Below are 163,995 nucleotides of genomic sequence, written 5' to 3' on the forward strand. Positions count from 1 at the left end.
TATAACAGCGAACAGATAACAGATGACGAAAGTTGTCATCTGTTATCTGTTCGCTGTTATCCGTCTTTGGTTGTCCGTCTGCTGTCGGCCCCTAGAACAGCCCCCGCAGCCGTCAGGCTGGTCAGGCCGTCAGGCCGGTCAGGTTTGGTCAGGCTTGGTCAGGCCGTGCGCCCCAGCGTCGCCAGGTAGGCGCGCCACCCGCCGTGGTGGGTGATCTCGCGGTGGACGCCGCGCTCCAGCTCCCCGCGGGCGAGCAGCATCGACAGGCACGCGGAGCCGTCCTCCAGCTCGATCACGCCGAGCTCCAGTTCACGCGGCTCCCCGGGCAGGATGACGTCCCGCAGGCGCTCCAGGCTGATGTCGTACAGCTCGCCATCGATCGCGCTGTCCACGTCCGGGTCCGCCAGCAGCCCCGGGCAGACGTCCGTCCCGCCGCTGTGGTCGATGGAAAAGAAGCGGTAGCCGGGGGCGGTCCGGGCCGGCCCGATCAGCGCGTCGGCGACCTTGGCGTGGAACGGTCCGCCGGCCATCGCCTGGCCGTTGAAGAAAATGCGTGCCATGGGTGAACTCCTCACGAGAACAAGGACCACGGCAAAGGGGCCGTGGCAAAAAAGGCCGTTCCGCACGGCGACGAGAGGACAGGTGGATTCGTCGCCGTACGGAACGGAGTAGTGGCCCGCCGGCATGCGCCACCGCGGCAGGCGTGCGGCGGTGGCACCGGCGGATAGCTTGGGATCAGCCCAGCAGGGGCAGCGCGGGCAGGGTCAGGAAGTCCGCGAACTCCTCGGCCAGGGCGACCTGTTCGAAGAGCTGGGCGGCCTCGCGCCAGCGCCCGCCGGCGTACCCGGCCTCGCCCAGCTCGGCGCGGAGCTCGGCCAGCTCGGTGGCGACCAGGCCGCGCACCAGCTCGGCGGTGGCCTTCTCGCCGGTGTCGGAGAGCACGACGCCGTTGTGGATCCACTGCCAGATCTGCGAGCGGGAGATCTCGGCGGTGGCGGCGTCCTCCATCATGTTGAAGATGCCGACGGCGCCGAGGCCCCGCAGCCACGCCTCGATGTAGCGGACGCCGACCTGGACGGCGTTGTGCAGCCCCGCGTGGGTGCAGGTGCCGCCGGCGCCGGCGATGTCGAGCAGCTGGGCGGCGGTGACCGGCTCGGACGGCCCGGGGTTGTCCTTCTGGTTGGGCCGCTCGCCGAGCACGGCGTCGAAGGAGGCGCGGGCGACCGGGACGAGGTCCGGGTGGGCGACCCAGGAGCCGTCGAAGCCGTTGCCGGCCTCGCGGTCCTTGTCGGCCCTGACCTTCTCCAGGGCGGCCGCGTTGACCTCGGGGTCCTTGCGGCTGGGGATGAACGCGGCCATGCCGCCGATCGCGTGGGCGCCGCGCTTGTGGCAGGTCTGCACCAGCAGGCGGGTGTAGGCGGCCATGAACGGCGAGGCCATGGTGACGCTGTTGCGGTCCGGCAGGATGTAGTGCTCGCCGGCGTCGCGGAAGTTCTTGACGATCGAGAACAGGTAGTCCCAGCGGCCGGCGTTGAGTCCGGCGGCGTGGTCGCGCAGCTCGTAGAGGATCTCGTCCATCTCGAACGCGGCGGTGATGGTCTCGATCAGGACGGTGGCGCGGACGGTGCCGTGCGGGATGCCGAGCTGCGCCTGGGCGTGCGTGAACACGTCGTTCCAGAGCCGGGCTTCGAGGTGGCTCTCGGTCTTCGGGAGGTAGAAGTACGGGCCGGAGTTGGGGTCCTCCGGACCCTTGGCGAGCAGCCGGGCCGCGTTGTGGAAGAAGTACAGGCCGAAGTCGAAGAACGCGCCGGCCACCGGGACGCCGTCGACGAGCAGGTGGTTCTCGTCGAGGTGCCAGCCGCGCGGGCGGACCACGACGGTGGCGAGTTCGGCGGCGGGCTTGAGGGTGTAGGCCTTGCCGGCGTCGCTGGTGAAGTCGATCCGGCCCTCGTAGGCGTCGATCAGGTTGACCTGGCCGCTGACGACGTTCTCCCAGGTCGGGGAGGTCGCGTCCTCGAAGTCGGCGAGCCAGATCCGCGCGCCGGAGTTGAGGGCGTTGATGACCATCTTCCGGTCCGTGGGGCCGGTGATCTCGACGCGGCGGTCCTGGAGGGCGCGCGGCGCCTCGGCGACCTTCCAGTCGCCGGCGCGGACGTCGGCGGTCTCCGGGAGGAAGTCGAGCGTGCCCGCCTGCGCGATCTCGGCGCGCCGGGTCTTCCGCCGGGCGAGGAGTTCCTGCCGGCGGCCCTCGAACGCGCGGTGGAGGCCGACGACGAAGGCGACCGCCTCCGGAGTGAGCACCTCCTCCGCCCGGTGGACGCGCGGACCGGCGACAGTGACGACCGGAGCGGCGGGGGAGACGCCGGGTCCCTGATCTGTGGCCATGAGCAGGACACTCCTAAGACGGTTGAGCCTGGCGAAGGGAGCTCCGGTGGGAGCTTCCTTTGGGGAACTTCCTTGATCCGAACCCACCTGTCGGCGCATTCGATTCTGTAAGGTGGAGACTAGTTTCCGCGATACAGAATTTCAACGGTTTGTTGATGTGATCGCCGGGACTCTACTCCTCCCCGACAGCGAAGGGAACGCCGGTGGTTGCGACCCCCGACACAGCATCGACGACGGGCGCCGACCGCGCGAGCAGCGGCGTGCAGTCCGTCGAACGCGCCTTCCAGCTCCTGGAGGCGCTGGCCGACTCCGGCGGCGTGGCGACGCTCAGCGAGCTCTCCACCACCTCCGGCCTGCCGATGCCGACCATCCACCGCCTGGTACGTACCCTCGTGCAACAGGGTTACGTCCGCCAGGACACCGCCCGCCGCTACACCCTCGGCCCCCGGCTGATCCGGCTCGGCGAGACCGCCGGGCGCCTGCTCGGCAGCTGGGCCCGCCCCTACCTGGCCGAGCTGATGGAGGCCACCGGCGAGACCGCGAACCTCGCGGTCCTGGAGGGCGGCGAAGTGGTCTACGTCGGGCAGGTGCAGTCGCGCCGCTCGATGCGGATGTTCACCGAGGTCGGCCGGCGGGTGCAGCCGCACTGCACCGGCGTCGGCAAGGCGCTGCTCGCCCAGCTCCCCGAGGAGGAGGCGCGCGCCATACTCGGCCCCAACACGCTGCCCGCGCACACCGAGTACACCGTCACCGACCCGCAGGAGCTGCTGCACCAGCTCGCCGAGGCGCGCGAGCGCGGGTACGTCGTCGACGACCAGGAGCAGGAGATCGGGGTGCGCTGCATCGCGCTCGCCGTCCCGGGCGCGCCGACGCCGACGGCGCTGTCGGTCTCCGGCCCCGAGGCCCGCATCCGGGCGCTGGAGCAGCAGGACGGCGCGGCCTCGCTCGTCCCGGTGATGCACAAGATCGCGGCCCGGCTCGGGCAGGTCCTCGCACCCTGATGGGTGGTCAGTTGAGGTGTCATGCGCAGGAAGTCGGACTGGTCGACTTCCTGCGCACGCGTTCCTCCGTTCGAGCGGACGGAGGGCGGGGCGCGGCGACGGCCGCCCGCCGCTCGGCCACCCTGGTGCGGACGCGGCCCGCGACAGCGCAGGCGGCCGGAGCACGAGGGCATGGTGAACGGCGATGGAGCGCAGGCGCAAGAGGCTTCGCGGCAGGACGGGGAACGCGACACGGAGCGGGACGTGGCTGACGGTGGCCGTGGCGGCAGGCTGTGCGGTGGCGACGCTGACCGCCGTCCCGTCGTGGGCCGGGCAGCGGCCCGACCCCCGTCCGGCAGTGCAGCTCGCGCCGGAGAGCCGGGCCGCGGCGCTGTCCGACTCCGACCTGGAGGTCGTCCGGCTCGACCCCAGCCCCGCGCCGCCCGGCGGCACCACGACCGTGCACGCCTTCGTCGCCAACCTCGGCCCGGACACCACCGCCTCGCCCTTCACCGTGATCGTCACCCTGCCGGAGGAGGTGACGGCCGTGGGCCCGTACTTCCCCGAGAACTGCGAGGCGTTCCTGGGCCGCGAGGTGCGCTGCACCTTCGGCCCCGGCCTGCCCGAGGGACGCAGCGCGACCGCGCTCGTCACGGTGCGGATCTCCCCCATGGCGCATACGGGCCTGCTGACCGGCGGGAAGGTCACGGTGATCAGCCCGGACGACCGGCACCCGCGCAACAACCGGCAGCCGTTCGACATCAGGGTCGTCGAGACGGCTGCCGGTTGAGGTCCGCTACGGCCGGTGACGGCTACCGGTACACGCGGACGTAGTCGGCGGCGAAGGTGATCGGGGCGGTCCCCTGCGGCGCGGGGTGGTACTGCCCCGCGCACACCGACAGGTTGAGGATCAGGTACGCCGAGAAGTTCGCGCCGACGCCCTTGCCGTCCGAGAACACCTTCACGCCGTTGACGTACCAGTCCACCGAGGTGGCGCCGTAGTACGTGCCGATGGTCACCCACTGGTCCTTCGCGACGGCGCTCGCGTTGGTGTAGTAGTCGAAGTTGCCCGGGTTGACGTGGTTGGTCAGCTCCAGGAGGTTCGGGTTGTCGGGGTGGTACTCGAAGGAGTCGACCTCCCCGTTGCCGTTCTTCCAGGTCCACAGGGCCGGCCAGGCGCCGGAGCCGGCCGGCAGCTTGACCCGGGTCTCGGCGTAGTCGCCGGTCTTGACCTGGAAGCCCTCGCTGGAGCCCTCGGTGGTGAGGAAGCCGGTGTTCCAGGACTGCTTGCCGTTCTCCAGCGTGTTGCTGCCGGGGGTGGCGGTGAAGGTGGCGACGCCGTTGGCCACGCTGACGTTGTTCGGGTCCAGCCAGTCGAGCTTGTTGTCGTCCGGGTTGTGGTTGCCGTACTTGTACGCGGTGCTCTTGTCGCCGACCCAGCGCTGGCCCCAGTTGATCGGGCCGTTGAACTCGTCGGACCAGGTCAGCGACTTGCCGGCGATCGGGGAGGACGGCGCCGGGGTACTCGGGGTGGCGGTGGCGCTCGGGGTCTGGGTGGGCGTCTGGGTGGGTGCCTGGGTGGGCGTGGGGGTGGGGGTGGGCGTGGCCGACGGGGTGGCCGACGGGGTGGTGGTCGGGGCTGGGGTGCTGGAGACGACGAGCTGCTGCGACGGCAGGTTGTGCCAGGCGCCGCCGAAGTCCTGCCAGAACCCGAACTGGGTGTAGGTGCCGGCCGGCAGGGCGCGCGCGCCACTGGTGAAGGTGTAGCTCCACGGGCAGATCGGCACATTGCTGGCGTTGCCGGGGAAGTCGAGGTTGTTGCCGGCCGCGTCGCGCACGCCGACACCGACGGTCTTGGCGGTGAAGCAGGACGAGGAGTGGACGGTGAGGGTCGCGGTGGCGGCCCGGCCGGCGACCATCGTGGCCGGGGCGAGCCGGTCCTGGGTGACGGTCGGACCGGTGGCGGCCTGGGCGCCGGGCGCGGACTGGAGGCCGAACAGGCCGGCGCCGGTGATGGCGAGCGCGCCGGTGGCGGCGAGGGCGGCGGTGCGGCCGCGGTGGGACGGGCGGGCGTGGCGGGGCGCGGGGCGCCGGGCAGGCTTGTGCATGGGGTGTCCTCTGCGACGCCTGCGAGGTGAGCTGTCGGGTTCGGACTGAGAGGTCGCCCGGCCGCCGGTGGGAACGGCTTCACCCCAAGCCGCGGCCGGCACGCGCGAGGGCGTGCCGGGTCGTGGCGCTGACCTTGGTTCCCCCGCTCCCGTCCGCTGTGGTGCTCGGTTGCCCGCCGTCGGGTGGACGGGACTCGGCGTCCCGGCGGCGGGGTCCGCGAGGGCGGACGCCGTTGCAGGCTAGGCAGTCGGTCCGTGAACGGACAACTCGTCTCGGCCGGTTGTCGCGCAGCTCACAGTCGTGTCGATCAACTACGGTGCGCAGTGGATCAGTTGGCCGGTGTCCCGGCGGGCCGTCGATGATCGGGCGGGCCGGGCGCCGATCCGGACCCCGGCGTCCGGCGCCCCGGCGGGTTCGAGGCGGTCGCGCCCGCCGAGCAGCCGGGCGCCGCCGACCGTCGCGGTGCCGGTGTCGGTGTCGGTGTCACCCGATGGTGGGCGGTGCCCTGGCGGGCCCTGCGTGGTGACGGTGACGGGGGTGCGTCTTCACTGGCAGTGGCGTGCGAGCTCGCCCGATCGGATAAATTGGAGGTCCGACATCCACCGTCGTGCACAAGAGCACCGCGCCCCCTCCCGCAGAGACGAGGAACCGCCGCACCATGACCGCGCCCCTGCCCGCCTTCGCCGGCCGCACCTACCTCTTCCGGGCCGACAACGGCGCGGCCTTCCGCAACGCCTACTCGGCCGACGGCAAGCGGCTGCGCTGGGAGGGCCTCGGCGAGTCGGCGGGCCAGTGGGAGGACGTGGCGCTCCACGTCGCCGAGGTCGCGCCCGAGGTGTACTTCGTCAGCTGGACGGAGCAGAGCGGCATCACCGTCAGCCACGTGATGGACCTGGTCCGGCTGACGGTGCGCGCGTTCTGGACCTTCGAGGGCGAGGGCGGCCGGGTCGGCGAGCTCCACACGGGGACGCTGGAGCGGGTGGCCTGAGGCCGGCCGGTCCGCGAGGCCGGCGACCGTCGGGCTGCGGGAACCGGCCGGCTGCAGCGAGTCGGACCACGGGGACCATCCGGCTGCGGGAACCGGCTGTCAGCCTACGAAGGCCGGCTTCAGGCTGCGGGGGCCGGCTGATTCGGCTGGTTCGGGACCTTGAGGTGCTCGGACAGCCACTCCAGCGAGGACGGCAGCAGCTTGCTCCACGTCTCGAAGTTGTGGCCGCCGGTCTCCAGCATGCTGTACGAGACCTTCATCGGGCCGGGGCTCTGCACCGCGTCGATGAACGCCTCGGTGTCGTGCTTGTAGTCGCCGTCACCCTGCTTCGTGCCCGCCAGCAGAACGGCCGCCTTGGGCTGCGGCAGGTTCTTGAGCCTCCACATCAGGTCGGCCTCGTCCCGGCGCTGCCGGCTGCCGCCGAAGAGGTCGCCGGTGGTCGGGTCCTCGGCGGCACGGTAGTAGCCGGAGAGGGAGACGGCGGTCGGGAAGACCTCCGGGTGGCGCATGGCGAGCTTGACCGCGCAGTAGCCGCCGGTGGAGTTGCCCATGAAGGCCCACGCCTGCGGGTCGGCGGAGACCCGGAAGCTCGCCTGGATCGCCGAGGGGACGTCCTTGGTGAAGTACGTGTCGGACTGCGCGCCACCGGGGATGTCCTCGCACTCGGTGTCCTGCGGGAGGGCGGGCGAGGGACGCATGAGGACCATGACGGTCGGCTGCATCTTCCCCTCCTGGAGCAGCTTGAGCGCCGCGCCCGGGTAGTTGAACCGAGTGATCAGGTTCTCGGCCTGCCCGGGGAAACCGGTGCTGACGATCACGGCCGGGAACTGGCGCTGCGCGTACTCGGGCTGGAAGTACTGCGGCGGCAGGTAGACGTAGCCCTCCGTGGACAGCCGGGTGAGCTTGCCGTCGATCCGGACCTTGCGGATCTCGCCGGACTTGGCGGGCTCGCGGCCCATCGCGCCGCCGCCCTGGACGGAGGCGTGGCCGATCGTCTCCACGAGCAGGCGGCCGGAGGCGTCCGCCTTGTTGTGGATCACCACCGGGCCGTTGTCACCGCCGGTGCCGAGCAGGTCGTCCCAGCTGCTGTAGAAGGAGAAGTAGTTGTTGGCGACGAGGCCGAGCGCGGCGAGCACGGTGAACTGGGTGGCGAGCAGCGTGCCGATCCGGCCGAGCACCGCCTGCCAGGTCTTCCTCGCGAGTCTGGGCCACAGCCAGACCGTGGCGGCCATCATCACGACGGCGATCAATACGGTCAGCGCCAACACCTTGTGGCTCGTCAGACCCATGTCCTACTTGCTCCCACGCCTCGAACTCACACCCCCGCCGCTAGGACATCCGGGGCACCTCCCCGGTTCCCCGTCGGGACGCGATCTTCCACCCTAGCGGGCCGGGGTTCCGGGTGACGGATGACAACTTTCAGATAACAGAGTTTGAAATCTGTCATCTGAAAGCTGTCATCTCGCCGAGCCGAACCTGATAGAACGTCAGGTGATCGGGGATCCCTGGAGGTGGCGCGGTGGGCGGCTGGAACGAGGAGATCCGGGCTCGGGTTCGCGAGCCGCGGATCTGGTACGTGGCGACCACGGACGCCGAGGGCGCCCCGCACGTCACCCCGATGTGGGTGGACCTGGAGGGCGACCTCGTCCTGTTCAACACGGCCATCGGCCGCACGAAGGAGCGGAACCTGCGCCGCGACCCGCGCGTCTGCCTCTCCAACGCCGACCTGGCCGATCCGTACGACCGGGTCCAGCTCCACGGCCGCGCCGTCGGGTTCGTGACCGGCGAGCGCGCCGACCGCCGGATGGACGATCTCGCCCGCAAGTACCTCGGCGCGGAGCGCTACGAGTGGCGCATCCCCGGCGAGCGGCGCGTCACCGTCCTCATCCAGCCCACCCGCATCCGCCGCGTCGTCGGCGTCGAACCCCTGCCGGCCGCGGCCTTCGAGGACCACTGACGCACAGCCTGCTCACGGCACCCGGCTCCACAGTCGCAGCCCCCCGGTGAGTTCGCGCATGCAGCGGGCGCCAAGCTCCTGAGGTGAACCCGGGCCCGTCGCGGGGGCGTCGGAGAGGGCCCACTCCTCCAGGGCGACCCGGATCGCGGCGGTCGCCGCAGCGGCGGCCAGGCGGATCTCCAGCGCGTCCGCGCCCTCCGGGCAGCGGTCGGCCAGGACGCCGCGCAGCCGCTCCTCGGAGTCGGCGTGCACGCGCTGCCAGGTGCTCGCGAGACGGGGGTCGCGCAGCAGGCTGCGGGTCCAGTGCATGGCCTCGGCGGCAGGCTCGTCGGCCGGGGTCAGCGAGGCGACCGCCGAGCGCTCCAGCGCCTCGCGCACCGGGAGGTCGGCGGAGCTTTCCGCGAACAGTTCCACCCAGCGCCGCCCGCCGGCCGCGAGCAGTGGGGCGACGGCGTCCTCCTTGACCGAGAAGTACCGGTAGAAGGTGCGCAGCGAGATGCCCGCAGCGTTGGCGATCTCCTCGGCGGTGGTCGCCTCGGCGCCCCGTTCGGCGAAGAGCGCGGCGGCGGTGCGGGCGATGTCCAGCCGGGTGGCTTCGCGGCGGCGCTGGGTCAGGGAAGGGCGTCCGGTCACGGGCTCAGCGTACGCGTCCCGTGCCAGGGAGGCAGCTCACGCCGTGGCGGCATGTCGAGACTTATTGGCACGTTATGCCACTTGGGCGTACCGTGCCTCTAGAGGTCGAGAGACCACGGGAACGAACGGAGAACCACCATGGAGCGCTTCAGCGGACGGAACGTCCTGATCACCGGCGGCGGCTCGGGCATCGGCCAGGCCACCGTGCACCGGATCCTCGCCGAGGGCGGCAAGGTCGTCGCGGTCGACGTCAGCGCGGACGGCCTGCGGAGCACCGCGGACCGCGCGACCGCCGACGGCACCGCCGGCCGGCTCACCACCGCGGTGCTGGACATCTCGGACGAAGGCGCCGTCGTGGCGGGCGTCGCGGAGGCAGTCGCGTACCTCGGCGGGCTCGACGTCCTGGTCAACGCGGCCGGGATCCTGCGCTCCTCGCACACCCACGAGACCAGCCTGGAGTTCTGGAACAAACTCCTCGCGGTCAACCTGACCGGCACCTTCCTGATGACCCGCGAGGCGCTTCCGGCGCTGCTCGCGAGCGGCGGCGGTGTGGTGGTCAACTTCAGTTCCACGTCGGCGAGTTTCGCCCACCCGTACATGGCCGCCTACGCCGCGACCAAGGGCGGCATCCAGTCCTTCACGCACGCCATCGCGTCGGAGTACTCGAAGCAGGGGCTGCGCGCGGTGTGCGTGGCGCCGGGCAGCATCGACAGCGGCATGACCAACAACCCGGGCCTGCCGGCCGACGCCGACTTCAGCCTGTTCACCAAGCTCGCCCCCGCCATCGGCCAGGGTTTCGCGGGGCCGGAGACCGTGGCGGGCGTCATCGCGATGCTGGCGTCGGACGACGGCGCGTTCGTCACGGGCACCGAGATCCGCATCGACGGCGGCACCCACATGTGAGCCGGCGGGCCGGAGTGCGGGAGTGCGGGAGTGACGGCCGGCGGATGACAGATAACAGCTGACAGATAACAGATTTCGAAATCTGTTATCTGTCAGCTGTTCGTCGGTTTCAGGTTGTCCTGGTGCGTTCAGGCCGCCCTGGTGCGTTCGGGTCGTCCTGATGCATTCAGGTCGTCCTGGCGTGGGCGCGGCGGCCTCGCTGCGCGGTGCCGTGACGGGCGTCGCGGCGGGCGGCGAGCGCGTTGCCGACCGCCAGGATCGCCGCCCCGACCACGACGAACGCCGCCGCCACCAGGGCGCACGCGCCGGCCACCCGCCGGTACCCGCCATGCACGCCGGGGTCGAGGAACGGGTACGGATACCAGTCGACGGCCCAGCCCCGGAGCAGTGTGTAACCCAGGTAGAGCAGCGGGAAGCCCAGCCACCACAACCCTGCCCTCGGGCGCAGGCGGCGCGCCGGCGGGTCGATCAGCCAGTCGGCGAGCACGGCGAGCGGCATGACGCGGTGGAGCACGTCGTTGACCCACGGGATCGTCAGCTGGTCCGGGTACTTGGCGAGGACCGTGCCGTACACCAGTCCGGTGATCACCAGGTAGAGCACGACCGCCCCGCGCACCGGGTCGGGCACGGGGCGGCGGCCGGTCAGGCCCGCCAGTCCACCGAGCGCCAGGACGACGACCGCGACCGCGTTGCTGAGGATGGTGAAGTAACCGAAGTAGTTCACCACCCCGGTGGAACCGGTCGCCGCGTGATAGCCGGAGAAACCGAGGGCGACGGCCGCGAGCACGGCGACGGCGAGCCGGGCGGGAGCGAGCCAGGAGTGCATCGTCGATCCGCCTCTCTGGAGGTGGCGTGGTCCGTCGGGGTACTCGGATTGAAACCCGGGTGGGCGGAGTCGGCCACAGGAGAGATGGCAGGAGAGCCGGCCTCGGAGCCGGTCGGAAGGACAACAGGAAGGACGGCAGGAAGGACGGCAGGACGGAAGGGGGCACCGGCCTCAGGGGGTGCGCCAGTCGGTGGCGAAGGCGGCCGCCGGGTTGGCCGTGAGGAGCAGTTCGGGCAGCTCGGGGCCGAACGTGCGGCCGAGGCGCGGTGCGAGATCGGTGAGCAGCCGGCTGGGGCCGCCGGCCCGGCGGGCGGTGCGGGTGGTCGTGTCGGCGCCGAGGAGCAGCCTGTCGGCGTGGCCGGCGTCGACGAGGCCCGCGATGAGGTCGAAGGCCTGGTGGTCCTCCGGGTGGCCGGCCCGCGAGGGGCTGTCCAGGGCCAAGTAGACGCCCTCGTCGGCGAGTTCGCGGTGCAGCCGGACGTCGGGCAGGCGGGTGAGGTGCCCGAGGACGATCCGGTCGACCGGGACCCGGTGGCGGTCGTGGAGCCAGAGCAGCACGAAGTACGGGTCGCCGCCGGGCTCGAGGTGGACGGCGATCGGGGCGCCGGTGGCGTGATGGGCCTCGGCGGCGGCCGCCATGACCAGACGGGTGTGCGTGCTGCTGGGGCCCACGTCGCACGCGACCTTGATCAGCCCGGCTCGGACGCCCTCGGGAGCGCCCGGGAGCCCGGTGGTCAGCTCGGTGACGAAGCGTTCGGCGAGTCCGTCGTACCGGGCGGAGAGACCGCCGGCGTCCTCGCCGTAGTGGACCGCCTGGTGCATTCCGGTGGCGGCGACGACGTGGACGCCGGTCGTGCGCGAGAGGCGGGCGAGCGCGTCGGCACCGCGTCCCATCCCGTGCGGGGTCCACTGGACGAAGGTCCGGCCGCCGCCGGCGGCGAAGGAGCGCAGGACCTCCTCCGCGGCGGCCGGGTCGTCCAGTTCCTCGCCGGGAAGCAGCGGGCTTCGGATGAACAGGTGGTCGTGGGAGTCGGTGACGCCGAGCTCGGCGGGGTCGACGTCGCCCAGGACCGTGCGGACGGTGGCGGTCACGCGCCGGCCTCCCGCTGTATATCCTGGCCCTGCGCGATGTCCTGGCCCTGGTCCTGGTCCGGGTCCTGGTCCTGGTCCTGGGCGGGCGATGCCGCCTGTGGCGTCTCCACCGTCTGCACCGCTTGCGACCGCTGCGTCGGCTGCGCCTGCGGCGCCTCGGCGAAGGTCGCGGTGGCAACGCGCAGGCCGGCCAGGGCCTTCGGGACCCCGACGTAGGGTGCCAGGTGGACGATCACCTCGGTGATCTCCTCACGCGTCATCCCGATCCGCAGGCTGTTGCGGACGTGGTCGGCGAGCTGCGGCTCGACGCCGCCGAGGGCGGTGAGCGCGGCCAGGTTCGCGACCTGACGGTCGCGCAGGGCGAGGCCGGGGCGCTGGTAGGTGCCGCCGAACAGGGCGGTGACGATCCAGTCGGCGAAACCCGGGGCCAGACCGTCGAGGCCGGCGAGGGTCGACACGGCGGCCGGCCCCGCGAGGTCGGCGAGCAGGGCGTAACCGGCCTCGCGATCAAGCGGAGCGGGAGCGAGGTCGGCGGGCACCAGGGACTCGGGGGCGAGTGGGTCGGGCGCAAAGGACTGGGACGCGAGGGACTCGGGCGCGGTGGTCATGGGGTGGCGAATCCTTTCACCAGTGGCGACCGGCGGGGAGCCGGTCGAGTTCGGGCCGGGACAGGTGCAGCACCCGGTAGCGGGTGCCGGGCGCGCCGTCGGGGACTTCGCCGCGCCAGAGGGCGATCTGGAGCAGCTCCCACCGGCTCGGGTCGACCGCGACGGCTGCGGTGTGCAGCGCGGGGTGGTCGGGCAGGTCGGCGAGGGCCTGCTCGACGGCCTCGGCGGGATCGGCGGTCTCGGAGAGGCGGACGGTCCGGCGGGTGGCGGTGGCCGGTCCGTCCGCACCGGGCACGGCAGGCCCGGCGGTCACGGGCCCTCGCGCGAGCCCGGCACCGAGCCAGTGCCTGACGGCGGGACGGCCGAAGTCGGCGCTGAGGCCACGGAAGCCGGGGCCCCAGAGGAAGCCGTTCATGCCCTCGGCCGTCCGCCACAGGTAGAACGGCGCGTACTGGTTGACCGGCGAGCCGTCGCGCCCGCGTTCCCGGACCAGGTACGCCTTGAGGCCCAGGCCGGGGTGGGCATCGAGGAGGTGGCCCCGCTCGGCGACGCGCTTGCGGATGATCCCCATGTCGTACTCGGCGGGGAGGGTGATCTCGTACTGCATGGCGTGCACGGGTGGTTCTCCTCCGTGGGCGGCTTGATCGGGACGGGCGCTTGCGGGGCCCGCCCGCGGTCCGGATCCGGTCTCAGGCCGTTCGGTTCGTCCGCTGGGCCGCGAGCAGGGCGAGGGCGCCGCGGACGGCCTGCTCGAAGGGCTCGGCGCGGTCGGCCGCGCGGGCGAGCACGTAGCCGCCCTGGACGACCGCGACCAGCGCGGCCGCGGTGTCGACCGGGTCGACGCCGGGGACGAGCTCACCCGCCGCCTGGCCCTCGGCGACGAGTTCGGCGATCCGCCCGCGGAGCCAGTCGAACGTCTCCTCGACCGGCGCCCGCAGCTGCGGGTCGGCGATGACGTCCGGGTCCTGCGCCATCCGTCCGATCCGGCACCCGCGCAGCACGTCGCGGTCGCGGTGGAGGTAGGCGGCGATGCGGTCGTAGGCGCTGCCCGGGGAGACGAGGTCGGCCTCCGCGACGGCGCGCATCTCCTCGGCGCTGCGGCGCAGGGCGGCCGCGGCCAGGTCGGGCTTGCCGGTGAAGTGGTGGTACATGCTGCCCTGGCCGACGCCGGCGCGCTGCTGGATGGCCTTGGGGCTGGTGCCGACGTAGCCGCGCTCCCAGAGGAGCTCCTGGGTGCTCTCGATGAGACGGTCCTGGGTTGCCATGTGGATCACTGTACATACCAGTAGGTACAGAGCGCCAGTGGTTTCCCCTCGGCGTTTCCTCCGCCATGGCGGCACACCCGCCCCCCAGACGACCGAGGGCCGTGCGCCGCCCCCCGGCGGCCACGGCCCCTCGCCCGCATTCCCTCACCCGCATTCCCTCGCCCGATCGTCATCCCCCGCACCGCCTGCCGGCATTCCGCCCATGCCGGTGGCACGCGTCACGTCACGCCGTGTCATGCACGGGCACTGCCACGGCGGGTGCAAGCGACCCCGGGGGCGGGGGCGCAGACGGTGGCCAGGGGCGGGGTGCGGGCGGCGACCAGGGCGCGGGCAGCGAGCAGGGGGGCGGGCAAGGCCTTGATCCACGCGCACCGGCTGGCAAGATGTCCGGCATGAGCTACCTCGCCTCGGATGACCGCTATGGCTCGATGACCTACCGCAAGGCCGGACGCAGCGGCGTACAGCTGCCCGCCGTCTCGCTCGGCCTCTGGCACAACTTCGGCGACGCCCAACCCCTGGACGTCCAGCGGGCGGTGCTGCGCCGCGCCTTCGACCGCGGGATCACCCACTTCGACCTGGCGAACAACTACGGCCCGCCGTACGGCAGCGCGGAGCGCAACTTCGGGTACCTCTTCGCGCAGGACCTCCACCCGTACCGGGACGAGCTGTTCATCGCCACCAAGGCCGGCTGGGACATGTGGCCGGGTCCGTACGGCAACGGCGGCAGCCGCAAGTACCTGCTGGCCAGCCTGGACCAGTCGCTCGGGCGGATGGGGCTCGACTACGTCGACGTCTTCTACTCGCACCGGTACGACCCGGAGACCCCGATCGAGGAGACGATGGGCGCGCTGGACAGCGCGGTCCGCTCGGGGAAGGCGCTGTACGCGGGCATCTCCAACTACCCGGCGGAGCAGCACCGGGAGGCGGTGGCGATCCTGCGCGAGCTGGGGACGCCGGTGCTGATGAACCAGTCGGCGTACTCGATCCTCAACCGGTCCGTGGAGGAGGGCGTCCTGGACGCCGTCGGCGACACCCAGACCAGTCTGATCGCCTACTCCCCGCTCGCACAGGGCCTCCTGACGGACCGCTACCTGTCCGGCGACGTGCCGGCCGGGTCGCGGATGTCGGTCGGGAAGTTCCTGAGCGAGAAGGCCCTCGACGGGACGCGCCTGGAGCAGCTCCGGGCGCTCGCCAAGGTCGCCGAGGGACGCGGGCAGACGCTCGCCCAGCTCGCCCTCTGCTGGGTGCTGCGCGACCCGCGCGTGGTGTCGGTGATCATCGGGGCGAGCAGCGTCGCGCAACTGGACCAGAACATCGACGCGCTGAACGGCGGCCCGCTGACTGCGGAGGAGCTCGCGGAGATCGACCGACTGAGCCGGTGACGGCGGGCGGGTGACAGACGACAGATAACAGATTTCAAAATCTGTTATCTGTCGTCTGTTATCTGTTCCCTGTCAGCTGTTCTCTGTCAGCTGTTCGCCGTCGGCCTCCGGAGCGGGCGGCCCCTCATGCCACCGGCGTGTACTTGTAGCCGACCCGGCGGACCGTCACGATCGTGTCGCGGTAGGCCGATCCGAGCTTGCGCCGCAGACGGGCCACGTGCACGTCCACCGTCCGACCGTCGCCGACGTGGCCGTAGCCCCACACGGCGGAGACCAGGTGGTCACGGGTGTGCACCCGCTGCGGGTGCTCCGTGAGGTGGGCGAGCAGTTCGAACTCCAGGTACGTGAGGTCGAGCAGCCGCCCGTCCACGTACGCGTTGCGCCGCTCGTTGTCGACGGTGATGCCCCGGCCCGCCGGGCGGACCGGTCGGGCGGCCGACGAGCCGGCCGGGCCGCCGGCCGAACCCACCACGGTCGAACCCGCGCCGGCCGGGTTCTCCGCGGGCACGAGCACCAGGTACCCGACCATCGGCCGCCCGGCCGGGTCGCCGAACTGCGCACCGTACTGGGCGAGGAGGGTGTGCGGCAGCGCGCCCTGGGGCAGCGCCGCGACCACGGAGGCGCCTTCCGGCAGCGCCGCCAGCAGCGACTGCGGCGGCGCCGGAGGCACCGCGGCCGGAGCGACCGCCGGGGCGGGCCGGGGCGGGAGCACGTACGGAGGCACCGAACGCGCGGCCCGGACCTGGGAGTTGACGATCCCGGACGGAACCGACGGAACGGACGGAACAGCGGGAACGGACTGGACGGACGGAACGGGCTGGACCGAGCGGACCGCGCGCAGGTGCGGGGTCGCGGTGGGCAGGGGCAGGGTGGCCGTGGAAGAAGAAGACATGGTGTGCCGCTCATTTCGCGCGTGACGGACGGGGTGGAGTCGTCTGCGCGTCGACCGGGCTACTGCCTGGGCTGATCCGGACGGCGGGTCCGGGATCCGGAGTCCGGAATCAGCGGGCGGAGGACCGGGACGCGCTGGGCGAACCCGGACACGTCTGATCGAACAGGTGCGGCTGCCTGGAGGGCCAGAACGGCTCCAGGTCAGCGCGACCGGATCGGCGGGAGCGGCCGGAGCGGCCGTCCGCGACTGCGTGACCGACCGTGCGCGAGCGCCCGTTCGGTTGTCCGCTCGTCCGCCCGATCGACCGCCCGGACGGTGCGCCGCCGCGCTCGACGGGGAACGTCCCGGCGGCGCGTGGGCGCCCGGCGGCTCCGGGGGCGGGGGTGGGGAAGGCGAGGTTCACAGGTGGTCTCTCCGCGTGGCGGGGCCGGATCGCCGGTCGCGGGCACGCCGGGTTCCGGCGTGCCGCTCCGGCCTGGTCGACGGGGTGACGGTGCGCCGGACGGAGCGGCCTGGGGCCGCAAGCGGGGTCGGGCGTACCGGGGAGGGGCCGGCCGGTCAGCGACAACACGCGCTGCAGGTCAGCGCGTGGTCGATGTAGCGGCGGGCGGTGAGCACCGACGGGACCGGGGTGCGGACGGAGGCGGGCGCGGCCGCGGTGGTGTGCCGACCGACGGTCATCCTGCTGCCCTCCCCTGGATCCGTGCTCGGCGACGCGGGCTGCGGGCCGAAGGTGCGTGATCGAAGAGCCTGCTGCCGGACACGCGTCAGCACCGACGCACATCCGGGCTCCCCGACGGCATGGCCGGGCGGCCTTCGTCCACAGAGCCTTCCACGCCGGCCCGGTCTAGGCAACCTTCATCGCGCCGGACGTCCGGGATGCGGACGCGAAAATGAGACGCCGGCTCGATGGGATGGCGGTGGGAACGGCAAAGGGAGCGATTGAAGGAGCGAATGAAAGAGCGAACGAACGGGCGCACGAGGGGGACGGACGAAGGGTCAGGCCCGGGCGGCCGCACGGCGCGGCCGGGTGGCGGCGTGCTCGACGAGGGCGACCAGCAGGTCCTTCCCGTCCTCGCGCAGCCGCGCGTCGCACAGCAGCACCGGGACGCCCGGGTCGAGGTCGAGCGCGTCCCGCACCTCCTCGGGCGAGAAGCGGTCCGTCCCGTCGAAGCAGTTCACCGCGACGACGAACGGGATGCCGCGCTGCTCGAAGAAGTCCACCGAGGGGAAGCAGTCGGCGAGGCGCCGGGTGTCCGCGAGCACCACGGCGCCGAGTGCTCCGCGCGCCAACTCGTCCCACACGAACCAGAAGCGGTCCTGACCGGGCGTGCCGAACAGGTAGAGCGCGAGCCCGGGCCTCAGGTCGATCCGGCCGAAGTCCATCGCCACCGTGGTGGTGCGCTTGGCTTCCACGCCCGAGGTGTCGTCCACCGGGCGGCCGAGTTCGCTCAGCTCCTCCTCGGTGCGCAGCGGGCGGATCTCGCTGACCGCACCGACCAGCGTCGTCTTGCCCGCGCCGAAGCCGCCCGCGACGAGGATCTTGACCGCGACGGCCGGACCGCCGCGCCAGCGTGGGTCGGTGGCGTCGGGCCCGGCGGCCGGCCCGTCGCGGTGCCCGGCGTCGCTTCCGGTGTCGTTTCCGGTGTCGTGCCCGGCGTGGTACTCAGAGCGCACGGAGTCCATTGATCACGTCTCGCAGCAGGCGCTCGTCCGGCAGCTCGGCGAGCGGAACGGGTCGGGTGACGCTGATCAGTTCGGCGTCGTAGAGGTCGCCGAGCAGCACGCGGACGACGCTGACCGGCAGGTCGGTGTACGAGCCGAGCTCGGCGACGGACAGCGGCTCGCGGCGGCACCAGGCCAGGATGGTCTGGTGCTCCGGGTCGAGCACGTGCGCGGGCACGGCCCCCGCGTCCGGTCCGGGCTCGGCGGCGGTGATCAGCGAGATGAGGTCGAACAGGCCGTCCTCGACCGGGCGGGTGCGGCCGCGGGTCATCGAGTACAACCGCACCACCGGGCCGGCTTCGTCGTCGAACCAGCGGTCGTCGACCGGGGTGCGCGGCCGGAACAGGTCCACCTCGGGCTCGTCCGCGGGCTCGTCCGCGTCCGTGACGTCCACAGCCGCGGCGTCCGCACTCGAAGGGTCCGCGCTCGAAGCGTCCGCAGGCCCGGCCCCGTCCGTCGCGGCCACGGACTCGTCCCGCTCCGCCACCGCCTCCGCGTTCGGATCCGCCATCGAACCGATCATCTCCCCGGCGGCAGCGCGGCTTCGGTGCGCGGCTCGGCGGCCATGTGCTCGCCGACCCGCTTGACCAGCAGGGCCATCTCGTAGGCGATCTGGCCGATGTCCGCCTCGGCCTCGCTCAGCACGGCCAGGCAGCTGCCGTCGCCGGCCGCCGTGATGAACAGGAACGCCTCGTCGAGCTCGACCATGGTCTGGCGGACCCCACCGACCTTGAAGTGCCCGCCGGCGCCCTTGGCGAGGCTGTGGAAGCCGGCCGCGACGGCGGCGAGGTGCTCGGCGTCCTCGCGTTCGAGACCGCGGGAGGCGCCGGTGGCCAGGCCGTCGCTGGAGAGGATCACCGCGTGCCGCAGGGCCGCGACGCGTCCCACCAGGTCGTCCAGGAGCCAGTTGAGGTCCCCGGACGGCTGGGTCGAGATGGTCATGAATCAGTTCCTTCCGCTGGAGCGGGCGTTACGGGTGGTGCTGGTCGAACCGGTCGTACTGGTCGTTCCGGTCGTGCTGGTGGTGTCTGCGCGTCCGTCCCGGGTGCACCGGAACGGGAGGGGCCGGAGGGGCCGGAGGGACCCAGGGGACCGGCCGGCGGTACCAGGCGGACCGGCGGGCCCGCCGGTGGGCGCCGGGCGAGCGGCGCCCGGCTGCCGTCGGGCGGCGCGGGGAGGGCCGCCGGGGCGGGCGCCGGACTGATCGCCCGCCGGGAGGTACCCGGCGGCTGCCAGACCGGGACGGACGTGACGGCGGGCCGGCCTTCGGGCGTCGGCGACGGGCTCGTCGGGCCCGACGGCGATGCGGCCGACGACGACGCGGCCGCCGACTGACTGGTGGCGCCGCGACCCCGGGTGAACCCGCGCTGGAACGACGCGAACGTGGCCCGCGCCTCCTCCGGCGACCGCTCCCGCGCGCGCTCGGCCTCCCGGGCGGCCCGCTCGGCCTCCTGTGCCGCCCGGACGACCGGGTCCTCGGACGGTCGCGCGTCCTCGGCGCGCCCGCCGCGGAGACGTTCCTTCATCTGCTGCTTGAGCTGCGGCGCGAGGTTCGCCTGCCGCACCCGCCGGGGCAGTCCGCCCGGGGTCCGCGCACCGGCGGCCGGCTGCTCCCCCAAGACCGTCGGGGCCGCCGGAGCCGCCAGGGCATCCAGGTCCACCGGAACCGCCCGAGCCTCCGGAACCACATCACCGACCGCGACGTCCGCAGGCCCGGCAGCCGCCGCACCCACGGCGGGCAGGATCTCCGCCCGGCGGTGGCGCCCGGTGCCCTCCGAGCCGCCGTCCGGACCACCTGCCGGACCACCTGCCGAGCCGCCCGTCGAACCGCGGCCCTCCGAACCCGGCGGCGGGACGAGCACCGGCCCGCCCTTCGTCCGCGACGCCCGCCGCGGCAGCCCGCCCGGCGTCCGGGCCGGTTCGGCCGCGGACGGCCGCGGCCCGCCGGTGACGCGGTGCTTCCCGCCCGTGGAGCCTCTCGCAGCGCTCGCAGCAGCACCCGGCGCTCCGTCACCCGGAGCCGGACCGGGCACCACCGAGGGCACCTCGGAGGACACCGCCGGGGACACCTCGGAGGACGTCGCCGTGGCCGCGCCTCCCGGCACCGCCACGAGGTCCCGCTGGCCGCGCCGGGCCGTCGCCACCGGACGCCGCCCCGCCTGCGAGGGCTCGGCCGGCCCGTCCGGTGCCTCCGCGAGCAGCTCGCGCGGCACGAGCACGACGGCCGTCGTCCCGCCGTACGGCGAGGGCCGAAGGTGCACCCGGATGCCGTGCCGCCGGGCCAACCGGCTGACCACGAACAGGCCCAGTCGGTCGGTGTCGGCGAGGTCGAACTCCTGCTCCACGGCGAGGCGTTCGTTGATCTCGGCGAGCGCCGGCCCGCTCAGCCCGAGCCCGCGGTCGTCGATCTCCAGCGCGAAGCCGTGCGCCACGACCTCGCCCTGGACGGTGACCTGGGTGTTCGGCGGGGAGAACACCGCGGCGTTCTCGACGAGTTCGGCGATCAGGTGGGTCACGTCGGCGACGGCGCTGCCGAGCAGTCCGGTGCCGGGGAACGGGCGGACCGTCACGCGGGCGTAGTCCTCGACCTCGCCGACCGCCGCGCGCACGACGTCCACCATCCGCACCGGCTTGCGCCAGGCGCGCCCCGGCGAGCCGCCGGCCAGGATGATCAGGCCCTCGGCGTGACGGCGCATGCGAGTGGTGAGGTGGTCGACCTTGAACAGGTCCTCCAGCTCCGCAGGGTCCTCGGTGCGGCGCTCCATGGTGTCCAGCAGGGTCAGCTGGCGGTGCAGCAGCACCTGGCTGCGCCGGGCGAGGTTGACGAAGACGGCCGAGACGCCGCGGCGCAGGTCGGCCTGCTCGACGGCGGCCTCGACGGCGGCCCGCTGCACGGCGTTGAACGCCTGGCCGACCTGGCCGATCTCGGCCTGCCCGAACCGCAGTTCCGGCGCCTCGGCGGCCACGTCCACGGCCTCGCCGCGGCGCAGCCGCCGCATGACGGCGGGCAGGCGGGTGGTGGCGAGCTCGTTGGCGGCGTTGCGCAGGCCGATCAGCTCGCGGGCGAGGCCGCGGCCGATCCGGAAGGAGATGAGCACCGTCAGCACGATGGCGACCAGGCCGGCCGCGCCGGCGATCCCGCCGCGCCACAACAGGCCGGTCGCATACGACTGTTCGCGCTCGGCCATGCCGTCGGCGATGCGGGAGTTGACGGCGGCGAGGTCGCCGAGGGCACGGTCGGCGGTCTCCCGCCAGGAGTCGCCGTTGATGGCCTGCGCGACGTTGGCGGGGCCGCCGGCGCCGACGAAGTCGGCCTCGGCGCGCACCAGCGCGGCCCACGTGTCGCCGCCGCGCAGGGCGATGTAGTCGGCCTGGTCGGCGGGTTCGAGCTCGGCGATGTAGACGGTGTACAGCGCCTGCTGGTTGTGCAGGGCGTCCAGCGCGGTCTGGTACTGCTCGGCGGTGGGCCGGGCGGTGCCGGTGCGCAGGCCCTCCATCGCCGCGTCCTCCTGGGCCAGGTACTCGCGGGCGCGTACGAGCTCGATCAGGATCGTGCCCTGGCGCGGGAGTTGGCCGCTCTGCTGGGCGACGAACGCGGAGCGGAAGCCGAACACCGGCTTGACCAGGTCGCTGTACTGGTCGAGCGCGAACTCCCAGTTGAGCGCCGAGCGGCTCACCTGGGCGCGCAGCGGGACCATCTGGTCGGCGGCGGCGAGGATCTGCAGGAGGCGCCCGCGCTGGGCGGTGGAGAGCCTGCCGCCGATGCGTTCCTTCTTGTCACGCAGGACGCCGAGGTCGCGGTCGGTGTCGGCCTTGGCGCGGTCGTAGGCGTCGCGGGCGGCGCGCGAGCCCGGGTCGGCGAGGCGCTGGACGGCGGCGCGGCGCTCGTTCTGCAGGTCGGTGGCGTACTGGTCGGCGGGGGCGCCGAACTCCTTGTACGTACGGCTGAGCTCCAGCTGGTTCCAGACGTCTCCGGTGGTGGCGATGGTCGCGTACACCCACAGGGCGGTGAGCGCGACGATGGGCACCAGGAGCAGCGCGATGATCTTCGCGCGGATCGAGCTGCTACGCAGACGCATGGAGTCCTCGGTCGGGAAGTGCCAGGCGCGGAAGGGGGAGGGTGGGCGGAGCGGGGCGAGCACACGGGCGGTGGGGAGCCCGGTTCGGGGGTCGGGTACGGATCGGGCCTGGCCGGGGGCCCGGCCACAGGTCTGCGAGAGCCTACTACGCCCTGACCACTCGTTCGAGGGCCGAAATCCTTCTCGTCTTCACTTGCCCCGCACACGTCAGGACGGCGGCGGCCCCCACCGTCCGGGCACGGCCCTCGGTCGCACCCGCGTACGACGCTCTCCGTACGGAGGTACGGCACTTTCCGTACGCCCTTGTGCCGATCTCGTCGCGTCACCGACACAACCCTGGGCAGCCGCGGGACGATCCGATAGTTTCGGCTCCACGGCAGCCGCGAGCGGGACGCGGGCGAGCGCCGGAGGACGCGAACCGGGGAGGAACGTGCGCGAGTTCACCACCCCGGCCCTGGCCGCACCCGAGGCCGCCGGAGGACTCGCCGACTCGCTCTACGACACCGCGGAACGCACCCCCGCCCTCCCCCAGCTGGCCCTGCGCACCGCCGACGGCGCATGGCGGGACGTCACCGCCCGCGAGTTCCGCGACGAGGTCCTCGCCCTCGCCAAGGGCCTGCTCACCCGGGGCGTGCGTTACGGCGACCGGGTCGCCCTGATGTCCCGCACCCGCTACGAGTGGACGCTCTTCGACTACGCGCTCTGGTCGATCGGCGCGATCACCGTCCCCGTCTACCCCACCGCCGCGCCCGAGCAGGTGCGCTGGATCCTCGCCGAGACCCAGTCGGTCGCCTGCCTGGTCGAGGACGAGGACGCCGCGATGACCGTCGGCGCGGTCTGCGACGCCCTGCCCGACCTCAGCGGCATCTGGCAGCTCGACCGCGACTGCGTCGGCGCGATCACCGAGGACGGGCTCGGCGTGCCCGACGCCCTCGTGCACCGCCAGCGCCTCGGCGTCGCCGCCTCGAACATCGCCACCGTCGTCTACACCTCCGGCACCACCGGACGCCCCAAGGGCTGCCTGATCACCCACGCCAACCTGGCCGCCGAGGCCGACGCCCTGCTCGGTGGCTGGAGCGACGTCTTCCAGGACCCCTCCGGCCGCCAGCCCTCCACCCTGCTCTTCCTGCCGCTCGCGCACGTCTACGGGCGGGCCGTGCAGGTCGCGGCGATGCGCGGCGGATTCCGGATCGGCCACGTCCCCGAGGTCTCCACCGACGCCCTGCTGCCCGCCCTGGCCTCCTTCCGGCCCACCTTCCTGCACGCCGTCCCGTACGTCTTCGAAAAGATCTTCCAGCAGGCCCGGCGCACCGCCGAGGACGCCGGACGCGGCGAACTCTTCGAGCAGGCACGGCAGGTGGCCGTCGACTGGGCGGCGGCCAGGGAGCAGAAGCTCTTCGGCCGCGGCCCAGGGCCGAACCCCCGGCTGCGCCTGCGCCACCTCGCCTACGAGCAGACGCTCTACCCGCGGCTGCGCGCCGTCCTCGGCGGCAGGGCGCGCAGCATCGTGTGCGGCGGCTCGTCGCTGCGCCGCGAACTCGCGCTGTTCTTCGCCGGCGCCGGCTTCCAACTGTACGAGGGCTACGGGCTGACCGAGACCTCCGCCGCGATCACCGCCAACCCGACCGGGCGGCAGAAGCTCGGCACGGTCGGCCGGCCGATCCCCGGCGCCTCGGTGGCGATCGCGGACGACGGCGAGGTGTGGGTGCGTGGCGGGTCCGTGTTCGGCGGGTACCTCAACCACCCGCGCTGCACCGCTGAGTCGCTGCAGGACGGCTGGTTCGCCACCGGGGACCTCGGCCACCTCGACGAGGACGGGTACCTCACCATCACCGGCCGCAAGAAGGACCTCATCGTCACCAGCAGCGGCAAGAACCTCGCCCCCGCCGCGCTGGAGGAACGGGTGTCGGCGCACCCGCTCGTCTCCCAGTGCCTGGTGGTCGGCGACGACCGCCCGTACATCGCCGCGCTGATCACGCTCGACCCGGCCGCCCTGGCACACTGGCTGCGCACGAACGGACGGGAGCTGCTGGACCCGTGGGCGGTGCTCGCGGACGAGCAGCTGCACGCCGAGATCCAGCGCGCGGTGGCGGCGGCGAACACGGCGGTGTCGCGAGCCGAGTCGATCCGCGCGTTCCGGCTGCTGCCACGGGAGTTCGGCCTGGAGCAGGGGCTGCTCACCCCGTCGCTGAAGCTGCGACGGGCGGCGATCGCGGAGCACTACGCGGCGGACATCGAGGAACTGTACGTCCCCTGACGTGCCGTCTTGTCCGGTTTGCAGCCCTGTAGTTGATTCGGGGACGGTTGGCGGAGCCGTTCGACGGGATTCCCTTGACGGACCGATTGGTCCAGTCCATTGTTTCTCCTCGGTCAGAGTGCGGCGCACCACCTCCCGCTCCCGCCCCTCGGGGAGCGCCCCGGTACGACGGTTCCAGCTTTCGACGGTTCAGCGTTTCCACGGTTCGACGTTTCCACAGTTCGACGCTTCGGCGTCTCGACGGCCACCGCTTCCGTCACGCCCTCCCCACGGGCGTGCTTCCCCCACACGCAGGAGTCTTCAGTGTCCCTGTCCACACGTCTGTCCGCGCACATGTCCACGCGCCTGTCCGCACTGGCGGCGTCCGTGGCGCTCGTGACCGCCGCCGCTCCCATGGCGACGGCCGCGCCCTCCGCCACCGACTCCCCTTCCGCGGCCACCGCCCCCATCGTCAACCTGGCCACCAACCCCGGCTTCGAGCTGCCCGCGCCCAACCTGTCCGACTGGGGCGCCATCGCCGGCTGGACCTGCACGGGCGGTCCGGCCGAGGCGGCCGTCACCACCACCGCCCCGCACGCGGGCACCTCCGCGCTGACCGTCACGCCGGCGAACGCGGACTCCACCAGCGAGTGCGCCCAGACCGTCTCCGTCCAGCCCAACACCACGTACACGGCCTCCGCCTGGGTACGCGGCAGCTTCGTCTACCTGGGCGCCACCGGCACCGGCCACGACGTCGCCCCCGCCTGGACCGAGACCACCGGCGGCGGCTGGCAGCAGCTCACCACCCGGTTCACGACCGGTCCGAACGCGCGCAGCATCCGGCTCTACGTCCACGGCTGGTACCAGGAGGGCCCGTTCTCGGTCGACGACGTGCACGTCGACGGCCCCGCACCCGCCCCGGCCACGCCCCTCGGGTCCGTGCCCACCACCGACAAGGTGGTCTTCTTCACCGTCGACGACGGTTGGACGCGCACCCCCGAGGCGGAGAAGTTCATCGCCGACAACCACCTGCCGATCACGGCCTTCCCGCTGCCGATGCCCGCCGGCACCGACCCCGGCTTCTTCCAGCGCGTCACCGCCGTGCCCGGCTCCTCCATCCAGGACCACAGCGTCTCGCACACCGACCCCACCACGCTCACCCTCGCCCAGCAGCAGGTCGAGATCTGCGACGCCCGCGACGCCATGACCCGCGCCTTCGGCACGGCCCCGACCGTCTTCCGCCCGCCCTACTTCGCCTGGAACGCCGACACCCTGCAGGCGGCGGCCAACTGCGGCATGCGCACCGTCCTCACCGCCGACGCCGACTTCAGCTGGGGCGCCTCCAACATCTGGCACCCCGGCACCCTGCAGCCCGGCGACGTCGTCCTGATGCACTGGACCGACACCCTCGCCACCGACCTCCCGCGCGCACTCGCCGCCGCCCAGGCCGCCGGCCTCAAGCCCGCCGGGCTGATCGACTACCTGCACTGACCCATGGGAAGCGCGCCGCCGCCCCTCTCGTACCCGGTCTCCACCCGAGGAGGGGCGGCGCCGTCACTCGACTCGCCTGCCGATCTTGCTCGTTGACAGGGCGATCGCGGCATGGCTCTAATGGAGGCGTGCAGCGCGGCGTCGGCCACAGAGAAGTGGGCCGGCCGACAGCCGAGCCGACACCTTACTCCGAGGGACGATGCGCGATGAGGACTTTCTCCGCTCCCCTGACCTGACGTACGCGGCCACCCGTGGTGTCCGCGTACGCGTGTGCTTCGCGGCACTCGCGTGTGGCCTTGACTCCTTTACTCGTTCGGAGACTTCACCACACACGTATGCCTATTTCGTTCAACCAGAGTGTCATTGACGAGTTCCGCGCCAACGGCGGGAAGGTCGGCGGGCCGTTCGAGGGCGGCGACCTACTGCTCCTCACCACCACCGGGGCCCGATCGGGGCGGCCACACACCGTTCCGCTGGGGTACGTCCGGGAGGAGGGGGAACTCGTCGTCGTCGCGTCGGCGGGCGGGGCCCCGGACGATCCGCAGTGGTACCGCAACCTGCTCGCCCATCCCGTCGTCCGGGTCGAGCTCGGCACGGAGGCGTTCGACGTGATCGCGGTGCCGGCGGAAGGGGCGCGGCGGGAGCAGCTGTTCGCTGCCGCCGTGCGGGTCGCGCCGGGATACGGCGACTACCAGGCCCATGCGGGGCGGGAGTTGCCGGTCGTCGTCCTGGAACGGCCCGAAACGCCCACACGGGAGGTGCGCAACCTCGCCGACAAGCTCCTGGAGGCGCACACCTGGCTGCGCGCGCAACTGCGGTACGTCCGCGAGGAAGCGCAGGCGCACGCCGCGGGGCGGAGGGCGAGCCTCGGGCTCCAACTTCGGCAGCACTGCCTGGCGTTCTGCGAGGGGCTGACGCACCACCATCGCGGCGAGGACGGAGCGATCTTCCCGGCACTGGCGCGCAGCCATCCCGAACTTGCCGAGACGCTGGACCTCTTGGGCGAGCAGCACCGGGCCATCGGGCGGATCGAGGAGGAGCTGGTCGCCCTGCTGGCCGGGATCGAGGTCGAGGAGCCGGAGCGGCTGCGGGCCGAGGTGGACCGGATGGCCGCCGAGCTGGAGGCCCACCTCGCGTACGAGGAGGCCGAGCTGCTACCGGCGCTCGCCGGGATTCCGTTCCCACCGATGCGCTGAGGGGCCGGGCGCCGGCTGCCGGGTGGGCGCCGGCGGTTGGGTGAGCGCTGGCGGTTAGGTGAGCGCCGGCCGTTACTCGGGAGTGGCGGGGACAGGAGCGGACGAACAGATGACAGATAACAGATTTCGAAATCTGTTATCTGTCATCTGTTATCTGTCGCTTGCAGGCCGTCAGCCGTCGGCCGTCACGACTGCGAGAAGACCGGCAGGTACCCGTAGGCCTGGCCCGAGGAGTTCGGGTGGTAGCTCTCGTCGATGGGCCACGTGGTGCTGTGGAGCCAGGTGTCCAGCGAGCCGCAGATCTCGTGCCCGCTGAAGATGTCCCGCACGTCGGCGAAGGTGAAGCCGGCGTTCGCGGCACGCTTGGCGATGACGCCGTCGAGCACGTCGGCGGCCTCGTTGATGGCGGACCGCTTGGTGTCGCCGATGCCGAAGATGCAGCTGCCGCCGATCTCGTACAGGTGCGGGTACCCGAGGACCACGACGTGCGCGTTGGGCGCCTTGGCGTGGATCGTCGAGTAGACCCGGTCGAGCTGGGCGGGCAGGGTGTTCTGGGCGTAGGCCTCACCGGCCGAGACCGAGCTGAGGCAGGAGCTCTCGGAGCTGAGCACACAGGTCTGCATGGTGCTGGCGAAGCCGGCGTCGTTGCCGCCGATGGTGATGCTGACCAGCGTGGTCGAGGAACTCAGGGCAGAGACCTGGCTGTTGAGGACGTCTCCGGTTCTCGCCCCCGAGCAGGCGACGAAACTGAAGGAGGACGGCGAGTTGGCACTCTGCCACAGGTACGGATAGGCGTTGGCGCTCCGCTTGCAGCTGCCGCTGTCGCCGAGATAGTTCCCGGAACCGACACCCGCGGAGTACGAGTCCCCGAGGGCGACGTAGTTGACGGCGTCCGCGCTCGCGGACGTGGCTGCGAAGAACGTGGTGAGCGTGAGGAGGGCCGCTATCGCGGTGGCGGCCATGGCACGGGTGGGGCGCAGCATGAAACCTCCTGGCGTGATGTGGGTCACAGATTTGATACCAGGCGGTAGCAAGCTCGGGAAGCGCTCATGCCAAGGATATTGACGGTCAGTCTGACAACGCTGGAGTGAACGCCTCTTCACAGAGCGCGTATTGGCGCTGTTCAGCGCCGGTGCGCGCGTGTACGCACCAGGCGGGCGCCGAGGGACGCGCTTTGGCCGGCCTTAAGCGCACGCTTGAGCGCGGGCTTGAGCGCGGGCTTGAGTGCAGGCTTGAGCAACGCGTCGATCGGAGCGTTGAGAGGTGCTCAGAGAGGGATTCCGAGAGGTGCGTTGCGTGATGCCAACGACGGCTCGCTCAGCCGCGCCCTTCCACCGCGCGTGGCAGGTGGCGGACGGCGAACGTCAGTGCTTCGAATAGACGGTGCCCGGGAAGACCTCGCAGCCCTCCAGTGGCAGTTCCTCGATCGTCTCGTTCGCGGCCGCGGGCACGCCGAGCCACCGGACGGCGCACGCGACGGCCGCCCTCGCCTGGCGCAGTCCGGGCTCGCCCCAACCCAGCAGCTCGACCGCGAGCCCGGGGGCGACGAGCAGGCGCCGGTAGTGCCGGCCGGACGCCGGGTCGGCCGTGCTCGGGCCGACCGCCCGCAGCGCCGCGGCCATCCGCACCCGGGCGCACTCGTTCCCGCCGTTGGCGGAGCCCACCCGGTCGTAGAGGTAGCCGAGGTAGTACGGCTGCCCGATGACGGCCTGGGCCTCCTCGGCGGCTTCCCGGGCCAGGGCGGAGGCCGGGTCGCCCGCGTCCTCCGGTTCGAGCGAGCCGCCGGGCAGCGAGCAGATGCCGTCCCGGGGGTTGACCAGGGTCAGCACCCGGCCGTCGGGGGCGAAGAGCCACCCCCACGACTGCTTGACCGGCAGCCCCTCGGGCACCTGCTCACCCGGCCGCCAGGGCCACCCCGCGGAGGGACGCCGGCGCACCTTGCCGAGCAGCTCGGCGACCTCCGCGCTGTACTCGATCCGGCTCATGCGTCCCCCCTTTCGGTGTCGGGCTCGGCCGGGACCGACGGGGCGCGGGGCGGACCTGCGGAGCGCGGTACGGGGCGGAGCGGCGGAAGCGGCGGCGTGGGGTGCCGCGCGCTCCAGCTGTTGATCTTCCCCGAAATCTTCCCCGAACAGGCGGTCGATGAACAGTCCCCAGCTCCGCTTGGTGGACGCGGAGGACGAAAAGCCCTGGTCAGGACAGCGGCTCACCTCCGCCCTCGGAGGCGTCGTCCGGACGCTCCCCGGCCCGGCCGTCCCCGGCCGAACGATCGCCGGGCGAACCGTTCCCCGGCGAGCCACCGCCGGCGGGCTCCGCTCCGCCCGCACCGCCGTCGTCGGGCCCTTCCCACGGCGCCGCGCGCCCCGGGAAGGACGGCAGGGGGAAACCGGGCCGCGGGAGCACCCCGGGCGGGAACGGCACGCCCCGCCCGATCGTGTCGGCCAGCTCGTCGAACACCTCGTGGGCGCTCATCGGCCGCAGCCGTCCACGCACCAGCGCCCAGCCCCGCACCGGCGGCCCCTCGGGCCCGGCGTCGCCGTGCAGCAGCAGCGCGCCGCCGCCCGCGACGGCCACGCCCGCCGCCAGCGTCACGCAGAACGCCTCCGTGTCCCGGCCGCCCGGGAAGAGCATGCCCGCCTCGACGCACAGCTCGGCCGCCGCGGTGAGCTGCTCGCCGTCCTCCGGGCCGTGGAAGCGCAGCGTCAGGAGGTGGAACCCCTCCCCCGCGCCCTCGGCCAGCGCCACGAACACCGTCGTGGCGTACTCCATGACCGCCACGAGGTGCCGCTGCCCCGCGTCGTCGTCGCCGACCGCCCCCAGGAGGACGGCGCAGGCGAAGGACATCCGCACCCTGGCCCGGTGGTCCTCCAGCAACAGCGGGACCAGCTCGGCCAGCGGCTCCCCCGCGTAGACGAAGGGTTCGCCGGCCAGCTCGGGGTCGCCCGCGTACGCGACCCGGGCGGCGGGCGTGGCCGGGTCGAGGCCGAAGGCGTCGCAGTAGTCCGCGTAGTCCTCGGCCTCCATGACCCGCAGGTGCACCTCCACCCCCTGCCGGCGCAGCCCGCGCAGCAGGTCTTCCGTCAGCCGCAGGTACTCCCGGTGCGTGAGGCCGCCGAACAGGCCGTGCCCGGCCAGCCCGGTGAAGTCCGCGGCCCGCGCCGGGACCGCCAGGGCCACCGGCACCGGCGGCGGCGCCCCACGCGCCAGGCCACGCCGCCGCTTCCCTCGGGCCCCGGCTCCACCACCGCCGGCCCCACCGCCCGGCGGACGCCCGCCACCTACCCCGCCGGGCCCGGCGCCGCCACGCCCCGGCGCGTTCGCCCGTGGCCCGCTCCAGCGAGGTCCGCCCGCCCGGGGCCCGTCCCCACCGGGGCGGTTCCACCGCGCCGCCGACGGGCGCGCTCGTGACTGCCCGCGCGCCCTCCATGCACCACACGCTCCCGCGAGCGTCTCCACGAGCGACCGCGAGCACCGCCCGCGGACCATCCCCGACACCAGAACCCGCACCGACATGCCGTGCTCCTCTCCCCGACCCACCCGAAGTGCTTCCGGCCGGCCACGCCGACCGGCCACGGACGCGACCGTCCGCGACGAGGAACATACACACCGTCACTGACAATCGGACGTGCCCGCCCGGTCGCACCGCCCCGGGGTGCCCGGGTCCACGGTTCCGGCCGGGATTGTCGGTGCCGGAGGTTAGGGTCGGGGACCATGCGACTGCTGCATACCTCCGACTGGCACCTGGGGCGCTCGTTCCACCGGGAGAGCCTCCACGACGCCCAGCGCGCGTTCCTCGACCACCTGGTGGCGGTCGTCGAGGAGCAACGCGTCGACGCCGTGCTGGTCGCCGGGGACGTGTACGACCGGGCACTGCCCGGTCTGGAGGCGGTCGCGCTGTTCGACGACGTGCTGCACCGGCTGGCCGCGCTCGGCGTGCCGACGGTGTTCATCAGCGGCAACCACGACTCGGCGCGCCGTCTCGGCGTCGGCGCGGGGCTGATCGGCCGCGCCGGGATCCACCTGCGCACCGATCCGGGCGAGTGCGCCGACCCCGTACTGCTGGCGGACGAGCACGGCCCGGTGGCCGTCTACGGGCTGCCGTACCTGGAGCCGACGCTCGTGCGCGAGGGCTTCGGGCTGGAGCGCGGCGGGCACGCGGCCGTGCTCGGCGCCGCGATGGACCGGGTCCGGGAGGACCTCGCCACCCGGCCGGCGGGCACGCGCGCGGTGGTCCTGGCGCACGCCTTCGTCACCGGCGGCACGCCGAGCGACAGCGAGCGCGACATCGCGGTCGGCGGCGTCGCGGCCGTGCCCGCCTCGGTCTTCGACGGCGTGCACTACGCCGCGCTCGGCCATCTGCACGGCTGCCAGACGCTCGCGCCGCACCTGCGCTACAGCGGTTCCCCGCTCGCCTACTCCTTCTCCGAGGCCAGGCAGCGCAAGACGATGTGGCTGGTCGACCTCGGCGCCAACGGTTCCGTCACCGCCGAGCACGTGGACTGCCCGCGGCCGCGCCCCCTGGCCCCCTTGCGCGACACGCTCGACGCCCTGCTCACCGACGAGAAGTACGCGAAGGACGAGCAGTCGTGGGTGCAGGCCACCCTGACCGACGCGGCCCGCCCGAGCGAGCCGATGGAGCGCCTGCGCCGCCGCTTCCCGCACACCCTTCAGCTGCTGTTCGACCCCGAGGAGACGCCGGCGGAGCCCTCGCAGTCGTACGCGGCCCGGGTCGGCGGGCGGGCCGACCTGGAGATCGCGGAGGGCTTCCTGCGGCACGTGCGCCCGGGCTCCGATCCGGACGAGGACGAACTCGACTGGCTGCAGGCCGGGTTCGAGAGCGTGCGGGAGAGCGCCGAGCGGAAGGCGGACCTGCCCCGATGAGGCTGCACCGGCTCACCGTGACCGCCTTCGGCCCCTTCGCGGGCGCCGAGACGGTGGACTTCGACGCGCTCGCCGCCGGCGGGCTGTTCCTCCTGCGCGGCTCGACCGGTGCGGGCAAGAGCAGCGTGCTGGACGCGGTCTGCTTCGCCCTCTACGGCGACGTGCCCGGCAGTCGCCGGGCCAACCGCCTGCGCAGCGACCACGCCGACCCGCACCGCCTCACCGAGGTCCGGCTGGAGCTGACGATCGGCGGGCGGCGCCTGCAGATCACCCGGCTCCCGGAGCAGCGGCGGCCGAAGAAGGTCGGCACCGGCACGACCGTCGAGCGGGCGCAGACCCTGCTGCGCGAATGGGCGGCGGACACCGGCGACGGCACCCCGGGCTGGCGGGCGCTCAGCAAGTCGCACCAGGAGGCCGGCGAGGAGATCCACCGGCTCGTCGGCATGAACCGCGACCAGTTCTGCCAGGTCGTCCTGCTGCCTCAGGGGGACTTCGCGCGCTTTCTCAGGGCGGATTCGGAGGAACGCGGCAAGCTGCTGCGCCGGCTGTTCGACACCGAGCGGTTCCAGCACGTCGAGGCGTGGCTGGCGGAGCAGCGGCGCTCCCAGGAGGCAGCCGTCCAGGCCGGCCGGCGCCGGCTGCGCGACCTCGCGAGCAAGGCCGAGCAGGCGGCGGGGCCCGGCGCCGAAGCGGCCGACGGCTGGGTGCCCGCCGACGACGACCGCGCCGACCTCACGGCGGGCGTGCTCGGGTGGGCGGCGATCCTGCGCGCCGGGGCGGCCGAGCAGCAGGCCGTCGCGGACGCCACCCTCGCGGGCGCCGAGGCGGCCCACGTGGAGGCCCAGCGCGAGCGGGAGGCCGCCGAGGAACTGTCCGGACGCCAGCAGCGCCACCGGCAGGCCCGCCAACGGGCGGAGCGGCTCGCCGGGCTCGAACCGGAGGCGGCGCGCGACCGGCAGCGGCTGGCGGCGGCGCAGGCGGCCGTCGGCGTGGAGTCGGCGCTGCGCCTGCGCGAGCACGCCGCCGAGGCGCACGGCCGCGCGCAGGAGGCCGAGCACCGGCACCGGGCCGCGCTGACCGGAGACGTCCGCGAACCCGCGACCATGGGGCTCGGCGAGGCCGACGCCGCCGAACTGGCCGATACCGAAAGGCGGTTGCGGGCCGAGGTGGTCCGCCTGGAGGCCGCCAGGGCCGACGAGCGGCACTGTGTCGAACTCGCCCGCGAGCAGCGGGCCGCCGACGAGGAGCGGCTCCGCGCCGAGGACCTCGCCGAGGAGGCCGAGGACTGGCTGGCCGAGTTCGACGGCCGGCTGGTCCGCCTCCAGGCGGAGCAGACGGCGGCCCGCGAGGCCGGCGCCCGCGTCGAGCAACTGGACGGAAAGCGCGTCGAGGTGGCCGCCCGACTGAAGGCGGCCCGGGAACGCGACGACCTGCGGACCGAGATCTCCGCCGCCGAACCGCGCGCGCACGCGCTGCGCGAAGCCGCCCTGGACGCCCGCGAGTACAGCCAGGACCTCCGCGAGCGCCGACTCGTGGGCATGGCGGCCGAGTTGGCCGAGCAGCTGCGGACCGGCGAGGCCTGCCGGGTCTGCGGCTCGGCCGAGCACCCGGAACCCGCCCTGGCCGCTCCCGGCGAGCGCGTCAGCGCGGCCGACGAGGACCGGGCCCGCGCCGCCCAAAGCGCCGCCGAGCAGGCCGCGACCGACGCCGACCAGGCCCTCACCGCGCTGCGGGTCCGCGAGGCGACAGCCGCCGGAGCGGCCGGACCGGACGACGCCCGAACCGTCGCCGACGCCCTCGCCACGCTGGACCGCGAGCATCACGAGGCGCTGCGGGCCGCCGAGGCGCTCGGCCGGGTCGAGCGGGAGATCGGCCGGCTCACCGACGACCGCGCCCGCCGCCACGACGAACTGCGCGGGGCCCGCGAGCACGGCGCCGTCCTCACCGACCGCCTCCAGGCCCTCGGCACCGAACAGCGGGAGCTCGCCGCCCGGGTGGCCGCCGCCCGGGGCGAGGCCGCCTCCGTCGCCGAACGGGCCGCAGCCCTCGCCCGGCTCGCCGACGGCGTCGCGGCGGCGGCCACGGCGGTCCGCGCCCGCGCGGAGGCGGCGGCCCGGCTGGCCGACGCCGAGGACGAACTCGCCAAGGCCGCCGCCGCGGCCGGGTTCCCCAGCGCCGACGACGCACTCGCCGTCATGCTCCCCCGCGGACAGCGCGAGCAGCTGGAGGCCCGGCTGGACCGGCAGCGCGCCGAACTCGCCTCCGTCGAACGCGAGCTCGCGCTGCCCGAGCTCGCCACGGCCGCGGAGCGCCCGGACGCCGACCTGCCCGCCGCCCAGGCCGCACTCGACACCGCTACGACACGACTGCGCCACGCCCACGCCGCCCAGGCCGCGGCCAGCGAGCGCCGCACTGCGCTGGCCGCCATCGGCGCGCAACTCGCCGCCCTGGCGGAGGAACTGGCGCCTGCACTGGTCCGGTTCGAGCGGATCAACCGGCTCGCCGCGCTCGCCGCAGGCACCTCCACCGAGAACCGGCTGCGGATGCGCCTGGAGTCGTACGTCCTGGCGGCGCGGCTGGAGCAGGTCGCGGCGGCAGCGAGCGACCGGCTCGTCCGGATGTCGGGGGGCCGCTACACCCTCGTCCACAGCGACGACCGCGGCACCGGCAACAAGCGCTCGGGGCTCGCCCTGCGCGTCGTCGACGCCTGGACCGGCACCGAGCGCGACACCGCGACCCTCTCCGGCGGCGAGAGCTTCTTCGCCTCGCTCGCCCTCGCCCTCGGCCTCGCCGACGTCGTCACCGACGAGGCGGGCGGCATGCCACTGGACACGCTCTTCATCGACGAGGGCTTCGGCACCCTGGACGAGCAGACGCTGGAGGAGGTCATGGACGTGCTCGACGGGCTGCGCGAACGTGACCGGGCCGTCGGCATCGTCAGCCACGTCGCCGACCTGCGCACCCGCATCCCGGCCCAGTTGCTGGTCCACAAGGGGCGGCACGGATCGACCCTCGCTCTGGCCGGGCGGGAGGACGCCTGAGACGCGCCCGGAAGGGGCCTCCTCAGCCCGAGCAGGCGATCCGCTGAGCCTGCTGCCAGGCGCAGACCGGGCAGAGCGTGGTGCCCGGGTGGTCGGCGGGCAGCTCGGTCGGCTCGCCGCACAGGATGCAGTCGGCGCGCGGACCGGTCAGCGCCGGGTCGTGCACCAGGGCGGCCTCGGCACCTTCGGCAGGAGCCGGCACGCAGACGGCCGTGTCCTCGTTCGTCTCCGTATCGCTCATGCCGCCTTCCTACTCCTCGCGCCCAGTGTGCGGCAAGGCGGGGGGCGGCTGACGGACGACAGACGACAGCGGACAGATAACAGATGACAGATGACAGATTTCAACATCTGTCATCTGTCATCTGTTACCTGTTCGCCGCCCCCTGCCTACCGAGCGCCAACCCGCGCCCCGCCCGGCCCCAACCCCGCCGCCATCCGCCCCGGGCCCCCCGGTTACGGTGGCCCCCATGGGCCGAGATCTCCACCAGCGCCTCACCGCCGCCCGCGCCGCCGCACCGACGTATCCCGAGGTCGGAGCCACCCGGGGCGGGCCGCTCCCCCACGGGTACGCGCACCTGCGGCGCCGCGTGCACCTGGGCCACGGCCCCGACGTGCTGGAGCGGGCCGGCCGGTACGTCCTCGGCTGGGGCAGCCAGCTGGGCACCGGTTTCGCCGTCCACCCGCACGCGCCCGCCGCCGAAGGGGCCACGGTCCTGCTGCGGATCGCCCTGCCCGGCAGCCGGTGGCCGCGCCTCGTGATCCCCTGCCGCGTCGTGTGGACGGTGGACGAGCCGGACCGGATCGGCTTCGCCTACGGCACGCTGCCCGGCCACCCCGAGTGCGGCGAGGAGTCGTTCCTGGTGTCGATGGACGCCGACGGCGAGGTGTGGTTCGAGGTGGCCGCCTTCTCCCGGCTGGCCGCCTGGTACGCCCGCCTGGGCCGTCCGGTCGCGGCGCTGTGCCAGTACCTGGCCATCGAGCGTTACCTCGCCGCCGTCGCGTCCCGCGTCTGACGTCCGCTCAGCCGCCCAGGAAGGACAGCCGGACGGTCCGGCGCGGGTTGTCCCCGTTCGTGTCGACCAGGACGACGGACTGCCAGACGCCGAGCGCGAGTTGACCGCCGATCACGGGCAGGGTCGCGTGCGGGGCGACCAGTCCGGGCACGACGTGGTCGCGCCCGTGGCCCGCGCTGCCGTGGCGGTGGCGCCAGCGGTCGTCGGCGGGGAGCAGGTCGCGCAGGGTGGCGAGGAGGTCGTCGTCGCTGCCGGAACCGGTCTCGAGGACGGCGATGCCGGCGGTGGCGTGCGGGACGAAGACGTTGAGCAGGCCGTCACGGCCGGCGGCCCGCTCGGTGAGGAACGCGGCGCAGCGGTCGGTGATGTCGAGCGCGACCTCGCGGCTGCCGGTGGTGATCTCGAAGGTGGTGGTCTGGAAGGGGCTGGTGGGGTGGGAGTGGATGTTGTCCGCCATGAGCGCCATCCTGCCGGAAGCCGACCGCCGGTTCGCGCAAGCGCCACTGGAACGAGCACCACTCGAGTGGGACGAGCACCACTCGGCCAAGGAGCTCTCCGCCCGGCGGCACTCGACCCGCCGACCCGGACCCGTCCGGGTACGACGAAGACCCGACGGTCCTCGTGGTCCGCCGGGCCGGGTGCCGGGGTGCGGGTCGGGCCGGAGGCCGTGAGGCCTCGGGTCCTAGCCGCGACCGCCGAACAGGCTCCGCCGCAGCCGGCGCAGGGGCGCCAGCAGCGACACCCGTACGTGGCGGCGCGGCGACGCCGGGGCGCCGGCGCCGCGCGGCGTCAGCTCCCTTATCAGCCCGAGCGCCTCGGCAGTGTCCACCGCCGGGACGGCGGGCGCGCCGAGCACGGCCAGGTGTCGTTCGATCCGGCGGCCGGTCGCGCCGACACCGCACTGGATCGCCGGCACACGGGGCCGAGTCCGCACTTGCATGTGTTCCATCAGTTTTCCCACCCCTACGAGGCGCCAGGGCCGTGAGGCGAAGACTATCCGTGACGGACGGCCTTCGCGCAACCGTCCTTGGTGTTGTGCCACCGTATCGTGCGGCGTCAACTGACGATGCACCAGGGGCCACCCGGACCGGTCACGACTAGGCATCAATGATGGGTGCACGACCGGCCCTCCGTCAGCGGTTTTCGGAGGTACGGACCCGGCGCCCGGTCACGAGGCACGCGCCCGGCGCACGGGATCATCGGGAGTGCCCGGTGGCGCGGCCGGTATATAGGGGTCGCGCGCGGGAGGACGGAGGGGTCGGCACACGGGTCGGCGAAGCACGGGGCGGGGAACAGGACAGGGGCTGGGCAGGGGCTGGACAGGAGCCGGACAGGGGTCGCCCCGGAGGACGGACCACCAGCACCATGGGTATCACTCCACCGGAGCGATCACCGAATTGGATCATTCATGAAGTGAACACATTCGAGGGATTGACTCCGGCGTAACCTCCAAGCAATATCTCTTTCTACGCGCAGGGCTCGCACGTTGCCCAACTGCGTGTTCGAATGATGAAGGACTCCGGCTCCCCCGAGCCACTGCCCGGCCGCCTCGACGCTGCGGCGGCCAGGCTCGGACGGGTGCCCGGACCGGCGGCCGGCCGTAGAGGGTCGGCCGGGCCGCCACCAGGCTGCCGGTGCCGCCCCCACCAGGGCCCGGCACCGGCGGCTCCGGGTTCAGGGCCGGGCGCAGGACCGGACACGAGGACCGGACACGAGGACCACCGTCCGCCGCGAGCCCCGGATCACCCCCGACCGCTGCGCAGCCCTTCTCGGCGACCCCGCTCCGGAGCCCCCTCGCCCCGGCTGAAGCCCAGCTCAGAGGTCACGTCCGGGCGGTCGGTAGACTCGGCCAGCGTGTCACTCCTCCTCAGCATCGTGCTCCCGGTCCACGGCGTGGAGCGGTTCCTGCCGCGCTGCCTCGACTCGATCCTCGGCGACACCCCCGCCGCGGAGTCGCGCTTCGAGGTGATCGCGGTCGACGACCTCTCCCCCGACGGCTGCGGCGCGATCCTGGACGAGTACGCCGCCCGCGATCCGCGCCTGCGGGTCCTGCACCTCACCGAGAACCAGGGCCTCGGCGGCGCCCGTGCGGCCGCCCTGCCGCTCGTGCGCGGCGAGTACGTCTGGTTCGTCGACAGCGACGACTGGCTGCCGGAGCGGACCGTCAGCGTGGTCCTGGACGAGCTGCGCCACGAGGGCCGCCAGGCCGTCCCCGCCGACGTGCTGGTCACCGACTTCACCCACGTCTACCCGGACGGCGCGACCGAACCCAACCCCTGGCGCCACGTGCTGCTCGGCTCCCCGCTCGTCGAGGGCTGCACGCTCGCCGAGCACCCGGCGCTGTTCCAGACGGTGATGTCGGTGTGGAACAAGGTCTTCCGCCGCGCGTACCTGGAGGGCCTCGGCGTCGCGTTCGGGCGCGGCTACTACGAGGACATCTCGGTCACCTACCCCGCGCTGCTCGCCGCCGAGCGGCTGCGCTACGTCGACCGCCCCTGCTACGTCTACCGCCGCAACCGGGACGGCGCGATCACCGCGACCGCCTCCCCCAAGCACGCCGACGTGTTCGCCCAGTACGACGCGATCTTCGCGTTCCTGGACCGCCCGGACCGCCCCGGCCGGCCCGTCCCGGAGTCGCTGCGCACGCTGGTCTTCGACCGGACCGTCCGCCAGGCGCTCAACGTCTACGACACCCCCGGACTCGTGCCGGTCGAGTGGCGCAAGGACTTCTTCCACAGCATCTCCCGGCACTTCGCCCACCACCGGCCGGACGACTACCAGTTCCCCGGAGGCGTGCGCGGCGTGCAGTACCGGCTGGCGGCACGCGGCGCGCGGATCGCCTACGCGGAGCTGCGCCGCACCGGGCGGCTGCCGCGCGAACTCAAGCGCGGCGCGCGGGCGGTGGCGCCGGCGGTGCGCAAGGGGGTGCGCAGCGGTGCCCGGTTCACCGCGTACAACGCGTTCCGCCGGCTGCCGCTGGACGACACCCTCGCGGTCTACGCGGCGTACTGGCACCGGGGTTACGCGTGCAGCCCGGCCGCGATCTACGAGAAGGCGAAGGAACTCGTCCCGGAGATCCGGGGCGTGTGGGTCGTGGAGAACCGCACGCAGGCCGCGGCCATGCCGGCCGGGGTGCCGTACGTGATCGTCAACACCCCCGCCTACCTCAAGGTGATGGCGACCGCCCGGTACTTCGTCAACAACGTCAACTTCCCGCACACGATGGCCAAGCGACCGGGCACGGTGCACGTCCAGACCCAGCACGGCACCCCGCTGAAGGCAATGGGCATGGACCTGCGGGACCGTCCCGAGGCCGCCGACGGCATGGACTTCGACCGGCTCCAGGAGGCCGTCGACCGCTGGGACTTCCTCGTCTCCTCCAACCCGCACACCAGCGAGCACTTCGCCCGCGCCTTCCCCGGCCGCTACGAGATGCTCGACACCGGCTACCCGCGCAACGACCGCCTGGCCAACGCCACCCCGGACGAGGTGCGCGCGATGCGCGAGCGGATCGGCCTGCGTCCGGGCCGCACGGCGGTGCTGTACGCGCCGACGCACCGCGAGGGCCAGGGCGGCTACGTGCCACTGCTGGACGTGAAGGACCTGGCCCGGCGGCTCGGCCCCTCGTACACGCTGCTGGTGCGCACGCACTACTTCCACACCACCGGCCCGGGGGACCTGGTCGCGGGCGAGGACGCGGCGGAGATCGTGGACGTCTCGGCGCACCCGTCCGTGGAGGACCTCTACCTCGCGGCGGACGTGCTCGTGACGGACTACTCGTCGATGATGTTCGACTACGCCGTGCTGGACCGGCCGATCGTCGTGTTCGCGCCGGACTGGGACGACTACCGGCGGGTGCGCGGGGTGTACTTCGACCTGTTCGCGGAGCCGCCGGGCGCGGTCACGGTGGACGCGGACGGGCTGGCGGCGGCGCTGCTCGCGGGCGACGCGGATCCGGCGGCGCGGGCGCGGTTCCGGGCGAAGTTCTGCCCGTGGGACGACGGCGGGGCGGCGGAGCGGGTGGTGCGCCGGGTGTTCCCGGTCGCGGGCTGACGGAGAACGACCGGCAAACGAATGACAGCTGACAGATAACAGATTTCGAAATCTGTTATCTGTCAGCTGTCATTCGTCAGGCGATCGGGGCCGGTGCCGCCGGTACGGCGACCGGCCCCGTCACGGCGGGCTCAGCCCCGGCGGGCGGCCAGGAACTCGTCGAAGGTCAGGTAGCCCTGGTGGTGGGTGTCCATGGCGTGGATGAGCGCCTCGGCCATCGACAGCGTCACGTCGTGGTCGCCCATCTCGTTCGCGACCAGCGCGTACTCGGCCGGAGTGATCTTGCCATCGCCGTTCTTGTCGAAACGGTCGAAGAGCGCCTTGATCTCCTCGGTGCTCTGCATGGTTGCCCTCCTGGGAACTGCGGGTTGTGCGGTGTTCGGACGGGCGTACCCTACCCGGCCCCGGTGCACCGTCCGTGGCGCGGGCCACGCACTGAGGGAGTGGACGGGCGGCGGGGCCGGTGGCGTAGTCTGCGGAACCGATACCGGCCCGGGCTCCTCCCGGGCGCTCGTTCGTCCAGGGAGGGACCATGCTCGATCTCGTCACCAGGCTGGTGCTGAAACCCGTCTCGCGCGGCATCTGGCGGCCGGTCATCGAAGGTGTCGAGAACGTGCCGCGCAAGGGCGGGGTCATCCTCGCCAGCAACCACCTGTCGTTCATCGACAGCGTGGTGATCCCGCTGACCGCCCCGCGCCGGGTCCACTTCCTCGCCAAGGCCGAGTACTTCACCGCCCCGGGGTTCAAGGGCCGCCTCTCCAAGGGCTTCTTCGAGGCGATCGGCGCCGTGCCGGTCGAGCGCGGCACCTACCGCTCCGCCCAGGCCTCCCTGGAGTCCGCGCTGGAGATCCTGGAGGACGGCAAGGCCTTCGGCATCTACCCCGAGGGCACCCGCTCGCTCGACGGCCGCCTCTACCGCGGCAAGACGGGCGTCGCGTGGCTCGCGCTGACGGCGGGCGTACCGGTCGTGCCGGTGGCGCTGGAGGGGCCGGAGCAGATCCTGCCGGTGGGCAAGCGGGTGCCGCGCCTCAAGAAGGTGACCGTCCGCTTCGGTGAGCCGCTGCACTTCGACGAGCTGCACGGGCAGGCGCGCTCGGCCAGGGCCCGCCGCCAGGTCACCGACGAGGTGATGGCGGCGATCCAGCGGCTGTCCGGCCAGGAGGTCGCGGAGGGCTACAACGAGGCGCCGAAGGCGGCGTAGCCGCGGTCGTCGGGTCCCCTCGCCTCACTTTGGCTCGTCAGACGTACCCCAGGCTCCGGACCGGCCCGTCACACGTACCCCCGGCCTCGGGCCGGCTCGTCAGACGTGCCCCAGGACCGCCGGCTCCGGGGCGTCGGGCACCTGGGGTGCCTCGCGGCGCAGCAGGGCCGCGTACCGGCCGTCCAGCGCCACCAGTTCGTCGTGGGTGCCGAGTTCGACGACCGCGCCGTGGTCGAGGACGGCGATCTGGTCGGCTCCGCGCACGGTGGAGAGCCGGTGGGCGATGGTGATCGTGGTGCGGCCCGCGGAGAGGGTGTCGACGGCCTCCTGGACGGCGCGCTCGGTGCGGTTGTCGAGCGCGCTGGTGGCTTCGTCGAGGATCAGGACGGGCGGGTTGCGCAGGATCGTGCGGGCGAGGGCGAGGCGCTGCTTCTCGCCGCCGGAGAAGCGGTAGCCGCGTTCGCCGACCAGGGTGTCGTAGCCCTCGGGCAGGCCGGCGATGGTGTCGTGGACCTGGGCGGCGCGGGCGGCCTCGACGAGTTCGCCGTCGGTGGCGTCCGGTTTGGCGAAGCGCAGGTTCTCGGCGACGGAGGCGTGGAAGAGGTACGTCTCCTGGGAGACGACGCCGACGGCGCGGGCGAGGGTGTCGAAGGAGAGGTCGCGCACGTCCTCGCCGTCGATGGTGACGCGGCCTCCGGTCACGTCGTACAGCCGGGGGACGAGGTAGCTGAGGGTGGTCTTGCCGGAGCCGGTCTCGCCGACCACGGCGAGCGAGCTCCCGGCCGGGACGGTGAGGTCGACCCCGGCGAGCGTGGGGCGCTCCTGCCCGCCGTCGTAGCGGAAGTCGACGCCCTCGAAGCGGACCTCGCCGCGGATCCGGTCCAGGGTCACGGGCCGCGGCCGTTCGGCGATCTCGACCGGGAGGTCGAGGTACTCGAAGATGCGCTGGAACAGCGCGAGCGAGGTCTGGACGTCGACGCCGGTGGAGAGCAGGCCGACGGTCGGGCGGAACAGGCCCTGCTGGAGCGTGGTGAAGGCGACCAGGGTGCCGACCGAGACGATCGGCGCGCCGCCGGCGGCGGTCAGCCCGGCCGCCCAGTAGATGACGGCGGGCATCGCGGCCATCACGATCTGGATGGTGTTCATCCGCCAGCGCCCGGCCATGCTGGCCCGCACCTCCAGGTCGGCGAGGCGGTCGGACTGCTCGGTGAACTCCCGGGCGAGGGAGCCGGAGCGGCCCATCGTGCGCCCGAGCAGGATGCCGCTCACCGAGAGCGACTCCTGGACCGCCGAGCTCATCGCGGCCAGCTGCTTCTGCCGCTCGGTGGTGATCTTCTTGCGCTCGTTGCCGACCCGGCGGCTGATCCAGACGAACAGCGGGAGCAGGAGCAGCGAGACGACCGTCAGCCGCCAGTCGAGCGCGACCATCGCGACGACGGAGGCGACGACGGCGGTGAAGTTGGAGACCAGGCTGGTGGCGGTGGACGTCACCGTGGACTGCATGCCGCCGATGTCGTTCGCGATCCGGGACTGCACCTCGCCGGTGCGGGTGCGGGTGAAGAACGCTAGGGACTGGCGCTGGAGGTGGCCGTAGACGGCGGTGCGCAGGTCGTGCATGACGCGCTGGCCGACGGTGGTGGAGATCAGCGTCTGGAGGACGTTGAACACGCTGTTCACGACGGCGGCGGCGATCATGCCGAGCACGAGCACGCTCAGCAGGCCGGTACGGCCGTGCGGGATCGCGGTGTCCAGGACGGCGCGCAGCAGGAACGGCGAGACGACCGAGACGACGGCGGAGGCGCCGACCAGCAGTCCGACGGTGGCGAGGCGGCCCGCGTAGGGGCGGAAGAGGGCGAGGATGCGCCGCCACTGCGCGGGCGGGCGTGGTTCGCCCTCGTCGCGCGGGGACGGGGTCCAGTCGATTCTGTCGGGCCTCAAGGGCGGACCTCCGGGGGTCGGGCAGCCGGGCGGCCGCCAGCATAGCGAGAGTAGCTCATAGTTAGACTAGCTAATAGTGAGGGTCACCCTATTCCCGCGGCGCGCGTGGCCGCCCGCCCGATCACGCCGTGTGCCGCGGGTGAACGGGGGCCGCCCGTCCACCCGCCTGGCGCGGCCGACCGGTCGGTCCGTCCGCCCCGTCCACCCGTCCCACCCGCCCGCCGCGCCCGTTCCACCCGCCTGGCGCGTTCGGTCCGTCCCGCGCGGTCAGTCCGTCCGGTAGGTGCGCGCCGCCTTGTTGGAGAGCCCGCCCAGCTTCCCGGACGGCAGTACCCGGGCCAGCGCCACCGCGGCCTTGTACCGCTTGCCCGGCACCGACACCGACCGGCCGCGCCCGAGGTCGCGCAGCGCCTCCTCCACGACCCGCTCGGCCGAGAGCCAGGACCAGGACGGGATGTTGCCGGTGCCCATGCCGGCCCGCTCGTGGAACTCGGTCCGCGTGAAGCCCGGGCACAGCGCCATCATCCGGACCCCGCTGCCGCCGAGGTCGCGCAGCACCCCCTGGGTGAAGCTCACCACCCACGCCTTGCTCGCCCCGTACGTGCCGCGCGGCAGGAACGCCGCCACGGAGGCGACGTTGATGATCGCTCCGCGGCCGCGGTCGCGCATCCCGGGCAGCGCCGCCGTCGTCAGCCGGAGGACCGCCTCGACGTGCACCTTCAGCATGTCCAGCTCGTCCTGGAGCGGGACGGTCAGGAAGGCCCCGCGGTTGCCGAAGCCCGCGTTGTTGACGAGCAGGTCCACCGGGCGGGCGGCGTCGGCCAGCCGCGCCTCGACGGCGCCGATGCCCTCGTCGGTCGCGAGGTCGGCGGTCAGCACCTCCGTCTCGACGCCGTACTTCCCCTGCAGGTCGGCGGCGGTGCGCTCCAGGCGCTCGGTGTCGCGCGCCACCAGGACGAGCCGGTAGCCGCCGCGGGCGAGCCGGCGGGCGAACGCGGCTCCGATGCCGGCGGTCGCGCCGGTGATCAAGGCTGTGGTCATGCCCCCGACCGTACCGACTCGCCGCGACCGGGCCCACACCCAGGGCAACATCCCTGCTCAGCGGACTGCGGATGCACGGCCCCGGCCCGGCTCGTAAGGTCGGACAGGGGCATCGCCCAACCGGGTGATGACATCCGCGTGAGGAGGCATGCCTGATGCTTACTCAGTTCCGGACCGAAGCGGGCCCGGTGTCACCCAGCGCGACGCCGGTCGAGGCCGTCACACTCGCGAGCCTGATGGTGGAGGACGAGGCCGTCGTGACCGACGCGCCCACGTACCGCCCCGACGCCGCGGTCGCGCTGCTGCTCCTGCTGTCGCCCAAGGAGCCGAGCCCGAAGCGGCCCGAGGAGCGGCCGAGCCGGTAGCCCGGCAGCCGGTGGCCGGTGGCTGGTAGTCCGTAGTCGGTGGCCTGCTGGCCGCCCGGTCTGCGGCCACGGCGACGGCCGCGGCCACGACACCTGCGACCCGCCGCCATCCCCGAGACCTCTCGTGAGCCGTCGAGGTTCCCTCGTGAACCCTCCCGGACTCCGGAAGGAGGACCAGCGCACCATGCCGTTCGCCGAGACACCACTGCGCGACGAGTACGCCGCGGCCGTCGAGCGGATGGCCCGCCGGACCCTCGACGCCCTCCGGGGCGCCGGGGGAACGGCCTCGCTCACGGAGCCGGACGGGCTGCTGGCCTCCTTGCTGACCGACCCGGAGGGCTCCGTACCCGGGGCTGTGCTCGCGGCGGCGCGCATACTCGGCCCGGACCTGCTCGCTCCTCAACTCTTCAACGCTCGTTCACCGTTGGATCCACTGAATCCGTTAGATCCGTCGAATCCGTCGAATCCGTCGAATCCGCTGAAGGAGTCGACCCTCGTGCCGCTGGACGACGCCGCAGCCCGGCTACTGGCCGAAGCCCGACGGGTCTTCCCGCCGCCCGCCGCCGACTCGTGGGACGGTTCCCCGACCGGCCCACCTCCGCCCGCCGACGATGCGAACCTCGTGATCGCCTGGCAGGACTGGGCGGCCTCCGCACTGCTCGCGCGCACACCGTACGGCGGCGAGGCCGCCCCGCCTCCCGCCGCCGTGCCGCGGCCGGGCCCCCGACCGGGCTCGCCCCCGGGCCCGCGCGACTGGCAGGCGTGGTCCGTCCGCATGGCGCAGCTGTCCGTGCTCGCCCTGCCCGGTCTCGACGGCCCCGTGCACGAACTCGCCCGCACCCACACCCTCGACCTCGCGCGCGGCACCGCCCGCTCGATGCTCCGCCGGGACCTTCGCACCGCCGCCCGGCTCGCCCGCTGGCTCGCCTGGGCGCGGGCCGACGGCCGTCCGCTACGGCTGGAGGTCGGGCCCGTGCTGGAACGGATCCGCCTGACCGGCGACGGAAGCGCCCGCACGTTGCTCGAACTCGCCATCGCCGACCGCCTGTTGAACGGTCCGCCGGAACCGGTCCGGGCGAGGGCGGCACGATGACGGCCGACACGCGCGTGCTGGCCACCGCGCAACGCCTCGGCTCGCACGCGCTGGACTGGCTGGACGCCGGCCGCCGGAACGGGTTCGGCCGGCTCCCCGACAACACCGTCGTCGACCTCGCCGACCCCAACGACGCCTACAAGCCGCTCGGCGAACTCGCCCTCGCCGCCTCCCTCGTCCTGCGCGACGGCGTGACCGGCCCCGGCGACACCCGCACCGCGCGCGGCCTCCTCGACTTCGCCTGGGACCAGGTGCGCGCGGGCGACCTCCTGTACGAACGACAGCTGCGCCACCTCGCGATGACCGACCCGCTGGAGACGTACGCCCACTTCGCCCGCGCCGGCTACCGGCACGCCGCGATGGAGGAACTCCTGGACTCGCTCGGCCGGTTGCGCGCGGTCCACGCCGTCGAGGCCGAACCCAACCGGAAGCTGGCCGTCGCCAACGCCCGCCGGATCGTCGGGCTCGCCGACCGACCGGACTGGGCGGCACTCGCCGCCGCCACCTGGCTCGGTGCGACACCGGAGCCGTGGGCCGTCGACTGGATGACCGCCTACCGGATCACCCACACCGTCTTCCACCTCACCGACTGGGGCGCCCGCCCGGACGGCCTGCCGGAACCGGTGCGCGCCTACGTGCGCGACTGGCTGCCCGTCTGGCTCGACGTCTGGCTGGAGATCGGACAGTGGGACCTCGCCGCCGAACTGCTCGCCGTCGACGCGTGCGTCGGCGAACCGGTCACCGGGCGGCAGGGCTGGGACGCGCTGGCCACCGCGCAGCACGCGGACGGGCTGCTGCCACGCGACTCCGAACCGGTCGACGCGGACCCGGAACAGGCCTTCCGGGACCACCAACACACGGCGGTAGTGGGGGTGGTGGCCGCCACCATCACCCTGTCCCGCGCGCTCGGCGGCACGCCGGTGGCGACGTGAGTGGGGCGGACAGGAGTCTGTCCGCCCTGGTCGAGGCGGCCGGACCGTCGGCGACGGCCGTCACTCTGGCCATGACGCGGGGGAGTTCGGCGGAGGTGCGGTGCCACGGGCGGCTCGGACGCGCCCCGAGCGCGCCGGACTGCACGCCCGACACCGTCTTCGAACTCGGTTCCGTCACGAAGACGTTCACCGCGCTGCTGCTCGCGGCGCTGGCCGCGAGCGGCGAACTCACGCTGAACGATCCGCTGGAACTCCACCTCCCGTGCTCCTGGCGGCCGTTGACCGTCCGCTCGGGCGGGCCGATCCGACTCCTCCACCTGGCCACGCACACCGCGGGCCTCCGCCGCCTGCCGCCCGGCCTACTGGCGAGCGCCGTCCGGGCCTGGTACAGCAATCCGTACGGGGCTTACGGGGAGGTGGAGTTGAGGAATGCGGTAGCCCGAACCACCGTCCGCACCAAGCCCGGCAGCCGGTACGGGTACTCCAACTACGGGGTCGCACTGCTCGGCCGCCTCCTCGCCGAGACGGGTGGTGCGCCGTACGCCGAACTCCTCGCCGAACGGATCGGCCGGCCCCTGGGACTGCGGACGCTGGCCTGCGCGCCGGACACCCCGGACCGCGCCATCGGGCACCGGCGCGGCCGGGCACTGCCGCCGTGGCGAATGCCCGGCCTTCCGGGCGCGGGCGCGGTCCGGGCGAGCGGCGCGGACCTGCTGCGCTTCCTGCAGGCGCATGTCGGCACGTGGCCGGGCGAGTCGGGCGACGAGGGGGACGGCGAGCCGGGTGGCGAGCTGGGCGCGGCGCTTCGGGAGGTGCAGCTCCCCCGGCTGCGACTGCCAGGGTCCGGCGACGAGGTGTGCCTGGTGTGGAACCACCGACGGTCGGGCGACCGGGACCTGTTCTTCCACTCCGGCGCCACGCGCGGGTTCACCGCGTTCGTGGGCTTCTCACCACAGACGGAGAGCGCCGTCGCCGCTCTCGCCAACACCGGGCCGACGATGGACGGGCGGTTCCTGCGGGTCGGGTACGGGGTGCTGACGGAGGTGGCGGGGAACAGATGACAGCTGACAGATAACAGATTTCGAAATCTGTTATCTGTCAGCTGTCATCTGTCCTCCGTCGGCTGCCATCCGCCGCTCCCCACCCGCTCAGACCGCAACCGCCTTCGCCCGGTCCGCCGCGATGTGCAGGGCGAGTCCGCCGAGGACCGTGCCCATCGCGTAGCGCTGAATGCGGAGCCAAGCCGGGCGACGGTTGAGGAAGGACGCGATGCTGCCCGCACTCGCCGCTATCAGTCCGTTGACGGTGACCGCCACGACGACCTGGGTGAGGCCGAGCACCAGACTCTGGGCCGCGACGTGACCACGCGCCGGGTCGACGAACTGGGGCAGCAGGGACAGGTACATGATGGCGATCTTGGGATTGAGCAGGCAGGTCAGGAAGCCCATCCCGAACAGCTTGCGCGGCGAGTCGTGCGGCAGTTGCTGCGGCGCGAAGACCGGCGCGCCACCCGGCCTGACGGCCTTCCACGCGAGCCACAGCAGGTACCCGGCCCCGGCGAATTTGATCGTCGTATAGAGCGCCGGCACCACCGTGAACACCGCGGCGACGCCCACCGTCACGGCCCCGAGGTAGACCAGGAATCCGGCCGCGACCCCGACCAGCGACACCAGCCCGGCCCGGCGGCCCTGGGCGATCGAGCGCGAGACCAGGTAGATCATGTTGGGCCCGGGGGTGAGCACCATGCCCAGCGCCACGGCGGCGATTCCGAGCAGGGCGTGCGGGGCGGCGGCGGGGATCAGCAGGTCCATGCGAGGAGGCTAGGCCGCACTCCGAGCTCGATGCAATGATAACTTTGCGCTCGGTGCAATCAGCGCAATCCCGCCGAGCACGACCGACACGGAGGGCCCGTCGATGGACGACTACCGGCTCATCGCCGACGAGATCGCCAACGCCATCACCGACGGACGGCTTCGCCCCGGGCAACAGCTCCCCACCCAACGCGCCTTCGCCCGCCGCCGCGGCATCGCCGCCTCGACCGCCGGGCGCGTCTACCGGGAACTGGCCCTCCGGGGACTCACCACCGGCGAGGTCGGCCGCGGCACCTTCGTCCGCGCCGACCAGCGGGCACCCGGCCCCCACATCCCGCTCGCCGAACCGGCCGGGGCACCCATCGACCTGGAGCTCAACTACCCCGTCGTGCCCGAGCAGGCGCTGCTCGGCGCCGCCCTCGCACCGATGCTTCGGGCGGACGCACTCGACGCCGCGCTGCGCCCGGTGGGGGCAATCGGGACGGCCGCCGCCCGCCACGCGTTCGCCCAGCTGGCGTCCGGGCCGCACGGCTCGCCCTCGTGGCAGGCATCGCCCGAGGACGTGCTGTTCGCGGGCAACGGCCGGCAGGCGGTCGCCGGCGCGCTCTCCGCGCTCGTACCGCCCGGAGGGCGGCTCGGGGTCGAGGCGTTGACGTACCCCGTGGTCAAGGCCGTCGCGCAGCGGCTGGGGATCACTCTCGTACCACTGGCCGTCGACGAGCACGGCCTCCGGACCGGCGCCGTCACCGCCGCGCACCGGGCCGCGCCGCTCAGCGCCGTCTACCTCCAGCCCCGACTGCAGAACCCGCTCGGCGGAAGCCTCCCACCCGAGCGCCGGGCAACCCTCGCCGACGAGCTGCGCCGTCTCGACCTGCCCGTCATCGAGGACGCCATCTGGTCCTTCCTGCGACCCGACCTCGTGCCCCTCGCAGCCCTGCTGCCCGAGCGAACGATCCTGGTGGACAGCGTCTCCAAGCGCCTGGCCCCGGGCCTGACCACCGGGTTCGCCGTCGTCCCCAGTGCATTCCGCGACCGGATGGCCGCCGCGCTGCGGTCCGGCGGATGGACGCCCAGCGGGTTCGCGCTGGAGGCGGTCGTCCGCTGGGTCGGGGACGGCGCCGTCGCGGCGGTCGAAGCGGCAAAGCGCTCGGATGCGACGGCGCGGCAGCTACTCGCACGGGAAGTGCTGGCAGGACAGCACCTGCGCGCAGACCCGTGCTCCTACTACGTGTGGTGGGAACTGCCGGCGGCGTGGCGGGCGGAAACGTTCGTGGCCGCCGCGGCGCGCGAGAGCATCGCGATCACCCCGGCCGCAGCCTTCGCCGTGGACCCCAGGGTGTCTCCGTCCGCCGTCCGGGTCGGCCTCGCGTCGCCGCCGGTCCCGGTCCTGACACATGCCCTGGAGACCCTCGCCAGGATCGCCCGGAGCACGCCGGAGGAACTGCTGGAGTGAGGGCCGACGGGCGACGACGAACAGCTGACAGATAACAGATTTCGAAATCTGTTATCTGTCAGCTGTCATCTGTTACCCGTCGCTCGCCACTACCCCTCACCACGAGCCGACCGTCAACCGTCCGCCCGCGCACCACTGTCAGAACTGCGCGCCACCGTGTCAGCCGCTCCGCCCGCGCCGACCGCGCGCAGGCGCGAGGCGGCGGTCGCGGCCAGTTGCGGGGCCAGCTTGGCCACGTCTCGGGAGCCCACCACCGCGATGAGGCTCGGCAGCAGCCACCGGACCGGCTGCATGCCGCGCAGCCAGGCCTGGGCGTAGACGTGCGCGGAGCGCCGGGCGATGCCGGCCACGATCCGGTCCACGGCTGGCTCCAGCGGGTAGGTCTTGTTGGCCGGCCACGGCAGGCGGCTGCGCATCTGCTTGAGAACGACGTCCTCGTCGGCGCCGCGCACCATGTCCGTGTCGGTCCAACTCAGGTACCCCACACCGACCTTGACCCCTTGGTAGGCGACCTCGCCGCGGATCGAGTGGGCGAACGCCTCCACCCCGGACTTGCTCGCGCAGTACGCGCTCATCAGCGGCGACGGCGTCAGGGCGGCGAGCGAGGCGATCTGGAGCAGGTAGCCGCGGCTCTCGATGAGGGCGGGGAGGAACGCCCGCGCGGTGGCCACACTGCCCAGCAGGTTGACCTCGATCACCCGGCTGAACGCCCGGTGGTCGCTGTCCACCAACGGCCCCCCGATGGCGATCCCGGCGTTGGCGACGACGGTGTCGATCCGGCCGTAATGCTCCTTGATCCGCCGGGCGGCGTCATCGAGAGCGTCGAGGTCGGTGACGTCGACCTCCCACGTGGTCGCGGTCGGACCGCACTGGGCGGCGACGTCCTTGAGTTCGGCCGGCTCCAACCCGAGCAGCGCGACCTTCGCCCCACAGCGCGCGAGCTTGCGCGCCAACGACGCACCGACACCACGGGCGGCCCCCGTGACGACGACGACCTGGGCGGACAACGGCGGTATGGCGTTCATGCGACGACGCTCCTCTCGGAGTCGAAATCATCGGAATCGGAATCGGAACCGGAGACGGAACCGGGGGCGGAATCGGCGGCAGGACCGCTGTCCGCAGTCAGATGGGCCACGGCCATTCGGTGGATCTCCGCCGCGACCTCGACCGGCCGTTCCAGCGGCGACATGTGACCGACCCCGGGAAGCAGCAACAGCCCCTGCGGGTCGCGCAGTTCGGCGACCATGCGGTGAGCGTGGACCGGTGGTGTCAGCCGGTCCGCGGTGCCGGCGATGACCGACGTCGGCGCGGCGAGGCGGCCGAGTCCGGCGAAGACGTCCAGCCGTCCGAGGACACCCGCCCAGCGCGCGCGGACGGTGGTCGGGCAGGCGTGCACGATCCGGGCCGTCGCCTCGACCCGGCCCGGCGCCGAATCCGGCCCCATCGTCGCGAACTTGAGCGCTGCGCGACTGACCGCCGACACCGGACCGAGCGGCATCCGGGAGTGGAGCAGTCGGCCGTGCAGGAAGCGGCGAAGCCCGGCCGGGCGGAACGACTCGGGCAGGACGGCGAGTTCGTCGAGCAGCCGCCCGGGACCGGTGGAGACGAGGACGGCGGCGGCGGTGCGTTCGGCGACCTCGGGCCGTCCGCCGGCCGCCATGATGGTCATCCCGCCCATGCTGTGGCCGGCGAGGACGGCCCGCTCCCCGGCCGGGACCGTCCGGGCGAGGACGGCGGCGAGGTCATCGGCGAGTGCCCGGGTGGAGTAGCGGGCCGCGCTCGGCGGGATCTCGCTGTGCCCGTGACCGCGCTGGTCGTAGGCCACGAGCCGGTAGCGGTCGGAGAGTTGGCGGATCACCGGCGCCCAGAAGGCGGTCGAGCAGGTCCAGCCGTGGGCGAGCACGATGGTCGGCGCCCCGGGCTGGCCGTGGATCTCGACGTGCAGGCGCAGCCCGTCGGCGGAGCGGACGGCCAACTCCTCGACAGGCGTGGGCGGTACGCAATCGGGGGAAAGCTGCGGACTCATGCTGACACTCCCTGGGCGGTCATGGCCTGCGCCGAGTCGGACGCGGTGGCCGGCGTCGCGCGCATGATGAGCTCGTACTCGCCGAGGTCGACCTTGCGGGTGGCGCGGCGGAACGCGGTGGTGGAACCGGGCCACAGCACGGTGTTCTTGCCGTTCTGGTCCTGGTACCAGCTGTGGCAGCCGCCGGTGGACCAGACGGTGCGGTCCATCCGGTGCTGGAGTTCGAGGTTCCACTGGCGCTGGGCGCGGGCGGTCGGCTGCATGGCGGCGGCACCGATCGAGCCGAGCGTGGTGAGCGCGTCGACGACGTAGTTCAGCTGGGACTCGATCATGAGGATCATCGAGCTGTTGCCGAGGCCGGTGTTGGGGCCGATCACGAAGAACAGGTTCGGGAAGCCGCGGACGGTCGAGCCGCGCAGCGCCTCCATGCCGTCCTTCCACTCCTCGGCCAGGCTGGTGCCGTTCGCGCCGAACACCCTTGCCCCGATGGGCATGTCGGTGACGTGGAAGCCGGTGCCGAAGACGATGGCGTCCACTTCGTGCTCGCTTCCGTCGGCCGCGACCAGTGTGGAGCCGCGCACTTCGCGCAGGCCGGAGGCGACGACCTCGGTGTTGGCGGCGGCGAGCGCCGGGTAGTACGTGTTGCTGAGCAGGATGCGCTTGCAGCCGATCCGGTAGTCCGGCGTGAGCTTGGCGCGCAGCCCGGCGTCGGGGACGCCCTGGGCGATGTGGTGTTCGGCGAGCCGCTGGACGGCGCGCAGCAGGCCGGGCCGGCGGACGAAGGCATCGACCTGGAGCTCGCGGAGCGCGAAGAGCGTCCCCCTGCGGACCTTGCCGGTCACCGGGAACCGGCCGTGCAGCCACTTCTCCAGCTGGGTGATCTCGCGGTCACGACGGGGCAGGACCCAGGCGGGCGTTCGCTGAAAGACCGTCAGCTTGCCGACCTTCGGCTGGATCGACGGGATGATCTGGGCGGCGGAGGCTCCGGTGCCGACCATCGCGACGCGCTTTCCGGTCAGGTCGAAGTCGTGGTCCCAGCGGGAGGAGTGGAACACCTTGCCGGTGAATGCGCTCAGGCCGGGCAGGTCGGGGATCTGCGGGTCCGCGAGCGGGCCGGAGGCCGAGACGATGGCGTCGGCGGTCCACGTGCCGGCCGTGGTGGTGATCCGCCAGCGCGTGTGCTCGCCCTCCCAACGGGCCTCCAGCACCTCGGCGTTGAAGCGCAGGTGGGGGCGGAGTCGGAAGACCGTGGCGACCTTCTCCAGGTAGGCGCGAATGTCGGGCTGGCCGGAGAAGCTGCGCGGCCACTCGGGGTTGGGCGCGAAGGAGAAGGAGTAGAGGTGCGAGGGGACGTCGCAGGCGCACCCGGGGTAGCTGTTGTCGCGCCACGTGCCGCCGACCGAGTCGGCGCGCTCCAGGACGACGAAGTCCGTGATCCCGGCCCGGCGCAGCCGGACGGCGGCACCGAGGCCGCCGAAGCCGGCACCGACGACCGCCACCCGGACGTGCGGGACGGCCTCGGCCGCCTCTTCGTCGACGACCTCGACGACCTCGACGTCGCCGGCGAACGCGACGGCCTCGACGAGCTCGACGGCCTCGGCCGCTTCGACAGCGCCGGCGCCTTCGGCGGCTTCGGACGCCTCGGGGGCGGCGGACGCGCCGGGCCGGGGGCGCTTGGTGCTGGATGCCATGCGGCGTCCTCCTGAGGGTGGGGGCGGTCGCGTGCTCTCCGCCAAGAGGAACTCTCCCGGACGTTCTGCCCGGAATCCCGATAACCATGCCAGCAATCACTGGCATGGTTGGCAGAGTAGCCCTTGCCGACAGCGCTGGGAAGACGGCCGACCGCCCCGATTCCGGCGGCGACCGCGGCGGACCGTCCTATGCTGATCGCCGTGGACAAGGCCAGAGCTGCTGCGGACGACAGAAAACGCGAGTACCGGGTGGAGGAACTGGCCGAAGCGGCCGGCATCACCACCCGCACGCTGCGCTTCTACCGCGAGCGCAAACTGCTCCAACCGCCGCGCAAAGAGGGCCGCATCGCCTGGTACGGAGAGGAGCACCTGGCCCGCCTGCGCATGATCGGCGAGTTGCTCGAACGCGGACACACCCTCGGCGGCATCACCGAACTCATCGGCGCCGGCGAGAGCGGGCGGGACGTCGCGGAACTGATCGGCCTGGAAGCGGCCATCATCGCGCCCTGGTCGGACGAGACGCCGGTGCGCCTGACCTGGGACGAGCTCAAGGACGGCTTCGGCGACCAGCTCACCGAGGAGAACACGGCCGAATCCCTCGCCCAGGGCTACATCACTGTCACCGACGACGGCATCACCCACATCAGCCGCCGCCTGATGGACGCCACGACGGCGCTGGTCGCGGAGGGCGTACCGCTGTCGGCCGTCCTGGACGCCAGCCGGCGTACCCAGGCGCACGTCGACGCGATCGCCGAGATCTTCATCAACGTCGTCACCGACCACATCCTCGGCGCGCTGTCCGCCGACTCCCCGCTGCCCCCCGGCGAGGCCGCCCGCCTCACCGAGCGCATCCTGCGGGTCCGCCCGCTGGCCCGGACGGTCGCGGACGCCCAGTTCGCGCTCGCGATGGACCGCCGCGTGCACGCCGAGTACGACGAACTGCTGCGCCACCGAAGGGAGAACGGCGCGGAGGGCTCGGACGGGAGCGAGGACGGGAGCGAGAGCGGGAGTGAGAGCGGGAGTGAGAGCGGGAGTGAGAGCTGCGGCAAGGACGGGAGCGAGGACGGCAGCGGCTCCGACGCGTAGCGCGCACGCGTGACGGGCAGGAATTCCCGCGCCCTGCCCGCCCGTTGGACCGTCGCCGGAGGAAGCCGCCCATGCCCGGACACCTGAGCCGCCGCGCCGCCCTCGGTCTCGCCGCCGGACTCGCCCCGGGCCTCGTGCTCGCCGCCTGCGGAGCCAACAGTCCGTCACGGGCGGCGAGTTCGGCCGGCACGCGGACGGTACGGCACGCGCGCGGCGAGAGCACCGTGCCGGCCCGGGCCTCCCGTGTGGTCGTGCTGGACACGGACGCGCTCGACTCGGCCGTCACTCTCGGGATCATCCCGGTCGGCGCGACCACCGTCAGCGACGGCGCGGGTTTCCCCGACTACCTCCCGGGCGACCGGCTCGCGGACACGAAGGCCGTCGGCGCCATCGGCCAGCCCAACCTGGAGGCGATCGCCGCGCTGCGACCGGACCTCATCCTGAGCAACCAGGTGCGCGACGACAAGCGGTACGACCAGCTGGCCAAGATCGCGCCCACGGTGCTGTCCAAGACCACCGGACCGACCTGGAAGGAGAACGTCCGGCTGCACGCCGAGGCACTGGGGCGGCAAGCGGAGGGGGCGACGGCCGAGGCCGCGTACCAGGCGAAGGTGCGGGATCTGATCACCGCGCTCGGCGGACCGGCCAAGGCCGCGGCCACCAGGGTCGAGATGGCGCGCTTCCTCGCGGGCGCGCCGACCAGGCTCTACCTGAACGACACCTTCGTCGGATCGCTGTTCAAGGACCTCGGGGTCGGCCGGCCCGCCAACCAGGACAAGCCCGGGTTCTCGCTGGAGATCAGCCCCGAGCAGGTCGACCAGGCCGCGGCCGACGTCATCTTCTATTCGGTGTACGGGGACGCCGCGAAGTCCGACCAGCCGAAGATCCTGGGCGGTGCGCTGTGGAGGAACCTCGACGCCGTCCGCAACGGCCGGGTGTTCCAGGTGGACGACGGGCTGTGGATGCTCGGCATCGGGTACACGGGAGCCGGGCTGATCCTCGACCAGATGCGGAAGGACCTCGTGGGCGGCTGATGGGCGACAGGTGACGGGCGACAGCCAACCGCCGACGGCGAACAGATGACAGGTAACAGATAACAGATGTTGAAATCTGTCATCTGTTATCTGTTCGCCGTCGCCCGCCCCACCACCGCCCCCTCACCTCCCTCACCCCCCTTGGCCACTCCTCCAATCACCCCTCCCCCACCCCTCGACTCCACCGGGTGATCAAACGATTACCGTCACACCGCCGTCACCTCTACCGTCTAGGCTCACCCGCAGGTCGCTGTCACCTGGTCGGGCCGGAGACGGGAGGCGGGCGCCCGTACCGGTTCCGCAGAAGAGGCCTGCACCGTGTCCGTGGCCGTGAACTTCCGCATGGCAACGCAACTGACGGGCAGCCGGGTGCTGCTGTGGTCGCTGCTCGGCCGGCTGCCGAACGCGATGAGCCCGATCGGCACCCTGTTGCTGGTCAGCCGGAACACCGGCAGCGTGTGGTCCGGCTCGCTGGTGGCCGGGGCCCTGGCGGGCGGTCAGGCGATCGGCGGTCCGATCGTCGGACGGCTGGCGGACCGGCGCGGGCAGCGCACGGTCGGACTGGCCGCCGCCCTGGTCAACGCCGCCGCCCTGGTCGCCCTGGTCGCCGCCTCAGAGCACGGGCTCGCGCTAAGCTGGCAGATCGCGCCCGCCGCGCTGACCGGCCTGTCCGTCCCACTGGTCGGCCCGCTGTCGCGCAGCCGCTGGGTCCGGCTGTCGGCCGGTGAACCGGAGCTGACCTCGGCCATGCTGGCGCTGGACGGGATCGTCGACGAGGTGAGCTTCACGGCCGGCCCGGCACTCGTCGGCATGCTCGCAACCGCCGTCTCGCCGTCCGCCGGGATGCTCACCGCTGCCGTGCTGTCCGGCGTCTGCGCCACGCTGTTCGCCCTGCACCCGACCGCCGCAACCGCCGCGACCGGTGTGCCGACCCCGGTCCACGCCCAATCCCAGTCCGCCGAGCGCCTGTTCAACACTCCCTACCTCCTCCTCATGGCCGGGATGGCGCTGCTGGGCGCCTGCTTCGGCTCGGTCCAGGTCGGCATCACCGCCACCACCGAGGCGCTGGGCCGGCCGGGTTCCGCAGGGCTGTTGTACGGATTCCTGGGCTGCACCAGTTCGATCGCGGGCATCGCCACCGCGTCGCTCCCCGCCCGCTGGGGCCTGCCACCGCGCCTGCGGGCGGGCACCGCCCTGCTGTTCACCGCCTCCTGCGTCCTGTTCTTCGCGGACGGGAGCCTCGTGGCGCTCACCGCGGCCGTCGGGTTCCTCGGGGTCGCCGTCGCGCCGCAGATGATCACGATGTTCGGCCTGGTCGAGCGCACGGTGCCGGCCGCCCGTCTCGGCGAGGCGATGGCAGCACTGGTCAGCGCGCTCATCCTGGCCCAGTCGGCGGGCACCTTCGTCAGCGGCTGGGCGGCCGACCACTTCTCGCCGGGCGCTCCCTTCGCGGTCACGGCGGCCGCCGCGGCGACCGCCCTCGTCCTCACCGCCTGCACCGCGACCGAGCACCGATTCCGGCGCCGGCACTCGACGCCGCCCGCGCCCGTTGCCGCGAAGGCCGCGTCGCCCGCCGCGTGAAACGGCAGCGGGGGCGCCGGTGGTCATCCCACCGCCGCCCCCGCCGGGGAACACCGCGTCCCCTCCTGCATCACCGCAACCGCATCAACGCACCTGCATCACAGCACCAGCTTCACTGGTCCCGCGTCACTGCACCGCGGTCGCCGCGCCACTGTCACCGCACCGCGGTCCACACCACCTGCCTGACGAAACGTCAGTTGACGTTCACCGCAGTCCACGTGGCCGCGACCGCGTTGTACTCGGCGCTGTTCGCCCCGTACAGGTCGGTCGCCGCGCTGAGGGTGGCCGCACGGGCACCCGCGTAGTCGGTGGTGGAGGTGAAGTAGGTGGTCAGCGCGCGGTACCAGATCTGGGCCGCCTTGTCGCGCCCGATGCCCGCGAGCGTCGAGCCGTCGTACGTCGGGCTGTTGTAGTCGAACCCGTTGATCGACTTCGCGCCGCTGCCCTCGGACAGCAGGTAGAAGAAGTGGTTCGCCACACCCGACGAGAAGTGCACGTCGGAGTTGCCGACGTCGGCGGACCAGTAGTCGGCCGACGAGCCGTCCTTGCTCGGCTGGTCCATGTAGCGCAGCGGCTTGCCGTCGCCGTTCAGGTTGATGAGCTCGCCGATCCAGTAGTTCGGCGGGTTCGAGGGCAGGTTGGCGTACCACTCGACCATCGTGCCCATGATGTCCGAGGTGGCCTCGTTGAGGCCGCCGGACTCACCGGAGTAGTTGAGCGCGGCGGTCGCGGCGGTGACGCCGTGCGTCATCTCGTGGCCGGCCACGTCGATCTCGGTGAGCGGGTGGGTGTCGCCCTGGCCGTCGCCGTAGGTCATGCAGAAGCAGTCGTCGCTCCAGAACGCGTTGACGTAGTTGGAACCGTAGTGCACGCGGCTCGCCGCGCCGACGCCGTCGTTGCGGATGCCGTTGCGGTTGAAGGTGGACTTGTAGAAGTCCCACGTGGTCGCGGCGCCGAACTGGGCGTCCACGGCGGCGGATTCGCGGTTGCCGGCGGTGCCGTCGCCGAAGCTGTTGGTGCTGTTGGCGAACAGCGAGCCGTTGCCGCTGGTGCCGTTGCTCATGTCGCTGGTGGACTGGCCGCCGCGGGTGTCGTCCTTGAGCGAGTACGAGGAGCCGCTCTGGGCGGTGTTGAGCTGGACGTTGCCCACGAAGACGCCGTTGCCGGTGCCGGCCGCGGTCTCGATCTTCTCGTGGGTGGACAGCACCGCGCCGGTGGCCGCGTCGGTGACGAGGACCTGGCGGCTCGGGGTGCCGTCGGCGCGGGTGCCCTCGACCTGGACCCGGTAGGCCAGGCGGGGGTTGCCGTCGCTCGCCCAGACGACCAGCTCGGCGGCACCGGCCTGGTGCACGTCGGCCATCGGGGACTCGTCGGCGTCCAGCGTGACGCCCACGGTGGCGCGCACCGCGCCCGCCGCGTTGTCGGCGGCCTTGTCGGCCGGGATCCGCGGGGTGAGGCTCGGCAGGCTCAGCTGCGCCGCGACCGCCTTGTTCACGGACTTGACCGCGCCGTCCTTGGCCTGGTGGACCACCAGGTCGCCGCCGATGACGGGCAGGCCGGCGTAGGTCCGCTCGAAGCGGAGGTGGCGGGTGCCGTCGGCGTCGATCACCGCGTCCTTGGCGACCAGCTTCTCCTGGTCGCCGAGGGCGAGCTGCTTGGCCAGCGGGCCGGCCTCGCCGTTCGCCACCGCGAGCACGGTGGCGTGCTGGTGGGCGGCCTGCGCCTGCAGCGCGGCGGTCGGGGCGGCCTGCGCGGCCGTGGTGCTCACCTGGATCACGCCGGTCAGCAGGGCCGTGGCCGAGAGCACGGCGACGGCTGCGAGCTTTCGCTTCACGTACGAGTCCTTCCGGGAAACCGCGTCTGTGCGCGGTCGCACCGCGTCCCGGGGGCCGGGGTCGGCACCTGTGGGGCGGGACGGGCACTGGCGTACTGGGCCCCGTTGCGATCGAACGGCAGACCACCGAGGGGTGGGGGTGGGGGCTGCCGGCGGGGGCTGTCAAAAAGCATGACAACCCGACAAGCGTTTTGACAGGTCTACTTCATCAAGTGGCCAGGTCCCGCCAACCTGACGGACATCCAGCGACACGGACAAACCGGGGAATTCCACCCACCCTTGCAGTGGGTTACCACTCGAACGATGTCCGCCGGCCTGGGCCGATGTCACACCGACCAGTCCACCGGTGGGAGATGACGGGTCGCCGGGCGAGTTTTACACGCCTGTAAAACTTTCGATACGGAGTCTTGACATCCGCTTGGCGAGGTCCCGCCACCGGTCGCGCTTGTTCGCGGTCGAGGCGTCTGCTAGCCCCGCTGACTTGCGTGTTCGCCCGACTCCGGTGCGCAGTCGGCGAGTTGGGGAATCATCGAGATTTCCCGCGATGGTCCGTACCAATGCTGCCGGAACGACTCCCGAGGGCGCAGCTGCCCCGCCTGGTGCAGCGAGCGGGGCGCCCCCGTCCGGTCATTCGGTCGGCGGCAGCGCGAACAGGTCGCGGCCCTCGGCGAATTGGGGGAGCACAATGTCCTGCAGGGGCTCGGGGTCGCCCAGGACGATCTGCTGGATCTCGCCGGCGGGCGAGAGACCGTCGGGCCGGTCGAGGACGCGGCGTCCGGGCAGCGGCCCGCACCTGCCGGCCCCCGCGTCCCGCAGCCCGGGGGCGAGGACGCCGTCGCGCTCCAGCAGCACGTCCACCGCGTCCGTCACGTCCAGGACGTGACGGTGGGCGTCATCCTCCGTCGCGCCCGGGTACAGCTCGCGGAACGCCGCCCGGGCCGCGGCCAGGAAGCGCTCCGGATCGACGACCACGACGTCGCGGCGGGTCCGGACGCTGATCGTCATCCCGGCGACGGGCGGCCGCGGTTCCTCCTCGTCGCAGCCCCCGGAGCAGCCGCCGGAGCTGCCCCCGACCTCCGCCGCGTCAGCCACTCGTGAGCCGCCACTGCTGCGCTGCCAGACCGTCGGTGCACGCCGTCATGGTGACGGGGCTGCCCGAACCGTTTCCGGTCAGGCACCGCGCCCCGCCGTTCTCGGCGAGCGTGTACGTGCCAGCGGCGCTCGCGGGCCGGACGACCCAGGCGCTCAGGGGGTTCCACCCGGAATTCAGCGCGACGGTGGCGGTCGAACCGGGGCCCATCCCGTCCATGTTCTGGACGAGCAGGGGGCCGCTCTTGTTGCAGGCGTTGTAGTTGGTGTAGTTGCCCGCTCCGAGCGTGGCGATCCAGCCGTACGCCGAAGCTCCGCCCAGGACCGCCGGGTTGCCGGCCGACAGGTTGTCGTTCTGCAGCCCGAGCGGGAGGCCGTACCGCACGTTGACGATGGTCACCCAGTCGCTCCCGCCGCACCCGGCCGGCCTGGGATTGGTCGGCGTCGAGGCCGATCCGCCACCGGCGGGCGCACCACCGCCGGACGGCGAGCCACCGCCACCGCCCGCCGCCGCGCCGCCCGCCGCGCCACCTGGCTGGGGCTGGGGCTGAGGATTGCCGTTGTTGGCGGGCTGGTTGCCCGTGCCGCCCGCACCGCCACCGCCGCCGCCCGACGGATTCGACTGGCCACCCGACGCGCCGCCACCCGACGCGCTGCCACCGGACGCACCGCCACCGGACGCGCTGCCGGTACCCCGGCCACCACCGGACCCAGCCGCGTTGCCGCCCGCACCGGCGCCTGCGCCGTTGCCGCCGCTGCCGCCGCTGCCGGGCGCCGGAACGGGCGCCTGCGGCTGATTCGCCGGGTTCGGCGGCTGGTTGGGGGCGGCGGACGTACCCGGGGTGTCGGCCGGAGGCGGGGTGGCCGTCGTGGCCGCCGCGGACGGGGTCGGCGTGGTGTCCGTCCCCGTCGTGCCGGGGGCGCCCGGCGTCGCCGGGGCCGTCGCGACGGTCGGCTGCGCGCCGGGCGGCGTGTGGGCGTCCGCGCCGCCGGGGCCGCGGTCGACGAGCAGGACGGTCGCCGTGCCCATCGAGATGACGACCGGGATGATGACGGGCACCAGCATCGCGCGCCGCGACCGGCGCCGCCCCGGCTCGGTGGCTTGCTGCGGGCCCACCTTCGCCACCTCGTTCGGCGCTCCCCCGCCGGTACCGCCGCTTTCGTTCCCCGGCCGGCCGTTCTTGCCTTCGGCACCCGCCGGGCCCGCCTCGGCCTCCTCATCGGCGGCGGCGGCCGCAGCGGCTGCGGCAGCGGCGGCCCGGGCGCGCGCCACCACCTCCTCCGGGACGACGTCCGCGCCCGGGGCGCCGATCGCCGACCGGGCCGCGGCGGCCATCGCGGCCGCATCGGCGTAGCGGTCCTCGGGCTTCTTCGCGAGCGCCCTCGTCACGAGCAGGCGCACCGCGGGCGGGAACGCGGCGGGCAGCTCCGGCGCGGGCTCGCGCACGTGCTTGAGCGCCACCTCCAGCACGCTCTCGCCCTCGAACGGCGGCCGCCCGGTGAGGAGTTCGTAGCCGACCACGCCGATCGAGTACAGGTCGGAGGCCGGCGCGACCCCGCCCTTGCCCTCGGCCTGCTCGGGCGCCATGTAGAGCGCGGTGCCGATGATCGCGTGCGAGGCGGTGATCTTGGTACTGGCGACCGCGCGGGCGATGCCGAAGTCCGTGATCGTGACGTGGCCGTCGGCGCGCACCATCAGGTTCGACGGCTTGATGTCGCGGTGGACGATGCCCTGGCGGTGGGCCGCCTGCAGGGCGTCCAGCGCGGACGCGAGCAGGGCGAAGGCGCGCTCGGGGGACATCGGGCCGTCGGCGGCGAGGACCTGGTCGAGCGGGCGGCCCTCGATCAGCTCCATGACGATGTAGGCGCAGCGCTCGCCGTCGTCCCCGTCGTCGGCGGCGGCCCCGCCGGTGGCGGCTCCTTCGCCCTCCGGGCCGTCCGCACGGCCGGTGCCGCCGGAGGCGCCGCGGCCGCCCGAACCGCTCTCGCCGTAGTCGTACACGTCGACGATCCCGGGATGGTCGATCGCGGCCACCATCTGCGCCTCGCGCCGGAAGCGCCGGACGAACGTGCCGTCCTCGAACAACGCCGAGTGCAGGATCTTGACGGCGACCTGGCGCGCCAGCACGCCGTCCTCGGCCCGCCAGACGGTGCCCATGCCCCCGCCGCCGATCCGCTCGGTGAGCGTGTAGCGCCCGCCGAGCACGGTCCCCCGTCCCGTCATCCCCTGCCCCCAGATGTCATGACCCTCCCCAGCGGGCCTTCGGGCACACAGTGTGCCAGAGGGTGCCGCGGCGCCATCACCCGCCGTACGAGCAGGTTTCCTCCGATGACAAGGGCGTTTCGCACACGCTCGGCATACCGGGGCACACGGGTTGCACCGGGAGCCACCGGGAGCCACCGGGCGTACCGGGGCGCACGCGGCGCAGCGGTCACGCCCGGCGCACCGGGCCCCTCGGTGAACCGCGTGTGCCCGCCGTCCCGGACGCGGCCGGCGCCTCCCCGGGCGCGCCACCTGAGGAACCCGTCGCCTCAGGCGCGCGCCGACTGCCGGGCGTGCTCCGCGACTTCCAGCACGGCTGCCGTCACGGCCCCGGGGTCGTCGGCGTGGATGACGTGGCCGGCGCCGCGCACGACGATGTGGGTGCCGCGGGTCGCGCGCTCGGCGATGCGCGACTGCAGGATCGTCCAGCGGGTGCGCAGGACCGCCGGCAGGCCCTCGGTCGCGCTGAGGACGGCCAGCGGCACGTCGGTCGTGCGCGCGGCGGAGCGGCGGCGCCGGATCTCGGACACGGCGAGCGTCATCAGCCGGTTCTCGGCGACGGCGGTGCGCCACTGGTGGCGGCCCGGGCGGACGGCCCCGGCGCCGGGAGCGACGGCCGACCGGAGCAGTCCGATCCGTACCATCGCGGCCTCGGCGGCGCGGACGGCCGGCGCGTGGAACTCCTCGTGCACCGGATCCACCAGGACCAGGCCTCCGACGAGCTCTGGCCGCTGCCAGCCGACGAGTTGGGCGAGCAGGCCGCCCCAGCCCTGTCCGGCCAGCACGCATGGGCCGTCGCCGAGGTGTTCCACCAGGGCGACCAGGTCGGCGAGTTGGGTCTCCAGGGTGAGGCCCGCGTCGAAGTCGCTCGCACCGAGCCCGGCCCGGTCGTACGCCACGACCCGCCCGAACCGGGCGAGTTCGGGCAGTACGGGCGCCCACGTGAGCGCCGGCGCGCCGCTGTCGGCCACCAGGACGACGGTCGGCCCTCCCTGGCCCGCCTCGACCCAGCGCAGCACCCGGCCGCCGAGGTCCAGTTCGCCCCGGCGGACCCCGCCAGGGACCCGCTCCGACAGGGCCGCCATCGCCGGCGGCACCGCCGCGCCGCCACCGCGCCGCGGGCGCGAGGCCGTCCGGGCGCGCGCAGCCGCCCCCACAGTCATTTCGTGCACAGTCCGGTTCCCCCCTGGAACTCTGGAACATGGTTCGTCGTGATTCGTGATGAATCGCCGCCACAGTTCTCCGTCACGGCTCTCCGTCACAGCTCGCCGTCACGGCCGGCCGTCACGGACAGCGGTCAACGGACCCCCGTCACGGATCGCCGTGACGCGCCGCCCGCCCGATCGGACCGGCCGGCGACCGGCCTGCAGTGCCGGATGCGCGGGTCGGTCCTCACCGCTCGGCGGCGCCGGGCGCCTCCCCGGCCGCCCGTACGAACGGCGGCCCCGGTGGCCCGGACGACATGTGCCGCCGGACCCGACCTTGACCGCCCGGGCACACCGTAACCCGAACACTTCGTGTCCGTCGCGTGAGTAATGCGCAAAGATAAGATGTGAACGACCCGGAACGGACATCCGTGACAAACAGCCGTAGGCTCCCGGCATGCACAGCAGCCTGACCGACTACGCGCGGTGCCTCTACGGCGACGAGTACCGGCCCGAACCGGTCGCACCCGGCCCCTGCACCGAACCGGACCACGACGAGGGCTACTTCGTCGAGTCGCTGACGTTCGCGGACGCCGACACGATCCTGGCCATGCTGCGCGAGCTCTGCCCGTACCTCTGCGACGGTTACCTGCCGGTGCGGATCCGCAACCTCGCCTACCGCCTGGTGCTCCTCCAGCGCCCGGACGAGCCGGAGCTGATGCGCGAGGCGGCCATGAGCCTGGTCCTGCACGGGCCGGACTGGGACGACATCGCGGCCGAACTGCGGCGGCGCGCCGACGCACTGGAGGAGAGCGCCGACGCGCCGGGGCCCGGAACCGCCGCCGCTGCCGCTGCGCCGGACGAGCGCAGCTGACGGCCCGGGCGAGAGCCGGGCGAAGGTCCTATCGGGACCAGGCGCTGCCAGATGGCGTCGGACGGTGCCAGGCAGGATCAGACGGTGCCAGGAGGCGGCGTCAGGCGGCGTCAGGCAGGAAGCGTGCGCTTCAGCAGCTTGAGCAGCGCCGTCCAGTGCCGGGCGTCGGCGGCCTCGTCGTAGCGCGTGGTGTCGGCCTGCGTGTAGCCGTGCAGGGCGCCCCGGTACACCTCGGCGCGGAAGCGGACGCCGGCCTCGGCGAGCGCCTCGGCGAGGCGGGCGATCTGCTCGGGCGGCAGCGACGGGTCGTCGTCGGCGTGGCCGAAGTACAGCTCGGCGGTGATCAGGTGGGCGCCGAGGTGCGGGCTGTCCGGCGTCTCGCGCGCGAGGTTCCCGCCGTGGAAACCGGCCGCGGCGGCGACCCGGTCCGGGTGGGTGGCGGCCATGCGCAGCGCGTGCACCGCGCCCCGGCAGTAGCCGGTCAGCCCGACGGGGCCGTCCTTGACGAGCGGGGACTCGTCCAGCCAGGCCAGGTAGGCGTCGGCGTCGCGCCGGTTCACCTCGGGGGTGAGGGTGTTGAGCAGCGGGACGATCTTGTCGAAGAGGGCCGGGTCGTTGTCCGGGTCGATGACCTCGGCGTAGTCGATGACCGGCGCGCGCCCGTGCCGGTAGTAGGCGTTGGGGACGAGGACGGCGTACCCGGCCTCGGCGAGCCGGTCGGCCAGGGCCATCAGGTGGGGCCGGAGTCCGAAGGCGTCCATGTGGACGATGACGGCCGGGTGGGCCAGTGCGTCGTCGGGGTGGACGAAGTAGGCGTCGGCGACGCCGTCCGCCGTCGGGATCTCCACGGTGGTGCCGCGCACGGTCATGTGCTCGCTCTCTGTTCTGCCTGCCGGTCCGGTTGTCGCACCGGTTGTACCGTCTCTCGACGTCGGGCGGCAGGGTAGCCCGTGGGCCGGGGTTTGGCCCGCGAGTTATGCGCCTGCCCGGCCACCGGCTCCGCTTCGGCCGTCCGGGCCGAGGGTCACGGGCGGCGCACCACAGGTCGCGGATGGCGGGTCGCGCGGACGGGAACGACCGTACGACCGGGGCACGTTGAGACCGTCATGGGGATGATCGTGGGAACGGCGGCGGTGGTGGCCGCGATCGTGGGACTGCTGCTGCTCGCGGCGCTGCAGATCCGGGACGAGGCGTCGCCCCGGCGCGGCTCGAAGTCCGGTGCCGGGGGCGCTGCCGGGAGTGGGAGTGGCAGCGGGTTCGGCCTGGGCGGCGGCGTGATGGAGGAACTGCACGCGCTCTTCAGCTCCGGCAAGCAGGTGCAGATCGAGCAGCGCCGGGAGCAATTGGTGCTGCGCGACGACGAGCACGCCGGAGCGCCGCCGAACTTCGGCGTGGACCTGGAGGCGGGCGTGGCGGTACTCCCGGCCACGCCGACGCCTCCGGACGGGGACCGGCCGGCCGGTCAGGCGCCCCAGGTGCGGGAGCAGAGCACGAGCCGGTAGCCGTCCGGGTCGGATATCGTCACGCCGTGCGCGTCCCAGTAGGGGTTGTTGGACGTGACCCGGGTGCCGCCGGCGGCCTCCAGCCGGGCGACGAGTTCGTCGTCCACGGGCGCGCCGAGGTAGACGACGAACAGGTCGTCGACGGTCGGGGCCGGTTCCAGCGGGTGTTCCGGGTCGTGGGTGAGCTCGAAGTGCCAGCCTCCGCCCGGCGGGCCGACCATCAGCAGGTCGTGTTCGCCGGGGACGCGCTCGGTGGTGCGCCAGAGCACGTCGAGGCCGAGGCCGCCGACGTAGAAGCGCTCGGCCGCCGCGAGGTCCCGGGAAGGGCGGGCGATCCGCACCCGCGTCGTCGCATCGATGATCATGCGGGTGAACCTAGCAGCTGGCACTGACAGCCCGTCCGAGCACCGATCGGGGCACCGATCGGGGCACCAAGTCGCCCCGGGCCGCGGGCGCCGGGCCACGGACCGTCAGAGCCGTGACACCCGCTCCTCGTCGGAGGTGCGCGGACAGGTCAGGCAGGCGAGCGCGTCCGGCGCGACGGCGTAGTAGAGGCAGCAGCCGAGTCGCGTCCGGGTCGGGTGGCACTGGCCGTCGGCGGTGCGCAGACGGCGGAAGTCGGCCGCGCCGGGGAGCGGGAGCGTGCCGCCGGGCAGGACGGCCCCGGCGGCGGCGACCGCCGCGTCCTCCTCGTCGAGCATCCTGCCGAGGTACCAGATCGCGGAGGCCAGGTCGTCCGTGACCATCCCCCACAGCGCGCGGTCCCGTCGGCGGGTGGGCCCGACGAAGGCGGCGACCAGCGGTTCGGCGTGGGCGACGACGGCGGCGCGCAGCTCGGCCCGCAGCTCGTCCTCGCCGAGCGGACCGTCGGGACGGCCGACGTGGCCGCGCGGGCGCAGCGCGAGGTCCCCGGTGGGGGCGTGCAACCAGAGGTCAGCGGGGTCGACGGCCGGGACGCGCCGGGCGAGGTGCCAGGGGCCGGCGATGAGCAGGCAGGCGGACCACACGTAGTGGTGCAGCAGACGTGACGCGGTGACGTGCGGCCGGGCGGCGCGGCCGTGGCGGTCGGCGGTGCGGGCCTCCTCGCCGGCCAGCGCAGCGGCCAGGGCCGACTCGTCGCAGGCCAGTTGGGCGCCGGAGTACCAGCCGTCGGCCGCGGACGGGTCGGGGTCGGCCGGACCGAGTACGCGCAGGACGAGCGCGGGGCAGAGGTCGCGCAGGCGCCGGTAGTCCGCGAACAGCGCGGACGCGGGCGCCGCCGGCGGAACGGGCGGCGTCGGCAGCACAGGCGACACGGGCGACGCGAGCGGCATCGCCTCCGCGGGCGCGGCCGCGGGCATGGGTGGTCCGGGGATCATCGAAACTCCCGAGCTCTGCTTCCCGAGATGGGATAAGGTGAGGCTCACCTTACAGACTTTCAAACCGCCCGTGACACACCCGCCCGAGCGGCGCCCCGCCTCACTCCACCGCACCCGCACGGCACCCGGCGCGCGGCATGTCCGATTTGTCAACGGTTGACGAACTTAGGCAAAGCTAACCTAAGATGTCGACCCGTGTTGAGAACCGATCCGCCGGCTTCCGCGGCCCCCGCGACGCCCCGGCGCCCTGCGCTCCGGCAGCCCCTGCTGCTGGCCGCGGGCCTGTGCGCGCTCGTGCTGTGCGCCGCGCTGAGCCTCGCGCTCGGCTCGCGCTCCATCCCGCTGTCCACCGTGGCCGACGCCCTGACCGGCACGGCCCACGGCGGTGACGCCGACGTGGTGACGGGCCTTCGGGTCCCGCGCACCCTCATCGGGCTGGCGGTCGGGGCGGCGCTCGGCGTGGCCGGAGCCGTCGCCCAGGGCGTCACCCGCAACCCGCTGGCCTCGCCGGTCACCCTCGGCATCAACGCGGGCGCGAGCCTCGCCGTCGTCGCCGCGATCTACACCCTCGACCTCGCCCGGCCCGCCCAGTACGTCTGGTTCGCCTTGGCCGGCGCGGCCGTCGCCGCCGTCGCCGCGTACGCGATGTCCCGCCGCGGCGGCGACCTCGACCCGGTCCGGCTCGCGCTCGGCGGCACGGTGCTCACCGTCGTGCTCACCTCGTGGACCTCGGCGCTGATGCTGGCCAGTCACCGCACGCTCGACGAGGCCCGGTTCTGGCTGGCCGGCTCGATCGCCGGACGGCAGCTGGACACCCTCACCCCCGTCCTGCCCTTCCTCGCGGTCGGCCTGCTCGGCGCGTTCGCGATCTCCCCCGCGCTCAACGCGCTGGCCCTCGGCGACGAGGCGGCCCAGTCGCTCGGCGTGCCGGTGGCCCGGATCCGGGTCGCCGGCGGGCTCGCCGTCGTCCTGCTGGCGGGCGGCGCGGTCGCCGTCGCCGGACCGGTGGCGTTCATCGGACTGGCCGCCCCGCACCTCGTCCGCCCGCTCCTCGGCAACGACCACCGCTGGCTGCTGCCCGGCTGCCTGATCGCCGGTCCGCTGCTGCTGCTCGCCGCCGACGTGCTCGGGCGGCTCGTGGTCCGCCCGTCCGAAATCGAGGTCGGCATCGTCACCGCCTTCCTCGGCGCGCCGCTGCTCGCGGTGCTGGCACGGAAGGTGGCCCGGTGACCGCGATCGCCGCCGCCCCGACGGGCGCGCTCACCCGCCGCCGCGTCCGCACCGCCGCCTGGTCGGTGCTGGCCGCCGCCCTGCTCGTGCTCCTGACGGGCATCGCCCTCGGCACCGGGCAGGTCAGCATCTCCGCGTGGGACGCGCTGCGCGCCCTCGTCGGCCAGGGCACGCCCGGGGACGTCCTCGTCGTGCAGGAGTTCCGGGCGCCGCGCGTCGTGTCCGCGCTGATCGCGGGCGCCGGGCTGGCCATGGCCGGCTCGATGCTCCAGCGCCTCTTCCGCAACCCGCTGGCCTCCCCCGACACCATCGGCGTCACCGGCGGCGCCTCCTTCGGCGCGGTGCTCATGCTCGCCACCGGCGCCTCGCAGCAGCTGATCCCGCTCGCCGCGCTCGGCGGCGGACTGCTCGCCGCGCTCCTCCTCGGCGGCTTCGCGTGGCGCTCCAAGATGGCCGTGACCCGTCTGGTCCTGGTCGGCCTGGCGGTCCAGCAGGGCCTCGCCGCCGCCGTGAACCTGATGATCGTACGGTTCCCGGCCGAACTCGCCTCCTCCGCGATGCAGTGGACCACCGGCTCCCTCTACGGCCGCACCTGGACCGAGGTCTCGATCGGCGGCACCGCCATCGGACTCACCGCCGCCGCCGTCGTGCTCTGCCAGCGCCGCGTGGCCGTCCTCGACCTCGGCGACGACTCCGCCGGCGGCCTCGGACTCAACCCCGGCCGTGACCGGATGTGGCTGCTGCTGCTCACCATCACCCTCGCCTCGCTCGCCGCCGCCCTCACCGGGCCGGTCGCCTTCGTCGCCCTCGCCGTCCCGCACCTGGTCCGGCTGCTCGCCGGGCCGCCCACCCTCGGCACGCTCGGACTCACCGCCCTCACCGGCGCCGTCCTGCTGCTCGGCGCCGACCTCCTCGTGCTCCACGTGATCCCCGTCCACGGCCTGCCGGTCGGTGCCGTCACCGCCACCTTCGGCGCGCCCTGGCTCCTGGTGCTGATGATCCGCCAGGGCCGGCTTCCCCAGAGGAGCAGCTGATGACCGCCCCCGAGACGCCCCTCGCTGAGAAGACGGCCGTGGTGGAGACAGACGTGGTGGAGACAGACGTGGAGAAGACGGCCGTGGAGAGCACAGGCGCGGAGAAGACAAGCGTGGAGAGGACAGGCGTGGATGCGACCGCCGGCGGCACGAACCGCCTCGCCACCCACGGGCTCGGCCTGCGCTACGGCGACCGCGTGATCGTCGACGGGCTCGACCTCGAACTGCCCGGCGGCGCGGTCACCGCGATCGTCGGCCCCAACGCGTGCGGCAAGTCCACGCTGCTGCGCGGACTCGTCCGTCTCCTCGACCCGGCCGCCGGGACCGTCACCCTCGACGGCTCCGACATCCACCGGATGCCGTCCCGGGCCCTCGCCAAGCGGCTCGGCCTCCTGCCGCAGCAGCCGGTCACGCCCGAGGCGATCACCGTCGAGTCGCTGGTGCGGCTCGGCCGCTACCCGCACCAGCGGATGCTGAGCCCGTGGTCCAGGGCCGACCAGGCCGCCGTCGAGGACGCCCTCGCCCGCACCGGCACCGCCGAACTGCGCGACCAGCAGGTCGACCGGCTCAGCGGCGGGCAGCGCCAGCGCGCCTGGATCGCGCTCGCGCTCGCCCAGGACACCGACCTCCTGCTGCTCGACGAACCGACCACCTTCCTCGACCTGCGCCACCAGCTCGACGTCCTCGACCTCGTCGCCGACCTGCACGAGGAGGCCGGGCGGACCGTGGTCATGGTGCTGCACGACCTCGGGCAGGCCGCCCGGTACGCCGACCACCTCGTCGTCCTCAAGGACGGGCGGCTCGCGGCCGCCGGGGCACCGTCGGAGGTGCTGACGGCCGAGCTGGTGGAGGCCGTCTTCCAGGTGCCGTGCCGGGTGGTGCCCGACCCGGAGACGGGCACGCCGCTCATCGTGCCGCGGGCCCGGGAGCGCGCTCGTGCTCGTGCTCGTGCCTCGGCTGCGGTCTGACCTCCCTTTTCCTCTTCCTCTTCCTCCTCCCCTTCCGCTTCCTCTTCGTCCCCCGCTCTCCGCTCGACCCGATCCAAGGATTCCGATGAACCGCCGACTGCCCGCCGTCATCCTCACCGCCACGCTCTCCACCGCGCTGCTCGCCGCCTGCGGCAGCAACGGGGACGGCGCCACGGCGGGCGGCGACTCCGCCTCCTCGTCCGCCTCCGCCGGCACCGCCGCGGGCTTCCCGCGCAGCGTCAAGCACGCGGCCGGCACCGCCGAGATCAAGAGCCAGCCCAAGCGCGTCGTGGTCCTGGACAGCGGCGAGCTCGACGACGTCACCCTGCTCGGCATCACGCCGGTCGGCGCCGTCTCCCCGCACATGAAGACCGAGGGCGGCTTCCCGAACTACCTCAAGGACAAGATCAAGGACACCAAGGACGTCGGCCCGATGAACGAGCCGAACCTGGAGCTGATCGCCTCCCTCAAGCCCGACCTGATCCTGTCCTCCAAGGTCCGCCACGCCAAGGTCTACGACCAGCTGAACGCGATCGCGCCGACCGTCCTCGCCGAGACCACCGGCTTCCCGTGGAAGGAGAACCTCGCCCTCTACGCCCAGGCCCTCGGCAAGGAGGACGAGGCGAAGAAGGCGCTCGCCGACTACCAGGCGCGGGCCGCCAAGCTCGGCGAGGAGATCAAGGCGAAGAACGGCGGCACGATGCCGACCGCGTCCGTGGTCCGCTTCGTGGCCGGACCGACCCGCCTGTACGCGAAGGCCTCCTACAGCGGCGTCGTGCTCAAGGACGTCGGCCTGGCCCGCCCGGCCTCGCAGGACGTCGACAAGAACATCGTCGAGGTCAGCGCCGAGCAGATCAACCAGGCCGACGCGGACCTGGTGTTCGTCACGACGGCCGACGACCCGTCAAAGACCAAGGAGAGCGAGGTCCAGCAGACCCCGGTCTGGCAGGGCCTCAACGCCGTGAAGAACAACAAGGTGTTCACCGTCCCGGACGAGACCTGGATGTCCGGCATCGGCGTCCAGGCCGCCGACGCCATGCTCGTCGACATCGCCAAGGCCGCGGGCGTCGAGGCCCCGAAGTAGCCGACGGCGGCCGGCCCCGGCAGCGGGGCCGGCCGGACTGCCGGGACATCCCGGACTCCCGGACTCCCGGACTCCCGGACTGCCGGACTGCCGGACTGCCGGACTGCCGGCAGCGGGCGGGGGACGGGGGACGGCGAACAGGGGCGGAGTGACAGATGACAGCGAACAGATAACAGATTTCGAAATCTGTTATCTGTCATCTGTTCGCCGTCCGTCGTCGCCCGTCAGGCGCCCCTCCACCCGTCCGCCGCCACCCGTCCGCCGCCACTCGCCCGCGACCACCCCAGCGAGGACCTCCACGCCATGCGGCTCTACCTGCTCGCCCTCAATCCCACCGACTCGGTCACCGCCGGTTTCCTGCCCGCCGCCGCCCGGCTCGGGCTCGACGTGACCGTGCTCACCGACTGCGCCGAGCCCCACCGGCGGGCCTACTCCTCTCTGCCGTTCGCCGCCCCCGAGGTGCTGGAGTGCGACGTCCGGGACTTCCGCGCCGTGGTCAGCCTGGTCTCCCGCCACCACGCGCCGGACGCGGTGTTCAGCAACAGCGATCACCTCCAGACCCAAACGGCCCTCGCCGCCCAGTACTTCGGCCTCCCGGCCAAGGACTGGAAGGCCGCACTGCGGGCCAAGGACAAGGGCCAGCTGCGCCGCCACCTCGCCCTCACCGGCCAGGACACCGTCTGGTCCGCCGAGCTGGACCCCGGCCAGGACCCGGCCGAGCTGGACCCGCCGTTCCCGTGCGTCGTCAAGCCGCGCGAGGGAGTCGCCAGCGAGGACGTCACGCTCGTCGCCGACGCCGCCGAACTCGCCCTGCGCTGCAAGGAGATCCAGCACCGCAGGACCGGCGCCACGCTGGTCGTCGAAGAGTTCCTGGACGGACGCCTCTGCACCCTGGAGACGCTCGGCGACGGCCGCACCCGCCACGCCCTCGGCGGCTTCCGCACCCGGCTCTCACCTCCCCCGGACTTCATCGAGGAGGTCCTGGAGTTCGTCCCCGCCCACCCCGCGGCCGTCGTCGCCCAGGTCCTCGCCCAGCTCGACGCACTCGGCGTCGGACTCGGCGCCTGCCACACCGAGTTCGTCGTCCAGCCGGACGGCCGCGCCCGGATCATCGAGGTCAACTACCGTGCCATCGGCGACCAGTGCGACCTCATGCTCGCCGAGATCCTCGGGATCCCGCTCTTCGAGCACATCCTGAGCGTCCACCTCGGTCGCGAACTCCCCTCCGACCTCGCGGATCTGTGCGCCGCGACCCCGCGCCGCGCCCGCAACGAGGTGGTCTGCGCCGACCGCGCCGGCGTCCTCACCACCGCCCCCGCCCCGTACGACGAGGAGCGCGACGGCGTCCGGCTCGCCTACCGCCCGTTGCGCCCGCTCGGCGAGCGCCACGAGCACTACCGCACCAACCGCGACTACCTGGGCGTCATCTGGGCCATCGGCGAGGACCAGGGCGCCGTCGACGCCGCCGTCGCCCGTTTCCTCGCCGCCAACCGCTGGGAGATCACCCCGTGACCGCCGCCGAGCAGCTCACCCTTCGCGTGCTCTCCGCCCTCGTCCGCGAGGACGTCCTCGGCCTCCGCACCCGCGGCACGATCGAACACCGGGCGGACGGCTCGTGGCTCGTCCTCGCCGACGCCGCGCTCGCCGTACCCGTCGCCCCCGAGGGCTTCCAGTCCGAGTACGCGGCGCGCCTACCCCTCGTGGACCTCGCCGGTCGCCAACTCACCGACCTGGACGCCATCGTGGCGAACCTCACCGAGCTGGCCGACCCCGAGGACCGGCCCGGCTGGACGGCTCTCGCCGAGGAGTGCCGCCAGACCCTCATCACCATGGAACTGCACGAGCAGGTCCGACCCGAGGTGCACGCGCGGCTCACCGACCTCTACGGCGCCGACCCGGCCGCCTGGAACGGCGCCGCCGCGAGCCTCGGCCACGACACCCTCGCCGCCTACCTCGACCACCCGGTCTACCCGACCGCCCGCGGCCGAGCCGGTCTCGGCGAGGCCGAACTGCGCGCCTTCGCACCGGAGTTCCACCCAGCCTTCGAGCTGCGCTGGCTGGCCGTGCCCACCGACGCCGTCACCGCCCACGGCGCCGCGCCGCTCCCCAGCTGGTGGCCCACCCCGGCCTGGCTCGGCCTCGGCGACGCCTGCCCCGGCGACGGCTGGACCACCCTGCCCGTGCACCCGCTCACCGTCGGCGCCCCGCTCGACGAGGCGCTCGCGGCCACCGGCCTGGCCGACCGCGCGATCCTCGCCGACCGCCCGTACCTGACCGTCGTGCCCACGCTCTCCATGCGCACCGTCGCCGTCGCCGACGACCCCGCCTGCCACCTCAAGCTCCCGCTCGCCACCGCCAGCCTGGGCCGGCTCAACCGCCGCACCATCAAGCCCGGCACCCTGGTCGACGGCGCCGCCGGACAGCGCCTGATCGAGGCCGTGCTGGCCCGCGAACCGCGCTTCACGGGCCGGATCCTGCACGCCGACGAGCAGACCTACGCCCACGCCGGGCACGAACTGCTCGCCGTGCTGCTGCGCCGCTACCCGGCCGGGCTCGACCAGGCCGTCACGGTCCCGCTCGCCTCGCTGCTGGCTCCCGCGCCCGGCGGCCGGCTCGTCATCGACCACCTCGCCGACCGCTTCTACGGCGGCGATCCGGTCGCCCTCTACGACGACCTGCTGGAGCTGCTGTTCGACTGGCAGACCACGCTGTTCGGCTACGGCATCGCGCTGGAGTCGCACCAGCAGAACACCTCCCTCATCCTCGATCAGGGCGGCCTGCGCCTCCTCTACAAGGACGACGACGGCCCGCGTGTCCACACCGGCCGCCTGACGGCCAAGCTCGGCGAACTCGCTCCCGGCGCCGAGGAGTTCGACGACGCACGGATCTTCGGCGAGGACGACCGGGCGCTGACCGACCTGTTCACCACCATCACCGGCCACCTCTGCACCGCCTCCCTCGCCTTCGGCCTCGCCGACCACGGCCGCGCCGAACTCGGGGACACGCTCGCCCTGTTGCGCAAACGCCTCGCCGAGGCCGTCGACCGCCTCGGACCTGTGGGCGCGCCGCTGCGCACGAGCCTGCTGGACGCCGAACGGCTGCCGGTCAAGGCCATGGTCACCGCAGGCACCCTGCTCACCAAGCAGCGCTCGGGCGCCGCCGACATCAACAAGCACTACACGAGCGGCCCCAACTACCTCCTGGTGAACGGCCTCCCGCGATGACCGCGGACGTGGAGGCACTGCCGCAGCGGAGGCCCGTCGAGGCCGACCGCTCCGACGGGCTCGGCCGCCGTCAGGTGCACGCCGTCGCGGCCTGCTACTTCGTCGCCTCCTTCGCCGCGCTCGGCCTGCCGCCCTACCTGACCGCGATCCTGCCCACGCTCGGCGACGCGCAGGCCCGGTGGGCCGGCGTGCTCTACATCGTGCCGACCGTGTTCAGCGCACTCGGCGCCCCGCTGTGGGGCCGACTGGCCGACCGGTTCGGCCGCAAGCGTCTGCTGCTGCGCGCCCAACTCGGGCTCACCGTCTCGTTCCTGCTCGCCGGTGCGGCCGACAGCCTGCCCGCGTTCACCGCCGCGCTCGTCCTCCAGGGCTTCCTCGGCGGCACCTTCGCGGCCACCAACGGCTACCTCGCCGCCGCGCTCGACGGCCCCCGGCTCTCCCGGGCGCTCACCCTGATGCAGGGCAGCGCGCGAGCGGCACTCGTGGCCGCCCCGATCCTGGTCGGCGCGCTGTCCCCGTGGATCGACCCGCACCGCCAGTACCTGGTGATGGCCGTACTCCCGCTCGCAGCGGCCCTGTTGCTGTTGCGGCTGCCCGAGCCCAAGGCCGCCCGCCGGGCCGAGGTGGTCACCACCGACGCCCCGGCGAGCGAGACCTCGGCCGGACACAGCGCGCCGGTCTCCCTCCGGCCGCTCTACGCCTTCGAGTTCACCTTCGTCTTCGCCACCGTCATTTCCTTCCCCTACCTGATCACGCTGGCCCAGCAACGTCTGCCGGGCGTCTCGGGCATCACCACCGGCGTGCTCTTCGCCCTGCCGCACCTGTGCTACCTGGTGTTCGCGGCCCACACCCACACCCTTTTCCACGCCCGTCCGCACACCGGGATCGCGCTCGGCTTCGCCTGTGTGACCGTCGGCCTCGCCGGACACGCCGTCGCCTACTCACTGCCGTTGTTCGTCGCCGTGCGGCTCCTGCTCGGCGCCGGGCTCACACTCGGCCTGGTCAGCCTCGCCGTCCTGGCCGCCGGAGCCGCCAAGGGCCGCCAGCCCGGCCGGATGTTCGGCACCCTCGAACTCGTCTCCAAGGGCGGCGCAGTCGCCGCCGGCGCCGTCGCCGCGCTGGCCAACGACCGTTTCGGCGCCGCCGCTCCCGTGGTCGCCGGCACCGCCGCCGCCCTGCTCGCCGCCCTCGCGGCCACCGCACTCACCGTCCCGTCCGCCCGCCAGCGCTGGAGTCGCCGATGACCCACGAACTGCCCACCGCCGACGACGCGGTGGCCCACACCCTGCTCAACTGCCTGCTGCGCGAGGTCTCCGCCCCCGAGCACCAGACCGCCGTCACCGACAACCGCCTCCAGATCCGCCTCCCCCGCCGCGGCGTCCTCCTGCGGGCCGCCCTGCGCCGAACCTCCCTGCTCGGCGCGCACCGCTTCAACGGCCCCGTCGAGATCGAACGCTCCGGCGGCTGGGAAGAGTTGGACTGGCGCGAGCTCGCCGAACACGTCCAGGGCGAACTCGAACTGCGCACCGGCACGGTGAACGAGGAGTTCACCGACCAGGTCGCCTCCAGCCACGAAGGCGTGCACACGGGCCTGGCGGACAGGCCGGCCGCTGGACGGGACCGCTACCTCGACTCCGAGCAGGCCCTGCTGTTCGGGCACCGCTTCCACCCGGCGCCCAAGTCCCGCTCGGCCGCCCGGGGCGACTGGCGCGACTACGCCCCGGAGTCGCGCGCGGCGTTCCGGCTGCGCCACCTGGCCGTCCGCGAGGAACTGCTGGCCGGACACTCGCTCGACGCCGCCTCGACCGCCCTGCTCGACGGGCTCGGCGAGGTGCCGGCCGGGTACCGCCTGCTGCCCGCCCACCCGTGGCAGTACCAACTCATCGGCGATCACCCGCTGCTGCGCGGGGCCCTGGCCAGCGGCGACGTGCTCGACCTCGGCCCGCGCGGCGAGGAGTTCGCCGCCACCGCCTCGGTGCGCACCCTCTACGGCGCGGACGCGTTCCTCAAGTTCAGTCTCAACGTCCGGATCACCAACTGCCTGCGCAAGAACGCCGCGTACGAGCTGACCGGCGCGGTCACGCTCACCCAGGTGCTCGCCCCCGCGCTCGCCGACCTCGCCCGGCGCTTCCCCGACGCCGCGATGCTGCGCGAACCCGCCTACCGCACGCTGGCGTTGCCCGGGGCGGACGGCCGGCCGGACCAGTCGCTGTTCGAGGGCTTCGGACTCATCGTCCGCGAGGGCCTCGGCGGCGTGCTGCGGCCCGGCGTCACGCCGCTGCTCGCGGCGGCCGTCGCCGACGAACACCCGACGAGCTCCGCGCACATCTCCCGTCTGCTGGACGGCAGTTCGGACGGACGCGAGGCCATCGACTGGTGGCGCGCCTATCTGCGACTGCTCATCCCGCCGGTACTGGCCGCCTACTTCGACCACAGCGTCGTCCTCGAACCGCACCTGCAGAACGTCCTCATCGGCGTCGACGCCGCCGGTCACCCGACCCAGGTGCTCTTCCGCGACCTGGAGGGCACCAAGCTCGTCCCCGAGCAGAACGCCGCCCTGCTCGCGGCACTGCCGCCCGAGGTCGCCGGACCGATGACGTACGACGCCGAACGCGGCTGGGACCGGGTCGTCTACTGCCTCCTGGTCAACCACGTCGCCGAACTGCTCGCCGCGCTCGCCGACCGCCGCCCGGAGCTGGAGGGCGCCCTCTGGCAGACGGTCCGGGACACCCTGGAGGAGTACGCGGCCGCCCACGGCCGCCCGCCGCGCCTGCGCGCGCTCCTCGCCGGCGTCCCGCTGCCCGCCAAGGCCAACCTGCTGACCCGCTGGGAGCGCAAGGCCGACCGCGAGGCCGGATACGTCCGACTGCCGTCGCCGCTCGCCGGGTCCGTACTCGCGGAGGCCGCCCGGATGCCCCTCACCGTCCCCGTTGGGAGCGCCCGATGACCGAGTCCGTCCGTCGGCACGTCGCCGAACTCGGCCCCGACGAACTGCCCGCCTACGTCTACGACCTGGCCGCGCTGCGCGACCACGCCGCTGCCGTGCGGGCCGCGCTGCCGGAGCGGGTCGAGCTGTACTACGCCGCCAAGGCCAACCCGGAGGCTCCGGTACTGGTCGCGCTGCGCGAGGCCGTCGACGGCTACGAGGTGTCCAGCGGAGGTGAGTTGACGCACGTGGGGGCAGCCGTGCCCGGCGCTCCCCTCGCCTTCGGCGGGCCCGGAAAGACCCCCGCCGAAATCGTGGCCGCGGTCGACGCGGGCGTACACCGCTGGCACGTCGAGAGCGAGCAGGAGCTCCACCGCCTGGCCGCCGTCCTCGCGGACCGGCCCGGCACGGTGGTCGACGTGCTGCTACGCGTCAACCTCCCGGTCGGGACGGCCACGTTGGACGCCGTGGCGCTCGCGATGGGCGGACGGCCGACACCGTTCGGACTCGACCCGGACCGCGCCGAGGAATGCGTCCGCCTCCTCACCGGCGACGGCCCGATCGGACGGCGGCTGCGGCTGCGCGGGGTGCACGCCCACCTCGCCAGCGGTCTGGCCGCAGCGGACCAACTCGCCCTGGCGGAAGGGATCGTGGAATGGTCGGCCGCTCTGGCCGAGCGGCACGGCTTCCCGCTGGAGGAGGTCAACGTCGGCGGCGGCATGGCCGTCGACTACGACGATCCGGGCCACCGCTTCGACTGGACCGCCTTCGGCGAAGGGCTCGCCAAGCTGCTCGACGCCCACCCCGGGCTGACCCTGCGGATCGAGCCCGGCCGCGCGCTCACGGCGTACTGCGGCTGGTACGCGACCGAGGTGCTGGACGTGAAGGCCAGCCACGGCGAGGACTTCGCGGTCGTCCGCGGCGGCACCCACCACCTGCGGACCCCGGCCACGCGCGGACACTCGCAGCCGTTCGAGGTCCTGGCGGTGGAGGCGTGGCCGCACCCGTGGCCGCGTCCCGCGGTGAAGACCGGCCGGGCCACGCTGGCCGGCCAGCTCTGCACCCCGAAGGACGTCCTCTCGCGTGCCGCCGAGGGCGCCGACGGCCTGCGGTCGGCGGACCGGGTGCTGTTCGCGATGGCGGGCGCGTACGCGTGGAACATCTCGCACCACGAGTTCCTGATGCACCCCCACCCGGGCTTCCACTACCTGGGCGACTGACCGACGCCGTGAGGCCTCCCGGTGCCCCGGACCGACGCGCCGCACCGGGGCGCCGGCGGATGACAACCGACGGCGAACAGATGACAGCTGACAGATAACAGATTTTGAAATCTGTTATCTGTCAGCTGTCAGTCGTCACCCCCGCAGGTCACCCCCGCACGGTCGTGCGAAAGTGGTAACCAGCGAAGGGAGCGCGGACGTGCTGATGGACAAGGTGGCGGAGATTCTCGCCGAGGCTTCGGCCGAGGCGGTGGAGCCGCGTTTCCGCGCGCTTGCGGCCGGCGAGGTGATGGAGAAGGCTCCCGGCGAGATCGTGACGGTCGCCGACCGCGAGGCCGAGGCGATCATCGAACGGCGGCTGCGCGAGCTCCTGCCCGTCCCCGTGGTCGGCGAGGAGGCCGTCGCCGCCGACCCCTCGCTCGCCCACGCCCTGCACTCCGAGCCCGCCGTCTGGCTGGTGGACCCCGTCGACGGCACCTCCAACTTCGTCGCGGGCCGCCCCGACTACGCCGTCATGTGTTCCCTCGTCCGCAGCGGCCGGACCGTCGCCTCCTGGATCTGGCAGCCGTCCACCGCCACCGCCTACCGCGCCGAACTGGGCGCCGGCGCCTGGCGCGACGACGCCCGCCTCACCCGCGCACCGGCCCCCCACGACCCCGCCAAGCTGCGCGGCATCGTGAAGAGCCGTTTCCTCGACCCCGACCACCGCCGCCGCCTCGAAGCCAACGCCGCCGCCTTCGGCGAGCTCTCCCCCGGCCGCAACGCCGCCGGCATCGAGTACCCCGACGTCGCCGACGGCCACACCGACTTCGTCTTCTACTGGCGCACGCTCCCCTGGGACCACGCCCCCGGCGGCCTGCTCCTCGCCGAGGCCGGCGGCGTCGCCGCCCGCATGGACGGCAGCACCTACCGCCCCGAGGCCCCCGGCTGCGAGGACGGCCTGCTGGTCGCCGCCGACCCGGAGACCTGGGAGCTGGCCCGCGGCATCCTCATGGCCGACTGAGCCCCTCCACGGCCTCTCCCTCCTCCCCCTCCGACAGCCGCCGAGGACGGCCGGCAGGCCGCCGGAGGCCGGTCACCGCACGACCGCTCACGACACGACCGGTCACCACACGACCGGAAGCCGCTCCGGCAGCCGCTTGATGAACCCCGGCCGCCACGCCAACTGCTCGGCCGGAAGGGCGAGCCGCAGGGCGGGCAGGCGCTCGACGAGCGCCGTGATCGCGATCTCGGCGTGCGTGCGGCCGAGTGCCGAGGCCGGGCAGAAGTGGCGCCCCGCCCCGAACGCGAGGTGCGGGTTGCTCGTCCGGCCGAAGTCGATCCGCTCCGGGTCGGGGAAGACCGCCGGGTCGTAGTTGGCACCCTCGACCAGGACGAGTACCAACTCGCCGGCCCTCACCATCACGTCGCCCACCTGAACGTCTTCGAGCGCGAGACGCGGCAGGGCATCGCCGATCGACAGGTTGACCCGCAGCAGCTCGTCCACCGCGGCTCCGATCAGCGCGGGCTCGGCCCGCAGCCGGTCGGCGAGTTCGGGCTGCTCGCACAGGTAGACGATCGCGTTGAGCAGGAAGGACGACGTCGAGACGGCACCCGCGCCGAACAGCGACAGCGCGACGGTGGCGAGCAGTTCGTCGCTGACACGGTCCGACACGTCCGGGGAGCGGCGCAGTTCGGCGAACCGTCCGAGCAGGCCCTCCGTCGGCTCCGGGTCCGCGTTGAGCTGCCCGACCATGTAGCCGAGGTCCTTGTACCAGTTGGGAGTCGCGCCCGCGAACGGCGTCGGGCTGGTGATGAAGGCGACGTCGATGCCGGCCATCAGCCGCCGCCAGTCGTCGGTGGGGATGCCGAGGAGGCGGCAGTGCAGGGCCGCGGAGTAGGGCTCGGTGAAGCCGTCCCGGAGTTCGCCGGGGGCGCCCTGGGCGACGAGCCCGTCGATCAGCCGGTGGGCCTCGGCCCTGAGCCAGCCGTCGAGTTCGCGGTCGGCGCGCGGGGAGAGCGTCTTCATGACGGCGTTGCGCAGCCCGGCGCTGTTGATGTTGCCCATGTTGTTGACGACCTCGGGCGGGATGGTCAGCGCGTACTGGCGCGGGACGCCGGGGTTGGCGGTGTCCTTGAGACTGAACCGCTCGTCCTCCAGCACCTGCTTGGCGAGCGCGTGACTGCTGACCAGCCAGGCGGGATCGCCGGTCAGGGTACGGACCTTGGCGATCGGCCGCTCCTCGCGCAGTACGGCCACCTCCGCCGGGAGGACGTCCCCCCGGCGCGGGAGCGGGAACTCGGCGTACGGGCACGTGCCGCCCTGCGGTGCGCCGTTCGACGTGGCGGGCTCGGTGGTCACCGGGTCGGTGACGGTCATGGGTGTGGCTCCTCGGAGAGATGGTTCGAGCGGCTTGGGATCGGTCAGGCGGCGCGTGCGGGCAGCGCGGGCTCGGCGTCGAGCGAGGCACTGGGCACGACATCGGACCCGATGTCGGACCCGATCTCGGACGGGACCTCGGACGGGGCCGCGGACGCGGTGCCGGTCCGCGTCGCGGCCGGGCGGATCACCGCGTAGCCCTGGCCGGGCACGGCGCGCAGGCCCTCGTCCCGGCCGAACAGGACGGGGGTGAGCGGGAGTTGCATGTGGTAGCAGGTGACGGACGAGGGCACCCCCAGCAGGGCCGGGGTGTCCAGGAAGAACGGCAGCTCGGCGGCGATGTACTGGATTCCGGCGGCGAGTTGGGGCTCGCTGGGCGCGAGGCCCTCGTCCAGTCGGGCCGCCAGGAAACCGCGGGCCATGCCCTCGGCGGCGTCGCGGAAGACCCGGTCGGTGTGGAGGGCCTCGACGATCTGCCCGTGCAGCCGCCGGTACACGGGGTCGCCGGCGAAGGAGGAGAGGGCGTGCACCCGGACGTCGTCCCGGCGCCCGGCCTCCTCGACCCCGCGCTCGATCCGCCGAGCCGTCGCCTTGACCTCCTTCAGGGCGCGGCGGCCGGCGTGTTCGGGGGTGTAGCCGAAGGACTCGAACTGGGCGCTGACGTGCAGGTCGGCGTAGACGATGTCGGTCCGCTCGAAGAACTGACGCCCCCACCCGAGGAGTTCGGTGATCCGGCGGTGGCTGAAATAGCTGTTGCCCGGGCTGACGCCGATGAGCAGGTGTTCTCCGCGGCGCCAGATCTCACGGCACCGGGATGAGTACGGCAGCGCCTCGTACGGGGCCGGGAATCCGGCCGGGCACCCACCGGCTCCGGCGGTTATCGGGGCTTCGTCCAGGAGGGATTCACGCATGCCTTGCCTCCGCTTCACAGCGATCGTCACAGGACCGTCTTCAGGGGGAATTACCGCGATTCACAGAAGTGCACGGCGGGTAGGCGGAGTTCACCCCTAGGTGCGGGTGGACCCGTCGCAGTGGAGGATGCGCGCCTGGTCAGGCGGCCTGACCCGAGATGCCGTGTGCGCATGGTGGGGCGGCGACCACCCGAAGTTACCGCCGCCGTTCGGGATCTCCGCAAGCCCTGCACAGGGGTTGGCGAAATGTGATCAGCGGTCGGCCGAAATCAGCCTGTACAGCCATCCGGAGTGTGTCCACGAAGATATGGCGGAGGCGGGCGAATATCGCCCGGACAGCCTCTCACACCAGTGTGCCTTCCTCCAACGCGGCGACGGGAAAAGGGATTTGTTTTGGAATCGCCGCCCCCTCGGCCCCACCGCGCCGGCCGACTCGGCCGGCCCGGAGCGCCCGCCCTAGCCGGCCCGTTCCCCGGCCACCTTGCGGCCCGCCTTGACCACCTCGCGCAACAGGGCGCCGACCTCCCCCGGCGTGGTGTGCGGGTTGAGGAGCGTCAGTTTCAGCCGGACCCTCCCGGGGCCCTCCCCTGGCAGTTCGGTGCGGCCGACCACGGCCCGTCCGGTGCGCAGCAGCAACCGGCGTAGCTGCCCGTTGAGTTCGTCGACCGCCTCGCCGTCCGTGAGGCCGCGCGGGCGGAAGCGGAACAGGACGGTCGTGAGGACGGGCTCGCCGTGGAGTTCCAGGGACGGTTCGGCGCGGACGACCTCGGCGGCGGTGCGGGCGAGGTCGTGGCAGGCGTCGACGAGCCGGCCGAGCCCGTCCCGGCCGAGGGTGCGCAGCGTGACGGCGATCTTGAAGGCGTCGGCGCGGCGGGTGGTGCGCAGCGAGCGGCCGAGGAGGCTGGGGTAGCCGGCGTGTTCGTCGTCGACGGGGTTGAGGTACTCGGCGCGGCGGGCGAGGGAGACGTAGGTCTCGGCGCGGCGGACCAGGAAGACGCCGGCGGCGGCGGGTTGCCAGCCGAGCTTGTGCCAGTCGAGGGAGACGGAGTCGGCTCGGGCGATGCCGTCGAGGAGCGGGGCGAGGCGGTCGGAGAGGAGGGCGCCGCCGCCGTACGCGGCGTCGACGTGCAGCCAGGAGCCGTAGCGTGCGGCGAGGTCGGCTGCGGCGTGCAGCGGGTCGATCGCGCCGGTGTCGGTGGTGCCGGCGGTCGCGACGACGGCGATCGGGGTGTGTCCGGCCCAGGCGGTCTCGGCCAGGGCGCGTTCCAGCGCTTCGGGCTCCATGCGAAGTTGGCGGTCGACGGGGACGGCGACGACGGACCGCTCGCCGAGGCCGAGCAGGGCGGCGGCGCGCTGGACGGAGAAGTGGGCGGCCTGGGAGGCGATGATGCGCGGGCTGGCGCCGGCCGGGATGCCGTCCAACTCGACGATGCCGTCGAGGCGTTGGTCGCGGGCCAGCATGAGGCCCATGAGGTTGGACTCGGTGCCGCCGGAGGTGAGGACGCCCGCGGCGCGGGCGGGGTCGTAGCCGACGAGGGCGGCGAGTTCGGCGAGGATCGCGGTTTCGACGGCGGTGGCGGCGGGGGCCTGGTCCCAGGAGTCCTGGGAGGGGTTGAGGGCGCTGACGGCGAGGTCGGCGGCGGCCGCGACGGCGAGTGGCGGGCAGTGCAGGTGGGCGGCGCAGGCGGGGTCGGCCGGGTCGGCGGCGCCGTAGGCGAGGAGTTCGGTGAGGCGGGCGAGGGCGCCGCGGCCGTGGGCGCCGGAGAGGCCGTCGGCGACGAGGGCGGTGAGCTCGGCGGGGCTTCCGGCGGGGAGCGGTCCGGCGCGCAGGCCGGTGCCGGCGTCGAGGGCGTCGAGAACGGTGGCGAGCAGGGGGCCGAGCGCGCCCGGTCCGCCGGCGCCGCCCGCGAGGGCGTCCAACGGGGAGGCCGCGTCGGGGAGTTCGTGGTCGGGCTCGCGGCCGGAGTCGCCGTCGCGCCGAGACCCGCGCCCGCGCTCGGGCTCGGGCTCGTAGCCGCTCTCGTCCCCCGGTTCCCGGTCGTGCGCGGGCCCGGAGCCGGCCCCCGCGCCGGTCACCTGCCCTCCCGTACGCTCTCGGCGCCCCGGGCCGCCACCGCATCGTCCCGGCACGACGCCGACGATCCCGCCGACCCGCCCACACCCGCCGATCCCGCCGATCCCGCCGATCCCGCCGATCCCGCCGCAGCGGACGAGGGCGCCGAACTCGTCGAACTCACCGAGCTCACCGAACTCACCGAGGCGATCGCGTCGGCGAGCCGGTCGAACACGGCGGCAGCCTGTTCGTCCGTGATGGTGAGCGGCGGGAGCAGCCGCAGGACGGCGTCGTGGCGCCCGCCGAGTTCGACGATCAGGCCGCGTTCCAGGCAGGCCTCGCGGACCCGGACGGCGAACGCCGGGTCGGCCGGGCGCGCGCCGCACGAGTCGGGCTCGGCCGCGGCGTCGACGAGTTCGACGCCGAGCATCAGGCCGCGCCCGCGGACGTCGCCGATGGCGGGCAGTTCGGTGGCGAGGTCGCGCAGCCGCGACGTCAGTCGGTCGCCGACGACGGCGGCGCGCTCGGCGAGGCCGTGGGCGGCGACGTACCGCAGGGTGGCGGCACCGGCGGCCATGGCGAGGGTGTTGCCGCGGAAGGTGCCGGTGTGGGCGCCGGGCCGCCAGCCGTCGTAGTCCTCGCGGTAGACGACGACGGCGAGCGGGAGGCTGCCGCCGATGGCCTTGGAGAGCACCATGGCGTCCGGGACGACGCCGCTGTGCTCCACGGCCCACATCCGCCCGGTGCGGCCGACGCCGGTCTGCACTTCGTCGACGATCAGCGGGATGCCGCGCTCGGCGGTGATGCGGCGCATCGCGCGCAGCCAGCCGTCGGGGGCGGGCACGGCGCCGCCCTCGCCCTGGACGGCTTCCAGGACCATGGCGGCGGGGGTGGTGACGCCGCCGGACGGGTCGTCCAGCAGCCGTTCGACGTAGGTGGCGGAGAGGTCGGCGCCCGCGTCGCCGCCGACACCGAACGGGCAGCGGTAGCCGTACGGATAGGGCAGCCGGACGACGTCCCCGCCGCTCGGCAGGGGCTCCTTGACGGCGGTGTTGCCGGTGAGGGCGAGGGCGCCGGCGGTCATGCCGTGGTAGGCGCCGGTGAAGGCGAGGGCACCGGAGCGGCCGGTGGCGGTCTGCATCAGCTTGAGCGCGGCCTCGACGGCGTCCGTCCCGGCCGGACCGCAGAAGTGCACCCGGGCGCGGGCGGCGAACTCCGGGGGCAGGCTCTCGAACAGGGCCGTGGTGAAGTCGTCCTTCTCGGCGGTGGCGAGGTCGAGCAGGTGCAGCGGCGCGCCGCTGTCGAGGGTGCGGCGGATCGCCTCCAGCACCACCGGGTGGTTGTGCCCGAGGGCGAGCGTCCCGGCGCCGGAGAGGCAATCGAGGTAGCGCCGCCCGTCCGCGCCCTCGACGGTCATGCCGTTCGCCCGGACGGGGACGATCGGGAACGAGCGGGCGTACGTCCGGGCGGAGGACTCGCGGACGCGCTGGCGGCGCAGGACGGCCTCGCCGGGCGCCTGGGCGGGAATGGCGGCGAGCGACAAGACATACCCCCAGGAGAAGTTAGGTAAGCCTAACTTTATCGCCCCTGACCTGGCCGGACGCCCCGGGGCGCCCGGAACCACCCAACCGGGTGAACCTCCCCGCCCTCCCCAACGAGCACCCGGGCGAGCGGTCACGGCCGCACGGCGGATTTCTTTTCCGGGGCGTTGCGCCGCTTTCTTTTCCGGGGCGTTGCGCCGCCGACTCCCGGCCGGCTCTCGGGGGCCCCCGCACGCCAGGTCCTCCGGGGCGTCACGCGCGGCGCCCGGCCGACCCGTCCCCCGCCTTCCAGCGGTAGCAGAGCTCCGGCCGCCCGACGCTCCCGTACTGCGGCTCGCGCACGGCGAGCCCGATGTCGACGAGGTGTTCGAGGTACCGGCGCGCGGTGATCCGCGAGACCCCGGCGGCGGCGCCCGCGGCGGCGGCCGACAGCCCGGTCGCGGCCTCGCGCAGCACGCCCGCGACGGTGTCGAGGGTCGGCGCGCTGAGGCCCTTGGGCAGGGCGGTCCGCTCGGGCGTCCGGAGCAGGGCGAGCGCCTGGTCGACCTCGTCCTGGCCGGTCGCCTCGCCGGTGCGGCCGAGGCTGTCCCGGTAGCGGGCGTAGCGTTCGAGGCGGTCGTGCAGGGCGGCGGCGCTGAACGGTTTCAGCAGGTACTGGACGACCCCCGCCGAGACCGCCTGCCGGACCATGGCGAGGTCGCGGGCCGAGGTCACCGCGATGATGTCGGTGGTGTGGCCGGCGGCGCGCAGCGTGCGGCAGAGCTGGAGGCCGTGGCCGTCCGGCAGGTAGAGGTCGAGCAGGGTGAGGCCGACGGGGGTCCCGGCGGCGCGGGCGCGCTCCAGGAAGCGCAGCGCGTCGGCGCAGCTGTGGACCGTGCCGACGGCGCGGAAGCCGGGCTCGCGCTCGACGTAGAGGGTGTGCGCGGCGGCGGCGACGGGGTCGTCCTCGACGATCAGCACCGGGATGCCGGGGGCCCGGGCCGGGGCGGCGGCCCCGGAGGCGTCCGGCGGCCCGAAGCCCGCGGTCACGAGACCACCTCCGCCGCTCTCTCCGCCTTTCCCGCGACGGCGGTCTTCCCCGCGCCTCCGACCGTCCCCGCGCCTCCGACCATCCCTGCGCCGACTGCCGCCCCTACGCCGCCTGCCGCCCCTGCGCCACTCGCCAACCCTGCGCCGCCTGCCGACCCCGCTTCGCCGGCCTTCCCCGCGAGGGGCAGCCGGACGGTGAGCACCGCACCGCGCTCGCGGCCGACCTCGACGGTGCCGCCGTTGCGCCGCGCGGCCTGCGCGACGAGGGCCAGTCCGAGGCCGTGACCGCGGCCGTCCTGCTTGGTGCTCCAGCCGCGCCGGAACACGTCCTCGACGGCCGCCGGGTCGATGCCCGCCCCGGTGTCGGCGACGCGCAGCACCAGGTGGTCGTCCGCGTCGTCGATCCGCGCCGTCACGGTGACCTCCGGCGGGACGGGGCTGTCGGCGACGCCGGCGATCGCGGCGTCCACGGCGTTGTCGATCAGGTTGCCGAGGACGGTGATGAGGTCGCGGGCGGAGAGACCGGGCGGCAGGACGCCGTCGTCGATGCGGCTGTCCTCGGCGAGGGTCAGCTCCACGCCGCGCTCGGCCGCCTGGGCGGCCTTGCCGAGCAGCAGCGCGGCCAGGACGGGTTCGCTGACGGCGGCGACGACCCGGTCGGTGAGCTGCTGGGCGAGGGCGAGTTCGGCGGTCGCGAACTCCACCGCCTGTTCGTGGCGCCCGAGTTCGATCAGCGAGACGACGGCGTGCAGCCGGTTGGCGGCCTCGTGGGCCTGTGCGCCGAGCGCCTCGGTGAAGCCGCGCACGGAGTCCAACTCGCCGCTGAGCGACTGCAGTTCGGTGTGGTCGCGGAGGGTGACCGCACGGCCGAGGCCGGTGCCGATGGTGGAGGTGTTGAGGACGACGACCCGTTCGGCGGTCAGGTGCACCTCGTCGCGGACCGGGCCGTCGCCCAGCACGGCCGCGACGAGCGCCTCCGGCAGGCCGAGCCCGGCGACCGGCCGTCCCTCCACCGCCCCTTCCAGGACCAGGAGTTCGCGGGCGGCGTCGTTGCACAGCACCACCCGGTGTGCGCGGTCGAGCAGGACCAGGCCCTCGCGCACCGAATGCAGGGTCGCCTGGTGGTACTCGTAGAGGTGGCTGAGCTCGGCCGGGCCCATGCCGTGGGTGTGCCTGCGCAGACGGGAGTTGGCGAGGTACGTCCCGGCCCCGCCGACCGCGAGCGCGGCCACCGCCACCCCGACCAGCGCCAGCAGCGGGCCGGTCAGCTGCTCGGAGATGCTCTCCAACGTGATGCCCACGCTCACGAGCGCGATCACCCGGTGCTGCTCGTCCAGGACCGGCGTGACCACCCGTACCGACGGGCCGAGCGTGCCGGTGTACGTCTCGCTGCGGGTCTGCCCGGCGAGCGCCCAGTCGATGTGACCGAGGAAGCGCTTGCCGATCTGCTCCGGCAGGGGGTGGGTCCAGCGCACGCCGTCGGTGTTCATGACGGTGATGAACGAGACCCCGGTGTCGACGCGGACCTGCTCGGCGTACGGCTGGAGGACGGCGGTCGGGTCGGGCCCGGTGACCGCGGCGCGGACGGTCGGCGAGTCGGCGACCGCGTGGGCGACGGCGGTCACCTCGCGGCGGGCCGCCTCCTCGGTGCGGTCGGCGGTGAACAGGTACGCGAGCACGGCGCCGCCCGCCACCACGGCGGCCACGATGACGACCTGGACGGCGAACAGCTGTCCGGCCAGGCTGCGGACCAGGCGGCGCGGGTCGGGGAGCAGCCGGCGCGGCGCGGTGGCGGTGGGGGTGCGCACGGACATGCCTGCCAGTGTGCACCACGGCTCCGCGGACCCCGGGGGCGCGCGCTCCGCAGCGGGACGGGTGCGGGTGTGGGTGCTGATGCGGGTGCTGATGCGCCTTTGCGAACTCTATGAACGCAAACGTGACCTCCATCACTCCCGGGCCTGATAGTCGGAGCGGCCCACCACCCGGGGCCGCCAGGACTGCAGGGCGAAGGAGCCGCAGATGTCGATCGCTGGAGCCGCAAAGCCTTCGGGGGGCAGACGCGAGGAGGAGCCGGACGGGCGCCGCGCACCGGAGGGGGCCGCGCAGCCTCCCGCCGCGAAGCGGGACCGCACCCACTACCTCTACCTCGCCGTCATCGCCGCCGTGATCGCCGGCGTGGTGGTCGGCCTGGCCGCCCCGGGGTTCGCGGTCGGGCTGAAGCCGATCGGGACGGGCTTCGTCAACCTGATCAAGATGATGATCAGCCCGGTCATCTTCTGCACGATCGTGCTCGGCATCGGCTCGGTCACCAAGGCCGCCAAGGTCGGCAAGGTCGGCGGACTGGCCATCGGCTACTTCCTCGCCATGTCGACGGTCGCCCTCGCGATCGGGCTCGTGGTCGGCAACCTCCTGGAGCCCGGCAGCGGCCTGCACCTGACCGCCGCGCTGGCCAAGTCGGGCCACGCGCAGGCGGCGGCCGGCGGCGCGCAGTCCACCTCCGACTTCCTGCTCGGCATGATCCCGAACACCCTGGTCTCGGCCCTCACCGAGGGCAAGGTGCTGCAGACCCTGCTGGTCGCGCTGCTCGTCGGCTTCGCCCTTCAGGCAATGGGGCCGGCCGGCGCCCCGGTGCTCCGCGGCGTCGAGCACGTCCAGCGGCTGGTGTTCCGGGTCATGGCGATGATCATGTGGGTCGCGCCGATCGGCGCGTTCGGCGCCATGGCGGGCGTGGTCGGGGCGACCGGCACGGCGGCGCTCAAGAGCCTCGCCGTCATCATGATCGGCTTCTACGTCACCTGCGCCCTGTTCGTCGTGGTGGTGCTCGGCGCGCTGCTGCGACTGGTCGCCGGGGTCAACGTGTTCGCGCTCCTGCGCTACCTCGGCCGCGAGTTCCTGCTGATCCTCTCCACGTCCTCGTCCGAGAGCGCGCTGCCGCGCCTCATCGCCAAGATGGAGCACCTGGGCGTCAGCCGTCCGGTCGTCGGCATCACCGTGCCGACCGGCTACAGCTTCAACCTCGACGGCACCGCGATCTACCTCACCATGGCGTCGATCTTCATCTCCGAGGCGATGGACAAGCCGATGTCGATCGGCGAGCAGTTGTCGCTGCTGGTCTTCATGGTGATCGCCAGCAAGGGCGCGGCCGGGGTCACCGGCGCCGGGCTCGCCACGCTGGCCGGCGGACTGCAGTCGCACAAGCCCGCGCTGGTGGACGGGGTCGGGCTGATCGTCGGCATCGACCGGTTCATGTCGGAGGCCCGGGCGCTGACCAACTTCGCGGGCAACGCGGTCGCCACCGTCCTGATCGGACGCTGGACGGGCGAGCTCGACGCGGAGCGAGCGCGCCGGGTGCTCGCGGGCGAGCTGCCGTTCGACGAGCGGACGCTCATCGACACGCACGGCGGCCAGGACGCGGCGCCGACGGCCGTGAGCCCCGCTCCGGCGCCCGAGGGCGCGCCGGCGGCGAGCGGCGCCCCGGCGGCCGCCTGACGGCCTCACCCCTGACACCCCCGGCCCGGCGCCGCTTGACCAACCCCCGGAACGGCGCCGGGCCGGGGATGCCGCCGAGGGCTGAACGGCGGCAACCGACAGCTGACAGATAACAGATTTCAACATCTGTTATCTGTCAGCTGTTATCTGTTCGCCGTCCGATGTTCGCCGTTCACCCTTCGCCGTCCGCTGTCGGCCGCCGGCCACCGCGCCCACCGCCACACCCACCGTCACAACTCCTCGGACCCGCTGACCGCCCACGCGAGCCCGCACGCCGGATCCTCCAGGACCAGGTGCAGGTGCCGCAGACCGTCCGCCGGCTCGCACCACGTGAAGCACCGCATCCGGGCCACCAGCGCGTTCACCTCGCCCCGGTCCGGGCCGTCCGCCCCCGCCATCGCCCCCAGCGCCCGCCACAGCGCGAGCCGCCCGTGCGCCGTGCCCCGCGCCGGATCGACCGCCCCCGCCTGCACCAGCGCGGGCACGGCGAGCGCGAAGGGCAGGTACCCGCCGGTCACCAGCCCACTGCGGGCCAGATGGGCGGCCGCCTGCGGCGCCGGGCCGCGCACACAGGCCACCTCCGCCCAGTCCACCAGTTCGGCGAGCACCCGGGTGGCCCGCTGCCCGCGCAGTCGCCGCCCCGGGTCGGGCAGCGCCACGGGCCCGAGGCCCTCCCGGCTGGCCGGCAGCGTCAGCACCGCACTGCGCGCACCCCCTCGGGGCAGGTAGTCGCGGACCCGCACCCCCTCGCCCCACCCCGCCGCCTCCCACGGCTCCAGCACCATGGGCACGCCCTCCGGGTCGGGCTCGGCGCCGTAGGACAGGTCCTCGCCGATCAGCACCCGCGTGTGCGCGACGAGCCGCCGCACGCGCGCCGGGACGAGCAGCGGTGCCAGCCTCAGCCACGAGTGCCGGGTCGCCAGCACCTCCCAGAGCGGTCCCGCGTCGTGGTCGCCCGGCCCAGCGACGGCACCCGGCCCACCGTCCCGGTCGAACAGCCGCACGGCCACCTCCGGCGGTGCCGCGTACGCGATCAGATGGCCCAGCGGCGCGGCCTCCTCCGCCCCGAAGAGCTCGCCGCAGCGCGCCACCGAAGCCGCTCGGGCCCGCCGGTAGGCGGCCAGCAGTTCGGGCCAGCGGCCCTCGTCGGCCAGGGCGCGCATACGGCGGTCCTCGTACGTGATCACGATTTTCAGCGTACGGGCCGGGACGTCACATCAGCTGACTTGCCGTCAGTTCGGTGCGTCGGAGCAGCACGCACACCGCCCCCGCAGCCGGCCTCACCACCCTTCCCGCCCCGGCCGACGCCCCTGCGGCCGCGCTCGCCCGCCGCCGCCCGCTCGCGCTCGACGACGGCGCGCAGGCGCACGTGGGCGCGGCGCCGGGTGACCGCCAGCGTGCTGCGGTGGAGGCCGAGGAGCTCCGCGGCCTCGTCGACGCTGTAGCCGTCGAGGTCCACCAGGACCACCGCCCTGGCCTGCTTGGCCGTCAGGCAGCGCAGCAGCCGGACCACCTCCCACCGCGCCTGGAGCTCGGGCATCCCGCCACCCGACGGATCGGCCGCCACGCGCTCCCGCTCCCGCTCCGCCGGTTCGGGCACCGTGACGCGGCGCCGCTCCCGCCGCCACTGGTCGCGCAGGATGTTCGCCATCGTCGTGAACACGTAGGCGTACGGCTGCGGATGGCCGAGGAACCGCTCCGGGCGCCGGGCGATCCGCAGGTACGCGTCGTGGACGATGTCACCCGCCGCGAACGGGCTCCCGGTGAGCGAGGCGGCCGCCTGGTGGAGCCTCGGCAGCATTTCCGTGAACACCCGGTTGAAATCGGTCGGTTCGCCGACCGGATCACGTCCGCCGGCACATCGATCGGTCAATTCCGCCATGCCGCCCTCCCCGGAAATCGGCACCCGAACACCCAGCTGGAGCCGCCCCAGCCAGACGCACACATGTGACTCAGCTCACATCATAGTTCGTCGTCTCACTGTACGCGCTCAATCGTGTGCAACGCGTCATCATCCGTACGGAGAACGGGAATTCGCCACAGAACACCGGCTCGAACCGGCTCCCGCCGACACTCCCGCGCTCCGGACGGCCTGGACACTCCGCCCGATTCGAACGACCGAGCGAGGAGAACCACCATGCCGGGTCGCATCGCCAGGAAGATCGCCACGTTCGGGGCCGCGGCCACCGCCGCCCTCGGCATCCTCGGGACGACCACCCTGCCCGCCGCCGCCGACCCCGCGGCCGACCAGACCGTCACCGCCGGCCCGAACTCCGCCGCCGACGCCGCCACCGCCTCCTACCACTGCGTCATCACGGCCAACTACGGCTGGCACTGGGAGGGGAAGTGCGACATCTACTCGGGCGAGCTGCGGACCATCACCTACTGCGCCAACGGCACGTCCAGCACCGGCCTGTGGATCGGCGCGCGGCCGCAGGCGTGGGACGTGTGGGGCAACTGCCCGAACTCGACCTGGACCCGCGTGCTGTTCCAGAGCCGGGGCTGATCCCCGAAACGCGGGTCCGACCGTGGGTGCCGCACCGACCGGGCGGCACCCGGCCCGCACACCTGCCGCGTCCGTACGCGGGCACCCTCAGGCCGCCCGGTCGTGCCGGCCGGGGTCCGCGGACGCGGGCGCGGCAGGCGCCGGGAACTCCTCGATGGCGAGTTCGCCCGCCGTGCGACGGCCGGCCCGGTCCTGCGCGGGCGGGGAGAGCGCGACGAAGGCCGCGGCGAGGAAGAGGAAGGAGCCGAGACCGACGGCGAGCGGGAAGATGAACTCCATGGGGCTCGCGCCGCCGGGGCCGGTCCTGGTGGGCTCGAGGTGGACGTGGACGGCGGCCATGCCCGTGTAGTGCATGCAGCTCACCGCGAGCCCCATGACCAGCGAGGCGGCGGCCGCCGCGAAGCCGTTGCGGATGGTGACGGCGGCCCAGAGCGCGGCGGTGGCGGCGCCGACCGCGACCAGGACCGACAGCGCGACCGTCCCGGAGTCGTAGCGCAGGTCGGCGCGCATCCGCACGGCGGCCATGCCGAGGTAGTGCATCGCGGCGACGCCGAGGCCGGTGATGAGGCCGCCGACCAGGAGGGCGGGCCCGCGGGGGCCGCGGTAGGCGACGACGGCCAGGCCCAGCCCGGTGACCAGCACCGCGACCAACAGACTCAGGACGGTCAGCGGGACGTCGTAGCGCAACTCAGTGCCCACGACGGCGAAGCCCGACATGGCGACGAAGTGCATCGCCCAGATGCCCGAGCCGATCGCGGCGGCGGCCGTCAGGAGCCGGTTCCTGCGGGCGACGCCGGTCGCGGCGAGGCCGCGCAGGGTGCAGCGCAGGCCGAGCGCGGCGCCCGCGCAGGCCAGGACGTACGAGAGCGTGGGTGTCAGCCAGCCGGAGCCGAGGTGGTTGACGCTTCCCATGGGACCTCCGGTCGACCCGTCCCCGTCATATGCCGGACGCTCATGCGACCCCGGTCCGGGATGCGTGGGACGCTACCGAGGACCGGCACTGGCCAGCGGAAGATCCGAAAAGCTGCCCGCGGGGCGGGAACCGTGTGCTCGAATGGGTCGGTTCTGCGCCCCGGGACGATTGGGCCCGGAGAGCCCGGCGGACCGGCGGGCGCGCGAGCGGCGAACAGCGGGCGGAGAATGGCGGTCCGCGAACGGCGAACAGGTTTCAGATAACAGATGACAGATGTTGAAATCTGTCATCTGTTATCTGTCATCTGTTCGCCGGCCCCCGCCCCCTTGGCCCCTGCCCCCCTGTCCCCTGCCACCCCTCACCCGATCACCGCGGCGTCACCCGGATCCTCATCGGGCTCGCCGTCCGCAACGTGATCCCCTGGGCGAGCGCCACCCGGTGGTCGACCACCTCCAGATCGAAGTCCCGCAGCAGCACGCCCAGCGCCAGCACCGCCTCCAGCATCGAGAAGTGCTGCCCGATGCACGCCCGCGGACCGCCCCCGAACGGGAACCACGCGTACCGGTGCCGCCCCTTCTCCCGCTCCGGCAGGAAGCGGTCCGGGTCGAAGCGGTCCGGCTCCTCCCAGTGGTCGGGGTGCCGGTGGGTGACCCACGGCACCACGAGCACCTGCGAGCCTCCCGGCAGGACGTGCCCGCCGATGACCGTCTCCTCCACCGAGCGCCGCCCGATCAGCGAAGCCGCCGGGTAGAGGCGCATCGCCTCCTTCAACACCCGCGTGATGTACGGCAGTTCCTCCAGGTCCGCGGCAGTCGGCGCCCGACCGCCGAGCACCTTCTCCGCCTCCTCCTGCGCGAGCCGCCGCTGCTCCGGGTGCCCGGCGAGCAAGTGCAGGGCGAAGGCGAGCGAGGTCGCCGTCGTCTCGTGCCCGGCGAGCAGGAACACCAGGACCTGGTCCCGGAGTTCGTCCCGGTCCAGCTGCTCGCCGTCCTCGCCGCGCGCCTGCTCCAGCAGCGTCAGCAGGTCGTCCGCGTCGGGGTCGGCACCGCGCACCGCCCGGTCGGCGATGATCCGGTCGCAGACCGCATACAGGTCCCGCTGCGCCCCGACGCCCCGCCGGTTGCCCGGGGTCGGCCAGTGGCGCGGCAGGCGGATCGGGGCGACGCCCCGGTCCTGGACGTAGGCGCCGAGGATCGGGAAGCTGCGGTGCACGACCGCCACCGCCTCCTCCACGTCCGCGCCGAACAGGATCCGCGACACCGTGCGCAGCGCGAACCGCGACATCTCGTCCGCCGCGTCCACGACGCCGTCCGGCACCGCGTGCCAGCGCGCCGTGAGGGCCCGGGACTCCAGCGCGATCGCGTCCGCGTAGCCGTCCACCCGGCGACGGGTGAACAGCGGCTGGATGAGCCGGCGCTGGCGCTGGTAGTCGTCGTCCTGGCTGGTGAGCAGGCCGTTGCCGACGCTGGTCCGCAGCTCGTCGTAGAAGGCGTTCTCCTTGCGGAAGTTGGCGGCCTCGCCGCCGAGCACCTGCTGGGCGCCCTCGGGGGAGAACACCGCGTAGAGGTCCGTGCCGAGGCCGATCGGCCCGACGTGGAAGCGGACCAGGTCGCCGTAGTCGCGCCGGGCGTCGCGCAGGGTGCGCAGCGGGCGGCGGCCGATGTCGAGTCCGGAGCCGATGAGGGGCAGGCCGGGCGGTCCGGGTATCGAGCGGGTCGGGACGGCAGGTGCGGGGGCGGCGGCGATCGTCATCGGGTCTCCTTCTCCACGGCGCCCCAACAACCTAACTGACCGGTAATCACCGGCGGAAGGGTGCGCGGGGAGGGCGGACGCCCTATCGAACGCGCCCGGTCGTACCGAACGCGCTCGCCCCGCTCCGGCTCCGGCTCCCGCACCGGCCTCGGCTCCCGGGCCGGCTCCCGCACCGGCACCGGCACCCGCACCCGCCGAGCAAGACTGTCCGCCGAACCCGCCGCTGCCCCTACTCGTACTCGGTGCCGCCCTTGCGGGTCAGGTAGGCGTCGCCGACCACCTTGGCGATCGCTCGGCTCCCGAGCAGCGGGCTCCAGCGCTCGGTCACCGGCCGGATCACCACGCCTTCGCGCATGTGCAGTTCGCGCCCGGAGACGGTCTCCTTGCCCTGCGCGAGCTCCAGCACCGTGTCGGGGTCGAACGGTCCGCGCCACAGCTCGGGCACCAGCGGCAGCCGGCCGTCGAGCAGGTCGGCCGCGGACAGCCAGCGCAGTTGCCCGTCGACCACGGCGGAGACGTCGAACGCGGCGTAGCCGGGCAGCTCGCTCCGGCCGGCGGCGCCGTACGTCAGGTCCTGGACGCCGGCCCCGAAGACCTCGCCGAAGATGCCGACGCGCTCGGCGCCGAGCCGCTCGGCCAGTCGGGCGGCCACGTCCGGTATGCCGTGGGCGCGCACGGCGCGCCAGTAGAGGTTGCGCTCGTCCTCGGCCAGGGCGAGCCCCTGCGCGCCGATGCCCTTGGACGACACGTGCACCTCGCCGGTGGCGGCGGTGTAGGTGACGAGGCAGCAGCTGCCGTGCAGCTTCTCGGTGAGCACGACGGGCTCGCCGGGCTCGAAGACGTCCGGGTAGCGCTTGAGGTTCTCGATGTCCACCCAGGGCAGGAGGTCGGGCGCGCGGACGACGTCGCCGTTCATCGACGTGGGGATCGGCGGCTGCCACTTGACGATCCCGAGGGCCTCGGCGAAGTCCGCGCCGTGCTCCGCCGCGGCGGCCAGGTCGGTGCCGGCGAGCGAGGCGGGGCGGCAGACGATGCCCTGCGACAGTTCGCCGCGCAGCCGGACGGCCCTCACGCGGTCCGCCTTACTGCCGGCCAGTTTGCCGGTCAGGCCTAGTTCCGCGATCAGTTCTTCGGGGAGCACGGACTGTTCGGGGATGTAGACGGCGTAGTCGCCGGTCCGGTACACGCCCTTCGCGACCACCGCCCGGTAGAGCCCGACCTGCGCGAGCTCCAGGGCGTCGGCATTCGGGTGTTCCAGGACGACCAGCTTCTCGGCGGTGACGCGCAGCGTGGACATGGACGGGCTCCTCCCCGTGGTTCTCGGTGCACCCGGCCGGGTGGCCGGGCGCGGACCGCCACCACTCTGTCGGCTCGGACCACCGGGCGCGACGGAATTTCAGCGCGCCCCTGCCGTGGGCCTTCTGCCGTGCACCTTCCGCCGCATGCCTTCCACCGCATGCCTTCCACTGTGCGCCTTCCACTGTGCGCCTTCCCGTGCTGCTCTCCGGCAGCGCCCGATCCGCGGCCGCACCCCCCCCCAGGGCGCAGGACCACCCCAGGGCCACCCCGACACCACCGTCCGTGCACGTTTGAGCCTTCCCACAGTTGGGAAGACACCCTCGCCACGCCCCGCCTGTGCAATGCGACAGACGATTTTCCGCTCGCATCTGCGGCACTATGATCACCGTAACGGCCGCACCTGCGGCTCATCCCCGCGCCCCTTCCGGCGCGCGCCGAGGAAGGGAAGCACCGATGGGCTCCCGCACGACCACCACCCGCAGACTCGCCGTCGCCGCCGCCGCGGCCCTCGTCCTCAGCCTCGGGGTCACCGCGTGTGGCAGCGACGGCGGCAAGTCCTCGGCCGGCGCGACGACCCCGGCGGCCTCCGCGGGCTCGGCGGCGGCCGGCGGCACGGCGAGCGCGGGCTCGGTCCCGAAGGCCACCGGCGACATCACCGTCTTCGCCGCCGCCTCGCTCAAGGAGACCTTCACCGAGCTCGGCAAGAAGTTCGAGGCCGCGAACCCGGGCGCCAAGGTCACGTTCAACTTCGGCGGCAGCTCCAGCCTCGCCACCAGCATCAACTCCGGTGCCCCGGCCGACGTGTTCGCCGCCGCCAGCCCGGCCACCATGAAGACCGTGACGGACGCGGGCGGCGCGAGCGGCACGCCGGCCACCTTCGTCAAGAACACGCTCACCATCGCCGTGCCCAAGGGCAACCCCAAGCACATCACCGGGCTGAAGGACCTCACCACCTCCGGCGTGAAGGTCGCGCTGTGCGCCAAGGAGGTGCCGTGCGGCGCCGCCGCCCTGACGGCGCTGCAGGCCGCCGGCGTCAACCTGACCCCCGTCACCCTCGAACAGGACGTCAAGGGCGCGCTCACGAAGGTCGAGCTCGGCGAGGTCGACGCCTCCCTCGTCTACCAGACCGACGTGAAGGCCGACGCGGGCAAGATCGACGGCGTGGACTTCCCCGAGGCCGCCAAGGCCGTGAACGACTACCCGATCGCCACGCTGGCCAAGGCCCCGAACAAGGACGGCGCCGCCGCGTTCGTCGCCTACGTGCAGTCGCCCGAGGCCAAGCAGGTCCTGACCGCGGCGGGCTTCCAGGCACCGTGAGCGGCCGAGACAACGGCACCGGGGCGGGCACCGGCCACGGGGACACCCCGGCCGGCGCCCGCCCAGCCGCCGACCTGGCCCGCGCAACCGGCACTCTCGGCAGCACGCCCGGCACGCCCGGCACGCCCGCTACGCCGTCCCGTGCCAGGAAGGGACCGCGCCGACGCCGGCACGCGCCGCGTGTCCCGGCCACGCTGCTGCTCCCGGCGCTGCTCGGGCTGGCGTTCCTGATCCTCCCGCTCGTCGGCCTGCTGGTCCGTGCCCCGTGGAGCGCCCTCTCCGAGGAGCTGACCAGCACCGCCGTCTGGGACGCCCTGCGGCTGTCCCTCATCTGCGCGACGCTCGCCACCACGGTGTCGCTGGTCCTCGGCGTCCCGTTGGCGTGGCTGCTCGCCCGCACGGAGCTGCCCGGCCGACGGGTCATCCGGGCGCTGGTCACGCTGCCGCTGGTGCTGCCGCCGGTGGTCGGCGGCGTGGCGCTGCTGCTGGTCCTCGGGCGGCGCGGGATCGTCGGCTCGTGGCTGGACTCGGCGTTCGGCATCACCCTGCCGTTCACCACCACCGGTGTGGTGATCGCCGAGGCGTTCGTCGCGATGCCGTTCCTGGTGATCAGCGTCGAGGGCGCGCTGCGCGCAGCCGACCCCCGTTACGAGGAGGCCGCGGCGACCCTGGGCGCGTCCCGGCTGACGGCCTTCCGCCGTGTCACGCTGCCGCTGATCGCGCCCGGCATCGCCGCCGGGGCCGTGCTCGCGTGGGCCCGGGCGCTCGGCGAGTTCGGCGCGACGATCACGTTCGCGGGCAACTTCCCCGGGAAGACCCAGACCATGCCGCTGGCCGTCTACCTCGCCATGGAGTCCGACCCGGAGGCGGCGATCGCGCTGTCCCTGGTGCTGCTCGCGGTGTCCGTCGCCGTCCTGGTCGGTCTGCGCGACCGGTGGATGTCCACCACGCCGTGACCACCCCATGACCGCTTCCGCCCCTTCCCGCTCCCCCGCCCCATGGACGCCGCCCGGATGAACCCAGGACCCGTGAACCCCGCTCAGCCGAACCCGGCCTCAGGAAACCCGGCATCAGGGAACCCGGCCACCGAAAGCCCCGTGCCCGGAAATCCCGCGTCCGAAGGTCCTGTGCCCGAAAGCCCCGTGCCCGGAAATCCCGCGTCCGAAGGTCCTGTGCCCGAAAGCCCCGTGCCCGGAAGTCCAGCGTCCGGGAGTCCCGCGCCCGGACGTCCAGCGCCCGCCCTCGACGCCCGGCTGCGGATCGAACGGGCCGCGTTCACGCTCGACCTGGCACTCAGCGCCGCGCCCGGCGAGGTGATCGCCCTGCTCGGCCCGAACGGCGCCGGCAAGTCCACCGCCCTGCGCGCCCTCGCCGGGCTGCTCCCGCTCACCGGCGGCCACCTGCGCCTGGACGGCGCCCTGCTGGCGGACCCCGCGCGCCACGTCCACACCCCCGCCGAGGAGCGCCCGGTCGGTGTGGTGTTCCAGGACTACCTGCTCTTCCCGCACCTCAGCGCGCTCGACAACGTCGCCTTCGGCCCGCGCTGCCAGGGCCGTCCCAAGCGCGAGGCCCGCGCCGAGGCGGCCGTCTGGCTGGAGCGGATGGGCCTGGCGGACCAGTCCGCCTCCCGTCCCGGCGGCCTCTCCGGCGGGCAGGCGCAGCGCGTGGCCCTCGCGCGGGCGCTGGCGGTGCGCCCGCGGCTGCTCCTGCTGGACGAGCCCCTGGCCGCCCTGGACGCCCGCACCCGTCTCGACGTCCGCTCCCAACTCCGGCGCCACCTGGCCGAGTTCGAGGCGGTCGCGGTGCTGGTGACGCACGACCCGCTGGACGCCATGGTGCTGGCGGACCGGCTGGTGGTGATCGAGGGGGGCCAGGAGGTGCAGTCCGGTACCCCGGCGGAGATCGCCCGGCGGCCGCGCACCGACTACATCGCCCGCCTGGTCGGCCTCAACCTGTACCAGGGACGGGCGGACGGCCGGCGGGTCGAGCTGGCGGACGGCACGGTGCTGGCCACCACCGAGGAGCTGTCCGGTCCGGCGTTCGTCGCGTTCCCGCCGTCCGCGGTGACGCTGCACCGGGAGCGGCCCGACTCCAGCGCGCGCAACGTGTGGGAGGCCAAGGTCGTCGGGCTGGACCTGCACGGCGACCAGGTCCGCGCGGACCTGACCGGCGAGCTGCCGATGGCGGCGGACCTCACCCCGGCCGCGGTCGCGGAGCTCGACCTGGCGCCCGGCACCACGGTGTGGGCGTCGGTCAAGGCCACCCAGACGCACGCCTACCCGGCCTGAGGCAGGGGCCCGCGCCGCGCCGCCCCCTGCCCCTACCCCCGCCCCGAGACGCCCCGAGACGCCTATTCCGAGACTTGTCCTCCGAGATTTGGACTCCGAGGCTGCTACTCCGCCGGCTCGACGAACCCTGATTCGTACGCCGCGATGACCGCCTGCGTGCGGTCGCGCGCGCCGAGCTTCGCGAGGACGCTGCTGACGTGCGTCTTGACCGTCTGCACGCCGACGAAGAGCCGGTCGGCGATCTCGCCGTTGCTGAGCCCCCGGGCGACCAGCCGCAGCACCTCCGCCTCGCGCTCGGTCAGGGCCGCCCTCGCCAACGCGGCGCGGGCCGCCGTGTTGCCGTGGCCGGCGGCGAGGCGGCGGATCGAGGCCGGGAAGAGCAGCGACTCCCCGGCCACCACGAGCCGCACGGCGTGGACGATCTCGGCCGGGCGGGAGCGCTTCAGCAGGAAGCCGTCCGCGCCCGCGCGCAGGGCCTGGTAGACGTAGTCGTCGTTCTCGAAGGTGGTGACGACGAGGATCCTCGGCAGCCGCTCCTCCGGGGCCCCCGGACCATCCGGGTGCGCCGCCGCCCGGGGCCGCACGAGTTCGCGGGTCGCGGCCAGGCCGTCCAGGACGGGCATCCGGACGTCCATCAGCACGACGTCCGGGCGCAGCGCGCGGGCGAGTGCCACTGCCTCGGCGCCGTCGGCCGCCTCGCCGACCACCCGCAGGTCGCCCTGTGCTTCCAGGACGGCCCGCAGGCCGGCCCGGACGAGCTCCTCGTCGTCGGCGAGCACGATGTCGACGGTCCCGGCGGTGCGCCCGTTGTTGATCATCACGATCCCAAGCGTAGGGGCAGCCGGACGGCGAGCACCCATTCACCAGGGCCGGCGCCGCCCCCGCTCCGCCCCGCTGTCCCCGCTGTCCCCGCACTCCCCGCCGTGGCCTCGCCCCCGAGCAGGATGGCCCGTTCGCGGATCCCGCGCAGCCCCTTCCCGCCGCGGCCGCCCGGCGCGGCACCCCGAGCCGATGAACCGCCGCGCGCGCGTGAGTCGTTGCGCAACAGGTTGGCGCAGCGCAGCTCCAACCGCCCGTCCCGGACGGCGATCCGGACGCTGACCAGCTCGCCCGGCGCGTACTTGAGGGCGTTGGTCAGCCCTTCCTGGACAATCCGGTAGGACTCGCGGGACAGCACCCCGGGCAGGACGCCGGCGGGCACGTCGATCGACGCGTCGACCGGATTCCCCGCCGCCCGCGCGGTGTCGAAGAGGGAAGAAAGGTGCTCAACGCCCGGATTCTCGGTGGCCGTTCCGTCCGGAGCCTCGCGCAGCAGGACGAGCGTCCGTTCGAGGTCGTCCATCGCCCTGCGGCCGGTCTCCTCGATGACTTCGAGCGCCTTGGCGGCGAACGCTGGATCTCCGACCTCGCGCGCTGCACCTGCCTGAAGGACCGTCACCGTCAGGGCGTGGCCGATGGAGTCGTGCAGCTCGCGGGCCAACCGGTTGCGTTCCAATAGGCGTTCGGCCCGTAGTTCGGCCTCCGCAAGGCGCTCCGCCGGTGATGGACTCAGCAGCCCTATGGCCATCGCCAGTTGAAGCCGCCCGGCCCAGACAACCAGCCAGCCGTAGCCGAAGAGCAGCACCGGTGCCGTCAGAGGTCGCCAGAACCGCCCCAGTGCGTGGGGAAGTCGGAGCCCGGCGAAGGCCGTGTCGGATCCGGTCAGTAGCGCATAGACGGCGGTGAGCACGGCCACCGACGCGAACCCCGTCACCGTTCCGAGCGCGACGCGCCCGATCAGCCAGGCGGCCGTGCGCCGCCGGTCGGCCCAGGTGCGGGACGGTTCGGCGGCGATGTCCTCCTCGCGGTCCGGCACCAGCAGCAGCCGCGCCTGGACGCCCTCCGCACGGCGCATCGCGGGCACCAGCGCGACGAGCGCCAGCAGGACGGCGTCCACTGCGACACTCTGCGCCAGGATCTCGGCGAGGCCCTTCCGGTACGTCCCGGGATAGATCATCAGCACGACGCCCGCGAAGACCCACCCGATCAGCAGGTGCAGCCAGCGCGCGTACGTGGCGCCCGCGAGCAACGGCGCTATGAACCTCGGCATTGCGCCATCCTGCCAGGTCAGCACCACCCTTGGCGTCCCTCGCCGGTGCACGACCGGCTCCCTCCCGAGAGGGAGGCGCATCCCCTCCGCGGCGGGATCCGCCGGACCGGCCCGCCCCGGTCCAATGGAGCCACCCGCCGGAGGACCGGCACGGGCGCCCGGCCGGAACGCCTTCGGGCCCGGCGAGAGGAACAAAGAGGTACGGCAGGAAGGAGCGCGCGGCCGTGATCGAGATCCAGGGCCTCACGAAGGAGTACGAGGGCAGGCGGGTCGTCGACGACCTGTCCTTCACTGTCCGGCCCGGCGTCGTCACCGGCTTCCTCGGCCCGAACGGCGCCGGGAAGAGCACGACGATGCGCCTGGTCCTTGGCCTGGAGCGCCCGACCACCGGCCGCGCGCTGATCGGCGGCGGCGGCCCGGCCGGAGGCCGCCCGTACGCCGAACTGGCGTACCCCCTGCGGCGGGTGGGAGCCCTGCTCGACGCCCACGCACTGCACGGTGGACGGACCGCACGCGGCCATCTGCGCTGGCTCGCCGCGAGCAACGGCCTTCCGGAGCAGAGGGTGGACGAGGTGCTCGCGCAGGCCGGTCTGGCCGACGCGGCCACCCGCCGGATCCGCGGCTTCTCACTCGGCATGCGCCAGCGCCTCGGGGTGGCCGCGGCCCTGCTCGGCGACCCGCCCGTCCTGATGCTGGACGAGCCGGTGAACGGCCTCGACCCCGAGGGCATCCGCTGGATCCGCACCCTGCTGCGCGAGCTCGCCGCCGAGGGGCGGGCGGTGCTGATGTCCTCCCACCTGATGTCCGAAATGGCGCTCACCGCCGACCACTTGGTGGTGATCGGCCGCGGCCGCCTGCTCGCGGACGCCCCGACGGCCGAGTTCATCGAGCGCCACGGCCGCCCCCGGGTGCGCGTCCGCGCCGTCGACGCGACGAAGCTCGCCGCACTGTTCGGCGACGACGACGCGCACCGACTGACCGCAGACCGACTGACCACAGACCGGCTGGCAGCGCACCGACTGACCGCGGACCAGCTGGCCGCGGACGGCGTATCGGCGGCCCAAATGGACGACGGAGCCTGGGAGGTGAGCGGGGCGGAACCGGAACGGATCGCCGCACTCGCCGCCGAGCACGGTGTGGTCCTGTACGAGATCGCCCTCCAACAGGACTCCCTGGAAGAGGCGTTCATGCGGATGACGGCAGAGAGCGTCGAGTACCGCGCCGGCTCGGCGGCCGCAACATGAGCTCAACCACCAACGCTGGAAGCGTGTTTCGACACGCCCTTCGCGCCGAACGCATCAAGTTCACCACCCTGCCATCGCTCTGGATCCCGCCCCTGCTCGCGCTCCTCCTGACCCCCGGCATCACCACTGCGGTCGGCGCCGCGCTCGGCGGCACGGAGCCCCACCTCACCGACGACCCCGGCTCCGGCGTCTACTACGGCCTCAACTTCGGCCAGTTGCCGGTGGTTTGCTTCGGCATCCTGCTGATCGGCCAGGAGTTCAACACCCGCATGATCGGCACCTCCCTGACCGCCGTCCCGTCGCGCGGACGCCTGTACGGCGCGAAGCTCACCCTCGCAACCGCGGCCACCCTCGTCGTCGGCATGGTCGGGACGGCGGGCGCGTTCGCCGGGTACGCCGCCACCGTCCCCGGCGAGTGGACCGGGCCGGCTCTGGTGCGCAGCGCCACCGCCGGTGTGCTCTACCCCGCACTCCTGACGGTGTTCTGCCTCGGGGTGACGTCCCTGCTCGGCAACCTCACCGCCGCCATGGGCCTGCTGGCCCCGACCGTCTTCCTGCTCTCGCCGCTCCTCGGCGGCATCCCGGGAGCAGACCGGGTGGTGCAGTTCCTGCCCGACCGCGCCGGCCAGTACGCGCTGCACTACACCGACGACCCGCAGGTCGCCTACGGACACTGGACCAGCCTGCTGATCGCGGCACTCTGGGCGGGCGCCGCCGCGTACGCGGGCCTGCACGCCCTGCGCCGCCGCGCCGCCTGACCACGGGCCACCGCCCACGGACCACAGAGCGCCGACCACGAGCGCGCCAACTGCTCTGGAAACCGAGGACCGTCATGACCACCACGCACAACGCACTGCGCGCCGAACGGATCAAGTTCACCACGCTGCCGTCCCAATGGGCGGCGCCGCTGGTCACCCTGGCGCTTACCGTCGGCATCACCGCCGCCGTCGGCGCCGCATCCGGGCGGGACCCTGCACCGCCCGGCAAGGAGCCGGCCGCGACGATCCACTACGGGCTGCTGTTCGGCCACGTGGGCGTGGCCTGCCTCGGCGTCCTGTTGATCGGCCAGGAGTTCAACACCCGCATGATCGGTACCTCCTTGACCGCCGTCCCGTCGCGCGGACGCCTGTACGGCGCGAAGCTCGCCGTGGGCTGCTGGCTTGGCCTGTTGCTCGGACTGGCCTCCACCGCAGGCTCGTTCGCCGCGACCGCCGCGACCACCGGCCTCGACCTCTCCACCCCGGGCCTCGCCCGCAGCTTCCTGGCCGGCGTGGCCTACCACCCGCTGCTGGTCACCCTCTGCCTCGGACTGACGGCGATGCTCGGAAACCTCAGCGCCGCCCTCGGCCTGATCCCGCCGATGGTCTTCCTCGGCACGACGTGGCTGGCGGCCATCCCCGGCGTACGTGAGGCCGGCCAGTTCCTCCCCGACCGCGCGGGCCTGTACGCGATGCGCACCCGGACCGAGCCGGGCATCCACTACGGCCACTGGACGGGCCTGCTGATCATGACCGCGTGGACGGCCGCCGCGGCCTACGGCGGACTGCGGGCGATGCGGCGGTACGAGGCGTCGGGCCACTAGCAACTTTCGGGTTGCACGTCGGCGGATCGACGTGCAACGCTGGACTTGCACACAACGGCACCGGATGGGGGAGATCCACGGCATGGTCAGCGACAGCACGGTCACCGACGGCACGGCCGCCGACAGCATCGAACGCGAGATCGTCATCGCGGCACCCCGCGAGCGGGTCTGGCAGATCCTCACCCGGGCCGAGTTCCTGGGCCGCTGGTTCGGCAGCGGCGCCCCGGCCGAGATCGACCTGCGGCCGGGCGGGCGCATGGTCTTCGACCACGGGGTGCACGGCACGCTGCCCGCCCGGATCGAACAGGTGGAGCGGCCCGCGGTGTTCTCCTACCGCTGGTCGCAGGGCGCGGCCGGGGAGGAGCCCGCCGCCGACAACTCCACGCTGGTCCGGTTCACCCTCACAGCCGTTCCCGGCGGCACCCGACTGCGGATGGTCGAGAGCGGCTTCGCCACCCTCGCCCTGCCCGCCGAAGCCGTCCTGGCCCGTCACGAGCAGAACAGCGCCGGATGGGATCGGAAGCTTCCCGAACTCGTCCTCCATGTCGCGAAGTTGCCCGCGTGACACCGGAGCACGGAAGCGATCCGGTCGCGGCGGTACTGGCCGCGCTCGCCGAGCCGACCAGGCGGCACGTCCTCGACGCCCTGGCCGCCCGGGGCACGGCGACCGCCACCGAGCTCGCCGACGGACTCCCCGTCACCCGGCAGGCGATCGTCAAGCACCTCGCCGTCCTCGACCAGGCGGGCCTCGTCACCGCCCATCGCGCCGGACGCGAAGTCCGCTACCGGCCGGCCCCCGACACCCTCACGGCCACCGCCCGCTGGATGGCCGACCTGGCCGACGCCTGGGACCGGCGCCTCCTGGCCATCAAGCACCTCGCGGAGGGCGCGACGGCGGCGGAGGGGGCGAGGGCGGCGGAGTGACTGCCGTCGGGTGACGACAAACAGCGAACAGATAACAGATTTCAGATTTTGAAATCTGTTATCTGTTCGCTGTTACCTGTTCGCCGTCACCCGACGACCGTTCGCCGCTCGGGCGAGGCGGCCAGACACAGCCGTGGACGGTCGACGTACGCGTCAGCCGCCCCGAAGACCGACCGCCAGGGTCAGTTCAAGGACCCGGTCGGGCGAGGCGAGATCCGGAAACAGCTCCCGCAGCTGCGACATCCGGTACCGGACCGTCTGAGGATGGACGAACAACGCCGCCGCCACCTCGTCCCGCCTGCCCTGGTGCAGCAGCCACGCCCGCAACGTCTCCTCCAGCCGCCGTGCGGTCGCGACAGGCAGGGTCCGCAACGGCGCGAGGGCTCGGGTACGCAGGTCTGCGAACGCGTCCGCGTCCGCGCTCAGCACCAGCTCGGGCAGGTGGTCCTCGGTGTCGCGAATCTCAGAGGAGAGGGAGCGCGCACGGACGGCTCGCGCGTACGAGGCGGACGCACGAATCCATGGCCGTGCCGGGCCGACCACGGCGGTGCGGTCGGTCAGCTGCCGCAGGAGGTGTGGCCGGTCGGCATCGGGGACGAGCAGCACACCGGTGGCGTCCGGCAGATCGTCGAGGACGAGGGTGCTCGGGTCGAGCACGCGGTAGGCGGGCCGGGCCTGGGCGGCGGGCAGCAGGACCGCGGTCAGCGTAACCGGGGGCTGCCACCCGGCCCGTTGAACGGAGGCCAGCAGCACGTCCGGACTCGCGCCGGCGAGGAGGTCGCGGGCCAGGTGTTCCAGGTGGCGCTCCTGGGCCCTGCCCCGGGCGGCCAGTTCGTCGGCATGGCCCGCGGCGCTCGCGGCGGAGAGCTCGTCGATGTAGGCGAAGGTCAGCTCGGCGAACTTGGCGACCTCGGCGGCGGGCAGACCCGCCGGCACGGCACCCGCTGCCAGGCATCGCCAGGCCACACGGGCGCCGACGCGGTAGGCGCTGAGCAGGGCGTCCATCGAACGGCCGTCCCGCACCTCGCCGCGGCCCAGCTCGTAGGCCGCGTCACCGGCGTCGCCGCCCGTGGCGTTCCCGCTCGCGAGGTCCAGGTAGTGCCCCAGGGCGGTGCGGACGGCTCGGCGGATGGTGCCGCCCATGCGGCCCGAAAGCGCGTTGGCGTAGGGAGGGACCTCGTCGATGATCGCCTCGACGACCTCGTCGGCGGTGGCCGTCAGCGCGGCCCGAAGCGCGGTGACCGTCGTCTCGTCCAGGACCAGCTCGCCGGCCCTCCGGATTGCTTGGCTCATGTTCTTGTTCCCTGCGAACAACTCAGCCGATCGGATTTACGTCCTACGGTCAGGACTTTACGCCTCGAGGCGCAGCAAGCTGGAGTCATGACGAGTGCAGCGCTCCGCAGCAGGGCGTGGAAACTGCTGGAGATGGTCACGACGCCGCTGCTGCCGTCGGACTACCTCGACCTGGTCAGCCCGCTGCGTGCGGGCGCCGACCTGCGTGGGCGCATCGAGGCCGTGCACCCCGAGACGAGTGACGCCGCGACCGTCGTGATCAGGCCGGGACGGGGCTGGCGCGGCCACACTGCCGGTCAGTACGTACGGATCGGGGTCGACGTCGACGGGAGGCGCCTGTGGCGTTCCTACTCCATCACCTCACCGACGGACCGCCGGGACGGCCGCATCACGATCACCGTGAAGGCGATCCCGGACGGCAAGGTCAGCAACCACCTCGTCCGCAGGGCGACCCCGGGCACGCTGGTCCAGCTCGATCAGCCGACCGGTGACTTCGTGCTGCCGCGCGCCAAGCCCGCCAAGGTGCTCTACCTGACGGCCGGCAGCGGCATCACGCCCGTGATGGGCATGCTGCGCGACATCGAGTTCGACGACGTCGTCATGGTCCACTGCGCGCCCCGGCCGCAAGACGTGATCTTCCGCGACGAACTGCACGGCCTGGTCGCGGACAAGAAGCTGCGCCTCGCCGAGGTGCACACCTCCACGGACGGCAGGCTCGACATCGCCCGCCTCGGCGAACTCGTGCCCGACTGGGCCGAGCGCGAGACCTGGGCCTGCGGGCCCTCGGGCCTGCTCGACGCCGCAGAGGAGCGCTGGGCCGAACACGGCCTCCGAGAGCGCCTGCACACCGAACGGTTCCGCCCCCGCATCGTCGCCGGCAACGGCGACGGCGGCGGCGGCGAGGTCACGTTCAGCACCACCGGCAAGACCGTCGACGCGGACGGCGTCACGCCGTTGCTGGACATCGGCGAGGAAGCCGGCGTGCTCATGCCCTCCGGGTGCCGCATGGGCATCTGCTTCGGCTGCGTCACGCCGCTCAAGGCGGGCGCCGTCCGCGACCTGCGCACCGGCGAGATCACCGAGGCCGAGCCGGGCGTCCTCATCCAGACCTGCGTGTCCGCCGCGGCGGGCCCCTGCGACATCGAACGGTAGAGGCACCTTGACCGCAATCGACCCCACCGCCCACCTGACCGCGGAGCAGATCGAGGAGCTCGGCCGCGAGCTGGACGCGATCCGCGACGCGGTGATCGCCGACCGCGGTGAGAAGGACGCCGCCTACATCCGCAAGGTCATCTCGGCGCAGCGCAAGCTCGAGCTGGCCAGCAGGGGCGTGCTGCTGTTCTCGATCTTCCCGCCCGCGTGGCTGCTCGGCACCGCCGGCCTGTCCGTGGCCAAGATCATGGACAACATGGAGATCGGCCACAACGTCCTGCACGGCCAGTGGGACTGGATGCGGGACCCGAAGATCCACTCCACCACCTGGGAGTGGGACCACGTCTCGCCGGCCGAGCAGTGGAAGCACTCGCACAACGAGCTGCACCACACGTACACCAACGTGATCGGCAAGGACAACGACCTCGGATACGGCATCATGCGCGTCGACGAGGACCAGAAGTGGCACCCGCTCCACCTCGGCCAACCGCTGTGGAACTTCGTCAACGCCTGCTTCTTCGAGTACGGCATCGCGGCATACGACCTCGAACTCGGCAAGAACCTGCACAAGCGCCGCCGCGGGAACCCGGAGTTCCGCGCGCGGGCGAAGGCCGTGGGCCGCAAGATCCGCAAGCAGGTGCTCAAGGACTACGTGATCCACCCGCTGCTGTCGGGCCCGTCGTTCCTCACCACGCTCGCCGCCACGTTCACCGCGAACCTGGTCCGCAACATCTGGACCCACTCGGTGATCATGTGCGGGCACTTCCCGGAGGGCGTACAGGTCTTCGAGCGCCGGTCGGTCAAGGGCGAGACGCGCGGCCAGTGGTACCTGCGCCAGATGATGGGCTCGGCGAACATCAGCGGCAGCAGGGCCATGCACTTCATGACGGGCAACCTGTCCCACCAGATCGAGCATCACCTGTTCCCGGACCTGCCGAGCAACCGGTACGCCGAAGTCGCGGTGAAGGTGCGCGCGCTGTTCGAGAAGTACGAGCTGGAGTACGTCACCGGGCCGCTGCCCAAGCAGGTGTTCTCCGCGTGGCGCAAGGTCTTCCGGCTCTCACTGCCGAACAGGAAGCCCCAGGTCGAGACACCGGCCCGCGAGAAGGAGCTCATCGCGGCCTGACGCCCGGTACTGGTTCTCCGGGTGACGACATCCGCGCGGGAGCCCTCGCCGCGCTCGACGGCCCGCGGACCACGGCGGCCGGGACGGCAGCCCGACACGGCGTCGACCCGGCCCGGCCAGGCAGGACCGAGGAGGCCGGGCGCCGGCTCCGCTCCGGGGCACCGTCGACGCGCCGACGGCATCCGGTTCTCGGGCTCAGCGCAGCGCCGGGTGCTCCGCGATCACCGTGCAGCTGCCGGGGGCGATCTCGGTGAAGCCCGCGTCGCGGACCACCGGGAGGCCGCTCGCCACCAGTTCCGCCCACGCTTCCGGCGTCGGCGTCCGCACGGCGAGCGCGAAATCGGACTCGGCCCATTCCTTGCGCTGCGCCTCGTCCAGCCGCCACCAGGCGAGCTGGGCCGCGTGCCCGGTCTGGGCCATCGTCTTGCCCGCGCTCATCTCCACGTCCGGGTTGAGCCACAGCACCGGCAGGCCCGCCTGCGGGGCGCCGATCTCCTCGGTCTCCTCCAGGTCCGTCCCCGAGACCTGGAGCTTCGCGAGCTCCTTCGGCCACCCGTCCAGCGGGACTGGCGGGAACACCCGCACCTCCGCCTCCCGCCCCCGCACGGTGATCCCCGGCAGTTCGCCGGCCCGGCGCCACTCCCCGCCCCGGGCCCGCCGGACCACCTTGCGGATCCGCGCGTCCTCCCACGCGGCGACCCGCTCGGTCCACTCGCCGTCCGCCTCGGTGACCCGCGGGTCGGCGAGCAGCGTGAGCACGGCGCGGGCCGACGTCTCCAGCGCGTCCGTCCGCCCGGGCGGCGTGGCCCGCTCCATCCGCACCACCAGCGGCAGCACGTACTGCGGCCGGCCGTCGCGGTCGTCCGAGGTGGGCACGGGAACGGGGGCATCGAACGGAGAAGTCACCCGTCCAGCATGCCAGCCCCCCGGGTCACCCGATCACGGCAGGTCCCGCCCGGCCCCAGCCCTCTGCCGCACCCTTCGGTCACACCCGCCGGCCAGACCCCGCCGGCCACACCCCGCCAGCCACACCCACCGGCCAGACCCGCCGGCGGCTACCGCAGCCGCTGCCGCAGCTCGTCCACCGCCGCACGGATGCCCGCGCTGTAGGCGTCCTCCGGCAGGGCGTCCAGGCTGCGGACGGCACGCTCCAGTTGCTCGCGCGCGAGGTCGGCCTCGCCCAGCTTGAGGTGGTCGGAGGCCAGGTTGAGGTGCAGCGACGGGTAGAACGCCCGCACCTGGAGCGCGGACTCGTACGTCTGGGCCCGCTCGGCGGTCAGCGAGTCGGCGGCGGCCAGCGCCCGGCGGTCCCACTCCAGTTCGGCCCGCGGGTCGTCCTGGAGGTCGGCCAGGTAGTGGGCGAGCACGCAGCGGTGGAAGACGTCGCCGCGCTCGCCGAGCGCCTCCCACAGCGCCTCGAAGCTGGCCCGCGCCTCGGCCGTACGGCCGCGCTGCGCCGCCTGCACGCCGTCCAGTCCGAGCGCGATCCGGGAGAGGAACTGGTCGTCCCCGGCCGCCGGGAGCCCGTCCGGGCCTGCTGGCACGTCGCGCATATCAGATACATCGGACATGTCCGCAGCCTAGCCGCCGCCCCCGGAACGCGCCGGACGGCGGGTCAGCGCCGGTAGCCGCGCTGGCCGTCCCGCTCCTCCGCGTCCTCGTAGGCCAGGAACCAGCCCTCCGGGTGCGTCGCCGCCAGCAGCAGCTCGGTGCGCTGCTCGGTGGCGAGCTCCGGGTCGCCGTCGTCCGGCCCGTAGACGCCGAACAGCTCGTCGTGGCAGCCGTCCCAGTCGTAGTCGTACAGGTCGGCGGGCAGGTCGCCCATCATGTCGGCCACCGACTCGGGCTGCGCGCCGAGCAGCGCGCGGGCGTCGAGGAGGGCCATCCGCAGCGCGATCTCCTCGGCCAGGCAGCGCGGCAGCGGCCACTCGCCGAGCGCGAGGTCGTCGGCCAGGTCGTCGAACGCCCGGGCCATCCCGCGGCGCCAGCCCCGGTGGAGGCGCCAGGTGCGCTGGGGCAGCCGGGCGAAGACCGTCCAGTCGGCGTCCTCGCCGTCGGCGACCGGGTCGTCCCCGTGCTCGTCGAGGTCGTCGTACGCGGCGTCGGCCAGCCCGAGCAGCTGGGCGTGCAGGAGGCACGCGGTGCGCGGGGTGAGCGTCCAGTCCCCGCCCGCGCCGCCGCCGTCCTCGTCGTCGCCCTCCAGCGGGAACAGCTCGGCGAAATCCGGCGCGAAGTCCTCGGTGACGCTGATCTCCAGCGTCCCGCCGATCGCCTCGACGCCCGGGATCGCGGCCACCAGCCGGTCCGGGTGCAGCAGCGCACCGAGCGCCGCGTTGGCGTCCTCGGCCACCTCGCGCAGCAGGTCACGGCGCTGGCCCGCCGGATCGATGCCGTCGAAGTCCAGTTCCTCCACGGCCGCGATCGCCGCGGCGCGCAGCGCCGGCCAGTTGGTGATCCGCAGGCCCAGCACCACCGTCGCCTCGATCTCCTGCGCACCGGAGTCCTCCGCCGCGCCCGGCCCCTGTGGATGATCGCTTCGCTCGCCCATGGGGCTACGGTACGGCTTTTCGGCCGCCCGATCACCGGTCTGAACCAGCTTCCGGACACCTTGTCCGCCACGCCCCGGCCACGCCTCTGTCACTCGGACGCGCGACGGCGGCAGGATGGGGCCCATGGCTGACATCAACGAGTACGGCGGCGGGCAGGGCCCGAACGCCGACGTCCTGGTCGTGACCACCAACGACATCCCCGGCTTCCGCGTCGACCACGTGATCGGCGAGGTGTTCGGGCTGACCGTGCGCAGCCGGCACATCGGCAGCCAGATCGGTGCCGGGCTGAAGTCGCTGATCGGCGGCGAGCTGAAGGGTCTGACGAAGACCCTGGTGGAGAGCCGCAACGAGGCGATGGAGCGGCTGGTCGAGCAGACCAAGGCGCGCGGGGGCAACGCGGTCCTGATGATGCGCTTCGACGTGACGGAGGCGGCGGACGTCGGCACCGAGGTCTGCGCGTACGGCACGGCGGCCGTGATCTCCCCGACGACCTGAGGCGGCCGGTCCGGCTGATCCGTGCCCCCGGGGGGCTCCTGGGGGCTCCGGGGGCGGTAGGGAACACCCGCCCCACCCCCGATGTTTCATCGGCGTGACTGTTTACGGTGCAACCGACGACGCGGGGCAGCGGCGGGTGGACGTCCTGGTGGCGGGTGCCGGGCAGGCGGGCCTGTCCGCCGCCTACCACCTGCGCCGCCGCGGCTTCGCCCCCTACCGGGCGGACGCCGACGGCGGCTTCGTCGTGCTCGACGCGGGGAGCGGTCCGGGCGGCGCGTGGGCGCACCGCTCGCCCTCCCTGCGGATGGCCACCGTGCACGGTTTCCATGACCTGCCCGACGCCGAACTGCCCGCCCCCGACCCGGCCTCCGCCGCCCGCGAGGTCGTGCCGGGGTACTTCGCGGCGTACGAGGCGCGGCACGCGCTCCCCGTCGTGCGCCCCGTGACCGTCCACGCGGTGCGCGCCGAGTCGGACCGGCCGGACTCGCGGCTGCTGGTCGAGACCGACCACGGCACCTGGTCCACCCGGGCATTGATCAACGCCACCGGCACCTGGACCCGCCCGTTCCTGCCGCACTACCCGGGCCACTTCGCCGGGCGGCAGCTGCACTATGTCGAGTACCGCGGGCCGGCGGAGTTCGCCGGGAAGCGCGTGCTGGTGGTGGGCGGTGGGGCGTCCGCGATCCAGGTGCTGTCGGAGGTCGCGGCGGTCGGCGAGACGGTGTGGGTCACGCGGACCCCGCCGGTCTTCCACGAGGGGCCGTTCACCCCCGAGTACGGGCGGGCAGTGGTCGCGAAGGTCGAGGAGCGGGTCCGCCTGGGACTGCCCGTGCGCAGCGTGGTGAGCGTGACCGGGCTCGGCCCGTCCGTCGCGTACCGGCGTGCCGAGGAGCTGGGCGCGCTGCACCGCCGGCCGATGTTCGACCGGCTCACCGAGCACGGAGTCGCCTGGGGGGACGAGGAGTCGGCGGTGGACGCGATCGTGTGGGCGACCGGCTTCCGCCCCGAGGTCGGGCACCTCGCCCCGCTCGGGCTGCGCTCCCCCGGCGGCGGCATCGCCCTCACCGGGACCCGGGCCACCGCGGATCCGCGCGTCCACCTCGTCGGCTACGGGCCGTCGGCGAGCACGGTCGGCGCCAACCGGGCCGGGCGCGCCGCCGTCAACGACCTGGTCCGCCTGCTCGGCGACCCGGCGGGGGATCTGGCGGGTGAGCCGGCGGGTGAGCCGACGAGGCGACCCGACCCGGTCGGGGTCTGACGTGGTCGGGGTCTGACGTGGTCGGGGTCCGACACGGTCCGGGCGCGGTCCGGGCGCGGTCCGGGCGCGGTCCGGACCCAGCTGACGGCGGTCCGGCGGCAGGTCCCGGGTCAGCTCAGCGGTCGTAGTCGACCGTCACCCGGTCCGTCAGCGGGCGGGCCTGGCAGGTGAGGACGTAGCCCGCGGCCAGTTCCTTCTCCTCCAGCGCGAAGTTGCGGCGCATCTCCACCTCGCCGTCGGTGACGAGCGCGCGGCAGGTGCCGCAGACGCCGCCCTTGCAGGCGAACGGCAGGTCGGGGCGGGAGCGCTGGGCCCCGTCGAGGATCGAGCGGTCGCGCGGGAGGGAGAGCGTGCTGCCGCGCCCGTCGAGGACGACGGTGACCTCGCTGTGCACGCCGTCCGCCCCGGCGTCCGCCGCGTCGGGGTCGTCGGCCCGCTCCGTGACCGGCTCGTCCTCGGCGTGGAACAGCTCCTGGTGGACGCGCTCGCCCGGCACGCCCAGTTCGGCGAGCAGGTCCTTCGCCCCGGCGACCATGCCGAACGGGCCGCACAGCCACCAGTGCCCGACCCGCCCGACGTCCACGAGGGCGCCGAGCAGCGCGCGCACCCGCTCGGGGTCCAGACGGCCGCTGAGCAGTTCGGCGTCCCTGGTCTCCCGGGACAGCACGTGGACCAGCTGGAAGCGGCCGAGGTAGCGGTCCTTCAGGTCGGCCAGCTCGTCGGCGAACATGACGGTGTCGCTGCGCCGGTTGCCGTAGAGGAGGGTGACGGTGGAGGCGCGGTCGGCGGCCAGGACGGACGCGGCGATCGACAGCATCGGGGTGATGCCGGAGCCGGCCGCGAGCAGCACGTGGTCGGCGGGGACGCCGAGTTCGGGGCTGAACAGGCCGGTGGGCGTGAGCACCTCCAGCTCGTCGCCGACCCGGGCCTCGCGCACCAGCCGACGGGAGAACAGACCGCCCGGCACCTCGCGGACGGCGATCCGCAGCGGGCCGCCGGCGGGGGCGCAGATCGAGTACGAGCGGCGCTCGTCGCAGCCGTTCACCTCCTGGCGCAGCGTCAGCGTCTGCCCGGGCCGGAACGCGTACGCGGCGGCGAGCGCGTCCGGCACGGCGAAGGTCACCGCGACGGCGTCCTCGCAGAGCCGTTCGATCCCGGAGATCCGCAGGTGGTGGAAGACGGGGCGGCGGGCGGCCGCGGGAGCCGCGACGCTGATCCCGGCGCTGGTCTCAGCGCTGTTCTCGGCACTGGTCTCCGTGCTGGTCTCGGCGCTGGTCTCGGCGCTGGCGGCGGGCATTCAGATCTCCTTGACGCGTTCGAACGGCTCGCGGCAGGCGCGGCAGCGCCAGAGGGCCTTGCAGGCGGTAGAACCGAACCGGGACAGCTCCTCCGTGTCGGCGCTCCCGCACTGCGGGCACGGCACTGGGGCGGCGGAGGCGGCCGTCCGGGTGGGGCCCAGGGTGAGCGCGACCGGCGCCGCACCAGCGGCCCCCGCGCCCGGGCGCGGCGGGGCGATGCCCGCCTCGGCGAGCTTGCGGCGGCCCTCGGCGGTGATCATGTCGGTGGACCACGGCGGGTCCAGCCGCAGCCGCACCCGGACGTCCCGGTAGCCGGCCGCGCGCAGGCGGCGGTCGACGTCGGCGGCCATCTCCGCGACGGCCGGGCAGCCCGAGTACGTCGGGGTCAGCCAGGCGGTCACCGCGCCCGTGGCGCCGTCCGCCTCGACGTCGGCCAGCACCCCCAGGTCGGCCAGGGTGAGCATGGGCAGCTCCGGGTCCGGGACGGCCGCGGCGATCGCGCGGGCCAGGTCCCGCACGGTGGGCTCCGCCGACACGCCCGCGCCCGTCACCACGTCGCCCCCGGGTGGGCGCGGGCCAGCACCTGCAGCTCCGCGAGCAGCGGTCCCAGTACCTCCGTGTGCACGCCGTCCCGGCCCGCGCGGCCCAGGACGGTGGCCAGCGGCAGCACGTCCGGCACCGTCAGCCCCGCCTCGGCGAGGACCGCGGCGAGCGAGCGCAGCACCGGTTCGCGCAGCACCGCCGGGTCGACGCCCACGCGCAGCTCCACCGGGTGCGCCGTGAACAGCTCCTCCAGCAGCGGCCACACCGCGTCCAGCCCGGCCTGCATGCGCGCCGACGAGTACGGCGTGCCGTCGCCGAGCCGCAGCGTCCAGGCGGTCGCGTACTCGCGGTGGTACGTCAGCTCCTTGACGCCGCGGGCGGCGACGGCCGCGAGCACCGGGTCCGGGTGGGCGCTCAGCGCCTCGTACAGCGCGCCGCGGGCGGTCGCGAACACGAGCAGGCGGGCGACCGAGTGCGCGAAGTCGCCGTTCGGCGTCTCGACGAGGCGGACGTTGCGGAACTCGTGCTCCTCGCGCCAGTACGCGAAGTCGTCCTCGGTGCGCCCGGTGCCGTCCGCCTGGCCGGCCCTGGTGAGCAGCAGGCGGGCCTGGCCGAGCAGGTCGAGGCCGAGGTTGGCGAGCGCGACCTCCTCCTCCAGCTCGGGCGCGCGGGTGCACCACTCGATCAGCCGCTGGGCGAGGATCAGGGCGTCGTCGCCGAGCATCAGGCAGTAGGCGGCGAGGTCGGCGCCGTCCACGCCCTCGGGCAAGGCGCTGTCCACGCCGAGCAGCGGGTCGGCGAAGCCCGTCCCGTACGCCCAGCGGCCCTCGCCCTCGGGGCCGGGGGCGGCCTCGGAGAGGCTGAGGTAGACGTGGTCGTCGTCCGGTGCGGCGGCGGTGCCGGCGGGTGCGGTGTGGTCGTGCACGGTGGTTCCCCCGTCAGATGTGCGGGACATCCTCGGGGATGTCGTAGAAGGTCGGGTGGCGGTAGATCTTGTCGCCGCTGGGCTCGAAGAACGGGTCCCGCTCGTCCGGGGTGGAGGCCGTGATCGCGTCCGAGCGGACCACCCACAGGCTCACGCCCTCGTTGCGGCGGGTGTAGAGGTCGCGGGCGGCGAGCAGGGCCATCCGGTCGTCGGAGGCGTGCAGCGAACCGACGTGGACGTGGTTCAGGCCGCGCCGGGGGCGCACGAACACCTCGTACAGCGGCCAGCCGGCCTTGGCGGCGCCGTCGACGTTGGACTCGGTCACTTTCCGTTCTCCTGTTCGGTGCTGCTGGGCCGCTCGGCGGTCCCGTGCTCGGCGGTCCGGTACTCGGCGCGCCGGTGCTCGGCGGCGCGCTTCTCCGCGTAGGCGACGGCCGCCTCGCGGACCCAGGCGCCGTCCTCGTGGGCGGCCCGGCGGCGCTCGACGCGCTGGGCGTTGCACGGGCCCTGGCCCTTGATGACGCGGGTCAGCTCGGCCCAGTCGGGCTCGCCGAAGTCCCAGCCGCCGCGCTCCTCGTTCCGGCGCAGCTCGGGGTCGGGGAGGGTCACGCCGAGGTGCTCGGCCTGCGGGACGGTCATGTCCACGAAGCGCTGGCGCAGCTCGTCGTTGGTGTGGCGCTTGATCCGCCACGCCATCGACCGGGCCGTGTTCGGGGAGTCGGCGTCCGAGGGGCCGAACATCATCAGCGACGGCCACCACCAGCGGTCGACCGCGTCCTGGACCATCCGGCGCTGGGCGTCGGTGCCGCGCATGAGGGTCATGAGCAGCTCGTAGCCCTGGCGCTGGTGGAAGGACTCCTCCTTGCAGACCCGGACCATCGCGCGGGCGTACGGGCCGTAGCTGCAGCGGCACAGCGGCACCTGATTGCAGATCGCGGCGCCGTCGACCAGCCAGCCGATCACGCCGACGTCGGCGAAGGTGAGGGTCGGGTAGTTGAAGATCGAGGAGTACTTCTGGCGGCCGGAGATCAGCTTCTCGGTCAGCTCGGCGCGGTCGACGCCGAGCGTCTCGGCGGCGGCGTAGAGGTAGAGGCCGTGGCCGGCCTCGTCCTGGGCCTTCGCGAGGAGAATCGCCTTGCGGCGCAGCGACGGGGCGCGGGTGAGCCAGTTGCCCTCGGGCTGCATGCCGATGATCTCGGAGTGCGCGTGCTGGGCGATCTGGCGGATCAGGGTCGCCCGGTAGGCGTCGGGCATCCAGTCCCGGGGCTCGATCCGCTGTTCGGCGGCGATCACCGCCTCGAACCGCTCCTCCTGCGTCTGTGCGGGGACCGGCTCGGCCACCTCTGCTGTCACCACGGTCCCCTCTCACGTGCCTTCGCCGCGCATCAACCGACTGACCGTTCGGTCGGTACCATTCTGCGCGGCGAGGCAGGGCCCTGGCAAGGGATGAGGGTGGCGGGGATGGCGCGGGTGACGGGGGATGCGGGGGCGCGGGGGCGTCGGGAGGTGCGGGGGTGCGGTGCGGGTGGACAGACAGATGACAGCGAACAGATTTCAAAATCTGTTCGCTGTCATCTGTTATCTGTTCGCTGTCATCTGTTCGTCGTCAGTCGTCGCCCGCCCGCCCGTCAGCCCTCCGCGCGGTCCCGCAGCCTCGGCAGCGGCACCGCGAGGAGCGCGGCGAGCAGGGCGATCCGGGGAGCGAGCTGATCGATCCGGATGTACTCGTGCCGGGCGTGCGCCCCGGCGCCGACCGCGCCGAAGCCGTCCAGCGTCGGCAGTCCTCGCGAGCCGGGCAGGTTGGTGTCCCCCGCGCCGCCCGCCGGACCGCCGTCGAGCTGCTGCCCCAGCACCGCAGCGAGCGAACGGACGTGCCTCAGCAGCGGATTGCCCGAGCGCTCCGGCCACGCCGGACGGCTCGACAGCACCTCGGTGCGCACCCGCGCCCCCGGCCGCAGGGCGGTCAGCCGAGCCAGGTTGTCGAGCGTCCGGCGCTGCGCCTCGGCGGTGGAGAACCGCAGGCCGAGCTCGGCCTCGGCCCGCCCCGCGACGACGTTCGCACGCGAACCGCCGCTGATCCGACCGGCGTTGAGCTCCGTTCCGGGCTGACCGGCCAGTCCGCGGACCACGACGAGCTGGTCGACGAGCTCGTCGACGGCCGACACCCCGTCGCGCGAGTCGTTGCCCGCGTGGGCCTCCCGGCCGGTGACGGTGAGCCGCACCCGGCTGCTGCCGCGCCGGGCGGTCTTGAGCCGGCCGTCCGGATGCGGCGGTTCGAGGCCCAGGACGGCTGCGGCGCCCCGCAGTTGGCGCTCCACGAGGCGCCGCCCGTCCGGGCTGCCGATCTCTTCGTCGGACACCACGACCACCCGAACGCTGCGGTGCGGCCGCTGCCCGAGGTCGGCGAGGAGCGCGAACGCGCCTTCCAGGACGGCGAGGCCGCCCTTCATGTCGACGACGCCGGGACCGGTGAGCATGCCGTCCTGTTCGGCGACGGGCCAGTCGGCGAGGGTGCCGACGGGCCAGACGGTGTCGTGGTGGCCGACGATGAGCAGGTGGGGCAGGGTCTCGTCCTGCCCCGCCCACTCCAGGACGAGGTGGTCGCCGGCCGGACCGGGTTCGCGACGGGCGGTGGCTCCGGTGGCACGGAAGCCGGCGGCCAACTCCTCGGCGAGGGCGTCGAGTCGGGGAGCGTCACCGCTCGGGGACTCGATCCGCGCCAGGTCGGCGCAGCGGCGTCGGACGCCGCCGGCGAGAGTCCGGGCGCGGGTGCTGAGGGCCTGCGGGAGCCCGGGGAGCGCGGCGGTGGAGGCGGGTTGGGCGACGGCGCCGGGCCGGGCCTCGACGACATGGGCGTCGGCAGCACGGGTCTCGGACCGGGCCGCAGCGCGGGCCTCGGACCGGGTTTCGGACCGGGTTTCGGACCGGGTCTCGCCCTCGGTGGCGCCAGGCACGGTCGCCCTCCCGGTGGCGGTCACAGTGGCGTTCACGGAGGAGGCGGCCTTGGGCACCGGCGCGGAGGCTGCGGTGGACGTCGTCCTGGGCGTGGACTTCGGCGCGGTCGTGGCGGGCGCAGTCGCGGCGGGTGCGGCCGTGGCGGGTGCGGCCTCGGCGGGTGCGGCCTCGGCGGGCGCAGTCGTGGCGGGTCCGGGTGCGGCCGGTGCAGTCGTGGCGGCCGCGGTCGCACGCGGCGACCCTACGATCTGGGGACTCAACGCTCGCCTCCTCGGCCGCCGCCGGTATTCAGCGGCCGCACCGGCCGGCCGGTCCATCCGGCGTGCCGGACCCGGGCGGGCCGGGCCGGGCGGCCGGATTGGTGGGCGGTCCGTCCGGACGGCCCGTCCGGCCCAACTGCGGTGGAACGGCTGGTCGGCGTGCTTGGCATTGCGTCCTCCTCGCTCGATCCGGTGGCTCCGGTTCACCCGGTGCCCCGTGGACGGCGGCTTCGTAGCGGTGGGCGCGGTGAGCGCACCGCAGGGAAGCCGAGATGTGAGCCTAGAAGAACCGTTCGGCTTCCTGCGAGGTGGCCCTGCTCCCAGCGTGCCGGGCCGGACCCAGCCTCGGGCACCCGTCGGGGAACGGCGGCGGACGCTCGGCGTGCGGGCCCGGTTCGGCGCGCGGACGCGGTCGCCGGATCGCGTCCACCTCCACCATGGACCCGCCGCCGCGCTTCGGCAGCGCAAACCGCCAAGGCGCCGCATTTCCACGCCGGATGGGTGACACGGGCTCAGCGCGCGGTACGAATCCGGGGCGCGACCAGGGGCATCGGGGTCACCCGCCGGGCCGGGAGCCGGAGGCGGTGCCGGGACGCGCCGGGCTCAGGCGCCGTCCGCCACCAGCCCTGCGTCGCGTGCGATCAGCGCGGCCTGGACGCGGTTGCCGACGCCGAGGGCGGTGAGGATCCGGCTGACGTGTGCCTTGACGGTGCTCTCCCGCATCCCGAGGACACCCGCGATCTCGGCGTTGGAGAGTCCGTCGGCGAGTTCGCGCAGCACGTCGGTCTCGCGCGGGGTCAGCCCGGAGACCCTGTTGCGGGCCGCGACGGACCGGGGCGCGCCCGTGCGGTGGTAGCGGTCGATGAGGCGGCGGGCGGCGGACGGGTGGAGCATGCCCTGTCCGCCGGCGACGACGTGCACGGCCCGCGCGATCTCGGCCGGCGGGGTGTCCTTGAGCAGGAAGCCGTCGGCACCCGCGGCGAGCGCCCGGTAGACGTATTCGTCCAGGTCGAAGGTGGTGAGCGCGATGACGCGCGGGGCCTCGGGCAGCTCGCGCAGGCGGCGGGTGGCGGCGATGCCGTCGAGGCGGGGCATCCGGATGTCCATCAGCGCGACGTCGATCCGTCGGGCGGCCGCCAGTTCGACGGCCTGGAGGCCGTCGGCGGCCTCGGCGACGACGACGAGCCCGGGGTCCTGGGCGAGCAGGTCGACGAGGCCGAGCCGGACCAGTGCGTCGTCGTCGACCACCATTGTGCGGATCATGGGATGTCCTCGGGCAGCGGGGGCGAAGTGGAGGTCAGGAGGATGGGCGGGCCGGGCACTATGTCCGGATCCGGTCTGTCTGTCGACGGCCTGGCCGAAACCGGCCCAGCGGAATCCGGCCCTCCCGCGTCCGACTCGGCCGAAACCCGACCGTCCGGATCCGGTCGGCCTGGCCGCCGCCGCGGACCGTCCGCTCCAGCCGACACCGCCCCATGCGCGGCAGGGACCTCCGGGAGCGCCTGCGACGGGCGCTCCGCTGCCGGGAGGCGTTCCGGGAGGCGTGCCGAGAGGCGGTAGCCGCCACTGCCGTCCGGCCCGGCGTCGAGGTGTCCGCCGAGCGCGGCGACACGTTCGGCGAGCCCCACCAGGCCGTAACCTCCGCCACTCGCACAGCCGTTGGGCGTCGCCGATCCTGGACCATTACGAACCTCGACGGTGGTGGCCGGGGCTCCGTAGCCGACCCGGACCGTGACGGGTGCGGCGTGCGCGTGCTTGCGGGCGTTCGTCAGCGCCTCCTGGACCAGCCGGTGCACGGCCAGGCGGTGGGTGGTCGGGACGGTGTCGGGATCGCCGACGAGGGCGAGTTCGACCTCCTGTCCGGCCTCCACGGCCTCGCCGACCAGCTCGGTGAGATCGCACAGGGGAGGCGCCGCCACCCGCGCGGACTCCTCCGCCCGTGACCCCGGTTCACCGTCCTGCGGCCTCGGTTCGCGGGCCGGCTGCCTGGGCGGCGGGTCGGTGCGCAGCGCCCCGAGGACGTCGCGCAGGTCGTCGAGGGAGTGGGCCGCGGTGGTGCGCAGGAGTTCGAGCCGGTGGGTGAGCCGGTCGGGGTCTTCGGCGACGGTACCGGCCCTGGCCTGGTCGCGCAGGACTCCGGCGTGCAGCACGAGGAGGCTCAGGCGGTGGGCGAGGACGTCGTGCATCTCCCGTGCGATGCGGGCCCGTTCGGCGGATCGGGCCTGCTCGGCGCGCAACTCCCGTTCGCGGCTCAGTGTTTCGACCTGTTCGCGCAGGGTGCGGATCAGGACGCGGCGACCGTGCAGCCAGAGGCCGACGGACAGTGTCGCGGCCTGGAGCAGGAGTTGGGATCCGGTGGTGCCGGCCCAGCCGACCAGTGTGTCGGCCCGGGTGGCGTTGAGCACGGCGATGGCGGTGCCGCCGACGACGGCGGGACCTACGCGGCCGAGATAGGCGAGGTGGTAGACGCTGAACAATCCGGGCAGGGCGCGGTTGAGCAGACCGCCGGTGAGGACCGGCAGCACGGCGGAGGCCACCGGATACCGGCGGGCGAGGAGCAGGGAAAGCGAGGCGAGGGTGGTTGCGACGGCCTCCGGCACACGCAACGGATCGTCCGTGCGGGACCAGTGGACGAGCGCTTCCTCGACGGCGAGCGCGAGGACGGCGAGCAGGAGCAGCGTGTCGACCCATGGGCGGCGGCCGGGTCCGTACCAGCCGAGCGGGCCCGTGCGCATCGGCCCACCCCCGCCCTCTCCCGACGATCCCTCCATCCGTCCGGCTCGATGCTACGGGCGGCCGACGCGACGCGGCCCCCTCCTTGCGGCCACCGGGACCCTCGACCTTCGTCAGGGGTCGGCGCGGTCCATCGGCCGATTCCGGGGACTTCGGGCGCTCCTAGCGTCGACGGCATGACGAACGAATGGTCCGACTCATCATCTCCGCACGGCAGTTCACCCCAATCGGCGACCCGCGACCATCTCCTGTTCTTCGCCGAGGCACTGCGCACCTTCCACGACACCGGTGCGCTGGCGCCGAGCAGCGCGGAGCTGGTGAACGCGCTGGTCATTCCGGCGACCAGCCGTCCGAACCGGCCGATCTCGGTACTGGAGGTCGGCGCCGGAACGGGTGCGGTGACCCGGCGGCTGGTCCAAGTGCTGCGCCCCGGCGACCGGTTGCACGTCGTCGAGGCGAACCCGCGCTTCGCGGACCGGTTGCGCGAGGACCGGGTGCTGGCCGCGCGTCCGGCGGGGCTCGAACTGCGGCTCTCCGCTTGCCGGGTCGAGGAGCTGGACGATGCGGCGGGCCCGGCGGGCGGCCGCTACGACGCGATCGTGTCGGGGCTGCCGTTCACCAACTTCGAACCGGCGCAGGTCCGAAGGCTCCTGGACCTGTACGTGCGGCTGCTCGTCCCCGGCGGCGAGCTGACGTACTTCGGCTACCTGGGGACGACGGCCGCCCGGACCCTCACCTCCGGACCACGGCGCGGCGCCCGGCACCGGGCGGTGGTCCGCCTGCTGCGACGGTTCGAGGCGGCGTACGGACTGGGCGAGCGGACGGTTTGGCGCAACCTGCCCCCGGCACGGGCCTGCCTGCTGCGCGCCCCGGGCGGCCGGGCGGCCTGGGACGCGGCGCCGCGCACCGGACTCCGCCCCCTGGCCGGCGAGGACACGGCCACGGTATCCGGCGAACCGACGGGCGACGCGGCTCCGGCCGCTCGATGATGGACCGGGGCCACGCCCGGCCCCGCGATTCCGGCAGCGAGGAGCCCGCGATGACCCTGTCCGTACGTGATGCCGAGGAGCGGAACCGCTTCGAGGCCTGGGTGGACGACCGCATGGCGGGCTTCGCCGAGTACCTGCGCAGCGACAACCTGGTGGTGTACCCGCACACGGTGGTCGAACCGGACTTCGAGGGGCAGGGCGTCGGGGGCGCGCTGGCCCGCGCCGCGCTGGACGACGCCCGCGCCCGGAACCTGCCGGTGCTGGCGACCTGCCCGTTCATCAAGGCCTGGATGATCCGCCACCCCGAGTACACGGACCTCGCGTACGAGAACCGCAGCCGGGTGAGCGACTGATGGGCGGCGACGGCACCGCCGCGCGCGGCGCGAAGGCGTACGAGGCCGCGGGGATCACGGTGACGTTCGACGCGGGGATCTGCCGGCACGCCGCCGAGTGCGTGCACGGGCTGCCGGCGGTGTTCGACACCGGTCGGCGGCCGTGGATCTCCCCGGACGCGGCGCCCGCCGCGGACGTCGCCGAGGTCGTGCGGCGCTGCCCGACCGGCGCGCTGCGCTACCGGCTCGCGGACGGCGAGGCGGAACCGCCGGACCGGCCGACGACGGTGACGCGGACCGCGGACGGGCGGTTGCTGCTGCGCGGCGAGCTGCGCGTGGCGGGCCCGGACGGCGAGGTGCGGGAGACGCCGAGGGCGATGCTGTGCGGGTGCGGACGCAGCGCCGAGCAGCCGTACTGCGACCGGAGCGGCGCGTGCGGGGGCGGGGCTGACGGCACGGATGGCGGGGGCGGGGGCGGGGGCACGGATGGCGGGGCTGCGAGTGACGAGTAACAGATGACAGATTTCAGATAACAGATGACAGCAAACAGATTTTGAAATCTGTTCGCTGTCGTGCCATAGTGGCACCCGGGTCACTTCGTCCATCGCCTCCCGGCGCCGTACCGACCCTTGGAGCCCTCATGTCTGCTTCCGACCGCACCCCGAAGCCCGCGCAGCGCGCCCTCGGCGCCGCCGGCCCGCTCACCTCCGCCCTCGGCCTCGGCTGCATGGGCATGTCCGACCTCTACGGCCCCGCCGACGAGTCCGAGAGCATCGCCACGATCCACGCCGCCCTCGACGCGGGGATCACGCTCCTCGACACCGGCGACTTCTACGGCATGGGCCACAACGAGCTGCTGATCCACGACGCCCTGCGCGGCCGCGACCGCTCGGACGTGCAGATCAGCGTCAAGTTCGGCGCCCAGCGCGACCCGTCCGGCCAGTGGGTCGGCTACGACACCAGTCCCGCCGCCACCAAGACGGCGCTCGCCTACACCCTGCGCCGCCTGCGCACCGACTACGTCGACGTCTACCGCCCGGCCCGCCTGGACCCGACCGTCCCGATCGAGGAGACGGTCGGCGCGATCGCGGACCTCGTCAAGGCCGGCTACGTACGCCACATCGGCCTGTCGGAGGTCGGCGCCGACACCCTGCGCCGGGCAGCCGCCGTGCACCCGATCAGCGACCTGCAGATCGAGTACTCGCTGCTCTCCCGGTCCTCGGAGGCAGCCGTCCTCCCCACCGCCCGCGAGCTCGGCATCGGCGTCACCGCCTACGGCGTGCTCTCGCGCGGCCTGCTCAGCGGCCACTGGAACACCGAACGCCCGCTGGCGGGCACCGACTTCCGCGGCCACAGCCCGCGCTTCCAGGGCGACAACCTCACCCACAACCTCGCCCTCGTCGAGGCGCTGCGCGACGTGGCGACGGCGAAGGGCGCGAGCGTCGCGCAGGTCGCCATCGCCTGGGTCGCCTCGCGCGGGGAGGACGTCGTCCCGCTGGTGGGCGCCCGCCGCCGGGACCGCCTGGCGGAGGCGCTCGGCGCGCTCGACGTCGAGCTCACCGCCGCCGACCTCGCGGCCATCGAGGCGGTCGTCCCGGCCGGTTCGGCCGCGGGCGAGCGGTACGCCGCCGACCAGATGGCCCGCCTCGACAGCGAGCGCTGACCGGCCGGAGCACGTCCCGGCCGGCACACCGCACGCCAGACACCCCCGCCCGTACCGCTGCCGTCCGCCCCCACGGCGGGCGGCCCTCCCGTAAGGACGTACCTCCCGTGACGACGGACACCACCCTCACCGCCGAGCAGATCCTGACCGCTGCGGAGGACGTCCTGCGGCGGTTCGGCCCGGCCAAGGCCACCGTCGTGGACGTCGCCCGGATCCTCGGCGTCAGCCACAGCAGCGTCTACCGCCACTTCCCGAGCAAGGCCGCGCTGCGCGAGGCCGTCACCCAGCGCTGGCTCGACCAGGCGCACTTCGTGCTCGCGAACATCTCGATCGAGGGCGGCCCGGCCGAGGAGCGGCTGCACCGCTGGCTGGTGACGCTGTTCGCGGCCAAGCGGAAGAAGGCGCTCGACGACCCGCAGCTGTTCGCGACCTACATGGTGCTGGTCGAGGAGAACAGCGGCACGGTCGAGGCGCACATCGACACGATGGTCCGCCAGATCGCGCAGATCGTCCAGGACGGCATGGAGAAGAAGGACTTCAAGCTCGCCCACATCCTCACGACGGCGCGCGCCGTCTTCGAGGCCACGGCGCACTTCCACGACCCCGCGTACGCGGGCGAGTGGTCCGACCCGAAGGCGAACGAGCGCTTCGAGGCCCTCTGGACGCTCATCCTCAACGGCCTGCGCGCCAGGTGACGGCGCACGTCCGGGCCCGGACGGGCCGGCGCCGGAGCGAAAACCGGTCGCCGGTCCGCCCGGTGTTCGTGCAGACTTCCGCGCACGGTTGATCTCACTCGGAGGATGACATGCGCGCGGGCACCACCGGTCCCGTTCTCGACAGCCTGCACGGGCTCGCCCTCGGCGACGCCTTCGGCGACCGCTGGTTCTCGGTGCCGCTCGACGAGGCCCCGGCCGCGCTCGCGGCGCGCCTCACCCGGCCCGCGCCGTGGCACTGGACGGACGACACCGCGATGGCACTCGTCCTCGTCCGCCACCTGGCGGCCCACGGCGAGATCCAACAGGACACGCTGGCCCGGGACTTCGCCGCGGAGTACGCCCGCGAGTACGGGCGCAAGTACGGCCCGTCGATGCACCGGGTGCTGCGCGCGATAGATCAGGGCGAGGACTGGCGGATCGTCACCGCCGCCCAGTTCGACGGGCAGGGTTCGCACGGGAACGGCACCGCCATGCGGGTCGCGCCGCTCGGCGCGTGGTTCGCGGACGACTTGGACGAGGTGGCCCGGCAGGCCGAACTCCAGGCGCTCACCACGCACTTCCACCCGGAGGCCGTCGCCGGCTCGGTCGCGGTCGCACTCGCCGCGGCGCTCGCCGTCCGCAGCCGGGGTCAGAACCCGCCCTCCCGCGCCGAGTTGCTGGCCGAGGTGGCCGGGCGGCTGCCGGACGGCGACGTGCGGTCCGGCCTGCGGATCGCCGCCCGACTGCCCGAGCACGCCAGTGTCCGGCACGCCGCGAACGTGCTCGGCTCGGGCTTCCGGCTGTCCGCGCCGGACACCGTGCCGTTCGCGCTCTGGTCCGCCGCCGGGCACCTGGACTCGCTGCCCGACGCCATCTGGCACACCCTCGAAGGCTGGGGCGACAAGGACACCGCCTGCGCCATCGCCGCCGGGGTGGTCGCCGCCCGGACCGGCCTCGCCGGCGTCCCCGCCGCCTGGCTGGCCGCCCGCGAGGACCTGCCGGACTGGGTCACCGAGCTGCCGGCGACCGCCTGACCGGCGCGGCGCCCGGCCGCCGTCCACCGGCCGCCGTCCACCGGGCCTGGTCAGCGCCGGGAGTTGCCGAACAGCAGCCGGTAGATGATCAGCAGTACGAGCGCGCCGCCGATCGCCGACGCCCAGGTCGCCAGGTCGAAGAAGTGCGTCGCCACCGGCCGGTGCAGGAAGCGCGCGGAGATCCAGCCGCCGACGAAGGACCCGGCGATGCCGATCAGGGTCGTCACGATCAGGCCGCCCGGGTCCCTCCCCGGCAGCAGCAGCTTGGCGAGGCCTCCCGCGATCAGGCCCAGCACGATCCAGGCGACGATGCTCATGTGCCCTCCCGTTCTCCAGCGGACGGCCCCGTCCGACCGCTCTGCCGGTACGGACGCCCGAGGGCGGTCCGCCGGTTCCGGCACGCACTGGCGGACGGTCGCCGACCGGGCCCCGTACACGGGCGGCCGCAGGGTGGACGCACGGGCGTGGCACCCTCCCGGCACGGCGGCGGCGCCGGGATACTGCGGCCATGCGCATCCTGATCGCCACCGCCGGATCGCGGGGCGACGTCGCCCCCTTCACCGGGCTCGGCACCCGCCTGCGAGCGGCCGGGCACCAGGTCGCCGTCGCCACCCACACCACGTTCGCCGACCAGGTGCGCGCCGCCGGACTCGAATTCCGCCCGCTGCCCGTCGACCCGCGGGCCGCACTCGCCTCGGACGAAGGGCGGCGCCTGCTGAAAGCCGGTTCGGGACCGCTCGTGGTACTCCGACTTCTGCGCCTGGGCCGTCAGTTCATGCCGGCACTCGGGGACGGCATCGCCGACGCCACCGCACTCGGCACCGACCTCCTGCTCACCACCAGCACCACCAGCGCGCTCGGCCAGGCCGCCGCCGAGGCCGCCGGCATTCCCAGCATCGGGCTCTACCTCCAACCGATCGCTCCCACCCGGGAGTTCGCACCGGCCGTGACGGGAACCCGGTCGCTCGGCGGGCCCGGCAACCTGCTCGCCGGCCACGCCGTCCAGACCGCGACGGACCAGCTCTTCGCCCCCGCCGTCCGCGCGCTGCGCCGCCGCCTCGGCCTGCCGCGCCTCAGCATCGCCCGCGCGCGGCACAACCACGCGGTCCTGCACGGGTTTTCGCCCACTGTCATTCCTCGGCCGACCGACTGGCACCCGCGCTTGGACGTCGCCGGGTACTGGTGGCCGTGCCCGGACCGGCGATGGCAGCCGCCGGAGCGTCTGCTGGACTTCCTTGCGGCGGGCCCGCCTCCGGTGTTCGTCGGATTCGGCAGCCTGGTCGTCCCCGATCCGGAGCGGCTCACCGCCACCGTCCTCGCGGCGGTCCGTGCCGCCCGGGTGCGCGCCGTCCTGCAGTCGGGGTGGAGCGAGCTCACCGCGGCGGACACGGACGATGTGCTCACGATCGGCGACACCCCGCACGAGTGGCTGTTCCCGCGGGTGGCCGCGGTGATCCACCACGCGGGCGCCGGGACCACGGCCGCGGCCCTGCGCTGCGGCACACCGGCCATCCCGGTGCCGGCCCAGCTGGACGCACCGTTCTGGTCGGCGCGCCTGGCTCGGCTCGGGGTCTCCCCCGGCCCGGTCCCCCTCCGCGACCTCACCGCCGCCCGCCTCGCGACCGCCATCCGCCGGACCCTCGACGATCCCCGGTACCGCGACCGGGCCGCGGGGGTGGCCGCCACGCTCGCCGCCGAGGACGGCACGGCGAAGGTCCTCGCGGCGGTCGAGCGGGCTGCCGGCTGACGGGGAGCGGTGCGCGCGACCAGCGACGGACGACAAGCAACGGACGACAGGTGACAGGTGACAACAAACAGATGACAGATAACAGAGTTTGAAATCTGTTATCTGTCATCTGTCAGTCGTCCGCCATCAGCCGCCCCCGCCACCCCAGCCCCGCGTACAGCACGAACGACGCCGCGAACCCGACCGCCCACCCGTAATCGGCGAGCGGCCTTAGCGCCGGCACCAGCCCGTCCGCCGGGAACGGCCCGCCGTGCGACCCGCCGACCGCCAGCACGCCGCCGACCACGAGCGCGGCCACGGCCCGCCAGTTCCACCCGCCCGCGTACCAGTACGCCCCGCCCGGCCGGTACAGCTCCGCGAGCCGGAGCCGGGTACGGCGCAGCACCCAGTAGTCGGCGATGAGCACCCCGGCGACCGTACCGAGCAGGCCGCCGACCACTCCGAGCCAGGTGTAGATGTACACGTGAGGGTCGGAGATCAGCTTCCACGGGAAGATAGCGATCCCGACGACGCCCGTCACGAGCGCCCCGGTCCGGAACCCGATGAACCTGGGCAGCAGGTTGGAGAGGTCGTAGGCGGGCGAGACGACGTTGGCGGCGATGTTCACCGACAGCGTCGCGACCAGGACGGTGAGCAGCGCGAAGAGGAGGCCGACCGGGCTCTCCATCTTCGCGGCGAGTTCGATCGGATCCCACACCGGCTTGCCGTAGACGGCCTGCGAGCCCGAGGTGACGAGGACGGAGAGCAGCGCGAAGAGCGTCATCGTCGTTGGGAGGCCGAGGGCCTGGCCGCGGATCTGGGCGCGCTGGCTGCCGCCGAAGCGGGTGAAGTCGGGGATGTTGAGCGAGAGCGTCGACCAGAAGCCGATCATGCCCATCAGCGCCGGGAAGAAGACCTTCCAGAAGCCGCCGCCCCAGCCGAGTTGGGACGGCTGGTCGAGCAGTGGCCCGAGTCCGCCGGCCTTGAGGGCCATCCAGACGAGGAGCGCGAGGGCGCCCACGATGACGAAGGGCGCGGCCCAGTTCTCGAAGCGCCGCAGCGTTTCCATGCCCCGGGCGATGATGGCCATCTCGATCAGCCAGAAGATCAGGAAGGAGAGCCACTGCGTCCACGGGTAGCCGCCGAACTCGCCCGCGGTGCGCCAGGATTCGCCGAGGAGTTTGCCCGCGAGCAGGAAGATGCCCTCGCCGCCGATCCAGGTCTGGATGCCGAACCAGGCGCACGCGACGGCGGCCCGGATGAGGGCGGGCAGGTTGGCGCCGCGCAGCCCGAAGGAGGCGCGGGCGAACACCGGGAACGGGATGCCGTACTTGGTGCCCGCGTGTCCTGTGAGCAGTATCGGCGCGAGCACGATGAGGTTGGCGAGGGCGATGGTGAGGACGGCCTGCTTCCAGTCCATGCCGAGTGCGACGAGGCCGGAGGCGAGCGTCCATGAGGGGATGTTGTGGGCCATGCCGACCCAGAGGGCGAGGAAGTTGTAGGTGGTCCAGGTCCGCCGCGCCACCGGGACGGGCCGCAGGTCGTCGTTGGTGAAGCCGTTGGGCGGCAACTCCCCGCTGGACGGGTCGAGTTCGACCCGTCCGTCGGAGTGCTGCAGCTGTCCGCCGCCGGTGGTCGCGGTGTCGGCCATGGGTAACTCCCCTATCCGTTCCCGGGTGTGGTCCGTGCAGGGCGTGACCGCCTTGGGCGCCACGGCGCGGTCGCGCGTCACAACTGCGGGATGACGTCCGTCCCGTAGGCGTCGATGGTGGCCTCGACGGCGTCGTGCATCGCGTAGACGGCGAACTGGTCGACGCCGAGCGAGCGGAGTTCCTCCAGCCGCGCGAGCTGCGCCGCGGGGGGCCCGATGAGGCAGAAGCGGTCGACGATCCCGTCCGGGACGAAGGCGGTGTCGGGGTTCCCGGCGCGGCCGTGGTGGCTGTAGTCGTAGCCCTGGCGGTCCTTGATGTAGTCGGTGAGGGCGTCCGGGACGAAGTCGGAGTGCTCGCCGTAGTGGTTGACGAGGTCGGCGACGTGGTTGCCGACCATGCCGCCGAACCACCGGCACTGCTCGCGGGCGTGGGCGAGTGCGGCGGGCGAGTCGTCGGCGGTGACGTAGGCGGGCGCGGCCACGCAGATGGTGACGCTGTCGGGGTCGCGGCCGGCCTCGACGGCGGCGGCCCGCACCGCCTTCACCATGTACTCGGTGAGGTAGGGGTCGGCCAACTGCAGGATGAATCCGTCCGCTTGGCGTCCGGTCAGCGCGAGCGCCTTCGGCCCGTACGCCCCCATCCAGATCGGCAGGGAGGCGCCGGGCCGCACCCACGGCAGGTGCATCTCGGTGCCGTCCACCTCGACGGTGCGTCCCTCGGCCAACTCCTTGATGGCGTGCATGGCGTGGGAGAGCCGGTCGAGGGTGGCGGGGCGGCGTCCCGCGACGCGCATGGCGGAGTCGCCGCGGCCGATGCCGCAGACGGTGCGGTTGCCGTACATGTCGTTGAGGGTCGCGAAGAGGGAGGCGGTGACCTCCCAGGTGCGGGTGGAGGGGTTGGTGACCATCGGGCCGACGGTGAGCCGTTCGGTCTCGGCGAGGATGCGGCTGTAGATGACGAAGGGTTCCTGCCACAGGACGCAGGAGTCGAAGGTCCAGCCGTGGCTGAACCCGGCCCGTTCGGCGCGGATCATCCGGTCGACGAGCAGGCGGGCGGGCGGATCGGTCTGCAGGACGAGGCCGATGTCCATCGGTGGCTCCAGGAAGGGGACGGGGCCGCCGCCCGGGGCCGGAAGGAGCCCGGGCGGCGGACGGACCGGAGGAGGAGGGGAAGGGAAGGGCGGTGTCAGACCAGGTACTGGCAGGTGTCGCGGCGCAGGAAGGTGCCGTGTCCGGCGCGGCCGAGCCACCTGTCGCCGTCGAGGACGACGGTGCCGCGCGAGAGCACCGTCCGCGCCCGGCCGGTGAGTCGGCGTCCCTCGTAGGCGGAGTAGTCGACGTTCATGTGGTGGGTGGCGGCGGAGACGGTCTGCACCGCGGTGGGGTCGTAGACGACGATGTCGGCGTCGGCGCCGGGCGCGATGGTGCCCTTGCGCGGGTGCAGGCCGAACATGCGGGCCGGCGTGGTGCAGGCGATCTCGATCCAGCGGCGGCGGGTGAGGTGCCCGTCGACGACGGCCTGGTGGAGGAGGTCCATCCGGTTCTCCACGCCCGGAAGGCCGTTGGGGATCTTGGAGAAGTCGCCGCGCCCGAGTTCCTTCTGCCCGGCGAAGCAGAACGGGCAGTGGTCGGTGGAGACGACCTGGAGGTCGTTGGCGCGCAGCCCCCGCCACAGGGCCTCCTGGTGCTCGCGCGGCCGAAGGGGCGTGCTGCACACGTACTTGGCGCCCTCGAAGCCGTCCGCGCCCTCCTCGGCGAGGTTGTCGGTGGAGAGGAACAGGTACTGCGGACAGGTCTCGCCGAAGACGTTGAGCCCGGCGTCGCGGGCCTGGGCGATCTCGGCGAGGGCGGAGGCGGCGGAGACGTGGACGACGTAGAGCGGGCTGCCGGCCACCTGGGCGAGCTTGATGGCCCGGTGGGTGGCCTCGGCCTCCAGGAGTTCGCGGCGCACCTCCCCGTGGTAGCGGGGCGCGGCGTGCCCGGCGGCGAGCGCCTGTTCGACGAGGACGTCGATGGCGATGCCGTTCTCGGCGTGCATCATGACAAGCCCGCCGTTGGCGGCGCCGCGCTGCATGGCGCGCAGGATGCGGCCGTCGTCGCTGTAGAAGACGCCGGGGTAGGCCATGAAGAGCTTGAAGGAGGTGGACTCTCCGGAGTCGACGAGCGCGTCCATCTCCTTGAGGACGCCGTCGGTGACGTCGGAGACGATGGTGTGGAAGGCGTAGTCGACGGCGCAGTTTCCGTCGGCCTTGGCGTGCCAGGCGTCCAGGCCCTCGCGCAGGGAGCCGCCGACGGGCTGGACGGCGAAGTCGACGATGGTGGTGGTGCCGCCCCAGGCGGCGGCGCGGGTGCCGGTCTCGAAGGTGTCGGAGGCCGCGGTGCCCCCGAAGGGCAGTTCCATGTGGGTGTGGGCGTCGACGCCGCCCGGGATGACGTAGTGGCCGGCGGCGTCGATGACGGTGTCGGCGGTCCAGGCCCCGGCGGCGGAGCTGCCGGTGGTGGCGAGGGCGGCGACGCGTTCGCCCTCGATGAGGACGTCGGCGTGGAGTTCGTCGGCGGCGGTGATGACGAGGCCGCCGCGGATGACGGTGCGGTGGCGGGGGTCGGGAGTGGTCATCGGGGTGCTCCTCAGGCCTCGGCGAGCGGTCCGTAGGCGTCGGGGCGGCGGTCGCGGTAGAAGGCCCACTGCTGGCGGACCTCCTCGATCAGGCCGAGGTCGAGGTCTCGGACGACGAGTTCCTCCTCCTTGTCGGAGGCGACCTCGCCGACGAACTGGCCGCGCGGGTCGACGAAGTAGGAGGTGCCGTAGAAGTCGTTGTCGCCGTACTCCTCGGTGCCGACCCGGTTGATGGCGGCGACGAAGTACTCGTTGGCGACGGCGGCGGCGGGCTGTTCGAGCTGCCAGAGGTAAGCGGACAGGCCGCGGCTGGTGGCGGAGGGGTTGTAGACGATCTGCGCGCCGGCGAGGCCGAGGGCGCGCCAGCCCTCGGGGAAGTGCCGGTCGTAGCAGATGTAGACGCCGACCTTGCCGACGGCGGTGTCGAAGACGGGCCAGCCGAGGTTGCCGGGCTTGAAGTAGTACTTCTCCCAGAAGCCCTTGACCTGCGGGATGTGGTGCTTGCGGTACTTGCCGAGGTAGCGGCCGTCGGCGTCGATCACGGCGGCGGTGTTGTAGTACACCCCGGCCTGCTCCTCCTCGTACACCGGGACGACGATGACGAGACCGAGCTCGCGGGCCAGGTCCTGCATGCGGCGGACGGTGGGGCCGTCGGGCACGGCCTCCGCCCAGCGGTAGTGCTCGGGCTCCTGGACCTGGCAGAAGTAGGGGGCGTTGAAGACCTCCTGGAAACCGATGATCTTCGCGCCCCGGGCGGCTGCCTCGCGGGCGTACCGCTCATGGAGGGCGATCATGCTCTCCTGGTCGCCGGTCCAGCGGGTCTGGACGAGCGCGGCACGGACGATCTGCGACATGGGTACCTCCGCAACTCCGGGGCCCGGCCGGGGAGCCGGGCCTGCGGTGTGAGGGTTGACGGGGTGGCTCTGGCCTGCGGCGCGCAGGCCGGTGTGCGGGGTCGCGGCACGGTCTCCGCGCGCCATTCCGCGCACGCTCGGCAGGCGTGGCAGGGGCTCCGCGTGCGTCCACGCGGAGCCGCGTGCGGCGGCGTGCGTCTACGTGCGTAGAAATTGCGATCTGTCGACCGTAGGCCGGGTTCGGTGGCCTGACAATACGTTGGGGGTAACGCGTCCGGGGCGATCTTGTTACACGGACACGCGGGTCCGCCTGGACGGGATGAATCGGTCATCTACCCCGGGAGTGCGCTCCTTACTCATTCGAGTGAATCCGGGCGTTCCGGGTGCCGGTTCCGGCCAAGGTGGGTAAAACGCGCGTGGACGCCGCTTCGGACCGTTACCGTGCGGCGGCGCAGCGCGACTTCGCCCGCCGGCGCGGGCCCGGGGATCAGGGGGTGGCAGGCATGACGACGGCTCTCGGGAGGGCGGTGCGCAAGGCGCCGCCCGGGCTCGGTCCCGGCCGCCTGCTCGCGTGGGCGCAGCGGGCGGATCCGCCGGCCGGCCCGCCCGCCGTGCCGGCGTGGGCGGGTCTGCTGCTGGCGCTCGGCGCGCTGCTGCCCGTCGCCCTCGGCAGTCTGCTGTTCCGCCGGATGGCGCCGCCCGGCGGGGTGGTGGCGCTGCGGCTGGCCGGTTCGCGGACGGCCGCGCTGGCGGCGCTCGGCGGCCGCGCCGGGGACGGGCCGGCCGCCCTCCGGGCCGACGCCTGGCTCACCGGCGGCGCCGGTCTGACCCTGGCCGCCGCCGCGCTGCTCGGCCTGTACGTGTTCGGGCGGGCGCGCTGGCGGCTGACCGCGCTCGCCGCCGGGGGTGCCGGGCTGCTCGCGGCGTGCTGCGCCTTCGCGGCGGACGTGCTGCTCGCCCGCGCCCTGGACCGCCCGGACGGTTCGGACGCGCCGTTCGCCGTCGCCTCGGGGCTGGCCACCACGGCGTGGCTGCTGCTCCTGCCCGCCGGGGCCGCGGCCGCGGGGGCGCTCGCCGTCACCGCCGTCCGAGCGGTGCGGGGGCTGCGGTCCCGTCCACCCGTCACGGCCCCGGGCCCGGACGGGGACGCGACGCCCGGCGGCTCCCCCGACCGTCCCGCGCTGATCCCGCCCTGGCCGGTCGTCACCACGCACGGGGCGCTGTGGCCACCGCACAACGGCGCACCGGGCTCCCCTCCCGAGGCGCCCGCGGACGCCACCGCCCGGGCGGGCCAGGCCCGTTGGCGTGACGGCTCCCGGGTGCCGCCGGGGCGCGAACCCGCCGAGCTGGGCTTCTGCGCCTCGGGCGGCGGCATCCGCTCGGCCTGCGTCACGCTCGGCGCGCTCCAGTCGCTGCGGCCGTGGCTGAGACGGGCGCGGTACCTGGTCTCCGTCTCGGGCGGCGGCTACGCGGTCGGCGCGATGCAGCTCGCGCTCAGCGACTCCGCGCCCGGCGCCTCCGTGCACGCCGTCTCGGGCCTGACGGCCGACACCGTGCTGGAGCCCGGCTCCCCCGAGGAGGACCACCTCCGCCGCCACGGCAAGTACATCGCCGACGGCTCGGGCGAGTGGCTGGTCGCCCTCGGCACGCTGCTGCGCGGCGTGATCTCGGCGTTCACGCTGCTGCTCACCGCCGTCCTGGTGGTCGGCCTCGGGCTCAGCCGGTTCTACCGGCTCGTGCCGGTCACTCCGCTGGACGGCCTGGCGGCGGCCGGGCTGCGCACCGGCGGGGCGGGGTCGCCGGGGGCGCTGGTCCTCCGCGCGCCCGCCGTCACCGTCCTGGCCGTCCTGCTCGTCACCGCCGCCGCGTGCTGGCTGCTCTCGGTACTCGTGTTCCCCCCGCTCGGCTGGGACGCCGTGCTGCCGCGCTTGCTCCGCCGGCTCTTCCAGGGCAGCCTCGCGCTGGCCGCGCTGGTGGCCACCGGCGTCCTCGCGGTGCCCGTGCTGGCGTGGAGCGCAGTGCGGCTCCAGGCCGCGCTGGCCGCGGGCCCGCGGCTCACCGGCGCCGGGCTCAGCCTCACCGTCGTTCTCAGCTACCTCGCGCTGCTGCTCGGCATACTCTGGCGCGACCGCCGGACGATCCGCCGGGGCGCGGCGGCGGTCGCCGGGGCGCTGCGCGGAGCGGGCCGGTTCGGCGGCGGCCTCACCGCCAACCTCCCCCAGTACGTGGTGGTGTGGGCGGCGCTGGCGGCCCTGGCGGCCGGATCGCTGCTCGCGCTCGGCTGGGCGGTCGCGACCGGGTACGCGTGGCCGACGGCCGTCCAGGTGGCGCTGCCGCTGGTGCTCGGCGCGGTCGGGCTCAACCTGGACCAGACGTGGATGAGCCTGCACCCGTTCTACCGGCTGCGGCTGGCAAGGGCGTTCGCGGTCCGCCGGGTCACCGAGGGCGGCGCGGTGGTGGCCCGGCCGTACGACTTCTTCCGCGAGGAGACGTGGCTCAGCCACTACGGCGCCCGGCACCCGGACTTCCCCCAGGTGATCTTCTCGGCGGCGGCCAACCTCTCCGGGGACACCCGCACCCCGCCGGGCCGCCGGGCGGTGTCCTTCACGCTGTCGCACGACTACGTGGGCGGTCCGGACGTCGGCTACGCCCGCACCGACCTGCTGGAGCGGCGGACCCGGCGGCACATCGCCCGGGACCTCACCGTGCAGTCGGCGATGGCCGTCTCGGGGGCGGCGTTCTCCTCGGCGATGGGCCGTCAGTCCAAGGCGTACCAGGGGCTGTTCGCGGTCACCAACGCACGGCTCGGCACCTGGCTGCCCAACCCGGCCGTGCTGGGCCCGGACTGGTCCGGCGTGCCGGACTGGCGGCGCCCCGCGCAGCCGGCCGTACGGCGGCTGCAGTACCAACTGCGGGAGCTGACGGGGCGGTTCCCGATGGACGACCGGTTCCTGCTGACCACCGACGGCGGGCACTACGAGAACCTGGGCCTGGTCGAACTGCTGCGCCACGGCGTCCGGACGGCGGTCTGCATCGACGCCAGCGGCGACTCCGGGTACGCGGCCAACCTCGCCGCCGCGATCACGCTGGCGCGCGAGGAGCTGGGCGTCGTCATCACGCTGCACGATCCGGAGGTGTTGATTCCGGGGAGCGCCGCGGAGCAGGTGGCACAGGCCACCCAGGCAGCGCAGGCCGCGGCCGCTGACGGCAGGGCGTCGTCGGACGGGCCGCAGCCGTTGCGGGGGCTCGCGGCGCAGCTGTCCGCGCGGCTGTCGGAGCGGGCGGTGGTCACGGGGGACATCCACTATCCGGTGCCGCTCGCGAGTCTCGCCGGCGCGGGCGAATCCGGTGGGAGCGGATCCGGCGGGAGCGATGACGCCCGGCACGGCACGCTGATCGTCGTCCAGGCCGCCCTGACCGCCGACATGCCGTACGAGCTGCTGTCCTACGCGGTGGGCAACGCGGCGTTCCCGAACGACCTGACCAGCGACCAGTGGTTCGACCACCGGCAGTTCGACGCGTACCAGACGCTGGGCCGCTATCTGGGCGACCAAGCGGCTCCGCTGGTCGAGGCCGCGCTGGCGGCGCAGCGGGTGGCCGGTGGCGGGGCGGGGCCCGTACCGGCGCAGTCGCCCGGCAGCGCGGGTACGGCCCGATCGGCCGTCACTCCCCCGGCGCCGCGGCGCTCTGCCGAGGGGTGACGCGGGCCTGGAGACGAGGGTGGAAGGAGCGGGGTGTCCGAGGTGTGAGCAGGATTGGTCCGAGGTATGGACGCACTGCGGGTCCCGCTTGACTCCCGCCGCGCGGGTCGGGAAGGATCCGGACCATGGATTCCGGCACCACCCTGGTCTGCCGCCTGCACGTCGATCTGCGACGCCAGGCGAGCTCCATGTGTGCCTGTTGACCTTGCCCCTCCGCGCCGGTTCCGCCCTGTGACGTCTGCCAGGGCCCGCGCCGCGCACCCGCATCCGCAGTTCTGAACCCGCCCCCGCCCGGTGCACCCCTCGCGCTGCCGTGCCGCTCCTTCGGCACCGCTCCGCCGCGGCTCCCGGACGGCGGGCGCACCCTCCCGACGTTCCCGCCGCACCCGAGGACGCCCAATGAGCCTGGACCTCGCCCCCGACCGTCCACCCACCGCCGCCACGAACACCGACGCCACGTACGCCGCCGACACCCACGCCGCCGCCGACACAGCCGTCGAGGAAGCCCGCGCGCCGCTCACCCCGAACGCCCTGCGCGCGATCGTCCGCGAGCTCGCCGAGCGGCCCGACCAGTGGATCCACCACGTCCGCCTGTCGACGGACGAGCGCTGGTACCGGCGCCTGGTGGCCGACGACGACCACGAGGTGTGGCTGATCAGCTGGCTGCCCGGCCAGTCCACCGGCTTCCACGACCACGGCGGCTCGCGCGGCGCCTTCACCGTCGCCCTCGGCGAACTGGAGGAGCTCTCGCTCGGCGGCCCGGACCAGGGCCTGCTGATCCGCCGCGTCCCGGCGGGGACGGCCCGCGCCTTCGGCCCCGAGTACGTGCACGACGTGCGCAACACGGCGTCGGGCCCGGCCGTCACCCTGCACGCCTACTCGCCCCCGCTGAGCTCGATGGCGCACTACGACCTGCGGGCCGGCGGGCTCGTCCGCACCTCCGAGGAAGGACCGGAACAGTGGTGACCACGATCGACGACCTGGTGGAGCGGGCCCGCGAGGGCGTGTACCGCCCGCGCGCCCGGGAGGCGTACCAGGCGCAGCTGGACGGCGCGTTGCTGGTGGACATCCGTCCGGCGGCGCAGCGGGCGGCGGAGGGGGAGATCCCCGGGGCGCTGATCATCGAGCGCAACGTGCTGGAGTGGCGGCTGGACCCGACGGGCGGCCACCGGATCCCGCAGGCGTCGGGGTACGACGTCGAGTGGATCGTGGTGTGCTCGGAGGGGTACGCGTCGAGCCTGGCCGCGGCGTCGCTGCGCGAACTGGGGCTGCACCGGGCGACCGACCTGGACGGCGGTTTCGTCGGCTGGGCGGCGGCCGGACTGCCGACCCGTCAGGGCGGCTGAACGGCGGCTCGACGACGACTGAACAGCGGCGCGACCGACCGGCTTGACTCCCCGACGGAGCCCTGCCGCAGCGGCTCCGCTCCTCGTGACAGGCGGTAAATAAGGGACAGGAGATGATGTAAGTCATAGTCTGATCAGAGTTTCCGCCGGTCCGAAGCCGGGCAGCCACGCGGGCGGAAGAACGCCCGGGCAGGAGATCCGACAGGCACCACCGCGGTCCGCACCGCCACCGTTTGTCGACAAAACTGCCATCAACCGAGAGACCGACGACAGACCGACCAACGGCGCCGCCACCGCGGGGCGCCCGGACGAGGAAACTCCCCGTGATCAGATTCGACGGCGCCGGCAAGCGCCACCCCGACGGCACCACCGCCGTCGAGGGCCTCGACCTGGACGTGCCGACCGGACGGATAACCGTCCTGGTCGGACCGTCCGGGTGCGGCAAGACCACCCTCCTGCGCATGGTCAACCGGATGGTCGAGCCCACCTCGGGCCGGGTGCTGCTGGACGGCGCGGACGTCGCCGGGCTGGAACCCGCCAAGCTGCGCCGCGGCATCGGCTACGTGATCCAGCAGGCCGGGCTCTTCCCGCACCGCAAGGTGATCGACAACGTCGCCACCGTGCCCTACCTCCTCGGCTGGGACCGCAAGAAGGCCCGCGCCCGGGCCGCCGAACTGCTCGACCTCGTCGGGCTCGCGCCCGAGACCGCCAAGCGCTACCCGTTCCAGCTCTCCGGCGGCCAGCAGCAGCGCGTCGGCGTGGCCCGCGCCCTGGCCGCCGACCCGCCCGTGCTGCTGATGGACGAGCCGTTCAGCGCCGTCGACCCGGTGGTGCGCGCCGGGCTCCAGGAGGAACTGCTGCGCCTCCAGTCCGAACTGCACAAGACGGTGCTGTTCGTCACCCACGACATCGAGGAGGCCGTCCGGCTCGGCGACCAGGTCGTCGTGCTGCGCGGCCAGGGCCGGATCGCCCAACTGGCCGACCCGCACACCCTGCTCACCGCGCCCGCCGACGACGACGTCGCCGCCTTCCTGGGCCGGGATCGCGGCCTGCGCGGCCTCGGCCTGCGCCCGGCGAGCACCGTCGCCACCCGCCCACTGGCCGGCGGACTGCGCTTCGGCGGCTGGGAGCTGGCACTGGACGACGAGCGCCGCCCGATCGGCTGGATCGACCGCGACGCCCCCACCGCCGAACTGCGCCCGGCCCCCGGCTACCGGCCGGACACCGACACGCTGCGCACCGCGCTCGACGCCGCCGTCCTCTCCCCCGCCGGGGTCGCCGTGGCCCTCGACTCCGACGGCCGGGCCACCGGCACGGCGGACCGCGAGGCCGTCCTCCGCGCCCTGACGGCGCCGGGCGGCACGGCCGCCGCCGCCCCGAGCGACACCGGGACACTCGTGAAGGGCGAGGAGAGGGACGGGGAGAAGGCCGAGGCGAAGAGCGCGGCGGACGGCAAGGGCGGGGCCACCGGTGGACGATGAACCGATCGTCCGCTGGTACTGGATCGGCGACCACCTCGGCTACCTCGGCAACCTGCTCGCCGACCACGCCGTGATCGCCCTGGTCCCGGTGCTCATCGGCCTGCTGGTCGCCGTCCCGCTGGGCCTGGCCTGCGCCCGCTTCCCCCGCGCCTACCAGCCGCTCGCCGCCGTCTTCAACATCGTCTACGCGCTGCCCGCCGTGGCCGTCTTCATGCTGCTCATCCCGTACACCGGCCTCGCCACCCAGGCCACCGTCATGATCCCGCTCACCTTCTACGCGCTCGCCGTGCTCCTGCCCACCACCGTGGACGGGCTGCGCGCCGTGCCGGACGCCGTCCGGCAGGCCGCCACCGCCATGGGCTACGGGCCGTGGCACCGGCTGACCGCCGTCGAACTGCCCGCCGCCGTGCCGTACCTGATCGCCGGACTGCGGGTCGCCGCGGTGTCCAGCATCTCGCTGGCGAGCGTCGGCGCGCTGGTCGGGCGCGGCGGCCTCGGCTACCTGTTCATGGACGGGTTCCAGCGCACCTTCCCGACCCCGATCGTGGCCGGCATCGCGCTGATCGCGGCACTCGCGCTGACCGTCGACCTGGTGCTGGTGGGGGCGCGGCGGCTGCTCGCGCCCTGGGCCGTCCGCGAGAAGGGAGCGGGCCGGTGAACTGGCTCTCGTGGCTGAGCGACTTCTTCTCCGCCCCGGATCACCGCAGCGGTCCGGACTCGATCGCGCACCGGATCGCCGAGCACCTGGCGTTCTCCGGTGAGGCGCTGCTGTTCGCCGCGCTCGTCGCCGTCCCGCTCGGGCTGCTGATCGGCTACACCGGACGCGGCGTCACCGCCGTCACGGCGCTGGCCGGGTTCGCCCGCGCGCTGCCCACCCTGGGGCTGGTCACGCTCGCGGTGCTGCTCGCCGGGGTCGGCGACACGGCGGTGCTCGTCCCGCTGGTCGCGCTCGCGGCCCCGCCGCTGCTGGTCGCGGCCGTCGAGGGAGTGCGTGGCACCGACCCGGACGTGCGCGACGCGGCGCGCGGCATCGGGCTGACCCACCCGCAGGTGCTGTGGCAGGTGTGCCTGCCGTCCGCGGCGCCGACGCTGCTGGCGGGCTTCCGCACGGCGGCCGTCCAGGTCATCGCGACCGCGACGGTGGCCGCGTACGTCGGGCTCGGCGGCCTCGGCCGGTACGTGTTCGACGGGCTGGCCACCCGCAAGTACGCGGTGACGGCGGGCGGCGCGGTGCTCGTGGTGCTGCTCGCGGTCGCCGCCCAGCTGCTCTTCGTCCTGCTCGCCCGGTACGCGCTGCCGCGCGGGGTGCGCGCCCAGCGCCGGGCCGCCGACCGGACCCGCTGACTTCGGCCAGCCGGCATTGACCTGCCGACTCGCGCCCGTTGGCTTCGGCCCGTCGGCTTCGGCCCGTCGGCTCCGGCCCGTCGGCTTTGTCCCGTCGGCTTTGCCCCGTCGCCTTGAGCCCATTGCCTTGGGCCCGTTGATGCGGGTCCGCGGCCGGATCCCCTGAACCTCTGTCTCCATCGTCTCGGAAGGACACCTGTCACCATGTCGACAATTCGCAGAACCAGGCGCGCCGCCGTCCTCGGCACTCTCGCTGCCCTCGCCCTCGGCGCCACCGCCTGCGGCTCCTCCGGCGGGAACCCGCTCGACAGCGGCTCGTCCTCGGCGGCAGCCGGCGGCGGCGCGAGCACGGCCGCCGGGAGCGGGGGTGCGGGCGGCGGCGCCGGCGACGGCGGGACCGTCGTGGTCGGCTCCGCGAACTTCCCCGAGAACGTGCTGCTCGGCTCGATCTACTCGCAGGCGCTCAAGGCCAAGGGCGTCAAGGTCGAGGAGAAGTTCAACATCGGCAGCCGGGAGGTGCTCTACGGGCAGCTGCAGAGCGGCAACCTCACCGTCCTGCCCGAGTACAACGGCGCCCTGCTCGCCTACCTGGACGCCAAGTCCACCGCCACCGCCAAGGACGACGTCAACGCGGCGCTGACCAAGACCCTGCCGGCCTCGCTCGGGATCCTGGACTCCTCCCCCGCCGAGGACAAGGACTCCCTCAGCGTCACTCAGGAGACCGCCGACAAGTACGGGCTCAAGACCGTCGCCGACCTGGCCGCCAAGGCGGGCGAGTTCACGATCGGCGGGCCGCCGGAATTCAAGTCCCGCCGCGAGCAGCAGTTCAAGGACGTCTACGGACTGACCTTCAAGGAGTGGAAGCCCACCGGCGACACGACGGCCAACGCGCTCAAGGACGGCGCCATCCAGGTCGGCAACGTGTTCACCACCGACCCGAAGATCGTCCAGTTCAAGCTCGTCCCGCTGGCCGACCCGAAGGGAGTCTTCGGCGCGCAGAACGTCACCCCGCTGGTCAACAAGGCCGGGGTGGGGCCGACGGCGACGGCCGCGCTCAACGCGGTGTCGGCCAAGCTCGACACGACCGGGCTGACGGCGCTGATGAAGCGCGTGTCGGTCGACAAGGAGGACCCGTCCGCGGTGGCCAAGGACTGGCTGAAGGCCAACGGGCTGGGCTGACGGATTGCGGGCGACCGCCGGCAGATGACGGGTAACAGGTAACAGCTGACAGATAACAGATTTCAACATCTGTTATCTGTCAGCTGTTCGCCGCCCACCGTTACCCCAGCCTGAGGGCCTTCCCTCCCGCGCCGCGAACATGACAGTGTGACGCCATGCGCACTCGTCTCCTCGCCGCCACCCTCACGGCTTTCGCCGCGGTGAGCCTCGCCGCGTGTTCCAGCTCCGGCTCGACTTCCGCCTCGGACTCCGGAGCGGGCACCGGCACCTCAACATCCGCGGCTGCCTCCCCCACTTCGGCCGCCGCCTCCGCCACCGCAACCCCCGCCCCCGGAGCCACCCCGCCCACGGACGCCTCGACGGGCTCCGCCGCCGGGGACGCGTCCGGAGGTTCGGGCGCGACCGGCGGTTCGGGTACCGCGGGCGGGTCGGCGCCGGCCAAGCCCGCACCGCCCACCGACGCCGGAATGCCCGCCAAACCGGGCACCGACGTCACCGCCAAGCTGGTCGCCGCGCTGGACGCGATCGACCCGGCGATCGTCGGCGGCAAGCCCGACCAGGCCATCGACCGGGCCCGCAGCCAGTGCCAGTCGATGTACCAGTTCCCCAAGGACAAGGCGAAGCTGGTCGAACTGGCCGACCAGCGCTTCACCACCCCCGACCACCCGCAGGGCTTCGGGCCGGACAAGGCCGCGAAGATCAACGAGGCGCTGCGCACGACCCTCTGCCCGCCGCCGGCCTGACCCGGCGCGGCGCCCCCGCGCGCCCGGTGTCCTGAGCGCCGGGCCGCCGCGGCCGCGCGTCGTCAGCAGACGCGCGGCCGTGGCACCTCGGACACCCACACCCAAGTGCCCTACCGGAAGCGGGAGCTGGGCACCGGACCACTCGTGCGGCAGCGGTCGCGCGGGCCGTCCAGCCAGCGTTCGCGCACGGCGCGGGCGAAGGCCGCCAGCGCCTCGTCCGGGTCGGACGGGGTCTCGCCGTCGCCGCCGTCCGGGGCCGGGTCGGCGGCCAGGATCTCGGCCGTCAGCTCCTCGGCCGGGCGCTCGTCCGGCTCGTTGCCGAGCATCCGCCACGGCGGAGCCACGGTCTGGCCGAGCAGGCCACTCACGTCCGCGGTGACCGGCGGCGTGTCGGTCCAGCAGGTCGCGTGCTCGTACAACACCTCGCCCGCGGAGCGCGTGCGCAGCGCCGTCAGCGTTTCCGGGCCGATGCCCTCGACGTCGCTCAGGTCGTAGGCCACGACCACGGTGTCCCCGGTGCCCGGCTGGTACGGCCGGGCGGGCAGGCCGAGCAGCTCGGCGGCGGCGAGGCCGAGGGCCCGGTCGGCCCGGCCCGGCAGCAGCGAGACCGACTGCGGGCGCACACCGGCGGCGTCCAGGAGCAGGCGAAGCCGCTCCAGCCCGTGCCGGCACAGGCCGTAGGAGTCCTGGAGGAAGGCGTAGCGGCCGGTCATTCCCGCCGTGAACCCGTACGGGGAGAGGGTGGCGAGCAGGCCGCCGGTGAGGGCGAAGTGCCAGCCGCGCAGGTCCTGACGGTTCAACGGGTCCGTGGTGGACGCGGCGGCCTCGACGGTGTCGGCCCGGCCGAGGGCGCGGCGCACGCGGTCGGCGGCGGGGCGCCACTGGTCGTCGGGGGCGGAGAGCCGGTCGAGGGTGGTGCGGGCGGTGGTCCGGTCTCCGGCCATCAGGGCGTTGTAGGCGAGGAGGTAGCGCTCGGGCCAGTCCCGGAGGACGGACTCGTGGGCTTGCAGGGCGGTGACGGCCTCGGCGTGCCGTTCCTCGTCCTCCAGGGCGGAGACGAGTTCGGCGAGGATCGGCAGGCGGTTGTCGGGGCCGGGCTTGCTGCGGCCGAAGAGGCCGCGCTTGGTCTTCTCGCCCTCGCGGACCTCGGCGGTGGCGATGCGCAGGGCCTCGGCGAGCGCGGGTGCGGCGAGGAAGGCGGCGCCGCGTTCGACGCAGGCGTAGCCGTACTTGTAGAGGGCGACGGCGTCGGGGGTGCCGGCCCCGGTGGCGCTCCCGGCGGTTTCCCCGCTCGCGGTGGCGAGGCGGGCGGCGGCCTCGGCCAGGTCGTCGAAGCCGCTGCCGGCGGCCAGCCGTTGGACCAGCGGGGCTACCTGGGCGGCGGGCACGTCCTCGGCGAGGGCGCGCAGTTCGCGCAGGACGGCCTGCGGGTCGCCGGCTTCCAGGTGGCGCCAGGCTTCGTCCAGCGAGGGGGTCGTCACAGGGCTGTTCCTCCGGGGTGGGTGTGGTGCCGTGTCGGGCGTCCTGTCGGACAAGGGTCCGATCCTCCCGGACGGGGTTCGGTGTCCACAATCCAATAACCGGCCCTGGGTCCGGCCGCCCGCCTTCGGCGGCTCCCGACGGCGGCCGGGGCCGTGCGGTGACGAACCGCAAGGCACCTTGACAGAGAAGTGGTCTAGTCCAACCATAAGCATGTCGATCCGACCGGGATGCACTGTGGGGGTGTGACCACCGGCGGCCGAGGCACCGCCCTGCCCTGTTCCGCTCCCCCCCGAACCCGCCCGGCGCGCGCGTCCGCACCACCCGCACCGCCGTTCGCCGCCGCGCGAGTCCGCGGACACCGCCTGCCCCGAGCACGCCGCCCCGCTCCCCGCCGCGCTACCCGTACGTCCCTGTGCCGCCCCAACGTCCTGCCCCACCATGTCTGTTGGAGAATCGATGCGTCTACGCAGAACCATCCAGGCGGCCCTGACGGCCTGTGCCACGCTGGCCGCCTCGGCCGGCCTCGTCGCCGCCGGGACGGGCTCCGCCCAGGCCGCGACCCCGCTCCCCAGCCGGGTCTTCGCCCCCTACTTCGAGTCCTGGATCGGCCAGAGCCCCGCCACGCTGGCCGCGCAGTCCGGCGCCAAGTACCTGACGATGGCCTTCCTCCAGGCCTCCGCGAAGGGCTCGTGCACCCCGTACTGGAACGGCGACACCTCGAAGCCCGTCTCCTCCTCGACCTTCGGCGCCGACATCGCCACCATCCGCGCCAACGGCGGGGACGTGATCCCGTCCTTCGGCGGCTACACGGCCGACCACAACGGCACCGAGATCGCGGACAGTTGCACCGACGTCAACCAGATCGCGGCCGCCTACGAGAACCTCGTCACGACGTACGACATCAGCCGGATCGACCTCGACATCGAGGACAACTCGCTCACCGACTCGGCGGGCATCGACCGCCGCAACAAGGCGATCAAGCTGGTGCAGGACTGGGCCGCGGCCAACGGCCGTTCCGTCCAGTTCTCGTACACGCTGCCGACCACCACGAGCGGACTGGCCGACAACGGACTCTCCGTGCTGCGGAACGCGATCGGGAACAACGCGCGGATCGACGTCGTCAACATGATGACCTTCGACTACTACGACGGCGCCACCCACGACATGGCCGCCGACACCCAGACCTCCGCGCAGGGCCTGTACAACCAGCTGGCCACGCTCTACCCCGGCAAGTCCCCGGCGCAGCTGTGGGGTTCGATCGGGATCACCGAGATGGTCGGCATCGACGACTACGGCGCGGCCGAGACCTTCACCGTGGCCAACGCGACGACCGTGTACAACTGGGCGGTGTCGAAGGGCCTCAACACGCTGTCCTTCTGGGCGCTCCAGCGCGACAACGGGGGCTGCCCGGGCACGGCCGGGAACGACTCGTGCTCCGGGATCGCCCAGAACGCCTGGGACTTCACGCACATCTTCGCGCCGTTCACGAGCGGCACGCCGACGACGAACGACTTCTCGGTGGCCGTCAACCCGAACTCCGGTACGGTGGCGGCCGGTTCTTCCACGTCGGCCTCGATCGCGACGGCCGTGACGTCGGGCTCGGCGCAGAGCGTCAGCCTCTCGGTGAGCGGCGCCCCGGCGGGCGTCACCGCCACCGTCACCCCCGGCAGCGTCACCGCCGGCACCGGCGCCACGCTCAGCGTCACGACGACGGCGGCGGCCGCGGCCGGCACGTACCCGCTGACGGTGAAGGCGAGCGCTCCGTCCGGTACGCACACCGCCACCTACACGCTGACCGTCACCGGCAGCACTCCGCCTCCCGGTGGTCTGGCCAACGGCGGCCTGGAGAGCGGCAGCCTCGCCCCGTGGACCTGCCAGGGCGGGGGCGCCGTGGTGAGCACGCCGGTCCACTCCGGCTCGTACGCGCTGCAGGCCGCGCCGACCGAGAGCCAGACCGGCGAGTGCACCCAGACCGTCACCCTGAAGCCCAACACCAGCTACACGCTGAGCGGCTGGGTGCAGGGCAACTACGCCTACCTCGGCGTCAGCGGCGGGGCGAACGCCAGCACCTGGACCAACTCCGCCGGCTGGACGAAGCTGAGCATCCCGTTCACCACCGGCGCCACCGGCACCGTGACGGTCTACCTGCACGGGTGGTACGGGCAGGGGAACGTGTACGGCGACGACTTCGCGATCGGCTGACAGGGCCGACTGACGGATAGCGGGAAACGGATAGCCGGTAACGGATAACAGCTGACAGATAACAGATGTTGAAATCTGTTATCTGTCAGCTGTTCGTCGTCCGCCGTCCCCCGTCAGCCGTCGGCCGTCGGCCGCCCCTCAGCCCGCCTGGCTCCCCGTACGCCCCGGGACCTCGGCCCGCGCCTGCCACGGCCGACACAGCGCCACGTACGCCGCGCTCGCCAGCACCGCGCTCGACAGCACGACCACCGCCAGCAGCACCGCCGACGGCCGCCCGCCCAGGCTGCTCAGCGGTGCGACCAGCGCCCCGCACAGGAAGTTGCCGGTCCCCAGCAGCGCCGAAGCCGTCCCCGCCGCCTGCGGCTCGACCAGACCGAGCGCCTGCGCCGCCGAGTTCGGCAGGATCATCCCCATGCTGCCCATCATCACGAACAGCGCCGGGCAGACCCCGAGCAGCCCGAAGTCCCACACGGTCGTCACCAACACCAGCGCCACGCCCGCGACCACCGCCAGGCCCAGCCCGGCCAGCATCAGCGCGCCCGCCGTGAAGCGCCGCGCCAGCACCCGCCCGTTGATCTGCGTCATCCCGACGATGGCCACCGAGTTCAGCCCGAACAGCAGGCTGTAGGTCTGCGGCGACACGTGGTAGACGTGCTGCAGCACCGTCGACGACCCGCTGATGTACCCGAACAGCGCCCCGAACCCGAACGTGCCCGTGAGCATCAGCCCGAGGAACGGCAGGTCGCGCAGCAGCCCGCCCATCGTCCGCAGGGTGGACCCGAACCCTCCGCCGTGCCGCGCCTGGGCGGGCAGCGTCTCGCGCAGCGCGCCGAACGCCACCAGCGCGAGCAGCAGCCCGAGCGCCGTCAGCGCCCCGAAGGTGCCGCGCCACGACGTCACCCGGAGCAGCTGCGCGCCGACGATCGGCGCGAGGATCGGCGCCAGCCCCGATATCAGGGTGATCGAGGCGAGGAACCGGAGCATCGCCACGCCCTGGAAGCGGTCCCGGGCGACGGCCCGTCCGATGACCAGTCCGGCGGCCCCGGCCGCGCCCTGGACGAACCGGGCGGCGATCAGCAGCGGCAGGTTGGGCGCGATCACGCACACCGTGCTGGCCAGGGTGTAGAGGACGAGCCCGGCGAGCAGCGGCGGGCGGCGTCCGAAGCGGTCGCTGAGCGGCCCGAACAGGAGCTGTCCGGCCGCCACCCCGAACATCGAGAACGTGAGGGTGAGCTGCACCGCGGCCGGATCGGCGGCGAGGTCGTCGGCGATCGCGGGCAGGCCCGGCAGGTAGAGGTCGGTGGTCAGCGGGCCGAGCGCGACCAGGCCGCCGAGCACGGCTACGGTGCCCCGGCCGGGACCCGCCGGGGCCGCCGAAGCGGCCGCAGTGGCCGCAGCGGCTGGAGTGGCCGAATCGGCTGGAGCCCCGGCTGGGGCCGACGACAGGTCGGTGGTGGGGCCGGCGGCAGGGCCGGGCGTCTCGTCGGACGGGCCGGCGCTAGGGCCGGGGCCGGGGCCAGGCATGGGGCTCCCTTGCTGGACGGGCGGGACGGGGCGGGACGGGTTTGTCCACGCTCCGTCCTATCGCAGCCCGGCCCCGCTCCGACAGCGGGGGCACCGGACCGTTCACCCGTCCGCCCGGGGCCCCGTGCCTCAGCGCTTCTCGGGACGCTCCGCCCGCATGGCCGCCTGGACGGCGGCGCCGTCCTGCCAGGCGTAGAGCTGGTTGCCGGAGAGCATCACGTTGTAGTGCCCGCAGGTGCCGGTGGCCTTGCCCGCGACGCCGTCGGGGAACCAGCCCGCCTTGAGCGACACCGGCACTGGGTGCACCCCCTTGCCGGTCAGCCCGGTGGTGCAGCCGACGGGCAGCCGCCCCTCGGGGAGGGTGGCGCGCAGCAGGCGGTCGTCGCCGGTGGTCGACATCAGGTAGCGGACGGCGGAGGCGTTGTCGGGCAGCCAGCCTGGCATCGAGTGACGGTCGGCCTTGGCCTCGCTGCCGGTGGCGTACGAGACCTGCTCCTGGTGGCGGCCGTCGTACCACTCGGACACGCGTGGGCCGATGACGACGGCGGCCACGGCGACGGCCATGCCCGTCCCGGCGACTCCGAGCGCGACCTTGCTCACGATGCCCTTCATGTCCGCCTGCCCTCTCCCTGTCCGGTTTCCGTGTCCGCTGTCGGTGCGGGTGTCGAGTGTTCCGTTCGGCCCGTGGTGTTCCCCCGGCCGGTGTAACCATCCTGGCCCGCGCCGGACGGCCGGGGCGTCACCACGAGGTCGCGATCACGCCTCCATCCCACGGGGTAGCCTCTCCACCTTCAGACGTACGTGCCGCCACCCGCGGTTTCGGGTGACGGGCGCCGCGCCGGCGGTGTGCGCCGGAGCGGTGCCGGGGTCCCGATAGAGCGTCACTCAAGTCCGGCCCGTGCGCAGCCCGGTGTGCTGCACCCGGGGCACCGGCCCCGTACCGTACACCCGTCAGACGGCGGCGGGCACCGGCCGGGAGACGGGGAACGGGCGGCCGTCGAGGGTCCAGTGCGGGTCGATCGGGCGCAGCAGGGAGGCGTACACCTGGGCGGCGACGTCGGGGTGGCGGATCTCCCCGGTGGGCGGGCCGGCGGGGATGCCGTGGCCGGCGCAGGCGACCCAGGCGGTGCGCTCCTCGGTGGTGCGGCCGCCGTGGCCGCCGGCGTCGACGTGGCCGTGGTCGGTGACGACGATGACGGTCCACTGTTCGTCGGCGTGGGTGGCGCGGCCGCGGACGGCGTCGAGGAGGCGGCCGAGGCGTTCGTCGGCGTTGCGCATGGCGGCGCGGTACTCGTCGCCGCAGCCGAGGAAGTGGGCGGTCTCGTCGACGGCGCCGAGGTAGACGAAGGAGGCTTCGGGGTCGGCGGTGGCGAGGACGTGGACGGCCTCGCGGGTGACCTCCTCGTCGACGGTCTCCCAGGCTTCGGGGGTGTCCTCGGCGGGGGCGATGTAGGAGAGGCGGCCGGGGGCGCGGAAGAGGGGGCCGCCGGACTCGTTGATCATCAGCGGGTCCCAGCCGGCGGCGACGAAGGTGCGTCGGCGGTCGCCGCGGTTGAGGCGGGTGGCGAAGTCGGGGAAGACGTCGAGGCGGTTGCCGGCGAGGTGGTTGCCCCAGACGCCGTGCTTGGCGGGCTCGACGCCGGTGACGATGGTGGCCCAGCAGGGCCCGGACATGGTGGGGGTGGTGTCCGCGACGGTGACGGGCACGAGGAACCCGGCGTCGGCGACCTCCGTGAGCCGCGGCATCGGCACGTGCTCCAGGTAGTCGTACCGGACGCCGTCGATACCGACGACGAGCACGCGGGGGCGGGGCCACGGGGCAGCGGTCATGGGGGTTCCTTTCGGTCGTGCGCATCCGGCGCGCGCCCGCCGAGGGCGCCGCCGACCGCGCCATGGTTCACCGCTCGCCGTACCGGTTGGTGTCCGGCCACCGAACGGGCGGTGTCCGTGGGGTGTCGGGCGATTGTCCTTGCACCCCGCCGGTCGGCGGGGGTCGGAGGTCGGGGGGCGGTCGACGGCGGGCGACGGCGGGCGGCGGGCGTCAGGCCTGCGGCCGGAACTCGTGGACGACCTCGATCCGGCCGACGATGTGCCGGTTGAACTCCACCAACTCCTCCGCCGGCACCCAGAGTTCGAGGATGGTCCGGCCACCCGCCCGCTGGACGGGGTAGCGGGCGAGGAAGTCCGTCTCGACCTCGAAGCGGGTGACGTAGCCGACGCCGGAGGCCGGGACGTTCCAGTCGCGGGCGATCCGGACCGCGTAGTCCTCGTTCAGGACGGGGTAGAAGATCGGCTGCTCGGGCAGGCGGGGCGGCCAGGCGCGCCAGTCGGCGGCCTCGACCAGGGCCAGTTCCTCGGGGCCGGTCGGGCGCCAGAGGGTCGTGGTGGCGGTCAGGGCGCTCGGTGTGGTCGAGGCGCTCGCCGTGGTCGGGGCGTCCTGTGCGGTCGGGGCGCCCTGCGTGGTCTGGCCGTTCATGGGAGGGGACGGTAGCCGAGCCCGCCCGGGCCCGGCCACCGCGTTTCTCCCGCCCGCCACCGGCTCACCGGGCGTCAGCGGTAGGCGGACTCCCCGGTGATGGCCTCGCCGAGCACGAGCGTGTGGATCTCGCTGGTGCCCTCGTAAGTAAGCACCGACTCCAGGTTGTTGGCATGCCGCAGCACCGGGTACTCGGTGGTGATGCCGTTGGCGCCGAGGACGGTCCGCGCGCTGCGCGCGATCTCCAGCGCGGTGCGGACGTTGTTGAGCTTCCCGAAGCTGATGTGCGCCGGACGGGCGGCGCCCTCGTCCTTGAGCCGGCCGATCCTCAGCGCGACCAGGTACGACTTCTCCACCTCCAGCATCATCTCGACCAGCTTCTGCTGGGTCAGCTGGAAGCCGGCGATGGGGCGCTCGAACTGGATGCGGGTCTTCGCGTAGTCCAGGGCCGCGGTGTAGCAGTCGCGGGCGGCGCCGACGGTGCCCCAGAGGATGCCGTAGCGGGCCTCGTTGAGGGAGGACAGCGGGCCGCGCAGGCCGACGACCCCGGGCAGCACGGCGTCGGCCGGCAGCACGATGTCGTCGAAGGCCAGCTCGCTGGTGACGGAGGCGCGCAGGGACAGCTTGCCGTGCACGTCGGTGGCGGTCAGGCCGCGGGTGCCGCGCTCCACGAGGAAGCCGCGCACGCCCTCCTCGGTCTGCGCCCACACGACGGCGACGTCCGCGATGCTGCCGTTGGTGATCCACATCTTGCTGCCGGACAGCACCCAGTCACCGCCCTCGCCGCCCTTGCGCACCGCCCGGGTGCGCATGTTGGCCGGGTCGGAGCCGAAGTCCGGCTCGGTGAGGGCGAAGCAGCCGATCAGCTCGCCGGCCGCCATGCCGGGCAGCCAGCGCTGCTTCTGCTCCTCCGAGCCGAAGGCGTGGATCGCGCGCATGGCGAGCGATCCCTGCACGGAGACGAAGCTGCGCAGCCCGGAGTCGGCGGCCTCCAGCTCCATGCACGCGACGCCGTAGGCGACCGCGCTCGAACCCGTGCAGCCGTACCCGTCGAGGTGCATGCCGAGCACACCGAGCGCGCCGAGCTCGGGGGCCAGTTCGCGGGCCGGGAACACCCCGCGCTCGAACCAGTCGCCGATGTGCGGGCGGATCCGCTCGTCGGCGAACCTCCGGACGGTGTCGCGGATGAGCCGCTCCTCGTCGGTGAGGAGATCGCCGACGGCGAGCAGGTCGGCCGGGTCGATCCGGGTCGGCTTCGTCATCGAAGCTCCTTGGGGTCTCGGGGTCTCGGTAGTCTCGGCGGGATGACGGGATACCGGGGAGTATTCCGCACCCGGCGGGGCGGCGGGCGGGCGCGAGCGAGTGAGGAAAGCGACATGTCCGGTGGCGGGTACGTGGTCGGCGAGGTGACCGCGGAGGAGCTGCGCGGCGCGGCGGACGAGATGGCGGGACTGCTGGTGGAGACCGTCCACGGTGGCGCGTCGGTCGGGTTCCTGGCACCACTGGAGGCCGCTGAGGCCGCGCGGTGGTGGCGGGCGCTCGTGCCGGACGTGGCGGACGGGCGACTGGTGGTGTGGGCGGCGCGGGAGGAGGCCGACGGGCGGCTCGCCGGGACGGTGCAGCTACGGCCGGCGACGACCGCGAACGGGCGACACCGGGGCGAGGTCGCGAAGCTGATGGTGCACCCGGCGGACCGCGGGCACCGGCTGGCCGGGCGGCTGCTGGCCGCGCTGGAGGAGCGGGCGGCGGAGCTGGGTCTGCGACTGCTGGTGCTCGACACCGAGACGGGCAGCCCGGCCGAGCGGATGTACGAAGCGGCGGGCTGGAACCGGGTCGGCGAGGTGCCGGACTACGCCACCGACCCGGTGGGCGCGCCGTGCTCGACGACGGTGTTCTTCAAGGCGGTGGGGGCGGGCGGGAGGTGACGGGTGGGGCGAACAGATAACAGATAACAGCGAACAGATGACAGATTTCGAAATCTGTCATCTGTCATCTGTTCGCTGTTATCTGTTCGCCGTCACTCGTCACCGGTCGGCGGTCAGCCCACCCCGCACAGCCGCAGCACCGCGGTCGTCGCCGCGCCCGCCACGACGACGGCCGGGAACGGCGCACGACGCAGGGCGAGGACACCCGCGACCAGGACGCCCGCCGGCCGGGCCCACCCCGCGAAGCCATGGCCCTGAGTGAGCGCACCCGTGGCGACCAGGGCAACCAGCAGGACGGAAGCGGCCACGGCCAGCAAGTGCCGGAGTCGCTCGGAGAGTTCGATCCGGTGCCCGAGCAGCGGCCCGGCAAGACGGTAGGCGTACGTGCCGGCGGCCAGCAGCAGCACGGCATACAGCGGCATCAACGGACTTCCTCCTTAACGGCGTTGGACCGGTTCTCCACGGCGACCACACCCTCGACCCCTGCCGCCCGAGACTCCCCCACCACCGAGGACTTCCCGGCGAACAGCAGCCCGACGAGCGACAGCAGCACCGGCAGCCCGGCCGGCAGGTAGGGCGTCGCCACCACCGCGACCACCGCTCCCGCCACCGCGGCCGCGCGCGTCCGACGGTCGTCGAGCGAGGGCAGCACGAGGGCGAGCAGCACCGCCGGGAAGGCGGCGTCGAGGCCGAGCGCGTCCGTGTCGCCGATCAGCCCGCCCGCGGCCGCGCCGAGCACGACGGAGACGTTCCACACCACGAACAGCGCGACCCCGCACAGCCAGAACGCGGCCCGCCGGCGCCGCCCGTCCGACTGCCGCAGGACGAACGCGGCACTCTCGTCCGTGATGAGCTGGGCACCGAACAGCCGTCGCCACCACGGGCCTTCGAGCACGTCGGCGACGGTGAAGCCGAATGGCAGCAGGCGAGCGTTGAGCACCAGCCCGGTGGCGACGGCCGCGAGCGCACCGCCGCCGGACAGCACCACACCCACGGCGGCGAACTGGGACCCGCCCGCGAAGACGAGGAGGGACATGACGACCGGCACCCAGAGCGGCAGGCCGCCGGAGACGCTGATCGCACCGAAGGAGGCGCCGACGAGGGCGTCGGCCAGGCAGACCAGAGCGATGTCACGGACGGTGGCAGACTCCAGTGTTCGAAAGAGCGAACGCATGTCCATTAGAATGAACCCGAGGCCAGCCGTTCGTCAAGGCGAACCCTTGGACCGCCACACCGAACGCCAGGTCCTGGGAGCCGGGGAACCAGGAAGCTCGGGAGCCCAGGAGCCAGGGAGCCCAGGAGCCAGGGAGCCGGACATGGGAGCATGGCGCGGCCGACAAGGCAGACGGGACCGCAGGAGGCTCGAGGAAGCGTGAGTGGACAGCATGAGTGACCCGACCCCCAACCCCGCCCCTTCCGCCGGATCCGGTACGGCCTCCGGCGCGGGCTCCCCCCTGGGCTCCGGCACGGAGCTGATCGGCCTGATCGCCGCGTCGATCCGGCGCGAGCGCGAGCGCAGCGGCCTGTCGATGGCCGAGCTGGCCCGACGGGCGGGCATCGCCAAGTCCACGCTCTCGCAGCTGGAATCGGGGTCGGGCAACCCGAGCGTGGAGACCCTGTGGGCGCTCGGCGTGGCACTGAACGTCCCGTTCAGCCGGCTCGTCGATCCGCCGCGACCGGCGGTGCGGGTGATCCGGGCGGGCGAGGGCCCCGTCACGCACTCGGAGCGGGCCGACTACGCGGCCACCGTGCTGTCGTCCTGCCCGCCGAACGCCCGGCGCGACATCTACCGCATCGAGGCGCAGCCGGGCGAGACCCGGGCCTCCGACCCGCACATGCCCGGCACGGTCGAGCACGTGATGCTGGGAGCGGGCCGGGCGCTGGCCGGGCCGACGGAGGCCCCGGTGGAGCTGGGCCCGGGCGACTACGTGAGCTACCCGGGCGATGCCCCTCACGTGTTCCGCGCGCTCGCCCCGGACACCCTGGCGGTGATCGTCATGGAACACATCTGACGAACCCGATGGATCGTCGATGGCCGACCATTCGGAGTCGGCTACGTCAACAGGCCGTCCAGGAAGGGGTTTCCGAAGACCCGGTGGGGGTCGTGCCGATTCAGGACGGCCACCGCCTCGTCCCAGCCCGGCCCGCCGCCGTCGCGCAGGCTCGCGGGGATGACCCGGCCGAGCAGGTCCGGGTCGGACCAGGCCGCGTCGGCGGTGTACGCCCAGCCCTTGGACCACTCCACGCGCAGGCCGGCCCGGGTGCCGTCGAAGGTGCGCAGCAGCCACTGTTCGAGGTCGCGGGCGAAGCGTTCGAGGCCCGGGGTGCCGGGGAAGGCCAGGACGTCGAGCCAGACGGCGGTGTCCCACTCGGGGCGGTCCGGGCGCGGGCGCAGCGCGGAGAGCAGGGGCGGCCGGGCGCCGGGGACGCCCGCGTAGGCGGGGTCGTCCAGGCCGGTGACGCGGATCTCGACCGCGCCGTTGACCGGGAACTCGCCGCGCGCCTGGTAGTCGGCGAGCAGCTTCCGGTACTGGGCGGCGAATTCGCTGACGACCCACTGCAGGTCGGCGCGCTTGCAGAGGATCGTGTAGCCGTTGGCGGTGACCCGCAGGGTGGTGGGGCGCACGTACTGGAGGAGGGTGCGGGAGGGGCCCCACAGGTCCGAGCGCAGTCCGGCGGCGAGGAGGTGGGTGAGGAGGTCGCCGGTGAGCAGGTCGCGCAGCAGCCCGCCCGAGAGGAGGACGTCCGTGAGGTCGCCGGTGAGTCCCACTTTGGCGACGAGGTACTGGAGTTGGCCGAAGAGCGGGGCCGACGCCCAGGCACCGGAGACGATCTGGCCGGCGAGCCGGGCGACGGGTTCCGGGACGTTGTCCGAGAACGGGTAGTTGTAGGGCTGGTCGACGGCGCGGGCGGCGAGCGGTTTGGCCGGGGTGACGCTCCAGGTCTTGAGCCAGGGGTACTCGGTGTAGGCGAACCAGATGGCCTCGGCGCGCCCGTCGCGGTCGACGAAGTCGGCGAAGGTGCGCGGTGGGCCGCCGCCGAGCAGGCCGCCCAGGAGTCCGCCGCCGGTGTCGCCGGGACGGGCGAAGAGTTCGCTCGCCGGGATGTCGAGGCGGCTGACGCAGCGCAGCGGCCGGTCGGCGCCGGCCCGCAGGACGACCTCGGTGAGGAACGCCCGGCCGAGGTGGACCAGGAAGGCGGCGCTGTCGGCCTCGGAGCGGTCGAACGTGCGCAGGGCGTAGCGGCCGGTGGCCGGGTCGAGGACGACGGCGGTGAGCCGGGTGACCTGGTTGCTGACCGATCCGTAGCCGTGCCCGTCCTGGCGGGTCTCCCCGGCGGCCGGGACGGCGGTGCCGTGGCCGCCGATGGCGAGGACACCGCCGACGGTGAGCTCGCCGGGCGCCGGGCAGGCGGTGAGGCCGAGGCCGAGGCCGGCCAGGTGGGCGAGCAGGTCCTCCATGGTGGCGCCGGTCTGGACGCGCACGGTGGTCGGTGAGTCGGCCGTGATCGCGGTGAGGTGGCGGCTCGTGTCGACCAGGAGGACGCGGGCGCTGTCGGGGGTGCCGTTGGCGACGGTGAGCGGCGCCCAGGTGTGGCGGTAGCCGGTGGCGCGCAGGCGCCAGCCGTTGGCGTGCGCCCAGTCGGCGAGGGCGGGGACCTCCTCCGGGGTGCGGGGCGCGCACGTCCACAGCTGGTCGGTGCGGATCTCGCCGGACCAGTTCTGGAAGACCCGCTGGTACAGCTCGGTGCCGGCGGGCAGCCCGGGTGGGACGGGCGCGGCGGCCTCGGCGCTGTCCGGGCCGACGGTGCCGCGCAGCAGCCAGGCCCCCGCGCCGAGCGCCGCGGACGCGCCGAGCATCTGCCGCCTGGTCAGGCCGCCGCCGTGCGCTCGTGCCCCGTCGGCGGAGCCCGGATCCGCCGCCCGCACCGCTTCGCCGTCCCGACCGCCGCCGGCTCCGCGCCACCGTCCTGTGGTCAACCGTCCCGCCCCCTGAGCTCGTCGCCCGGGTGTCCGTCGTCGGCCCCGGGTCCGGGCAGGAGCGTACGAAGTGGCGGACGGCCGTTTGAAGCGTTCCAGCCGATCATTCACCCGTACGAGTGATCATGGCTCATGCCGATGCGCGGCCGGGGCCGCCGGAGTGGCCCGGGGCCCGTCAGCGCGGCGCGGGCGGGCCCGGGACACGTCAGCGCGGCGAGGGCGGGCCCGGGGCCCGTCAGCGTGGCGCGGCGAGGGCGGCCTCCGCGTAGCGCTGCCACTGCCCGGCCGCCGATTCGGGAAGGCAGACCCAGTCCTTCATCGGCCGCCCGTCCGCCGGGTCGAAGAGGTGCGCCCCCTCCGTCGCGAGGGCCTCCGCGTGCTCGGCCGAGTCGCGGCCGAGGCGGCAGACCAGTTCGCCGCTGTGCAGTCCGGCGAAGGCCTTGCCGTTGACGTCCTTCAGGCAGGGCATGCCGAACATCTTGCTCCGGTGGGCGCCGCGCGGCGCCAGTTCGTCGGCGATGGCCTCGTAGCGGGCGGTGGCGCCCTGGTCGTTGGTCATGCGGCTCATAGTGGCGTGCCGGGGTGCGGCTGACCAGCCGTGCCGGAGCCCGACCCGGGTTCCGTCCTGCCCGCCTGCCTGGCCGTCTGTCTGCCTGCCCGCCTGGCCGCCCGCCGAAGCCTCTTGTCGGGCCATCGGACGACCGCATAAGTTGATCTTTTCCGCCTCGCGCCCGGGAGCACCGCCATGCCCGCATCCCTGACCGTCGCCGTCGCCCAGCCCGTCTGCGAGGAGCCCGGCCGGCCGGACACCGTCTCCGGCAACGCCGCCCGGCACGCCGCGGCCGTCCGGGAGGCCGGAGCGCGGCTCGTGGTGTTCCCCGAGTTGTCGCTGACCGGCTACGACCTCACCGCCCCGGCCCTCGACCCGACGGACGCGCGGCTCGCGCCGCTGATCGCCGCCTGCGCCGAGACCGGCGCCACCGCGCTGGCCGGGGCCCCGGCCGCGGACGCCGACGGGCGCGAATACATCGTGACCATGGCGGTCACCGGCGAGGGGGTCTCCGTCGTCTACCGGAAGATGCGGCTGCACGGCGAGGAGCTGAACCGTTTCACCGCCGGGGACGCACCCGTCGTCCTGGAGCTGGACGGGGTCAGGCTGGGCCTCGCGATCTGCGCGGACGCCGCCGATCCCACGCACGCCGAGGAGACGGCGGCCCTCGGCATCGACGCCTACGTCGCGTCCACCCTCTACGGCCCCTCACCCGAATCCGCAGCCCGCCGCGACGAGCACCTCGGGGCCCGGGCCGCCGCCCACGGCGTCTGGAGCGTCCTCTCCACCAGCGCCGGGGCCAGCGGCGACTTCCCGGCCACCTCGGGCGGCTCGGGCTTCTGGGCACCGGGCGGCGCACCGGTCGCCCAGGCCGGCACCGCGCCCGGCGGCCTGGTCCGCGCCGAACTGCCGTAACCCCCGGGGGTGAACGCGCGGGCCCCCGGAAATACCCGGGGCCCGCGCGCGGCTGTCAAGATCGGAGACCGGGACGGGGACGCCGTTCGGGACCGTTCAGGAGGTGCAGCACGCGATGGGTGATCAGCAGGGCCACGGACAGCGGGCCGACCAGAACCACCGGGGCCACCAGGCCGGCCAGGTCCACGAGGCCGGGCAGGAGTACCGCGTCGAGCACGACTCGATGGGCGAGGTCCGCGTGCCCGCGGCCGCCAAGTGGCAGGCGCAGACGCAGCGGGCGGTGGAGAACTTCCCGGTGTCCGGGCAGCGCCTGGAGCGCGCGCACATCGCCGCGCTGGCCCGGATCAAGGCCGCGGCGGCACGGGTGAACGCCCGGCTCGGCGTGCTGGACGAGGAGACGGCGGCGGCCATCGCGGCGGCGGCCGAGGAGGTCGCGGAGGGCCGCTGGGACGGCGAGTTCCCGGTGGACGTCTTCCAGACCGGCTCGGGCACCTCGTCCAACATGAACGCGAACGAGGTCATCGCGACCCTCGCCGCCGAGCGGCTGGGCCGGCCGGTGCACCCGAACGACCACGTCAACGCCAGCCAGTCGTCCAACGACGTGTTCCCGTCCTCGATCCACATCGCCGCCACCGCCGCCGTCACGCACGACCTGATCCCCGCGCTGGAGCACCTGGCCGAGGCGCTGGAGCGCAAGGCCGCCGAGTTCGCGCAGGTGGTCAAGTCGGGCCGCACGCACCTGATGGACGCCACGCCCGTCACGCTGGGCCAGGAGTTCGGCGGCTACGCCGCCCAGGTGCGGCACGGTCGCGAGCGGCTGCTGGCCACGCTCCCCCGGGTCGCCGAACTCCCCCTCGGCGGCACGGCGGTGGGCACGGGCATCAACACCCCGCCCGGCTTCCCGGCGGCCGTGATCGAGGAGGTGGCCCGCGCCACCGACCTGCCGCTGACCGAGGCCCGCGACCACTTCGAGGCACAGGGCGCGCGCGACGCCCTGGTCGAGCTGAGCGGTCAGCTGCGCACCGTCGCGGTTGGGTTCACCAAGATCGCGAACGACCTGCGGTGGATGGGCTCGGGCCCGCGCACCGGCCTCGGCGAGATCAACCTGCCGGACCTCCAGCCCGGTTCGTCGATCATGCCGGGCAAGGTGAACCCGGTGCTGCCCGAGGTGGTGCTGATGGTCGCGGCACAGGTGGTCGGCAACGACGCGACGGTCACGCTGGCCGGCGCGAGCGGCAACTTCGAGCTGAACGTCATGCTCCCCGTCATCGCCCGCAACGTGCTGGAGTCGGTGCGGCTGCTCGCCAACAGCGCCCGGCTGCTGGCCGACCGCACGGTGGACGGCATCACCGCCAACGTCGAACGGGCCCGGGAGTACGCCGAGTCGTCGCCGTCGGTGGTCACCCCGCTGAACCGGTACATCGGGTACGAGGAGGCGGCGAAGGTCGCCAAGCAGGCCCTGGCGGAGCGCAAGACCATCCGTCAGGTGGTGCTGGAGCGCGGGTACGTGGAGGAGGGGAAGCTCACCAAGGAGCAGCTGGACGAGGCGCTGGACGTGCTGCGGATGACGCGTCCGTAGCGGGGGCCGTCACGGACGGGTGCGGCGACGGGCTCGGCGGCGAAGGCCCGTGCGGCGGGCGTGCGGCCGGTGTGCGTGCGGCCGGTGTGCGCCGGGGCGCGGAGGGCGGCGGGCCGCCGTTCCGTGCCCCGGACGCGGGCTGCGGGGAAGGTCAGCCCTTGGCGCGGCCGGCCCGGCCGAGTCGCATCGCTGCTCCGTTCGACGTGATCGTGGCCATCGAGATCGCCGCGAGGCCGAGCAGGAACATCACGGCGCCGACGATGACGCAGGTGACGATGTTCTTGCCGTGCGCGACCGATCCGGAGACGGCCCAGGGGGAGATGATCGTCCAGATGCCGAGCGCCGCGGCCGCCCAGGCCCGCGCGTGGGTGCGCTCGTAGGCCGACCCGTAGCCCGCCATCAGCAGGGTGTAGGCCAGACCCACGATCAGGCAGGTCACGGTGAGGGTGCTGAAGGCGGTGAAGCCGACGATCCAGGGCGATGCGGCCAGGAACAGGCCCGCCAGCACGGCCAGGGCCTCGATGCCCTGGGCGCGCGGGGTCGAGGTGACCCGCTCGTAGTGTTCGCGTAGTTCGACGATGTCCGGATGGTGCTCCATGCCCATCGGGGTGTGGGTTGACACCGATACCACCTCCTGTGGTTCGGATCGTGGAAGGCGCTTGCCCCGTACCCATTCTGGCGCTTCTCGAACGTTTTGCACCTAATAGTCCGAAAAGGTCGATAACCATCCGATCACGGCGGTGACCTGCGTCTCACCGCTCCGGCGCGCCATTGCCTATGCAACTCGTTGCATAGCAGGATGCGGGGCATGGCACTGGAGCACGCGATCCTCGTCTCACTGCTGGAGCAGCCCGGCTCCGGCTACGAGCTGGCCCGGCGCTTCGATCGCTCGATCGGCCGCTTCTGGACCGCCACCCACCAGCAGATCTACCGGGTGCTGCGGCGCATGGAGGCGGACGGCTGGATCGCCGCCGAGGAGATCGCCCAGGACGGCCGGCCGGACAAGAAGGTCTACTCGGCGGCCGGGCCCGGCCGGGCCGCGCTCGCGGACTGGCTGCGCGAACCGGTCGAGCCGGAGACCGTCCGGCACGAGCTCGCGGTGAAGATCCGCGCCGCCGCCTTCGACGACCCGGCCGCGCTGATCTCCGAGGTCGAGCGCCACCGCGACGGCCACGCCGCCCTGCTCACCCGCTACCTGCACGGCGAGCAGCGCGACTTCCCCGACCTCACCTCGCTCGACACCGCTCAGGAACTCCAGCACGTGGTGCTGCGCGGCGGCATCGAGTACGAGCGGATGACCCTCGCCTGGCTGGACGACGTGCTCACCACCCTGCACCGCCTCGTCGCCGACGGCACCGGCCCTGACGACGCGACAGGCAACGGGGAGCGGACCGCGGCGAACAGATGACGGCCGACAGATGACAGAAGACAGATAACAGAGTTTGAAATCTGTTATCTGTTACCTGTCCGTCGTCGGCCGTCGACCGCCCTCCCGCGCCGCCCCTGGCCCCACCCCACAGCCACCCCACAGTCACTCCACACCCTCGACCCCCGGGAGCCCGTGATGCTCTTCAACCCGCGTACCTACGACCCCGCGCAGTTCGACGAGCCGACCCGCCGGCTGCTGCGCGCGACCGTCGACTGGTTCGAGTCGCGCGGCAAGAAGGCGCTCATCGACACCTACATCGACCGCACCTGGTACGGCGACTTCCTCGAATTCGCCGCCAAGGAGGGCCTGTTCGCGGAGTTCCTGACCCCCTCCGCCGCCGACCCGGACAAGCGCTGGGACACCTCCCGGATCGCCGAGCTGAACGAGATCCTCGGCTTCTACGGCCTCGGCTACTGGTACACCTGGCAGGTCACCATCCTCGGCCTCGGCCCGGTGTGGCAGAGCGAGAACGAGGCCGTCCGCGCCCGCGCCGCCCGCCTCCTGGCGGAGGGTCACGTCATGGCCTTCGGCCTCTCCGAGCGCACCCACGGCGCCGACATCTACTCCACCGACATGATCCTCACCCCGGACGGCGAGGGCGGCTTCACCGCGACGGGCCCGAAGTACTACATCGGCAACGGCAACGTCGCCGGCCTGGTCTCGGTGTTCGGCCGCCGCTCGGACGTCGAGGGCCCCGAGGGCTACGTCTTCTTCGCCGCCGACAGCCGCCACGAGGCGTACCACCTGGTCAAGAACGTCGTGAACAGCCAGATGTACGTCAGCGAGTTCCAGCTGGAGGACTACCCGGTGCGCGCCGAGGACGTGCTGCACACCGGCCAGGCCGCGTTCGACGCCGCGCTGAACACCGTCAACGTCGGCAAGTTCAACCTGTGCACGGCGTCGGTCGGCATCTGCGAGCACGCCATGTACGAGGCGGTCACGCACGCCCACAACCGCGTCCTGTACGGCCGCAAGGTCACCGACTTCCCGCACGTGCGCCGCGAGTTGACCGACGCGTACGCCCGCCTCGTGGCGATGAAGCTGTTCAGCGCGCGGGCCGTGGACTACTTCCGCACCGCCTCCCCCGAGGACCGCCGCTACCTGCTCTTCAACCCGATGACCAAGATGAAGGTCACCACCGAGGGCGAGAAGGTCATCGACCTCATGTGGGACGTCATCGCGGCCAAGGGCTTCGAGGCGGACACCTACTTCGACAAGGCCGCCAAGGACATCCGCGGCCTGCCGAAGCTGGAGGGCACCGTCCACGTCAACCTGGCGCTGATCCTCAAGTTCATGGCCAACTACCTGTTCGCCCCGGCCGATTACGCGCCCGTGCCGACCCGCAAGGACGCCGCCGACGACGTCTTCCTGTTCCACCAGGGCCCCGCCCGCGGCCTCGGCGCGATCCGCTTCCACGACTGGCGCACCGCCTACGACCGGCACGCACACCTGCCGAACGTCGCCCGCTTCCGCGAGCAGGCCGACGGCTTCTGCGAGCTGCTGCTCACGCACGCACCGAGCAAGGAGCAGCAGGCGGACCTCGACTTCCTGCTGGAGATCGGCCAGTTGTTCGCGCTGATCGTCTACGGCCAGCTGGTGCTGGAGCAGGCCGAGTTGACCGGCCTGGAGGCGGACGTGCTGGACCAGGTCTTCGACGCGCTGGTCCGCGACTTCTCCGCGCACGCGACCGAGCTGCACGGCAAGGCCTCGGCCACGGAGGAGCAGGCCGCCTGGGCGCTCGCGCACGTGCGCCGGCCGGTGGCCGACGCCGAGCGGGCCGCGAAGATGTGGGCGCGCGTCGAGGCGCTGTCGGGCGCGTACGAGATGCAGCCGTAGTCCTGCGGACGGCTACGCAGGGCCCGGGGGGGGCGGGGGGGGGCCCCGCGACCCCCGGGGGCCACCCCGGGCCGGCGGGGGTAAACCCCGAGGGCGGAAGCGGCGAGAGCCCGCGGGGGGGT

General features: G+C 73.5%; 148 protein-coding genes and 1 riboswitch. Of the genes, 71 read left to right on the forward strand and 77 right to left on the reverse strand.

Translation table 11 applies throughout. From position 1 onward, the window contains the following. Nucleotides 1–158: 158 nt before the first annotated feature. Entirely contained in the window at nt 159–560 is a 402-nt protein-coding gene (locus ACFV4F_RS00360) for a gamma-glutamylcyclotransferase (RefSeq protein ID WP_380437808.1), read from the reverse strand. A 175-nt stretch (nt 561–735) separates the two neighbouring features. Continuing rightward, nucleotides 736–2,385, reverse strand: a complete 1,650-nt coding sequence (gene aceB / locus ACFV4F_RS00365; protein WP_380499845.1) for a malate synthase A — start codon at nt 2,383–2,385, stop codon at nt 736–738. A gap of 203 nt (nt 2,386–2,588) precedes the next feature. Here aceB and ACFV4F_RS00370 point away from each other — a divergent pair, with 203 nt between their 5' ends. Next, complete coding sequence (locus ACFV4F_RS00370) at nt 2,589–3,386, forward strand: IclR family transcriptional regulator (RefSeq protein ID WP_380499846.1); 798 nt, start codon at nt 2,589–2,591, stop codon at nt 3,384–3,386. 277 nt (nt 3,387–3,663) lie between these two features. Beyond that, entirely contained in the window at nt 3,664–4,155 is a 492-nt protein-coding gene (locus ACFV4F_RS00375; protein ID WP_380437802.1) for a hypothetical protein, read from the forward strand. Between the two features lie 22 nt (nt 4,156–4,177). Here the strand turns inward: ACFV4F_RS00375 and ACFV4F_RS00380 are convergent, their stop codons facing one another. Beyond that, complete coding sequence (locus tag ACFV4F_RS00380; protein WP_380499847.1) at nt 4,178–5,473, reverse strand: hypothetical protein; 1,296 nt, start codon at nt 5,471–5,473, stop codon at nt 4,178–4,180. Between the two features lies 1 nt (nt 5,474). Beyond that, nucleotides 5,475–5,647, reverse strand: a riboswitch (cyclic di-AMP (ydaO/yuaA leader). Nucleotides 5,648–6,132: 485 nt separating this feature from the next. Between ACFV4F_RS00380 and ACFV4F_RS00385 the strand changes: the two genes are divergently transcribed. Further along, nucleotides 6,133–6,462, forward strand: coding sequence for a MoaF N-terminal domain-containing protein (locus ACFV4F_RS00385; protein WP_380437798.1), 330 nt, complete (start codon nt 6,133–6,135; stop codon nt 6,460–6,462). A 119-nt stretch (nt 6,463–6,581) separates the two neighbouring features. Here ACFV4F_RS00385 and ACFV4F_RS00390 read toward each other — a convergent pair whose 3' ends face one another. Further along, nucleotides 6,582–7,751 carry an alpha/beta hydrolase gene (locus tag ACFV4F_RS00390; protein WP_380437796.1) on the reverse strand — a complete coding sequence of 390 codons (1,170 nt, stop codon included), beginning with the start codon at nt 7,749–7,751 and terminating at the stop codon, nt 6,582–6,584. A gap of 230 nt (nt 7,752–7,981) precedes the next feature. Between ACFV4F_RS00390 and ACFV4F_RS00395 the strand changes: the two genes are divergently transcribed. Then, entirely contained in the window at nt 7,982–8,419 is a 438-nt protein-coding gene (locus ACFV4F_RS00395) for a TIGR03618 family F420-dependent PPOX class oxidoreductase (protein ID WP_380499848.1), read from the forward strand. Nucleotides 8,420–8,431: 12 nt separating this feature from the next. On the opposite strand, the gene ACFV4F_RS00400 is transcribed toward ACFV4F_RS00395, so the two are convergent. Beyond that, nucleotides 8,432–9,052: a TetR family transcriptional regulator gene (locus ACFV4F_RS00400; RefSeq protein WP_380499849.1), complete on the reverse strand. Its 621-nt coding sequence runs from the start codon at nt 9,050–9,052 to the stop codon at nt 8,432–8,434. A gap of 138 nt (nt 9,053–9,190) precedes the next feature. On the opposite strand from ACFV4F_RS00400, the gene ACFV4F_RS00405 reads away from it, so the two are divergent. Further along, a complete protein-coding gene (locus ACFV4F_RS00405) occupies nt 9,191–9,955 on the forward strand; it encodes an SDR family NAD(P)-dependent oxidoreductase (RefSeq protein WP_380499850.1) in 765 nt (254 codons plus the stop codon). Between the two features lie 166 nt (nt 9,956–10,121). Here the strand turns inward: ACFV4F_RS00405 and ACFV4F_RS00410 are convergent, their stop codons facing one another. The 5 genes from ACFV4F_RS00410 to ACFV4F_RS00430 all read right to left on the reverse strand — a co-directional run bounded on the left by ACFV4F_RS00410 (nt 10,122) and on the right by ACFV4F_RS00430 (nt 13,746). After that, complete coding sequence (locus tag ACFV4F_RS00410; RefSeq protein WP_380499851.1) at nt 10,122–10,781, reverse strand: Pr6Pr family membrane protein; 660 nt, start codon at nt 10,779–10,781, stop codon at nt 10,122–10,124. A gap of 171 nt (nt 10,782–10,952) precedes the next feature. After that, nucleotides 10,953–11,873: a phosphotriesterase gene (locus tag ACFV4F_RS00415; RefSeq protein ID WP_380499852.1), complete on the reverse strand. Its 921-nt coding sequence runs from the start codon at nt 11,871–11,873 to the stop codon at nt 10,953–10,955. Further along, on the reverse strand, nt 11,870–12,481 hold the full coding sequence (locus ACFV4F_RS00420) for a carboxymuconolactone decarboxylase family protein (RefSeq protein ID WP_380499853.1): 612 nt from the start codon (nt 12,479–12,481) through the stop codon (nt 11,870–11,872). The genes ACFV4F_RS00415 and ACFV4F_RS00420 overlap by 4 nt, the downstream gene beginning before the upstream one ends. Nucleotides 12,482–12,497: 16 nt before the next feature. Continuing rightward, a complete protein-coding gene (locus ACFV4F_RS00425; protein ID WP_380499855.1) occupies nt 12,498–13,097 on the reverse strand; it encodes a DUF4865 family protein in 600 nt (199 codons plus the stop codon). Nucleotides 13,098–13,170: 73 nt separating this feature from the next. After that, nucleotides 13,171–13,746, reverse strand: a complete 576-nt coding sequence (locus ACFV4F_RS00430) for a TetR/AcrR family transcriptional regulator (protein ID WP_380437780.1) — start codon at nt 13,744–13,746, stop codon at nt 13,171–13,173. A 392-nt stretch (nt 13,747–14,138) separates the two neighbouring features. Here ACFV4F_RS00430 and ACFV4F_RS00435 point away from each other — a divergent pair, with 392 nt between their 5' ends. Further along, entirely contained in the window at nt 14,139–15,128 is a 990-nt protein-coding gene (locus tag ACFV4F_RS00435; RefSeq protein WP_380499857.1) for an aldo/keto reductase, read from the forward strand. A 124-nt stretch (nt 15,129–15,252) separates the two neighbouring features. On the opposite strand, the gene ACFV4F_RS00440 is transcribed toward ACFV4F_RS00435, so the two are convergent. The 6 genes from ACFV4F_RS00440 to ACFV4F_RS00465 form a co-directional block, all read right to left on the reverse strand. Further along, a complete protein-coding gene (locus ACFV4F_RS00440) occupies nt 15,253–15,840 on the reverse strand; it encodes a winged helix-turn-helix domain-containing protein (RefSeq protein ID WP_380437951.1) in 588 nt (195 codons plus the stop codon). Between the two features lie 738 nt (nt 15,841–16,578). Then, nucleotides 16,579–16,701, reverse strand: coding sequence for a hypothetical protein (locus ACFV4F_RS00445; protein WP_359957652.1), 123 nt, complete (start codon nt 16,699–16,701; stop codon nt 16,579–16,581). Between the two features lie 318 nt (nt 16,702–17,019). Further along, the gene (locus ACFV4F_RS00450; RefSeq protein ID WP_380499997.1) at nt 17,020–17,562 is read right to left on the reverse strand and encodes an ATP/GTP-binding protein; all 543 of its coding nucleotides are present in this window, start codon (nt 17,560–17,562) and stop codon (nt 17,020–17,022) included. A 124-nt stretch (nt 17,563–17,686) separates the two neighbouring features. Beyond that, nucleotides 17,687–18,256 carry a DUF742 domain-containing protein gene (locus ACFV4F_RS00455; protein ID WP_380499858.1) on the reverse strand — a complete coding sequence of 190 codons (570 nt, stop codon included), beginning with the start codon at nt 18,254–18,256 and terminating at the stop codon, nt 17,687–17,689. Nucleotides 18,257–18,264: 8 nt separating this feature from the next. Continuing rightward, entirely contained in the window at nt 18,265–18,687 is a 423-nt protein-coding gene (locus ACFV4F_RS00460; RefSeq protein WP_380437774.1) for a roadblock/LC7 domain-containing protein, read from the reverse strand. Continuing rightward, on the reverse strand, nt 18,684–21,824 hold the full coding sequence (locus ACFV4F_RS00465; protein WP_380499860.1) for a nitrate- and nitrite sensing domain-containing protein: 3,141 nt from the start codon (nt 21,822–21,824) through the stop codon (nt 18,684–18,686). The genes ACFV4F_RS00460 and ACFV4F_RS00465 overlap by 4 nt, the downstream gene beginning before the upstream one ends. Nucleotides 21,825–22,254: 430 nt before the next feature. Between ACFV4F_RS00465 and ACFV4F_RS00470 the strand changes: the two genes are divergently transcribed. The 3 genes from ACFV4F_RS00470 to ACFV4F_RS00480 all read left to right on the forward strand — a co-directional run bounded on the left by ACFV4F_RS00470 (nt 22,255) and on the right by ACFV4F_RS00480 (nt 26,747). Continuing rightward, complete coding sequence (locus ACFV4F_RS00470; protein ID WP_380437164.1) at nt 22,255–24,081, forward strand: AMP-dependent synthetase/ligase; 1,827 nt, start codon at nt 22,255–22,257, stop codon at nt 24,079–24,081. Nucleotides 24,082–24,384: 303 nt separating this feature from the next. Continuing rightward, nucleotides 24,385–25,551 (forward strand): polysaccharide deacetylase family protein, encoded by a 1,167-nt coding sequence (locus ACFV4F_RS00475; RefSeq protein WP_380499862.1) that lies wholly within the window; start codon nt 24,385–24,387, stop codon nt 25,549–25,551. A 335-nt stretch (nt 25,552–25,886) separates the two neighbouring features. Continuing rightward, nucleotides 25,887–26,747: a nitroreductase/quinone reductase family protein gene (locus tag ACFV4F_RS00480; RefSeq protein WP_380499864.1), complete on the forward strand. Its 861-nt coding sequence runs from the start codon at nt 25,887–25,889 to the stop codon at nt 26,745–26,747. Between the two features lie 185 nt (nt 26,748–26,932). On the opposite strand, the gene ACFV4F_RS00485 is transcribed toward ACFV4F_RS00480, so the two are convergent. The 3 genes from ACFV4F_RS00485 to ACFV4F_RS00495 all read right to left on the reverse strand — a co-directional run bounded on the left by ACFV4F_RS00485 (nt 26,933) and on the right by ACFV4F_RS00495 (nt 29,930). Further along, nucleotides 26,933–27,709: an SGNH/GDSL hydrolase family protein gene (locus ACFV4F_RS00485; RefSeq protein ID WP_380499998.1), complete on the reverse strand. Its 777-nt coding sequence runs from the start codon at nt 27,707–27,709 to the stop codon at nt 26,933–26,935. A 402-nt stretch (nt 27,710–28,111) separates the two neighbouring features. Continuing rightward, nucleotides 28,112–28,732: a hypothetical protein gene (locus ACFV4F_RS00490; RefSeq protein WP_380437170.1), complete on the reverse strand. Its 621-nt coding sequence runs from the start codon at nt 28,730–28,732 to the stop codon at nt 28,112–28,114. A gap of 208 nt (nt 28,733–28,940) precedes the next feature. Next, complete coding sequence (locus tag ACFV4F_RS00495; protein ID WP_380499866.1) at nt 28,941–29,930, reverse strand: hypothetical protein; 990 nt, start codon at nt 29,928–29,930, stop codon at nt 28,941–28,943. 528 nt (nt 29,931–30,458) lie between these two features. Here ACFV4F_RS00495 and ACFV4F_RS00500 point away from each other — a divergent pair. Together ACFV4F_RS00500 and ACFV4F_RS00505 are read left to right on the forward strand one after the other, a co-directional pair. Next, a complete protein-coding gene (locus ACFV4F_RS00500) occupies nt 30,459–31,628 on the forward strand; it encodes an exonuclease SbcCD subunit D (protein ID WP_380499868.1) in 1,170 nt (389 codons plus the stop codon). Further along, nucleotides 31,625–34,669, forward strand: coding sequence for an AAA family ATPase (locus ACFV4F_RS00505; RefSeq protein WP_380499870.1), 3,045 nt, complete (start codon nt 31,625–31,627; stop codon nt 34,667–34,669). The genes ACFV4F_RS00500 and ACFV4F_RS00505 overlap by 4 nt, the downstream gene beginning before the upstream one ends. 22 nt (nt 34,670–34,691) lie before the next feature. Here the strand turns inward: ACFV4F_RS00505 and ACFV4F_RS00510 are convergent, their stop codons facing one another. After that, a complete protein-coding gene (locus ACFV4F_RS00510) occupies nt 34,692–34,910 on the reverse strand; it encodes a hypothetical protein (protein WP_380499871.1) in 219 nt (72 codons plus the stop codon). 226 nt (nt 34,911–35,136) lie between these two features. Here ACFV4F_RS00510 and ACFV4F_RS00515 point away from each other — a divergent pair, with 226 nt between their 5' ends. Next, nucleotides 35,137–35,682 carry a DUF1990 family protein gene (locus ACFV4F_RS00515; RefSeq protein WP_380437181.1) on the forward strand — a complete coding sequence of 182 codons (546 nt, stop codon included), beginning with the start codon at nt 35,137–35,139 and terminating at the stop codon, nt 35,680–35,682. 7 nt (nt 35,683–35,689) lie between these two features. Here the strand turns inward: ACFV4F_RS00515 and ACFV4F_RS00520 are convergent, their stop codons facing one another. Continuing rightward, nucleotides 35,690–36,139, reverse strand: a complete 450-nt coding sequence (locus tag ACFV4F_RS00520; protein ID WP_380437183.1) for a YjbQ family protein — start codon at nt 36,137–36,139, stop codon at nt 35,690–35,692. A gap of 225 nt (nt 36,140–36,364) precedes the next feature. Next, nucleotides 36,365–36,631, reverse strand: a complete 267-nt coding sequence (locus ACFV4F_RS00525; RefSeq protein WP_359957622.1) for a hypothetical protein — start codon at nt 36,629–36,631, stop codon at nt 36,365–36,367. A 905-nt stretch (nt 36,632–37,536) separates the two neighbouring features. Here ACFV4F_RS00525 and ACFV4F_RS00530 point away from each other — a divergent pair. Then, complete coding sequence (locus tag ACFV4F_RS00530; RefSeq protein WP_380499873.1) at nt 37,537–39,735, forward strand: CDP-glycerol glycerophosphotransferase family protein; 2,199 nt, start codon at nt 37,537–37,539, stop codon at nt 39,733–39,735. 131 nt (nt 39,736–39,866) lie between these two features. Here ACFV4F_RS00530 and ACFV4F_RS00535 read toward each other — a convergent pair whose 3' ends face one another. After that, nucleotides 39,867–40,079 carry an EF-hand domain-containing protein gene (locus ACFV4F_RS00535; RefSeq protein ID WP_359957616.1) on the reverse strand — a complete coding sequence of 71 codons (213 nt, stop codon included), beginning with the start codon at nt 40,077–40,079 and terminating at the stop codon, nt 39,867–39,869. A 188-nt stretch (nt 40,080–40,267) separates the two neighbouring features. Here ACFV4F_RS00535 and ACFV4F_RS00540 point away from each other — a divergent pair, with 188 nt between their 5' ends. After that, nucleotides 40,268–40,936, forward strand: coding sequence for a lysophospholipid acyltransferase family protein (locus ACFV4F_RS00540; RefSeq protein ID WP_359957613.1), 669 nt, complete (start codon nt 40,268–40,270; stop codon nt 40,934–40,936). Between the two features lie 99 nt (nt 40,937–41,035). Here the strand turns inward: ACFV4F_RS00540 and ACFV4F_RS00545 are convergent, their stop codons facing one another. Together ACFV4F_RS00545 and ACFV4F_RS00550 are read right to left on the reverse strand one after the other, a co-directional pair. Beyond that, entirely contained in the window at nt 41,036–42,874 is a 1,839-nt protein-coding gene (locus tag ACFV4F_RS00545) for an ABC transporter ATP-binding protein (protein ID WP_380499875.1), read from the reverse strand. Nucleotides 42,875–43,141: 267 nt separating this feature from the next. Next, nucleotides 43,142–43,915: an SDR family NAD(P)-dependent oxidoreductase gene (locus ACFV4F_RS00550; RefSeq protein WP_380437189.1), complete on the reverse strand. Its 774-nt coding sequence runs from the start codon at nt 43,913–43,915 to the stop codon at nt 43,142–43,144. A 155-nt stretch (nt 43,916–44,070) separates the two neighbouring features. Here ACFV4F_RS00550 and ACFV4F_RS00555 point away from each other — a divergent pair, with 155 nt between their 5' ends. The 4 genes from ACFV4F_RS00555 (at nt 44,071) to ACFV4F_RS00570 (ending at nt 47,366) form a co-directional block, all read left to right on the forward strand. Continuing rightward, on the forward strand, nt 44,071–44,280 hold the full coding sequence (locus ACFV4F_RS00555) for a hypothetical protein (protein WP_380437191.1): 210 nt from the start codon (nt 44,071–44,073) through the stop codon (nt 44,278–44,280). A 184-nt stretch (nt 44,281–44,464) separates the two neighbouring features. Beyond that, nucleotides 44,465–45,373, forward strand: a complete 909-nt coding sequence (locus ACFV4F_RS00560) for a hypothetical protein (RefSeq protein ID WP_380499877.1) — start codon at nt 44,465–44,467, stop codon at nt 45,371–45,373. Beyond that, a complete protein-coding gene (locus ACFV4F_RS00565) occupies nt 45,370–46,305 on the forward strand; it encodes a DUF6895 family protein (protein WP_380499878.1) in 936 nt (311 codons plus the stop codon). Before ACFV4F_RS00560 ends, ACFV4F_RS00565 begins: the two co-directional genes overlap by 4 nt. Beyond that, nucleotides 46,302–47,366, forward strand: a complete 1,065-nt coding sequence (locus ACFV4F_RS00570) for a serine hydrolase domain-containing protein (protein WP_380499879.1) — start codon at nt 46,302–46,304, stop codon at nt 47,364–47,366. Before ACFV4F_RS00565 ends, ACFV4F_RS00570 begins: the two co-directional genes overlap by 4 nt. A gap of 87 nt (nt 47,367–47,453) precedes the next feature. On the opposite strand, the gene ACFV4F_RS00575 is transcribed toward ACFV4F_RS00570, so the two are convergent. Beyond that, a complete protein-coding gene (locus tag ACFV4F_RS00575) occupies nt 47,454–48,116 on the reverse strand; it encodes a LysE family translocator (RefSeq protein WP_380499881.1) in 663 nt (220 codons plus the stop codon). A 103-nt stretch (nt 48,117–48,219) separates the two neighbouring features. On the opposite strand from ACFV4F_RS00575, the gene ACFV4F_RS00580 reads away from it, so the two are divergent. Continuing rightward, nucleotides 48,220–49,569, forward strand: a complete 1,350-nt coding sequence (locus ACFV4F_RS00580; protein ID WP_380499882.1) for a PLP-dependent aminotransferase family protein — start codon at nt 48,220–48,222, stop codon at nt 49,567–49,569. A 113-nt stretch (nt 49,570–49,682) separates the two neighbouring features. Here ACFV4F_RS00580 and ACFV4F_RS00585 read toward each other — a convergent pair whose 3' ends face one another. From ACFV4F_RS00585 to ACFV4F_RS00595, 3 genes are read right to left on the reverse strand one after another with little or no spacing between them, the layout of a single operon-like run. Next, on the reverse strand, nt 49,683–50,594 hold the full coding sequence (locus ACFV4F_RS00585) for an SDR family oxidoreductase (protein WP_380437203.1): 912 nt from the start codon (nt 50,592–50,594) through the stop codon (nt 49,683–49,685). Beyond that, on the reverse strand, nt 50,591–51,595 hold the full coding sequence (locus tag ACFV4F_RS00590; RefSeq protein WP_380499884.1) for an alpha/beta fold hydrolase: 1,005 nt from the start codon (nt 51,593–51,595) through the stop codon (nt 50,591–50,593). Before ACFV4F_RS00590 ends, ACFV4F_RS00585 begins: the two co-directional genes overlap by 4 nt. After that, complete coding sequence (locus tag ACFV4F_RS00595) at nt 51,592–53,286, reverse strand: flavin-containing monooxygenase (RefSeq protein WP_380499885.1); 1,695 nt, start codon at nt 53,284–53,286, stop codon at nt 51,592–51,594. The genes ACFV4F_RS00590 and ACFV4F_RS00595 overlap by 4 nt, the downstream gene beginning before the upstream one ends. A 201-nt stretch (nt 53,287–53,487) precedes the next feature. Here ACFV4F_RS00595 and ACFV4F_RS00600 point away from each other — a divergent pair, with 201 nt between their 5' ends. The 3 genes from ACFV4F_RS00600 to ACFV4F_RS00610 all read left to right on the forward strand — a co-directional run bounded on the left by ACFV4F_RS00600 (nt 53,488) and on the right by ACFV4F_RS00610 (nt 56,987). Next, nucleotides 53,488–54,372, forward strand: coding sequence for a MerR family transcriptional regulator (locus ACFV4F_RS00600; protein WP_380499886.1), 885 nt, complete (start codon nt 53,488–53,490; stop codon nt 54,370–54,372). A 71-nt stretch (nt 54,373–54,443) separates the two neighbouring features. Then, a complete protein-coding gene (locus ACFV4F_RS00605) occupies nt 54,444–55,406 on the forward strand; it encodes an ABC transporter substrate-binding protein (protein WP_380499887.1) in 963 nt (320 codons plus the stop codon). Nucleotides 55,407–55,748: 342 nt separating this feature from the next. Further along, complete coding sequence (locus ACFV4F_RS00610; RefSeq protein ID WP_380499888.1) at nt 55,749–56,987, forward strand: MFS transporter; 1,239 nt, start codon at nt 55,749–55,751, stop codon at nt 56,985–56,987. Between the two features lie 193 nt (nt 56,988–57,180). On the opposite strand, the gene ACFV4F_RS00615 is transcribed toward ACFV4F_RS00610, so the two are convergent. The 4 genes from ACFV4F_RS00615 to ACFV4F_RS00630 all read right to left on the reverse strand — a co-directional run bounded on the left by ACFV4F_RS00615 (nt 57,181) and on the right by ACFV4F_RS00630 (nt 63,336). Next, nucleotides 57,181–58,821, reverse strand: coding sequence for a M4 family metallopeptidase (locus tag ACFV4F_RS00615; protein WP_380437216.1), 1,641 nt, complete (start codon nt 58,819–58,821; stop codon nt 57,181–57,183). 627 nt (nt 58,822–59,448) lie between these two features. Next, nucleotides 59,449–59,913, reverse strand: coding sequence for a hypothetical protein (locus tag ACFV4F_RS00620; RefSeq protein ID WP_380499890.1), 465 nt, complete (start codon nt 59,911–59,913; stop codon nt 59,449–59,451). Next, nucleotides 59,906–62,134, reverse strand: coding sequence for a serine/threonine protein kinase (locus ACFV4F_RS00625; protein WP_380499891.1), 2,229 nt, complete (start codon nt 62,132–62,134; stop codon nt 59,906–59,908). Before ACFV4F_RS00625 ends, ACFV4F_RS00620 begins: the two co-directional genes overlap by 8 nt. 308 nt (nt 62,135–62,442) lie before the next feature. Continuing rightward, nucleotides 62,443–63,336, reverse strand: a complete 894-nt coding sequence (locus ACFV4F_RS00630) for an alpha/beta fold hydrolase (RefSeq protein WP_380499999.1) — start codon at nt 63,334–63,336, stop codon at nt 62,443–62,445. Nucleotides 63,337–63,775: 439 nt separating this feature from the next. Here ACFV4F_RS00630 and ACFV4F_RS00635 point away from each other — a divergent pair, with 439 nt between their 5' ends. After that, nucleotides 63,776–64,192, forward strand: a complete 417-nt coding sequence (locus ACFV4F_RS00635) for a hypothetical protein (RefSeq protein WP_380499892.1) — start codon at nt 63,776–63,778, stop codon at nt 64,190–64,192. 110 nt (nt 64,193–64,302) lie between these two features. Here ACFV4F_RS00635 and ACFV4F_RS00640 read toward each other — a convergent pair whose 3' ends face one another. After that, nucleotides 64,303–65,061, reverse strand: coding sequence for a dienelactone hydrolase family protein (locus ACFV4F_RS00640; protein ID WP_380499893.1), 759 nt, complete (start codon nt 65,059–65,061; stop codon nt 64,303–64,305). Nucleotides 65,062–65,304: 243 nt separating this feature from the next. On the opposite strand from ACFV4F_RS00640, the gene ACFV4F_RS00645 reads away from it, so the two are divergent. Beyond that, on the forward strand, nt 65,305–65,694 hold the full coding sequence (locus ACFV4F_RS00645) for a DUF6191 domain-containing protein (RefSeq protein ID WP_380499894.1): 390 nt from the start codon (nt 65,305–65,307) through the stop codon (nt 65,692–65,694). Here ACFV4F_RS00645 and ACFV4F_RS00650 read toward each other — a convergent pair. Then, nucleotides 65,655–66,059: a VOC family protein gene (locus tag ACFV4F_RS00650; protein ID WP_380499895.1), complete on the reverse strand. Its 405-nt coding sequence runs from the start codon at nt 66,057–66,059 to the stop codon at nt 65,655–65,657. The two genes, ACFV4F_RS00645 and ACFV4F_RS00650, sit on opposite strands and share 40 nt — an antisense overlap. A gap of 105 nt (nt 66,060–66,164) precedes the next feature. Beyond that, a complete protein-coding gene (locus ACFV4F_RS00655) occupies nt 66,165–67,052 on the reverse strand; it encodes an iron-sulfur protein (RefSeq protein ID WP_380499896.1) in 888 nt (295 codons plus the stop codon). A 264-nt stretch (nt 67,053–67,316) separates the two neighbouring features. On the opposite strand from ACFV4F_RS00655, the gene ACFV4F_RS00660 reads away from it, so the two are divergent. The 10 genes from ACFV4F_RS00660 (at nt 67,317) to ACFV4F_RS00705 (ending at nt 79,741) form a co-directional block, all read left to right on the forward strand. After that, complete coding sequence (locus ACFV4F_RS00660; RefSeq protein ID WP_380437345.1) at nt 67,317–68,282, forward strand: FecCD family ABC transporter permease; 966 nt, start codon at nt 67,317–67,319, stop codon at nt 68,280–68,282. Next, nucleotides 68,279–69,316: a FecCD family ABC transporter permease gene (locus ACFV4F_RS00665; RefSeq protein WP_380499898.1), complete on the forward strand. Its 1,038-nt coding sequence runs from the start codon at nt 68,279–68,281 to the stop codon at nt 69,314–69,316. The genes ACFV4F_RS00660 and ACFV4F_RS00665 overlap by 4 nt, the downstream gene beginning before the upstream one ends. Further along, nucleotides 69,316–70,284: an ABC transporter ATP-binding protein gene (locus ACFV4F_RS00670; RefSeq protein ID WP_380499899.1), complete on the forward strand. Its 969-nt coding sequence runs from the start codon at nt 69,316–69,318 to the stop codon at nt 70,282–70,284. Before ACFV4F_RS00665 ends, ACFV4F_RS00670 begins: the two co-directional genes overlap by 1 nt. An 85-nt stretch (nt 70,285–70,369) precedes the next feature. Then, nucleotides 70,370–71,368 carry an ABC transporter substrate-binding protein gene (locus tag ACFV4F_RS00675; RefSeq protein ID WP_380499900.1) on the forward strand — a complete coding sequence of 333 codons (999 nt, stop codon included), beginning with the start codon at nt 70,370–70,372 and terminating at the stop codon, nt 71,366–71,368. A gap of 303 nt (nt 71,369–71,671) precedes the next feature. Further along, nucleotides 71,672–72,880, forward strand: a complete 1,209-nt coding sequence (locus ACFV4F_RS00680) for an acetyl-CoA carboxylase biotin carboxylase subunit family protein (protein ID WP_380499901.1) — start codon at nt 71,672–71,674, stop codon at nt 72,878–72,880. Continuing rightward, nucleotides 72,877–74,592: an IucA/IucC family protein gene (locus ACFV4F_RS00685; RefSeq protein ID WP_380499902.1), complete on the forward strand. Its 1,716-nt coding sequence runs from the start codon at nt 72,877–72,879 to the stop codon at nt 74,590–74,592. The genes ACFV4F_RS00680 and ACFV4F_RS00685 overlap by 4 nt, the downstream gene beginning before the upstream one ends. Further along, nucleotides 74,589–75,836: an MFS transporter gene (locus ACFV4F_RS00690; RefSeq protein ID WP_380499903.1), complete on the forward strand. Its 1,248-nt coding sequence runs from the start codon at nt 74,589–74,591 to the stop codon at nt 75,834–75,836. The genes ACFV4F_RS00685 and ACFV4F_RS00690 overlap by 4 nt, the downstream gene beginning before the upstream one ends. Next, nucleotides 75,833–77,539 carry an IucA/IucC family protein gene (locus tag ACFV4F_RS00695; protein WP_380499904.1) on the forward strand — a complete coding sequence of 569 codons (1,707 nt, stop codon included), beginning with the start codon at nt 75,833–75,835 and terminating at the stop codon, nt 77,537–77,539. Before ACFV4F_RS00690 ends, ACFV4F_RS00695 begins: the two co-directional genes overlap by 4 nt. Beyond that, nucleotides 77,536–78,738: a type III PLP-dependent enzyme gene (locus tag ACFV4F_RS00700; protein ID WP_380499906.1), complete on the forward strand. Its 1,203-nt coding sequence runs from the start codon at nt 77,536–77,538 to the stop codon at nt 78,736–78,738. Before ACFV4F_RS00695 ends, ACFV4F_RS00700 begins: the two co-directional genes overlap by 4 nt. Before the next feature lie 205 nt (nt 78,739–78,943). Next, nucleotides 78,944–79,741: an inositol monophosphatase family protein gene (locus ACFV4F_RS00705; RefSeq protein WP_380437347.1), complete on the forward strand. Its 798-nt coding sequence runs from the start codon at nt 78,944–78,946 to the stop codon at nt 79,739–79,741. A gap of 102 nt (nt 79,742–79,843) precedes the next feature. Here ACFV4F_RS00705 and ACFV4F_RS00710 read toward each other — a convergent pair whose 3' ends face one another. From ACFV4F_RS00710 to ACFV4F_RS00735, 6 genes are all read right to left on the reverse strand, one after another. Next, nucleotides 79,844–81,097 carry a cytochrome P450 gene (locus tag ACFV4F_RS00710; RefSeq protein ID WP_380499907.1) on the reverse strand — a complete coding sequence of 418 codons (1,254 nt, stop codon included), beginning with the start codon at nt 81,095–81,097 and terminating at the stop codon, nt 79,844–79,846. 44 nt (nt 81,098–81,141) lie between these two features. Further along, nucleotides 81,142–82,008 carry a tRNA-dependent cyclodipeptide synthase gene (locus ACFV4F_RS00715; RefSeq protein WP_380499908.1) on the reverse strand — a complete coding sequence of 289 codons (867 nt, stop codon included), beginning with the start codon at nt 82,006–82,008 and terminating at the stop codon, nt 81,142–81,144. A 456-nt stretch (nt 82,009–82,464) separates the two neighbouring features. Continuing rightward, nucleotides 82,465–83,928, reverse strand: a complete 1,464-nt coding sequence (locus ACFV4F_RS00720) for a pyridoxal phosphate-dependent decarboxylase family protein (protein ID WP_380437349.1) — start codon at nt 83,926–83,928, stop codon at nt 82,465–82,467. Between the two features lie 152 nt (nt 83,929–84,080). Continuing rightward, nucleotides 84,081–85,604, reverse strand: coding sequence for a diaminobutyrate--2-oxoglutarate transaminase family protein (locus ACFV4F_RS00725; RefSeq protein ID WP_380499909.1), 1,524 nt, complete (start codon nt 85,602–85,604; stop codon nt 84,081–84,083). 250 nt (nt 85,605–85,854) lie between these two features. Continuing rightward, entirely contained in the window at nt 85,855–86,568 is a 714-nt protein-coding gene (locus ACFV4F_RS00730; RefSeq protein ID WP_380490092.1) for a response regulator, read from the reverse strand. 59 nt (nt 86,569–86,627) lie between these two features. Then, entirely contained in the window at nt 86,628–88,445 is a 1,818-nt protein-coding gene (locus tag ACFV4F_RS00735; RefSeq protein ID WP_380499910.1) for an ATP-binding protein, read from the reverse strand. 211 nt (nt 88,446–88,656) lie between these two features. Between ACFV4F_RS00735 and ACFV4F_RS00740 the strand changes: the two genes are divergently transcribed. Next, nucleotides 88,657–90,120, forward strand: a complete 1,464-nt coding sequence (locus ACFV4F_RS00740) for a cation:dicarboxylate symporter family transporter (protein ID WP_380500000.1) — start codon at nt 88,657–88,659, stop codon at nt 90,118–90,120. A 230-nt stretch (nt 90,121–90,350) separates the two neighbouring features. Here the strand turns inward: ACFV4F_RS00740 and ACFV4F_RS00745 are convergent, their stop codons facing one another. Beyond that, on the reverse strand, nt 90,351–91,307 hold the full coding sequence (locus ACFV4F_RS00745) for a hypothetical protein (RefSeq protein ID WP_380499911.1): 957 nt from the start codon (nt 91,305–91,307) through the stop codon (nt 90,351–90,353). A 5-nt stretch (nt 91,308–91,312) separates the two neighbouring features. Beyond that, complete coding sequence (locus ACFV4F_RS00750; RefSeq protein ID WP_380499913.1) at nt 91,313–92,002, reverse strand: RNA polymerase sigma factor; 690 nt, start codon at nt 92,000–92,002, stop codon at nt 91,313–91,315. Nucleotides 92,003–92,257: 255 nt separating this feature from the next. On the opposite strand from ACFV4F_RS00750, the gene ACFV4F_RS00755 reads away from it, so the two are divergent. Further along, nucleotides 92,258–92,626 (forward strand): hypothetical protein, encoded by a 369-nt coding sequence (locus ACFV4F_RS00755; RefSeq protein ID WP_380499914.1) that lies wholly within the window; start codon nt 92,258–92,260, stop codon nt 92,624–92,626. 87 nt (nt 92,627–92,713) lie between these two features. On the opposite strand, the gene ACFV4F_RS00760 is transcribed toward ACFV4F_RS00755, so the two are convergent. From ACFV4F_RS00760 to ACFV4F_RS00770, 3 genes are all read right to left on the reverse strand, one after another. Continuing rightward, nucleotides 92,714–93,538, reverse strand: coding sequence for an MHYT domain-containing protein (locus tag ACFV4F_RS00760; RefSeq protein ID WP_380499915.1), 825 nt, complete (start codon nt 93,536–93,538; stop codon nt 92,714–92,716). Nucleotides 93,539–93,905: 367 nt separating this feature from the next. Then, entirely contained in the window at nt 93,906–95,291 is a 1,386-nt protein-coding gene (locus ACFV4F_RS00765) for a cytochrome P450 (RefSeq protein ID WP_380437266.1), read from the reverse strand. Between the two features lie 229 nt (nt 95,292–95,520). Continuing rightward, nucleotides 95,521–96,588, reverse strand: a complete 1,068-nt coding sequence (locus ACFV4F_RS00770; RefSeq protein ID WP_380499917.1) for an RNA ligase (ATP) — start codon at nt 96,586–96,588, stop codon at nt 95,521–95,523. Between the two features lie 455 nt (nt 96,589–97,043). Here ACFV4F_RS00770 and modA point away from each other — a divergent pair, with 455 nt between their 5' ends. The 3 genes from modA (at nt 97,044) to ACFV4F_RS00785 (ending at nt 100,195) form a co-directional block, all read left to right on the forward strand. Then, nucleotides 97,044–97,907 carry a molybdate ABC transporter substrate-binding protein gene (modA, locus tag ACFV4F_RS00775; RefSeq protein WP_380499919.1) on the forward strand — a complete coding sequence of 288 codons (864 nt, stop codon included), beginning with the start codon at nt 97,044–97,046 and terminating at the stop codon, nt 97,905–97,907. Between the two features lie 74 nt (nt 97,908–97,981). Next, on the forward strand, nt 97,982–98,863 hold the full coding sequence (locus ACFV4F_RS00780; protein ID WP_380500001.1) for an ABC transporter permease: 882 nt from the start codon (nt 97,982–97,984) through the stop codon (nt 98,861–98,863). A 231-nt stretch (nt 98,864–99,094) separates the two neighbouring features. Beyond that, nucleotides 99,095–100,195 carry an ABC transporter ATP-binding protein gene (locus ACFV4F_RS00785; RefSeq protein ID WP_380499920.1) on the forward strand — a complete coding sequence of 367 codons (1,101 nt, stop codon included), beginning with the start codon at nt 99,095–99,097 and terminating at the stop codon, nt 100,193–100,195. Between the two features lie 104 nt (nt 100,196–100,299). On the opposite strand, the gene ACFV4F_RS00790 is transcribed toward ACFV4F_RS00785, so the two are convergent. Continuing rightward, nucleotides 100,300–101,013 (reverse strand): response regulator, encoded by a 714-nt coding sequence (locus tag ACFV4F_RS00790; RefSeq protein WP_380500002.1) that lies wholly within the window; start codon nt 101,011–101,013, stop codon nt 100,300–100,302. Beyond that, nucleotides 101,013–102,311, reverse strand: coding sequence for a sensor histidine kinase (locus tag ACFV4F_RS00795; RefSeq protein WP_380499921.1), 1,299 nt, complete (start codon nt 102,309–102,311; stop codon nt 101,013–101,015). Before ACFV4F_RS00795 ends, ACFV4F_RS00790 begins: the two co-directional genes overlap by 1 nt. A 197-nt stretch (nt 102,312–102,508) precedes the next feature. Between ACFV4F_RS00795 and ACFV4F_RS00800 the strand changes: the two genes are divergently transcribed. The 5 genes from ACFV4F_RS00800 to ACFV4F_RS00820 all read left to right on the forward strand — a co-directional run bounded on the left by ACFV4F_RS00800 (nt 102,509) and on the right by ACFV4F_RS00820 (nt 106,034). Next, nucleotides 102,509–103,528, forward strand: coding sequence for an ATP-binding cassette domain-containing protein (locus ACFV4F_RS00800; RefSeq protein ID WP_380499922.1), 1,020 nt, complete (start codon nt 102,509–102,511; stop codon nt 103,526–103,528). A gap of 23 nt (nt 103,529–103,551) precedes the next feature. Then, nucleotides 103,552–104,286, forward strand: coding sequence for a hypothetical protein (locus ACFV4F_RS00805; RefSeq protein ID WP_380499924.1), 735 nt, complete (start codon nt 103,552–103,554; stop codon nt 104,284–104,286). A 74-nt stretch (nt 104,287–104,360) separates the two neighbouring features. Next, nucleotides 104,361–105,110 (forward strand): hypothetical protein, encoded by a 750-nt coding sequence (locus ACFV4F_RS00810; RefSeq protein ID WP_380499926.1) that lies wholly within the window; start codon nt 104,361–104,363, stop codon nt 105,108–105,110. A gap of 82 nt (nt 105,111–105,192) precedes the next feature. Further along, entirely contained in the window at nt 105,193–105,675 is a 483-nt protein-coding gene (locus ACFV4F_RS00815) for an SRPBCC family protein (RefSeq protein ID WP_380499928.1), read from the forward strand. Continuing rightward, on the forward strand, nt 105,672–106,034 hold the full coding sequence (locus ACFV4F_RS00820; protein ID WP_380499929.1) for an ArsR/SmtB family transcription factor: 363 nt from the start codon (nt 105,672–105,674) through the stop codon (nt 106,032–106,034). The genes ACFV4F_RS00815 and ACFV4F_RS00820 overlap by 4 nt, the downstream gene beginning before the upstream one ends. Before the next feature lie 153 nt (nt 106,035–106,187). Here ACFV4F_RS00820 and ACFV4F_RS00825 read toward each other — a convergent pair whose 3' ends face one another. Next, complete coding sequence (locus ACFV4F_RS00825) at nt 106,188–107,327, reverse strand: PucR family transcriptional regulator (protein WP_380437286.1); 1,140 nt, start codon at nt 107,325–107,327, stop codon at nt 106,188–106,190. 87 nt (nt 107,328–107,414) lie between these two features. Between ACFV4F_RS00825 and ACFV4F_RS00830 the strand changes: the two genes are divergently transcribed. Continuing rightward, nucleotides 107,415–108,479, forward strand: coding sequence for a ferredoxin reductase (locus ACFV4F_RS00830; RefSeq protein ID WP_380499931.1), 1,065 nt, complete (start codon nt 107,415–107,417; stop codon nt 108,477–108,479). Nucleotides 108,480–108,486: 7 nt separating this feature from the next. Continuing rightward, complete coding sequence (locus ACFV4F_RS00835) at nt 108,487–109,605, forward strand: fatty acid desaturase family protein (protein WP_380499933.1); 1,119 nt, start codon at nt 108,487–108,489, stop codon at nt 109,603–109,605. Nucleotides 109,606–109,800: 195 nt separating this feature from the next. Here ACFV4F_RS00835 and ACFV4F_RS00840 read toward each other — a convergent pair whose 3' ends face one another. From ACFV4F_RS00840 to ACFV4F_RS00850, 3 genes are all read right to left on the reverse strand, one after another. Beyond that, a complete protein-coding gene (locus ACFV4F_RS00840) occupies nt 109,801–110,511 on the reverse strand; it encodes an aminoacyl-tRNA hydrolase (protein WP_380437292.1) in 711 nt (236 codons plus the stop codon). A 149-nt stretch (nt 110,512–110,660) separates the two neighbouring features. Continuing rightward, the gene (locus tag ACFV4F_RS00845; protein ID WP_380437294.1) at nt 110,661–111,176 is read right to left on the reverse strand and encodes a hypothetical protein; all 516 of its coding nucleotides are present in this window, start codon (nt 111,174–111,176) and stop codon (nt 110,661–110,663) included. Nucleotides 111,177–111,220: 44 nt separating this feature from the next. Further along, nucleotides 111,221–112,153 carry a hypothetical protein gene (locus ACFV4F_RS00850; RefSeq protein ID WP_380437296.1) on the reverse strand — a complete coding sequence of 311 codons (933 nt, stop codon included), beginning with the start codon at nt 112,151–112,153 and terminating at the stop codon, nt 111,221–111,223. 124 nt (nt 112,154–112,277) lie between these two features. On the opposite strand from ACFV4F_RS00850, the gene ACFV4F_RS00855 reads away from it, so the two are divergent. Further along, nucleotides 112,278–112,649: a YbjQ family protein gene (locus tag ACFV4F_RS00855; RefSeq protein WP_359957476.1), complete on the forward strand. Its 372-nt coding sequence runs from the start codon at nt 112,278–112,280 to the stop codon at nt 112,647–112,649. A gap of 94 nt (nt 112,650–112,743) precedes the next feature. Beyond that, nucleotides 112,744–113,907, forward strand: coding sequence for an NAD(P)-binding domain-containing protein (locus ACFV4F_RS00860; RefSeq protein ID WP_380499935.1), 1,164 nt, complete (start codon nt 112,744–112,746; stop codon nt 113,905–113,907). Between the two features lie 115 nt (nt 113,908–114,022). On the opposite strand, the gene paaE is transcribed toward ACFV4F_RS00860, so the two are convergent. The 8 genes from paaE to ACFV4F_RS00900 all read right to left on the reverse strand — a co-directional run bounded on the left by paaE (nt 114,023) and on the right by ACFV4F_RS00900 (nt 122,623). Then, a complete protein-coding gene (gene paaE, locus ACFV4F_RS00865; RefSeq protein WP_380437300.1) occupies nt 114,023–115,204 on the reverse strand; it encodes a 1,2-phenylacetyl-CoA epoxidase subunit PaaE in 1,182 nt (393 codons plus the stop codon). Continuing rightward, nucleotides 115,205–115,741: a 1,2-phenylacetyl-CoA epoxidase subunit PaaD gene (gene paaD, locus ACFV4F_RS00870; protein ID WP_380437302.1), complete on the reverse strand. Its 537-nt coding sequence runs from the start codon at nt 115,739–115,741 to the stop codon at nt 115,205–115,207. Nucleotides 115,742–115,752: 11 nt separating this feature from the next. Further along, nucleotides 115,753–116,673 carry a 1,2-phenylacetyl-CoA epoxidase subunit PaaC gene (paaC, locus tag ACFV4F_RS00875; protein WP_380499937.1) on the reverse strand — a complete coding sequence of 307 codons (921 nt, stop codon included), beginning with the start codon at nt 116,671–116,673 and terminating at the stop codon, nt 115,753–115,755. A gap of 13 nt (nt 116,674–116,686) precedes the next feature. Next, on the reverse strand, nt 116,687–116,998 hold the full coding sequence (gene paaB, locus ACFV4F_RS00880; RefSeq protein ID WP_380499938.1) for a 1,2-phenylacetyl-CoA epoxidase subunit PaaB: 312 nt from the start codon (nt 116,996–116,998) through the stop codon (nt 116,687–116,689). Further along, nucleotides 116,995–118,026 (reverse strand): 1,2-phenylacetyl-CoA epoxidase subunit PaaA, encoded by a 1,032-nt coding sequence (gene paaA / locus ACFV4F_RS00885; RefSeq protein ID WP_380499940.1) that lies wholly within the window; start codon nt 118,024–118,026, stop codon nt 116,995–116,997. Before paaA ends, paaB begins: the two co-directional genes overlap by 4 nt. Before the next feature lie 275 nt (nt 118,027–118,301). Further along, nucleotides 118,302–119,888, reverse strand: a complete 1,587-nt coding sequence (locus ACFV4F_RS00890) for a M20/M25/M40 family metallo-hydrolase (protein ID WP_380499941.1) — start codon at nt 119,886–119,888, stop codon at nt 118,302–118,304. Nucleotides 119,889–120,491: 603 nt separating this feature from the next. Then, nucleotides 120,492–121,151, reverse strand: a complete 660-nt coding sequence (locus tag ACFV4F_RS00895; RefSeq protein ID WP_380437312.1) for a response regulator — start codon at nt 121,149–121,151, stop codon at nt 120,492–120,494. Next, entirely contained in the window at nt 121,148–122,623 is a 1,476-nt protein-coding gene (locus ACFV4F_RS00900; protein WP_380499942.1) for a sensor histidine kinase, read from the reverse strand. Before ACFV4F_RS00900 ends, ACFV4F_RS00895 begins: the two co-directional genes overlap by 4 nt. Before the next feature lie 174 nt (nt 122,624–122,797). On the opposite strand from ACFV4F_RS00900, the gene ACFV4F_RS00905 reads away from it, so the two are divergent. The 6 genes from ACFV4F_RS00905 to ACFV4F_RS00930 all read left to right on the forward strand — a co-directional run bounded on the left by ACFV4F_RS00905 (nt 122,798) and on the right by ACFV4F_RS00930 (nt 127,334). Next, complete coding sequence (locus ACFV4F_RS00905) at nt 122,798–123,610, forward strand: class I SAM-dependent methyltransferase (RefSeq protein WP_380499943.1); 813 nt, start codon at nt 122,798–122,800, stop codon at nt 123,608–123,610. A gap of 50 nt (nt 123,611–123,660) precedes the next feature. Beyond that, nucleotides 123,661–123,963 carry a GNAT family N-acetyltransferase gene (locus ACFV4F_RS00910; RefSeq protein WP_380499944.1) on the forward strand — a complete coding sequence of 101 codons (303 nt, stop codon included), beginning with the start codon at nt 123,661–123,663 and terminating at the stop codon, nt 123,961–123,963. Continuing rightward, complete coding sequence (locus ACFV4F_RS00915) at nt 123,963–124,454, forward strand: (4Fe-4S)-binding protein (RefSeq protein ID WP_380499945.1); 492 nt, start codon at nt 123,963–123,965, stop codon at nt 124,452–124,454. The genes ACFV4F_RS00910 and ACFV4F_RS00915 overlap by 1 nt, the downstream gene beginning before the upstream one ends. A gap of 128 nt (nt 124,455–124,582) precedes the next feature. Beyond that, the gene (locus ACFV4F_RS00920) at nt 124,583–125,605 is read left to right on the forward strand and encodes an aldo/keto reductase (protein ID WP_380499946.1); all 1,023 of its coding nucleotides are present in this window, start codon (nt 124,583–124,585) and stop codon (nt 125,603–125,605) included. Between the two features lie 107 nt (nt 125,606–125,712). Beyond that, nucleotides 125,713–126,300 carry a TetR family transcriptional regulator gene (locus ACFV4F_RS00925; RefSeq protein ID WP_380437323.1) on the forward strand — a complete coding sequence of 196 codons (588 nt, stop codon included), beginning with the start codon at nt 125,713–125,715 and terminating at the stop codon, nt 126,298–126,300. A 110-nt stretch (nt 126,301–126,410) separates the two neighbouring features. Continuing rightward, entirely contained in the window at nt 126,411–127,334 is a 924-nt protein-coding gene (locus tag ACFV4F_RS00930; protein ID WP_380499947.1) for an ADP-ribosylglycohydrolase family protein, read from the forward strand. A 50-nt stretch (nt 127,335–127,384) separates the two neighbouring features. Here the strand turns inward: ACFV4F_RS00930 and ACFV4F_RS00935 are convergent, their stop codons facing one another. Next, the gene (locus ACFV4F_RS00935) at nt 127,385–127,651 is read right to left on the reverse strand and encodes a GlsB/YeaQ/YmgE family stress response membrane protein (RefSeq protein WP_380437327.1); all 267 of its coding nucleotides are present in this window, start codon (nt 127,649–127,651) and stop codon (nt 127,385–127,387) included. 191 nt (nt 127,652–127,842) lie between these two features. Here ACFV4F_RS00935 and ACFV4F_RS00940 point away from each other — a divergent pair, with 191 nt between their 5' ends. Beyond that, on the forward strand, nt 127,843–129,081 hold the full coding sequence (locus ACFV4F_RS00940; protein ID WP_380499948.1) for a glycosyltransferase: 1,239 nt from the start codon (nt 127,843–127,845) through the stop codon (nt 129,079–129,081). A 112-nt stretch (nt 129,082–129,193) separates the two neighbouring features. On the opposite strand, the gene ACFV4F_RS00945 is transcribed toward ACFV4F_RS00940, so the two are convergent. From ACFV4F_RS00945 to ACFV4F_RS00960, 4 genes are all read right to left on the reverse strand, one after another. After that, nucleotides 129,194–130,711: an NCS1 family nucleobase:cation symporter-1 gene (locus ACFV4F_RS00945; RefSeq protein WP_380499949.1), complete on the reverse strand. Its 1,518-nt coding sequence runs from the start codon at nt 130,709–130,711 to the stop codon at nt 129,194–129,196. A 77-nt stretch (nt 130,712–130,788) separates the two neighbouring features. Further along, the gene (locus ACFV4F_RS00950; protein WP_380499950.1) at nt 130,789–131,802 is read right to left on the reverse strand and encodes a TIGR03842 family LLM class F420-dependent oxidoreductase; all 1,014 of its coding nucleotides are present in this window, start codon (nt 131,800–131,802) and stop codon (nt 130,789–130,791) included. 95 nt (nt 131,803–131,897) lie between these two features. Continuing rightward, entirely contained in the window at nt 131,898–133,328 is a 1,431-nt protein-coding gene (hydA, locus tag ACFV4F_RS00955; protein WP_380499951.1) for a dihydropyrimidinase, read from the reverse strand. An 11-nt stretch (nt 133,329–133,339) separates the two neighbouring features. After that, nucleotides 133,340–134,182 carry a nitrilase-related carbon-nitrogen hydrolase gene (locus tag ACFV4F_RS00960; RefSeq protein WP_380437335.1) on the reverse strand — a complete coding sequence of 281 codons (843 nt, stop codon included), beginning with the start codon at nt 134,180–134,182 and terminating at the stop codon, nt 133,340–133,342. A 503-nt stretch (nt 134,183–134,685) separates the two neighbouring features. Here ACFV4F_RS00960 and ACFV4F_RS00965 point away from each other — a divergent pair. The 9 genes from ACFV4F_RS00965 (at nt 134,686) to ACFV4F_RS01005 (ending at nt 143,976) form a co-directional block, all read left to right on the forward strand. Then, a complete protein-coding gene (locus ACFV4F_RS00965; RefSeq protein WP_380499952.1) occupies nt 134,686–137,883 on the forward strand; it encodes a hypothetical protein in 3,198 nt (1,065 codons plus the stop codon). A gap of 125 nt (nt 137,884–138,008) precedes the next feature. Continuing rightward, nucleotides 138,009–138,086 carry a putative leader peptide gene (locus tag ACFV4F_RS00970; protein WP_380386513.1) on the forward strand — a complete coding sequence of 26 codons (78 nt, stop codon included), beginning with the start codon at nt 138,009–138,011 and terminating at the stop codon, nt 138,084–138,086. Nucleotides 138,087–138,282: 196 nt separating this feature from the next. Then, nucleotides 138,283–138,849, forward strand: a complete 567-nt coding sequence (locus ACFV4F_RS00975; RefSeq protein ID WP_380499953.1) for a cysteine dioxygenase — start codon at nt 138,283–138,285, stop codon at nt 138,847–138,849. After that, nucleotides 138,843–139,229, forward strand: a complete 387-nt coding sequence (locus ACFV4F_RS00980; protein WP_380437341.1) for a rhodanese-like domain-containing protein — start codon at nt 138,843–138,845, stop codon at nt 139,227–139,229. The genes ACFV4F_RS00975 and ACFV4F_RS00980 overlap by 7 nt, the downstream gene beginning before the upstream one ends. Before the next feature lie 323 nt (nt 139,230–139,552). Beyond that, on the forward strand, nt 139,553–140,710 hold the full coding sequence (locus tag ACFV4F_RS00985) for an ABC transporter ATP-binding protein (protein WP_380499954.1): 1,158 nt from the start codon (nt 139,553–139,555) through the stop codon (nt 140,708–140,710). After that, nucleotides 140,700–141,368 (forward strand): ABC transporter permease, encoded by a 669-nt coding sequence (locus tag ACFV4F_RS00990; RefSeq protein ID WP_380445602.1) that lies wholly within the window; start codon nt 140,700–140,702, stop codon nt 141,366–141,368. Before ACFV4F_RS00985 ends, ACFV4F_RS00990 begins: the two co-directional genes overlap by 11 nt. Then, the gene (locus tag ACFV4F_RS00995) at nt 141,365–142,054 is read left to right on the forward strand and encodes an ABC transporter permease (RefSeq protein ID WP_380499955.1); all 690 of its coding nucleotides are present in this window, start codon (nt 141,365–141,367) and stop codon (nt 142,052–142,054) included. Before ACFV4F_RS00990 ends, ACFV4F_RS00995 begins: the two co-directional genes overlap by 4 nt. Before the next feature lie 204 nt (nt 142,055–142,258). Then, the gene (locus ACFV4F_RS01000; RefSeq protein ID WP_380445598.1) at nt 142,259–143,233 is read left to right on the forward strand and encodes an ABC transporter substrate-binding protein; all 975 of its coding nucleotides are present in this window, start codon (nt 142,259–142,261) and stop codon (nt 143,231–143,233) included. A gap of 155 nt (nt 143,234–143,388) precedes the next feature. After that, nucleotides 143,389–143,976 carry a hypothetical protein gene (locus ACFV4F_RS01005; RefSeq protein ID WP_380499956.1) on the forward strand — a complete coding sequence of 196 codons (588 nt, stop codon included), beginning with the start codon at nt 143,389–143,391 and terminating at the stop codon, nt 143,974–143,976. A gap of 110 nt (nt 143,977–144,086) precedes the next feature. On the opposite strand, the gene ACFV4F_RS01010 is transcribed toward ACFV4F_RS01005, so the two are convergent. Continuing rightward, a complete protein-coding gene (locus ACFV4F_RS01010; protein ID WP_380499957.1) occupies nt 144,087–145,457 on the reverse strand; it encodes a hypothetical protein in 1,371 nt (456 codons plus the stop codon). Between the two features lie 457 nt (nt 145,458–145,914). Between ACFV4F_RS01010 and ACFV4F_RS01015 the strand changes: the two genes are divergently transcribed. After that, complete coding sequence (locus tag ACFV4F_RS01015; protein WP_380499958.1) at nt 145,915–147,660, forward strand: glycosyl hydrolase family 18 protein; 1,746 nt, start codon at nt 145,915–145,917, stop codon at nt 147,658–147,660. Nucleotides 147,661–147,798: 138 nt separating this feature from the next. Here ACFV4F_RS01015 and ACFV4F_RS01020 read toward each other — a convergent pair whose 3' ends face one another. From ACFV4F_RS01020 to ACFV4F_RS01040, 5 genes are all read right to left on the reverse strand, one after another. Then, nucleotides 147,799–148,998, reverse strand: coding sequence for a multidrug effflux MFS transporter (locus tag ACFV4F_RS01020; RefSeq protein ID WP_380489976.1), 1,200 nt, complete (start codon nt 148,996–148,998; stop codon nt 147,799–147,801). A 315-nt stretch (nt 148,999–149,313) separates the two neighbouring features. Further along, entirely contained in the window at nt 149,314–149,796 is a 483-nt protein-coding gene (locus ACFV4F_RS01025; RefSeq protein ID WP_380445589.1) for a hypothetical protein, read from the reverse strand. 339 nt (nt 149,797–150,135) lie between these two features. Beyond that, nucleotides 150,136–151,014, reverse strand: coding sequence for an alkaline phosphatase family protein (locus tag ACFV4F_RS01030; protein ID WP_380445587.1), 879 nt, complete (start codon nt 151,012–151,014; stop codon nt 150,136–150,138). A gap of 211 nt (nt 151,015–151,225) precedes the next feature. Continuing rightward, nucleotides 151,226–151,579, reverse strand: coding sequence for a hypothetical protein (locus ACFV4F_RS01035; protein WP_380500003.1), 354 nt, complete (start codon nt 151,577–151,579; stop codon nt 151,226–151,228). Nucleotides 151,580–151,734: 155 nt separating this feature from the next. Next, nucleotides 151,735–152,922, reverse strand: coding sequence for an acyl-CoA dehydrogenase family protein (locus ACFV4F_RS01040; protein ID WP_380499960.1), 1,188 nt, complete (start codon nt 152,920–152,922; stop codon nt 151,735–151,737). 114 nt (nt 152,923–153,036) lie between these two features. Here ACFV4F_RS01040 and ACFV4F_RS01045 point away from each other — a divergent pair, with 114 nt between their 5' ends. Beyond that, nucleotides 153,037–153,585, forward strand: a complete 549-nt coding sequence (locus ACFV4F_RS01045) for a GNAT family N-acetyltransferase (protein WP_380499962.1) — start codon at nt 153,037–153,039, stop codon at nt 153,583–153,585. 113 nt (nt 153,586–153,698) lie between these two features. On the opposite strand, the gene ACFV4F_RS01050 is transcribed toward ACFV4F_RS01045, so the two are convergent. Continuing rightward, entirely contained in the window at nt 153,699–154,007 is a 309-nt protein-coding gene (locus ACFV4F_RS01050; protein ID WP_359957373.1) for an AzlD domain-containing protein, read from the reverse strand. Further along, a complete protein-coding gene (locus tag ACFV4F_RS01055) occupies nt 154,007–154,759 on the reverse strand; it encodes an AzlC family ABC transporter permease (protein WP_380499963.1) in 753 nt (250 codons plus the stop codon). The genes ACFV4F_RS01050 and ACFV4F_RS01055 overlap by 1 nt, the downstream gene beginning before the upstream one ends. Before the next feature lie 211 nt (nt 154,760–154,970). Between ACFV4F_RS01055 and ACFV4F_RS01060 the strand changes: the two genes are divergently transcribed. Next, on the forward strand, nt 154,971–155,597 hold the full coding sequence (locus ACFV4F_RS01060) for a helix-turn-helix domain-containing protein (RefSeq protein ID WP_380445610.1): 627 nt from the start codon (nt 154,971–154,973) through the stop codon (nt 155,595–155,597). A gap of 41 nt (nt 155,598–155,638) precedes the next feature. On the opposite strand, the gene ACFV4F_RS01065 is transcribed toward ACFV4F_RS01060, so the two are convergent. Then, complete coding sequence (locus tag ACFV4F_RS01065) at nt 155,639–157,444, reverse strand: cholesterol oxidase substrate-binding domain-containing protein (protein WP_380500004.1); 1,806 nt, start codon at nt 157,442–157,444, stop codon at nt 155,639–155,641. 355 nt (nt 157,445–157,799) lie between these two features. After that, nucleotides 157,800–158,123 carry a hypothetical protein gene (locus ACFV4F_RS01070; RefSeq protein ID WP_380445578.1) on the reverse strand — a complete coding sequence of 108 codons (324 nt, stop codon included), beginning with the start codon at nt 158,121–158,123 and terminating at the stop codon, nt 157,800–157,802. Between the two features lie 186 nt (nt 158,124–158,309). On the opposite strand from ACFV4F_RS01070, the gene ACFV4F_RS01075 reads away from it, so the two are divergent. Both ACFV4F_RS01075 and ACFV4F_RS01080 read left to right on the forward strand, forming a co-directional pair. After that, nucleotides 158,310–159,029: a carbon-nitrogen hydrolase family protein gene (locus ACFV4F_RS01075; protein ID WP_380499964.1), complete on the forward strand. Its 720-nt coding sequence runs from the start codon at nt 158,310–158,312 to the stop codon at nt 159,027–159,029. A gap of 115 nt (nt 159,030–159,144) precedes the next feature. Further along, entirely contained in the window at nt 159,145–160,608 is a 1,464-nt protein-coding gene (locus ACFV4F_RS01080; RefSeq protein WP_380445576.1) for a class II fumarate hydratase, read from the forward strand. Nucleotides 160,609–160,759: 151 nt separating this feature from the next. On the opposite strand, the gene ACFV4F_RS01085 is transcribed toward ACFV4F_RS01080, so the two are convergent. After that, nucleotides 160,760–161,230, reverse strand: coding sequence for an SPW repeat protein (locus ACFV4F_RS01085; RefSeq protein ID WP_329930749.1), 471 nt, complete (start codon nt 161,228–161,230; stop codon nt 160,760–160,762). A gap of 186 nt (nt 161,231–161,416) precedes the next feature. Here ACFV4F_RS01085 and ACFV4F_RS01090 point away from each other — a divergent pair, with 186 nt between their 5' ends. Together ACFV4F_RS01090 and ACFV4F_RS01095 are read left to right on the forward strand one after the other, a co-directional pair. Then, nucleotides 161,417–162,016: a PadR family transcriptional regulator gene (locus ACFV4F_RS01090; protein WP_380445575.1), complete on the forward strand. Its 600-nt coding sequence runs from the start codon at nt 161,417–161,419 to the stop codon at nt 162,014–162,016. 156 nt (nt 162,017–162,172) lie between these two features. Next, nucleotides 162,173–163,873: an acyl-CoA dehydrogenase family protein gene (locus ACFV4F_RS01095; protein WP_380499965.1), complete on the forward strand. Its 1,701-nt coding sequence runs from the start codon at nt 162,173–162,175 to the stop codon at nt 163,871–163,873. Nucleotides 163,874–163,995 lie beyond the last annotated feature (122 nt).

The sequence above is a fragment of the Kitasatospora sp. NPDC059722 genome (assembly GCF_042733235.1).
Taxonomy (GTDB): Bacteria; Actinomycetota; Actinomycetes; order Streptomycetales; family Streptomycetaceae; genus Kitasatospora.

Excerpts from the sequence above, each read along its gene's own strand:
- ACFV4F_RS00675 (WP_380499900.1), top strand. The coding sequence starts at position 70,370 with ATGAACCGCCGACTGCCCGCCGTCATCCTCACCGCCACGCTCTCCACC.
- ACFV4F_RS00540 (WP_359957613.1), top strand. The coding sequence starts at position 40,268 with ATGCTCGATCTCGTCACCAGGCTGGTGCTGAAACCCGTCTCGCGCGGC.
- ACFV4F_RS00360 (WP_380437808.1), bottom strand. The coding sequence starts at position 560 with ATGGCACGCATTTTCTTCAACGGCCAGGCGATGGCCGGCGGACCGTTC.
- ACFV4F_RS00765 (WP_380437266.1), bottom strand. The coding sequence starts at position 95,291 with ATGACGATCGCCGCCGCCCCCGCACCTGCCGTCCCGACCCGCTCGATA.
- ACFV4F_RS00490 (WP_380437170.1), bottom strand. The coding sequence starts at position 28,732 with ATGAGCCGGATCGAGTACAGCGCGGAGGTCGCCGAGCTGCTCGGCAAG.
- ACFV4F_RS00850 (WP_380437296.1), bottom strand. The coding sequence starts at position 112,153 with ATGGGCGAGCGAAGCGATCATCCACAGGGGCCGGGCGCGGCGGAGGAC.
- ACFV4F_RS00550 (WP_380437189.1), bottom strand. The coding sequence starts at position 43,915 with ATGACCACAGCCTTGATCACCGGCGCGACCGCCGGCATCGGAGCCGCG.
- ACFV4F_RS00405 (WP_380499850.1), top strand. The coding sequence starts at position 9,191 with ATGGAGCGCTTCAGCGGACGGAACGTCCTGATCACCGGCGGCGGCTCG.
- ACFV4F_RS00970 (WP_380386513.1), top strand. The coding sequence starts at position 138,009 with ATGGATTCCGGCACCACCCTGGTCTGCCGCCTGCACGTCGATCTGCGA.
- ACFV4F_RS01090 (WP_380445575.1), top strand. The coding sequence starts at position 161,417 with ATGGCACTGGAGCACGCGATCCTCGTCTCACTGCTGGAGCAGCCCGGC.
- ACFV4F_RS01070 (WP_380445578.1), bottom strand. The coding sequence starts at position 158,123 with ATGACCAACGACCAGGGCGCCACCGCCCGCTACGAGGCCATCGCCGAC.
- aceB (WP_380499845.1), bottom strand. The coding sequence starts at position 2,385 with ATGGCCACAGATCAGGGACCCGGCGTCTCCCCCGCCGCTCCGGTCGTC.
- ACFV4F_RS00920 (WP_380499946.1), top strand. The coding sequence starts at position 124,583 with ATGTCTGCTTCCGACCGCACCCCGAAGCCCGCGCAGCGCGCCCTCGGC.
- ACFV4F_RS00735 (WP_380499910.1), bottom strand. The coding sequence starts at position 88,445 with ATGTCCGTGCGCACCCCCACCGCCACCGCGCCGCGCCGGCTGCTCCCC.
- ACFV4F_RS00380 (WP_380499847.1), bottom strand. The coding sequence starts at position 5,473 with ATGCACAAGCCTGCCCGGCGCCCCGCGCCCCGCCACGCCCGCCCGTCC.
- ACFV4F_RS01015 (WP_380499958.1), top strand. The coding sequence starts at position 145,915 with ATGCGTCTACGCAGAACCATCCAGGCGGCCCTGACGGCCTGTGCCACG.
- ACFV4F_RS00830 (WP_380499931.1), top strand. The coding sequence starts at position 107,415 with ATGACGAGTGCAGCGCTCCGCAGCAGGGCGTGGAAACTGCTGGAGATG.
- ACFV4F_RS00595 (WP_380499885.1), bottom strand. The coding sequence starts at position 53,286 with ATGGCATCCAGCACCAAGCGCCCCCGGCCCGGCGCGTCCGCCGCCCCC.
- ACFV4F_RS00560 (WP_380499877.1), top strand. The coding sequence starts at position 44,465 with ATGCCGTTCGCCGAGACACCACTGCGCGACGAGTACGCCGCGGCCGTC.
- ACFV4F_RS00455 (WP_380499858.1), bottom strand. The coding sequence starts at position 18,256 with ATGGCGGATCCGAACGCGGAGGCGGTGGCGGAGCGGGACGAGTCCGTG.
- ACFV4F_RS00705 (WP_380437347.1), top strand. The coding sequence starts at position 78,944 with ATGGACAAGGTGGCGGAGATTCTCGCCGAGGCTTCGGCCGAGGCGGTG.
- ACFV4F_RS00770 (WP_380499917.1), bottom strand. The coding sequence starts at position 96,588 with ATGTCCACGCTGCGCGTCACCGCCGAGAAGCTGGTCGTCCTGGAACAC.
- ACFV4F_RS00635 (WP_380499892.1), top strand. The coding sequence starts at position 63,776 with ATGCACAGCAGCCTGACCGACTACGCGCGGTGCCTCTACGGCGACGAG.
- ACFV4F_RS00485 (WP_380499998.1), bottom strand. The coding sequence starts at position 27,709 with ATGGCCGCCACCGCGATAGCGGCCCTCCTCACGCTCACCACGTTCTTC.
- ACFV4F_RS00695 (WP_380499904.1), top strand. The coding sequence starts at position 75,833 with ATGACCCACGAACTGCCCACCGCCGACGACGCGGTGGCCCACACCCTG.
- ACFV4F_RS01005 (WP_380499956.1), top strand. The coding sequence starts at position 143,389 with ATGCGCACTCGTCTCCTCGCCGCCACCCTCACGGCTTTCGCCGCGGTG.
- ACFV4F_RS00465 (WP_380499860.1), bottom strand. The coding sequence starts at position 21,824 with ATGCGTCTGCGTAGCAGCTCGATCCGCGCGAAGATCATCGCGCTGCTC.
- ACFV4F_RS00630 (WP_380499999.1), bottom strand. The coding sequence starts at position 63,336 with ATGACTGTGGGGGCGGCTGCGCGCGCCCGGACGGCCTCGCGCCCGCGG.
- hydA (WP_380499951.1), bottom strand. The coding sequence starts at position 133,328 with ATGACCACTCCCGACCCCCGCCACCGCACCGTCATCCGCGGCGGCCTC.
- ACFV4F_RS00945 (WP_380499949.1), bottom strand. The coding sequence starts at position 130,711 with ATGGCCGACACCGCGACCACCGGCGGCGGACAGCTGCAGCACTCCGAC.
- ACFV4F_RS01045 (WP_380499962.1), top strand. The coding sequence starts at position 153,037 with ATGTCCGGTGGCGGGTACGTGGTCGGCGAGGTGACCGCGGAGGAGCTG.
- ACFV4F_RS00575 (WP_380499881.1), bottom strand. The coding sequence starts at position 48,116 with ATGGACCTGCTGATCCCCGCCGCCGCCCCGCACGCCCTGCTCGGAATC.
- ACFV4F_RS00825 (WP_380437286.1), bottom strand. The coding sequence starts at position 107,327 with ATGAGCCAAGCAATCCGGAGGGCCGGCGAGCTGGTCCTGGACGAGACG.
- ACFV4F_RS00895 (WP_380437312.1), bottom strand. The coding sequence starts at position 121,151 with ATGATCCGCACAATGGTGGTCGACGACGACGCACTGGTCCGGCTCGGC.
- ACFV4F_RS00505 (WP_380499870.1), top strand. The coding sequence starts at position 31,625 with ATGAGGCTGCACCGGCTCACCGTGACCGCCTTCGGCCCCTTCGCGGGC.
- ACFV4F_RS00420 (WP_380499853.1), bottom strand. The coding sequence starts at position 12,481 with ATGACCACCGCGCCCGAGTCCCTCGCGTCCCAGTCCTTTGCGCCCGAC.
- ACFV4F_RS00680 (WP_380499901.1), top strand. The coding sequence starts at position 71,672 with ATGCGGCTCTACCTGCTCGCCCTCAATCCCACCGACTCGGTCACCGCC.
- ACFV4F_RS00645 (WP_380499894.1), top strand. The coding sequence starts at position 65,305 with ATGATCGTGGGAACGGCGGCGGTGGTGGCCGCGATCGTGGGACTGCTG.
- ACFV4F_RS00975 (WP_380499953.1), top strand. The coding sequence starts at position 138,283 with ATGAGCCTGGACCTCGCCCCCGACCGTCCACCCACCGCCGCCACGAAC.
- ACFV4F_RS00605 (WP_380499887.1), top strand. The coding sequence starts at position 54,444 with ATGCCCGGACACCTGAGCCGCCGCGCCGCCCTCGGTCTCGCCGCCGGA.
- ACFV4F_RS00650 (WP_380499895.1), bottom strand. The coding sequence starts at position 66,059 with ATGATCATCGATGCGACGACGCGGGTGCGGATCGCCCGCCCTTCCCGG.
- ACFV4F_RS00445 (WP_359957652.1), bottom strand. The coding sequence starts at position 16,701 with ATGACCGTCGGTCGGCACACCACCGCGGCCGCGCCCGCCTCCGTCCGC.
- ACFV4F_RS01030 (WP_380445587.1), bottom strand. The coding sequence starts at position 151,014 with ATGACCGCTGCCCCGTGGCCCCGCCCCCGCGTGCTCGTCGTCGGTATC.
- ACFV4F_RS00535 (WP_359957616.1), bottom strand. The coding sequence starts at position 40,079 with ATGCAGAGCACCGAGGAGATCAAGGCGCTCTTCGACCGTTTCGACAAG.
- ACFV4F_RS01060 (WP_380445610.1), top strand. The coding sequence starts at position 154,971 with ATGAGTGACCCGACCCCCAACCCCGCCCCTTCCGCCGGATCCGGTACG.
- paaE (WP_380437300.1), bottom strand. The coding sequence starts at position 115,204 with ATGCCCGCCGCCAGCGCCGAGACCAGCGCCGAGACCAGCACGGAGACC.
- ACFV4F_RS00940 (WP_380499948.1), top strand. The coding sequence starts at position 127,843 with ATGCGCATCCTGATCGCCACCGCCGGATCGCGGGGCGACGTCGCCCCC.
- ACFV4F_RS00510 (WP_380499871.1), bottom strand. The coding sequence starts at position 34,910 with ATGAGCGATACGGAGACGAACGAGGACACGGCCGTCTGCGTGCCGGCT.
- ACFV4F_RS00900 (WP_380499942.1), bottom strand. The coding sequence starts at position 122,623 with ATGCGCACGGGCCCGCTCGGCTGGTACGGACCCGGCCGCCGCCCATGG.
- modA (WP_380499919.1), top strand. The coding sequence starts at position 97,044 with ATGGGCTCCCGCACGACCACCACCCGCAGACTCGCCGTCGCCGCCGCC.
- ACFV4F_RS00460 (WP_380437774.1), bottom strand. The coding sequence starts at position 18,687 with ATGACCATCTCGACCCAGCCGTCCGGGGACCTCAACTGGCTCCTGGAC.
- ACFV4F_RS00590 (WP_380499884.1), bottom strand. The coding sequence starts at position 51,595 with ATGAGTCCGCAGCTTTCCCCCGATTGCGTACCGCCCACGCCTGTCGAG.
- ACFV4F_RS00390 (WP_380437796.1), bottom strand. The coding sequence starts at position 7,751 with ATGGGTCTGACGAGCCACAAGGTGTTGGCGCTGACCGTATTGATCGCC.
- ACFV4F_RS01065 (WP_380500004.1), bottom strand. The coding sequence starts at position 157,444 with ATGCTCGGCGCGTCCGCGGCGCTCGGCGCGGGGGCCTGGCTGCTGCGC.
- ACFV4F_RS00515 (WP_380437181.1), top strand. The coding sequence starts at position 35,137 with ATGGGCCGAGATCTCCACCAGCGCCTCACCGCCGCCCGCGCCGCCGCA.
- ACFV4F_RS01040 (WP_380499960.1), bottom strand. The coding sequence starts at position 152,922 with ATGACGAAGCCGACCCGGATCGACCCGGCCGACCTGCTCGCCGTCGGC.
- ACFV4F_RS01050 (WP_359957373.1), bottom strand. The coding sequence starts at position 154,007 with ATGCCGCTGTATGCCGTGCTGCTGCTGGCCGCCGGCACGTACGCCTAC.
- ACFV4F_RS00655 (WP_380499896.1), bottom strand. The coding sequence starts at position 67,052 with ATGATCCCCGGACCACCCATGCCCGCGGCCGCGCCCGCGGAGGCGATG.
- ACFV4F_RS00755 (WP_380499914.1), top strand. The coding sequence starts at position 92,258 with ATGCCGGGTCGCATCGCCAGGAAGATCGCCACGTTCGGGGCCGCGGCC.
- ACFV4F_RS00585 (WP_380437203.1), bottom strand. The coding sequence starts at position 50,594 with ATGAACGCCATACCGCCGTTGTCCGCCCAGGTCGTCGTCGTCACGGGG.
- ACFV4F_RS00935 (WP_380437327.1), bottom strand. The coding sequence starts at position 127,651 with ATGAGCATCGTCGCCTGGATCGTGCTGGGCCTGATCGCGGGAGGCCTC.
- ACFV4F_RS00385 (WP_380437798.1), top strand. The coding sequence starts at position 6,133 with ATGACCGCGCCCCTGCCCGCCTTCGCCGGCCGCACCTACCTCTTCCGG.
- ACFV4F_RS00790 (WP_380500002.1), bottom strand. The coding sequence starts at position 101,013 with ATGATCAACAACGGGCGCACCGCCGGGACCGTCGACATCGTGCTCGCC.
- ACFV4F_RS00915 (WP_380499945.1), top strand. The coding sequence starts at position 123,963 with ATGGGCGGCGACGGCACCGCCGCGCGCGGCGCGAAGGCGTACGAGGCC.
- ACFV4F_RS00750 (WP_380499913.1), bottom strand. The coding sequence starts at position 92,002 with ATGGCGGAATTGACCGATCGATGTGCCGGCGGACGTGATCCGGTCGGC.
- ACFV4F_RS00525 (WP_359957622.1), bottom strand. The coding sequence starts at position 36,631 with ATGGAACACATGCAAGTGCGGACTCGGCCCCGTGTGCCGGCGATCCAG.
- ACFV4F_RS00430 (WP_380437780.1), bottom strand. The coding sequence starts at position 13,746 with ATGGCAACCCAGGACCGTCTCATCGAGAGCACCCAGGAGCTCCTCTGG.
- ACFV4F_RS00500 (WP_380499868.1), top strand. The coding sequence starts at position 30,459 with ATGCGACTGCTGCATACCTCCGACTGGCACCTGGGGCGCTCGTTCCAC.
- ACFV4F_RS00950 (WP_380499950.1), bottom strand. The coding sequence starts at position 131,802 with ATGGACATCGGCCTCGTCCTGCAGACCGATCCGCCCGCCCGCCTGCTC.
- ACFV4F_RS00690 (WP_380499903.1), top strand. The coding sequence starts at position 74,589 with ATGACCGCGGACGTGGAGGCACTGCCGCAGCGGAGGCCCGTCGAGGCC.
- ACFV4F_RS01075 (WP_380499964.1), top strand. The coding sequence starts at position 158,310 with ATGCCCGCATCCCTGACCGTCGCCGTCGCCCAGCCCGTCTGCGAGGAG.
- ACFV4F_RS00930 (WP_380499947.1), top strand. The coding sequence starts at position 126,411 with ATGCGCGCGGGCACCACCGGTCCCGTTCTCGACAGCCTGCACGGGCTC.
- ACFV4F_RS00810 (WP_380499926.1), top strand. The coding sequence starts at position 104,361 with ATGACCACCACGCACAACGCACTGCGCGCCGAACGGATCAAGTTCACC.
- ACFV4F_RS01095 (WP_380499965.1), top strand. The coding sequence starts at position 162,173 with ATGCTCTTCAACCCGCGTACCTACGACCCCGCGCAGTTCGACGAGCCG.
- ACFV4F_RS00580 (WP_380499882.1), top strand. The coding sequence starts at position 48,220 with ATGGACGACTACCGGCTCATCGCCGACGAGATCGCCAACGCCATCACC.
- ACFV4F_RS00480 (WP_380499864.1), top strand. The coding sequence starts at position 25,887 with ATGCCTATTTCGTTCAACCAGAGTGTCATTGACGAGTTCCGCGCCAAC.
- ACFV4F_RS01000 (WP_380445598.1), top strand. The coding sequence starts at position 142,259 with ATGTCGACAATTCGCAGAACCAGGCGCGCCGCCGTCCTCGGCACTCTC.
- ACFV4F_RS00710 (WP_380499907.1), bottom strand. The coding sequence starts at position 81,097 with ATGACCGTCACCGACCCGGTGACCACCGAGCCCGCCACGTCGAACGGC.
- ACFV4F_RS00715 (WP_380499908.1), bottom strand. The coding sequence starts at position 82,008 with ATGCGTGAATCCCTCCTGGACGAAGCCCCGATAACCGCCGGAGCCGGT.
- ACFV4F_RS00700 (WP_380499906.1), top strand. The coding sequence starts at position 77,536 with ATGACCGAGTCCGTCCGTCGGCACGTCGCCGAACTCGGCCCCGACGAA.
- ACFV4F_RS00610 (WP_380499888.1), top strand. The coding sequence starts at position 55,749 with ATGGCAACGCAACTGACGGGCAGCCGGGTGCTGCTGTGGTCGCTGCTC.
- ACFV4F_RS00905 (WP_380499943.1), top strand. The coding sequence starts at position 122,798 with ATGACGAACGAATGGTCCGACTCATCATCTCCGCACGGCAGTTCACCC.
- ACFV4F_RS00910 (WP_380499944.1), top strand. The coding sequence starts at position 123,661 with ATGACCCTGTCCGTACGTGATGCCGAGGAGCGGAACCGCTTCGAGGCC.
- ACFV4F_RS00960 (WP_380437335.1), bottom strand. The coding sequence starts at position 134,182 with ATGTCGCAGATCGTCCGTGCCGCGCTCGTCCAGACCCGCTGGACCGGC.
- ACFV4F_RS00845 (WP_380437294.1), bottom strand. The coding sequence starts at position 111,176 with ATGTCCGATGTATCTGATATGCGCGACGTGCCAGCAGGCCCGGACGGG.
- ACFV4F_RS00965 (WP_380499952.1), top strand. The coding sequence starts at position 134,686 with ATGACGACGGCTCTCGGGAGGGCGGTGCGCAAGGCGCCGCCCGGGCTC.
- ACFV4F_RS00410 (WP_380499851.1), bottom strand. The coding sequence starts at position 10,781 with ATGCACTCCTGGCTCGCTCCCGCCCGGCTCGCCGTCGCCGTGCTCGCG.
- ACFV4F_RS00670 (WP_380499899.1), top strand. The coding sequence starts at position 69,316 with ATGACCGCCCCCGAGACGCCCCTCGCTGAGAAGACGGCCGTGGTGGAG.
- ACFV4F_RS01055 (WP_380499963.1), bottom strand. The coding sequence starts at position 154,759 with ATGCGTTCGCTCTTTCGAACACTGGAGTCTGCCACCGTCCGTGACATC.
- ACFV4F_RS00435 (WP_380499857.1), top strand. The coding sequence starts at position 14,139 with ATGAGCTACCTCGCCTCGGATGACCGCTATGGCTCGATGACCTACCGC.
- ACFV4F_RS00565 (WP_380499878.1), top strand. The coding sequence starts at position 45,370 with ATGACGGCCGACACGCGCGTGCTGGCCACCGCGCAACGCCTCGGCTCG.
- ACFV4F_RS00760 (WP_380499915.1), bottom strand. The coding sequence starts at position 93,538 with ATGGGAAGCGTCAACCACCTCGGCTCCGGCTGGCTGACACCCACGCTC.
- ACFV4F_RS00855 (WP_359957476.1), top strand. The coding sequence starts at position 112,278 with ATGGCTGACATCAACGAGTACGGCGGCGGGCAGGGCCCGAACGCCGAC.
- ACFV4F_RS00640 (WP_380499893.1), bottom strand. The coding sequence starts at position 65,061 with ATGACCGTGCGCGGCACCACCGTGGAGATCCCGACGGCGGACGGCGTC.
- ACFV4F_RS00520 (WP_380437183.1), bottom strand. The coding sequence starts at position 36,139 with ATGGCGGACAACATCCACTCCCACCCCACCAGCCCCTTCCAGACCACC.
- ACFV4F_RS00555 (WP_380437191.1), top strand. The coding sequence starts at position 44,071 with ATGCTTACTCAGTTCCGGACCGAAGCGGGCCCGGTGTCACCCAGCGCG.
- ACFV4F_RS00815 (WP_380499928.1), top strand. The coding sequence starts at position 105,193 with ATGGTCAGCGACAGCACGGTCACCGACGGCACGGCCGCCGACAGCATC.
- ACFV4F_RS00625 (WP_380499891.1), bottom strand. The coding sequence starts at position 62,134 with ATGACGGGACGGGGGACCGTGCTCGGCGGGCGCTACACGCTCACCGAG.
- ACFV4F_RS01025 (WP_380445589.1), bottom strand. The coding sequence starts at position 149,796 with ATGAAGGGCATCGTGAGCAAGGTCGCGCTCGGAGTCGCCGGGACGGGC.
- ACFV4F_RS01080 (WP_380445576.1), top strand. The coding sequence starts at position 159,145 with ATGGGTGATCAGCAGGGCCACGGACAGCGGGCCGACCAGAACCACCGG.